This window comes from Bradyrhizobium sp. LB13.1 (genome assembly GCF_054056815.1).
The window spans coordinates 1,253,729-1,483,824 of the sequence record NZ_JBSRYQ010000001.1; the positions used below are offsets into that span (position 1 = coordinate 1,253,729).

The 230,096-nt window shown below is 63.6% G+C and carries 187 protein-coding genes, 1 tRNA gene and 25 pseudogenes (2 of these 213 running past the window's edge); 110 read left to right on the top strand and 103 right to left on the bottom strand.

Annotation, left to right across the window (positions count from 1 at the left end; translation table 11 throughout):
• The 6 genes and pseudogenes from ACVWYI_RS05875 to ACVWYI_RS05900 form a co-directional block, all read right to left on the bottom strand.
• Positions 1–197 carry the 5' portion of a hypothetical protein gene (locus ACVWYI_RS05875; RefSeq protein WP_456661480.1) on the bottom strand. Its footprint begins 325 nt before the window's first position, so the window shows 197 of its 522 coding nt (coding positions 1–197); it begins with the start codon at positions 195–197; the stop codon falls past the left edge of the window.
• A gap of 65 nt (positions 198–262) precedes the next feature.
• Positions 263–1,075: an MBL fold metallo-hydrolase gene (locus ACVWYI_RS05880; RefSeq protein ID WP_456661481.1), complete on the bottom strand. Its 813-nt coding sequence runs from the start codon at positions 1,073–1,075 to the stop codon at positions 263–265.
• Between the two features lie 59 nt (positions 1,076–1,134).
• Positions 1,135–1,541, bottom strand: a pseudogene (locus tag ACVWYI_RS05885) (type II toxin-antitoxin system VapC family toxin).
• Positions 1,538–1,800: pseudogene (locus tag ACVWYI_RS05890) on the bottom strand (AbrB/MazE/SpoVT family DNA-binding domain-containing protein). Before ACVWYI_RS05890 ends, ACVWYI_RS05885 begins: the two co-directional pseudogenes overlap by 4 nt.
• Before the next feature lie 87 nt (positions 1,801–1,887).
• Positions 1,888–3,414 (bottom strand): permease, encoded by a 1,527-nt coding sequence (locus ACVWYI_RS05895; protein ID WP_456651716.1) that lies wholly within the window; start codon positions 3,412–3,414, stop codon positions 1,888–1,890.
• A complete protein-coding gene (locus ACVWYI_RS05900; RefSeq protein WP_456661482.1) occupies positions 3,411–4,160 on the bottom strand; it encodes an ABC transporter ATP-binding protein in 750 nt (249 codons plus the stop codon). The genes ACVWYI_RS05895 and ACVWYI_RS05900 overlap by 4 nt, the downstream gene beginning before the upstream one ends.
• A 263-nt stretch (positions 4,161–4,423) precedes the next feature.
• On the opposite strand from ACVWYI_RS05900, the pseudogene ACVWYI_RS05905 reads away from it, so the two are divergent.
• From ACVWYI_RS05905 to ACVWYI_RS05930, 6 genes and pseudogenes are all read left to right on the top strand, one after another.
• Positions 4,424–5,300 (top strand): annotated as a pseudogene (locus ACVWYI_RS05905) (branched-chain amino acid ABC transporter permease).
• A 5-nt stretch (positions 5,301–5,305) separates the two neighbouring features.
• Positions 5,306–6,458: pseudogene (locus tag ACVWYI_RS05910) on the top strand (branched-chain amino acid ABC transporter permease).
• Positions 6,455–7,213, top strand: a complete 759-nt coding sequence (locus ACVWYI_RS05915; RefSeq protein WP_247344232.1) for an ABC transporter ATP-binding protein — start codon at positions 6,455–6,457, stop codon at positions 7,211–7,213. The pseudogene ACVWYI_RS05910 and the gene ACVWYI_RS05915 overlap by 4 nt, the downstream one beginning before the upstream one ends.
• Positions 7,214–7,216: 3 nt before the next feature.
• The gene (locus tag ACVWYI_RS05920) at positions 7,217–8,005 is read left to right on the top strand and encodes an ABC transporter ATP-binding protein (protein ID WP_247344230.1); all 789 of its coding nucleotides are present in this window, start codon (positions 7,217–7,219) and stop codon (positions 8,003–8,005) included.
• Between the two features lie 125 nt (positions 8,006–8,130).
• Positions 8,131–9,970: pseudogene (locus ACVWYI_RS05925) on the top strand (AMP-dependent synthetase/ligase).
• Between the two features lie 79 nt (positions 9,971–10,049).
• On the top strand, positions 10,050–11,249 hold the full coding sequence (locus ACVWYI_RS05930; protein ID WP_456661483.1) for an ABC transporter substrate-binding protein: 1,200 nt from the start codon (positions 10,050–10,052) through the stop codon (positions 11,247–11,249).
• Positions 11,250–11,414: 165 nt separating this feature from the next.
• On the opposite strand, the gene ACVWYI_RS05935 is transcribed toward ACVWYI_RS05930, so the two are convergent.
• On the bottom strand, positions 11,415–12,539 hold the full coding sequence (locus ACVWYI_RS05935) for a lysozyme inhibitor LprI family protein (protein WP_354103140.1): 1,125 nt from the start codon (positions 12,537–12,539) through the stop codon (positions 11,415–11,417).
• A gap of 105 nt (positions 12,540–12,644) precedes the next feature.
• Positions 12,645–13,376, bottom strand: a complete 732-nt coding sequence (locus ACVWYI_RS05940) for a transglutaminase-like cysteine peptidase (RefSeq protein WP_456661484.1) — start codon at positions 13,374–13,376, stop codon at positions 12,645–12,647.
• A gap of 618 nt (positions 13,377–13,994) precedes the next feature.
• Here ACVWYI_RS05940 and ACVWYI_RS05945 point away from each other — a divergent pair.
• The 3 genes and pseudogenes from ACVWYI_RS05945 to ACVWYI_RS05955 all read left to right on the top strand — a co-directional run bounded on the left by ACVWYI_RS05945 (position 13,995) and on the right by ACVWYI_RS05955 (position 24,066).
• Positions 13,995–20,777, top strand: a complete 6,783-nt coding sequence (locus tag ACVWYI_RS05945) for a VCBS domain-containing protein (protein WP_456661485.1) — start codon at positions 13,995–13,997, stop codon at positions 20,775–20,777.
• On the top strand, positions 20,719–21,756 hold the full coding sequence (locus ACVWYI_RS05950) for a VCBS domain-containing protein (protein WP_456661486.1): 1,038 nt from the start codon (positions 20,719–20,721) through the stop codon (positions 21,754–21,756). The genes ACVWYI_RS05945 and ACVWYI_RS05950 overlap by 59 nt, the downstream gene beginning before the upstream one ends.
• A 77-nt stretch (positions 21,757–21,833) precedes the next feature.
• A pseudogene (locus tag ACVWYI_RS05955) lies at positions 21,834–24,066 on the top strand (CHASE2 domain-containing protein).
• 86 nt (positions 24,067–24,152) lie between these two features.
• Here the strand turns inward: ACVWYI_RS05955 and ACVWYI_RS05960 are convergent.
• Complete coding sequence (locus tag ACVWYI_RS05960) at positions 24,153–25,748, bottom strand: ABC transporter substrate-binding protein (protein WP_456661487.1); 1,596 nt, start codon at positions 25,746–25,748, stop codon at positions 24,153–24,155.
• A gap of 201 nt (positions 25,749–25,949) precedes the next feature.
• Between ACVWYI_RS05960 and ACVWYI_RS05965 the strand changes: the two genes are divergently transcribed.
• The 14 genes and pseudogenes from ACVWYI_RS05965 (at position 25,950) to ACVWYI_RS06030 (ending at position 41,628) form a co-directional block, all read left to right on the top strand.
• Positions 25,950–27,605, top strand: a complete 1,656-nt coding sequence (locus tag ACVWYI_RS05965; RefSeq protein WP_456661488.1) for an ABC transporter substrate-binding protein — start codon at positions 25,950–25,952, stop codon at positions 27,603–27,605.
• A gap of 246 nt (positions 27,606–27,851) precedes the next feature.
• Positions 27,852–28,806, top strand: a pseudogene (locus ACVWYI_RS05970) (ABC transporter permease).
• 2 nt (positions 28,807–28,808) lie between these two features.
• Positions 28,809–29,711 (top strand): ABC transporter permease, encoded by a 903-nt coding sequence (locus ACVWYI_RS05975; protein ID WP_456661489.1) that lies wholly within the window; start codon positions 28,809–28,811, stop codon positions 29,709–29,711.
• Between the two features lie 2 nt (positions 29,712–29,713).
• A pseudogene (locus tag ACVWYI_RS05980) lies at positions 29,714–30,776 on the top strand (ABC transporter ATP-binding protein).
• Positions 30,773–30,970: a hypothetical protein gene (locus tag ACVWYI_RS05985; protein ID WP_247448448.1), complete on the top strand. Its 198-nt coding sequence runs from the start codon at positions 30,773–30,775 to the stop codon at positions 30,968–30,970. The pseudogene ACVWYI_RS05980 and the gene ACVWYI_RS05985 overlap by 4 nt, the downstream one beginning before the upstream one ends.
• Positions 30,967–32,382 carry an amidase gene (locus tag ACVWYI_RS05990; protein ID WP_456661490.1) on the top strand — a complete coding sequence of 472 codons (1,416 nt, stop codon included), beginning with the start codon at positions 30,967–30,969 and terminating at the stop codon, positions 32,380–32,382. Before ACVWYI_RS05985 ends, ACVWYI_RS05990 begins: the two co-directional genes overlap by 4 nt.
• Positions 32,379–33,356, top strand: coding sequence for an ABC transporter ATP-binding protein (locus tag ACVWYI_RS05995; RefSeq protein WP_456661491.1), 978 nt, complete (start codon positions 32,379–32,381; stop codon positions 33,354–33,356). Before ACVWYI_RS05990 ends, ACVWYI_RS05995 begins: the two co-directional genes overlap by 4 nt.
• An 88-nt stretch (positions 33,357–33,444) precedes the next feature.
• A complete protein-coding gene (locus tag ACVWYI_RS06000) occupies positions 33,445–33,714 on the top strand; it encodes a GlsB/YeaQ/YmgE family stress response membrane protein (RefSeq protein ID WP_247448451.1) in 270 nt (89 codons plus the stop codon).
• A gap of 261 nt (positions 33,715–33,975) precedes the next feature.
• Complete coding sequence (locus ACVWYI_RS06005; protein ID WP_456661492.1) at positions 33,976–35,721, top strand: type I secretion system permease/ATPase; 1,746 nt, start codon at positions 33,976–33,978, stop codon at positions 35,719–35,721.
• The gene (locus ACVWYI_RS06010) at positions 35,718–37,052 is read left to right on the top strand and encodes an HlyD family type I secretion periplasmic adaptor subunit (protein ID WP_247448453.1); all 1,335 of its coding nucleotides are present in this window, start codon (positions 35,718–35,720) and stop codon (positions 37,050–37,052) included. Before ACVWYI_RS06005 ends, ACVWYI_RS06010 begins: the two co-directional genes overlap by 4 nt.
• Before the next feature lie 161 nt (positions 37,053–37,213).
• Complete coding sequence (locus ACVWYI_RS06015) at positions 37,214–38,692, top strand: AMP nucleosidase (protein ID WP_247344174.1); 1,479 nt, start codon at positions 37,214–37,216, stop codon at positions 38,690–38,692.
• Between the two features lie 154 nt (positions 38,693–38,846).
• Entirely contained in the window at positions 38,847–39,455 is a 609-nt protein-coding gene (locus ACVWYI_RS06020) for a tetratricopeptide repeat protein (RefSeq protein ID WP_247344172.1), read from the top strand.
• A 157-nt stretch (positions 39,456–39,612) separates the two neighbouring features.
• A complete protein-coding gene (locus tag ACVWYI_RS06025) occupies positions 39,613–39,888 on the top strand; it encodes a DUF1488 family protein (RefSeq protein ID WP_345947009.1) in 276 nt (91 codons plus the stop codon).
• A 366-nt stretch (positions 39,889–40,254) separates the two neighbouring features.
• Complete coding sequence (locus tag ACVWYI_RS06030; protein ID WP_247344166.1) at positions 40,255–41,628, top strand: hypothetical protein; 1,374 nt, start codon at positions 40,255–40,257, stop codon at positions 41,626–41,628.
• A gap of 68 nt (positions 41,629–41,696) precedes the next feature.
• On the opposite strand, the gene ACVWYI_RS06035 is transcribed toward ACVWYI_RS06030, so the two are convergent.
• Together ACVWYI_RS06035 and ACVWYI_RS06040 are read right to left on the bottom strand one after the other, a co-directional pair.
• Positions 41,697–42,785 carry a Zn-dependent alcohol dehydrogenase gene (locus tag ACVWYI_RS06035; RefSeq protein WP_007605188.1) on the bottom strand — a complete coding sequence of 363 codons (1,089 nt, stop codon included), beginning with the start codon at positions 42,783–42,785 and terminating at the stop codon, positions 41,697–41,699.
• 44 nt (positions 42,786–42,829) lie between these two features.
• The gene (locus tag ACVWYI_RS06040; RefSeq protein WP_456661493.1) at positions 42,830–44,614 is read right to left on the bottom strand and encodes an acyl-CoA dehydrogenase family protein; all 1,785 of its coding nucleotides are present in this window, start codon (positions 44,612–44,614) and stop codon (positions 42,830–42,832) included.
• A gap of 231 nt (positions 44,615–44,845) precedes the next feature.
• On the opposite strand from ACVWYI_RS06040, the gene ACVWYI_RS06045 reads away from it, so the two are divergent.
• Together ACVWYI_RS06045 and ACVWYI_RS06050 are read left to right on the top strand one after the other, a co-directional pair.
• The gene (locus ACVWYI_RS06045; protein ID WP_247344160.1) at positions 44,846–45,547 is read left to right on the top strand and encodes an SDR family NAD(P)-dependent oxidoreductase; all 702 of its coding nucleotides are present in this window, start codon (positions 44,846–44,848) and stop codon (positions 45,545–45,547) included.
• Positions 45,548–45,669: 122 nt separating this feature from the next.
• Positions 45,670–46,500: an enoyl-CoA hydratase gene (locus ACVWYI_RS06050; RefSeq protein WP_247344157.1), complete on the top strand. Its 831-nt coding sequence runs from the start codon at positions 45,670–45,672 to the stop codon at positions 46,498–46,500.
• A gap of 228 nt (positions 46,501–46,728) precedes the next feature.
• Here the strand turns inward: ACVWYI_RS06050 and ACVWYI_RS06055 are convergent, their stop codons facing one another.
• Positions 46,729–47,352 carry a GNAT family N-acetyltransferase gene (locus tag ACVWYI_RS06055; RefSeq protein ID WP_247344154.1) on the bottom strand — a complete coding sequence of 208 codons (624 nt, stop codon included), beginning with the start codon at positions 47,350–47,352 and terminating at the stop codon, positions 46,729–46,731.
• An 80-nt stretch (positions 47,353–47,432) separates the two neighbouring features.
• Positions 47,433–47,636: a DUF1127 domain-containing protein gene (locus tag ACVWYI_RS06060; RefSeq protein ID WP_247344151.1), complete on the bottom strand. Its 204-nt coding sequence runs from the start codon at positions 47,634–47,636 to the stop codon at positions 47,433–47,435.
• A gap of 110 nt (positions 47,637–47,746) precedes the next feature.
• Here ACVWYI_RS06060 and ACVWYI_RS06065 point away from each other — a divergent pair, with 110 nt between their 5' ends.
• On the top strand, positions 47,747–48,646 hold the full coding sequence (locus tag ACVWYI_RS06065) for a transcriptional regulator GcvA (RefSeq protein WP_456661494.1): 900 nt from the start codon (positions 47,747–47,749) through the stop codon (positions 48,644–48,646).
• Positions 48,647–48,786: 140 nt separating this feature from the next.
• The gene (gene tcuC / locus ACVWYI_RS06070; RefSeq protein WP_456661495.1) at positions 48,787–50,133 is read left to right on the top strand and encodes a tricarballylate/proton symporter TcuC; all 1,347 of its coding nucleotides are present in this window, start codon (positions 48,787–48,789) and stop codon (positions 50,131–50,133) included.
• Positions 50,134–50,182: 49 nt separating this feature from the next.
• Here tcuC and ACVWYI_RS06075 read toward each other — a convergent pair whose 3' ends face one another.
• The 3 genes and pseudogenes from ACVWYI_RS06075 to ACVWYI_RS06085 all read right to left on the bottom strand — a co-directional run bounded on the left by ACVWYI_RS06075 (position 50,183) and on the right by ACVWYI_RS06085 (position 52,789).
• Positions 50,183–50,596 (bottom strand): Rieske (2Fe-2S) protein, encoded by a 414-nt coding sequence (locus ACVWYI_RS06075; RefSeq protein ID WP_008541477.1) that lies wholly within the window; start codon positions 50,594–50,596, stop codon positions 50,183–50,185.
• A pseudogene (locus ACVWYI_RS06080) lies at positions 50,596–51,706 on the bottom strand (amidohydrolase family protein). The gene ACVWYI_RS06075 and the pseudogene ACVWYI_RS06080 overlap by 1 nt, the downstream one beginning before the upstream one ends.
• A gap of 24 nt (positions 51,707–51,730) precedes the next feature.
• Positions 51,731–52,789, bottom strand: coding sequence for an amidohydrolase family protein (locus tag ACVWYI_RS06085; RefSeq protein ID WP_456661496.1), 1,059 nt, complete (start codon positions 52,787–52,789; stop codon positions 51,731–51,733).
• Positions 52,790–52,957: 168 nt separating this feature from the next.
• Between ACVWYI_RS06085 and ACVWYI_RS06090 the strand changes: the two genes are divergently transcribed.
• Positions 52,958–53,440 carry a CinA family protein gene (locus ACVWYI_RS06090; protein ID WP_456661497.1) on the top strand — a complete coding sequence of 161 codons (483 nt, stop codon included), beginning with the start codon at positions 52,958–52,960 and terminating at the stop codon, positions 53,438–53,440.
• A gap of 136 nt (positions 53,441–53,576) precedes the next feature.
• Here the strand turns inward: ACVWYI_RS06090 and ACVWYI_RS06095 are convergent, their stop codons facing one another.
• The 7 genes and pseudogenes from ACVWYI_RS06095 to ACVWYI_RS06125 form a co-directional block, all read right to left on the bottom strand.
• Complete coding sequence (locus ACVWYI_RS06095; RefSeq protein WP_456661498.1) at positions 53,577–55,049, bottom strand: amidase; 1,473 nt, start codon at positions 55,047–55,049, stop codon at positions 53,577–53,579.
• A gap of 105 nt (positions 55,050–55,154) precedes the next feature.
• Positions 55,155–56,126 (bottom strand): iron exporter MbfA, encoded by a 972-nt coding sequence (mbfA, locus tag ACVWYI_RS06100; protein ID WP_456651692.1) that lies wholly within the window; start codon positions 56,124–56,126, stop codon positions 55,155–55,157.
• Between the two features lie 67 nt (positions 56,127–56,193).
• Positions 56,194–57,343: pseudogene (locus tag ACVWYI_RS06105) on the bottom strand (alpha/beta fold hydrolase).
• Positions 57,344–57,368: 25 nt separating this feature from the next.
• Positions 57,369–58,238, bottom strand: coding sequence for an MBL fold metallo-hydrolase (locus ACVWYI_RS06110; protein ID WP_456661499.1), 870 nt, complete (start codon positions 58,236–58,238; stop codon positions 57,369–57,371).
• A 15-nt stretch (positions 58,239–58,253) separates the two neighbouring features.
• Positions 58,254–58,865, bottom strand: coding sequence for a glutathione S-transferase family protein (locus tag ACVWYI_RS06115; protein ID WP_456661500.1), 612 nt, complete (start codon positions 58,863–58,865; stop codon positions 58,254–58,256).
• A gap of 180 nt (positions 58,866–59,045) precedes the next feature.
• On the bottom strand, positions 59,046–59,888 hold the full coding sequence (locus tag ACVWYI_RS06120; protein WP_456661501.1) for a fumarylacetoacetate hydrolase family protein: 843 nt from the start codon (positions 59,886–59,888) through the stop codon (positions 59,046–59,048).
• Positions 59,889–60,086: 198 nt separating this feature from the next.
• The gene (locus tag ACVWYI_RS06125; protein ID WP_456661502.1) at positions 60,087–60,956 is read right to left on the bottom strand and encodes an MBL fold metallo-hydrolase; all 870 of its coding nucleotides are present in this window, start codon (positions 60,954–60,956) and stop codon (positions 60,087–60,089) included.
• 139 nt (positions 60,957–61,095) lie between these two features.
• On the opposite strand from ACVWYI_RS06125, the gene ACVWYI_RS06130 reads away from it, so the two are divergent.
• Positions 61,096–61,575: a DUF3775 domain-containing protein gene (locus tag ACVWYI_RS06130; RefSeq protein WP_354053346.1), complete on the top strand. Its 480-nt coding sequence runs from the start codon at positions 61,096–61,098 to the stop codon at positions 61,573–61,575.
• A 12-nt stretch (positions 61,576–61,587) separates the two neighbouring features.
• On the opposite strand, the gene ACVWYI_RS06135 is transcribed toward ACVWYI_RS06130, so the two are convergent.
• The 3 genes from ACVWYI_RS06135 to ACVWYI_RS06145 all read right to left on the bottom strand — a co-directional run bounded on the left by ACVWYI_RS06135 (position 61,588) and on the right by ACVWYI_RS06145 (position 63,996).
• Positions 61,588–62,577 (bottom strand): NADPH:quinone reductase, encoded by a 990-nt coding sequence (locus ACVWYI_RS06135; protein ID WP_456661503.1) that lies wholly within the window; start codon positions 62,575–62,577, stop codon positions 61,588–61,590.
• A complete protein-coding gene (locus tag ACVWYI_RS06140) occupies positions 62,574–63,356 on the bottom strand; it encodes an SDR family oxidoreductase (RefSeq protein WP_456651687.1) in 783 nt (260 codons plus the stop codon). Before ACVWYI_RS06140 ends, ACVWYI_RS06135 begins: the two co-directional genes overlap by 4 nt.
• Positions 63,357–63,483: 127 nt before the next feature.
• Entirely contained in the window at positions 63,484–63,996 is a 513-nt protein-coding gene (locus tag ACVWYI_RS06145) for a CvpA family protein (RefSeq protein WP_247344106.1), read from the bottom strand.
• Between the two features lie 129 nt (positions 63,997–64,125).
• On the opposite strand from ACVWYI_RS06145, the gene ACVWYI_RS06150 reads away from it, so the two are divergent.
• A complete protein-coding gene (locus ACVWYI_RS06150) occupies positions 64,126–64,887 on the top strand; it encodes an SDR family oxidoreductase (RefSeq protein ID WP_354053343.1) in 762 nt (253 codons plus the stop codon).
• A gap of 160 nt (positions 64,888–65,047) precedes the next feature.
• On the opposite strand, the pseudogene ACVWYI_RS06155 reads toward ACVWYI_RS06150, so the two are convergent.
• Together ACVWYI_RS06155 and ACVWYI_RS06160 are read right to left on the bottom strand one after the other, a co-directional pair.
• A pseudogene (locus ACVWYI_RS06155) lies at positions 65,048–66,641 on the bottom strand (GMC family oxidoreductase).
• Between the two features lie 216 nt (positions 66,642–66,857).
• Positions 66,858–68,234, bottom strand: a complete 1,377-nt coding sequence (locus tag ACVWYI_RS06160; RefSeq protein ID WP_456664482.1) for a coniferyl aldehyde dehydrogenase — start codon at positions 68,232–68,234, stop codon at positions 66,858–66,860.
• A 370-nt stretch (positions 68,235–68,604) separates the two neighbouring features.
• Between ACVWYI_RS06160 and ACVWYI_RS06165 the strand changes: the two genes are divergently transcribed.
• The 4 genes from ACVWYI_RS06165 to ACVWYI_RS06180 all read left to right on the top strand — a co-directional run bounded on the left by ACVWYI_RS06165 (position 68,605) and on the right by ACVWYI_RS06180 (position 72,536).
• Positions 68,605–68,681: transfer RNA gene (locus ACVWYI_RS06165), tRNA-Met, on the top strand.
• Positions 68,682–68,923: 242 nt separating this feature from the next.
• Entirely contained in the window at positions 68,924–69,088 is a 165-nt protein-coding gene (locus ACVWYI_RS06170; protein ID WP_456661504.1) for a hypothetical protein, read from the top strand.
• 177 nt (positions 69,089–69,265) lie between these two features.
• Positions 69,266–71,188 (top strand): DEAD/DEAH box helicase, encoded by a 1,923-nt coding sequence (locus ACVWYI_RS06175; RefSeq protein ID WP_456664483.1) that lies wholly within the window; start codon positions 69,266–69,268, stop codon positions 71,186–71,188.
• 1 nt (position 71,189) lies between these two features.
• Positions 71,190–72,536 (top strand): DNA-processing protein DprA, encoded by a 1,347-nt coding sequence (locus ACVWYI_RS06180; RefSeq protein WP_456661505.1) that lies wholly within the window; start codon positions 71,190–71,192, stop codon positions 72,534–72,536.
• A 416-nt stretch (positions 72,537–72,952) separates the two neighbouring features.
• On the opposite strand, the gene ACVWYI_RS06185 is transcribed toward ACVWYI_RS06180, so the two are convergent.
• Positions 72,953–73,264, bottom strand: a complete 312-nt coding sequence (locus ACVWYI_RS06185; protein WP_456661506.1) for an ArsR/SmtB family transcription factor — start codon at positions 73,262–73,264, stop codon at positions 72,953–72,955.
• A gap of 94 nt (positions 73,265–73,358) precedes the next feature.
• On the opposite strand from ACVWYI_RS06185, the gene ACVWYI_RS06190 reads away from it, so the two are divergent.
• Complete coding sequence (locus ACVWYI_RS06190; RefSeq protein WP_456661507.1) at positions 73,359–74,111, top strand: SDR family NAD(P)-dependent oxidoreductase; 753 nt, start codon at positions 73,359–73,361, stop codon at positions 74,109–74,111.
• Between the two features lie 218 nt (positions 74,112–74,329).
• On the opposite strand, the gene ACVWYI_RS06195 is transcribed toward ACVWYI_RS06190, so the two are convergent.
• Positions 74,330–74,824 (bottom strand): hypothetical protein, encoded by a 495-nt coding sequence (locus tag ACVWYI_RS06195; protein ID WP_247344361.1) that lies wholly within the window; start codon positions 74,822–74,824, stop codon positions 74,330–74,332.
• Between the two features lie 301 nt (positions 74,825–75,125).
• On the opposite strand from ACVWYI_RS06195, the gene ACVWYI_RS06200 reads away from it, so the two are divergent.
• The 3 genes from ACVWYI_RS06200 to ACVWYI_RS06210 all read left to right on the top strand — a co-directional run bounded on the left by ACVWYI_RS06200 (position 75,126) and on the right by ACVWYI_RS06210 (position 80,219).
• Positions 75,126–78,182, top strand: a complete 3,057-nt coding sequence (locus tag ACVWYI_RS06200) for an ATP-binding protein (protein ID WP_456661508.1) — start codon at positions 75,126–75,128, stop codon at positions 78,180–78,182.
• Between the two features lie 361 nt (positions 78,183–78,543).
• Positions 78,544–79,698, top strand: a complete 1,155-nt coding sequence (locus tag ACVWYI_RS06205; protein ID WP_456661509.1) for an OpgC domain-containing protein — start codon at positions 78,544–78,546, stop codon at positions 79,696–79,698.
• Positions 79,699–79,730: 32 nt separating this feature from the next.
• Positions 79,731–80,219: a DUF2059 domain-containing protein gene (locus ACVWYI_RS06210; protein ID WP_247344075.1), complete on the top strand. Its 489-nt coding sequence runs from the start codon at positions 79,731–79,733 to the stop codon at positions 80,217–80,219.
• Between the two features lie 9 nt (positions 80,220–80,228).
• Here ACVWYI_RS06210 and ACVWYI_RS06215 read toward each other — a convergent pair whose 3' ends face one another.
• The 6 genes and pseudogenes from ACVWYI_RS06215 to ACVWYI_RS06240 all read right to left on the bottom strand — a co-directional run bounded on the left by ACVWYI_RS06215 (position 80,229) and on the right by ACVWYI_RS06240 (position 88,989).
• Positions 80,229–81,725, bottom strand: a complete 1,497-nt coding sequence (locus ACVWYI_RS06215; protein ID WP_456661510.1) for a sugar ABC transporter ATP-binding protein — start codon at positions 81,723–81,725, stop codon at positions 80,229–80,231.
• Positions 81,722–82,819 (bottom strand): hypothetical protein, encoded by a 1,098-nt coding sequence (locus ACVWYI_RS06220; protein WP_456664484.1) that lies wholly within the window; start codon positions 82,817–82,819, stop codon positions 81,722–81,724. The genes ACVWYI_RS06215 and ACVWYI_RS06220 overlap by 4 nt, the downstream gene beginning before the upstream one ends.
• Positions 82,816–84,940, bottom strand: a pseudogene (locus ACVWYI_RS06225) (ABC transporter permease). The gene ACVWYI_RS06220 and the pseudogene ACVWYI_RS06225 overlap by 4 nt, the downstream one beginning before the upstream one ends.
• Positions 84,941–85,015: 75 nt before the next feature.
• A complete protein-coding gene (locus tag ACVWYI_RS06230; protein WP_456661511.1) occupies positions 85,016–86,032 on the bottom strand; it encodes a sugar ABC transporter substrate-binding protein in 1,017 nt (338 codons plus the stop codon).
• 53 nt (positions 86,033–86,085) lie between these two features.
• Positions 86,086–87,058: pseudogene (locus tag ACVWYI_RS06235) on the bottom strand (ABC transporter permease).
• Between the two features lie 41 nt (positions 87,059–87,099).
• Positions 87,100–88,989, bottom strand: a complete 1,890-nt coding sequence (locus tag ACVWYI_RS06240) for an AMP-binding protein (protein ID WP_456661512.1) — start codon at positions 88,987–88,989, stop codon at positions 87,100–87,102.
• A gap of 268 nt (positions 88,990–89,257) precedes the next feature.
• Between ACVWYI_RS06240 and ACVWYI_RS06245 the strand changes: the two genes are divergently transcribed.
• Positions 89,258–90,202, top strand: coding sequence for a helix-turn-helix domain-containing protein (locus ACVWYI_RS06245; protein ID WP_456661513.1), 945 nt, complete (start codon positions 89,258–89,260; stop codon positions 90,200–90,202).
• 47 nt (positions 90,203–90,249) lie between these two features.
• On the opposite strand, the gene ACVWYI_RS06250 is transcribed toward ACVWYI_RS06245, so the two are convergent.
• The gene (locus ACVWYI_RS06250; RefSeq protein WP_456661514.1) at positions 90,250–91,455 is read right to left on the bottom strand and encodes an ABC transporter substrate-binding protein; all 1,206 of its coding nucleotides are present in this window, start codon (positions 91,453–91,455) and stop codon (positions 90,250–90,252) included.
• Between the two features lie 164 nt (positions 91,456–91,619).
• Here ACVWYI_RS06250 and ACVWYI_RS06255 point away from each other — a divergent pair.
• From ACVWYI_RS06255 to ACVWYI_RS06265, 3 genes and pseudogenes are all read left to right on the top strand, one after another.
• Positions 91,620–92,389: pseudogene (locus tag ACVWYI_RS06255) on the top strand (FadR/GntR family transcriptional regulator).
• Positions 92,390–92,503: 114 nt separating this feature from the next.
• Positions 92,504–94,113 (top strand): annotated as a pseudogene (locus tag ACVWYI_RS06260) (acyl-CoA synthetase).
• A 15-nt stretch (positions 94,114–94,128) separates the two neighbouring features.
• On the top strand, positions 94,129–95,136 hold the full coding sequence (locus tag ACVWYI_RS06265) for a zinc-dependent alcohol dehydrogenase family protein (RefSeq protein ID WP_456661515.1): 1,008 nt from the start codon (positions 94,129–94,131) through the stop codon (positions 95,134–95,136).
• A 47-nt stretch (positions 95,137–95,183) separates the two neighbouring features.
• Here ACVWYI_RS06265 and ACVWYI_RS06270 read toward each other — a convergent pair whose 3' ends face one another.
• Positions 95,184–96,383 carry an MFS transporter gene (locus tag ACVWYI_RS06270; RefSeq protein ID WP_247441699.1) on the bottom strand — a complete coding sequence of 400 codons (1,200 nt, stop codon included), beginning with the start codon at positions 96,381–96,383 and terminating at the stop codon, positions 95,184–95,186.
• Between the two features lie 180 nt (positions 96,384–96,563).
• Here ACVWYI_RS06270 and ACVWYI_RS06275 point away from each other — a divergent pair.
• The 3 genes and pseudogenes from ACVWYI_RS06275 (at position 96,564) to ACVWYI_RS06285 (ending at position 99,503) form a co-directional block, all read left to right on the top strand.
• Positions 96,564–97,369, top strand: a pseudogene (locus ACVWYI_RS06275) (MBL fold metallo-hydrolase).
• A gap of 154 nt (positions 97,370–97,523) precedes the next feature.
• On the top strand, positions 97,524–98,540 hold the full coding sequence (locus ACVWYI_RS06280) for an alpha/beta fold hydrolase (protein WP_456661516.1): 1,017 nt from the start codon (positions 97,524–97,526) through the stop codon (positions 98,538–98,540).
• 15 nt (positions 98,541–98,555) lie between these two features.
• The gene (locus tag ACVWYI_RS06285) at positions 98,556–99,503 is read left to right on the top strand and encodes a fatty acid desaturase (RefSeq protein WP_456661517.1); all 948 of its coding nucleotides are present in this window, start codon (positions 98,556–98,558) and stop codon (positions 99,501–99,503) included.
• A gap of 57 nt (positions 99,504–99,560) precedes the next feature.
• Here the strand turns inward: ACVWYI_RS06285 and ACVWYI_RS06290 are convergent, their stop codons facing one another.
• Together ACVWYI_RS06290 and ACVWYI_RS06295 are read right to left on the bottom strand one after the other, a co-directional pair.
• Positions 99,561–99,794, bottom strand: a complete 234-nt coding sequence (locus ACVWYI_RS06290) for a hypothetical protein (RefSeq protein ID WP_456661518.1) — start codon at positions 99,792–99,794, stop codon at positions 99,561–99,563.
• A 138-nt stretch (positions 99,795–99,932) separates the two neighbouring features.
• Entirely contained in the window at positions 99,933–100,913 is a 981-nt protein-coding gene (locus ACVWYI_RS06295; protein WP_456661519.1) for a helix-turn-helix transcriptional regulator, read from the bottom strand.
• Between the two features lie 83 nt (positions 100,914–100,996).
• Here ACVWYI_RS06295 and ACVWYI_RS06300 point away from each other — a divergent pair, with 83 nt between their 5' ends.
• Both ACVWYI_RS06300 and ACVWYI_RS06305 read left to right on the top strand, forming a co-directional pair.
• A complete protein-coding gene (locus ACVWYI_RS06300) occupies positions 100,997–101,644 on the top strand; it encodes a glutathione S-transferase family protein (RefSeq protein ID WP_354103095.1) in 648 nt (215 codons plus the stop codon).
• A gap of 16 nt (positions 101,645–101,660) precedes the next feature.
• The gene (locus ACVWYI_RS06305; protein WP_247441707.1) at positions 101,661–102,095 is read left to right on the top strand and encodes a DUF6157 family protein; all 435 of its coding nucleotides are present in this window, start codon (positions 101,661–101,663) and stop codon (positions 102,093–102,095) included.
• On the opposite strand, the gene ACVWYI_RS06310 is transcribed toward ACVWYI_RS06305, so the two are convergent.
• The 4 genes and pseudogenes from ACVWYI_RS06310 to ACVWYI_RS06325 all read right to left on the bottom strand — a co-directional run bounded on the left by ACVWYI_RS06310 (position 102,096) and on the right by ACVWYI_RS06325 (position 105,896).
• The gene (locus ACVWYI_RS06310; protein WP_456661520.1) at positions 102,096–102,881 is read right to left on the bottom strand and encodes an enoyl-CoA hydratase/isomerase family protein; all 786 of its coding nucleotides are present in this window, start codon (positions 102,879–102,881) and stop codon (positions 102,096–102,098) included.
• A gap of 12 nt (positions 102,882–102,893) precedes the next feature.
• A complete protein-coding gene (locus ACVWYI_RS06315; protein ID WP_354044599.1) occupies positions 102,894–104,003 on the bottom strand; it encodes a cyclic nucleotide-gated ion channel in 1,110 nt (369 codons plus the stop codon).
• Positions 104,004–104,113: 110 nt separating this feature from the next.
• A pseudogene (locus tag ACVWYI_RS06320) lies at positions 104,114–104,331 on the bottom strand (hypothetical protein).
• A 119-nt stretch (positions 104,332–104,450) separates the two neighbouring features.
• On the bottom strand, positions 104,451–105,896 hold the full coding sequence (locus tag ACVWYI_RS06325; RefSeq protein ID WP_456661521.1) for a TAXI family TRAP transporter solute-binding subunit: 1,446 nt from the start codon (positions 105,894–105,896) through the stop codon (positions 104,451–104,453).
• 405 nt (positions 105,897–106,301) lie between these two features.
• On the opposite strand from ACVWYI_RS06325, the gene ACVWYI_RS06330 reads away from it, so the two are divergent.
• Positions 106,302–106,649 (top strand): DUF3307 domain-containing protein, encoded by a 348-nt coding sequence (locus tag ACVWYI_RS06330; RefSeq protein WP_247344354.1) that lies wholly within the window; start codon positions 106,302–106,304, stop codon positions 106,647–106,649.
• 275 nt (positions 106,650–106,924) lie between these two features.
• Complete coding sequence (locus ACVWYI_RS06335) at positions 106,925–107,320, top strand: hypothetical protein (protein WP_247441717.1); 396 nt, start codon at positions 106,925–106,927, stop codon at positions 107,318–107,320.
• A gap of 54 nt (positions 107,321–107,374) precedes the next feature.
• On the opposite strand, the gene ACVWYI_RS06340 is transcribed toward ACVWYI_RS06335, so the two are convergent.
• Positions 107,375–107,698: a YkgJ family cysteine cluster protein gene (locus ACVWYI_RS06340; RefSeq protein ID WP_456661522.1), complete on the bottom strand. Its 324-nt coding sequence runs from the start codon at positions 107,696–107,698 to the stop codon at positions 107,375–107,377.
• Positions 107,699–107,703: 5 nt separating this feature from the next.
• Positions 107,704–108,402, bottom strand: coding sequence for a helix-turn-helix transcriptional regulator (locus tag ACVWYI_RS06345; RefSeq protein WP_247441720.1), 699 nt, complete (start codon positions 108,400–108,402; stop codon positions 107,704–107,706).
• 112 nt (positions 108,403–108,514) lie between these two features.
• Between ACVWYI_RS06345 and ACVWYI_RS06350 the strand changes: the two genes are divergently transcribed.
• Entirely contained in the window at positions 108,515–108,820 is a 306-nt protein-coding gene (locus ACVWYI_RS06350) for a hypothetical protein (protein ID WP_456661523.1), read from the top strand.
• 38 nt (positions 108,821–108,858) lie between these two features.
• Positions 108,859–109,587 carry a glutathione S-transferase family protein gene (locus ACVWYI_RS06355; RefSeq protein ID WP_247343996.1) on the top strand — a complete coding sequence of 243 codons (729 nt, stop codon included), beginning with the start codon at positions 108,859–108,861 and terminating at the stop codon, positions 109,585–109,587.
• A 75-nt stretch (positions 109,588–109,662) separates the two neighbouring features.
• Here ACVWYI_RS06355 and ACVWYI_RS06360 read toward each other — a convergent pair whose 3' ends face one another.
• From ACVWYI_RS06360 to ACVWYI_RS06410, 11 genes are all read right to left on the bottom strand, one after another.
• A complete protein-coding gene (locus ACVWYI_RS06360) occupies positions 109,663–110,814 on the bottom strand; it encodes an ABC transporter substrate-binding protein (RefSeq protein ID WP_247343993.1) in 1,152 nt (383 codons plus the stop codon).
• 90 nt (positions 110,815–110,904) lie between these two features.
• Positions 110,905–111,324, bottom strand: coding sequence for an acyl-CoA thioesterase (locus ACVWYI_RS06365; protein ID WP_456661524.1), 420 nt, complete (start codon positions 111,322–111,324; stop codon positions 110,905–110,907).
• A gap of 10 nt (positions 111,325–111,334) precedes the next feature.
• Positions 111,335–112,096 (bottom strand): SDR family NAD(P)-dependent oxidoreductase, encoded by a 762-nt coding sequence (locus tag ACVWYI_RS06370; protein WP_247343988.1) that lies wholly within the window; start codon positions 112,094–112,096, stop codon positions 111,335–111,337.
• Between the two features lie 25 nt (positions 112,097–112,121).
• A complete protein-coding gene (locus ACVWYI_RS06375) occupies positions 112,122–114,005 on the bottom strand; it encodes a feruloyl-CoA synthase (protein WP_456661525.1) in 1,884 nt (627 codons plus the stop codon).
• Positions 114,002–114,811, bottom strand: coding sequence for a crotonase/enoyl-CoA hydratase family protein (locus tag ACVWYI_RS06380; protein WP_354044606.1), 810 nt, complete (start codon positions 114,809–114,811; stop codon positions 114,002–114,004). Before ACVWYI_RS06380 ends, ACVWYI_RS06375 begins: the two co-directional genes overlap by 4 nt.
• A 175-nt stretch (positions 114,812–114,986) precedes the next feature.
• Entirely contained in the window at positions 114,987–115,286 is a 300-nt protein-coding gene (locus tag ACVWYI_RS06385) for an addiction module antidote protein (RefSeq protein WP_456661526.1), read from the bottom strand.
• A gap of 3 nt (positions 115,287–115,289) precedes the next feature.
• Positions 115,290–115,586 carry a type II toxin-antitoxin system RelE/ParE family toxin gene (locus tag ACVWYI_RS06390; RefSeq protein ID WP_456661527.1) on the bottom strand — a complete coding sequence of 99 codons (297 nt, stop codon included), beginning with the start codon at positions 115,584–115,586 and terminating at the stop codon, positions 115,290–115,292.
• A gap of 69 nt (positions 115,587–115,655) precedes the next feature.
• Entirely contained in the window at positions 115,656–116,117 is a 462-nt protein-coding gene (locus tag ACVWYI_RS06395) for a DUF3237 domain-containing protein (RefSeq protein WP_456661528.1), read from the bottom strand.
• Positions 116,118–116,128: 11 nt separating this feature from the next.
• Positions 116,129–117,448 (bottom strand): TRAP transporter large permease, encoded by a 1,320-nt coding sequence (locus tag ACVWYI_RS06400; RefSeq protein WP_247343970.1) that lies wholly within the window; start codon positions 117,446–117,448, stop codon positions 116,129–116,131.
• Positions 117,449–117,450: 2 nt separating this feature from the next.
• The gene (locus tag ACVWYI_RS06405) at positions 117,451–117,960 is read right to left on the bottom strand and encodes a TRAP transporter small permease (RefSeq protein WP_456661529.1); all 510 of its coding nucleotides are present in this window, start codon (positions 117,958–117,960) and stop codon (positions 117,451–117,453) included.
• A gap of 205 nt (positions 117,961–118,165) precedes the next feature.
• A complete protein-coding gene (locus ACVWYI_RS06410) occupies positions 118,166–119,182 on the bottom strand; it encodes a TRAP transporter substrate-binding protein (RefSeq protein ID WP_247343965.1) in 1,017 nt (338 codons plus the stop codon).
• A 215-nt stretch (positions 119,183–119,397) separates the two neighbouring features.
• Between ACVWYI_RS06410 and pobA the strand changes: the two genes are divergently transcribed.
• Positions 119,398–120,567 (top strand): 4-hydroxybenzoate 3-monooxygenase, encoded by a 1,170-nt coding sequence (gene pobA / locus ACVWYI_RS06415; RefSeq protein ID WP_456661530.1) that lies wholly within the window; start codon positions 119,398–119,400, stop codon positions 120,565–120,567.
• A gap of 236 nt (positions 120,568–120,803) precedes the next feature.
• Complete coding sequence (locus ACVWYI_RS06420; protein WP_456661531.1) at positions 120,804–121,223, top strand: PaaI family thioesterase; 420 nt, start codon at positions 120,804–120,806, stop codon at positions 121,221–121,223.
• Positions 121,224–121,349: 126 nt separating this feature from the next.
• Here the strand turns inward: ACVWYI_RS06420 and ACVWYI_RS06425 are convergent, their stop codons facing one another.
• On the bottom strand, positions 121,350–122,234 hold the full coding sequence (locus ACVWYI_RS06425) for a LysR family transcriptional regulator (protein WP_456661532.1): 885 nt from the start codon (positions 122,232–122,234) through the stop codon (positions 121,350–121,352).
• Positions 122,235–122,354: 120 nt separating this feature from the next.
• Between ACVWYI_RS06425 and ACVWYI_RS06430 the strand changes: the two genes are divergently transcribed.
• Positions 122,355–122,978 (top strand): pyridoxamine 5'-phosphate oxidase family protein, encoded by a 624-nt coding sequence (locus ACVWYI_RS06430; protein ID WP_456661533.1) that lies wholly within the window; start codon positions 122,355–122,357, stop codon positions 122,976–122,978.
• 200 nt (positions 122,979–123,178) lie between these two features.
• On the opposite strand, the gene ACVWYI_RS06435 is transcribed toward ACVWYI_RS06430, so the two are convergent.
• From ACVWYI_RS06435 to ACVWYI_RS06445, 3 genes are read right to left on the bottom strand one after another with little or no spacing between them, the layout of a single operon-like run.
• The gene (locus ACVWYI_RS06435) at positions 123,179–123,910 is read right to left on the bottom strand and encodes an ABC transporter ATP-binding protein (protein WP_456651649.1); all 732 of its coding nucleotides are present in this window, start codon (positions 123,908–123,910) and stop codon (positions 123,179–123,181) included.
• Positions 123,907–125,676: a branched-chain amino acid ABC transporter ATP-binding protein/permease gene (locus ACVWYI_RS06440; protein ID WP_456661534.1), complete on the bottom strand. Its 1,770-nt coding sequence runs from the start codon at positions 125,674–125,676 to the stop codon at positions 123,907–123,909. The genes ACVWYI_RS06435 and ACVWYI_RS06440 overlap by 4 nt, the downstream gene beginning before the upstream one ends.
• A gap of 7 nt (positions 125,677–125,683) precedes the next feature.
• Entirely contained in the window at positions 125,684–126,724 is a 1,041-nt protein-coding gene (locus tag ACVWYI_RS06445) for a branched-chain amino acid ABC transporter permease (RefSeq protein WP_456651647.1), read from the bottom strand.
• 177 nt (positions 126,725–126,901) lie between these two features.
• Here ACVWYI_RS06445 and ACVWYI_RS06450 point away from each other — a divergent pair, with 177 nt between their 5' ends.
• A complete protein-coding gene (locus ACVWYI_RS06450; RefSeq protein WP_247343942.1) occupies positions 126,902–127,435 on the top strand; it encodes a MarR family winged helix-turn-helix transcriptional regulator in 534 nt (177 codons plus the stop codon).
• Positions 127,436–127,575: 140 nt separating this feature from the next.
• On the opposite strand, the gene ACVWYI_RS06455 is transcribed toward ACVWYI_RS06450, so the two are convergent.
• From ACVWYI_RS06455 to ACVWYI_RS06495, 9 genes and pseudogenes are all read right to left on the bottom strand, one after another.
• Complete coding sequence (locus tag ACVWYI_RS06455; RefSeq protein ID WP_456661535.1) at positions 127,576–128,859, bottom strand: glycerate kinase type-2 family protein; 1,284 nt, start codon at positions 128,857–128,859, stop codon at positions 127,576–127,578.
• A 186-nt stretch (positions 128,860–129,045) separates the two neighbouring features.
• Positions 129,046–130,276, bottom strand: a pseudogene (locus ACVWYI_RS06460) (ABC transporter substrate-binding protein).
• Positions 130,277–130,516: 240 nt separating this feature from the next.
• Positions 130,517–131,743, bottom strand: coding sequence for an ABC transporter substrate-binding protein (locus ACVWYI_RS06465; RefSeq protein ID WP_456661536.1), 1,227 nt, complete (start codon positions 131,741–131,743; stop codon positions 130,517–130,519).
• Between the two features lie 121 nt (positions 131,744–131,864).
• Complete coding sequence (locus ACVWYI_RS06470) at positions 131,865–133,100, bottom strand: ABC transporter substrate-binding protein (protein WP_354103075.1); 1,236 nt, start codon at positions 133,098–133,100, stop codon at positions 131,865–131,867.
• Between the two features lie 31 nt (positions 133,101–133,131).
• Positions 133,132–134,148 (bottom strand): branched-chain amino acid ABC transporter permease, encoded by a 1,017-nt coding sequence (locus ACVWYI_RS06475; protein WP_247343930.1) that lies wholly within the window; start codon positions 134,146–134,148, stop codon positions 133,132–133,134.
• A 1-nt stretch (position 134,149) separates the two neighbouring features.
• Positions 134,150–135,028, bottom strand: a complete 879-nt coding sequence (locus ACVWYI_RS06480; protein WP_247343927.1) for a branched-chain amino acid ABC transporter permease — start codon at positions 135,026–135,028, stop codon at positions 134,150–134,152.
• A gap of 12 nt (positions 135,029–135,040) precedes the next feature.
• Positions 135,041–135,754 (bottom strand): ABC transporter ATP-binding protein, encoded by a 714-nt coding sequence (locus tag ACVWYI_RS06485; protein WP_007599709.1) that lies wholly within the window; start codon positions 135,752–135,754, stop codon positions 135,041–135,043.
• A complete protein-coding gene (locus ACVWYI_RS06490) occupies positions 135,751–136,548 on the bottom strand; it encodes an ABC transporter ATP-binding protein (protein ID WP_354044619.1) in 798 nt (265 codons plus the stop codon). The genes ACVWYI_RS06485 and ACVWYI_RS06490 overlap by 4 nt, the downstream gene beginning before the upstream one ends.
• A 66-nt stretch (positions 136,549–136,614) precedes the next feature.
• Positions 136,615–137,481: an IclR family transcriptional regulator gene (locus ACVWYI_RS06495; protein WP_247343920.1), complete on the bottom strand. Its 867-nt coding sequence runs from the start codon at positions 137,479–137,481 to the stop codon at positions 136,615–136,617.
• Positions 137,482–137,608: 127 nt separating this feature from the next.
• On the opposite strand from ACVWYI_RS06495, the gene ACVWYI_RS06500 reads away from it, so the two are divergent.
• From ACVWYI_RS06500 to ACVWYI_RS06525, 6 genes are all read left to right on the top strand, one after another.
• Positions 137,609–139,705, top strand: coding sequence for a 3-hydroxyacyl-CoA dehydrogenase NAD-binding domain-containing protein (locus tag ACVWYI_RS06500; RefSeq protein ID WP_456661537.1), 2,097 nt, complete (start codon positions 137,609–137,611; stop codon positions 139,703–139,705).
• A 217-nt stretch (positions 139,706–139,922) separates the two neighbouring features.
• Complete coding sequence (gene pimA, locus ACVWYI_RS06505; protein ID WP_456661538.1) at positions 139,923–141,617, top strand: dicarboxylate--CoA ligase PimA; 1,695 nt, start codon at positions 139,923–139,925, stop codon at positions 141,615–141,617.
• Positions 141,614–142,801: an acetyl-CoA C-acyltransferase gene (locus ACVWYI_RS06510; protein ID WP_354103072.1), complete on the top strand. Its 1,188-nt coding sequence runs from the start codon at positions 141,614–141,616 to the stop codon at positions 142,799–142,801. The genes pimA and ACVWYI_RS06510 overlap by 4 nt, the downstream gene beginning before the upstream one ends.
• Before the next feature lie 16 nt (positions 142,802–142,817).
• Positions 142,818–144,008: a pimeloyl-CoA dehydrogenase large subunit gene (pimC, locus tag ACVWYI_RS06515; RefSeq protein WP_354103071.1), complete on the top strand. Its 1,191-nt coding sequence runs from the start codon at positions 142,818–142,820 to the stop codon at positions 144,006–144,008.
• A gap of 131 nt (positions 144,009–144,139) precedes the next feature.
• On the top strand, positions 144,140–145,282 hold the full coding sequence (pimD, locus tag ACVWYI_RS06520; protein WP_456661539.1) for a pimeloyl-CoA dehydrogenase small subunit: 1,143 nt from the start codon (positions 144,140–144,142) through the stop codon (positions 145,280–145,282).
• 125 nt (positions 145,283–145,407) lie between these two features.
• Positions 145,408–146,181, top strand: a complete 774-nt coding sequence (locus tag ACVWYI_RS06525) for an SDR family NAD(P)-dependent oxidoreductase (RefSeq protein ID WP_354103069.1) — start codon at positions 145,408–145,410, stop codon at positions 146,179–146,181.
• A 93-nt stretch (positions 146,182–146,274) separates the two neighbouring features.
• Here the strand turns inward: ACVWYI_RS06525 and ACVWYI_RS06530 are convergent, their stop codons facing one another.
• A complete protein-coding gene (locus ACVWYI_RS06530; protein WP_456661540.1) occupies positions 146,275–147,645 on the bottom strand; it encodes an IS4 family transposase in 1,371 nt (456 codons plus the stop codon).
• A gap of 254 nt (positions 147,646–147,899) precedes the next feature.
• On the opposite strand from ACVWYI_RS06530, the gene glpK reads away from it, so the two are divergent.
• The 3 genes and pseudogenes from glpK to ACVWYI_RS06545 all read left to right on the top strand — a co-directional run bounded on the left by glpK (position 147,900) and on the right by ACVWYI_RS06545 (position 150,450).
• A complete protein-coding gene (glpK, locus tag ACVWYI_RS06535) occupies positions 147,900–149,402 on the top strand; it encodes a glycerol kinase GlpK (RefSeq protein ID WP_456661541.1) in 1,503 nt (500 codons plus the stop codon).
• A pseudogene (locus tag ACVWYI_RS06540) lies at positions 149,403–149,480 on the top strand (GNAT family N-acetyltransferase); the annotation flags it as partial. It abuts the gene before it with no gap.
• A gap of 340 nt (positions 149,481–149,820) precedes the next feature.
• On the top strand, positions 149,821–150,450 hold the full coding sequence (locus tag ACVWYI_RS06545; protein ID WP_456664485.1) for a glutathione S-transferase family protein: 630 nt from the start codon (positions 149,821–149,823) through the stop codon (positions 150,448–150,450).
• 354 nt (positions 150,451–150,804) lie between these two features.
• On the opposite strand, the gene ACVWYI_RS06550 is transcribed toward ACVWYI_RS06545, so the two are convergent.
• The 5 genes and pseudogenes from ACVWYI_RS06550 to metF form a co-directional block, all read right to left on the bottom strand.
• Positions 150,805–151,812: a DUF3592 domain-containing protein gene (locus ACVWYI_RS06550; protein ID WP_456661542.1), complete on the bottom strand. Its 1,008-nt coding sequence runs from the start codon at positions 151,810–151,812 to the stop codon at positions 150,805–150,807.
• Between the two features lie 82 nt (positions 151,813–151,894).
• A complete protein-coding gene (locus ACVWYI_RS06555; RefSeq protein WP_247344346.1) occupies positions 151,895–152,587 on the bottom strand; it encodes a hypothetical protein in 693 nt (230 codons plus the stop codon).
• A gap of 56 nt (positions 152,588–152,643) precedes the next feature.
• Positions 152,644–152,775 (bottom strand): hypothetical protein, encoded by a 132-nt coding sequence (locus ACVWYI_RS06560; RefSeq protein WP_256467615.1) that lies wholly within the window; start codon positions 152,773–152,775, stop codon positions 152,644–152,646.
• 381 nt (positions 152,776–153,156) lie between these two features.
• A pseudogene (metH, locus tag ACVWYI_RS06565) lies at positions 153,157–157,015 on the bottom strand (methionine synthase).
• 6 nt (positions 157,016–157,021) lie between these two features.
• On the bottom strand, positions 157,022–157,933 hold the full coding sequence (gene metF / locus ACVWYI_RS06570; RefSeq protein WP_456664486.1) for a methylenetetrahydrofolate reductase [NAD(P)H]: 912 nt from the start codon (positions 157,931–157,933) through the stop codon (positions 157,022–157,024).
• A 386-nt stretch (positions 157,934–158,319) separates the two neighbouring features.
• Here metF and ACVWYI_RS06575 point away from each other — a divergent pair, with 386 nt between their 5' ends.
• Positions 158,320–159,333, top strand: coding sequence for an LLM class flavin-dependent oxidoreductase (locus ACVWYI_RS06575; RefSeq protein WP_456661543.1), 1,014 nt, complete (start codon positions 158,320–158,322; stop codon positions 159,331–159,333).
• 128 nt (positions 159,334–159,461) lie between these two features.
• Here the strand turns inward: ACVWYI_RS06575 and ACVWYI_RS06580 are convergent, their stop codons facing one another.
• Positions 159,462–160,307: a prephenate dehydratase gene (locus ACVWYI_RS06580; protein WP_247343888.1), complete on the bottom strand. Its 846-nt coding sequence runs from the start codon at positions 160,305–160,307 to the stop codon at positions 159,462–159,464.
• 21 nt (positions 160,308–160,328) lie between these two features.
• A complete protein-coding gene (locus ACVWYI_RS06585; protein WP_456661544.1) occupies positions 160,329–161,069 on the bottom strand; it encodes a 3-deoxy-manno-octulosonate cytidylyltransferase in 741 nt (246 codons plus the stop codon).
• 218 nt (positions 161,070–161,287) lie between these two features.
• Between ACVWYI_RS06585 and ACVWYI_RS06590 the strand changes: the two genes are divergently transcribed.
• The 6 genes and pseudogenes from ACVWYI_RS06590 to ACVWYI_RS06615 all read left to right on the top strand — a co-directional run bounded on the left by ACVWYI_RS06590 (position 161,288) and on the right by ACVWYI_RS06615 (position 169,774).
• Complete coding sequence (locus ACVWYI_RS06590; RefSeq protein WP_456661545.1) at positions 161,288–161,839, top strand: c-type cytochrome; 552 nt, start codon at positions 161,288–161,290, stop codon at positions 161,837–161,839.
• Positions 161,840–162,050: 211 nt separating this feature from the next.
• On the top strand, positions 162,051–163,949 hold the full coding sequence (locus tag ACVWYI_RS06595; protein WP_456661546.1) for an extracellular solute-binding protein: 1,899 nt from the start codon (positions 162,051–162,053) through the stop codon (positions 163,947–163,949).
• Positions 163,950–163,963: 14 nt separating this feature from the next.
• Positions 163,964–165,839: pseudogene (locus tag ACVWYI_RS06600) on the top strand (extracellular solute-binding protein).
• A gap of 2 nt (positions 165,840–165,841) precedes the next feature.
• Positions 165,842–166,951, top strand: a complete 1,110-nt coding sequence (locus ACVWYI_RS06605) for a microcin C ABC transporter permease YejB (protein ID WP_247446276.1) — start codon at positions 165,842–165,844, stop codon at positions 166,949–166,951.
• A complete protein-coding gene (locus tag ACVWYI_RS06610) occupies positions 166,951–168,132 on the top strand; it encodes an ABC transporter permease (RefSeq protein WP_247446277.1) in 1,182 nt (393 codons plus the stop codon). Before ACVWYI_RS06605 ends, ACVWYI_RS06610 begins: the two co-directional genes overlap by 1 nt.
• A gap of 4 nt (positions 168,133–168,136) precedes the next feature.
• Positions 168,137–169,774, top strand: a complete 1,638-nt coding sequence (locus tag ACVWYI_RS06615; RefSeq protein WP_456661547.1) for an ABC transporter ATP-binding protein — start codon at positions 168,137–168,139, stop codon at positions 169,772–169,774.
• Between the two features lie 6 nt (positions 169,775–169,780).
• On the opposite strand, the gene ACVWYI_RS06620 is transcribed toward ACVWYI_RS06615, so the two are convergent.
• The gene (locus ACVWYI_RS06620; protein WP_456651629.1) at positions 169,781–170,623 is read right to left on the bottom strand and encodes a C40 family peptidase; all 843 of its coding nucleotides are present in this window, start codon (positions 170,621–170,623) and stop codon (positions 169,781–169,783) included.
• On the bottom strand, positions 170,616–171,989 hold the full coding sequence (locus ACVWYI_RS06625) for a leucyl aminopeptidase family protein (RefSeq protein ID WP_456661548.1): 1,374 nt from the start codon (positions 171,987–171,989) through the stop codon (positions 170,616–170,618). The genes ACVWYI_RS06620 and ACVWYI_RS06625 overlap by 8 nt, the downstream gene beginning before the upstream one ends.
• A gap of 201 nt (positions 171,990–172,190) precedes the next feature.
• Here ACVWYI_RS06625 and ACVWYI_RS06630 point away from each other — a divergent pair, with 201 nt between their 5' ends.
• The 4 genes from ACVWYI_RS06630 (at position 172,191) to ACVWYI_RS06645 (ending at position 175,085) form a co-directional block, all read left to right on the top strand.
• On the top strand, positions 172,191–172,394 hold the full coding sequence (locus ACVWYI_RS06630; protein WP_456661549.1) for a hypothetical protein: 204 nt from the start codon (positions 172,191–172,193) through the stop codon (positions 172,392–172,394).
• A gap of 269 nt (positions 172,395–172,663) precedes the next feature.
• Positions 172,664–173,902: a metallophosphoesterase family protein gene (locus ACVWYI_RS06635; protein ID WP_456661550.1), complete on the top strand. Its 1,239-nt coding sequence runs from the start codon at positions 172,664–172,666 to the stop codon at positions 173,900–173,902.
• A gap of 5 nt (positions 173,903–173,907) precedes the next feature.
• Positions 173,908–174,165: a hypothetical protein gene (locus ACVWYI_RS06640; RefSeq protein WP_456661551.1), complete on the top strand. Its 258-nt coding sequence runs from the start codon at positions 173,908–173,910 to the stop codon at positions 174,163–174,165.
• Between the two features lie 92 nt (positions 174,166–174,257).
• Positions 174,258–175,085: a tetratricopeptide repeat protein gene (locus ACVWYI_RS06645; protein WP_247446282.1), complete on the top strand. Its 828-nt coding sequence runs from the start codon at positions 174,258–174,260 to the stop codon at positions 175,083–175,085.
• A 58-nt stretch (positions 175,086–175,143) separates the two neighbouring features.
• Here the strand turns inward: ACVWYI_RS06645 and ACVWYI_RS06650 are convergent, their stop codons facing one another.
• The 10 genes and pseudogenes from ACVWYI_RS06650 to ACVWYI_RS06695 all read right to left on the bottom strand — a co-directional run bounded on the left by ACVWYI_RS06650 (position 175,144) and on the right by ACVWYI_RS06695 (position 184,062).
• Entirely contained in the window at positions 175,144–176,118 is a 975-nt protein-coding gene (locus tag ACVWYI_RS06650; protein ID WP_247343853.1) for a type II secretion system F family protein, read from the bottom strand.
• Positions 176,119–176,127: 9 nt separating this feature from the next.
• Positions 176,128–177,105, bottom strand: coding sequence for a type II secretion system F family protein (locus ACVWYI_RS06655; protein ID WP_354103057.1), 978 nt, complete (start codon positions 177,103–177,105; stop codon positions 176,128–176,130).
• 16 nt (positions 177,106–177,121) lie between these two features.
• Positions 177,122–178,582 carry a CpaF family protein gene (locus tag ACVWYI_RS06660; protein WP_247446285.1) on the bottom strand — a complete coding sequence of 487 codons (1,461 nt, stop codon included), beginning with the start codon at positions 178,580–178,582 and terminating at the stop codon, positions 177,122–177,124.
• 19 nt (positions 178,583–178,601) lie between these two features.
• On the bottom strand, positions 178,602–179,870 hold the full coding sequence (locus tag ACVWYI_RS06665) for an AAA family ATPase (RefSeq protein ID WP_456661552.1): 1,269 nt from the start codon (positions 179,868–179,870) through the stop codon (positions 178,602–178,604).
• Positions 179,867–180,604 carry a CpaD family pilus assembly protein gene (locus ACVWYI_RS06670; protein ID WP_456661553.1) on the bottom strand — a complete coding sequence of 246 codons (738 nt, stop codon included), beginning with the start codon at positions 180,602–180,604 and terminating at the stop codon, positions 179,867–179,869. Before ACVWYI_RS06670 ends, ACVWYI_RS06665 begins: the two co-directional genes overlap by 4 nt.
• Before the next feature lie 17 nt (positions 180,605–180,621).
• Positions 180,622–182,097, bottom strand: a complete 1,476-nt coding sequence (locus ACVWYI_RS06675; protein WP_247344340.1) for a type II and III secretion system protein family protein — start codon at positions 182,095–182,097, stop codon at positions 180,622–180,624.
• 11 nt (positions 182,098–182,108) lie between these two features.
• A pseudogene (gene cpaB / locus ACVWYI_RS06680) lies at positions 182,109–182,907 on the bottom strand (Flp pilus assembly protein CpaB).
• 127 nt (positions 182,908–183,034) lie between these two features.
• Positions 183,035–183,559, bottom strand: coding sequence for an A24 family peptidase (locus ACVWYI_RS06685; protein WP_456661554.1), 525 nt, complete (start codon positions 183,557–183,559; stop codon positions 183,035–183,037).
• A 123-nt stretch (positions 183,560–183,682) separates the two neighbouring features.
• On the bottom strand, positions 183,683–183,829 hold the full coding sequence (locus ACVWYI_RS06690; RefSeq protein ID WP_247343835.1) for a hypothetical protein: 147 nt from the start codon (positions 183,827–183,829) through the stop codon (positions 183,683–183,685).
• Positions 183,830–183,897: 68 nt separating this feature from the next.
• Positions 183,898–184,062 (bottom strand): Flp family type IVb pilin, encoded by a 165-nt coding sequence (locus ACVWYI_RS06695; protein ID WP_011084259.1) that lies wholly within the window; start codon positions 184,060–184,062, stop codon positions 183,898–183,900.
• A 260-nt stretch (positions 184,063–184,322) separates the two neighbouring features.
• On the opposite strand from ACVWYI_RS06695, the gene ACVWYI_RS06700 reads away from it, so the two are divergent.
• From ACVWYI_RS06700 to ACVWYI_RS06715, 4 genes are all read left to right on the top strand, one after another.
• Positions 184,323–185,150: a sterol desaturase family protein gene (locus tag ACVWYI_RS06700; RefSeq protein ID WP_456661555.1), complete on the top strand. Its 828-nt coding sequence runs from the start codon at positions 184,323–184,325 to the stop codon at positions 185,148–185,150.
• 154 nt (positions 185,151–185,304) lie between these two features.
• On the top strand, positions 185,305–185,802 hold the full coding sequence (locus ACVWYI_RS06705; RefSeq protein WP_247343830.1) for a pilus assembly protein N-terminal domain-containing protein: 498 nt from the start codon (positions 185,305–185,307) through the stop codon (positions 185,800–185,802).
• Positions 185,803–186,031: 229 nt separating this feature from the next.
• A complete protein-coding gene (locus ACVWYI_RS06710; protein WP_247343827.1) occupies positions 186,032–186,604 on the top strand; it encodes a TadE/TadG family type IV pilus assembly protein in 573 nt (190 codons plus the stop codon).
• 123 nt (positions 186,605–186,727) lie between these two features.
• On the top strand, positions 186,728–187,246 hold the full coding sequence (locus ACVWYI_RS06715) for a TadE/TadG family type IV pilus assembly protein (protein WP_456661556.1): 519 nt from the start codon (positions 186,728–186,730) through the stop codon (positions 187,244–187,246).
• Between the two features lie 76 nt (positions 187,247–187,322).
• Here ACVWYI_RS06715 and ACVWYI_RS06720 read toward each other — a convergent pair whose 3' ends face one another.
• The 3 genes and pseudogenes from ACVWYI_RS06720 to ACVWYI_RS06730 form a co-directional block, all read right to left on the bottom strand.
• Positions 187,323–187,535 carry a cold-shock protein gene (locus tag ACVWYI_RS06720; protein ID WP_247320093.1) on the bottom strand — a complete coding sequence of 71 codons (213 nt, stop codon included), beginning with the start codon at positions 187,533–187,535 and terminating at the stop codon, positions 187,323–187,325.
• Between the two features lie 265 nt (positions 187,536–187,800).
• Complete coding sequence (gene infA, locus ACVWYI_RS06725) at positions 187,801–188,088, bottom strand: translation initiation factor IF-1 (RefSeq protein WP_007599789.1); 288 nt, start codon at positions 188,086–188,088, stop codon at positions 187,801–187,803.
• A gap of 23 nt (positions 188,089–188,111) precedes the next feature.
• A pseudogene (locus tag ACVWYI_RS06730) lies at positions 188,112–189,624 on the bottom strand (DEAD/DEAH box helicase).
• A 504-nt stretch (positions 189,625–190,128) separates the two neighbouring features.
• Between ACVWYI_RS06730 and urtA the strand changes: the two are divergent.
• The 16 genes from urtA (at position 190,129) to ACVWYI_RS06810 (ending at position 204,327) form a co-directional block, all read left to right on the top strand.
• Positions 190,129–191,451 carry an urea ABC transporter substrate-binding protein gene (urtA, locus tag ACVWYI_RS06735; RefSeq protein ID WP_456661557.1) on the top strand — a complete coding sequence of 441 codons (1,323 nt, stop codon included), beginning with the start codon at positions 190,129–190,131 and terminating at the stop codon, positions 191,449–191,451.
• An 82-nt stretch (positions 191,452–191,533) separates the two neighbouring features.
• Complete coding sequence (gene urtB / locus ACVWYI_RS06740; RefSeq protein ID WP_456661558.1) at positions 191,534–193,141, top strand: urea ABC transporter permease subunit UrtB; 1,608 nt, start codon at positions 191,534–191,536, stop codon at positions 193,139–193,141.
• Positions 193,138–194,307 carry an urea ABC transporter permease subunit UrtC gene (gene urtC, locus ACVWYI_RS06745; RefSeq protein WP_247343811.1) on the top strand — a complete coding sequence of 390 codons (1,170 nt, stop codon included), beginning with the start codon at positions 193,138–193,140 and terminating at the stop codon, positions 194,305–194,307. The genes urtB and urtC overlap by 4 nt, the downstream gene beginning before the upstream one ends.
• A gap of 4 nt (positions 194,308–194,311) precedes the next feature.
• Entirely contained in the window at positions 194,312–195,073 is a 762-nt protein-coding gene (gene urtD, locus ACVWYI_RS06750; RefSeq protein ID WP_456661559.1) for an urea ABC transporter ATP-binding protein UrtD, read from the top strand.
• 3 nt (positions 195,074–195,076) lie between these two features.
• Positions 195,077–195,772: an urea ABC transporter ATP-binding subunit UrtE gene (gene urtE, locus ACVWYI_RS06755; protein ID WP_354103049.1), complete on the top strand. Its 696-nt coding sequence runs from the start codon at positions 195,077–195,079 to the stop codon at positions 195,770–195,772.
• 36 nt (positions 195,773–195,808) lie between these two features.
• Positions 195,809–196,639, top strand: coding sequence for an urease accessory protein UreD (locus ACVWYI_RS06760; protein ID WP_456661560.1), 831 nt, complete (start codon positions 195,809–195,811; stop codon positions 196,637–196,639).
• Positions 196,640–196,676: 37 nt separating this feature from the next.
• The gene (locus ACVWYI_RS06765; protein WP_247343801.1) at positions 196,677–196,979 is read left to right on the top strand and encodes an urease subunit gamma; all 303 of its coding nucleotides are present in this window, start codon (positions 196,677–196,679) and stop codon (positions 196,977–196,979) included.
• Between the two features lie 10 nt (positions 196,980–196,989).
• Positions 196,990–197,295, top strand: a complete 306-nt coding sequence (locus tag ACVWYI_RS06770; RefSeq protein WP_354044689.1) for an urease subunit beta — start codon at positions 196,990–196,992, stop codon at positions 197,293–197,295.
• A gap of 57 nt (positions 197,296–197,352) precedes the next feature.
• Positions 197,353–197,892 carry an HD domain-containing protein gene (locus tag ACVWYI_RS06775; RefSeq protein ID WP_456661561.1) on the top strand — a complete coding sequence of 180 codons (540 nt, stop codon included), beginning with the start codon at positions 197,353–197,355 and terminating at the stop codon, positions 197,890–197,892.
• 37 nt (positions 197,893–197,929) lie between these two features.
• Entirely contained in the window at positions 197,930–199,645 is a 1,716-nt protein-coding gene (gene ureC, locus ACVWYI_RS06780) for an urease subunit alpha (protein WP_456661562.1), read from the top strand.
• Positions 199,646–199,774: 129 nt separating this feature from the next.
• Positions 199,775–200,074: a putative quinol monooxygenase gene (locus ACVWYI_RS06785; RefSeq protein ID WP_247343788.1), complete on the top strand. Its 300-nt coding sequence runs from the start codon at positions 199,775–199,777 to the stop codon at positions 200,072–200,074.
• Positions 200,075–200,098: 24 nt separating this feature from the next.
• A complete protein-coding gene (locus ACVWYI_RS06790; protein ID WP_456661563.1) occupies positions 200,099–200,398 on the top strand; it encodes a putative quinol monooxygenase in 300 nt (99 codons plus the stop codon).
• Positions 200,399–200,409: 11 nt separating this feature from the next.
• Positions 200,410–200,985 (top strand): urease accessory protein UreE, encoded by a 576-nt coding sequence (locus tag ACVWYI_RS06795; RefSeq protein ID WP_456661564.1) that lies wholly within the window; start codon positions 200,410–200,412, stop codon positions 200,983–200,985.
• Positions 200,966–201,694, top strand: a complete 729-nt coding sequence (locus ACVWYI_RS06800; RefSeq protein ID WP_456664487.1) for an urease accessory protein UreF — start codon at positions 200,966–200,968, stop codon at positions 201,692–201,694. Before ACVWYI_RS06795 ends, ACVWYI_RS06800 begins: the two co-directional genes overlap by 20 nt.
• 51 nt (positions 201,695–201,745) lie before the next feature.
• Positions 201,746–202,369, top strand: coding sequence for an urease accessory protein UreG (gene ureG, locus ACVWYI_RS06805; protein WP_247343779.1), 624 nt, complete (start codon positions 201,746–201,748; stop codon positions 202,367–202,369).
• Between the two features lie 299 nt (positions 202,370–202,668).
• Positions 202,669–204,327, top strand: a complete 1,659-nt coding sequence (locus tag ACVWYI_RS06810) for a CHASE domain-containing protein (RefSeq protein WP_456661565.1) — start codon at positions 202,669–202,671, stop codon at positions 204,325–204,327.
• Positions 204,328–204,334: 7 nt separating this feature from the next.
• Here the strand turns inward: ACVWYI_RS06810 and ACVWYI_RS06815 are convergent, their stop codons facing one another.
• The 5 genes from ACVWYI_RS06815 to ACVWYI_RS06835 form a co-directional block, all read right to left on the bottom strand.
• Positions 204,335–204,943, bottom strand: coding sequence for a TetR/AcrR family transcriptional regulator (locus ACVWYI_RS06815; RefSeq protein ID WP_456664488.1), 609 nt, complete (start codon positions 204,941–204,943; stop codon positions 204,335–204,337).
• Between the two features lie 88 nt (positions 204,944–205,031).
• Positions 205,032–206,174: an OpgC domain-containing protein gene (locus ACVWYI_RS06820; protein WP_456661566.1), complete on the bottom strand. Its 1,143-nt coding sequence runs from the start codon at positions 206,172–206,174 to the stop codon at positions 205,032–205,034.
• Between the two features lie 189 nt (positions 206,175–206,363).
• Positions 206,364–206,816, bottom strand: a complete 453-nt coding sequence (locus ACVWYI_RS06825) for a hypothetical protein (protein WP_456661567.1) — start codon at positions 206,814–206,816, stop codon at positions 206,364–206,366.
• Positions 206,817–206,907: 91 nt separating this feature from the next.
• A complete protein-coding gene (locus ACVWYI_RS06830) occupies positions 206,908–207,279 on the bottom strand; it encodes a DUF883 family protein (RefSeq protein WP_456661568.1) in 372 nt (123 codons plus the stop codon).
• 77 nt (positions 207,280–207,356) lie between these two features.
• Positions 207,357–208,472 (bottom strand): AI-2E family transporter, encoded by a 1,116-nt coding sequence (locus tag ACVWYI_RS06835; RefSeq protein WP_247446303.1) that lies wholly within the window; start codon positions 208,470–208,472, stop codon positions 207,357–207,359.
• 209 nt (positions 208,473–208,681) lie between these two features.
• On the opposite strand from ACVWYI_RS06835, the gene ACVWYI_RS06840 reads away from it, so the two are divergent.
• Both ACVWYI_RS06840 and ACVWYI_RS06845 read left to right on the top strand, forming a co-directional pair.
• Positions 208,682–209,470 (top strand): L,D-transpeptidase, encoded by a 789-nt coding sequence (locus ACVWYI_RS06840; RefSeq protein ID WP_456661569.1) that lies wholly within the window; start codon positions 208,682–208,684, stop codon positions 209,468–209,470.
• 16 nt (positions 209,471–209,486) lie between these two features.
• Positions 209,487–210,140 carry a DUF2865 domain-containing protein gene (locus ACVWYI_RS06845; protein WP_456661570.1) on the top strand — a complete coding sequence of 218 codons (654 nt, stop codon included), beginning with the start codon at positions 209,487–209,489 and terminating at the stop codon, positions 210,138–210,140.
• 66 nt (positions 210,141–210,206) lie between these two features.
• On the opposite strand, the gene ACVWYI_RS06850 is transcribed toward ACVWYI_RS06845, so the two are convergent.
• Positions 210,207–212,300, bottom strand: a complete 2,094-nt coding sequence (locus ACVWYI_RS06850) for a methyl-accepting chemotaxis protein (RefSeq protein ID WP_456651604.1) — start codon at positions 212,298–212,300, stop codon at positions 210,207–210,209.
• A 275-nt stretch (positions 212,301–212,575) separates the two neighbouring features.
• Here ACVWYI_RS06850 and ACVWYI_RS06855 point away from each other — a divergent pair, with 275 nt between their 5' ends.
• Positions 212,576–212,731, top strand: coding sequence for a Thivi_2564 family membrane protein (locus ACVWYI_RS06855; RefSeq protein ID WP_007599832.1), 156 nt, complete (start codon positions 212,576–212,578; stop codon positions 212,729–212,731).
• A 68-nt stretch (positions 212,732–212,799) separates the two neighbouring features.
• Here the strand turns inward: ACVWYI_RS06855 and ACVWYI_RS06860 are convergent, their stop codons facing one another.
• The 3 genes from ACVWYI_RS06860 to cysD form a co-directional block, all read right to left on the bottom strand.
• Positions 212,800–214,965, bottom strand: a complete 2,166-nt coding sequence (locus ACVWYI_RS06860; protein ID WP_456661571.1) for a malate synthase G — start codon at positions 214,963–214,965, stop codon at positions 212,800–212,802.
• A 298-nt stretch (positions 214,966–215,263) separates the two neighbouring features.
• Positions 215,264–217,180, bottom strand: coding sequence for an adenylyl-sulfate kinase (cysC, locus tag ACVWYI_RS06865; protein WP_456661572.1), 1,917 nt, complete (start codon positions 217,178–217,180; stop codon positions 215,264–215,266).
• 19 nt (positions 217,181–217,199) lie between these two features.
• Positions 217,200–217,994, bottom strand: coding sequence for a sulfate adenylyltransferase subunit CysD (gene cysD, locus ACVWYI_RS06870; RefSeq protein WP_247344330.1), 795 nt, complete (start codon positions 217,992–217,994; stop codon positions 217,200–217,202).
• Between the two features lie 246 nt (positions 217,995–218,240).
• On the opposite strand from cysD, the pseudogene cysG reads away from it, so the two are divergent.
• The 12 genes and pseudogenes from cysG (at position 218,241) to ACVWYI_RS06930 (ending at position 229,465) form a co-directional block, all read left to right on the top strand.
• Positions 218,241–219,666 (top strand): annotated as a pseudogene (gene cysG, locus ACVWYI_RS06875) (siroheme synthase CysG).
• A complete protein-coding gene (locus ACVWYI_RS06880; RefSeq protein ID WP_247343749.1) occupies positions 219,663–219,980 on the top strand; it encodes a DUF2849 domain-containing protein in 318 nt (105 codons plus the stop codon). The pseudogene cysG and the gene ACVWYI_RS06880 overlap by 4 nt, the downstream one beginning before the upstream one ends.
• 11 nt (positions 219,981–219,991) lie before the next feature.
• Positions 219,992–221,647, top strand: a complete 1,656-nt coding sequence (locus tag ACVWYI_RS06885) for a nitrite/sulfite reductase (protein ID WP_247446310.1) — start codon at positions 219,992–219,994, stop codon at positions 221,645–221,647.
• Positions 221,634–222,149: a DUF934 domain-containing protein gene (locus ACVWYI_RS06890; protein WP_247343742.1), complete on the top strand. Its 516-nt coding sequence runs from the start codon at positions 221,634–221,636 to the stop codon at positions 222,147–222,149. The genes ACVWYI_RS06885 and ACVWYI_RS06890 overlap by 14 nt, the downstream gene beginning before the upstream one ends.
• Entirely contained in the window at positions 222,146–222,877 is a 732-nt protein-coding gene (locus tag ACVWYI_RS06895; RefSeq protein WP_247343738.1) for a phosphoadenylyl-sulfate reductase, read from the top strand. Before ACVWYI_RS06890 ends, ACVWYI_RS06895 begins: the two co-directional genes overlap by 4 nt.
• Positions 222,878–222,989: 112 nt before the next feature.
• Positions 222,990–224,004 (top strand): annotated as a pseudogene (locus ACVWYI_RS06900) (sulfate ABC transporter substrate-binding protein).
• Between the two features lie 36 nt (positions 224,005–224,040).
• Positions 224,041–224,877 carry a sulfate ABC transporter permease subunit CysT gene (gene cysT / locus ACVWYI_RS06905; protein WP_354103031.1) on the top strand — a complete coding sequence of 279 codons (837 nt, stop codon included), beginning with the start codon at positions 224,041–224,043 and terminating at the stop codon, positions 224,875–224,877.
• A 9-nt stretch (positions 224,878–224,886) separates the two neighbouring features.
• The gene (gene cysW, locus ACVWYI_RS06910) at positions 224,887–225,798 is read left to right on the top strand and encodes a sulfate ABC transporter permease subunit CysW (protein WP_456661573.1); all 912 of its coding nucleotides are present in this window, start codon (positions 224,887–224,889) and stop codon (positions 225,796–225,798) included.
• Complete coding sequence (locus ACVWYI_RS06915; protein ID WP_247446314.1) at positions 225,788–226,825, top strand: sulfate/molybdate ABC transporter ATP-binding protein; 1,038 nt, start codon at positions 225,788–225,790, stop codon at positions 226,823–226,825. Before cysW ends, ACVWYI_RS06915 begins: the two co-directional genes overlap by 11 nt.
• Before the next feature lie 90 nt (positions 226,826–226,915).
• Positions 226,916–227,419, top strand: a complete 504-nt coding sequence (locus ACVWYI_RS06920; protein ID WP_456664489.1) for a CAP domain-containing protein — start codon at positions 226,916–226,918, stop codon at positions 227,417–227,419.
• A 79-nt stretch (positions 227,420–227,498) separates the two neighbouring features.
• Entirely contained in the window at positions 227,499–228,674 is a 1,176-nt protein-coding gene (locus ACVWYI_RS06925) for a DUF3734 domain-containing protein (protein WP_247446315.1), read from the top strand.
• A gap of 2 nt (positions 228,675–228,676) precedes the next feature.
• On the top strand, positions 228,677–229,465 hold the full coding sequence (locus ACVWYI_RS06930) for a 3-hydroxybutyrate dehydrogenase (protein ID WP_247446316.1): 789 nt from the start codon (positions 228,677–228,679) through the stop codon (positions 229,463–229,465).
• 46 nt (positions 229,466–229,511) lie between these two features.
• On the opposite strand, the gene ACVWYI_RS06935 is transcribed toward ACVWYI_RS06930, so the two are convergent.
• On the bottom strand, positions 229,512–230,096 hold the 3' portion of the coding sequence (locus tag ACVWYI_RS06935) for a sulfite exporter TauE/SafE family protein (RefSeq protein WP_247343720.1). It continues 240 nt past the right edge of the window; only the last 585 of its 825 coding nucleotides appear in the window; its start codon lies off the right edge, out of view; it ends in the stop codon at positions 229,512–229,514.

Sequence of the window (230,096 nt, forward strand, 5' to 3'; positions counted from 1 at the left end):
CAGACGTCCTGCACGGCGCGGCCCTCCAGCACCCAGCCGAAATGGATTTCGCCGGGCGCGGTGTGTTTCGTTCCGTGGGGGCCATGGGCGCTGATCTCGGCGTCCCAATCGCCGACGAAGCGGCCATAAAGCTGGAGCGCCGCCGCGTGCTCGGGGTTCGGTCCGTCCGCATGCAATAATCTCGCAAAGTCTGTCATGTCGATCTCCTCTGCTCAGGAGACCAGCACGGCCGGCCGATGGCCGGCTTGGAGAAAATTGCGCGTCAGACGCCGTCGAGGATAACCACCGTCGGCTTCGACGGCAGCGCATCCCGCGACATCCGGAAACTTCGCTCCATGCGCCGGTCGATCTCGAACTGTTGGCCGATGAGGCGCATAAACTCGTCGAGCGGGGTCGCGAAGCGGTGCATCGGCAGCACCACCGAGGCGCGCAGCCGCTTGGTGATCTCGGAGACGCCGTCGAGCGACATGGTGTAGGTGCCGTCGATCGGCACCATCACGATGTCGAGCCGCCCGATCTGGGCAAAATGGCTGTCGTCGAGCTTGTGGTGGAGATGGCCGAGATGGCCGATGCAGAGGCCCGCGACCTCGAAGATGAAGATCGAATTGCCGTCGCGGATCATGTCGGCGCCGGAATCGTCGCCGAAATAGCGGCGGATGTCGGTGGTGACGTTGCGGATGAAGGTGTCGCCGATGCGCTCCGAGACCAGCGCCGGCTTGCCGTCCTCGCCCCAGCCATGCAGCACATGAGGAATGCGCCTATCGGGATATAGAGAACAATGCGTGCTGTGGGCCCGGTTCATGGTGGCGACATCGGGCAGCCGTCCCACCTGATAGGCGCCGCTATAATCGGTGGCGATGCGCAAGCCGCCGGGCGTGTCGATGAAATAGGTGGAATGGCCGGCATAGGTGATCTGGACTTCAGCCGAGGCCGCGGCCTGCCGCAACGCGACAGGCGTCACGCGGGGGGCCGCATTCGCCATCGCCAGGCATTCGCTGCGCTGAGGCTGCTGGGCGAAGGCAGGTGTTACCAGCCAACCGAGAAGCGCACAGACCGTCAGCAATAGTCGAGACATCAGGAACCGTCCGCCGCTTATCGACGATCTGATGAGTGTATCTACGAATTATCCTCGCGTCATGTGGTGCTGGCGAGCCGCGCCATTCCGCCGCTCGCCTCGATCAGTTTCACGGCCTTTTTGTCGAACGACACGAAAGTATCGGCCCCCCAAGCCAATTGCCTTCGTGGGCGATGACGCCATCGGCAAAATCGCCCCCGGCGTCGAGGAGCGCTAATCCAGCCTCAGCTACGGGCCGGTTGACGACCACATTGGAGGCATTGATCAAGTGCCGGATCGAAGCCGCGATATTTCCAGCAGAGGTTTTGTAGCCTCGTGAGAGGACCCAAGCTAACTCGCATAATGCGGGAATCGAGATGGCTATTAGGTCCGCGTTCTCCAGAAGGGCTTCGGCCAACTTGCTCTGTTCGGCATCATCGCCGACCAACACCCGCACCAAGACGTTGGTGTCGGGTGTTATCTTCATCGCTTGCCGGCCCAGCCATCAGCAATGACGGCGTTCATCTCCTCGATTGAGAGCGATCGACCGTTCGTCTTTCCTTTCAGGAAGCCGAAGGCATTCGAGATCTTCCCGGTGGGCCGAACTGCCTTCACCTCAACTCGCCCCCCAGGAAGCTTTTCTATCGAGATTTTATCGCCCGGATGCACACCCCCCCCCCGAGATGTTCCAACAGGTCCTTCCGCAACGTGACCTGCCCCTTTGCCGTGACGGTGAGCGTGCTCATGGGATTCCTTCGATCCTTGAGATCTTCGATCAGTAAGGCAATTTATCCTTACTTTCAAGGGAGGCCGCCTTCACTCCCGCCTTCTAATTATTCACGCCTTGGGCTGAACTTCCAGGTGATGGCGACCAGGCTAGCGGTGATCAGGCCGCTGACGAGACCGGCGATGGGCAGCGCGAGCAGCAGCGCTGCGCTGGCAGCCCAGCCGATCGAGGAGAACGCCTCGGCGAAGGTCGCAAGCCGGGAGGAAGTCTGGCGGCGGCGGAATTGGCTGCGCCGGGCCTGCACCCGGAACCAGAGCTGGATCGCGGTCGCGGACGCCGCGCTGACGATGACCGCGCCGGCGCTGACCGCGGCCTGGAATGGCGAGACGAAAGCGAGCGCGGCGATCAGCGGGCAGAAGATGACGGCAATCGCGATCAGCACCACTTCGATCTTGGCGCGGATGACGCTGGACGAAGTTAGCGGCGCGGTCGCGACCAGATCAGGCGCGTCCTCGCCCGAGATCGTCAGCCAGGCGAGCCCGCCGGCGAGTTGTCCCGCCGCCATGACGATGACGGGCGTGATCAGCGTCAGCGCCGCGGAGCTGTCGGCAAAGCTGCGCCAGAGCAGCAGCGCCGGCGGCACCAGATAGAGCAGCTGCATCAGGGTCTGCGAGATCAGCCAGGGATCGCGCCACAGCAGCGAAAACTCCTTGCGCCGCAGCGCCTGCTGCCGCGACCCGCCGCGGAACGGGCGCTCCTTCGCGCTTGTGCGGCCGGACGCGCCATAGGCGGCGGCATCGATCGCGGTGTCTGCAAAGCGGCCCGAGAAGATCGCCATGACGCTCCCGAGCAGCACGAGGCCGAGCGCCAGAAGCAGCAGCAGCGCCTCGCTGTCGCCTATGGCCGCGCGCGCCGGCCACCACCAGATGCTGTCGACGTCGGGGGCATGGTCAGCCACGCTACCCGAGGTCAGGATGGTGAAGCGCGACAGCGTGCCGTAGGACATGATTGCCGCGACCTGGAGCGCGATCACGAAGCCGGCGCCGATGATCGCGGCGAGGATCTGCGCGACGAACCGTGTCCGCGCCGGGCCGATCAGGCGGAACAGCAGGATGGTGACGGCAATCGCGATCGCCGCAGCCGACAGGCCCATGGCGACGACGAGGCCGAACGCCGCAAGCCAGCGTGCGCCGCCCCCGAACACCAGCACGTCGATGAAGGGCGTCGAGAACAGCAGCGCTATCACCGTGACGGTGAGTGCGATCGCGGCGATGCGCACCGAGAACAGATTGGCCAGCGTCGCGGGCGAGGACATGATGAGGTCGAGATCGGCGCGGGCGTAAAACACCCGCGTCACCGATTCGATCGCCTGTGACAGCATCAGCGTCCAGGCGAGAAAGATGGTCGCCGAGATCACGATCAGCGAGGATTTGTCGAGCGGCAGTTCCAGGTCCGCGAAGCGGCCGATCACCGCCCAGGCCGGCACGTGCAGCAGCGCCGCGAACAACAGCAGGCCGATCACCGCGACACGCGCCCGTTTGCGCCGCCCGCCGGTCATCATGGCGAACCATTCGCGCCAGGCGAGCCGGAGCTCGTGGCGGGCAAACCAGGAGAGCGCGGTGGCCGAACTCATGCGGCTTCCTGGAGCGTCACCAGCGCGATGAAGAGATCTTCCAGGCTGGTATCGGCGTGGCCGTTCTGCTGACGCAGCTCGGTCAGCGTGCCCTCCGCGACCAGCCGCCCGGCTGCGATCACGCCGATGCGGTCGGCCATGCGTTCGGCGACCTCGAGGATATGCGTGGTCATGATGACGGTGCAGCCGGCGCGCACGCGATCGCTCAGCAATCCCTTCACGTGGCGGGCGGAGACGGCGTCCAGTCCCGTCAGCGGCTCGTCGAGAATGATGAGGCGGGGATCGTGCACCAGTGCGCCGGCGAGAGCGACCTTCTGGCGCATGCCCTTGGAAAAGCCCTCGCAGCGCTCGTGCCGGTGCGGCTCGAGCCCGAGCGAGGCGAGCAGCCCCTCGGCGACCGGTTCCGAGACCGATGGTGCGATGCCCCACAGACCGGCGACGAATTCGAGATATTCGAGCGGGGTGAGCTTGTCGTAGATCATGGGCTCGTCGGAGACCCACGCCATCACCTGCTTGGCGGCGACGGGGTTTTGGAGCGCATCGATGCCGAAGATCGAGACCGCGCCGGCATCGGGCCGCAGCAAGCCGGCAACCATGCGCAAAGTGGTGGTCTTGCCGGCGCCATTGGGGCCGACCAGCGCATAGAATTCGCCGGCATGGATGGTGAGATCGAGGCTATCGACCGCCAGGCGGTCAAAACGCTTCGTTAACCCCAGGACTTCGAGCGCCGAGTCGTTCGGCTTCATGACGGCCACACTTTGCGGTTTTGCATCGTCCGCGACCATGATCCGAAGATGTTTCGGCACCGTGAATCGCGCTGCCGCAAATTCCGTCATCCGGATTGGACTAAAGGCAAGTCACCGTTTGTTGACAGCGCTTGGCGGTTCAGGCTGAATTGGCCAAGGGACGAATGGCGCGAACGCGGCGAAACGACTGCGTAGCGACTGAACACAAGATGCGGCAAGGCGGTCAGGAAGAACCGCCGGTTGTATCGGGAGGATGCGCGACGATGCTGGATTTCGTTCAGCAGCTGGTCAGCGGTGTTGCGCTCGGCTGCGTCTACGGCCTGATCGCGCTCGGTTTCGTGCTCGTCTACAAGGCCACCGAGGTCGTCAATTTCGCCCAGGGCGATTTGATGATGCTGGGCGGCTTCTTCGCCTTCACCTTCATCGGCATGTTGGGCCTGAACTACTGGGTCGGCTTTGCCGGCGCGGTGGCGGCGATGGCGCTGTTCGGCATGCTGGCCGAGCGCGTGGTGGTGCGGCCAATCCTCGGCTATCCGCAATTCTCCATCATCATGGCCACCATCGGGCTCGGCTTATTTCCTGCGCTCGGTCGCCGGCATGATCTGGGGCACCGACGATTTCAAGATCGACACGCCGTTCAGCCAGGGCGTGCTGCGCATTGGTTCGCTGGTGCTCGCCTACGACAAGCTCTCGGTGATCGCGGCCACCGTCATCCTCTGCACGTTGCTCTGGCTGTTCTTCAACAAGACCATGCTCGGCACCGCGATGCGCGCCAGTTCCGAGAACATGCTGGCAGCCTATTACATGGGCATCCCGGTCAAGCGCGTGGTGTCGATCGTCTGGGCGATCAGCGCGGCGGTTGCGACCTGCGCTGGCGTGCTGCTGGCGCCGATCACCTTCATCCATTCCAATGTCGGTCTGGTGCTTGGCCTGAAGGCCTTTCCGGCCGCCGTGCTCGGCGGGTTCGGCTCGATCCCCGGCGCCGTCGTCGGCGGCGTCCTGATCGGCGTCATCGAGAGCATGGCCGGCTTCTATCTGGTCGAGGGCTGGAAGGACGTCGCGCCCTACATCGTGCTGCTCGCCGTGCTCCTGCTGAAGCCCGAAGGCCTGTTCGGCCGTCACGTCCGCAAGAAGGTCTGAACGCCATGCGCTTCCTGTTCAAGACCGACTATGAAGACGACATCAAGCTGTTCCCGCACTCGGGCTATTTCGTCTCATACGGTCTCCTGCTGGCCGTGCTGCTGATCGCCCCCTATGTGCTCTCCAGCTATCTGATGAGCCAACTCGTCTTCGTCTGCATCTATGCGACCGTCGGTGTGGCGCTGCTGATTTTGACGGGCTTCACCGGGCAGGCCTCGCTCGGCCATGCGGCGTTTCTCGCGATCGGCGCGTATACGGCGGCGTACTTGCAGAAATATGGAGTGCCGTTCCCGGTCTATTTCCTCGCGGCCGGGCTCCTGACCGGTCTGATCGGTGCGCTGGTCGGCTTCCCCGCGCTGCGGCTGCAAGGCATTTATCTCGTCATCGCCACCATCTCCTTCGCCTTCATCGTCGAAGAGATCCTGGCGCGCTGGGGAGAGCGTCACCAACGGCAACGAGGGCATGCGGATCAAGGCGGTGGCGCTGTTCGGCGTCACAGTCTCGCGCGACAGCCCGACCTTCTATTTCCTCTGCCTTGCCCTGCTGGTGCTGACCATCGTCGGCACGCTCAATTTGCTGCGTTCGCCGACCGGGCGCGCCTTCGTCGCGATCCGCGACAGCGAGACCGCGGCGCGGAGCATGGGCGTCAATGTCGCGCTGTACAAAGTCAAATCCTTTGCGATCTCGGCGGCGATCACCGGCTTCGCCGGCGTGCTGTTCGCGCACAAGCTCTCCTTCATCTCACCGGAGATGTTCACGCTGCAGCTCTCGATCGAGTTCATCATCGTGATCCTGATCGGCGGCACCTTCAGCCTGCACGGCGCGGTGTTGGGGGCGATCTTCATCGTGATGATCGATCCGTTCCTGACCTACCTCAAGGACGACATGCCCGGCATCATCGCCGGCATTGCCGCGATGTTCGGAGCAGGCACGCAAGGCGCGGCCAACATTCAGTCCAAGGTCGCGGCCTTCGCCTCGCTCAATGGCCTGAAAGGCGCGATCTACGGCATCATTATCGTATTGTTCGTGCTGTTCGAGCCGCTCGGGCTCTACGGCCGCTGGCTGAAGATAAAACTCTTCTTCCAGCTGTTCCCACTCTACAAGCGCGCCACCTTCAAGCGGCAGAAGATCTATGTGAAGTCGGAGCGCAACCGATGAGCTATTTTCGCGCAGAGAATCTGTCGCTGCATTTCGGCGGGCTGAAGGCGGTCGATGCGGTGTCGTTCGCGGTGGAGAGGGGCGAGATCCTCTCGATCATCGGACCCAACGGCGCCGGCAAGAGCTCGATCTTCAATTTGATCTCGCGGATCTACCGGCCGACCTCGGGCCGCATCTTCTTCGAGGACCAGGACATCACCGAGCAGCCGCCCTACGACATCGCAAGGCTCGGCATCGCCCGCACTTTCCAGAACATCGAGCTGTTCGAGAATGCCACCGTGCTGTCGAACCTTTTGGTCGGCCGCCACCGGCATTCAACCACGCAGCTCTGGCAGGAGCTGTTGTTCCTGCCAAGCGTGCGCGCGGGCGAGAAGCTGCATCGCCGCCGGGTCGAGCAGGTGATCGAGTTCCTCGATCTCGAGCCTTATCGCGACAAGCTGATCTCCGGCCTTCCCTATGGCGTGCGCAAGGTGATCGAGCTTGCGCGTGCGCTGTGCTCGGAGCCCAAGCTGATCCTGCTCGACGAGCCGTCCTCGGGCCTCAACGTCGAGGAGACCGACGGCATGTCGTTCTGGATCCGCGACCTGAAGAACGATCTCGGCGTCACCGTGCTCATGGTCGAGCACGACATGTCGCTGGTCAACCGCGTCTCCGACCGCGTCATTGCGCTGAACTACGGCCGGGTGCTGGCCACGGGCTCCCCCGCCGAAGTGCAGCAGCACCCTGACGTCGTCGCCGCGTATTTGGGAGCCTGACGCATGGACGCCGCCGTCACGCCCGATATCATCTTGAAGCTCTCCAACATCGAGAGCTATTACGGGCCGATCATGGCGATCCGCGGCATCTCGTTGGAGGTGCCGCGCGGCCGTATCGTCACCCTGCTGGGCGCCAACGGCGCTGGCAAGACCACGGTGCTGAAGACCATCTCCGGCATTCTCGATCCGCAGAAGGGCGCCATCGAGTTCATGGGCAGGCCGATCCAACGCATGGAGGCGGACAGAATCGTGCGGCTCGGCCTCAGCCACGTGCCGGAGGGACGCGAGGTGTTTCCGTTCCTCTCCGTGCGCGAGAATCTGATGATGGGCGCCTATCCGCGTAGGGATCGTGAGGGCGTTGCGGAAGATCTGGAGCGTGTCTACGGCTATTTCCCGCGTTTGAAGGAGCGCATCAACCAACCGGCCGGACAGCTCTCCGGCGGCGAACAGCAGATGCTCGCGATCGGCCGCGCGCTGATGAACCGGCCGACGCTGCTGCTGCTCGACGAGCCCTCGCTCGGCCTGTCGCCGCTGCTCGTGAAGGAGATCTTCTCCATCATCCGCCGGGTCAACGAGGAGCAGGGCATGTCGATCCTGCTGGTCGAGCAGAACGCCAAGGTTGCGCTGGAGACGGCGCACTACGGCTATGTGCTGGAGATCGGCCGGATCGTGATGAACGACACCTGCGACCGCTTGATGCATTCCCAGGACATCCAGGAATTCTACCTTGGCGCCAAGGAAGCGGGCGCGCGAGGCGAGCGGCGCTGGAAAAAGAAGAAGACTTGGCGTTAAAGCAGGCGTTAGAGCAAGACTTGGTGTTAGAGCAAGACTTGGCGTTAGATCAGGATACCCGCCCGTAACAATAGACCGCCGGCAAGGCAGGCAGCGGAGGGGAGCGCGACAAGGAGGAGACGTGCATGGCCCGACAGGCGGTGCTGACGGTCGCTGACACCATCGCGAAAAGCTTTTTGCGCGCCGCGGAGACGCGGGGCGATAGGCCGGCTATACGCGAGAAGAAATTCGGGATCTGGCAGCCGACGAGCTGGCGCGAATGGTTGGAGATCTCGAAGGAGATCGCCTACGCGCTGCACGCCATCGACTTCACGCCTGGCGACGTCGCCTCCATCATCGCCAACGCCGTGCCGGAATGGGTCCATGCCGACATGGGCATTCTATGCGCCGGCGGCGTCTCCTCCGGAATCTATCCGACCGACGCGTCGTCCCAGGTCGAATACCTCGTCAATGATTCCCGGACCAAAGTGATTTTCGCCGAGGACGAGGAGCAGCTCGACAAGGTGCTGGCCTGCCGCGCGCGCTGTCCGTCTCTGCAAAAGGTCATCGTGTTCGACATGGAGGGCCTCAGCGGGTTCTCCGACGACATGGTGATGTCGCTCGACGAGTTTCGCGCGCTCGGGCGCAACTACATGGCGGGCCGCGAGGCGCTGTGGCAGGAGATGGTCGACAGCCGCAACGCGGGCGATCTCGCGGTTCTCGTCTATACATCGGGCACCACGGGGCCGCCCCAAAGGCGCCATGCACGCCAACCGCAGCGTCACGCATCAGATGCGGCACGCCAACGATTTCATCCCGGCGCGGGAGGACGACGATCGGCTGATCTTTCTGCCGCTCTGCCACGTCGCCGAACGGATCGGCGGCTATTACATCTCGGTCGCGCTCGGCTCGGTGATGAACTTTGCCGAAAGTCCGGAGACCGTGCCTGACAATCTGCGCGAGGTGCAGCCGACCATCTTCCTCGCGGTGCCGCGCATCTGGGAAAAATTCTATTCCGCCATCACCATCGCGCTAAAGGATGCGACGCCGTTCCAGCAATGGGTCTACCGCCGCGCCATCGGCATCGGCTATCGCATGGTCGATTGCAGGATCGAAGGAAAGGCGCCGCCGCTGTCGTTGCGCATCGCCAACGGCATCGCTTACCGGCTCGCATTCCGCAACATCCGCCGCATGATCGGGCTCGACCGTTGCCGCGTCGCCTTCACCGGCGCGGCGCCGATCGCACCGGATCTGATCCGCTGGTATCTCGCGCTCGGAATCGACATCCACGAGCTCTACGGGCAGACCGAGAATTGCGGCGTCGCGACCATGATGCCGGCGGAGCGGATCAAGCTTGGCTCGGTCGGCAAGGCTGTGTCGTGGGGTGAGGTCGCGCTGTCGCCCGACGGCGAGATCTTGATCAAGGGCGACTTCCTGTTCATGGGCTATCTGAACCAGCCGGAGAGGACAGCCGAGACCATCGACCATCGCGGCTGGCTGCATACCGGCGACGTCGGCACCATCGACAATGAAGGCTTCGTCCGCATCACCGACCGGATGAAGGACATCATCATCACCTCCGGCGGCAAGAACATCACGCCGTCCGAGATCGAGAACCAGTTGAAATTTTCGCCCTACATCTCGGATTCCGTGGTGATCGGCGACAAGCGGCCGTACCTCACCTGCCTCGTGATGATCGACCAGGAGAATGTCGAGAAATTCGCCCAGGACCACGACATCCCATTCACCAATTATGCTAGCCTGTGCCGCGCGACGGAGATCCAGGACCTGATCTGGCGTGAGATCGAAGCGGTCAACGCCAATTTCGCCCGCGTCGAAACCATCAAGAAATTCTATCTGATCGAACGCCAGCTCACTCCGGAGGACGAGGAGCTGACGCCGACCATGAAGCTGAAGCGCGGCTTCGTGAACAAGCGCTATGCCGCCGATATCGAGGCGATGTACCTCGCGCGGGCGGTGGCTTGACCAATCTCGTTCGAAAACAGCGAAGGAGTGATGGCCCCCACCCTTCGCATCATGCGGGCCCCAAGGAGAGGAGACGTCAATGTCGAGATCGTCGAGAGCGTTCGGCTTTGCGGTAGGCGCGGTGGTGCTCACCAGTCTGCCCGCCGCAGCGCAGACCAAGGTCACCAATGAAGGCATCTCGGCCTCCGAGATCGTCATCGGCACCCATCAGGATCTTTCAGGGCCGATCAAGGTCTGGGGCGTGCCGGTCTCCAACGGCATGAAGATGGCCGTCGAGGAAATCAACGCGGCCGGTGGCGTCCAGGGACGCAAGATCAGGATGATCCTCGAAGACAACGGCTACGATCCGAAGAAGGGCGTGCTGGCCTCGCAGAAGATGGTCGAGCGCGACAAGATCTTCGTCATGATCGGCTCGATGGGATCGGCGCCGACGCTGGCTGCGCAGGACATCCTGTTCGATGCCGGCGTGCTCCAGCTCTTTCCGCTGACCGCCGCCGAGTTCACCTTCAAGTTCGACCCGGCCAAGCCGCAGGAGCGGCTGAAGTTCAACAACCTCTTGCCCTACGTCGAGAGCACGCGCGCCGCGCTGAAGTACATGGTGGAGTGGAAGAATTTTGGGAAGCCCTGCATCATGCATCAGGACGACGAGTACGGAAAGAACGTTCTCGACGGCTTCACCCAGCAATTGACGGCCATGAAGCTGCAGCCGGCGTCGGTGACGAGCTACAAGCGCGGCGCCTCCGACTTCAGCGCGCAGATCGCCAAGATGAAGTCCGACGGCTGCGATCTCGTCGTGCTCGGCACCGTGATCCGCGAAACCATCGGCGCGATGACGGAGGCGAAGAAGCTCGGCTGGGACGTCACCTTCCTGGGGGCGACGCCGACCAACGTGCTGGAAGTGCCGGCACTCGGCAAGGACGCCGTCGAGGGCCTCTATGCAGCGTCAGGCTTCGAGATTCCCTACGAGGACACCGCCAAGGGCAAGGTCCACGACTGGCTCGTCAACTACAAGAAGATGTTCAACACCGATGCCAACACCCAGGCGATCATCGGCTACAACGCGGTGACGACGTTCGCGTTCTACGCCAACAAGGCGGGCAAGGATCTGACCGGCCAGAAAATGCTGGACGCGCTGGAATCGGGCGACAAGTTCCTCGACATCTTCAACTCGCCGCCGACCAAGTTCTCCAAGACCGACCACCTCGCCAACACCATCACCCAGGTGCAGCAGGTCAAGGGCGGCCGCTGGATCCTGGTGAAGGACAATCTGATGTTTTGATCGGATCGCTCTTGCGGCGCTAACGGTGCACCCTCGCCCCCTGCGGGAGAGGGTGGCTCGCCGCGAAGCGGCGAGCCGGGTGAGAGGTTCCCTCCTCGCGAACAGTCTTGCCCCTCATCCGGTGCCATAGCCGATGCGAAGCGTCGGCGTTCTTTTAAGGACGGTTCACGATCCCCCGCCTGCGGTGCCGGAATTCACCGGGGCCAGTTCGTCTTCCCGGCAGCGCCAGCCGTCGGCGGCTTTCACAAACGCAAAAGTGCGCTGGATCCTGAGGCGGCGTGTGACGTTGAAGGCGTCTGCGGAGCGCTCCTTGTTGCCGCCGCCAGGCTGTGGACGACCCGTCCTGGCGTCCCAGCAGGTGCCCGTGCAGGCGGACGCGACCTTGCTGCACATGGTGAAGGGCGCCAGCACAACCATCTCGATCTCGCCCGTGACCTGCGCCTCTTGCTCGGTCACCTGGCTGTCGAGCGCGTAGACGCGGTTGATGCGGAGGAAGTTGCCGCAGGAATTGGCCGCGTGGATTCGCGCGGCGCAGAAGTCGACGGCGTCGGTGTCGGGCAAGCGGGCTACGACCTGTCGGCCGAACACCTTTTTCGGATCGCCTTTCGCCGCGCCAATCTCGCCGGCCTTGTGCTTGAGATAGCCGGCGAGACAGTCCTCCGCCGACTCGAGCTCCCCGAGCGGCACGTTCTCCTTGCCGACCAGATTGCATTTGCGATCGCGCTCCCGCGTCCACCGGCCATATTCGGCGAAGGCAAAGCGTGCCGCTGTCGGATCGAGCTTGCTGATCAGGCTGAGCACCTGGCTGTTCAATTCGGTCTCGGCAAGCGCCAGCGACGGGTCCGCACAGATCAGCGCACCCGCTGCGGTGTTGGCCGCGAGACAGTCGAAATCCGGATCGCGCACGATCGCTGCGCGCTCCTCGGTCACCTTGAGGAGGCATGCCTTCACCCGGTCGAAATCGTCGGTGCGGATTGCGGTCTGGCCGACGATGCCGCAACCGAGGTTGCGCTGGCGGATCCAGATCGCGTTCTCCTCGATTCCAGGCAGGCGATCGGGCAGGCGGGCAAGTCGCGCCTCGATTCCCGTGCTCAGCTTCTCTGCGGCGGCGGCAAGCTCGGCATCACCGCAGAACAATTGATTACCGGGATCGCGAATCTGCTGGCAGTTGTTCCTGGCGAACAGCGGCAGCCTGTCGGCGATGGAGCGGTCGGAGGTGCCTGATTGCGCGAAGCCCGGTGCCGCCGGCAAAGCCAGCAGCGCAAGCAAAGTCAGCACGATGAACCGCATTCCAGTCGCCCCCGCATAGCCGCGGCCATGCTAGCGTCCCGGATCGCGCGGCGAAATGGCTTTGTGGCGGGATTTCGCTGCGTTCCGTCCGGGCTACAACATCACTCAATGCGCCTCGGCGGCGATCATCGAGAACCGCACGGGTTCGTCGACATATTTCATCACGGCCGACTGGTAGAGCACGAACAGCGGCTGGTAGCTCCGTGCAGCGTCGTCCTCGACCATTGCCATGCGGCGGTTGTCGAGCATCAGCCAATGGCCGTCGAGCCGTGCGGCGGCAACCGCATGCTCTTCGCCGGCCCTGACGTCGCGCACCACGACAATGCGAAGGTCTTCGGCGGCAACGCCCGCGAGCCGCAGGGCGGCGAGCTTGGCAATGGCATAGTCCTCGCAATCGCCGGCGCCACGCGCGAAGGTCGCGAGCGGCGAGCTCCAGACGTCCTCAGAACCGTCATTGGCGGCACGGATAGCCAGGTTGATGGCGCGATTGGTTTCGCCCAGCAGAGCGCGTCCGTCACGGCTGCGGGCCTGGTCGACGATGGCGATCAGTTTCAGCGCGGCGGGCGAAGCGCAATTGTCCCGGTCGCCGTCGCACAGCGCGAGCTGCACCATGTCGTCACCGAGCCTGGACTTCAGCGCGAACCATTTCTGTTGCAGGTCGCCGGCGGAGGTGGCGAAGGCGAACACGCCGAATGGCTCGGCGGATTTGCGCACGAGGACACCGGCTCCCGGCGACAGCAGCGTGCCGGCGCGAAGCTCGGCGGCCGATCCGAGCAGGATCAATCCGCACAGCACAGTAATTGCGCGCCAAGCGCGCGAGCGAGCAGCGGTCTCCATCTGACATCCCCTTCCGGCTTCGCCAGGTCCCCCTCGACCTGGTCGTGCGGGCTTTGTTGCTTTCGCGGAGATAGTGCGAGATGGGCTGTTTTGTTCTGCTTAACGCGCCCGGCTGAGGTCCCACAACCGGGTAACAGGCTGAAATCGGTCTGGCCCAATTGCATAAAATTTTACGAATCGGGGACTAGGTAAGAGGTCGCCTGCCGCGAAATCGGACGAATTGCAGGTACTGGTTGTGCCGCGGCCGATTCCGCGCCCTATGGCTAACGACCCGCTATTTCACGGGTTCTGTTAATTGGGTCACAGATTTGGCTCCGTATTTGCCGCAGTATGTTGCGGGGCACCACGAACGATAGATAACTCAAGTATTCGTTGTAAAATTTATACAGGCGAATACAGGATGATACCGAAAATGGGCTCGGATAAGCAATCATATACTTACAGATATTTCGATAAATACGCTGCTTCCTCTAAGGTGGCGGGGCCTGGCAGGGGCGTCGACCGCTGGGTGATGCGAAATCACACAAGCAATAGATGGTTTCGCTAGGGACTTGGTAATGATAAGCAAGCTTAGGCGATCGATACTTACTTAGATTTTAACCCTTTTTTGGTGCCCGATTGAATTACGCTGGCATATTTAACGCCGCGATTTCCTTGGATGGCGCGGGTTCCCACTCGCCCTCCGACGCCCATGTCGATTCCTTTACGGGCAAGCCTTTTATCGCGAAGGCGCAGGGTCACGTGCCTGAGGGCGCGTTCGTTGTTCCCGATCCAAACCTGATCTTCAACGGCGAGTACAAGCGCGCAGGCAGCGATCTCGTGCTGTCCCACGACGGTCACGAGTTTATCGTTCCCGATTATTTCAGGGGCGACAAGCGCGCGGCGCTCTCGTCGCCGGATGGCGCGCACCTCAGCGGCGACATCGTCAACGCGCTCACGGGCCACGTCCAATATGCGCAGGCCGCGTCCGGCATTGCCGCCGCCCAGGTCATGGGCCACGTCACCAAGCTGTCCGGCAGCGCGACCGCGGTCCGCAACGGAGTCTCCATCATCCTGAACAACGGCGACAACGTCGAGAAGGGCGACGTGGTCTCGACCGGCGGCGACTCGACGCTTGGCATCACCTTCATCGACGGCACGGTGTTCGGCCTGTCCTCCAATGCGCGGATGGTGCTGAACGAGATGGTCTACGACCCCAACGGGTCGAACAATTCCTCGCTGCTCAGTCTGGTCGCAGGCACCATCACCTTCGTTGCCGGCGAGACCGCCAAGCATGGCGACATGAAGATCGACACCCCGGTCGCCACCATGGGCATCCGCGGCACGGCGGTGCTGAGCCAGATCCACTTCGTCGTTCCCGCCGGGGGCGGTGAACCGCAGCCGGAGGCGAGCTTCCAGGTGCTGGTCGAGCCGAACGGCACGACCGGCTCCTACATCCTGTTCGACAAGGTCACGCTGCTGCCGATCGCGACGGTCAACCAGGCCGGCCAGATGATCCAGATCAGCGGCGGCAACGTCTCGATCAGCAATGCGCTGATGTCACCGGACGTCCAGAAGCTGATCACGGACGTGTTCACGCTGAAGTTCACCGACAACAACAGCAACACCAAGCTGACCACGAACTTCACCGATTCGATCACGCAGACCAGCTACGATATCTTGCTCAAGACGCCAATCGGCGCCACCGCGATTGCGACCTTCGCGAACCTCAATCCGCAGGGACCGCAGGGCCCCGGCACATCCACGTCGACCGGCAACCGTCGTCCCGGCCCACCCGACGCGCGCACCCTCGATCTCAACGGCAATGCGACGTCGGAATTCGCGCTGACCGAGCGCGCGAACACGACTGGCGACACGACGCATTCCGACACGATCTCCGGCCTGATCACCTTCCTCGACCAGAACCTGGGTGACCGGCCGACGGTGAGCGTGAGCCTCGGCGACGCGCCCAACTACGTCTACAAGGACGCTGGACTGCACGATGTCACCGGATCGCTCACCTCGCTCCAGAAGCAGGACATCGCGGCGACGCTGATCAACATCGACGTGGTCGCCAAGGGCGGCAACACCAACACCGGCTCGGCGGTCTGGACCTACACGATCCCGGACCACGTCTTCGACTTTCTCGCGGCTGGCGAAACGCTGACGCTGACCTACACGGTTCGCGTCGCCAACAATTTCACGGTGAGCCCGGACACCGCCACCAGAACGATCACCATCACGATCACCGGCACCAACGACAAGCCGGTGATCACGAGCAGCGTTCCGACCATCACCTTCGAAGGCGGCACCAGCGTGGCGGGTGGCCCGCTCACCAGCGAGGTGCCGACCTCGGGCACGCTGACCTTCAAGGATGTCGACCTCACCGACACCCACACGGTTGCGGTCAAGCTGACAAGCGCGACGCTGCCTGACGGCACCGTGCCGCCGGGCCCGCTGGCGCTGTTCCAGAGCGCGATGTCGGCCGCGATCGCGGCCGGCGCCGACAGCAAGGGCAGCGGTACCGGCACCATCAACTGGTCGCTGGCCGCGCTGCCGGTCTACCTCGCCGACTTCATTCCGAAGAACGAGGTGCTGACGCTGGTCTACACCGTGACGCTCACGGACGCGCAAGGCGCCACCTCGCAGCAGACCATCACCATCACGATCACCGGCACCGACGCTGCCGCCGTGGTGTGGATCGCGACCGACAAGGCCGGAGCTCCCTCCGGCGGCTTCTGGAAGGACGCCGCGAACTGGGAAACAGGCACCGTCCCGACCATCGACGACGACGTCATCGTCATCACCGATCAGCTGCACGGGCTGACGCCGTCCTATCCGGTGACGATCGACACTGCGGCCTATGCCAAGTCGATCACGATGAACGATTTCGGCGGCCCGCCGCCGGAGGTGATCAACAAGAGCTTGCTGACGATATCAGGCGCGCTCAACATGAGCGCCGACTCGATCTTCACGAACTCGGCGGCCGGCGTGATGTCGGTCGGCGGCAAGGCCGAGATCCTCGGCACGAGCGTGCTCACCAATGCGGGCTATCTGACGCTCGCGGGCGGCGGCGATTTCGCCAAAGGCACCACGATCACCAATTCGGGCATGATCGAGCTGTCGGGCGGCACGCTGAAGACGCTCGCCTTGATCCACAATGCCGGCGGCACGCTGAAGGCCGATGCCGGCACGACGCTGATCGTCGATACCGCGACAATCGACGGCGGCACCGTCGCCATTCTGGGCACGCTGGAGCTCGACGGCACCAGCCTGATCGAGAACGGCGCGCTGAACAGTTCCGGCGCGGTCAACGTCAAGGGCACGGTCGAGTTTGCCCACGAGACCGTCTCCAACAGCTCCAGCGGCACGGTCAAGGTGCTGGCGAATGGCTGGCTGACGATAGACCAGGGTTCCAGCGTCACCAACACCGGCAACGTCACCGTCGATGCCAGCGGCAAGCTGATCGTCAACGGCGCGACGATCAGCGGTGCCGGCACGGTCACCAACGACGGCGAGCTCGACCTGAACGGCAATGCCATACTGAGCGGCGGCGTGCTGAACAACAACGCCATCTTCAACGTCACCGGTACCGGCAACGCGCTGGATGGCGAGACCGTCACCAATGCCGGCACCATCGAAGTGCTGGCCAATGGCGTGCTCGCGATCGATCACGGCTCGACGGTGAACAATTCGAGCGGCAGCGTCATTGTCGGCGCCACTGCCGCGCTGACGCTCGACAACGCCACGATCAGCGGTGGTGCCATCAACGGCGGCGGCACCATTCACCTCACCGGCGCCAGCAAGATTGACGGCGGGGCTACGCTGAGCGTTAGCGCGGTCACCGCCGATGCCAAGCTGACGCTGGACGGCGTCACGGTGTCGGGTTCGACGATCACCGACAATTCCAGCATCGAGCTCGACAATACCGTCAAGCTCAAGGACGCCGCCAAAATCCAGGGCGGCGCGATCACCAACAACGGCACGCTCGAGATCGCCGGCGCCGCGACGCTGCTCAACGATGTCCTCACCAACACCGGTCACATCCTCAAAATCGGCGACAACCAGACGCTGGCGCTGTCCGGCACCGAGATCACCGGCGGCACGCTCACCGTCGCTGGTACGCTCGCATCCTCCGGCATCACGAGGATCACCGACGCCAACATCTCGAACGGCTATCTGCTCGAATCGACCCTCGGCGGACTGCTGACGCTGGTGGCGACGACTCCCGCCGCCGCCATCACGAACAGCGGCATCATCCAGGCCAACGGCGCCAAGCTCGATATCGACCACGAGGCCGTCGCCAACACCGGCACGCTGGCTGCCATCAATGCCGGCACGCTGAAGCTGATCTCGGCGACAGTGACCAATACTGGCAGTGGCGCGGTGTCGGTCGAGTCCGGCTCGATGCTCGATCTCGTCGGCGCGATCATCGACGGCGGCACGGTAACAATCGCAGGCACGCTGGAATCGACCGGCGCGAGCGCGATCAACGACGCCGACATCACCAACACCGGCATCATCACCGTCACCGGCGGTGCGCTGACGATCGATCCCGGGCTTGCGCATGCCATCATCAATCACGGCCTGATCGCAGCGGTCACGGGCGGTACGCTGAAGCTGACGACCGCCACTATCACTAACACCGGCGCGTCGATCACGGTCGACGGCACCTCGAAACTCTATCTGACCGACGTCTCGATCAACGGCGGTAGCCTGAGCAATGCCGGCAATCTCTATAGCGTCGGCCTCAACACGATCACAGGCAGCGTCACCAACATCGGCACCATCGAAGTCCAGGGCGGCACGCTCAACCTTTCCGGCGGCCTCAATGGCGTCGGCTCGTTGATCATCGACGACACGGCGACGCTTGAGCTCAGCGGCGCGAATGCGCAGACCGTCACCTTCGCCGGCGGCACCGACACGCTTCAGCTCGACAACGTCGCTGGCCAGAGCTTTACCGGCACCATCGCGGGCCAGTCGACGAAGGGCGGCACGTTCACGATCACGGGGGCGGCCGACATCGCCAGCGCAAGCGGCGACGCGCTTGACTTCACCGCGTCGGGCGGCGCGTCTGCCACGCCCGCCAATATCGTTCTCACACCCACCGGCGCGCTGACGGGCGCGGCCAATGGCATCGTCGTCACCCAGAATGGCGCGGGCGCCATCTCGCTGACGGCGACGAAGGACATCTCGGGCCTGAACGGCAACGGCATCACGCTGCGCGACAGCGCAACCGGCGTCGGCGGCATCACGGTCAATAGTCTCACCGGCAAGGCGACCGGCACCGGCGCGAATTCGGTCGGCGTGCTCGTCGAGAATTTGAACGCTGCGAACAACGGTAACATCTCGATCACCCAGCTCGGCGGCGCCGTGGGCGGCGCTTACGGCATCGATGCGCATACCGAGGGCGGTGGCGACATCTCTATCGACATCGGCGGCGCCATCACGGGAAGCTCGACCTACGGCATCCGGTCGCGCAGCTACGGCGCCGGCGACCAGACCGTCACGACCGAGGCCGGCAGCGTCGTCACCTCGGGCAGCTCCGGCATCGTCGCTGTCAATCGAGCGATCTCGCTGGGCGCTGCATCCGACAGCACCATTACTATCAACGCCTACGGCACGATCAACTCCGGCAGCAGCCCGAACCTGAGCGGCAATTCACCGGGCGGCATTGAAGCAGGCTACACCGGCGCCACGAACGGCACCGGCGCCAACACCGCTGTTAACGGCACGGTCGTCGTCAACAACCATGCCAATGTCACCGCCGCGGCCGGTTACGGCATCAATGCCTATAATTACGGGAATGGCGACGTCACGGTGAACAGCTTTGCCGGCACGACCATCTCCGTGTTCGGTTCCCAGAGCATGGGCATCAACGCCTCCGCACTAAGCGGCGGTACCGGCGACATCACGGTCACGCTCGGCGCGAATGTCACGATTTCGGGTGCGACGAGCTACGGCATCAGGGCCTTCAGCATCGACGCGGGCGACATCAGCGTCATCCTGGCGAACGGCGACAAAATCACATCCGGCAGCGCCGGCATCGTGGCGGTCAACTACGCGGCTGCGATCGCAGACAATGTCGACAGCACGATCTCCGTCAAGGCGCATGGCACGATCCATTCCGGCTCGACCCTGAACAGCGACGGCACCACTCCGGGCGGGATCATCGCCGGCTACAAGCCGGGCGGCAACTCCACGTACTCCAGCGCGGTCAAGGGCGACGTCAGCGTCGACAGCGACGCGACGATCACCGCAGACGCCGGCTACGGCATTGAGGCGTTCACCTGGGCTGACGGCAACGTCACGGTCACGACCGGCGCGCTTTCGTCGATCACCGCCGCAGGCACTGCGATCGGCGCCTTCAACAATGGCGGCGGCGACGTCAGCGTCACCAACGAGGGTTCCGCCACCGGCACAGTCGGCCTTGCCGCCGTTGCCCTCGGCACCGGCGACATCACCATCGTCAATGACGGTAGCATCACCAGCACGAGCCTGGCCGGCATCAGCGTCACGCAGAACGGGGCCTGCGCAACCGGCTCGACCCATATCACCAATACCGGATCGATCGTGGCCCCGACCGCGCACGCGGCGATCTATATCCAGGAGAATACGACGGGCTCTGCGTTGATTGAAAATTCCGGCACCATCGGGCCGGACGCCTCCACCGTGACCTCGACGACCTACGCCATCGTCGAAACCGGTGGCGCCATCGAGATCAACAACACCGGCCACATCAACGGCAATATTTCGGTCGCCACCGCCACGTTCAACAACGAGTCGAGCGGCACCTGGACCGTTGCGGGCACCAGCGTGTTCGGCAATCTGTCCTCGATCGTCAACGATGGTGTCATCGATCTGCACGGCGGTTCGATTTCCGGGACCCTGCTGAGCATCACCAATTTGCACGAGATCGATAGCTGGGGCACGGCGTCGATCTCCGGCACCATCGCCAATACCGGCACCATCGAGGTCCATAACGGGGCGCTGACGCTGTTCGGCTGTCTGTCCGGCACGGGCTCGGTCACCGTCGATGCCGGCGCGCTGCTCGAGGTCAAGGACGCGGTGTCGCAAACGATCACGCTGGCCGGCGACGGCGCCGAACTTCAGATCGACACGTCGATCTTTGGCGGGACGATCGCCGGGTTGTCCGCGAACGACAAGATCGACCTGTCGAGCATTGTTTATGATGACGGCACGTCGGCGACCTATAACGCCACGACCGGCAAACTCGTTGTGAGCGACGCCTACCACCATACGATTACGTTGCAGCTCACCGGCGCTGACTACAGCGGTGCACATTTCGCCGGCAGCAGTGACGGCCACGGCGGCACGCTGATCACGTTCAACCCACCCGACGATGCGCCGGCCTTTCACCGCGGCCGGGGCGACACTGACCGCAACCGTCCCCGAGCTTGAGAGCACCACCGGTTCCTCGACGCTTGACCCGACGCCGACTGCCGCGGCCGGCTCGTTCGGCTTCAAGGACGTCGATCTCACCGACCGGCCAAGCGCTTTCATCACGGGTCAGACGGCGAGTTGGACAGGCGCCGATCACACCACCAACCTCTCTGGGTTCCTCACGACGGACCAGATCGACGCGCTCGAGCACGCTCTGTCGCTCCAGACCACCGGCAACAACAACGGTACGGTCGGCTGGAGCTATTCGATCGCCGACAGCACGCTGGACTTCCTCGGCAAGGACCAGACCGTTCAGGTTCTCTCCACCATCACGCTCAACGACGGCCACAAGACCGACACGGCGCAGGTCACCGTGACGATCACCGGTGCGAACGACGCGCCCGTGCTCAATGTCGACCAGCTCAGCGTCACACAAGTGGACGATCAGGTGACAGTCCACGGCCTGTCGATCGCCGATCCCGATAACAACGATGCTTTCACGATCGCTGCCACCACGACATCGGGCGCCAGTGTGATCCCCTCATCGGGATCCGGCTCCCTGACCACCATCAATTCGGCACTCCAGGCGCTGACCTATACCGAGGCAAGCAGCGGCGGGCCTGCGACGGACAAGATTGCGGTCACTGTGACCGACGCGCAGGGCGCCATCGACAAGGTCAATCTGATCTTCAATCTGACTGAAACGGCGGTCAGCCTCACCGGTACGCCCGAGAAGGACGTGTTCTTCGGGACCGTCTATCAGGACCAGTTCGTGTTTGCGGCCAATTCCAACCACGATACGATCGTGAACTTCACCTCCGGAACGGATCATATTGACCTGACGGCGCTCGGGACGATCAGCGACATCGGGGCCTGGATGAATCAACATGTGGCGGCGTCTGGCACCACGGACACCCTGATCACGTTTGATGCGGCAGATACGATCCTCCTGAAAGGCGTCAGCAGCCTTCAGGCGAGCGACATACTCCATGCCTAACGGCTACTGAGACACTGCGGCCGTGGTCCGTCCGATCGTAGCTGCCACCGGCTGCGGAAGCGTGATATTCAGCTAGCATGAAACGTCTCAAAATCCTGCGGCGGTGGTTTACGCGGAAGTTCGGGTTTGCGCGGCTGATGTGCCTTGGGCTGCTGGTCGTGTTTGCCGGCGCCCGGCTCTGGGATCCGCCGCCGATCCAGGAATTGCGGCTCCGCACCTTCGACATGTTTCAGTTGATCGATCCGCGCCACAAGACGGCGCGGCCGGTCACCATCGTCGACATCGACGACAAGAGCCTCGCCAAGCTCGGCCAGTGGCCGTGGCCGCGGACGCGGATCGCCGATTTGATCCAGAACCTCACCAATAATGGCGCGGTCGCGATCGGCTTCGACGTGGTGTTCTCGGAGGCCGACCGGCTCAACCCCGATATCGTCGCGAGCCAGATGCGCGATCTGGACGATGCCACCCGCGCCAAGCTGCGCGAGCTGCCGAGCAACGACCAGATCCTGTCCGAAGCGATCAAGCGCTCGCGCGTGGTGCTGGGCGAGACCGGGCAGCACGCCATATCCTCCGAGGTCGACAAGTCGCTGCCCTTCACCGGCGTCGCGACGGTCGGTGAGGAGGGCGCCGAACGCTTCCTGTTCGAATTCCCGGGCCTCCTGCGCAACGTGCCCGTCATCGAGAAGGTCGCAGCCGGCCGCGGCCTCTTCTCGATCAGGACCGAGCGCGACGGCCTGATCCGGCGCGTGCCGATGATCATGCGCGCCCAGGGCATGGTCATGCCCTCGCTCAGCCTCGAGATTCTGCGCGTCGTCACGGGCACGCCGACGCTGCTTGTCAGGACCGACAAGACCGGTGTGCGGGCCGTGCGTCTGAGGGGCGTGGAGATTCCGACCGACAGGAACGGTCAGCTGTGGGTGCACTATGCCCGCCAGGATCCCTCGATCTACGTCTCGGCCGCCGACGTGCTCGACAAACACGGTGCCGCCGGGCAAGTTCTCCGGCAAGCTGGTGCTGGTCGGCACTTCCGCGGTCGGACTGAACGACATCAAGACCACGCCGGTGTCCTCGACCATGCCGGGCGTCGAGATCCATGCGCAGGTGCTCGAAAGCGTGCTGAGCGGCGCCGTGATCTCGCAGCCGAACTACGCGCTTGGCGTCGAGCTGCTCGCGGCGCTCGTGATCGGAATTCTGGTCATCATCTTCACGCCGAATCTCGGACCGGTACGCCTCGTGCTTGCGGGTGCGACGTTCGCCGCGATCCTGATCGGCGTGTCCTGGTTCTTCTACGCGCAATATCGCTATCTCATCGACTTCACCTATCCGCTGCTCTCGACCACGGCGATTTATTTGACGCTGATCTTCGCCAGCTTCGTGCGCGAACAGCGGCAGCGCGTTCAGATCCGCGGCATGTTCGCGCAATACATGTCGCCGGTTCTGGTCGAGCAGCTCGCCCAGTCGCCGGAAAAGCTCGTGCTGGGCGGCGAGGAGCGCGAGATGACGATCATGTTCTCCGACGTGCGCGGATTCACCACCATATCGGAAACCTACAAGCACGATCCGCAGGGGCTCATCGCGCTCATGAACCGCTTCCTGACGCCGCTGACCGACGTGATCATCGATCAGAAGGGCTATATCGACAAATATATGGGCGACGCCATCATGGCGTTCTGGAACGCGCCGCTCGACGATGCCGCGCATGAGGTCAACGCCTGCGAGGCCGCGATCCAGATGCTCGAGAAGATCGACGCGGTGAACAAGGACCGCGAGCAGGAAGCCGCCGATGGCGGCCACGTCTACATCCCGCTCAATGTCGGTATCGGTCTCAACACCGGCATCGGCGTGGTCGGCAACATGGGCTCCGACCTGAAGAAGAACTATTCGGTGCTCGGCGACAGCGTGAACCTGGCCTCGCGCCTGGAAGGTCAGTCGAAAGAGTACGGCTTTCCCATCATCGTCGGCTCGAGGACCGCGCTCGCCGCCAAGGACAAGTTCGCAATCCTCGAGCTCGACTTCATCATGGTCAAGGGCAAGACCGAGCCGGAAGTGATCTACGCCATCGCCGGCCGCGGCGACGTGTTGCATTCTGGACCGTTCCAGCGCCTGCGCAACGTCACCATCGAGATGCTTGCCTGCTATCGCGGCCGCGACTGGCAGGGCGCGCTGGATGCGATCGAGCGCGGTCGTCGCAGCGAGGATGCCGACACGCTGGAAAAGCTGTTCGGGCTGTACGAAGCCCGCATCAAGGATTTCCAGATCAACCCGCCGGCGGAGGGCTGGACCGGGGCGTATGCGCTGCTGACGAAGTAAGGGGGCGAGAGGCTCTCGCTGCCGCCTCAACAAGAGGTGTCGTCCTGGCGTTCGCCAGGACGACGGCAGAGAGTTGAGCTGCCGCCTCACTCCACCCCGATCGTCGTCAGATCCTGGAACCAGTGCTGCGCTTGCACGAACTGCTTGATCTTAGGCGACAGTGCATGCGGGTTGGTGTCGTGGACCACCCACACCAGCGTGGCGTCGTCGACGATCAGCGCATGCGCCTGGGCCAGCAGTTCGTCCTGCTTGGTGGCATCGAAGGTCTGCTTGGCCTCGTCGATCAGCGCGTCGACCTTCGGGTTCTTGTAGCCGCCCCAGTTGACGCCGACCGGCGCGATCTGGCTCGAATGGAAGAAGCGGACGATGGCGTAAAGGGGATCCGAGGTGACGTAGGCGATGTTGTTGGCGGTGACGCCGGCGTTGATCTCGTCGGCCGCGCCCTTGCGCCAATGCGTATAGAGCGTCTCGAGCTCGACCACCTTGAAATCGATGTCGATGCCGATCTCCTTGAAGCTCTGCTGCAAAAACTCGTTCATCGGCAGCGACAGCATCTGGCCGGTGCCGCCTTGTGCGATGATGAAGGTGGCCTTCAGCGGCTTCGCCTTGGAGTAGCCGGCTTCCTCGACCAGCTTCTTCGCCGCGGCGACATCGTATTTCAGCTCGAAGCTCGGCTTGCCGAACCACGGGCTGGATGGATCGACCTGGCCCTTGGCGGGTTTTGCGAGGCCGTTCATCAGGCCGACCACTGCCTCACGATCGATCGCGAGATTGAGCGCCTTGCGCAGGCGGATGTCGGTCCAGGGCGAGCCCGGCAGCACGCTCAGATGATAATTCCAGACATGCGGCGTGATGTTATCGACGAGCTTCATGCCGGCCGCCTTGAGCTGCGGCACGGCGTCCGGCGCCGGCGTCTCGATCAGGTCCACCTGGCCGGCGAGCAGCGCGTTGGTGCGCGTCAGCGCCTCCGGCATCGGCACCAGCACGAGCTTGTCGACCTTGGGAATGCGCTTCTTGTTCCAATAATCCGGATTCTTCGTGAGCTCGGCGAGCTCGCGCGGCACCAGTTTCGTCAGTTTGAATGGGCCGGTCCCGGAGGGCTGGCTCGCGAACTTGTCCCAATCCTTGCCGAGCTTGTCGTATTGCGCGGGGCTCGACACAAGAAACCAGAGCATCTGGTAGGGAAAGAAGGAATCGACCGTCTTGGTGGTGATCTCCACTGTGGAATCGTCGATCTTGGTGTAGCTTGCGACCGAGGGCAGGCGGGTCTTCACCTGCGCGCTCTGCCGCTTGTCGAATTGCGGCGCCTTGTCGTTGAGCACCTTGTCCAGATTCCAGATCACCGCATCGGCATCGAACTCGCTGCCGTCGTGAAACTTCACGCCCTTGCGCAAGGTGAAGCGCCACTTGGTCTTGTTCGTGTCGTCGACCTTCCACTCCGTGGCCAGTCCCGGCACCAGCTTGCCGGGCCGGTCGGCGACGTCCATCTCCCAGGCCACCAAGGGGTCGTAGATCGTGTAGGCCGTGAACTGATAGGCGCCGGCACCGCGGTCGGGCTGGCCTGTCGTCAGCGGAATATCCGCCATCGAGATGCCGTAGCGCACCACCGTTTCGGCACGCGCCGAAATTGCGGAAAACGCCAGCGCTAGCACGGCGAGACAGGTCGACAGTCGGATATGCATGGCCCATAGCTCCCAGGGAGAAATCAGGGCCAAACCTGCAATCTTGGTGCCAGAATAGGCAGCGGGGTGCCCTCGCCGACGTCCGATCACAAGGACTTGTCGTCGCAGGGGCAATTCGCAGAATAAGTTTCCCCATTGGCACAGCCATTGCATACGATTGCATCAAAATTAATCATCGAAAGCCGGAAGAGGACTGAGACGATGCTTATCAAGAAGACGACCCGCGCGGCGCTGATTGCGGCGCTGGCCCTGACGAGTGCGGCAGCGTGGCCGCGCGTGGCCAGTGCCGACACTGTGCTGCGGATCGGCATGACCGCTGCCGATATTCCGCGCACGCTGGGCCAGCCGGATCAGGGTTTTGAAGGCAACCGCTTCACCGGCCTCACCATGTATGACGCGCTGACCGGCTGGGACCTGTCCTCGGCCAACGAGGCCAGCGTGGTGATCCCCGGCCTTGCCACCGAGTGGAAGGTCGACCATGCCGACAAGACCAAATGGACATTCAAGCTGCGCCCCGGCGTCACCTTCCATGACGGCTCGCCGTTCAACGCCGATGCCGTGGTGTGGAACGTCGAGAAAGTGCTGAAGCAGGACGCGCCGCAATTCGACGCCAGCCAAGTCGGCGTTACGGCGTCGCGCATGCCGACGCTGGCGTCCGCGAAGAAGATCGACGACATGACGGTCGAACTCACCACCAAGGAGCCCGACAGCTTCCTGCCGATCAACCTCACCAACCTGTTCATGGCGAGCCCGGCGAAGTGGCAGCATTTTTATGACAAGGCGGAAGGCGCCGACGCCAAGGCGAAGTCGCAGGCCGCATGGACCGCCTTTGCCAAGGACGCCGCGGGCACTGGCCCGTGGAAGATGGCGGCCTTCACCCCGCGCGAGCGGCTCGAACTGGTCAAGAACGCGAGCTATTGGGACAAGGCGCGCGTGCCCAAGGTCGACAAGATGGTGCTGTTGCCGATGCCGGAAGCGAATGCACGCACCGCGGCGCTGCTCTCCGGACAGGTTGATTGGATCGAGGCGCCGGCGCCGGAGGCGCTGCCTGAATTGAAGCAGCGCGGCTTCAAGCTTTACGCCAACGAGCAGCCGCATGTCTGGCCGTGGCAGTTCTCGCGCGTCGAAGGCTCGCCCTGGAACGATATCCGCGTGCGCAAGGCGGCAAACCTCTGCATCGACCGCGAAGGTCTCAAGGACGGTCTGCTTGCAGGGTTGATGGTGCCCGCGACCGGCACTTTTGAGCCCGGCCATCCCTGGCGCGGAAAGCCGACCTTCGAGATCAAGTATGACAAGGCTGCCGCGCAGAAGCTGATGCAGGAGGCAGGCTTCGGTCCGAACAAGAAGCTGACGGTCAAGACCCAGACCTCGGCGTCCGGCTCGGGCCAGATGCAGCCGCTGCCGATGAACGAATATATCCAGCAGGCACTGGCCGAATGCTATTTCGACGTGCAGCTCGACGTCATCGAATGGAATACGCTGTTCACCAACTGGCGCCGCGGCGCCAAGGATCCCAGCGCCAATAGCTCGAATGCCACCAACGTCACCTATGCGGCGATGGATCCGTTCTTCGCCCTGGTGCGCTTCCTGCAGTCGGGCATGGCGCCGCCGGTCTCGAACAATTGGGGCTTTATCAACAATCCCAAGTTCGATGAACTGGTGAAGAAGGCGCGGCAAACCTTTGATCCCGCCGCGCGTGACGCCGCGCTCGCCGAACTGCACGCGGCCTCTGTCGACGACGCCGCCTTCCTCTACGTCGCCCACGACGTCGGGCCCCGCGCCATCAGCCCGAAGGTGACAGGCGTCGTGCAGCCGAAGAGCTGGTTCATCGACTTCTCGCTGGTGTCGATTCAGTAGTGAGCTGCTAGCAACGTACTCGCTGTACCCTCTCCCCTTGCGGGAGAGGGTGGCTTCGCTTTAGCGAAGCCGGGTGAGGGGTCTCTCTCCGCGAATGCGGTCCTCTCAACGCAGCATCATCCGCGGAAACAACCCCTCATCCGGCGCCGTAGCCGAAGCTCCGCTTCGGCGTCGTCTTAAAAAAACGGCCTGAGGCGGCCTATGCCACCTTCTCCCACAAGGGGAGAAGGGAAGAAAGAATCCGACGTGCTCGCCTATATCGCCAGACGCATCGTCTATGTCGTCCCGATCGTCATCAGCGTGGCGCTGGTGTGCTTTCTGCTTGTGCACATCACGCCGGGCGATCCGCTCGTCGCGGTGCTGCCGGCCGATGCGTCGCAGGAGCTTGCCGCACAACTCCGCGCCGCCTACGGTTTTGACCGCCCGTTGCCGGTGCAGTTCGGCCTGTGGCTGATGCGCGCGCTGCATGGCGATCTCGGCAATTCCATCGCCAGCGGGCGTCCCGTGCTTGCCGAGGTCATGCGCGCGGTCAGCAACACCGTCACGCTGGCGATTGCCGCGGCCATCATCGGCTTCACCATGGGCATCCTGCTCGGCCTGATCGCCGGCTATTTCCGCGAGACCTGGGGTCGACAAGCTGGCGACGTCCTTTGCCATCGCCGGAGTTTCGGTGCCGCATTATTGGCTCGGCATGGTGCTCGTCATCATCTTCTCGGTCCAGCTGAACTGGTTGCCCGCGGTCGGCGCCGGGCCCGGCGGCTCCACCGCCTGGGCCTGGGACTGGGAGCATCTCAAATATCTCGTGCTGCCGGCGATCACGACCTCGGTGATCCCGATGGGCATCGTCACCCGCACGGTGCGCGCGCTGACCGGCGATATCCTCAGCCAGGATTTTGTCGAGGCGCTGCGTGCAAAAGGCCTGCATGAGCGCGGTGTGTTCCGCCACGTCATCAAGAACGCTGCGCCCACCGCGCTCGCGGTGATGGGGCTTCAACTGGGTTACATGCTCGGCGGCTCGATCCTGATCGAGACCGTGTTCTCCTGGCCGGGCTCGGGCTTCCTGCTCAACTCCGCGATCTTCCAGCGCGACCTGCCGCTGCTGCAGGGCACGATCCTGATCCTGGCGCTGTTCTTCGTCTTTCTCAATCTGCTGGTCGACATCGCGCAAGCCGCGATCGATCCGCGCATCAAGCGGGGCTAGCGATGAGCGAGCTTCCTTTGTCCGTCACAAGCAATGCGGCGCTTCAGGCCGCGCCCGCGACCAAGGCGCGCGGCTATTGGGCGACCGTCGGCCGCCGCATCCGGCGCGACAAGGTCAGCATGGTCTGCGCGCTGGTGCTGCTGTTGATCTTCCTGTCCGCGATCGTTGCGCCGTGGCTCGGTCTGGAAGATCCCTACAAGGGCTCGATGATCCGGCGCCTTCGGCACATCGGCACATCAGGCTACCCGCTTGGCACCGACGAGCTCGGTCGCGATATGCTGGCGCGGCTGATCTATGGCGGGCGGCTGTCGCTTCTCATCGGCATTTTGCCGGTGATCCTCGCCTTCTGCATCGGCACCTCGCTCGGCCTCGTCGCCGGCTATGTCGGCGGCAAGCTCAACACCGCGATCATGCGCACGATCGACGTGTTCTACGCGTTTCCGTCCGTGCTGCTGGCGATTGCGATCTCCGGCGCCCTCGGAGCCGGCATCCTCAATTCCATCGTGTCGTTGACCGTTGTGTTCGTGCCGCAGATCACCCGCGTCGCCGAAAGCGTCACGACAGGCGTGCGCAACATGGACTTCGTCGACGCCGCGCGTGCCTCAGGTGCCGGTCCATTCACCATTATGCGCGTGCATATCCTCGGCAATGTGCTCGGTTCGATCTTCGTCTATGCCACCAGCCTGATTTCGGTCTCGATGATCCTAGCGGCAGGCCTCTCATTCCTCGGCCTCGGCACCAAACCGCCGGAGCCGGAATGGGGCCTGATGCTGAACACCTTGCGCACCGCGATCTACGTCAACCCCTGGGTCGCCGCGCTCCCCGGTGCGATGATCTTCGCAGTCTCGATCTGCTTCAACCTGCTCTCGGACGGCCTGCGTAGCGCCATGGACATCAGGAACTAGCCATGAGCGAAACCAACGCTTCCGTCGTGATGCTGGAACCGGTCGAGGACCGCGGCGGCGTCGCGCAGCCGCTGCTTCAGGTCAATGGCCTCACCAAGCATTTTCCGGTTCGTGGCGGATTGTTCGCCGCAAAGCGCACCGTGCGCGCGGTAGACAACGTGTCCTTCTCCGTCGCCAAGGGCGAGACCGTCGGCATCGTCGGTGAATCCGGCTGCGGCAAGTCGACTACCGCGCGGCTGCTGATGCACCTGATGCCGCGCGATACCGGCGACATCATCTATGACGGCATGAGTGTCGGGCAGTCGCTCAGCTTGCGCGAACTGCGCCGCGGCATGCAGATGGTGTTCCAGGATTCCTACGCCTCGCTCAATCCGCGCCTGACCATCGAGGAATCGATCGCCTTCGGCCCGAAGGTGCACGGCATGGCGGACGGCGCGGCGCGTGCGTTGGCGCGCGAGCTGCTGGGCAAGGTGGGGCTGGTCCCTGCAAACTTCGCCAATCGCTACCCGCACGAGATCTCCGGCGGCCAGCGCCAGCGCATCAACATCGCACGTGCGCTGGCGCTGTCGCCGCGGCTGGTGATCCTCGATGAAGCGGTCTCCGCGCTCGACAAGTCCGTCGAGGCGCAGGTGCTCAATTTGCTCGCCGATCTCAAGAGCGAGTTTGGGCTGACCTATCTCTTCATCAGCCACGATCTCAACGTCGTCCGCTACATCAGCGATCGCGTGCTGGTGATGTATCTCGGCGAGGTCGTCGAGCTCGGCCCGGTCGACCGGGTCTGGGACAGGCCTGCGCATCCCTATACGCGTGCGCTGCTGGCCGCGATGCCGTCCTCCGATCCTGATAGCCGAACCGAGACGCCGCCGATCACGGGCGATCCGCCCAATCCGATCGATCCGCCGTCGGGCTGCCGCTTCCATACCCGTTGTCCGTTTGCGGAGCCGCTCTGCGCAAATGCGACACCAAAGCTCACCGCGCTCGATACAATGGGCCACGAGGCCGCGTGCTACATGGCGATCCCAGGGTTCAGGCCATAGCCGCTCGCCGAAGGAGGAAACCGCATGACGAGACCGACGACAAAAGAGATCAAGGCGACGGCGCAGGTCGCAGGCGTTCCCGTCGACGACGAGATCGCGACGCGCATCTCCAATTCCATCGGACCTGCCTTTGAAGGCTTTGCGGCCATCGCCGGCACGTTGCCGTTCGACCTCGAGCCCGCGCTGTACCCGATCGCGCAGACGCAGAAGGTGTCGAAATGAGTACCGAGCCTGCATTGATGACGCTTGCCGAGGTCGCGCGTGCGATCGCGATGAAGCAGGTGTCCTCACATGAGGTCACGCGCGCGCTGTTGCACCGCATCGCGCAATGGCAGCCGCATCTCAACGCCTTCATGTCGATCGAATCGGAGGCCGCGCTGAAGGCCGCCGACGCTGCCGACGCCGAACTCGCCAAAGGCGAAGTCCGCGGGCCGCTGCATGGCGTGCCGCTCGCGCACAAGGACATGTATTACGACGCCGGCCACGTCGCGACCTGCGGCTCGCTGATCCGTCGCGATTTCGTACCGACGGTGACCTCCACCGCCTTGCAGCGCCTGAAGGACGCCGGCCAGGTCCGCCTTGGCACGCTGCATCTGGCGGAGTTCGCCTATGGCCCGACCGGCCACAACGCCCATTACGGTCCGGTGCGCAATCCCTGGAACGTCGCGCATATCACTGGTGGCTCGTCGTCGGGCTCCGGCTCGGCGGTCGCGGCGCGGCTGACCTATGCGGCGCTGGGCTCCGACACCGGCGGCTCGATCCGCATGCCCGCGCATTTCTGCGGCGTCACCGGGCTGAAGACCACCGTGGGCCGCGTCAGCCGCGCCGGGGCGATGCCGCTGTCGCAGTCGCTGGACACGGTCGGCCCGCTTGCCCGCACCGCGGAGGACTGCGCGCTGCTGCTGGCATTGATGGCCGGCCCTGATTCCCAAGATTCGACCTGCAGCCACGAACCGCTTTCCGACTATGTCGGCGCGACCAAGGGCTCGCTCAAAGGTCTTAAAATCGGCGTCCCTTCGTCCTTCTATGTCGACGATCTCGACGGCGAGGTCGCGCGCGTGCTCGACGAGACCATCGCCGTTCTCAAGCGCCAGGGCGCCGACATCGTCACAGTCGAGCTGCCGGACCAGCGGCAATTGTCCGCGGCAAGCCAGCTCGTTCTCGCGGCCGAAGCGGCCGCGTTCCACAAGCGCTGGATGATCGAGCGTCCGCAAGATTACGGCCCGCAGGTCCTGATGCGGCTTCAGAACGGTCTTGCCGTTCCCGCCATTACCTATCTCGAGGCGATGCGCTGGCGCGGCCCGGCGCTCGCCGCGCACAATGCGGCGACCGCAGGCGTTGACGCGATTATCGCACCGGCTTCTCCCGTGCCGGCGCCGACGATCGAGGAGAGCGACGTCGGCGGCGGGCCGAACGCGCCGGCGCTGTTGCAGCGGCTGACGCTGTTCACCCGTCCGGTGAACTTTCTCGGCCTGCCGTCGCTCACCGTGCCCTCAGGCTTCACCAAGAGCGGTCTTCCGATTGGCATGCAGCTGATCGGCCGCTCCTTCGACGAGGCGACCTTGCTCACCATCGGCGCGGCATTCCAGCGCGTCACCGACTATCACGATAGGTTGCCGAAACTTCCGTCATGACAAAGCTCGTCGAGATCTCAGGCCTCAACATCCGCTTTACTGGGGAGCGCACGGTCTATGCCGTGAACGATCTCAGTCTCTCGATCGGCGATGGCGAGGTGCTGGGCCTGCTCGGCGAGTCCGGTTCGGGCAAGAGCGTGACCTTGCGCGCGCTGATGCGGCTATTGCCGAAGAAGCGCACGCAGATCACGGGCAAGGTCAACGTCATGGGCCGCGACGTGCTCGCCATGAACGACGAGCAGCTGTCGTCGTTCCGCGGCCAGACGGTATCGATGATCTTCCAGGAGCCCGCGCTCGCGCTCGATCCGGTCTACACCATCGGCGCGCAGATCGCCGAAAGCGTCGTGCGGCACGAGGGCAAAAGCCATGCGGAGGGACGCGCGAGAGCACTCGACATGCTCGAGGTCGTGCGCATTCCTTCCGCCAAGCGTCGTCTCGATGCCTATCCGCACGAGATGTCCGGCGGCATGCGTCAGCGCGCGATGATCGCGCTGGCGCTCGCCTGCCGGCCGAAGATCCTGCTGGCGGACGAGCCGACCACGGCGCTCGACGCCACCGTGCAGATCCAGATCCTGCTGCTGCTACGCGAGCTGCAGCGCGAATTCGGTATGTCCGTCATCTTCGTCACCCACGACATCGGCGTCGCCATCGAGATCTGCGACCGCGTCGCGGTGATGTATGCCGGCCAGATCGTGGAGCAGGGCACGCTTCGCGACATCGTCCGCTCGCCGGTACATCCCTATGCCAAGGGACTGCTCGCCTCCACCATCCATGGCGCCAAGCGGGGGCAGCGGCTTGAAACCATCCCCGGCACGCCGCCCTCGCTGGCTGAAAAGCCCAACACCTGCTCTTTCGCCCCCCGCTGCGCCGTGGCCCAGCCTCGCTGTCTGGAGCAACTGCCCGCGAATGTGGAAGTGGGAGCGGGCAGGGCGGCTAGGTGTGTGCTGGCGGAGCCGGTCACCGCGCTGTCCTAATATTTGGACCGGGGACCGGGGAACAGCATTCACACCTCATTCATCCCGGTTCCAGTTCCATGGGCCGTTCACGGAGAGGACCGCACTGATGCACATTTCCAACGAAGGCCTGCTTGTCATCCTGTTCGTCGGCCTGGTTGCCGGTTGGCTGGCGGGCAAGGTGGTGCGCGGAACCGGGTTCGGCATCATCGGTGACATCGTGGTCGGCATCGCCGGCGCGCTAGTCGCAAGCTTCCTGTTCCCGAAGCTCGGCATTCACATCGGCACCGGGCTGATATCCGAAATCGTCTATTCCGCGATCGGCGCGGTTATCCTGCTGCTGGTGGTGCGGCTGGTACGCGGCGGCGGCCGGTTCTAATGGCGCCCGAGTTCAATTGATCGAACTTTTGACCTGTCCCCGCCCGGGGAGAGGTGACATGTCTGCAAGAAAAAGCCGCAAGAACGTGAGATTCCGGACTTGCGTGCGAGGCTGGTCGGGGGTGATGTGGACCAAAGGGGTCCCGGATTATTCGGCTGCGTTGGGCGAGGAGCGCAAACGCGATATTAATCCGGGTCAATTACTCCTGAATTCGCCTTTGAAATCAGGGGCTTTGGCTCCCACCCGAAAGAGATCAGACTGATGGCAGCCGTTCCCGGCCTCCGCCGTTCAGAGCTCGGTGACGCGCTGCGCACTTGTCGCGCGGCGTTCGTCGGCGTCGGCTTGATGAGCTGCATGATCAACCTGCTCTATCTGACCGGGTCGATCTTCATGCTGGAGGTCTACGACCGGGTGCTGCCGAGCCGCAGCATTCCGACGCTGGTCGGCCTGATCGTCCTCGCCAGCTTCCTCTACATGGCGCAGGGCGTGCTCGACATGATCCGCAATCGGATCCTGGGGCGGGTCGGAACCGCGCTGGACGAGGCCCTGAACAAGCGCGTGTTCGACACCATCGTGCGCCTGCCGCTACTGGTTGGCAGCCGCAACGAGGGCCTGCAGCCGCTGCGCGATCTCGACAATGTCCGCTCCTTCCTCGGTGGCATGGGACCGAGCGCGTTCTTCGACCTGCCCTGGCTGCCGCTCTATCTCGCCATCTGCTTCGCCTTCCACGTCATGATCGGCGTCACCGCGCTGATCGGCGCCATCATCCTGGTCGGACTGACGCTGGTCACCGAGTTCATGTCCCGCCAGCCGGCGCGCGAGGCGATGGGGCTCGCCGCCCAGCGCAACGACATCGCCCAGTCCAGCCGCCGCAACTCCGAGGTGATGGTGTCGATGGGCATGGCCGGCCGGATGAACGCGCGCTGGAGCGAGGCCAACGAAAAATATCTCGACGGCAACCAGCGTGCGAGCGACGTCGCCGGCGGTCTCGGCGCGGTCGCAAAAGTGCTGCGCATGATGCTGCAATCGGCCGTGCTCGCCGTCGGCGCCTATCTCGTCATCCACCAGGAGGCGACCGCCGGCATCATCATCGCCGGCTCGATCCTCTCGGCCCGTGCGCTTGCGCCGGTCGATCTTGCGATCGCGCACTGGAAATCCTTTGTCGCGGCACGTCAGAGCTGGCACCGCCTGACCCGTCTTTTGGAGCAGATGCCGGCGCAAACGATGCCGACCCAGTTGCAGGCGCCCACCAGCCGCCTTTCGGTCGAAGGCGTCGCCATGGTGCCCCCCGGCGACCAGCGCGTCATCGTCCAGGACATCACCTTTGCGCTCGAAGCCGGCAACGGCCTCGGCGTGATCGGACCGAGCGGCTCCGGCAAGTCGTCGTTGATCCGCGCGCTGGTCGGCGTCTGGCAGCCGGTCCGCGGCAAGGTGCGGCTTGACGGCGCGGCGCTCGACCAATGGTCGTCGGACATGCTCGGCCGCCACATCGGCTATCTGCCGCAGGACGTCGAGTTGTTCGGCGGCACCATCGCACAGAACATCAGCCGCTTCGATCCCGACGCCACCTCCGACGGCATCATCGCTGCCGCGAAAGAGGCCGGCGTGCACGAGATGATCATCAAGATGCGCGAGGGCTACAACACCCAGGTCGGCGAGCAGGGCACCTCGCTCTCCGCAGGCCAGGCGCAGCGCGTGGCGCTGGCGCGCGCGCTCTACGGCAACCCGTTCCTGATCGTGCTCGACGAGCCCAATTCCAATCTCGACACTGAAGGCGACGAGGCACTGACCCGCGCCATCCGTGGGGCGCGCGAGCGCGGTGCCGTCGTCATCGTGGTGGCGCACCGCCCGATCGGCGTGGAAGCGGTCGACCAGATCCTGGTGCTGCGCGACGGCCGCATGCAGGCCTTCGGGCCGAAGGAACAGGTCCTCGCCCAGGTACTCCAGCCGCGTGTGACGCCGCCGACACCGATCAAGATCGTCAGCGAAAGCGGAGCCAAGGCATGAGCACGATGGCGATCGGCGGCGGGAAGCCTGCCGCAAAGCGAACGGTGCGGGAATCGATCCGATTTCACCTGATGCTCGGTCTCGCGATCGTGCTGGTCCTGGCCGTCGGCCTTGGCGGCTGGGCATCGACGGTGCAGATCTCGGGCGCGCTGATCGCGCCGGGCCAGATCGTGGTCGAATCCAACGTCAAGAAGGTGCAGCATCCGACCGGCGGCGTGGTCGGCGAGGTGCGCGCCCGCGACGGCGACGTGGTCAAGGCAGGTGACATCGTGGTGCGGCTCGACGACACCGTCACCAAGGCGAACCTCGCCATCGTCACCAAGAATCTCGACGCCGCGCAGGCGCGCACGGCGCGGCTTCAGGCCGAGCAGCGCGGGATCGACAAGCTGGAGTTTCCGCAAGTCCTGCTCGAGCGCGGCAACGATCCCGATGTCAAGAACCTGCTCTCCGCCGAGACCAAGCTGTTCGACGTCCGTGTCAACGGCCGCGCCGGCCAGAAGGCGCAGCTTCGCGAGCGCGTCCAGCAACTCAACGAGGAGATCGAGGGGCTCTCCGCGCAGGAGAGAGCCAAGGACAAGGAAATCTCGCTGGTGCAGCAGGAGCTCGTCGGTGTCCGCGATCTCTATGACAAGCACCTGGTGCAGATCTCCCGCCTGACCACGCTCGAACGCGATTCCGCCCGACTCAACGGCGAGCGCGCGCAATACATTGCCTCGCGCGCGCAGGCCAAGGGCAAGATCACCGAGACCGAGCTCCAGATCATCCAGGTCGACAAGGACATGGTGAGCGAGGTCTCGAAGGATTTGCGCGAGACCAACGACAAGATCGGCGAAATGATCGAGCGCAAGGTCGCGGCCGAAGATCAGCTTCGCCGCGTTGACATCCGCGCGCCGCAGGACGGCATGGTGCTGCAATCGACGGTGCACACCGTCGGCGGCGTCGTCACCGCCGGTGACGCACTCATGCTGATCGTGCCGCAGGCCGATGATCTCCAGGTCGAGGCCAAGGTCAATCCGGTCGATATCGACAAGCTCCAGATCGGCCAGAAGACGCTGCTGCGTCTGTCCGCCTTCAACCAGCGCACCACGCCCGAGCTCAACGGCGTCGTCAGCCGCGTCTCGCCCGACGTCACCACCGATCAGCGCACCGGCCAGAGCTACTACACCATCCGCGTCTCGTTGCCAGCGGAAGAGGTCGCCAAACTCGGCGACTCCAAGCTGATCCCCGGTATGCCGGCGGAGGCCTTCGTCCAGACCGGTGACCGCACCATGCTGTCCTATCTGATGAAGCCGCTGCACGACCAGTTCATGCGGGCGTTCCGGGAGAAGTGACGCGCGAAAGCGCGTCATCCCATTCGTCATTGCGAGCGCAGCGAAGCAATCCAGTCTGCCTTCGCAGCGAAATTTCTGGATTGCTTCGCTACGCTCGCAATGACGGCGAGCCTTCGTTCTTGCTATAGTTCGATTCAGCCCCAGCAACCCGGCGTCGAACAATGCAATCCATCCAATCCCCACCGTCCATCGCCACCGAATCCTTCTCCGACGCTGGTCTCGCCGTCGCCCGCCTCGAAGAGATCTACGAGCGCAACACAAAGTTCCTGCGCGACCGGTTCGAGGCTTACGTCAACGGCGAGGCGATCACGACGCGGGTGCGGGCCTTCTATCCCTTCGTCCGCGTCACCACTGCGACGCATGCGCGGCTGGATTCGCGGCTCGCCTACGGCTTCGTCGCCCGGCCCGGTGTGCACGAGACCAGCGTCACGCGTCCGGATCTGTTTCGGACCTATCTCACCGAGCAGATCGGATTGTTGATTCAGAACCACGGCGTCCCGGCCGAAATCGGCGAATCCGGCGAACCGATTCCCGTTCACTTCGCCTACCGCCGCGACATCAACATCGAGGCGGCCATCACCACCAGCGAGAACTTCGCCGTCGCGGGATCGCTGCGCGATGCGTTCGACGTGCCTGATTTGGCCACCATGGACGATGCCATCGCCGACGGCACTTTCGAGCTCCAGCCCGGCGCGCCCGAGCCGCTATCGCTGTTTCGGGCGGCCCGCGTCGACTACTCGTTGCGCCGGCTCTACCACTACACCGGCACGGACCCCGAATATTTCCAGAACTTCGTGATCTTCACCAACTACCAGTTCTATGTCGATGCCTTCGCGCAGCTCTGCCAGCAGCGGCTTCAGTCCGGCGAAGCCGGCTTCGAGGCATTCGTCGCTCCCGGCAATGTACTCACGCGCAGCGGCGGCGCGATGACGGGCGTTGCGCCCGCCCGCACGCCGCAGATGCCGGCCTTTCACCTGGTCGAGCCCGGCTATCGCGGCATCACCCTGATCAACATCGGCACCGGCCCGTCCAACGCGCGCAACGTCACCGACCACGTGGCCGTGCTGCGGCCCCATGCCTGGCTGATGCTCGGCCATTGCGCGGGCCTGCGCAACACGCAGCGGCTCGGCGACTACGTCCTTGCGCATGGTTACGTGCGTGAGGACCATGTGCTCGACCGCGAGCTGCCGCTGTGGGTGCCGATCCCGGCGCTGGCGGAGATGCAGGTCGCACTCGAAGAGGCCGTCGAGGACGTCACGGGCCTCGAAGGTTTCGAGCTGAAGCGTCTGATGCGCACGGGTACCGTCGCGAGCGTGGACAATCGCAACTGGGAGATCTCCGGCCCGGCGGTGATCCGCCGTCTGTCGCAATCGCGCGCAGTTGCACTCGACATGGAATCGGCCGCGATTGCCGCCAACGGCTACCGTTTCCGCGTCCCCTACGGCACGCTGCTATGCGTCTCCGACAAGCCCTTGCACGGCGAGATCAAGCTCGCGGGCATGGCCAGCGAATTCTACCGCCGCCGCGTCGGCCAGCATCTCGATATCGGCCTGAAGGCGCTGGAACGGCTCAAGCAGCAGGAATCGGAGCGGTTGCATTCGCGAAAGCTCCGCAGTTTCGCCGAAGTCGCGTTCCAGTAGCGCGTCCCTCCCACTTGCCGGCAGGATCTGGCAGCAAGGCTGTCGCACGCACGACACTGACGTCTCCGTGAGAACGCGAGCATTCCGGAATACCGCCGTCGGAGCAGGGTTATCCACGTCGTCTGGGTTGCGTTGTCAGAAACAGGAGGCAGCAATGATCACAGCGATGATCAAATTTTTCGTGCCGGGAATGCTCGCAGCGACGTTGTTCGCTTCGCCAGGGCTGGCCGCGGGAGGCGGTGGCGGCGGTGGCGGTGGCGCCAGTTCCACCGATCCCTATGCGGGCGCCTATTCGGACCAGAAAGCGCAGCCAGCCTACCCGAAACGTTCCAACCCCAAGGCAACCCAGAAAGGCAAGAAGCCGAACAACCAGTCGCGCATCGGTGACCCCGCATTCGCGGCCGGCTATCGTGTGGCCTATGACACGATCTACGAGCGCAACGACTACGCGGCTGCGATCGAGCAGTTGAAAGCGTTGGACCATGACGATCGTCCGAACGTCGCCAACCTCATCGGCTACTCCTATCGCAAGCTCGGCGACTACAAGCAGTCGCAGATCTGGTACGAGCGCGCGCTGAAGGCCGATCCGAATCACGTGCTGACCTGGCAGTATTATGGGCTCTGGCAGCTCGAGCAGGGCAACCGCGAGCAGGCGATGTATCACCTAAGTCGTATCGCCACGATCTGCGGCCGCGATTGCGAAGAGTACAAGTCTCTGGCGATTGCGCTGGACAAACCTACTGGCACTGCTCTCGTTTACTGAGACCGTAGGGCGGGGCTAGCGAAGCGTAACCCGCCAATTCCGACGACAGCTCGGGACAAGGAGTGGGCTGCGCCTTCGGCTAACGCACCCCACGCATGGTGACAAGGCGTCAGATTTTCAGCATTGTCCGGCGCGGGGGCTCGACCGGGACGACTTGATGCCACTCATGCGCGACAGGATCATTGGCCATGATCTCGAACGGCTGGCCTTTCTCTTCACCATGCTGAACGACGGCGAGGTCGTGCAGTGCCAGATCAGCGACGCCGCGATGGACGAGCTTGCGGGCATGCAGGGTACCGAAAGCAGCGCGCGGCAGGCGCAGTTCATGTCGCTGCGCGAGACCATCGAGCGGCTCGCGTCAGACCTCTACGACGAGGCGCCGAGGGTCAGGGGCCATGTCGTGCGGATTTTTACGCGACATCTGCAGCGATAATGCCACTCCAGCCTCCGCCGTCATGCCCCAAGCTTGATCGCTGCAATTCGTCGCGCTTGGTTTCTCTAAAGCATTCGCTAACCAAACAATCTTTTCGCAGCAATCCTAAGACATGCAAAGCCAGACATTATCCAGCCATGAATTGGTTACTCGTACAGGTTAGGTCACGAACCTGGAGCCCAGAGGCTTGCTTCGACCTTGAAGAAGTCACTATGGACGCGCCCGAAGCTTGGAGTGCCTCTGTGTTTGACCGAGCGCAAAGGAAAGCCGACCACGTCCGGAACTCCGGTATCCAACGGTTCCCGATTTCATGGCGGCCGCCAGAGGGCGCCGATGGTCGCGCACAAACCCCGCACGAGTGATCCCGTGACAAAAGAGATTGTTGGAAATGACGCGAGCCGCGAGTCCGGTCGCTACGTCAATCCGGACAAGACGCTGCCAAAGAGTTGGCGGCTTGCAATCGCCATAGCGGTCGGGTGCGGATTTGTGGGCCTTGTGCTCCGCTACCTCGCCCGGGAGCACGCGACCGACGACACCATTCGGTATGTGATCCCCTGGTATGTCTTTGCTCGAGATCACGGCGTTGGTGGGCTGGCCGAAGCTTTTACCAACTATACCCCGTTTTTCAGCTATCTCCTGTTGATTGCCGCTCGATTTGATGGCCTAGGCGAGCCACTTTCCCTCCTGAAGATGATCTCGGCAGTATTCGAGTTTGGCTGCGCGATCGCTGTGGCCCAGATCGTCTGGCAAGCTACAAAGGTGCCATTGCGCGCGTCCCTGGGCTTCTGTGCCGTTTGGCTTGCACCGACGGTGATCTTCAACGGGGCAGTATGGGGGCAGACTGATTCGATCTGGACCTTCTTCACGCTGGTTTCCGTGGCGCTGTTCATGCGGGACCGAAATGGCGTGGTGTCATTTGCGTTGGCCTTTTCGGTGAAGGCCCAGGCCGCATTCCTGGGGCCCTTCGTGCTCGGCATGATTTTGCGCCGCAAGATACACGTGGCGTGGCTCGCCACTATTCCCGGGATCTATGTGGTCCTCGCCATTCCGGTTCTCGTCGCCGGCAGATCCTTGGCCTCTGTGTTCGAGGTCTATCTAGACCAGGCCAACACCTTTCACCGTCTCACCATGAATGCAGCGAACATCTGGGTGTTGGCTGGGGCAACGCCGTACGCGATCGGAGTCGCGGCCGGTCTGGCGCTCGCAGCGGCGAGCGGGCTCGCCTTGTCGATCTTCATCGCGCGCTCCAAGCAAGCGGGGCCGGAGTTTATTCTGCTCGCCGCGTGTGTATCGCTCATGCTCATGCCGTATCTCCTCCCGAAGATGCACGAGCGCTACTTCTACGCGTTCGAACTAGCGTCCATCGCGCTCGCCTGCCTCAATCCGCGCTATTTGCCCTTCGCGGCGATTGCTCAAGTCGACGGCGTGTTATCCTATCTCGCGTTCGAAAGCGGGATCGTCCTGGGCCTGCTGCCGGCGGCACTCTGCAACACCGTTCTCGTGTTCTACCTCGTGCTTGATCTTTGGCGCGGCGAACGTGGATTTCGCTTTCCGAGGTTTGCCTGGCTCGGCTTCATCGTGTCGATTGCGGGATTGCTCTCCAATCTGGTCTTCAAAGGTGCCAGTTGGAACGTGTCCCCCGTGTACCTGCTCACCGCTAGTCTCGCCACGGTTATGACGCTGCTGCTCCTGAAAGAGTCGCGTCGCAGCTCGGCCGACAGCCCGGACCGGTTGCCTTGACTTCAACTCTCGCCCGGTCAAGCCGGGGGGCTGATAGCTGTTTCGGAGCAACACGGGAGCGCCGGCAATCAGCTGTCGAATATGATGACGCTGCGCAGCGTCTTGCCGGCTTTCATGTTGGCAAAACCTTCGTTGATCTCGGAGAGCTTCAGCTTGGCCGAAATCCAGTCTTCCAGATGCAGCCGTCCGCGCAGGTAGAAATCCACCAGCCGCGGCATGTCGACGCGAAAGTGGTTCGAGCCCATCGAGGAGCCCTGGATCCTGCGCTCGCGCAGGAAGTCGAAGCCGTGCAGCTCGATCTTCTGGCCGAACGGAATCATGCCGACGATGGTGGCCGTGCCGCCCGAGGCGAGCATGCCGAAAGCCTGCTCGGCGGTCTCCTTGCGGCCGAGCACCTCGAAGGAATGATGCACGCCGCCATTGGTGAGATCGCGCACCTGCTTCACGACGTCGCCGTCGGCAGGGTTGATGATGTCGGTAGCGCCCAGCTTGGTCGCGAGCTGCAGCTTTGCCGGATTCGTGTCGATGGCAATGATGCGGCCGGCACCCGCGATCTGCGCGCCGTTGATCGCAGCCATGCCGACACCGCCGCAGCCGATCACGGCCACGGTCTCGCCGGCCGTCACCTTCGCCGTGTTCACGACCGCGCCATAGCCGGTGATGACGCCGCAGCCGATCAGCGCGGCGAGATCGAGCGGCATCTCCTTGCGGATTTTGACGATCGCGTTCTCATGCACCAGCATCTGCTCGGCGAAGGAGGAAAGATTGAGGAACTGATGCAGCTTCTCCGAGCGGGCCCACTGCATCCGATTGGAGGCACCCGGCAGCAATTTCACCGTGGTGTCGGTGCAGAGCACCGTGCGGCCCGTGGTGCAATTGTCGCAGGTACCGCAGAACACCGACAAACAGGTGACCACGTGATCGCCGGGCTTCACATAAGTCACGTCGGAGCCGACCTGCTCGACGACACCGGCGGACTCGTGCCCGAGCACCGCGGGCAGCGGATGCGGATAGAGCCCCTCCATGAAGTGCAGATCGGAGTGGCAGAGACCCGCCACCGACGTGCGGATCAGGACCTCGCGCGGGCCGGGCTTCGGCAGGCTGACATCCTCGATGACCAGGGGTTTGTTGACTTCATGGAGGACGGCGGCCTTCATCGAGCACTCCCTATCGCTTTTTTTGCTTTGAACGCCGGTGCAGCCTACGCTGCCAGAACCAGTTCGCCAACCTCGCTCATATCAGCTGCGCGCTCGCCGAGCAGCAGCGCGGCGATCTTCTGCTGCACGGCATTTTCCGTCAGCCGGAACGGATCGCTCGGGGACACCCGGTGATCGATCACCAGCCGCGACATCAGCAGCCTTCGCGCATCGCCGCGCATGTCGTGAATGCGGTGCGCCTCCCAGGCGAGTGCGAGGGCACTGGCGACATGATAGAGCAGGCTAGTGGCGCGGCGCGCATCGGCCTCGTTGTCGGCCTTGCCCGCGACCTCGCGCGCGAAGCCGACTGCGCGATCGGTGAGAATATGCAGCCGGTCGCGCCAGGCCTGCGGCACCGAGGGGCTGTCATCGAGCCGGGCGTGCAGATCGGCGGCGAGCGCAGATTCGGCGCCGTGGCGTCCGACCGCGCGCCTCAGCGCATCAATCGCGACGATGTTGCCGGTGCCTTCCCAGACCGAGCCGAGATGCGCGTCGCGCAGCAGCCGCGCGGTCGCGAATTCCTCGATGTAGCCGATGCCGCCGCGCATCTCGAGCGCATCGCCGCAGACCTTTCGCGCATCACGCGTGGCGCGGAATTTCAGTGTCGGGGTCAGAATGCGAAGCAGCGCAGCGGCATCCTGGCTGCCGGCCTCGGCGCGATCGAGCGCGTCGGCGGTGAGAAAGCTCATCGACAGTGCTTGCTCGACCGGCAGCATGATCTTCAGCATCTGGCGCCGGCCCAGCGGCAGGTCGATGATGCGATTGCCGAACACCACGCGGTTCTTCGCCACCGTCATCGCGTCGTGATAGGCCCGGCGCATCAGCGCCGTGGATTTCACGCCATTTGAAAGACGCGACGAGTTCACCATCTCGGCCATCTGCACGAAGCCGCGGTCGAGCTTGCCGACCGCATAGGCGATCGCGCCTTCGAGCTTGATCTCGCCTGACGCCATCGAGCGCGTGCCGAGCTTGTCCTTCAGGCGCACGATCCGGTAGTGGTTCTGCGAGCCGTCGTCGAGGAAGCGCGGCATCAGGAACAGGCCGACGCCGCGCGTTCCGGGGCCGGCGCCTTCGGGGCGCGCCAGCAGCATCACGATTTTAGCGTCGGCGTTCGAGCAGAACCATTTCTCTCCGGTGAGGCGCCAATGGTCGCCCTCCTGCACGGCCGTCGTGGTGAGCGTGCCGACGTCGGAGCCACCTTCCTTCTCGGTCATGAACTGGCCGCCTTGGGTCAGCTTGCTCATGTCGGTCTGGGTCAGGCCATCGAGATATTTCGCCTTCAGCGCATCACTGCCGAAATTCGCAAGAAGTTTCGCGCAGCCGTCGGTGACGTTGATCGGGCAGCCCATGCCGAATTCGGTCTGGTTGAACAGGAAAGTGAAGGCGTGTTTCGCTACGACCGGATATTTGTCCGGCCAGCCCATGATGCCCTTGCGGATCGATAGCGCGTGGATGCCGAACTCGCCGAAGGCCGCGTCCTCCAACTCGCGATAGGCCGGGTGGTATTCGATCCACTGCACGTCGCGGCCGAACTTGTCGCGCTGGTGCAACACCGGCGTGTGCCAGTCGGCGAGCCGCGCGCAGTCGTCGAGGGGGCCGCCGGCGAGTCCACCGAGGCGATCGAGATGCGGCTCGATGTGGCGGAACAGCTTCTCCGGCAGATGGATGCGCAGGAGATCCGTCAACGCCTGATCGGCGCGGTAGAAATTCATGCCAGTGGTATCGGGAGCCAGCAGTCCGGATGGTGCGGCCGCGACCTGTTTTGCCTGCGCGGGGGCCGGCTTGTGCATGATCGTCCTCTTCGTTTCCGCCTTACGGACATCTTACGCCGATTTGGCGCTTGCCGCTTGAGATGATGTCGATCATGCTCCAGTCGCGAAAGCGGAGAAAGCCGCAAATCGTCAGGGAGGCATGATCGCCGTGAGGGAGCAATTCGCTCTGCGGAATTGTGATCGTCCCGGCTGGTTGTCCGCACGGACCGTGCATAGATCAGCGGCTTCCCGTCTGCGAGAGATCACGCCATGGAACACCCGAAATACAAGATCGCCCTCATCGTCGGCGCCGGCGAAGGCCTGAGCGCCTCGCTGGCGCGGCTATTGTCTGCCCAGGGCATCCGCGTCGCGCTGGCCGCGCGAAAAATCGAGAAACTTGGCGCGCTCTGCAGCGAGACCGGCGCCAAGGCCTATGCCTGCAACGCCACCGAGCCCGAGGAGGTCGAGCGCTTGTTTGGCCTCGTCGAACGCGAGATCGGCACGCCCGACGTGGTCGTCTACAACGCCAGCGGTCGCGCGCGCGGGCCGTTCGTCGATCTCGTCCCGGCCGACGTGGCGCAGGCGATCGCGGTCAGCGCCTATGGCGGCTTCCTGGTGGCGCAGCAGGCGGCAAAACGCATGCTGCCCAGCAAGCACGGCGCGATCCTGTTCACCGGCGCTTCGGCAAGCGTCAAGGGCTATGCGCAGTCGGCCCCGTTCGCGATGGGCAAGTTCGCGCTGCGCGGCCTCGCGCAGAGCATGGCACGCGAACTGTCGCCGCAAGGCATCCACATCGCGCATTTTGTCATCGACGGCGGCATCCGCAGCGCCGCGCGCACGGAGCCCGAAGACAAGCCGGGTTCGATGCTCGATCCCGATGCCATCGCGGAGAGCTACTGGAACGTGTTGCAGCAGCCGCGCAGCGCCTGGAGCTGGGAGCTCGAGTTGCGGCCCTGGGTGGAGAAGTTTTGAGGGCGATAACGTCACAACGCCGTCATTGCGAGCGAAGCGAAGCAATCCAGAATGCTTCCGCGGAAAAAGGCTGGATTGTTTCCTCGCTTCGCTCCTCGCAATGACGAAAAAGAGGGAGCGACATGACCACGGAAACCACCATCGACACCGGCACCAATGAACTCCTCTGCGTGATCCGTGATCGCGTCGCATTGATCACGCTGAACCGGCCCGAGGCGCGCAACTCGCTGTCAGACGCGCTGACGCCGGCGCTGCGCACGATGATCCGCAGCTGCGGCGAGAATCCCGATGTCGGCGCGCTGCTGCTCACCGGCGCCGGCGAAGCTTTTTGCGCCGGCGGCAACGTCAAGGGCATGGGCGCGCATCGCGACCCGAAGAAGCTGGAGGTGTCGCTGGAAGACCGCGTGGCCGATCTCCAGGAGCGGCAGCGGCTGCTCACCGGCGCGCTGGTGTCGGTGCGCAAGCCGACCATCGCGGCGCTCCCCGGTCCGGCGGTCGGCGCGGGGCTGGCCATCGCCATGGCCTGCGACATCCGCATCGCCGCGCAATCGGCCTTCGTGGCCACCGGCTATGCCCGCATCGCGCTCAGCGGCGATTACGGTATCGCGTGGCTGTTGACGCGGCTCGTCGGCACGGCGCGGGCGCGCGAGTTGCTGTTCACCGGCGATCGCGTGGACGCAGCGCGTTGTGAGGCGATCGGGCTCGTCAACCGCGTGGTGCCCGACGACAAATTGCAGGCAGAGGCCTTCGCACTGGCGAAATCCCTCGCTGAAGGCCCGCGCCTCGCGCTTCGCTACATGAAGGACAACCTCGACGAGGCCCTGCAGTTCGACTTCGAAACCGCGCGCGATCATGAGGCTGAACGGCTGATCCGCCTGACCACGACCGCCGATCACAAGGAGGCGGTGCAGGCGTTTATCGAGAAGCGCAAGGCGGTGTTCAGGGGGAAGTAGGGCTTCCGAAAGTGGTTGACCGTCACCCTGAGGTGCCGGAGCGAAGCGGAGGCCTCGAAGGGCGACGGCCCCGCTGTTGCCGCGGCGAAAATAAAAACCAGCCGGGCCGTCCATCCTTCGAGGCCCGTTCTGCGGAAGACCGCAGAACGAGCGCCTCAGGATGACGGTTTATGAATGGGATAAAAAAATGCCCGGCTCTGGTTTTCGCCAGGCCGGGCTCGAGTGGTGTCAGGCCGAGGCTGAGGGGCTTTCGGCCCGACGGGAAAGGGTGATGAGGCGCCAGCTCGCGCAGGGAATGTCCTTTGGTGCGACGCTGATCTCCTTGTCGAAGCGGACGAGTTTCCAGTCATCAGGATGATTGACGAAGGCAAAGCCGGATTTGCGCGCGAGCGAAATCATGGCCTCGTTGGAGCGGAGCGTGTCGCCGAGCATGCGCTCGGCACCGAGCGCAGCCGCGCGGCACTCGAGATTCTTCATGAGCACGGTGGCGATGCCGTGGCCCTGCCAGTGATCGTCGACCGACAGGCCGAATTCAACCGTCGCGGTTTCGGCATGCAGCGCGTAGCGCGCTTCGGCGACGATGGTCTCGAAGCCGTCGACCATCATGGTCGCGACCACCGTAAAACGATCGCGCTCGCCGACCTGAAGGAAGTCGTGAAGCAGGCTTTTCGGCAGCTCGCTGATCCCGCCGAAGAAACGGTTGTAGCGGGAGCGGGTCGAGAGCGAGCGGACATAGTGCTGGAGCTCGTCGGTGTCGCGCGGTTCGACGAAGCGAACGCTCACCGGCTCACCGTGCCGGGTGCGCAGCGAGTCCGAATATTGCTTCAAATCTTCCAGGCGGAGGGTGCTCATGACACATGCCCACAAGGGACGTCAAGGAAGAAGGGACCGCCGGCGCCCCTGTGATCAGGCGGCGCCGGCCTGGCGGCCAATCAGGCCCGCCAGAAGGGTTTGTCGGCCTCAAAGGCCACATCGCTCCAGGACAGTCCGACGTCCTGGAGGTCACGCGCGGACCAGTTGGTCAGCTCACGCCGGGTCCGGTAGCGCTCGTGCCAGACGTGAAGGGTCTCGCCAATCTGGTGGATCAGGCCGGGCGCATGATGATTTGTCATCGAATTCTGGGTCAAAGTAGACATTTTCAGCTCCTGGAGCTAAGTTGACCGCTTATATCTGCTTCCTACTGCGCTGCGACAAACGACAATTTGTACTCTTTCGCATGAAATAACGTCATGTATCCTGCTGCCAGATGACTGCCAGATTGCCTTCCCTGAACGGATTGCGGGCCTTTGAAGCCGCCGCGCGCCATCTCAGTTTCACGCTGGCCGCTTCCGAGCTGAATGTGACCCAGACTGCGATCAGCCATCAGATCCGCAGGCTGGAGGAGGAGCTCGGCATCCGCCTGTTCGTCCGGCAGAACCGCGCGCTGGCGCTGACACCGGAGGCGCGCGACTATCTGCCGGGCGTCCGCGCCGCCTTCAACGACCTCCGCCTTGCCACCGATCGGCTGCTGCGCAAGGACGACGACAAGGTGCTGACCGTCTCGACGCTGGCCTCGCTCGCCGCAAAATGGCTGCTGCCGCGGCTCACTGATTTCCAGGAGCACCATCCCGGCATCGACGTCCGCATCACCACCTCGACCAGCCTGGTCGATTTTCAGCGCGACAATGTCGACGTCGCGATCCGCTACGGGCGCGGCCAGTGGCCGGGCTTGCGCGCCGACTGGCTGATGGCGGACGAGCTGTTTCCGGTGTGCAGCCCATCTTTGTTGCACGGGGGCAAGCCGCTGCGCTCTCCGGAGGACCTCAAGAGCCATATGCTGCTGCACACCTCCAACGCCAATAGCGACGACTGGCGGCTGTGGTTGACGGCGGCGGGTCTGCCGGCCGACATCGCCAGGCAGCCCGGCATCACCTTCGACATGATCTTCATGACCATCCAGGCCGCGATCGACGGCATCGGCGTGGCGATGGGGCGGACCTCCTACGTCCGGGACGACATCGCCAAGGGCCGGCTCGTCGTTCCGTTCAAGATCGCGCTGCCGGCCGACGCCGGTTTCTACCTGGTCGCGCCGGAGGGCCGCCGCGAGGCCCCGAAGCTCGCCGCATTCCGCGAATGGATGATTGCTGCAACGCAAAATATAGCCTGAAGATCATCGGCTCCGCCGGCGAATTGAGTTGACGCGCCGCGGCCAGCGCGAGAGGGGTAGGGCAGATTGTCGCAGCAACTATCCGTCGCCTGCCGTGAAGTGAGTTCCGGTCCGGCTACGTCTTCCAGGGGAGTGACGCCATGGCTGGACCAGCAGCATCAACCAATCCGCCCGAGATCAAGTCGCGCATCGGCGCAATCCTGCGTGCAACGAGCGGCAATTTCCTCGAGCAGTTCGACTTCTTCCTGTTCGGCTTCTATGCGCAAGATATCGCAAAGGCGTTTTTCCCCGCCGCGGACGAGACCGCGGCGCTACTCAATGCCTACGGCGTGTTTTGGCTCGGTGCTCTGATGCGTCCGGTCGGCGCGATCGTACTAGGTGCCTATATCGACCGCATCGGCCGTCGCCAAGGGCTGATCGTCACGCTCGCGCTGATGGCGCTCGGTACCGTGGTGATCGCCTTCTGCCCGTCCTACGCCGCAATCGGCGTTGCCGCCCCGGTTATCGTCCTGATTGGCCGGTTGATACAGGGGTTCTCCGCCGGCGTGGAGCTGGGCGGCGTCTCTGTTTATCTTTCCGAGATCGCGACGCCCGGCAATCGCGGCTTTTACACCTCGTTCCAATCTTCCAGTCAGCAGGTCGCGATCTTTGTGGCTGCGGTCATCGGCTTTATCCTGAGGGAAGTCATGCCCAGCGACACGTTCTTGGACTCCCTCGGCGGAATCGCGAAGTGGCGCATCCCGTTCCTTATCGGCTGCATCATCATCCCCGTCATTTTCATGTTGCGGCGCTCGCTTGAGGAAACGCCGGCCTTCCTGGCCATGAAGAGACATCCGACCGCAAGCGAGGTGTTCGCTTCGGCGCTCGCGAACTGGCGCATTGTCGTCCTCGGCATGATGATCGCGGTCCTGACCACGACGACTTTCTATTTCATCACGGTGTATGCCCCCGGCTTTGGCAAGCAGCTCAACCTTTCGCCCACGGGGACATTGCTCGTGACCCTTTTCGTTGCGGTGACCAACTTCATCTGGAATCCGGTCGGCGGTGCGGTATCCGATCGCATCGGCCGCAAGCCGGTGCTGCTGACGATCGCAGGCCTATCGCTAGTCACCGCTTACCCGGCGCTGTCCTGGCTCGCGGCAGAGCCCACTCTCGGAAAGCTGCTGGCGGTGCAGATGATGTTCTCGTTCTACTTTGGCGTTTACAGCGGCACGATGCTGGGATGTCTGGTCGAGATCGTCCCGGCGCATGTCCGTACCACCTGTTTCTCGATCGCTTTCGCGATGGCTGCAGGCATCTTCGGCACGTCCACCCCCATTGTCGCTACCAAACTGATCAGCATGACCAATGGCGACAAGGCTTCGCCGGCGTACTGGCTCATGTTCGGCGCGGCGCTCGGCATCATCGCCGCGCTCGTCGTTTATCGCGGCGGCGGCAAGACGGTGCCGACATATGATGCGGTGGCGGAGCCGGTTGCCGGACACTGAATGTCATTCCGGGGCCGCCCTTCGGGCGCCCCGGAATGACGGCGGGAGCTTACAACTCCACCACCACGTAATCGCTCTCGACCTTTACCGGGATCGTCTCGGCGACATACGGCCCCTTGACCACGCTCGCACCCGGCTCGACATGGGCCGGATAGGCCTTCACGCGGAAGCGGCGGGGGTCGCAGTAGGACTGGCCGGTGCGGATGTCGAACTCCCAGCCGTGCCAGGGGCAGCGGATGATCTCGCCGAGTTTGGTATACTCGATCTCGCCGGGGTCACTGGATTGCGCGAGCCCGATCAGCGGTCCCTCGCACAGCGCCGCGCCCTGATGCGGGCAGCGGTTCATCAAGCCGAAATATTCGCCCTTGATGTTGAAGACCGCGATCGGCCGCCCGTCGATCTCCAGAAATTTTCGCGTGCCGGGCGGCAGTTCATCCACCGCGGCAATGACGTGTCTTGCCATCAGGGCATGCCGTACAGCTTCTTCGCATTGCCCAGATAGAACGCCTCGCGATCGGCCTCGCCGACGCCCGCCGGCAAGACGCGCGACGGCTCGTCATAGTCCCAATGCGGGTAGTCGGTCGCGAACAGCAGCCGCGTCCCAGCCGATCCACTTGATGACGTCGAACAGATCCTCGCGCCGCTCCGGATCCTCCATCGGCTGCGTCGTGTACCACACCCGCTCGCGGATATATTCCGACGGCGGCCGTTTGACGTGCGGCACCTCGCTCCTGAGCCGCTGCCAGACCTTGTCGAGCCGCCACGCCAGTGACGGCGCCCAGCCGAAGCCGGCTTCGATCATCACCATCTTCAATTTCGGGAACCGCTCGAACACGCCCTCCAGCACCAGACTCGCAAGCGCCGATTGCTGGCACTGCGAGTGCCCCACCATCTCCTCGATGTAGTAGCTCGGCCAGCCCGACGGCGTGATCGGGTTGCCGCCGAAGCCGAAGGCGTGGACGCCGACGGGAAGGCCGGCCTCTTCCGCGGCCTGATAGATCGGCCAGTAGCGGCGCTGTCCGAGTGGCTCGACATTGCGGCTGAGCAAAAGCACCTGCACGAAATTCTTGTCGCCGGCGCGCTCGCGGATTTCGGCCGCGGCCGACGGGCCGTCCTCGTTGCCGACGACGATGGACGCCTTCAGCCGCTTGTCCTTGCTGGTCCATTTGTCGATCTGCCAGTCGTTGATCGCCGAGCACAGCGCCGCCGAGAGCTCGTGATTGCGGATGCCCTGCCCGGTGTTGAGCGGATTGAGCACGCCGAGCTGCACGTTGTTGGGATCGAGCAACTGCTTCCGCATGAAGGAGAGCGAAGAGCCCTGCGGCCCGCCTTCCGGCGGATAGGCGTCGCGGCGCGAGGCGTTGGGCTGAGCCTTCGGATAGGGCGGGCCCTCCATCATGCCCTGATACGCATGGACGCCGTAGACTTCGAGATGATGCTGCCAGCGTTTGGCGAGGTAGGGATAGAGCTCGGCGCGGGTCGCGCGTGCCGGATGGATGTCGCAGTCCGCGATCGCGGTTTTGACGGTCAGTGGGGAAGCGGCTTCGGAGCTTTCGCGGAACTGAATATTCATCGCCTTGCCTCCTTTGGCAGCGGGCTAAGTCAGGCGGGGATAGGTTGCATGCGGATTGTCGCTCATGATCTTGCGCACGAGATCGGGGGTTAGACCTGCGGGCAGCGCGTCCTGGCCGTCGAACTGCCAGTGCGGGTAGTCCGTGGAGAATAGAACCAATTCATCCGACTGCATATGATCAAACAGGCGAATTAATGTCGCCTCATCCGGCGGCGCATCGAACGGCTGTAACGAGAAGCGGATGTTGCTGCGCACAATGTCCAGCGGCGCGCGATCGACCCACGGCGTCTCCATCCGCACGCCGCGCCAGAACTTGTGAAGGCGCCAGAGAAAGGGGGAGATCCAGGAGACGCCGGATTCCAGCATCACCATCTTCAAGCGCGGATATCTGGCGAACACGCCCTCGACGATCAGGCTGGTGAGCTGGGTCTGGAACGCCTGGGCCTGACCGACATAGTCCTCGATGTGATAGGAACCCCACCCCACAGCCGTCGGCGGATTGTGATAGGCGGAACCGGCATGCACGCCGATCGGCAGCTCCAGCCGTTCCGCCGCCTCGTAGATCGGCCACAGCGCGCGCTTGCCGAGGGGCGTGTCGCCCATCACCAGCATCAGCACCTGCACGAAGCGGCGGTCCTGCGCGCAGCGCTCGATCTCGGCGACGGCCTTCTCGATGCTTTGCGTGGGGATCACGATCGAGCCGCGCAGCCGCGGATCGCGATCGAGCCATTCTTTCGCGAGCCACTCGTTCAGCGCGCGGCAGAAGGCGGCCTGCAGATCCTCCGAAAACACCATCTGCACGCCATAAAGCGGATTGCAGATGGCGTGCGAGAGCTGGAAGGGGTCGAGCACATGGCGCTGCATGTCCGTCAGGCTCTCGCCCGGCTTGCCGCTTTCAGGGCGCCAGTCGGGCCGCGCCGTGATCGGCGAGTTCTGCGGATAGGACTGCGAGATGAGATCGACCATGCCGCGCGTCGTCACCTGATCGCGCCAATAGTCATTCAGGTACGGCAGCAGGCTGGTCAGATGCGGCACGGCCGGATGCACATCGCAATCCACCCCGCCGGCGATCAGGGACGCCATGACGTCTCCCTTTTACGTTTCCTCTTGACGTTACGCTTGCGCAGCACTTGGCCGCGCCGTCTTGTGCCTGCCATTCAAGCAGGCCTGCCCGTCGTCCGCAACTCGGCCAATGGCGCTGTCATATGCTAGGAAGGCACAGCTCGGTTGCGAGGATCAGAGGTGCAGGACATGAAAGAGCTCGTCGGTATTGCGGAACAGGTCGCGACGAAACTGATCGCGCGCAAACAGACCATTGCCGTGGCCGAATCCTCCACCGGCGGCCTGATCGCGGCCAGCCTGCTCGCGGTGCCCGGCGCGTCCGCCTACTTCCTCGGCGGTGCGGTGGTCTACACCCGCGACGCCAGGCGCGTGCTGATGGATATTTCGGACGAAGGAATGAAGGGCTTTCGCTCCTCGTCGGAGCCCTACGCGCAACTGCTGGCCGAGCAGATGCGCGGCCGCTTCAACTGCGACTGGGGCCTGTCCGAGACCGGCGCCGCCGGCCCCACCGGCAACCGCTACGGCGATGTGGCAGGCCACAGCTGCATGGCGGTTGCCGGTCCGGCCGCAGAGGTGATGACGCTGGAGACGGGCAGCAACGACCGCTTCGCCAACATGCAGACGTTCGCGGCGACAGCGTTGAATTTGCTGTTGAAGAACTTGGACCGGTGACCTCCGGGCGCGCGAAGCATCGAGCCGGAATCTGGCAACTGTTCCGTCATTGCGAGGAGCTCTTGCGACGAAGCAATCCAGTGTCCCTCCGCGGATGGATTTCTGGATTGCTTCGCTTCGCTCGCAATGACGAGCACTAATCATCAAACATCTTCGGCGGCACGAACCCGCCGAACTCGCGTTCGATCAGCGCGGCGAGCTTCAGCGGCGTGCGGTCCTCGAGGAATGGCCCGATGATTTGAACGCCGACCGGTAGGCCGTCCTTCGACAGACCGAGCGGAATAGCCGTTGCAGGCAGGCCCGTCAGCGTGGCGATGCCGGGCCAGGCGAGCTGGTCCGGATAGGCAAAGTCCTTGCCGTCGATGTTGATCCGGCGCGCCTCCTGCTGCGGCGAATGATCATGCGGGTAAGCGGGGGTAGGCATGATCGGGCAGATCACCGTATCGAATGTCCTGAACAAATGCCGCCATTGCGCGCGCAGGCCGGCGCGAGCGCCCTCGTCGAACACCCAGGCCTGATGTGTGCTGGTCATGCCACGCAGCCGCTCGGCAGATAGGCCCTTGTCTTCTGGTGAGAGCTGCGCTGCCCCGGCACGCGCGCCGGCGAGAATGTCCGGCGGAAGGAAGGCGCCCAGAAAGCCCATCAGCATGCGCATGTAGAGGCGAGAGGACTCCGTGAAGTCGGGAAACAGCGGGCTTTCGCGGGTGATGCTCGCACCTGCGCCCGCCAATTGTTCCGCCAGCTTCTCGATCGCGCTGCGGATGTCGGCATTCGCAGGCAGCAACGGGTGGCTATCGATCACCAGCACGCGGAAATCCTTTAGCGCGTGGTGTCGCGCCTCCGGCAGCGCGAGCTTGTATCCGATGCCCAGGTCCAGCGGATCGGGGCCTGCCATCACGTCCAGGAGCAGGGGCAGATCGGCTGCGCTCCGCGCCATCGGACCGATCACCGCCATATCGCGCTCCATCGGGATCGCTGGAAACGGCGGCGGCGTGTGGCCACGCGTTGGACAAAGATTGTAGGTCGGCTTGTGCGCATAGACCCCACAATGGAAGGCGGGCACGCGCAGCGAGCCGCCGATGTCGGATCCCAGCGAGAGCGGTCCGTAGCCTGCCGCGAGCGCGGCAGACGAGCCGCCCGACGATCCACCGGGCGTGCGGCCGAGATCGAACGGGTTGTTCGTCGTGCCGTAGATCTCGTTGTAGCTCTGCCAATCCGCCAACCCAACGGGGACGTTGGTCTTGCCGAGGATGACGCCACCGGCGCCCTTCACCCGGGTGATCGACAGCGCGTCCTCCGCCGGCTTGAAATCCTTCTGCGGCATCCAGCCCCAGGTCGTGGGCAGGCCGGCGACGTTGTAGGATTCCTTCACCGTGACGGGGAGGCCAAGCAGCGGCTTCCGCTCGCCGCGCGCCAATGCGGCGTCCGCCTCGCGCGCGGCGCCAAGCGCGCGATCAAAATCCCGGACGCAGATCGCATTGACCTTGCCGTCGTGGCGTTCGATGCGGTCGATCGCATCCTGCGTGAGCTCGACCGACGAGACCTTCTTCGCGGTCAATGCGGCCGACAGCTCGACCGCACTCTTGAAACTCCATTCCGACTTGGCCACGGCGCTTCTCCTGCTCTTATTGCCGGAGGGATGATGCGCAGTTTGGCCGAATGCTGCAACGGCTGTTTGATGGTGATTGATATGCCGCTACAGAGCGCGAGGCGCCTACGCCGCTCCGATCAATATCCCCACCGCCAGCACGATGGCGCCGCCGAGCACGATCTGGAACACGGCCTGGAGGAACGGCGTGTCCATGTAGCGCGAGCGGATGAAGGCGATCGCCCACAATTCGAAGAACACGACGACACCGGCGATTCCCGTCGCGATCCAGAATGCGTTCGGCCAGCTGTCCGGGACGAGATAAGGCAGGGTGTGGCCGAGGCCGCCGAGCGTCGTCATCGCGCCGCAGGTGATGCCGCGCAGCCATGGCGAGCCGCGCCCCGAGAGCGATCCGTCGTCGGACAGCGCCTCGGCGAATCCCATGCTGATGCCGGCGCCGATCGAAGCCGCGAGGCCCACCAGAAACGTTTGCCAGTTCTGATGCGTGGCGAAGGCCGCCGCGAACAGCGGCGCCAGCGTCGAGACCGATCCGTCCATCAGGCCGGCGAGGCCGGGCTGCACATATTGCAGCACGAACGTCCGCCGCCGCGTGCGATCCTCCTCGGCGCGCACGTCCGGCTTGAGTATCTCGTCGGTGAGCGCGGCGGCGCGATTCTCGTGATGCTTCTCCTCCTCGGCGAGGTCGCCGAGCAGGCGGCGCACGCCGACATCCTCGGCCTGCTCGGCGGCGCGCGCGTAGAAGCGCTCGGCTTCGAACTCCATCGTCTCGACCTCTTTGCGGATCGTGTCGAGCGTCAGGTTCTTGGTCAGCCAGATCGGGCGCCGGCGCAAAAAGCCTTTGACGTCCTCGCGGCGGATCGGCGGCAGATGCTGACCGAAGCGCTCTTCGTAGAGTTTGAGCAGACGACGCCGGTGGCCGCGTTCCTCCTCGGCCATCTCCTCGAATATCTTGGCCGTGTCCGGATAGCGCTCCCTGAGATCCTCGGCGAAGGTCATGTAGATGCGGCTGTCTTCCTCCTCGGAGGAAATCGCGACCGCGAGCACCTCGCGTTCGGTCAGATCGGCAAAGGTCTTCACGGTAGCCCTGTCTCGATAGTTTAGAATTATTCTAAACTATATAAGGCGTCAGGGTTCCCGGGTCAAATCAGGCCGGGCGGCTCTTCGCCAGGAATTCGAGCAGCAGACGGCTCACCTCGACAGGCTGCTCCTGTTGCACCCAATGGCCGGCGCCATCGACGAGGTGGCAGCCGAGCAGCTTCGTGCAGGTCCGCGCCTGCATCGCTTCAAACACGCCGGGACGCTGATAGGTGCCCCAATCCTGCTTGCCCGAGATGAAGCAGGAGGGGACGTCGATGCTGCGGCCGGCCAACAATTGCAGCTGGCTGTTGAATGCGCCAGATGTGCCACAGCGATACCATTGCAGGCCGCCCTGGAATCCGGTGCGGCCATATTCGGCGCTGTAGTAGGCGAGCTCGCGGTCGGGCAGCCATTGATTGGCAGCGATCGTAGCCGGCGAGGGCATCTCCTTCGCCACCGTCTCGGCCATGGTCTCGTTCAGGTCCATCACATAATAGGTCGGCAGCTTCGCCAGCTCGTTCGCCGACCAGGATTTCAGCGGATACGGCTTGTTGCCGGTCCAGTCCGCGCTTTTGTGATGATAATAGGCGCGCAGAACATCATGCACGCTCTGCGGCGCGCGGTGCATGTCGGCATTCGCCGGGCGCGTCGCATAGTACCATTGATAATGCTTGCGCGGACGCGGCAGCGCGGCGAGTTCGCGATGCACGGGATCTTCGGCCGGCGGCTTTGCCGGCGTGTCGATCGTGTCGAACGGCAGCGGCGGCGCTCCGCCGAACGGCGCACTCATCATCGCCACCGAACGAAACACGTCGGGCCGCATCAGCGCGCACCATGCCGCGACCGGGCTGCCGAAATCATGTCCGACCACGTCGACCTGCCTGTAGCCGAACGCCGACACCAGCCCCAGCGCGTCACGCACCAGGTTGAAGAGCGAAAAGGGCGCGAGATCGCTATCGTAATCCGCGCTCCATCCCGTCGTTCGGCCATAGCCGCGCTGGTCCGGGGCGATCACGTGATAGCCCGCCGAGCCAAGCGCCGGCATCGCCTTGCGCCAGGAGAAGGCAAGCTCGGGAAAGCCGTGCAGCAGCAGGATGCAAGGCCGCCCCCTTGGTCTCGAAGCCTGCCTCCAGCACATGCATGCGCAGGCCGTTGATGTCGTCGACATAGCGTGAGCGGATGCCGGCGGGCAGGGGAATATCGGGGAGCGCTGTCATCGTGTCTCTCCACTCGGTGGAATCGCTACACCGCCGCGCAGACGAACCCGTTGCCCTTGCGCCGGATCTTGCCCACCGACGGCGACGGGAAATGCGCGGTGCAGCACAGCGTGTCTGTGTCGCAATAGCGTTCCAGGAAGCTGCGGCGCGTCGTTGCCGCCTGCGTCTGATCGACGTCGAATTTCACCGACATCTCCGGATAGAGCGTCTGGATCGGCGAATGCATGAGATCGCCGCTGAAGACCGCGTCGTCCTTGCCGCGGCCGAAAGTGAACGCGACATGGCCGGGCGTGTGGCCCGGCGTCGGCAGGATGCGCACGTGGTCGCCGATCTGGTGATCATTGCCGACGATCTCGTGCCGTTTGGCCTCCACCACAGGCAATACACTATCCACGAAGGGCGGCACCGGTCCCTTCGCATTCTGTTCAGTCCAGTAGTCGAACTCCTGCCTGGCGAACACGTAGCGCGCCTTCGGGAAGGTCGGCACCCAGCGGCCGTTTTCCATCCGCGTATTCCAGCCGACGTGATCGACATGCAGATGCGTGCACATCACGAAGTCGATGTCGTCAATGGAGAATCCGGCGGCGTTGAGCCCGCTCAGATAGGTGTCGTCGGTCTTCATGTTCCATTTCGGACGCTGCGGCCGAGGCTTGTCGTTGCCGATGCAGCTGTCGACCAGAATGGTGTGATGCGGCGTCTTGATGACATAGGACTGAAAGCAGAGGATCAGCGTATCCTGTTCGTCCAACGCATTTGCCTGACGCATCCATGCGCGATTCTCGGACAGCACCTCCGGCGTGAGACCGGGCATGAGGTCTAGCGCCGGCAGGAAGGTCGTCTCCTGCTCGACGACGCGATGGATGGTGAGATCGCCGACCGAGTATTTGAGGCTCATGAGGATTCCCGAGATTTAAGCCGCCGGCGGCACCGAGATCTTCACGGAGGGCCGTTCCAGCATCTTCTGATGGAAAGCGTCGAGCTTCGGATAGGCCTTGCGCCAGCCGCAATCGGCAAAGCGGAAGTCGGCATAGCCGAGCACGCAGACGAGGCCGATCTGCGAGATGTCGAACGGGCCGTCCAGGACATCAGGCATATTCTCGAAGCGCGCCATGCCGGTCCAGGCCCGATTCCAATGGTCGTCCGACCAAGCCTGCCATTGCAGGCCCTGCGGCCGCACCATCTTCTCGTAGCGGCACAGCAGCATGGAATCGAGCATGCCGTTGAGCAGGGAATGATTGGTCTTGGCCTGCCAGCGCCGCGGACCGTAGTCGGGGATCAGGCTGCCGCCGACCATCTCGTTGAGATATTCGACGATGACGTAGGAGTCCAAAATGACATCGCCGTCGTTGGTGATCAGCACCGGCAGCTTCTTCAGCGGCGTGATCCGCGAGTAGTCCTCGTTGGCCGTGCCCGGCGCGACGGCTGCCGGCGTGAACTCGATCTTGTCGATCAGCCCGAGCTCGATCGCGGCAATGCGCACCTTGCGGGCGAAGGGCGAGGCGGGAGAGAAGGTGAGCTTCATGGGAAATAACATCCAGACATACAAACCTCATCCTGAGGAGCGCGCCGTTTGGCGCGCGTCTCGAAGGATGGGCGAGGGAGGCGCTCTCTCGTCACCCGGCGCGAACGTCGGGCGACTGTGTTCGTGGTCCATCCTTCGAGAGGCGCGCTGTGCGCGCTCCTCAGGATGAGGACGGAGCCTTTACGCCCCAACGATCTCCTGGCGCTGCTCGCCGAGACCCTCGATGCCGAGCGTGATGACGTCGCCGACATTGAGGAAGGTCGGCGGCTTCATGCCCAAGCCGACGCCGGGCGGGGTGCCCGTGGTGATGATGTCGCCGGGCAGCAGCGTCATGAACTGCGAGACATAGGAGATGCACTTGGCCATCGAGAAGATCATGGTCTTGGTCGAGCCGGACTGGCGGCGCTGGCCGTTGACGTCGAGCCACATCGACAGGTTCTGCACGTCCTTGATCTCGTCCTTGGTGGCGAGCCACGGGCCGACCGGGCCGAACGTGTCGTGCGACTTGCCCTTGGTCCACTGGCCCAGGCGCTCGATCTGGAAGGCGCGCTCGGAGACGTCGTTGCAGACGCAGTAGCCGGCGACGTGGTTGAGCGCATCGGCTTCCGAGACGTATTTTGCGCGAGTGCCGATGATCGCGGCGATCTCGACCTCCCAGTCAAGCTTGGTCGAGCCGCGCGGCTTCTCGACCGCGTCGTTCGGGCCGGACAGCGAGGTGTTCGCCTTCATGAAAATGATCGGCTCGCTCGGGATCTCAGCGCCGGTCTCTTTGGCATGATCGCTGTAGTTGAGGCCGATCGCCACGAATTTCGAGATGCCGGTAACAGGCGCGCCGAACCGCGGCTTGCCGGAGACGGCGGGCAGCGAGGCGGGATCGAGCGCCGCCAGTTTCTTCAGGCTGTCGGGCGAATAGGCCTCGCCGGTCAGTTCCTTCACATGCGCCGACAGGTCGCGCAATTGGCCGGATTTGTCGATCAGGCCAGGCTTTTCCGCACCCTTCTCGCCATAACGAACAAGTTTCATTCTCGTTTCTCCCTGGAATGGACCGATCGGTTGAACAGCTTCATGGAACAGGGCGGCGGGAAATTCAACCGCCGACTGACGCCCGTTGCCGCATTGCTCCCCCTCATCCTGAGGGCCCGCCAAAAGGCGAGCGTCTCGAAGGATGGCCGCGGGCGAAAGCGGGGCCTTCATGGTTCGAGACGCGCGAAGACGCGCTCCTCACCATGAGGAGCAACTTCCTCGCTCCAGCGCCTCGAACCTGAACGCGTCCCCATCCCGCTTGATGTGACCGGCCGAAAAATGCCCGCCGATCACCAGCGTCGGGGTATCGGCAAAGCGGCCGAACAATCCGCGGCGCGTCACCGCCGATTGCCCCTGATCGGAATCCGCGGTCGAGGACCAGCCGAGATGCGCCATCTGGCAGGGATGATGGGCGACGTCACCCGTCAACAGTCCTTGCTCACCGTCCGACTGGATCAAAATGCTCATATGCCCGGGGCTGTGGCCCGGGGTCGGGATCATGCTGATCTCGTCGCTTAGGCGGTAGTCGCCCGGGATCAACTCGGCCTGGCCGGCATCGACGATCGGCTTCACGGAATCGCCAAATACGGCCTGCTTGTCGGGCTCGGTGGAGTGGTCGCGCCAATGATCATATTCGGTCTTGCCGAACACATAGCGCGCCTTGGGGAAGGTCGGCATCCATTTGCCGTCGACCAGTTTCGTATTCCACCCGACGTGATCGACATGAAGATGTGTGCACAGCACGGTGTCGATGCTCTCGGGCGGAAAGCCCGCCGCAATCATCGTCTCAAGGAATGGCGCGGTGCGGTGGTTCCAGGTCGGGACGTTGCGGCCCTGCTTGTCGTTGCCGAGGCCGGTGTCGACCACGATGCGGCGCGTCGGCGTCTCCACCACCAGCGAATGGATCGACATTTTCAGCCGGCCCTCTTCGGTGGCGAAATGCGGGATCAGCCAGGACAGCTTCTGGATTTCTGCATTGCTCGCCAAGGGCAGAATGAAGCGGGTCGAGCCGACCGTCTCCAATTCCACGACCTTGGTGATTTTGACCCTGCCGACTTTCCACTGCATCCGGCGCATCCCGACGTTCTTGCTTTGGCACGGAACATGCGCAGTTTCGCCGTCAGGCGCAATGGATCATCTGACGTGATGCGGCGTTATCGCGGGAACCCAGGGAAAGCCAAAAGGGCCAGCCATGCCAGAGCCAGACATGCCAGAGCTTGCAATCTCCGCCGAGAAGGTCGCCTTCATCATCGAAAAGGCGCGCGAATTCGACGTCAAGGAAGGAAATTCCGATCCGGATTCCGGCTCGAACGCGACGGATGACGATGCGGTCGACATCCTCGAGGATGACGGCTCCGATCCGGTCGTCAACGAACTCGGAAGTTTCATCGTCGCCCTGAACGAGGACGAGCAGATCGATCTCGTCACGCTGACCTGGCTGGGCCGCGGCGACGGCACGATCGACGACTGGAACGATCTGCGCGCACGCGCCGTGCAGGCGCGCGCCGAGTATCACAGCCCCCGGCGCGAAACGGCGCATTATCTGCTCGGTGAGCCGATGCTGGGCGATCTGCTTGCCGACGGGCTCGACGAATTCGGCATCGACTGGACCGACGGAACCCCAGTCGCCGATTCCTCCAGTTCGAGCCAGCGGGACGAAGACGAACCCACCAAGCAACAGCGGTGATCCTGGCCGACACTAGCGCGCGCAGTCGACGACCACGGTGCCGAGCTTGTCGCCTTTCTCGACGGCGACATGGGCCTGCGCCGTCTCCGACAACGCAAACTGCGCCGCGACGTTGTGAATTCGCGGCCCCGCCGCCAGCCATTTCGAGACGTCGGTCTGCGCCGCCGCAAGCAGCGCCGGCGGCAGCGCGAACAAGACGAGCGAGCGGAGCGTGATGCACTTCTCCATCAGCTCGCGCATCGGCACAGTCGGCGTGCGGTTGCCGTTCGTGGCGTAGACCGCGATTGTCGAATTGATTGCCATCAACTTCAGGGTCGTCGCGATGTTGCCGCCGAAATCGACATCGACCACGTGGTCGACCCCGCGTTCGCCGGTGAAGGCCATCGCCTTGGCAACGACATCTTCGTCCCTGTAATTGACCACGAGATCGGCACCGGCTTGTCGCGCCTGCTCGCCCTTCATCGCCGAACTGACGGTCGCGACCACCTGCGCGCCGCCCCATTTCGCGAGTTGCACTGCGTAATGCCCTACTGCACCCGCGCCGCCGGTGACCAGCACGGACTTGCCGACGATCGGTCCGTCCGCAAACAGGGAGCACCACGCTGTCATTGCGGGAATGCCCAGCGTAGCGCCTTCCGCAAAAGAGAGATTGTCCGGCAGCGGCGTCACCAGATGCTCGGCAAGCGCGATATGTTCGGCCGCCGTGCCAAAGGCGCGGCCGTTGCGCTGGCCGTTGAACAACCAGACCCTGTCGCCGATCTTGAACCGCGTCGCGCCATCGCCGATCTGGTCGATAAACCCCGCGCCATCGCTGTTCGGAATGACACGCGAAAATTCCTTCGCGCGATAGCTGCCGCCGCGCCGGCCGACATCGGCCGGGTTGACGCCGGAGGCTTCCAGGCGAATACGAACTTCGCCGGGGCCTGCGACCGGCGTCGTCATCTCGCCATAGGTGAGGACGTCCGCCGCCGGTCCTGTCTCTTCGTACCAGACTGCCCTCACAGCGTTCCCGGGAAGGCACCGCCGTCGAGCAAAAGGTTCTGACCGGTGATGAAGCCGGCCCTGCTGCCGCACAGGAAGGCGCAGGCGTAGCCGAACTCGTCGGGATCGCCGAAGCGGCCCGCGGGATTGAGCTTGGCGCGCTCCGCCAGAACCTGATCCGGCGTGATGCCGCGCTTCTCGGATTCCCCCTTCGCGGTGCTGCGCAGGCGATCGGTCTCGAACGGGCCCGGCAACAGGCCGTTGATGGTGACGTTGTTGATCACGGTCTTGCGCGACAGGCCGGCGATGAAGCCGGTAAGGCCGGCGCGTGCGCCGTTGGAGAGACCGAGAATGTCGATCGGCGCCTTCACCGCGGCCGAGGTGATGTTGACGATGCGGCCGAACTTGCGCGCCATCATGCCGTCGACCGTCGACTTGATCAGCTCGATCGGGGTCAGCATGTTGGCGTCGATCGCCTTGATCCAGTCGTCGCGGGTCCAGTTGCGGAAATCGCCGGGCGGCGGTCCGCCGGCATTGTTGATCAGGATGTCGGGCTCGGGGCAGGCCTTGAGCACGGCCTCGCGGCCGGCCGGCGTCGTGATGTCGCCGACGATCTCGGTGACAGTCACATCAGGACAGGCCTTGCGGATGTCGTCGGCCGTCTTTTTCAAAGCTTCGGCGCCGCGCGCGGTCAGTGTGACGTGAACGCCGGCTTCCGCCAGCGAGATGGCGCAGGCGCGTCCGAGGCCTTTGCTGGATGCGCAGACGATGGCGCGGCGACCTTTGATCCCAAGATCCACTGTTTCACTCCCGTAATGTCATGCAGGTTTTTGGAGCCGCTATTCTAGCCAACCTTGGCGGCGCTGATAAGGGACGGGCTCGCATCAAAATGCATGCAGTCCTGCGCGGCGATGCAAATGCGCCTGATCAGATGCGCCGCTCCTGCTTGAGACGGTCGATCGCGGAGGTCGCCTCCGGCGGCAGCGACTTGAAGCCCATCTGCCCCGCGGCCGAGAACAGCGGCCGTAGATGCGAGCCGGCGAGAAAGGGCGGCTGGCGGTTGGCCGGCACGATCTGGTCGAACACCAGCACCAGCGTGGTGGCGACGAGGCCGACCCTGATGGCGCCGAGCGCGGCGCCCCCGAGCCGGTCGCCGATGCCCGCCTCGCGTATCGTGTCGCTCAGCGCCAGCCGGCCGAGATATCCAAACAGCATGCCGACCACCACGAAGATGCCGAAGAACCAGATCCAGTTCTGAAGCAGCGGCGAATTCGGATTGCCCGCGACCTGCGGGACGATCAGCGGCATCAGCGCGACGGCGATGGGGGCGGCGAGGAGATAGGCGAGGATCGTCATGGCGCTGCCGAGCAGGCCGGTCCTGAAACCGAAGCCGATCGCGATTGCGAGCGCTGCATAGACTGCGAGATCGAAACTGTTCATGCGCGGGAGCCTGCCACGGAACGTATGAACGCAGAACCGATCATTCCGGTTTCAGATCGTTAAAATCGTCTGTATTGATGGCTCCAAAGCTCAGGGATCGCGCCCCAAGAAAACGTCAAGGAACTCGTCATGTCAGACCTATTCGACGTCAGTCGAGAAACCATCCTCGTGACAGGCGCGAGCCAGGGCCTGGGGCGGCAATTTGCCCGGGTGTTGGCAGCGCATGGCGCGGCCGTCGCGCTCGCGGCGCGGCAGACCGACAAGCTGAAGAGCCTGGAAGAAGAGATCCGCGGCAAGGGCGGCCGTGCCGCCGCCGTCGCGCTCGACGTCACCGACACCGCCTCGATCGCCAGGGCCGTCGATGCCACGGAAGCCGCGCTGGGTCCGGTCACGGTGCTGATCAACAATGCCGGCATCGCGATCGAAAAGCTCGCGACCGAGCAGACCGAGGCCGATTGGGACGCGGTGATCGGCGCCAATCTCAAGGGCGCCTATTTCCTCGCGACCGAAATCGCGCGGCGGATGATCGCGCGCAAGCAGGAAGGCAACATCGTCAACATCGCCTCCGTGCTCGGCACCGGCGTTTTGAAGGCGGTGTCGCCTTACGCGATTTCCAAGGCCGGCATCATCCAGGCGACCAAGGCGATGGCGCTGGAGCTCGCGGGGCAAAACATCCGCATCAACGCGCTGGCGCCCGGCTACATCGACACCGAGATGAACCACGCCTTCTGGTCGACGCCGCCGGGCGAGCGCCTGACCAAGCGCATCCCGCAGCGCCGCATCGGTGCCGAGTCCGATCTCGACGGCGCGATTTTGCTGCTGGCCTCGAAAGCGTCGCGGTACATGACGGGCAGCGTGGTGACGGTGGACGGCGGGTTCTTGTTGAATTGAAGAGCTGCCGCGTACTCCGCCCTCATCCTGAGGAGCCGCGTAGCGGCGTCTCGAAGGATGAAGATGAGTGCGGGGTGCGTCCTTCGAGACGCGCGCAATCGCGCGCTCCTCAGGACGAGGTCGGAGCAAGTGGCTGCCGTAGCTCGGCGCAGCTTCAATTCTACCGCATCTCCGCCCTGATCATGTCCGCCGCCTTCTCTCCGATCATGATTGTCGGCGCATTGGTGTTGCCGCCGATCAGCGTTGGCATGATCGAGGCGTCGACGACGCGCAGACCCTCGACGCCATGCACCTTCAATGCCGGATCGACCACGGCCATCGCATCCGTCCCCATCCTGCAGGGTGCCGACGGGGTGATAGACGGTGTCGACGCGCGCGCGCAGGATGGTGCGGATGTCGTCGTCGGTGCGCACGTCAGACGTGAACATGTCCTTCTTCTGCAACGCGCGCATTGCGGGCGTCTCCATCAGCCGTCGCGTGGTCTTGAAGCCCGCGACCATCGTCTCGAGATCCTCCGCCTCGCCCAAAAAATTCGGATCGATCATCGGCGCTGCCAGCGGATCGGCGCTTTTCAGCCAGACGCTGCCACGGCTCTTCGGTCGCAACAGGCAGACATGGCATGAGAAGCCCGCCTCCTTGTGCTTCTTGCGGCCATGGTCGTCGAGCATCGCGATGATGAAGTGCAGCTGGATGTCGGGCACATCGAGGTCGGCTCGGGTCTTCAGGAAGCCGCCACACTCGGCGAAATTGGTAGTCATCAGGCCGCGCCGCTCCCGGCGGTATCGCTGGATGGCGCGGAGCAGGGATGGCAGCCGGCTGATCGATGAGTGGACGAAGTGCGGATAGTCGGAGGCGTAAACGAACACGAAGTCCGGATGATCCTGCAGATTGCGTCCTACGCCCGGCAGGTGATGCACGACGCCGATACCGTGCGCTCGAAGCGCCTCGCCGTCGCCTATGCCCGACAGCATCAGCAATTGCGGTGACTGGAAGGCGCCGGCGGCGAGGATCACCTCGCGGCGGGCGCGCAGCTGCTTTGTCTGCTTGCCCTGCATATATTCGATGCCGACCGCGCGCCCGCCCTCGAACAGGATGCGCGTGGCATGCGCCTGCGTCTCGACACGCAGATTCGCGCGCTTGTCCATGTAGGGATGCACATAGGCGCGTGCTGCGCTCCAGCGCTCGCCATTATGCTGCGTCACCTGGTAGCTACCGAGCCCTTCGTGGTCGTCTTCATTGAAGTCCTCGCGGATGCGGAACTGCGCCTCGCGGGCGGCCTGATGGAAGACGTCGTGGATCGGATTGTCCGAGCGCAGCCTGTTGACATGCAGCGGGCCGCCCTTGCCATGATACGCGCCGTCGAAATCGGTGTTGTTCTCCGAGCGCTTGAAATAGGGCAGCACGTCCGCGTACGACCAGCCGGCATTGCCGAGCGAGGCCCAATGGTCGTAGTCCCATTTGTTGCCGCGGATGTAGACCATGGCGTTCATCGCCGAGGAACCGCCGAGCCCCTTGCCGCGCGGTTGATAGCCGATACGGCCGTTCAATCCCTTCTGCGGCACGGTATCGAAGGCCCAGTTCGCTGCCTTGTATGGCAAAGCGAGCCCGAACGGCGTGGTGATCCGCCAATTGTCGTTCGGGCCGCCGGCATCGAGCAGCGCCACGGATGTCCCCGCATCCTCCGACAGCCGCCCCGCCACTGCGCAACCGCCGGAGCCCGCGCCCACGACGACGAAATCGTATGTGTCGCTCACTGATGTTTTCCCCCTGCGTATTTTCTTCTCGTCATTGCGAGCGAAGCGAAGCGAAGCAATCCAGACTGTCCATTCCTCATCCTGAGGAGCGCGACTTCGCGCGTCTCGAAGGATGAAGGCCCGGCTGGTGGCCTCGCCCTTCGAGACGCGCGCGAAATGCGCGCTCCTCAGGGTGAGGGTCTAGGTTCGCTGCGCTCGCAATGACGGGTGTTGTGCTTAAGACATGAACCGCATCATCTTCTCCAGCCGCGCGATCTTGCCGCCGTAGGGCGGATAGAGGTCGGCGAGGCGGTTGAATTTTGAGCGATAGAACACCGGCTTCAGCTTGCTGAACGTGCGAAAGCCCCATTCGCCGTGATAGACGCCGGTGCCGGATGCGCCGACGCCGCCCATCGGCTGGTTGATTTGCGCGAAGTGAAACAGGCAGTCGTTGATCGTGACGCCGCCGGAGACGGTGCGCGCCAGCACCTCGTCGCGCGCAATGCGGTCCTTGCCGAACCAGTACAGCGCCAGCGGCCGGTCACGGGCGTTGACGAAGGCGATGGCGTCGGCTGGTTCGCGATAACCAAGCACCGGCAGCACAGGGCCGAAAATCTCCTCCTGCATCACCGTCATCGCCTCGGTCGCGCCGACGATCAGCGTCGGCGGGAATTTGCGGTGCGCTTTCCAGTTGGGATCGTCGGCCTTCGCCGGCTGCAAAATCTTTGCGCCGCGGCTTGCCGCATCGGCGACGAGATTTTCCAGCCGCGCATAATGCCGGTCGGAGATCACGGAGGTGTAGTCCTTGTTGGCGGGATCGGTGCCGAACATGCGCCGCATCTGCGCCCGCACTTTTTCGGCGAAGGCCTGCAACGAGCGCTCGGGCACCAGCACGTAATCCGGCGCGATGCAGGTCTGCCCGGCATTGAGCAGCTTGCCGTAGGCAATGCGCTCGGCCGCTTCTTCGAGATCGGCGGAGGCGTCGATGATCGCCGGCGACTTGCCGCCGAGCTCGAGCGTGACGGGCGTCAGATTGCGTCCCGCGGCCTCCGCGACCAGCCGTCCGACCCGGGTCGAGCCGGTGAACACCAGATGATCGAACGGCAGCGATGCGAAGGCCTTTGCGATGTCGTCCTCGACGCCGGTGACGAGCACTTCCGCGGCATCGAATTTTTGCGCGATCGTCTCCTTTAGCAGGCCTGCGAAGCGCGGCACCAGCTCGCTCGGCTTGATGATGACACGATTGCCGGCGGCGAGCGCGCCGATCGCGGGCGCGAGCGTCAGCTGGAGCGGATAATTCCAGGGTGCGATGATGCCGACAACGCCGAGCGGCTGCGGCATCAGCCGGTTGCGCGCGGGCAAAAATTGCAGCGCGGTGGCGATGCGCTGCGGCGCCATCCAGCTCTTCAGATGCTTGGTGGCATGCCGGATCTCGGAGAACACCATCATCGTTTCGGCGATGGTGGTCTCGACCGCGGAGCGGTGGCCGAAATCGGCCGAGATCGCCTGCCGGAAGCGCTCCTCGTTGTCGGCGACCACGGCACGCAACCGCGCCAGCCGGTCGAGCCGCCCGGCAAGGTCAGGCGCCGGCTCGGCCCGCGACCGCGCGACCATGGCATGGAAGGCGTCCTCCAGCGCTCGAAGCGAGGCGCTCGGCAGGGATTTGTCCAAGGATCGGTCCAAGGCGTTCTCCCTCTTAAGTGGCGTTGGCCCCTTGGTTTTGTTGCCGCAAGCTGGCCCTTTGTGGAACTTCTGGCAAGACTTGGCTTTTTGGCGGGTTTTGACCTGTCATAAAGTCGAAAAAATCGTCCCGCAGCCCTTTCCAAAGGCAGCCCGGGTTGGTACATACCGCCCGCACCCAACGGGCTTTGCCCGGGGTCGCCTTCCAAGGAAGCCTTTGGGACGGACGAAGCAAGCCACGCGAACAGCGTCGGCCCTCCATCCACCGTCCCTCGGCATTTCACGAAGGCAAGCAACGGTTTAACGCGGGGTGGAGCAGCCCGGTAGCTCGTCAGGCTCATAACCTGAAGGTCATAGGTTCAAATCCTATCCCCGCAACCAAATTCGGACTTTACCGGTCCCGATACGAAAATGGCCCGCATTGCGCGGGCCATTTTTGTTTGAGGTATGGTCGCGGGACGGCTCGCCGCTGCGAGGTGGTTAAGGGGAGCGTGATTGAGTGCACTGTCACTGTGGTCCCCTCGGACCGAACCCGCGTACTGGCTCAGGACACGACGTCTGTCTCCGCCGCACGACCGTTTGAGCTTTTAACCAACCACCCGATCATAACCGTGGCGACCGCTATGACGCTTATCGAGACGAGAAAGCCGACGGCCACTCGCGCAGTCGAAACGCTGATCGCCGCAGGTTTTCTCGTCGAGACAACGGGCAAAAAGCGAGATCGCAGCTTCGCTTATCAAACTTATGTCGACCGACTGCGGATCGGTAGGGAACTGGAGCACAGATAATGACGGACCGTTCGACCGCGCTTTCCCTTCTTCGACGGGCTCTCGGCGACAGCACAGCATCGTTTCGCGACGGGCAATGGGAAGCCATCGACGCCTTGGTGAACAGACGGGAACGTTTGCTCGTCGTACAGCGGACTGGTTTGGGGGAAGAGTTCCGTCTACTTTATTGCGACCCGTATTCTCCGGGATCGTGGTCGCGGACCGACGCTCATCGTTTCTCCACTTCTCGCTTTGATGCGCAACCAGATCCAGGCCGCGAATCGCCTCGACATCCGCGCCCTGACCATAAACTCAACGAACAGAAACGAATGGCCCGCGCTTCAACAGGTCGTACGGGCCAACCAGGCTGACGCGCTTTTGATTTCCCCCGAACGCCTCGCCAATGACGATTTCGTAGAAAACGTGTTGCTACCGATCGCCGAAACGATTGGCTTGCTTGTCGTCGATGAGGCCCACTGCATATCCGACTGGGGACACGATTTTCGGCCCGACTACCGGCGCCTCGTCAACGTTTTGCAGAGAATGCCGGATAACGTCCCGATACTGGGCACGACAGCGACTGCCAACAATCGTGTTGTTGCGGATGTTCAAGCGCAGCTCGGCAATATCGGAATCGAGCGCGGAGCGCTCACAAGGCGAACACTCGCACTACAGACGCTGCGCCTCCCCACGCAGGCAGCGCGCCTTGCCTGGCTGGTGGAACATATCAATGAACTTCCAGGCACTGGTATCATTTATACGCTGACCAAGCGCGATGCGAACCAAGTTACTGATTGGCTCAATCAGCACGGCATTGCTGCCAAACCCTACTATAGCGGTGTAGTGGGTGACAGTTTTGGCGACTCTGACGCCTATCGTGAGCACCTTGAAGACCAACTCCTGAGAAACGAGATCAAGGCGTTGGTCGCCACAACGGCCCTTGGAATGGGATACGACAAGCCTGACCTAGGTTTCGTTGTTCACTATCAGGCACCCGGATCGATCGTTGCCTATTATCAGCAAGTCGGTCGTGCTGGTCGCGGCATCGCTCATGCGGTCGGTATTCTGATGTCAGGCGACGAGGATGACCACATCCATGAATACTTTCGTGGCAGTGCATTCCCGCGCGAGCGATGGGTTCAATCGATCCTAGAGGCGCTTGAGGAAAGCGACGGTCTGAGCACAGCTCAAATCGAGGAGATAGTGAACCTCCGTCACGGCCAGATCGAGCAGGTGCTCAAGTTCCTCTCTGTCGATAGTCCAGCTCCCGTCATCAAAGACGGCTCGAAATGGCAGAGGACGCCTGTCCCATTTCGTATGGACCATGAACGCATTCAGCGTCTAACCGAGCAGCGTGAGATCGAGTGGGACGAAGTTCAAGCCTACATCGATGAACCTCGATGCCTGATGGAATTTCTCGCCAACGCCCTCGATGATGCGAACCCACAGCCATGCGGTAAATGTGCCAGCTGCTTGGGTAGGCCGGTCGTGGAACCTTCGTTCACTCGCAAAACGGCGATCGTGGCCGGTCGCTTCCTGCGCCATTCCGAGATCGTCTTGGATTGCAACAAGCAGGTCGCAAAGGATGCCTTCGCCAAGTATGGGCTCAGAGGGAACCTGCCTTTAGAACTCCGGGCAGAACCAGGTCGGATTCTCTCGCGCTGGGGTGACGCCGGTTGGGGCCAAGTGGTCGCTGACGACAAGCACAACGGTCACTTCCGCGACGAACTCGTCGACGCGGTTGCGGAGATGCTGCGTGACCGCTGGCGACCAAATCCGTCGCCGACGTGGGTCACCTGCGTCCCTTCCAGAAACCATCCGACACTTGTACCTGACTTCGCCAACCGTCTTGCAAGCGCTCTCGCTCTCCCGTTCGTGCCAGCAATAGTCAAGGTAAAGGATAATGAGCCCCAGAAAGGGCAACAGAACAGATTCCACCAGTGCCGCAACCTCGATGGTGTCTTTGCAATCGTTGGGCGCGTGCTTAGCGGCCCCGTGTTCCTTCTGGATGATGTCGTGGACTCGGCGTGGACGATGACGGTAGCTGCTGCGCTTCTCAGGCGGGACGGGAGTGGCCCGGTTTGGCCGGTCGCGTTGACGACTTCGAGCGTAGGAGGTTGACATGCATCTTACACCTCAAGCTCAAGCGGTGATGCTTCTGACCGTATCGTTCGGGAAGTCGGACTCGCAGGACGGGAAGCCTTTCTCCAACAACGAATGGGCCAAATTTGCCATTTGGCTGAAAGATCATGGGCTAGAACCTGCCGTCCTTTTGAGGGGTGATCTGGACTCCCTACTCGCGGGCTGGGCAGATCGCACAGTTTCAGTCGCGCGTATTCGGGCACTTCTGGGCAGGGGCGCAGCCCTTGGACTTGCGCTCGAAAAGTGGCAACGCGCTGGCCTATGGATCCTAACGCGATCCGACCAGGAATACCCAGAACGGCTAAAGCGGCGGCTACGTTCAGAGTCGCCCGCTGTGCTGTTCGGTTGCGGAAACAAGGCTCTTCTTAACACCGGTGGAATCGCCGTCGTAGGTTCGCGTGACGCCGACGAGGAAGACCTCGCTTACACAGAAAAACTTGGAGCTGAGGCAGCGTCGCAGGGATATTCTCTTGTCTCCGGCGGTGCTCGTGGTGTCGATCAGAGCGCCATGCTCGGAGCGTTGGAAAGACAAGGTACAGCCGTAGGTGTTCTTGCCGACAGCCTGCTTCGATCCGTAACATCATCCAAGTACCGCAAGCACATCATGTCTGGCGATCTAGCGCTGATCAGCCCCTTTAATCCCGAAGCAGGTTTCAATGTAGGTAACGCGATGTCGCGAAACCGGTACATCTACTGCCTGTCCGATGCTGCCGTCGTTATCAGCAGTACGCGCGATAAGGGGGGAACGTGGAACGGGGCGATCGAAGACATCCGGGCTGGGTGGGTTCCGCTTTGGGTTAAGCCGAGCAACGACAGGAACTCCGGCAATCGAGAGCTTGCACAGCGAGGAGCGCTTTTGCTTCCAGAAGATATAACTTCGTTATCGGATTTGCTTGGGGGAACTTACTCCGCAGCACCGCATACCTTGAGCAACGAACTTCCGCTGCTTCCTCGTGATGATGAGCGACACGCCGAGTCCGAAAGTGAGAAGAAGACTGAAGTCAGTCCCCCACCAGAGGGCAAAAAGCCGTCATCGGAGCCATCGATAGACGCGACAATCATTCCTAGTGCATCCGCTGCCGAGAGCAGCGCACTGGTCGATATCGACTTCTATACCCTTTTCCTTGCCCGATTGCTTGAACTTACATTAGTCGCGCCCATGACGGTCGATGATATAACCGCACGCCTTGAACTGGAGAAGACGCAGGTGAGCGCTTGGCTGAAGCGAGCGGCAGGGGATGGAAAGATCTCCAAGCTAACGAAACCTGTCAGGTATCAGATAGTCCCAAAAGGACGAGAGCAGGCAGCACTGTTTGAGGATGAATAATGCTTGTCGGATCACCGCTACAGTCGTTCCGCAAATTCGCAGCTCTATACCACCGGTACGAGCGATGAGGCCGAGCATCGAGCGCTTCTGCTCAAACGGCCAGATAGCGCTCAGGACGTGGTTTCAGAGTTGTTCTTCGATAGCATAGCCCGCGCAATACGTCGTGCGGGAGAGCGCAATCGGCGGCGATGGCGTGAAGGGATTCGAACTGACGATTGTTGCCGGCGGCTCAGGCCGCCAATCTTGGAATAGATCTCTCGACCAATCGCAAGAATCGGGTGCTGCGGGTCCCGCGACCAAGTTCGGACTTTACCGGTCCCGATAAGAAAATGGCCCGCTTGATGCGGGCCATTTTTGTGTTGGCCACGCTCCGTGGAAACGTCGGCCACACCTTGCGCAACAGTGGGCGAATGCCCTCAGTCCGGATAGCTCAGGATCATTTTCAACAGTTTCGGAAATCGCGCGTTGATGTCCTCCTCGCGCAAAACGTTGCGGTGCTGGACGCCTTGCTTGGACGTCCGGATCAGGCCGGCCTCCCGCAGGATCCGGAAATGGTTCGACAGGGTCGACTTCGCCATGTCAGGGCAAGGCGCCGCCTCGGTGCACGACATGCAATCGCTCTGCGCGGCCAGGCTTTTGACGATGCGCAGCCGCATAGGATCCGCGAGCGCGCCTAGCACCCCGGCCAGTGTGATCTCGCCCCGCGATGGGTGAACGAACTGCACCATGCCTAAAATATAGCACCTCCCTTGAACTCATTCAATAGTTCACTAGTATTGAACTATTGAATATCGGCGTCGTGCCGGATCATGGAGATATGTGATGACCAAGAGACTCGAAGGAAAAGTTGCGCTCGTGACCGGCGCATCCAAAGGCATCGGTGCCGAAATCTCCGCCCGGCTCGCGGCCGAGGGTGCGGCGGTCGCCGTCAATTACAGCTCCAGCAAGCAGGCCGCCGACCGCGTCGTCGCCGCCATCGTCGCCAAGGGCGGCAAAGCGGTCGCCATCCACGGCAACTTAGCCGATACCAAGGACGTGAAAAGCGTGGTCGCGGAAACCGTGAAGGCGTTCGGTGCGATCGATATCCTTGTCAACAACGCGGGCGTTTACGAGTTCGCACCGCTCGAGGGCATCACCCCCGAGCATTTCCATAAGCATTTCGACCTCAATGTGCTTGGCCTGCTGCTGGTCTCGGGTGAAGCGTCGAAGCACTTCAACCCCAATGGCGGAAGCATCATCAACATCAGCTCCGGCGTATCGACCATCGCGCCGGCGAACACCGCCGTCTACACCGCGACGAAAGCATCGGTGGACGCGATTTCCTCCGTGCTGTCGAAGGAGCTGGCGCCGCGCAAGATCCGCGTCAACGCCGTCAATCCGGGCATGATCGCCACCGAAGGCGTCGTGTCGGCCGGCCTGCACGAGGGCGACATGCGCAACTGGATTGAATCCACCACCCCGCTTGGCCGCATCGGCAAGGTCGAGGAGATCGCCGCCGCGGTGGCCTTCTTCGCTTCGGACGAAGCCTCTTACATCACGGGCGAGACACTTCACGTCACCGGCGGCCTTCGCTGAATTTGTCGGTTTACATGAGGAAATGGCCCGTCTCGCGCGGGCCATTTTTTTGCCTGGAGCTCAAGGCAGCTCAGAACTGCGTCATTGCCTTCCCGTCCGCCCCGATCAGGCTCGACGGCGAACGGGGAGATCCTGGGTTCATCACCTCCCGCGTGCCTGTGGGGCGCGCGGGAGGTGATGACAGCCATTCTGCTGATCGCGTCGAATGTGTCCGAAGATCAGGGTCTGTGCGGACAAACCATCGTCAGATAAAGCAGCGTCGGCGCCTTGTCCTCGCCATCGCGATACTCCCACTCCAGCCGGATCTCATGCCGATGCGCGTAGGCGTCGCTCGCCTTGTGCGTGACGATCTTCGTCTTCATCGGGATCGGCGGCTCGGAGTTGAAGCATTTCCGGACGCAGGCATCGAGCAGATCGCATCGCGTCAAGGGGATCACGCCCGGCTCGTCGCTGGACAAGGGGATCGTGTTAGGCTGGGTGCTGAGGTCGACGCGAGCCCGGCCCTTTTCCTTGTGCCAGTACGCAGCGCTTCCCTCTGGCCATCTGTCTGGCGGCGTCAAGATCAGGTGGTATTGGCCGTATTCCAGCGTCGGCAGGTGGATGTCCGGGGACGCCTTGAGGATGTCCACGCTCCGTTGCATGTTTTCCAGCGGGAAATAATTCTCGTTCATCAAATCTTTGAATGAAGCCCCGGTATATGTTCTTGAGCCCATCGCCTTTTCCTTCAATATGTTCTTGGCTTTATGTTCTTGGCTTTGCGAAAATACGTACAACTCCAGCGACGCCGGTCAGCTTGGCCAATCCTCGCGCCGTCGAAATATGTGCCCCATCTTTGTTGGGATTTGCTTACGCTACCACTCAGGACTGAGTTTCGTCCAGATCGCCAACCGCACCGTGCCCCGCTAACGGTGAGGAGCGAGGAGCGATTGCTAAGCGGTTTTCGACAGGTATTCTTATCGAGAGTTGCTCGCGGATTCTGGTCGACAGAATGGCCGCGACCTTTGAGGCGCAGGAATGAATTGCTTCACGTGTCAGTCTGCGATCGGTCCGGACGATAGCTGGTGCTCCAGATGCGGGGCCGCGGTGCGTCAGCGGGTCGACCCCGACAGCGAACGCCGGTTTGTGACGATTCTTCGCGCCGATGTCATAGACTCCACAGGTCTTGTTGCCGAATTGGAGCCGGAGGAGGCTGTCTCGCGCCTCGAGCCGGCATTGGCGGCCATGAGGGCCGCGGTACGCCAGTTTGGCGGCATCGTCAGCAAGGAGCTGGGAGACGGGCTGGCTGCAGTCTTTGGCGCTCCGATCGCCGACGACAACCATGCGCCCCTTGCCTGCCATGCGGCGATCGAGCTGGTCCGGCGCGTCGGCAGTTTGGGGGATCCCGGGCTGCAGGTCCGGGTCGGTCTGCACTCCGGCCATGTCGTTGCCTACATGGTCTCCAGCGAATTTTCCAAGGTCTACGAGATCGGCGGCGCTGCCCAGCATCTGGCCGCGCGGCTGGAGACGGCAGCCGAGGCGAACCAGATCTACGTGTCCGAAGCCTGCCAGAAGCTTGCGGACGGGCATGTCCGCTTTGATTTTCTTGGCCGCAAGACCCTGCGCGGTTTCAACGAAGCTCTGCCGGTCTATCGGATCATTGGAGCGAGCGATCTTTCGAGCTGGCGGGTGCGACGCGCTCGTAGCGTCTCCCGGTTTGTCGATCGGACGACGGAGCGGGCGCTGCTATGGCGCGCTGCGGAGAAGGTTGTCACTAGCGGGCAGACTGTTCTGCTGATGGGTGATGCGGGAATTGGAAAGTCGCGGCTTGCGCACGAATTTGCGCAGGGCCTCAGGGCTGACGGCTGGCGGTTGCTCGACGTCGAGTGCAGCCCAAATCTTCAGGGCGCGCCATTTAGCACCCTGAAGCGACTGGTGCTTTCTCTCCTGGAGGCAGTCTCCAAGGACTCAGACCGCCTGGCAGACCCTCGAAAGGAATTGTCGGCGGTCCATCAGTTTGCAATCGACGCGGTGCTGGATTTGCCCATTTCCGATCCGCGTTGGAGCGAATTGGAGCCCTACGCGCGGGGACGGGCGATTTCGGAGGCAAGCTGCGCAATCCTGGAAGGCGTAGCCCGCCATAACGGCACCGTTCTTCTCATCGAGGATCTGCACTGGGTTGATCGAGCCAGCGACACGGTTATTGCCGCCATAGCGTCGCTGCAGGTGCCGAATCTGTTCGTTTTCCTCACGAGCAGGCCGAACGGAATGCCGGAATGGATCGCGCGTTGTCATGCAGAAGTGATCGCGATGCGGCCATTGGATGATGAATCCGGAATGGCCATGTTGGCCGACATGCTCGGCACGTCCGTGACAAATGCAGGCTTGAAGAACCGGATCATCTCTCACACGGCCAATGTTCCGCTGTTCATCGAGGAGGTCTGCCGTGGTCTGAAGGATAACGGTACACTTCGCGGCCAGTGGGGTGATCTGGCCCTGGTGCGTCCTATAGAAGAGCTGGGTATCCCCACAAGTATCCAAGGTGTGATTGCGGCGCGACTCGATCGGGTGTCGAGGCAGGAGCGCCTGGTTTTGCAGGTCGCGGCCGCATTGGGGCCGCGATCGAGCGAAGCCGTCGTGCGGAGAGTCTCGGACTTGCCCGAAGACGCCCTGCGGGACTGCCTTGCAGCGCTCGATCGGGCCGAGCTGCTGGTCAAGATCGATAGCGACATCGCGGACTCGCTTGAGTTTCGACACGAGATGGTTCGCCAGGTGACCTACGAGTCGATGGTCGAAAAGGTCCGCGAGAGCGTACATGCGCGCGTTCTTGCGGCATTCGAGAGCGACGAAATATTGAGAGATGATCCTGACGCTCTCTGTTACCACGCAATGCGTGCCAAGGACTGGCCCAAGGCGTTCGACTACGGAAGAAGCGCCGCACAGAAGTGTCTTTTGCGCTCGGCATATGCAGACGCGGTCGACTACTTCCGGACCGCGATGAGTTCACTCGATAAGACGCCAATAACGAGTTCGAGGGAGACGAATGCCATTGATCTCCGGATGGAGGCGCGCATGGCGTTCATCTGGTCCGGTCGGGTTGCCGAGTGGGTCGATCTGGGAAAGGAAGCTGACCAACGGGCCAGCGAGATCGATGATGTCGGCAGAAGGGTTGCCGCCAAGACGGTCATGGCGGGTGGGCAGAACTTCTATGGGACGCCTACGGAGGCCGTTACTCTTGGCGAGGAGGTCGTTGGTCTTGCCGAAGAGTCCGGCAACCCGGGTTGGCGCAACCTTGCGCAATACAATCTCGGGCAGGCCTATTTTCTTGCCGGGCGCTATCGCGAGGCGGAGCGGACTATCGCGCGAGCCCGTGCCCATCTCATGGGGCCGGAAGCGAGTGCGCCTTTCGGAACTCCCCCCAAATACACACTCCTTCTCTGCTGCATGATGAAGAGCTTCACCCACACCGTCATGGGCGAGCTCGATGCCGCCGAGCAGCTCCAGCGCGAGGCCGCGGCGATCGCGGAGGAGACGGGCCGGCCCTACGACCGTGTCGCCGCTGCCTATAGCGGCGGCTGGCTGAAGCTCGGCCGTAACGAGCCGGCGGCGGCCGCGGCCATTCTCGAAGACGGTTTTGTGCTTGCGCAAAAGCACGGCATCCGGCTGTTCGTGCCGGTGCTCGGCTGTCACCTCGGCATGGCCTATCTGGAGCAGGGGCTGTTCGACCGGGCGCGCGGCATGCTGACCGAAGCGCGCGAGGAGGCGAAGGCGGTCGGCTATACCTCGGCGGTGCTGCGTAGCTCGATCTACCTTGCGCTCGCCACCCACCGCCTCGGCGACATCCAGGCCGCGCAGAACATGCTGCGCGAGGCGCGCAACACGGCGCGGCAGCAGGGGTTTTCCGGCCTGGAAGCCGAGGCCCTGTTCGGCGAGGCCGTGGTGACCTCGCCGTCGACTGCAGAGGCCAGGGCGGCCATCCTTGCGGCCCTGCGCGCGACCATCGCGATCGCCACTGAGAGCGGCGCGCTGCCGCTCCAGCACAAGGCCGAGGCGATGCTGAACGAGATGGTGGCGCGGGACGACGAGCTGACCTGAACTCTGCTCCCCGTTGGATCGGCCGCCGCAGCCGAAATCTGCCCGACGCGTCAAATAAATCCGGCAGGCGACGCAAGGGTTTAGCTACTGTGCATGGGGTTGTTTTCGCCCTTTTTTTGAAGGGTCTCCCATTGTGCAACGCAGAGACGGTCCGCTTGTGCGGACCGCTTTGATGAAAGCCTCTTGCGCGCACAGCAAGGTCGGCTACCGTCGGTCCTAGCCGCAGGGGCAGGCGACATTTCGATTCAAGTTTTTTAGCATCCGATTTTTCGGCGCCCCGCGACGGCGCGACGCCCACCGAACGAGGCGGGCCACGATCTCACGGGACCAGTCAGCGCTGCTTGCGCCGGTCGAGCGCGATTTGCGGCTCGATCTCTTCCGCGGCATCGGATTGTGGATGATCTTCCTCGACCACATCCCGCACGACGTCGTGGCCTGGCTGACCTTGCGCAATTACGGCTTCAGCGACGCCGCGGAGTTCTTCGTCTTCATCTCCGGCTATCTGGTCGGCTGGATCTACGGCCCGATCGTCGCAGGCGGCTGGTTTCTCGCGGCGCTGAAGCGGCTGTGGCGGCGCGCGGCCGAGATGTATGTCGCTCACATCATGCTGTTCCTGCTGTTCACGGCGCAGATCGCCCGCACCGCGCGCCGCTTCGACAATCCGATGTACGAGCACGAGTTCAACGTGTTCAATTTCCTGTCGCATCCGGACGAGCTGATCGGCCAGGCGATCCTCTTGAAATACAAGCCGGTCAATCTCGACGTGCTGCCGCTCTACATCACGCTGGTGTTCGTCGCGCCCTTCATCGTCTGGTGCCTGGTGCGCCGGCCGAACCTGACACTCGCGACGTCGGTGGTGCTTTATGCGCTGTCGCGCTGGTTCGACTGGAACGTCGCCTCCTATCCGCCCGGCACGACCTGGTACTTCAACCCGTTCTGCTGGCAGCTGATGTTCGTGTTTGCGGCCTGGTGCGGCATCGGCCAGATCGACAAGGTCGCGACATGGGTGTGGTCGAAAGCGGCGATGGGGCTGGCCGTGGCCTGGCTCGCCTTCGCGCTGCTGATCGTGATGACCTGGCATGTCCCTGCGCTCGAAGCCCTGGTCCCGAAATGGATGATCAAGGCGATCTACCCGATCGACAAGACCGATCTCGACATGCTGCGCTTCACGCATTTCCTGGCGCTGGCGATGTGGGTGACGCATTTCGTCTCGCGCAAATGGCGGGCGCTGCACGGGCCCTGGCTGAGGCCCGTCATCCTGTGTGGCCGGCATTCGCTGCCGATCTTCTGCCTGGGCGTATTCCTGTCGTTCTCGGCGCACTGGATCCTGACGCAATACACCAAGGGCGTCTGGGAGCAGCTCGCGGTCTCCGCCGTCGGCATCATCATCATGATCGCAGCCGCCTGGCTGCTCGACCGGGCCAGACGAGTGCCGAACCTGTTCGTGAAGGTGACGGAGGTCGAGGAGGCCGACGCCACATTGCAGACCGCGCCGGCGGCAACTGCCGGTCGTTGAGCATCGCCAGCCTGCATCTCGTGGAGAGGTTCATGTCCAGACGTTTGTTGACGATCGCCGGCGCCCTCCTGCTCCTGATCAGTGACGCCGCGGCCCAAGCACCCTCGCCGGAGGCGATGAGCGCGGCGCGCAAGCTCGTGGTCACCTTGAAGATCGCGGATCAATATCGCGCGCTGTTGCCGCAGCTTCTGCTCAAGCTCCGGCCCGTGGTCGCGCAGGACAGGCCGGAGATCGAGCGCGACTATGACGCGATGACGGCACCCGGCTCCGAGATCTACACCCCGGCGCTGACCTCGATGGTCGACCAGGTCGCCGCCCTCTATGCCCAAGGCTTCAGCATCGACGAGCTGCGCCAGATCGAGGCCTTCTATGCCCAGCCGGCCGGGAAGAAGTTTCTGGAGAAGTCCGATGCGCTGGCGCAGGCAAGCGCGCAGATCGGCCAGGCCGTCAGCCAGAAGGCTGCCGACGAGTTAAAGCAGCGCCTGATCGAGGCGCTGCGCCAGAAGGGGCACAAGCTGTAGACAGCTCTCTCAGTGGATAGCCGCGTACATGATCCTCTCCTCAGTCGCGTCCTGCGCGGAGAATTCCTCCACAACCTTGCCCTGGCGTGAGACCAGGATCCGGTCGGAAAGGGCCATGATCTCGGGCAGATAGGACGAGATGACCACGACCGCCTTGCCCTCGTCGGCAAGCTGGTTGATCAGCTCGTGGATCTCGACGATGGCGCCGACGTCGACGCCGCGCGTCGGCTCGTCGAAGATGATCAGGTCCGGCTCCTGCACCAGCGATTTTGCGATCACGACCTTCTGCTGATTGCCGCCGGAGAGCTCGACCACCTTGCCGTGGTCGCCGATGGCGCGCACCCCAAGTTTCTTGATCCAGCGCTTGCCGACCGTCTCGGTTTCCCGCCGCGACAGCATCATGCGGCCCTTGGGGAATTTCGACAGCAGGCCGAGATAAATGTTGCGCGCGATCGAGGACGTCTCGAAGAAACCCTCGACCTTGCGATCCTCCGTGACATAGGCGATGCCGGCCTTGACCGCCGGCGCCGGTACCCGGTAGCGCACCGGCTTGTCGTGCAGCAGGATTTCTCCGCCGTGGAAGAAGTCGCGCTTGAGCACGCCGGAGACGATCTTGAAGGTTTCGGTGCGCCCCGCGCCGACCAGGCCGAACACGCCGGTGATCTGTCCCGCGAACACCGACAGTGAATTGTTCTTCACCATCGGCGCCATCTTCAAGTTCTGCACCGTGAGCACGCGCGCACCGGCCGGCCGCACGTTACTTTTCCTTGCGCCGTAGAGCGTGTTGGAAAGGTCGCGTCCGACCATGGCCTGCACGATTGCGGCACGGTCGAATTTTGCGGCGTCGTCGGTCACGACATGCTTGCCGTCGCGCAGTACCGTGATGCGGTCGGCGAGCAGCAGGGCCTCTTCGAGGGCGTGCGAGATGAAGACGATCGAGACGCCGCGCTTCTTGAGATCACGGACGAGGTCGAAGAAGTATTTCTTCTCTTCCGGCGTCAGCGATGCGGTCGGCTCGTCGAAGATGATGACCTTGGCGCGGTGCAGAACCGCGCGCGCGATCTCCACCATTTGCTTCTTGGCAGCTCCAAGGCCGCTCACGGTCGCAGTCGGCGTGACGTCGAAATTGAGCGATTGCAAGAACTGTTGTGCGGCGATGTAGATGCCGCGCAGGCGGTTGTAAAACTTCTCCTGCCCAAGAAACAAGTTCTGCGCGACCGTCATAGTCGGCACCAGGCTGTTCTCCTGGAACACCATGGCGATGCCTAGATTGCGCGCCTCCAGCGGCGTCCTTGGTGCGACGTCGACGCCGTCAACCGTCATGGCGCCTGAGGTCAGCGTCACCACGCCCGCCATCACCTTGGTCAGGGTCGACTTGCCGGCGCCGTTCTCGCCGACCAGTGCGTGAATCTCGCCGCGGCGGAGGTCGAAGTCGACCCCGTCGATGGCGGGCACGCCGGCGTAGAGTTTTGTGGCCTTGCGCAGCGAGAGCATGATGTCGCTCATGAACCAAACTCCTCGGCAAGGCCGGCGAGGGGCAATCTCAGGACACGGCCCGGCCCCTTGGCGATCAGGACGAGATCGTCGCCCATCTCGATCGCCGCAACGACGCCGTGATTGACGCCGTCGACCCGGCTGTGCAGCGAGTAAAGCGGCTGGCCGTCGGCGTCGAGCCGGATGACTAGCCCATAGGAGCGCGGCGGCGCCCACGGCTTGATCACGCCCATGGTCTTGATATGCGCGCCCTGCATCGGCTCCTTGAACGATAGGCCGGAGCGCAGGCGCGGCGCGACCCAGTACTCTGGATCGATTTCGGCCATCATCCGTCGCCGGTAGGCCGGCTCGCGCAGCACGAACTCGATGAGCTGGGTGCGCGCGGTGAAGGCCGTCAGCCAGTAGCCGCCGCCCGAGGCCTTCGCCAGCCGCGATGGATAGACGGGAAGGTGAGCAAGCATTGTCTGCGGTGCAGCGCCCGGCGCCATCAGGACGAGGCGGTGACGCCAGCTCTCGCTGACCAGCACGCCATGGCCATGCGCGCAAGCGCCGAAGGCATGGCCGAGCCCTTGCGCCAGCGGCGTCACGGCTTTGCTGCCGGGATCCAGCCTGAACACGCGGCCGCTCCGGTTGAGCTCCATCAGGTCGCGCGCCCAGTCGTCGACGCCGCATGTTGTGGAGCCGTCAGTCGCAATGAGCGTACTGTCGTCCGCGAGCGCGAGCGCGTTGATGGCGTTGAACGCGCTATCGGCAAACGTCGTGCCTGGCTGCTCGGCCGCAGCGTTTGCGTAGAGATGCACCTCGCGCCCTCCGAGCGCGACTGCGAGGCCGCCGCCGGGAAGAGTACACAGGGCCGAGATAGGCCGATCGAAGCTACGGACCTCTGATGCCGAGACGCCATCCAGGCGCATCAAGCGCGGACCATCCGCAATGAAAAGCTTGCTTCCATCGGTGGCGATGTCCTCGGGCGCTTCGCAGGTCAGCAAGATCTCCGCCGATTCCAGCTTCTGGTTGGGCTTCAATGCGCCGTCAAAGGACGGCACGGTGATGGTGGCGTCGCCCCGCCCGAGAAAGCGGTTGGCGAACTCCCTGACAGCCGCGATCACGATTGCTTTCCCCACCTCTTGTCGTATTGGACGAAGTTCGGATCGGCGTTGTCGAGCTTGTAGCGGCCGATCCGGTTGTTGAGGATGCCGCCCAGATAGAGATAGCCGCGATGCTCGCGCATCGAGGTGATCATCGGATGGTTTTCGCCGCGCAGATCCCAGAGCGATTCGACGATCTTGCCCTGCTCGTTGAACTTGACCACGCAGCCTGTGTTGATGTTGGGGAACAGCCACTCATCCACGGGCACGCGTTTGGCCATGCGTCGCCGGAAGCCAGGCATTTTCCAGGCGAGGTCGAGCGAGGGGCTGCGCATGCCGACCAGCGCCAGCCAGTAATTGCCATCCGAGGCCAGGTTGATGTTGTCAGGGTAGCCCGGCAAATTGTCCATCACCACCTCGATGGCATCCTTCTTCGGTCCCGCGAACCAATAGCGCTTGATCGAGCAGCCGAACGTTTCGGCAAACAGGATCGACTGGCCGTCGCTGGCGACGCAGATGCCGTTCGGGAATTTGAGGCCGCGCAGCTCCGTGCGTGTCGTGCCGGTCTTGGTGTCGTAGGAAATGATGCGTCCGTTGCCGCGCGCCTCGAGGCCGTCGATCGGCCATTCGTCCATCTCGTAGCGCACAGTCGCCTCCGAGAAGAAGATGAGGCCGTCGTCGGTGATGTCGAGATCGTCGGCGAGCCGCAGGCGGCTGTCGTCGTTGACCGAGCGCATGCTGCGGTTGGTCTCGTCGGTCACCTTTTCCACCGTTCCGTCGGGCCTGACGCGATAGAGTCCCATGCCACCGATGCAGATGTAGAGGTTGTCCTCGCGGTCGAAGGCCATGCCGAGCGGCTGGCCGCCGATATGGGCGAACACCTCCATCTTCTGATAGTCCGGTGCGAGAAAGCGGATGATGTCACCGTGGGCGCGAACCCGCATAGAGATTGTCGTGGCGATCGAGGATGACGTCTTCGGGTGCCTCGATCCGTCCGAGGCCGATCAGCTCGACGTTACGCAGCTTGTCGTTCTGCTCGAACGGGCCGCCTTGCCCGATTTCGGTCGGTGGGGGCGGTGGCAGCGCGTGATAAGTGGGCGCGACATAGACTTTGCTGATGATGCGTGTGCGGTTCTTCTGCCAGCGGATATCGACCATGGCAGCGACAAGCAGGATACCGGCGAGCGCCATCCGGTTGACGCCGCCGCGCGCGTTCATGGTCGTCAGGCCGTTGGTGATCAGGAGTACGATCAGCACCCCGACGGCTGATTTAGCCACCGAGCCCTTGCCGCCGCCGAGCGTGATGCCGCCCAGCACCGTTGCGGTCACCACGATCACCTCAAGTCCGACGCCGATGTCGCCGCCGACGGTGCCGAGCCGGGACGCGAAGAACAGCGCGCCGATGCTGGTCAGCACACCGCTCGCGACGTAGCAGAGCGCAATGGTGCGGCGGACGGGAATGCCGGAATTGTAAGCCGAACGGCGCGAGCCGCCGATCGCGGTGATGTGCCAGCCCGGACGCAACCGCGTCATGAAGATATGACCGAAGATGGCGATCACGATATAGACGAGCGCCACGGTCGGAAAGCCGAAGACACTGCCGCCGCCGATGAAATCCCAGGACGGAATGTCGGGAAGGGACGACGCGATCGCGTTGGAATAGCGCTGGATCAGGAGATCGTAGGCCGAGCGGTAGATGATCAGCGTGATCAGCGTGGTGATGAAGGCCCGTAGCCGCAGATATCCGATCAGCACACCATTGACGGCACCAAGCAGCGCGCCGCAGAGCAGCGTCGCGGCGACCACCGCCGGCACCGGCCAGCCCAATACGTCGAGCAGATAGAGGGCGCAGAAATCTGTTAGCGCGAAGATTGAACCGACGGAAAGATCGATTCCGCCGACGATGACCACCAGCGCCAGCCCGAGCGCGATGAAGCCGATCTCTCCGGCCTGGCGCGCGGTGTCGGCGAGGCTCGCCGGCGACAGGAAATTGTCGATGGATCGGCTGAGCGCGAGGCCAATGATCAGGAGAAGGATCACCGGGATGGCTGTCTCGGTCCATCGCTTGGACAGAATTTCACCGAGCAGATGATCAGGCCAGTAGCGGTAACGTAGGCTCGTCAGGGTATCGCGCATCGGCATTCCAGGACCTTGCAAATTTCGAGCGACGTCCCGGGCGCGAAGCGGCCCGGGACGCTTGGGTCTGGTGTCGTGGGATTATTTCTTGAGGTCGCTGAGATTCCAGCAGGCCATCTGGCTATCGGCGTTCTCCTTGGTGATCGGAATCAACGTCGTGTATTCTGAGCCCTTGATCGAGCCGGGCTTGACGCCCGAGGACAGCAGCCATTTGATCGTGCCGGCCATCTGCGCGGCCTGGGTTGGTACGTCGTAGCTCATGTCGAGGTCGAACGCGCCTGATTTCACCAGCTCGCACGCGCCCTTGCGCTCGCCGCCGCCCGAGGTGGCGACGAACACCTTTCCGGTGAGGCCTGCTTCCTTGACGGCCGCCGCGGTGCCGATATCCATGCCGTCCCAGAAGCCGACGATGCCGCAGAGATCGGGATTCTGCTTCAGCACCGTTTGCGTGATCGCCTTGGCCTTGGCCGCGTCCCAATCGGCGGCTTGGCTGGACACCACCTTGACCTCGGGATGCTTGGCGAGCACGTTCTCGACGCCTTTCAGCGTATAGGCGCTCGCTGCCGCCGACAGCGCCCCCTGGATGATCGCAACCTTGTTCGACTTGCCCTCGCAGGCCTTGACCACGGCTTCGGTCTGGCGTTCGCCGATCTCGACCCAGTTGGCGCCGACGAAGGCCGAGCTCCGGTAGGCCGAGCCCATGTTGATCTGGATGACGTAGATGCCTTCGTTCTCGGCGCGCTGCAGCAGCTTGGCGTAGGTCTGCACGTCCGGATTTTGGACCACGATCACCGCCGGCTTCTCCGAGATCAGCGACGTGACGGCCTGCGCACCGGCATTGGTATTCCAGTTGGCATCGCGGATCACGAACTTGACGCCGAACGGTTCGAGCTCCTTCTTCAGGCCGGCATACCAGCCTTCGGTGAGGTCGAAGTTCATGGCAACCGGAACATAGGCTACGGTCTTGCCGGCCAGGGCTTCCTTGAACGGCTTCTGGAACGGCTCGTCCAGGCCCTGTTGGGCCAGGGCCGGTACGGTCATTGCCGCGAGACTCAGTGCGGCCACGGTCGCCTTTGTCGGGCTGCCGAAATGTTTCATTGCTTCCTCCTCGGTTATAGTTGTCGTTCTCGTTGTCGTTCTCGTTGGGTCGTTCAGATGTCGCCTTGCTGTGCCGTTTCTTCGTTGCGCGGATTCAAGAAAGAGTCCGTGATGACGGCGAGCAGCAGGACCACGCCCTTGATGAGATTCTGTCCGGCGTAGGAAATGTCCATGATGGTCATGCCGTTGAGCATCGTGCCGATCACGAGCGTGCCGATCACGACGTTCAGCACGCCGCCGCGGCCGCCGGATAGCCCGATGCCGCCAAGCACGACGACCAGGATGACGTCGTAGATGAGCGTCGAGTTGAAGATGCGGGTCGGCATTGAATTAACGGATGCGGCCATTACCAGACCGGCAAAGCAGCCGATCAGGGCGGCGACGACATATTGCAGCACGATGATCGGCCGGGAGGGAATGCCGGTGACACGCGCGGCGTAAGGGTTATCGCCGATTGCATAGATATAGGCTCCCCAGCGCGTCTGGCGCAGCAGGAAAGAGACTGCGATACAGGCGAGCGCGAACATCACGATTGATGTTGGAATGCCGAGGATGGTGCCTTGTCCGAGCCGCTCGAAGCCGTCCATGCCGGGGCTCCACTGCACGACGTCGAGCTGAAACAATGCGGTCTGCCCGAGCCCGGCGAGCAGCAGGCCGGTTGCGAGTGTCGCAAATAGCGAGGGGACCTCCGCATAGGGCAATCAGCCAGCCGTTGATGAGGCCGAAGGCAATCGTGAGCAGCACTGCGGCCAGCAGCGAGGCCGGCAGCGAATGACCGTTCTGCACCATCTGCAGCACCAGCCCCGGCGGCACCGCGAGGGCTGCGATCAGCGAGATGTCGATGCCGCGTCCGATCACGACGATCGCCATGGCAAGGCCGAGTATGCCGAGCACCGCCACGTTCTGGAGCAGCGTCAGCATGTTGTCGGCGGTCAGAAAGCCGCGCAGGAAGATCGAAAAAACGAGGAACAGCAGCGCGAAGACGGCGAAGACGATCTCTTGCTGATTGAACCGAAAGCGTTTCATCCCCGTTTTGCCTTTCTTCGACTTCGGCCTCTGTGGGTCCGTCAGGACGATCGGGTCTCTATGCGATAGGTTTGTGGAAGCGTCGCCAGGCTTTCGGCAAGTACCTTAGCCCGTTCCTGATCATTGGAGTCCACCGAGATGTGGACGAGTGTGTTCAGCCTGGCGTCCCTCTCGACGAGAATGTTTGCCGCGGTGTCCGGGCTGAAGATGCGGTCGAGCTCGGTCCTGACCTTCTCCCGTACGGCGAGGTCACGAAGCATGGGCTTGAAGATCTTCCCGACGGCGGTGACTGGCAGCGCTTCGAGCAGCACGACCCGCTTCGGCCGCGCAGGAGGTTCATTGACGTTGCGTTCGAGATGCTCGCGCAGCTGCGGCAGATCGATCGTCTGCCCCGGAGACGGCACCACGAAGAGAATCGGAACCTCGCCGGCATAGGCGTCCGGCATGCCGACGGCCGAGCTTATCTGCACGCCGGGGAAGGCGTTCGCGACATCCTCGATTGCGGCAGGGTCGATGTTGTGACCGCTGCGCACGATCAGGTCTTTCTCGCGGCCGGTCAGCACCAGGCGCTGATCCGGGGTGAGATATCCGACATCGCCGGTGACGATCCATTGGTCGCCGGTCAGCACGCCTTTGTTGTGCTGGGGGTCGATGTATCCGGGAAACACCTGCGGTCCGCTGACGAGGACGAGACCGCTGGTGAGCGGCGGGCAGTCTTGCTTCAGGTCGGCATCGGCCAGAGAAACGATTCTGGTCCTCGCAAACGGCGCCCTGAATCCTACGCTGCCCTGTATGGGTGTCCCGCGGCCGGGATTGAACGCGATCGCTGCTGCGGTTTCCGTCATGCCATAGGTCTCGAACAAGGTAATCCCGGTTCGCGCCTGAAACCTCTCGCTGATGGCCTTCGGAGCCACGGCCCCGCCGGTGAGGGCCATTCGAACCGAGCTGATATCGGAGGATCCGATCGGCACCTCGGCAAGCGCGGCAATCGACGTCGGCACGCCGCTGACGATGGTTGCGCGGAAGCGCTCCACGGTGTGCCAATAATCGCGGATCGCATCCGGACTTCTGAGAGCGTAGGGCGAGGGAATGATGACATGGCCGCCCGATGCGAGAATGGACAGACCGAGTGTTATCGTGCCGCCGACGTGAAACAGCGGAAAGCCATTCACGGCGGCATCTAGCTCGTCCAATCCGTGAACCTGCGCAAAGCTCCAGGCGGCATGGATCTGGTTTCCATGCGTCAGGCGCACGAGCTTCGGCCTTCCGGTCGTTCCGCCGGTGTGGAAGAGTGCGCATACGGCTTGGCGATCTGTCGACGGCTGGAATTCGAGAATGTCCGGCGCACCTGCAATCGCCTCATCGAAGCTCAGAAAGTGGCCAATCGAGCGGCTATCCTTGCCAAGCACGAAAATCGTTCTGAGTGACGGGACGCGCTTCGCGACGTTAGTTGCATTGGTCCAGATCGCGCGATCGGCCGCTTCGGAAGCAACGACCAGCACGGTTGCGTTCTGTGCCTCGAGCAGGTCGGCAATCGCATCTTCGTTCAGGAGAAAATTGATCGAGCTGGCGACGCCCGCGATTTGGGCGCCAAGCAGCGCCGGGAATAGCTGCGGAAGGATCGGACAGAGAAACGCGATCGTTCCGCCATTCCGGTTGATCCCGTGCGACCGGAACAGGTTTGCCGCGCGGGCGATTTCCGCGAGCAACTGCCGATGCGTCAGCGTGACGTCGCCCGGTTCGCGCGAGCCTTTGGTCAAAACCGTTAGCGCAGGCCGATCAGGATGCAGGCGCGCCGTTGCTTCGAAGAGATGATGAAGATTGCGGGCAGGAACGAGAGAATCGTAAGACCGCCGCTCCAGCGCTTCGATATCGGCGATGGCCTTGATCGGTTGCGTGAACCGCGTCGTGATCGGCAACGCGCTGCTCACGGGCACCGCCATTCAAGCGGCACGGCAGATTGTGCAGCGGTTGATCTGACCTGATGCAAGCGAACGTTTCCCGCCTATTTCGTTGTCCGTTTTTTGTTCTTCATAGGCCACATGCCCGGAGGCGGCTTGCTCCGGAGTGCAAAGCTTTTGCTTCTCCGCGCAAACCGGTCTTGCGTGCAGACGGCGGCCATCTAGAATCTCTTTGCCTGGCCGACTTGTGCGATGCACAAACGACGTTCATCCTGGCCTCGCAATGGATGGGCCGACGATGAACCTGGTATTTTCGACAGACGATCTGGAGCCGTCCAAGCGCTACGCTGCGTGGCAAGGCGCTATTTGCGATGTCTACGTCCATGTCGACGTAAATGCCGAGGAGCGATCCGACTACCACGGCTTCATTCGCGAGGCGCGGTTCGGCGCAGTTACGATGACAGACGTACTGCTGTCCGAACAGCGCATATCCCGACGCGAGCGGCATATCGCGAAGCTCGACAAGGATTGCTACTACGTCGAGTTCGTCCAGCAGGGCCGGGTCAACGTCCTCCAGGCCGGCCAGACCCTGCTCTCGAATCCCGGTATGGGCGCGATCTTCTCGGCCTCGGAGGCCTATGATCTGGAGTGCATCGGCAAGGTGCGATCGCTCTACCTCGAGATTCCGCGCCAGGAATTCTCGGCGCGCTTCAGCGACGGACGCCTGCCTGTCGTCACGACGATGGCGACGAGCCGGGGCCTCGGACGGATTGCCGCCGAGTTCTGCGCCACGCTCGCGGCCCAAGGAGGTCCGCTGGATGAGACCGTAAGGACCCGGCTCGGCGGTGAGCTGATGGACGTGCTGGCGCTCGCGCTCGACATGGGCGACCGGGACGAATTCTCGGAGGATGTCGGCGCGCAGCAGGCCCGTCTGCGCTCGGTCAAAGCCTGGATCGAGACGCACCTCACGGACGCGGACCTGTCGCTCGAGAAGGTCGCAAAGAACAACGGCGTCTCGCTCAGGCATCTGCATTATCTCTTCCGGCTCACCGATGTCTCGGTGTCCGAATGGATTTTGGATCGCCGGCTGCAGCGCTGTTACGACGTCCTGACCCGTCCCGAGTTGCGCTCCCTGTCGATCACCGAAGTTGCCTATCAGTTGGGATTCAGCAGCTCGTCGTACTTCAGCACGGTCTTTCGTAGGAAATTCGGGCACAGCCCATCCGACTTGCGACGGCGCTAAAGGACCTGCACCGCGCGAGGCGATGCAGGTCGGTGGTTGCGAAAGCATTACTTCACCAGCGGGCAACCGCCGTCCTTGAGCGGACGGAAGGCCTGGTCGGCAGGCACCTCGGCGAGCAGCTTGTAATAGTCCCAAGGCCCTTTCGATTCCTCGGGCTTCTTCACCTGGAACAGGTACATGCTGTGCACCATGCGGCCGTCCTCGCGTAAGACGCCGTTGTCAGTGAAGGCATCCTTCACCGGCAGCTCGCGCATCTTGGCCATCACCGTCTTGGTGTCCTTGGTGCCGGCGGCCTGCACGGCCTTCAGGTAATGCAGGGTGGCGCTGTAGGTCGCTGCCTGGTTCATCGTCGGCATGCGCTTCATGCGCTCCATGAAACGCTTGCCGAAGGCGCGGGACTTGTCGTTGAGGTCCCAGTAATAGGCCTCGGTGATGATCAGTCCCTGTGCGAGCTTCAGCCCTAAGCTGTGCACGTCGGAGATGAACATCACGATCGCAGCCAGGTTCTGGCCGCCGGCGACGATACCGAACTCACCGGCCTGCTTGATCGCGTTGATGGTGTCGCCGCCGCCGTTCGCCAGCCCGATGATCTTGGCCTTGGATGCCTGGGCCTGGAGCAGGAAGGATGAGAAGTCCGCGGTGTTGAGCGGATGCTTGACGCTGCCGAGCACCTTGCCGCCGGCGGCCCTCACGACGTCGCCGGTGTCGCGTTCGATCGAATGGCCAAATACATAGTCGGCGGTGAGGAAGAACCACCTGTCGCCGCCGTTCTTGACGATGGCGCTGCCGACCGTGTGCGCGTTGGAATAAGTGTCGTAGGTCCAGTGCGCAGTGTAGGGCGAGCAGGACTTTCCGGTAATGTCGGAGCTCGCGGCGTCCGTCACGATCATGATCTTCTCGTATTGCTTCGACAGCTCCATCACCGCGAGCGCAGTGGCCGATGTCGGCAGGTCGATGATCATGTCGACGCCTTCGGTCTCCCACCATTTTCGCGCGATGGTCGAGGCGACGTCGGGCTTGTTCAGCACATCGGCAGAGACCATGTCGATCGGCTTGCCGAACATCTGCCCGCCAAAATCCTCGATCGCCATTTTGGTGGCCTCGACATTCCCCTGGCCTCCGATGTCGGAATAGACCGAGGAGAAGTCGGAGAGCACGCCGATCTTGAGCGGCGCCTGCTGGGCGGAGGTGGGGGTGATCAGGGCAGCCGACAGCAAGCCGGCCGCAGACACGAATGCTGCGATAGGTCTCATGGATACGTTTCCTCTTGAGCGGGACTATGCTGTCCCTTTGTCCGACAAAGTTAGAGGCGGGTTCCTCAGGAGTCAATTTGTTGCATCATCGGCACGAATGACGCAGTTTGACGCGCCCACCACCGTTCCTATAGTTTGTCCGACAAACGCCATTGGAGCCAGATTTGCCTCTCGCGCCGCTCTTCCGTCCGATCGATGTCGCGCCCGCCTATCAGAAGGTCGCCGACGCCATCGAGCGCGAGATCGTCAATGGCCGCATCAAGCCGGGCGATGTCCCATCGGCACCGAGCACGATCTGGTGCGCCAGTTCGGCGTCAACCGTTCGACCATTCGCGAAGGCATTCGCGTGCTGGAGGAGGGCGGGCTGATCAGCCGCGATTCCTCGCGACGGCTGCATGCCTGTCTGCCACGCTACACCAAGCTCGCGAGCCGTCTCAGTCGCGCGCTTGTGCTGCACGAGGTCACTTTCCGCGAGCTCTACGAGGCCTCGATGACGCTCGAAGTGGCGAGCATCGAAGGCGCGGTGGAGCGGGCGACGGAGGAGAACCTCGCAGAGCTCGCCGATAACCTCGTGCGCAGCGAGGCCGTGGTCAGCGATCCCGCGATGCTTGCCGAATGCGATGCCGAATTCCACGTGCTGGTTGCCAAGGCCTCGCAGAACCGCGTGCTCCAGCTCGCGCGTGAGCCGGCCGCGCAATTGTTCTATCCGACCACCGAGATGATCGTCGCTGGTGTGGCCGAAGGCGGCCCGCGCCTCGTCGCCGCGCATCGCCATCTCATCGAGGCGATCCAGCGCCGCGACCGCGAGGCGGGCGTGCTCTGGACGCGCCGGCACTTGCAGGATTGGCGGCGCGGTTTCGAGAAGATCGCTTCGCTCGACCGTTCCGTCGAGCATATGTACATGGAGCACGCGCAAGCGGTCCGACGCAGATAGCGCATGATCCGGAAAAGTGTGGAGCGGTTTTCCGGGAGGATCATGCGCAAGAAAAGACAAGCCGCAAGACTTCAAGCAAAATCCAGCAAAAAAAGACATCACACGGAGGGACACATGACCGGCGACATCGTAGCCACCATCTCGAAGGCCCGCGAGCATTCCATCGGCGATCTTCTGCGCCGTTCGGCGGGCCGCGAGCCGGACAGGCTTGCGGTGAGCTGTGGCAATGTGAGCTGGACGTTTGCCGAGATGGACGCAATCTGCAACCGGCTCAGCCGCGGTCTGCTCGGCCTCGGCGTCAAGAAGGGCGACCGCCTCGCCGTGCTGTCGCGCAATTCGCCACGCCTTTGCGGCGCTCCGGTTCGCGGTGGCCCGGATCGGCGCGGTGCTGGTGCCGATCAACTTCATGCTCAATCCGGACGAGATCAACTTCATCCTGAAGAGCTCCGGCGCAAAGGTGCTCGCGGCCGGTCCTGATTTCGTCGAGCCCGCGCGCGCCGCAAGCGCCAGGGATTGTGCGGTCGAAAAGTTGATCTGGCTGCCGGGCGAGGATCCGGCCACGGCGCCCGCGGGCCTCACCACCTTCGACGATCTCCTCAGCCCCGACGCTTCGTTCCTGGAGGTCGACAGCCGCGATCTCGCTCAGATCGTCTACACCAGCGGCACGGAGTCCCTGCCCAAGGGCGCGATGCTGACCCATGATGCCGTGATGTGGCAATATGTCAGCTGCATCATCGACGGCGGCATGAGCGTGGAGGACAAATTCTTGCACGCGCTGCCGCTCTATCACTGCGCGCAGCTTGACGTGTTCCTGGGGCCGCAATTTTATCTCGGCGCCTCGCGGCGTGATCACGGGCAAGCCGACCGCCGAAAACATTCTGTCGTTGATCCAGGCGCACAAGATCACGTCCTTCTTCGCGCCGCCGACGATCTGGATCGCGATGCTGCGCTCGCCGAACTTCGACAAGGCCGACCTGTCGACCCTTCAGAAGGGCTATTACGGCGCCTCGATCATGCCGGTGGAGGTGTTGCTCGAGCTCCAGCGGCGCCTGCCCAACGTCAAGTTCTGGAATTTCTACGGCCAGACCGAGATAGCGCCGCTCGCGACCGTGCTGGGTCCCGCGGACCAGCTGCGCAAGGCGGGCTCGGCCGGCAAGCCCGTGCTCAATGTCGAGACGCGAGTCGTCACCACGTCGATGGAGGACGTCAAGATCGGCGAGGTCGGCGAGATCGTGCACCGCTCGCCGCATCTGCTCTCCGGCTATTACAACGACCCGGTCAAGACGGCGGCGGCGTTCTCCGGCGGCTGGTTTCACTCGGGCGACCTCGCCATCGTCGATGAAGAGGGCCACATCACCGTGGTCGATCGCGTCAAGGACATGATCAAGACCGGCGGCGAGAACGTCGCCAGCCGCGAGGTCGAGGAGATGGTCTATCGCATCCCCGCGGTGTCCGAAGTCGCCGTCGTCGGCTTGCCCGATCCGCGCTGGATCGAGGCGGTGACTGCCATCGTCGTGGTCAAGAGCGGCGAGAAGCTCGACGAAGATTCCGTCATCAAGCACTGCGCCGGCCAGATGGCGCATTTCAAGGTGCCCAAGCGCGTCATATTCGTCGATGCCTTGCCCAAGAACCCGAGCGGCAAGCTACTCAAGCGCGAGCTGCGCCAGCGCTTCGTCGGGGGCGAGACGCTCGACAAGGCGATCCAGACAAATTTTGGCACCTGAGGCGGAGGGATCGCCATGAAAGCCTGGCAAGTTGCGCGTGACTGGTCGATCGAGGGCCTGCAGCTGGCCGATCTGCCCGAGCCCACACCTGGCGCGGGGCAGGTCGCGGTGCGCATGCGGGCGGCATCTGTGAATTATCGCGACCTGCTCACGGTGCAGGGGAAGGGCGGCGTCACCAGATTGCCGCTGATCCCGTTCTCGGATGGCGCCGGCGAGGTGATCGCCGTCGGTAATGGCGTTGTCCGTGTCGCGGTGGGTGATCGCGTCTGTCCGATGTTCTTCCAATCCTGGATCGACGGGAAGGTGTCGGCCACCAGCCGTCGCTATGCGCTCGGCGGCACGCGGCCCGGCGTGCTTCAGCAGGTCATGGTGCTCGACGCCGAGGGCGTCACCCATATCCCGTTGCATCTGTCTTTCCGGGAAGCGGCGACGCTGCCCTGTGCCGGGCTCACGGCGTGGCGCGCGCTGTTCGAGGAGGCCAAGGTGCAGCCCGGTGACACGGTGCTGGTGCAGGGTACCGGCGGCGTGTCGATCTTTGCGCTGCAATTCGCAAAGCTCGCCGGTGCGAGCGTGATCGTGACCTCGTCAAGCGACGAGAAGCTCGAACGTGCCAAGGCGCTCGGGGCGGATCACACCATCAACTATCGTTCGGTGCCCGAATGGGGCAAGGCGGCTTCGGAGTGGACCGGTGGCGGCGTCGATCATGTCGTCGAGGTCGGTGGCAAGGATACTTTTGCGCAATCGCTCGAGGCGGCGCGGGTCGGTGGCAACATCCTGGTGATCGGCGTGCTCACAGGCTTCTCCCAGCAGATCGCGATTCCGAGCCTGTTTTCCAAGAACCTGCACGTCATTGGTCTGTCTGTCGGCAGCCGCCGCATGTTCGAAGGTATGAGTGCTGCGATCTACCGCAATGGCATGAAGCCCGTGATCGACCGCGTGTTCGGCTTCGACGCCGTGCCCGACGCGCTGCGGCTGATGCAGCAGGGTGGCCATTTCGGCAAGATCGTGGTGGAGTTCTCTTAGGAATGCGCTGGGGCGTCGGAGCGAGCGCTCGTCCCGCAATGACGCTCTCAATACTTCTTCACGGCCGCGCCGAACGCCAGCCACAGCGCCATCGACGCGAGCCCGAAGCCGCCGAGCAGCAGGAAGGTCGGGCCATAGCCGATCCATTGTGCGATCCAGCCGCCAAGGGCGGGACTGAGGCTCGCGCCAACGCCCTGCACGGTGATGACGGCGCCTTGTCCGAGATTGATGCGGCCGGTGCCGTTGAGCGAGCGCGCGACCATGCCGGGGACGGCAACCGTCTGGAGCCCGGTGCCGATACCGTCGAGCACCTGCATCGGCACGACGCCCCACCATCCCGTAACGAAGAAGGCGAGCACGCCGCGGATCGGCAGGAACATGAAGGAGACGAGAATGACGGGCCAGTAATTGCGCTTGCTCGCGACCTTCATGGCGATTAGCGAGGTGACGATCATCACGCCCTGTGCGATCACCACGGTGGTGGCGACGAAGCTCGGGCCGTTGGCCTGTCCGTCGGCCACCGCCGCAAGACTGTAAAGCGGAACGATCGCAGCATTGCCGAGATGGAAGAGGGCGAGAGCCAGCGCAAGGACGAGCAGCGCCTTGTGCTTGAGCAGGATCGTGAGCGCATCCGGTTGGCTGTCGGGGTCATCCTCCTTGCTGCCGCGCGCGGCGCGGTCGTCGATCGTCTTGGCCGGTATCATCAGCACGCAGGCGATCGCGATGGCGCCGAACGCGGCGGCCAGCACGAACACCGAGACGTAGCCGAATTGATAGCCGAGATAGCCCGACAGCGCCGCGCCGACCATGTTGCCGGCATGGTTGAACGCCTGGTTGCGGCCGTTCAGTGCATTGAATCCCTTCTGTTTCGCGATGCCGAGCGTGATACCTGTGACGGCCGGCACGATCGCGGCGCTCGCCAGCGATTGTGCGACCTGCGAGAACGTCACCGCCCAGAAATTCTGCGAGATCAGGATGATCGCGGACGCAAGCACCACGCAGATGCCGGGGATGACCACCCACAGGCGCTTGTTGCGGCTGGAATCGATGAACCCGCCAATCGGCGTCGTGACCAGCATGCCCGCGACGTTGCCGATCGTCATCGCGGTGCCGATCAGCCCGCTCGCCCAGCCGCGCTCCTGAAGGAACACTCCGACGAACGGTCCGATGCCCGACTGCATGTCGGCCATGAAGAAGTTGACTGCGAACAGCGGCCAGAGGCGGGACGGGGCGGGGCGCGATGTCATCGAGACGCTGAACGTATTGCTGCCAACCGACTATGGTCTCGTGCAAGACTGACGGCCGGCCAATTGCGCCGGGGCGGACCAGAAAGTAACCTGCGCTCAGCGCGTTGGTTCCGGCCGCGCCTGCGATTGAGGACGGGAATGTTGCCTCGCGCCGTTCCGGTCTCGTTCTGGATCATGATCATGCCCCTCTGGACCTGCGAAACCTGCGGCGCGCAATTCCCGGACGGCGAAAATCCGCCCCCGTCCTGTCCGATTTGCGAGGACGAACGGCAATTCGTCGGCTGGAAGGGGCAAACTTTCCTCACGCGCGAGGCGCTCGGAGAACGTCACCGCCTGGTCTGGCGCGAGGATCTCGGCCTGACCGGCATCGCGCTCGAGCCAAGCTTTGCCATCGGCCAGCGCGCGCTGCTGGTGCCGCTCGCGGGCGGCTGCCTGATGTGGGACTGCGTACCGCTGGCGACGCCGGAGGCGATCGCGCATGTGCGGTCACTCGGCGGGCTGAAGGCGATTGCGATCTCGCATCCGCATTACTATGGCGCGCTGGCCGACTGGAGCGAGGCGTTCGGCGGGGTGCCGGTCTATTTGCACGCCGATGATCGCCAATGGGTGACGCGTCCACATTCATCGATCGTGCACTGGACCGGTGAAAGCCATCGTATCTCCCACGATGTGCTGCTCCTGCGCACCGGCGGTCATTTCGCCGGTGCCACCATGCTGCACCATGCGCGCGGTGCGGACGGCAGGGGTGCGCTGCTCACCGGCGATATCGCGCAGGTGACGATGGATCGCCGCTTCGTCAGCTTCATGTACTCCTATCCGAACTACATGCCACTCAATGCCGCGGCGTGGTAAGACGGATTGCAGCTGCGGTCGAGCCGCTGGCGTTCGATCGCATCTACGGTGCGTGGTGGGGCCGCAACATCGCCGCAGGCGCCAAGGTCGCATTCGCGGCGTCTGTCGCGCGCTATCTGGCGGCCATCGCCTGAGCCGACGCGCGATCGGATTCACCTTGCCGGTCCATAATAAATGGACTATAAGTACAGTTATTAAGCGTGGCGCAACGATGCGTCTGCGGGAACGGCATGATCGATGCATCGCCGTTTTGGCGGCGCGCTTGGCGCGCGAGCGGGAGTTGGACGCATGGCGGCGGACCGCGACTATGAGATCTTCGAGGCTGGCGACGTCACGCTCCAGTCCGGCGCCGTCGTCCCTTTGCTCCAGCTCGCCTACAAGACCTACGGCCGGCTTAGCCCCGCCAAAGACAACGTCATTCTCTATCCGACCTCGTTCAGCGCGCAGCACACCGACACCGAGTGGCTGATCGGCCCCGACGGCGTGCTCGACCCCACACGCTATTTCATCGTCATCCCGAACCTGTTCGGTAACGGCCTGTCGTCCTCGCCGTCGAATACGGCGGCGTCGTTCCCGATAATGACCTATCACGATGCCATCGCGGTTCAGCACCGGCTGCTCACCGAGCGGTTCGGCATCTCCAAGCTTGCCCTGGTCTATGGCTGGTCGATGGGCGGCATGCAGGCCTATCACTGGGCGGCGCTGCATCCCGATATGGTCGAGCGCGCGGCTGTTGTCTGCGGCAGTGCCCGCTGCACGCCCTATAATTACGTCTTTCTGGAAAGCGTGAAGGCCGCGCTGACGGCCGATCCGGCCTTCCGCGACGGCCGCTTCGTCGAGAAGCCTGTCGCTGGCTATCGCGCCATGGGGCGCGTCTACGCGGGTTGGGCGATGTCGCACGGTTTCTATCGCGACGAGATCTGGCGCGAAGCGGGCTTCGCCTCGCTGGACGATTATCTCGTTCGCGCGTGGGACCCGGCGTTTGCCCGGCGCGACGCCAACGATCTCCTGGCCCAGATCGGCATCTGGCAGAACGGCGATGTCAGCCGCTGCACCGCATTCGACGGCGATTTCGATCGTGCGCTCGGTGCGATCAAGGCGCACATGCTGCTGATGCCGGGCGCGACCGATCGCTATTTCGACGTCCGCGACAACGAGGACGAACTCGGCCGGCTGGTCAACGCGAAATCAGCGGCGCTGCATCCGATCCCGTCGCTGCACGGCCATCGCGCCGGCAACCCCGTCAACAATTCGCGCGATCAGGCCTTCATCAAGGCCGAGATTGCAACACTCCTCGGCAAGTAGGGCAGGCATCCGATCATGAGCGACGCAGCCGTTTCAGAGTCCGGCCATCGCCTGAAGCCGCTGTCACCGGCGATGCTGCGCGAATTGTCGTCGCGCTCCAATTTTCAGGGCGCAGCGCGCAGCCTCTGCCATTACGGCCTGATCACGCTGGTCGGCGCGCTGATATGGAAGGTTACCGCGACATACGGCGTCCTCTGGGCGCTGCCACTGGTGGCCGTGCAGGGCTATTTCGTCGCCTTCCTGTTCATGGCGGTGCATGAGACCGCGCACAAGACCGCGTTCAGAAGCCGCGGCCTCAACCTCGCGGTCGGCTATCTCTCAGGCTTCATCATCGGATTGCCTTACGAATATTACTGCCTGTTCCACTGGGACCATCACCGCTACACCCAGGATCCGGACAAGGATCCCGAGCTGGTCGTCGGCGTGAAGCCGAAGTCCGACACGCAGCTCGCGCTCGCCTATAGCGGCCTGCTTCAGGTCGTCGGCCGCGTTTGGCTGATGTTCGGCCATGCCGTCACCGGCAAGGTCGTCGTGCCCTGGATCCCCGAGAACAGGCGCGCCATCATCGTGACCGAGGCGCGTGCCTATGTCGCGCTCTATGCGCTGCTGGTCGTGCTGTCGCTCTGGTTCTCGTCGGCACTGCTGCTCTGGGTCTGGATCGTTCCACTGATGATCGGGCAACTCTTCCTGCGGCCGTATCTCTATGCCGAGCACACCGGCTGCGAGCGCACCCGCAGCGCTTTTCAGAATACCCGCACCACCTATACCGGCGCGATTGTCAAATGGTTCACGTGGAATATGCCCTATCACGTCGAGCACCACGCCTATCCCTCGATTCCCTTTCACGCGCTGCCGAAGCTGAACGCGATCGTCGACGGCGAGATCCTCTATCGTGGCCGCGGCTACATCAGAACGACGCGCGAGACCTGGGTCTGGTTTCGCCGGCAGCGGCAGGCCGGCTAGCGCAAACGCAAAGCTCCGGTCGCGGCGCGACCGGAGCTTTGTCGTGAAGGCGATCAATCAATAGACGCCGTAGGCGCAGACATTCACGACGCGGACGCGCAGGCCGTGGCGGGTCTGGATGACGCGCTCCTGGTAGCAATTGTTGACGCCGGTGTTGACATAGATGCCGCCAAAGCCCCAGCCGGGACCCCAGTGATGATGGAAGCCATGGGCCGACGCGGCGGTCGGCGCGAGAGCGGCAACGCCGAGCGAGCCGGCAGCGATCAGACCAAGTGCAAGCTTACGAAACATTTTCATTCTCCAGTGTGGCGCAAGGGCCGTTGTTGTGTCCCTGCATCTCGGTCGAGCCGAAACGCGAATGCGTTCATGCTGCGAGCGGAGAATCGTGTTTCAGGAGTGTTTCGTCGGTCGCGGCGGGTTACGCCGCCGTCATGTTTTCCGCGCCGCGCGGTAGCGCGCAGCCATCGCCTGCGTCAGCTCCGCCATCTTCTCGCGCAGATCGGCCGGCTCCAGCACTTCGGCCTCGGGCCCGAGCCGCAACAATTCGGCCGCAGCGTGCCATGACGTCTTTCCGGTCGGCACTCTGGCAATGCGCCAGCCGTCTGCATCGGCGGAGTCTTCAAGCTGCGTACGCGCCCTGACGTAAGGCTGGCTCAGCGCGTCGAGCAGCTTGACGCCGAGGGGCGATAGCCGGACGACCGCGACATTGGGATGCATCTCGGCCTCGAGGCGCAGCGTTGCGTCCCGCCAATAGGCCGCGAGATCGAAATCGGCGGGACGCTCGCAGTGATCGTCGAGCGCCGAGCAGTCGAGCACGCGCGCGACGCGATAGGTGCGCACGCTGCCGTCGACCAAACCTGCGAGATACCAGCTGCCGCCCTTCAGCACGAGGCCGAGCGGCGCGACGCGGCGCTGCTTCTCGGCGCGCCAGCTCTGGTAGCGGATTTTTATCAGCGTCCCGCGCAGAGCCGCGCCGGCGATGGTGCGCAGATGCTTTGGCTCTTCCGCCTCGCCGAACCAGCCCGGCGCGTCGAGATGAAAGCGCTCCTGCATCCGGCTGGCATCCTCGCGCAAATTGGCGGGCAGCGCTGCCATCAGCTTGTTCTGCGCGGCGATCATCGCGGCATCGAGCCCGAGCGCGGCGGCCGGGCCCGGCAATCCGGTCAGGAACAGCGCGCCCGCCTCGCTCTGCGACAAGCCGTTCAGCCGCACGCGATAGCCGTCGAGGAGGCGATAGCCGCCCTCCGCGCCGCGATCGGCATAAACGGGGACGCCGGAGGCCGCGAGCGCGTCGATGTCGCGATAGATCGTGCGCACCGAGACTTCGCAGGCCTCCGCGAGCTCGGGCGCAGTGACCTGCCCCTTGGCCTGGAGCGTGGTGAGGATTGACAGCATCCGGCTCGCGCGCATGATCCCTTAAACCATACCTGACACAAGATGTCAGGTATGGTCCGCTACAAGGCCATCGCCAGCCGGCCAGATGGAGACCTGCCATGACCGATTCGAACCGCATCACGCTGTATTATTCGCCGCAAAGCCGCGCCACCGGCACGCGCGTGCTGCTGGAGGAGCTGGGGGCGCCCTACGATCTCCATGTCCTCAACATGAAGGCCGGCGAGCAGCGCAAGTCGGCCTATCTCGCCATCAATCCGCTCGGCAAGGTGCCGGCGATCGGCCACGGCGGGCAGCTCGTGACCGAGCAGGTCGCGATCACCATCTATCTCGCCGATCTGTTTCCGCAGGCAGGGCTCACGCCCGCGCTGAACGATCCGCTGCGCGGCCCTTATCTGCGCTGGATCGCCTATTACGGCTCGTCCTTCGAGCCGGCCCTGATCGACAAGTTCATGCAGCGCGAGCCGGCGCCGATCACGCAGTCGCCCTATGCCGATTATGACACCATGCTGGGTGCGCTCGAGGCGCAGCTGTCGAACGGGCCGTATCTGCTCGGCGAACGCATGACGGCCGCAGATGTTCTCTGGGGTGTCGCGTTCAGCTGGACCATGATGTTCGGCATCGTGCCGAAGAAGGACGTGTTCGTCCGCTATGCCGAACGCATGACCTCGCGGCCTGCGTTCCAGCGCATCACTGCGGCCGATGCCGAGATGGCGGCGCAGCATGCCGCCGCGGCTGCTGGGGGATGAGTGACCAGGGTTGCGGATGACGACGCAGATGCACACGACCAACTGCTTCAACACCTTCATCCGGGTTGCCGAAGACTGTCTCGCGCGTACTGGCGAGGAGCCGCCGCTGCGCGCGGGAAAGCCGACGGTGGCGTGCCTGCAATATCTGATGATCGCCAAGGCACCCTACAAATACACGTCCGACGACGTGATCTTCGCGACGTCTGCGCCGGGACGCGAGCTCGCTGTGAAGGCGGCGAAAGCGGAGAAGCATGCGGCCCGTGAAGCGTTCTTCTCCCGGGGGCAGGCGTGCATGAGGGCGTCGAGCCTGGGCAAGCGCTTCGGCTGGGGCGTTCATGCCGATAGCGAGGGCCGGATCGCGATCTACGCCATCGACAGCAAACGCTACCAGGAGCTTGTCCGCGATCCCAAGCTCACGCAGGTGCGCGCGATGCGGTCGAAGCGGGCGTAATCAGAATTCTGGCGGTCGCTTCTCCGCGAACGCCTTGATGCCTTCCTTGATCTCGTCACCGCGCATGCTGTCGCGGTGGCGCTGATCGGCGGCTTGCTCATCCAATTCGCCGCGGGCGAATTCGTTGATCGCGCGCTTCATGCCGCGCATCGCCAGCGGCGCGTTGCCGGCAAGGATGCTGGCGAGCTTGTCGACCTCTTCATCCAAAAATTCCACCGCTACCATCGCGGTGAGATAGCCGATCCGCAGCATCTCCGGCGCGCTGATCTTCTGCGCGGTCAGGAACAGTCTTTTCGCATTGTCGAGGCCGAGCCGCGTCACGTAGCGTTTGATGCCGCTCCTGTAATAATGCAGCCCGAGCCGTGCCGCCGGCATGAACATCTCGGCGGTGTCGACGCCGATGCGGAAATCGCAGGCAAGCGCGAGGTCGGTCGAGCCGCCATAGACGCCCCCGTTGAGCCGGCAGATCGAGGGCACGCCGAGATCCTCCAGCCGGTTGACGACCATCTCGAAGGCGGAGCCCGCGCTCTGCTGCTCGTTCGCGCTGACCGCGCGCTCGGCGACCGAGTTGAGATCATAGCCCGCGGAAAAGGCGCGCCCGGTGCCGGTCAGCACCAGCACGCGGATATCGGGATCGGCCTCGATCCGGTCGAACAATTTCACCAGCACGCCGAGATCCTCGGCCTGGAGCCGGTTGAGATGTTTGGGCCGGTTGAGGCGGATGGTGGCGCGTGCGCCCATGATTTCGAGCACGGGGCCAGAGGCCGCGTCGGTGATGTCCGACATTCTTGTCTCCTGTTATTTGTTTTCGAGCGCGCGGCGCTTTGCTTCCGTGTCGATGGTCTCGGCGAGATCGGGGTGCCGGGCCATCAGCACGCGAAAGTCGACGAGGTCGAGCACCAGGAGCCGCGACACCTTGGTGGTCGAGACGTTGGCGCCGCGCAAATTGTTGCCGAGCAGCGCCATCTCGCCGAAGAAGGCGCCGTCGCCGAGCTGCACCTTCTTGCCGGGCAGGTCGACCTCGACCTCGCCGGCGGCGATGAAATACATGCAGTCGCCCTGCGCACCCTTGCGGATGATCATGGTGCGCGCCGGCAGCTCCATGGTCCGCAGCATGTGGGTGACGTCGGCGATGGCCGCCGGTCCGAGCGCTGCGAAGAACGGCACCTTGCTGACGGATTCCCAGGTCTTGAGGAAATTGTCGCGCCGGGTCTCTGCGGCAAAGCCGGTGGCCAAAATACCGGTCCAGAGACCGAACACGCCGAGGCCGGAGATCATCACCAGCGCGGCCACCATGCGGCCAAGCGGCGTCACCGGCACGACGTCACCATAGCCGGTCGTCGTCAGAGTTGCGACAGCCCACCACAGCGCGGCCGGCACGCTGCCGAAAGTCTGGGGCTGCACGTCCCGCTCCAGGAAATATTCGGCGACCGAGGCCAGGAAGACCACCATCAGGAAAATCACGAGCACGCTGACCAGCGGCCCCGATTCCAGCACCAGCACGCGGCGGAGCTGCCGCAGGCCGGGAATGCCCGGCACCACCTTCAACACCCAGAGCACGCTGAGCAGCCACGCCGTCTTCGGCTCGAGCCCGACAATCAGCGCGGCCGGCACGGCGAGAGCCCCGAGCGCGTCGACCAGCCCGGCGGAAGAGGACATGTAGAGTGCGAGGCGCCCCTGTCGCGCCATATGGCGCAGCCGGACCACCCATTCGAACACGAAGTAGACGAGGCAGGTCCAAAGCAGGGCATCGACCCAGCGATGCGCCGTCTCATAGGCCGGGTTGACCGTCAGCAGCACCATGCCGAGCACGCCGACGCCGACCGCCACATAGGCTGCCCTGGTCATGTTGCGGCCGGCCGTGGCGGCCGCGAACTGGGCCAGAGCGGAGATCAGCGGCTTGGACATGTGGAAAGGCGGCTCGGTTTGTGCTTTGCGGTCCCGGCTGGAACCTCGGTGCCAAAGTGCCTGCCCGGGCCGAGGCCGTCAACGAGAGCAGCCTGCCGTTCCGCGAGCCGTTACCTGAAATGCGGCGGTTCGTCGTAGCCGCGACGGCTGCTGAAGAACAGCAGCACCATCAAGCCTACGCCGACAACAACGGAAAACCCGGCCCCAGCGCCAGCGCCACATAGCCTTCCGTCGGGATCGGCTCGCCCCCGACCGTCATCGCGGAATAAGCGAAATAGCTAACTGCCGTCAGCATTCCCAGCAGGAAGATGATGAGGAGTGCACGCATGCGCGGTCTCCGGTTGTATCCGGGAGGCAACGGTTGTGGAGGCAAGACGGTTCCCGAACCCGGCCTGGTTGCTTGTGGAATGCCGGCAACGTGCCGCCGCAAGACTTCAGATCGATAGGTCAGGCACTCTGAGCTGTCTTCACCACCACGATGTTGCTCTCGTCGTGCTGGGGAGGGGCCACATCCTGAGTGGCCTTCTCGCCCTCGCCGGCATGGCGCTTGAGGTAGTCGCGACGCATGCCGATCTCGTCGCGGACGAATTCGTAGCCGAGCTTGAAGGTGTCGAGTCCGTCGGTGCTGATCGTACCGTCCCGCAAGCCGATCACCGCGCCGCGCAAGATGCCTTCCAGCTCGTCCTGGAGACATTCGAGCTGGTCCAGCGAATGGGCGTGCTCGATCCGCTCGCCGATGTCGAGGATGGCGGTGGAGAGCTCGCTGGCCTTTTCCGGTGCGATCCGGGTGATCTTGGCGTAGATCGCGGCGAAGATCGAGCCGATGACGCTGAGCGCGGCAGCGCCCAGATACATCAGGTCGCTGTACTTATCCATGAACGATTTGGTGTCGTCGTTGATGTAGTCGGCTGCGCCTTGATGCGCCATCACGAAGGCGTCCTTCTCGACGGAGGCGGGCTCGATTCGGCTGGCAAAGCCGCTGTCGAGTCCGAGCGCGGACTTGTTCTCGTAGACGGTGCGCGCCAGCTCGCCCGCGGCGGCCGGCGACATCTTTGATTGCGTCACCAGCAGCCATTCGAGCCCGATCGTGTCGAGATCGTCGTCGGGAATTTCCGGCGATGCAGACAGCGTGCCCGCCGTCAGCGTCTCGCTGGAAATGCCGGGGATCTTGCGCGCCAGTGCCTTCGCCTCGTCAATCGCGTTCAGTGTGAAGCCGCCGCGCTTGGCGACCTGCTCATAGGCCTTGTCCCGCACCGCCTTCGAGGCGTGGACGATGGCGACGACCGCACCAAAGCCGCTTGCGGGGGCGAACAGCTTGTCGAGCGTTGCGCCCTGCGGCGCCATCTGGATCTTCGCCGCGTCCGGACCATCGGGAACGTCGAGGATGCCGCGGACGAAGGCGAGCGAGGCTTCGTTGTCGGCGAGGACGGCGACCTTCTTCTTCTTCAACTCGGCGAGCGACTTTATCTTCTTGTTGCCGGGCCCGAGCAGCAGCACGAGATCGTGCTCGAGGATCGCGAGCGTGCGTGCCCGCAGCGGCACCTTGGCGTCGGTGCGCAGCACGGCGAGGTCGGCCTGCTTGCGGTCGAACTGGGCGATCGCCTTGGCGTTGTCGGCGTTGTTGACGATCTTGATCCGGAAGCGCGAGGTGTTGTTCTTCAGGACAGCGGCAAGCTTGGCCGCGAACAGCGCCTCGTCGCTGTTGGGGGCGCCGACGGCAAAGATCAGCGTCTCCGAATTGTGCACCAGCGCGCGGCCGCCCCAGACGGTGGCAAGCGACAACAGCAGGGTCAGCACGACGTAGAGGAAGACCTGCTGCTGATTGGTCTTGATCACCTTGGGTCGCCGGGGCGGTGGCTCGATCGGCGACGAGGTAGGGCCCTCAGTACTCATGGCAGCACTCTGGCCTTATTCTTCCAACGGCGGCCGGCTCGCGGAAGTGGATCGCTGCGGACGCCCCGTAATTCGTAAACGTCTGAAAAAGGAACGATATTCTACTGACAATGATAGCGCGCAGGTCGCGGAAAGCAAATTTCGAGCCGAAGGTAACCTTACTCAACTCGGCCGCGGCCGTTGGTCATCCTATCACCAGTTTGCCACAGTTGGCGATTTTCCGGTTCCCCCCGGCTGCATTCCGTCGCGGGAAATGTCATAAATCGCAAGTCCCGGCAAATTGACCGGTCCAGGAAGAGGTTGCGCTGCACGCTCCAATTCTTCTTCTCACGTCCAATGAGGGCGTCAGCTTTGTCGTTTCCATCCCTGTCATCGGCGGTTCCGGTCGAAGCGCTCATTGGCTGGATGTTGCTGCTCACCTTCAAGCACATCATCGCCGATTTCGTTCTGCAGACCGCCTGGATGGCGCAAGGCAAGGACCAGAAGCACGGCTGGGCCCTGCCGCTCCTGGTGCATTGCCTGATTCACCTTGCGGTTGCGCTGCCGCTGATCCTGATCGTGGCGCCGAAATTCTGGTTTGTGGCGTTGATCGACTTCGTGATCCACATCACGATCGACCGCGCCAAGGGCCTCGTCTCGGCCAATTTCGGTGTCGACCTTGCGCATCCCTGGTTCTGGACCCTGATCGGTGTCGACCAGGCCCTGCACCATTTGACCGGCTTCGGCCTGTCGATCTTCATGGCGGCGAACTGAGGCCGGCGGCCCTCTGGAGTGGCTGTCGGGCCTGCATGGTTCGAGACGGCGCTTCGCGCCTCCTCATCATGAGGGGTGAGAATCTTTCAGCAGAAACCGGCCTCATCCTGAGGGCCCGCCGGAGGCGGGCGTCTCGAAGGATGGCCACGGAGAAAACCCTTTCCGGCCCTCTGATACGCGGTCAGGGCGCAAGGACCCCGGGTGACTACCGGGCAGCGTGGTTAACCTTTCATTAGAGAATTGCACTGCATCTTCCCCCACGAGGGAGAACTGCAATGTTTTCAAGCCGCGACGCCTTTGAAAGCGATTTCTGCCCGGTCCGCGACGAACTCCTTGGCGAGATGTATCGCGCCAATGAGAGCGGTCTGCCGAGGCTGGTTGAGACTGTTACCCCTGAGGTCCGCGCCATGCTGGCCTTGTTCTGCTATCGCCGCAGCCATCTGCATTCGCTGGCAGTCGCGATCGCAGGCAGCTGCAACGAGCGCGACCTGATCGAGAGCGGCGGCCGCGTCGGCTCGACGCTCTACGCGCTGGCGCGCGAAGGCGCGGCGAAATCCTCGCCGTCGTCGGGTGGCCGCAAGCCGATCACGCTGTCGACCAAGCCGCTCTCGGTGCTCGCACCGCTGGACGATGAGATCGACGACGAGATCAGCGAAGCCGTTCCGGCCTAAGCCTCATTTGCTGGCGCATGATCTTGACGGACAACCGCTGCACATTTTTCCGGATCATGCGTTCGTGATAATCGGCAGCCCGAATTTCCGCCGCGCCATCGCGCATTCGGCGTCGCCCGGCATGCATGTGCGGCACACCTCCGGCCGCACCTGGTAGATGCCGCATGCGGTCTGCTTTCCGATCTGTCCCTGCAACGCCGAACAGCGATCACCCTCGCAGCGCATGCCGGACTGGCGGTCGTTGACCAGCGTTTCGGGAATCGCGGCAAGCTCCTCGTCGCTCTCGATCGAGAAGCGCGGCCAGTTCGCCGAATAGCCGCAGCAGGCGCCGCAACCCTGGCAGCAACTCGACAGGTCGATGGGGGAGTTCTCGTCCATCGTCGTCACGTGTCCTTTGGCGGGCCCCAGACCAGGCTCTGCCGCCATTTCGCGCGCAGCACGTCGCGCCGCTCCGGATATCTGTCGTCGAGATAGCTCGCATCCACCACGCGGTCGGTGCGGAAGCTGCGGAAGTCGCCGCGTAGCTCGCACCAAGCCGCGAGCAGGCGCACGGCTTCGAGATAGCCGACCGAAATCGGCCAGATCATGCGCTCGCTGGCGCGGCCCTGCTCGTCACGATAGCGCAGCATGATCTTCCTGCCTTCGTGGATCTGGGTGCGCGTGCGCACCATGTCCAGGCGGTCCGGCTCCCTGTTCCAGCTCGGCCGTGCGCGGCTTGCCGGCTCCAGCACAAAGGGACGCAGGCGCTCAGGGACGGTGTCCGCGATCTTGGCCATCAAATCTTCAGCCGCGCGCGCCAGCGCGGGATCGGCATGGCCGGCGACCCATTGCGCGCCCAGCACCGCCGCCTCGATCTCCTCGGGTGTCAGCATCAAAGGCGGGAGGTCAAAACCCTTTTCCAGGATGTAGCCCATGCCGGCTTCTCCGCGGATCGGCACGCGCTGGCCGATCAGCGTCGCGATATCGCGATAGATCGTGCGCTTCGAGGTCTCGAGCTCGGACGCGATGGCGTCCGCAGTCAGCGGCTTACGCGTGCGCCTCAGCACCTGGATGATTTGAAACAGCCGGTCGGCGCGTCTCATGAGGGGTCTCTTGTGCTTGTTTTTTCAGAAGGCGGCGCGCGGCTGCTGACAGGATGTTGGCAGCAGGGGAGTTCTATACCGGGACAACACGTCGACTGAAGAGGATTTGTCCATGATCATTCCAACCCATTTCGGCCCAGCCGGTGCGCTGTGGCGGACCCAGCCTTCGCAGGCCCGGCCCTGGAACGTCCAGCCTTGGCAAATCCGAGCCTGGTACGCATGGGCGTCCAGCCGCCTTGTATCCCTTGATCTCGTGGTCATCGATCTCCGCCTTGCGCTCGCGACCGTGGTGGCTCGCTCGTTGGTCCAGGCTGCGGACGCGCTGGTCCGTCATGTCATGGCCCGCGCCTGGCGAGGAGCCCGTTTCGCCGAAGATATCACGGCTGCTGCCACCATGGTGGCAGCAGTCGGCGGTTAAGTTCCCTCAACTCTTTCGGTCGCTTCAGGAGAGCCTTCATGATCACGCTTTACGGCTTTGGCACCGGCTTCGGCCTGCCGGAAATCAGCCCCTTTGTCACCAAGACGGAGGTACAGCTCAAGATGGCGGGACTGCCCTACCGGAAGGAGCGGGCGATGCCGCCCGCCTCTCCCAAGGGGCAGCTGCCTTTCATCGACGATGGCGGCGAGGCTGTGGCGGATTCCACCTTCATCCGCGCCCATATCGAGCGCCGCTATGGCTTCGATTTCGACGCCGGCCTGTCGCTTGCCGAGCGCGCACAGGCCTGGGCATTCGAGCGCATGATCGAGCATCACGTTTATTTTGCGCTGGTCGGGGCGCGCTGGGTCGATCCGGTCAACTTCGCCAAGGGGCCTGCGCATTTCTTCGATGGCGCGCCGGAGCACGCTCGCGAGAAGCTACGCGAGGACGCGCAATTCCGTGTCGCCGAGAACTATCTGCTCTCCGGCCTCGGCCGCCACGCGCCCGATGAGGACGTCGATCTCGCCGTGCGCTCGCTGTTTGCGCTCTCGGTGCAGCTCGGCGACAAGTCCTATCTGATGGGCAACAAGCCCAGCGGCGTCGATGCCACTGCCTTCGGCGCGCTGGCCGGCATCCTGACGCCGTTCTTCGAATCCGGACTGCGCCGTCGCGCCGAAGGGTTTCCGAATCTCACCGCCTATGTCGACCGGATGATGGACAATTACTATCCGGAATTCGCCTGGACCCCGCTGCGTCAGGCGGCCTGAGGCCGCTCAAGGATCGCAAATGAAAAGAGCCGGCCCATTGGGCCGGCTCTCGTCGTCTCGAAACTATCGCCGCATCTACTTCACCAGCGTGTACTTGCCGTTCTTCACCGTCAGCAGGATGCGCGAGCGGTCGTCGAGGCCGTAGCGGTCCTTTTCGGTGAAATTGTAGACGCCCTGGCTTGCAGCAATTTCCTTCTCCGACAGCAGTGCCTGGCGGATTGCTTCGCGGAATTCCGGCGTGCCGGGCTTGGCCGTCTTCAGCGCCGTTGGAATCACGCGCTTCAGGATCTCGAAGGCATCGTAGGAGTGGCCGGCGAACTGGCTGCGGCTGTTCGGGCCGTACTTGCCCTCGTAGGCCGAGTTGAGCGCCAGGCCCGGCTTCTTGGTCGCGGCTTCATCCGGCTGATCTTCCGGGTCCATCACCGGGCCCGAAGCCATCAGCACGCCTTCCGCGGCCTTGCCCGCGATGCGGATGAAATCCATGCTGGCCGCGCCGTGGGTCTGGTAGATCAGACCCTGATAGCCGCGCTCGCGCAGCTCGGTCTGCGGCAGTGCGGCCGCGGTGCCGGAGGCGCCGACCAGGATCGCGTCGGGATTGGCGGCGACGAGCTTCAGCACCTGTCCGGTCACCGAGGTGTCGGGCCGCGCAAAGCGCTCTTCGTCTGCAAGGGTCATGCCCATCGGCACGCCCTGGGCCTTGAAGTCGTTGAACCAGAGGTCGCCGTAGGAGTCGGAATAGCCGATATAGCCGACCGTCTTCACGCCCTTCGACTTCATATGCTGGTAGAGCACCTTGCCCATGATCGGAATCGGCTGCGGCATCGCCACCGACCACTTCATGCGCTCCGGTGTGATCGGGAACGGTGCGAGGCCGAAATGCGGGATGCCGGCTTCGTTGGCGACGTTGGAGACCGCGATGGTCGGCGGCGTCAGCGCCGAACCCATGATGATGTCGGCCTTGGATTCCGTGACGAAGCGGCGGGCGTTGGTGGTCGCGGTGGTGGGATCGCCGCCGTCATCGAGCACGATCACCTTCAGCGGCACGCCGCCGATTTCCTTCGGCACGAACTCCAGCGCGTTGCGCTCGGGAATGCCAAGCGCCGCGCCGGGGCCGGTGGTGGTCGTGGTGATGCCGATGGTGATCTCGGTGGTCTGGGCCAGTGCGGGCAGGGCCGGCAGCGCAAGCGCGGCCGCGGTGACGGCAGCGGTCAGGTAAAAGCGTTTCATCTATTCCTCCCTTTATGTGTTTCTTTGAAAGCAGAAATCGGGGGGTAATTCAGCCCCCTCTTTGGGTGATGTGGCGATTTAGCTCCCGACCTAACTCCCCGTGAATTTGGCTACCATTTCCGCAGGGAACGGTGCCGATTTCAGTTTGTCGGGGTTAACGGGGTCGCGGCCGACCAGGACGCGGGTCTCAAAGCCCTCGATCGCCAGCTCCTCGCCCTTGTAGACGCTGTGCTTCACCTCGAAGCTCGAGCGCTTGATGCTCTCGATCTTCGTTTCGATGGTGATCCAGTCGCCATAAGTGGATGGAATGTAGAACTTGGCGCGCGTGTCGACCATGGGAATGCCCACCAGGCCGTATTTTTTGACCAAATCCTGCTTGGAGAAGCCGGCGACCTCGAACAGGGTCGACGTCGAATCGTCGAACATCGCGAAATAGCGCGGGTAATAGACGATGTTGGCGGGGTCGCAGTCACCCCACTGGATCTGTACGTCGCGCCGGTTCACGAACATATGTCGTGCCCTATTTCGGCGCCATGCGCAGCGAGCCGTCGAGGCGCACCACTTCGCCGTTCAGATAGGAATTCTCGACCATGTGCAGGGCGAGTGCCGCGAACTCGTCGGCGTGGCCGAGCCGGCGCGGGAAGGGGATCGCGGCGGCGAGTGAGTCCTGGGCTTCCTGCGGCAGGTTGGCGAGCAGCGGGGTCAGGAACAGGCCGGGCGCAATCGTCAGCACGCGGACGCCGAACTGCGCCATCTCGCGCGCGATCGGCAGCGTCATACCGACGATGCCGCCCTTCGAGGCCGAATAGGCCGACTGCCCGATCTGGCCGTCATAGGCCGCAACGGACGCCGTGTTGATGATGACGCCGCGCTCGCCGGTTGCCTGCGGCTCGAGCTTGGACATCTCGGTTGCGGCAAGACGCAGCATGTTGAAGGTGCCGATCAGGTTGACCTTGATTACCTTGTCGAAATCGGCGAGCGCCATCGGGCCGTCGCGGCCGACGACGCGCTTGGCAACGCCGATGCCGGCGCAATTGACCAGCACGCGCGCGGGTCCATGGGCCTTGGTCGCCTGCGCGATCGCAGCTTCCGCGGAGGCGGCATCAGAGACGTCGCAAGCCACGGCCACGCCCTTGATCTCGGCGGCGACAGTCTCGGCGAGCTTGGCATTGAGATCGAACACCGCGACCTTGGCGCCCTGTGCAGCCAGCTTTCGCGCGGTCGCTGCGCCAAGTCCCGACGCGCCGCCGGTGACGATGACAGCCTGATCCTTCAACAACATGGCGTTCTCCTGTCGCGATGATTTCTTAGCCGACCGATATCACACGGTCCGATGGATTGGCAGCGTAGAGCTCTTCGATCAGGAGGCTGCGATGCTCGAGCACCGCGCGCTGGTTGATCGAGCCCTTGTCGGTGACTTCGCCCTTGTCGATCGAGAGTGGCGTGTCGATGAGGATCGCGCACGTGATCCGCGTCGAGGAGCCGGTGGCTTCGCCGAGAAAACGGGTCAGCCGTTCGCGGAAAGCTTCGCGCACCAGCCGGTCGCGGGTCGCGACGGCGAGATCGTCGGCCGGCAGCGTCGGGTTGATCAGCCGGCAGCCGTCGAGATCGAGCACGACGAGTGCGGAGACCTCGTCGCGGTTGATGCCGGCGATGATGACGTCGCGCACCAGCGGCGCACAGGCCGCAACGAAGCGCGCGCGCAAGGGGCCGACACTGACCCAGGTGCCGCTGCCGAGCTTGAAATCCTCTCCGATGCGGCCGTCGAAATCGAAGCCGGCATTGAAATCATCGGGATCGACAGGCTTGAGCGCATCGCCGAGCTTGTAGAAGCCCTCTTCATCGAACGATTTTGCGGTGATGTCGGGCTGGCGCCAGTAGCCGGGCATCACATTCGGCCCCTTGCAACGAACTTCCATCTTGCCGTTGTTCGGCACCAGCTTGGCGTCGTTGCCGGATACGGGAAGCCCGACATGGCCGGAGCGGCTGGTGCGCGGGTTGACCGACATGAAGAACGGCGCGGTCTCGGTGGCACCCAAGCCGGTCAGCATCGGCACGCGGTAGCCTTTTTCCTTCACCGCGAGCTCGTCGAGGCTGTTCCAGACGAACGGCGACAGCGCCGCGCCCGAGAAGAACATCGCATGCAGACGGTCGAAGAATTTTGCGCGCAGGCCCTGGTCGTCGCGCAGATAAGGCAGCAGCGACTCATAGCCCTTGGGGACGTTGAAATAGACCGTTGGCGATATCTCCTGGAGATTGCGCACGGTTTCCTCGATGCCTCCGGGCACCGGCTTGCCGGCGTCGAGATACATCGAGCCGCCATTGTAGAGCGTCAGTCCGATATTGTGGTTGCCGCCAAAAGTATGATTCCAGGGCAGCCAGTCGATGATGACGGGCGGCTCGTCCTTGAGGAAGGCGAGCGTCTCGCGCAGCATCACCTGGTTGGCGCAGATCATGCGCTGGGTGTTGATGACCGCCTTGGGGTTGCCGGTCGAGCCCGAGGTCAGCAGGAATTTCGCGATGGTGTCGGGGCCGATCTTGCCGTGGACCTTGTCCAGATCGGCGCGGATCGGCGTTGCCATGAGATCGGCGAGCAAGGTGACGTCGCGGCCCGGGACGTGACCGTAAGACGCGGCGATTTCGGTGCCGAGCGAGACATTGGCGGCGAGCGCGTCGGCGAATTTGTCGGCGTCTTCGGCGAAGACGAGGCCGGGCGTCAACAGCTTCATCAAATAGGACAGCTTGCCGTAATCCTTCGACACCAGCGAATAGGCTGGCGACACCGGGCAGAACGGAATGCCGGCATAGAACGCGCCGAACGCGAGCAATGCGTGGTCGATCGAATTGCCGGAGAGGATGACGACCGGCCGCTCCGCCGACAGGCCGCGCGCAATCAGGCCTGAGGCGATGTGCCGGCTCGCGGCGAGTAACTCGGCGTAGCTGATCTTGCGCCAGCCGCGGCCGCCTTCGCGCTCGGCCATGAAGACGCGGTCGGGTGTGGTCGTCGCCCAATGATGCAGGCGGTCGGTGATACGAACCGGATAGTCGCCGAGCGGCTGTGTTGGCCGCAGATAAATCGTGCCGTCGTCGCGCCGCTCGATGTTGACGACGGGATCGCCGAACGAAATGGGCCGCAGCGGGGAAGTGCTCGCGCCGCGCTCCATGCTGGAAGAGGACGGCTGCGCGCTCATGATTTCGGCTTCACCTTTGCGGTCTTGTGTTCGAGGAATTCGCGGATCCTGCGTTTTGCCTCTTTGTCGCTCTGCGCCACCGTTGCCATCAGCGATTCCATCAGGAGACCGGCCTGCGGATTGGCTTCCGCGATCATCGGCAGTGCCTGCAGCACGGCGAAATTCGTCAGCGGCGCGTTGGAGGCGACCTTGGTCGCAAGCTCCAGCGCCTTGCCGAGGCCGTTGCCGGCTTCCGTGACATATTGCGCAAAGCCGTAGGAGGCGCCTTCGGTCGCGGTATAGACGCGCCCCGTCAGCATCATGTCCATCATCCTGGCGACGCCGATCAGCCGCGGCAGCCGTACGGAGCCGCCGCCGCCGACGAAGATGCCGCGCTGCCCCTCCGGCAGGGCGAAATAGGTCGAGGGCTCGGCGACGCGAATATGCGCCGCACAGGCGAGCTCCAGCCCGCCGCCGATCACCGCGCCCCTGAGCGCCGCGATCACGGGCACGCGGCTGTATTGAATGCGGTCGAACACCCGGTGCCACATCTGCGAATGCAGCAGGCCGCCGGTCGCGTCATGGTCGGTCAGCTCGGAGAGATCGAGCCCGGAGGAGAAATGGTCGCCGATGCCGTGGATGACGACCGCGCCGATATCCTCGGGCAGGGACGCAAAACACTCGCCGATTTCCAGGATGATGCCGTCGTTGAGCGCATTGCGCTTGGCCGGCCGGTTCAGGCCGACGGTCAAAACCCGGTCCGCCCGCTCGATCCTCAATAGTCCGGGGGCGCCCGCGTCAGCGGTCTCGGCGTTTCCCTGTGTCATTTGCGTCCTTGTCAGAATAGTTATGTTCTATAACGAATTCGGGAGGAGTCAATAAGGCTGACCGCGGGGAAGCCGATGCATGGTCCGGAAAAGGACGACGGTCCGGGTGCCTGTGCCCGAATGTCCGATGCGCAAGATGGGAATGGATATTGCGAACGCCGATACTATCCGGCCGCTACGCCGCCTTCGTTCCGCTTTGGGGTTGCGCCACCAGATTGATACCCATGGCATGGAGAACTTTTATCACAGTGCCGAATTCGGGTTTGGCGTCGCCGCCAAGCGAGCGATACAAGTTCTCACGGGATAGACCGGCCCTTTCGGCAATGGCGCCCATGCCCTGAGCGCGGGCTACGGCGCCGATTGCCATCGTTATTGCGGACGGATCGTCGGATTCAAAGGCTTCGGTGAGATAGGCCGCAACCATCTCGGGGCTGTCGAGGTACTCCGCAGCATCAAATGATTTCACTTTTGCCATCGCTCAGACCTCCAATTCGCTCGCGATATTCCTTGCCAACGCTATGTCCCCTGGCTGAGAGCCTTTATCGCCACCGCAAAGAAGAACGATGATCTCCTCGCCGCGGGGAACGTAGTAAATCCGGTATCCGGCGCCCTCATGGACTCTCATTTCGCTGATACCGCCTCCGACCGGAGCAACGTCTCCGGGATTGCCGAGCGCCAGCCGATCGATCCGGGCGAGGATTTTTGCCTTCGCTCTCCGGTCTCGCAAGTTTCTAAGCCAGTCAGAGAATTCGTCCGTTCTCTTGATCGTGCGCATGTGTAGCGTATGCGCTACAAATGCCGCAATGTCAATGGACTAGCCGACCCTTGGTGCGGCGCGACGCGTTCACATCACCTGATGCATGTCGATCACGACGCGATCCGCATGCCGCGCTGCTGAGCCCACAAAAATGTGCTCCATCAGCCAGCGGTACTTCTCATGCCCCGTCTCGAATTTCGGCACGGTGCGGAAATAGATCAGTTTTGGATCGACCGGTTCGCCGCGCTTGAGCTTTTGCAACAGCTCGACCGGGCCGAAGCGCATGCCCTTGTTCTCGACATAGACGATGGCGCCGTCGCCGGTTTCGAAGGCGTACTTCGCTTCGAGATCGATCAGCTCATTCGGGCGGATGGTCTGGAAGTCCGCACCGAACGGCAGCACCTTGCCGGTGACCGCGCCCGTCACCTCGCCGCCGAGGATCGGAATGATGCGGCGAACGCCGATGCCGGTCTCGCCGGCGGTGACGACGTCGCCGATTTTGGCGGTGATGGTGAAAACGTATTTGGTTTCCAGCGCCGGTGTGGTCATCGCTTTGCCTTTCAATGCGCCATCATCCGCGTCGGCAGCCATGTCGCCAGCAGCGGGAAGGCGATCAGGATCACCAGGCGCACGAGGTCTGTCGCCACGAACGGGATCACGCCCTTGAAGATGGTGGAGAAGGAGACGTCCTTCACCACGCTTTTGATGACAAAGACGTTCATGCCCACCGGCGGATGGATCAGGCCGAGCTCGACCGTCATGACGATGATGACGCCGAACCAGATCGGGTCGAAGCCGAGATGCATGATCACGGGGAAGATGATCGGCACGGTGAGGATGATCATCGCCATGGCGTCCATCAGGCAGCCCAGCACCAGATACATCACCATGATCAGCGCCAGCACGCCGTAGGGGCCGAGGCCGAGACCGGTGAGGAATTCCGTCACCTTCTGCGGGGTCTGCGTCACCGTGAGGAAATAGCCGAAGATCAAGGCGCCGATCAGCACGGTGAATACCGCGGCCGCCGTGCGGGTGGCCTGGAGCAGCGACGCCAAGATCTTCTCGCGGTCGAGGCGGCCGGTCGCCACGCCGATGATGAAGGCGCCGGCAGCGCCGACGCCGCCGGCTTCGGTCGGGGTGAAGCGCGGCAAATAGGGCAGGCCGTAGAGGCCGCCGATCACGAACACGAACAGCAGCACCGGTGCCCAGATGTCCTTCAGGCCGGCGAAGCGCTCGCGCCAGGGCAGCACCTTGCCCTTGGGCAGAAAGTCGGGCCGGAAATACCCGATCAGGAAGATCGTGATCATGTACATGGTCATCGCCAGGATGCCCGGGATGATGCCGGCGATGAAGAGTTTCCCGATGTCCTGCTCGGTGATGATGCCATAGACCGCGAGCACGGTGGAGGGCGGCAGCATCGCGCCCAGCGTGCCGCCGGCCGCGATCACGCCGGTGGCAAAGGACTGCGGATAGCCGAAGCGGCGCATCTCCGGGTAGGCGACGGCGGAGAAGGTCGCGGCGGTCGCGACCGACGAGCCGCAGATCGCGGCAAATCCGCCGCAGGCGCCGACGGTGGCGATCCCGAGCCCGCCGCGCAGATGCCCGACAAAGCCGTTGGCGGCGCGGAACAGCTCGCGGCTCATGCCGGAATTGCTGACGAAGGAGCCCATCAGCAAAAACATCGGGATGACGCCGAAGGTGTAGTCGGTGACCGTGCGCATCGAGGTCTGGCCGACCAGTTTCAGCGCCGGCGTGGCGCCGACGAGATAGGTGAAGCCGGAGACGCCGACGAGGCCCATGGCCATGCCGACGGGCACGCGCAGCAGCATCAGGGCGAATAGGGAAACGAAGCCTATTACGGCGACGGCATCGGTGCTCATGATTATTCCGTCGCCTTCAGCTTGGGGTCGTGCATCTCTTCGGGATGGAAGATCAGCCGGTAAGTGCGGATCGCGATCAGCAGCACGGCCGAGACGTCGCCGATCCAGGCGATCGCGAAGAACGGCCAGGTCGGCATGTGCATGTCGAAGGTCTGGACGTTGTCGTTGTAGGTGCCGCGGACCTTGTCGAACAGCGTCCAGGTCTGCACCGTGACAACGAACAGCAGCACCAGGGTCGCGAACACGTCGATCCAGCGCTGGTAGCGCGGTCCGACATTGCCCCAGACCAAATCGACCGTGATGTGGGTGCCGCGATAGGATGTCGCCGCGATGCCCCAGAAGATGAGGATGCCGAGCAGCATGCGGCCGATGTCGAAACTGTCGGGAATCGCATAGTTCAGCGTGTTGCGCAGCAGCACCGACAGGAAGATGTCGAGCGCGACGATGCCGACGAAGGCCGCTGCGATCCATTCGATCGAATCGATAACGCTATCCATCCAGCTGCGCTTCATGGGGTGGTCCTGTTCAAAAGCTTGACGAGTTCGAGGTGCGCCCGCGATCAAGCTGCGCTCCCTCTCCCGCTTGCGGGGGAGGGTCGGGGTGGGGGTCTCTCCGCAGGCGATAATCCCGATGTGGAGAGAGCCCCCACCCGGCGCTTCGCGCCGACCTCCCCCGCAAGCGGGAGAGGTACAGGGAGTGCGCAGCCGCAGCCCAGCTTCACTCCGCCAGCGCGTTGTACTTCTTCAGCGATGCCTTCAGATCCGCGAGCGCAGCATCCGGATCGGCGCCGGCTTTCTTCGCGCCGTCGGACCAGGTCTTGACCAGCGGCTCGGCGGCCTTCTTCCAGGCGGCGGTCTGCTCGGGTGTCAGCTTGTAGACCTCGTGACCGGATTCCGCCTTGACCTTGTCGATGCCGGCATCCTCGAACTTGCCCCAGTGCTCGCCGACCACGCCTGCCATCTCGATCGTGCAATTCTTGTCGATCGCGGCCTTCTGCTTGTCGGACATCGCATTGTACTTGTCCTTGTTCATCACGAACACGAAGGTCGTGGTGTAGAGCGGCGCCTCCATGTCGTACTTGGTCACCTTGTCGATGCCGAACAGCACCAGCGAGCCCCAGGGGAAGGTGACGCCGTCGGCGACGCCGCGCTCGATGATGTCGCGCACTTCGGGCGCGGAGGACTGCACGTTGGTGCCGCCGAGCGAGGTGACGAAGTTCGCCATGGTGGCGTGGGCCGGGCGGATCTTCAGGCCCTTCACGTCCTCCGGCATCACGATCTTCTTGGTGCGGGAGTGGAAGGAGGAGGGCGAGTGGACGAAAGCGAGACAGTACTTGACGTCCTTCATCTCCTTCTCGGCGTATTTGCGATACCAGGCGTCGAGCCCCATCGAGCCGCCTTTGGCATCCGAGATCAGGAACGGCAGTTCGCCGGCCCCGATGATCGGGAAGCGGCCGGGCTGGTAGCCGGGATTGACGTAGGTGACGTCGGCGATGCCGTCGCGGGCCATATCGTAATGGTCGAACGCCTTGCCCATCTGCTGGGCCGGAAACACCTTGCCCTTGATGGTGCCGCCGGAATCCTTCTCGACCGCAGCGGCCCAATCCTCCAGCGATTTCTGCAGCGGGTGCGAGGCCGGCACCCAGTGCGAGATCTTCAGGTCGAAGGTCTTGTCCTGCGCGAGCGCAGGGCTCACGCTTGCTGCCAGCAGCAACGCCAGACAGGCTTTCCTCATCACGTGTCTCTCCCTCTTGTGACGGCGGGCTTCGATGGCCCGGTCTCGTTAATTAACATGTTATCTAATTAGCCGGCGCATTCAAGCCGGAACTGGCGCGGCGTGCCGCCGCGCACTCCCCTTTTGCCCAACCGTTATATGATATAATTATCGTGCGCGGACGGCTGCGACAAGCGAGCCGCGACGAAAACCTACAGGATCGGGAGGAGCAAGTATTGCGGACAAAAGTCGCAATCATCGGGGCAGGGCCGGCTGGATTGTTGCTTGGGCAACTTCTGCACGGTTACGGCATCGACAACGTCATCCTGGAGCGCCAGAGCCCGGACTATGTGCTCGGCCGCATCCGCGCCGGCCTCCTGGAGGAGGGAACCGTCGCGCTGCTCGACCAGATCGGCGCCGGCGCGCGGGCGCATGCCGAAGGTCTGCTGCATGAAGGGATCGAGCTGGCCTTTTCCGGCCGCCGACACCGTATCGACATGAAGGCCGCGACCGGCAAGACGGTCATGATCTACGGCCAGACCGAGGTCACGCTCGACCTGATGAATGCGCGCAAGGCCGCCGGTCTCACCTCGGTTTACGAGGTCAAGGACGTGCAGCCGCATGATTTCGACGGCGGTCGCCCGCGCGTGACCTACGTCAAGGATGGCGTCACCCACACCATTGATTGCGACTTCATCGCTGGCTGCGACGGCTTTCACGGCGTCAGCCGCGCCAGCGTTCCGGCCTCGGCGATCGACGAGTTCGAGCGGATCTATCCATTCGGCTGGCTCGGCATCCTCTCCGATACCCCGCCGGTCAGCCACGAGCTGATCTATTCGAACCACGCCCGCGGCTTTGCGCTGTGCACCATGCGTTCGGCCAAACGCAGCCGTTACTATGTGCAATGCGCGCTCGACGACCATGTCGATCAATGGCCCGACGACCGCTTCTGGGACGAGCTCAAGAGCCGGCTCGACCAGGAGGCCGCGGACAGCCTGGTCACGGGACCCTCGATCGAGAAGAGCATTGCGCCCTTGCGCAGCTTCGTGGCTGAGCCGATGCGCTTCGGCAGGATGTTCCTGTGCGGTGACGCCGCCCATATCGTGCCGCCGACCGGGGCCAAGGGACTGAACCTCGCGGCCAGCGACGCCCATTATCTGTCGAGCGCGCTTCGCGAATTCTACGACGAGAAATCCAGCGCCGGGATCGACGCCTATTCCGCCAAGGCGCTGGCGCGGGTCTGGAAGGCCGTGCGGTTCTCCTGGTGGATGACCTCGATGCTGCACAAATTCCCCGACACCGGCACCATCGGCGCCCGCATCCAGCTCGCCGAGCTCGACTACGTCACGCAGTCGCAGGCCGCGATGACCTCGCTGTCGGAGAATTACGTGGGGCTGCCGTTTTGAAAATAGCTGTCATGCCCCGCGAAGGCGGGGCATCCAGTACGCCGCGGCCCGTCCGTATCACGTCACCGCCTCTGGAATACTGGATCACCCGCTTTCGCGGGTGATGACAGTGGTTGTGCGACGACAGTGCCGCTCGTTTCAAACACCCGCGCAAATTCCGTTATTAAAACTTTGTAGGCGGTGAAACTGGCATCCACATCGCGTTCAATGGCGGCAGCCAACGACGCGAGCCAGACATGACCAGCACCGACATTCCCGCCGGCTTCGAGCCGCATTTCCGAAAAGCGCCTCTCACCGACCCGTGGGAGCCGCTTTATTCCAGAAAGACCGATCAGGGCGTCACCGTGGGATTGCGGCTGGCGATACCGCACACCAACGCGCGCGGGCTGATCCATGGCGGATTGATTGCGGCGCTGGCCGATGCCGCCATGGGTTACAGCTGCGCGCAAGCGACGGGCTGGACGACGTCGCTCGTCACCATCTCGCTGTCGGTCGACTACGTCGGTGCCGGCGAAATCGGTCAATGGCTCGCGGTCGAGGGTGAGGCGATCAAGGCCGGCAGCACGATCTGTTTCGCGCAGAGCCTGGTCAAGGCCGACGACGCCGTGATCGCCCGCGCCAGCGGCACCTTTCGCGTCGTGCCGAAGAAGGGGTGAATTCCCTTGTCCCGGACGCGGTGCGGCGCGAAGTGCCGCTCCGCAGAGCCGGGACCCATAGCCTTCTGGGTCCCGGCTCTGCACAGCAACGCTACGCGTTGCAGCGCGTCCGGGACACAGGCACCGTCACCCAAATCTCCACTCCGCCGTCTCCACCACGAGATCGACGAATGCGCGCACTTTGGCCGAGAGCAGGCGCGAGGTCGGATAGACGATGTGGATCGGTAGCGCCGGCTGCTCGTATTTCGCCAGTACGATTTTCAGTCGCCCGCGCTTCAGCCCCTCTGCGGCCTGATAAGCCAGCACCCGCGTCACGCCACCGCCGGCCTCGGCATATTGCAGGGCGGCGTCGGCGCTGTTGCTGGCGAAGCGCGGTTCCGGCGTCACCTCGATGTCGCGGCCGTCCAGTACGAAGCGCCAGCTGGCGGATGGACCGAACGCGATGGTCTGGTGCGTGAGCAGTGCCTCCGGCGTCTTCGGCTCGCCATGGCGCTTCAGGTAACCCGGCGTCGCCACCACGATCCGCCGCATCTCGCCGACCTGGCGCGCGACCAGTGAGGAGTCGGCGAGATGGCCGATCCGCACCGCTACGTCGACGGCATCTTCCACGAGATTGACGAGGTTGTCCGACAGCCGCAATTCGCAGGTGACGTCGGGATAACGCTTGAGGTAGGCGGTCATGACAGACCCGACATGGAGACGGCCGAAGCCGACCGGAGCCGACACCACCAGACGTCCACTCGGCCGGTTGCGCTCCTCCCGCGCCGAGCCGTCGGCCTCCTCGACGTCGGCGAGGATGCGACGCGCGCGTTCCAGATAACGCGTGCCGACGTCGGTCAGCCCCACCTGCCGGGTGGTCCGCTGCAGCAGCCGCGCGCCGAGATGTTCCTCCAGCGCCGCGATCAGCCGCGTCACCGCCGAGGGCGACAGCCGCAGTTTTCGTGCCGCCGGCGCAAAGCCGCGCAAATCGGCGACGGTGACAAAGACATTCATGGCTTCAAGGCGGTCCATCTCATTATTGCATATATTGCAACGATTAAGTGTCAAGCGGACAGATTGTTTGGGCAGCCGGAAGGTCCATTTTAGGTCCCGAAGACGCAGAGATGCGCCGGGATTTCAGGAGCTGTTCCGATGACGGCAACTCACACCTACGCCAGCGACGTGGCATTCACGCCGGCGGTGAAATCGATCCAGACCCGAAAAGGATCGCGCGAAGGCTATGCTCATGCCGAGCAGCGCGGTTGGCGCACCGAGGTCGACGAGAACCTCGCGGCGTTCATCGCTGATGCCAACAGCTTTTATTTCGCCACTGCCTCGGCGGATGGCCAGCCCTACATTCAGCACCGCGGCGGCCCGAAGGGCTTTTTGAAGGTGCTGGACAAGCAGACGCTCGCGTTCGCCGACTACGCCGGCAATCGGCAGTACATCACGCAGGGAAACCTGTCCGAAAATCCCAGGGCCTACATCTTTGTGATGGACTACGCCCATCGCCGCCGGGTGAAGATCTGGGGTGAGGCGCGCGTGGTCGAGGACGACGCCGCGCTGACGCAGTCCCTGATGCCGAAAGGCTACCGCGCGCGGCCGGAGCAGGTGATCCTGTTCAAGATCGAAGCGTGGGACACGAACTGCCCGCAGCACATCCCGCAGAAGTTCGACGCCGGCGATGTTGCGGCTGCGCTGGCGGCAAGGGATGCAAGGATCGCGGAGTTGGAGGCGGAGGTGACGGCGTTGAAGGGGGGAACGGCGGCAAGTTGAACCACGGATGAAGGCCACGAAGACGGTGCACCCTCGCCCCTTGCGGGAGAGGGTGGATCGCCGCAAAGCGGCGAGCCGGGTGAGGGGTTCTCTCCGCGAGCATGTGTGTTGCAATCGAACTCGCAGACGCAACCCCTCATCCGGCGCTTCGCGCCACCTTCTCCCGCAAGGGGAGAAGGGAAGACGAGTTTGCCGCAAAACTACAACCCGCTCGCGCCTTCGTGCTGGAAGCCGAGATAGCTCGCCGCCACCCGCTCGTTTGCAGCGATGTCGCTGGCCTTGCCGCTGAGCACGAATTCGCCGAGCTCCATCACGTAGGCCTGATCCGCGATCTTCAATGCGGCCTGCGCGTTCTGCTCGACCAGCAGCACGGAGACGCCGGCGGCACGCAGTTCGGTGACGATGCGGAAGATGTCGGCGACGATGATCGGAGCGAGGCCGAGGCTCGGCTCGTCCAGCATCAAGAGCTTGGGCTCGCCCATCAGCGCGCGGCCCATCGCGAGCATCTGCTGCTCGCCGCCGGAGAGCGTGCCGGCGAACTGCTTGCGTCGCTCTTTCAGCCGCGGAAACAGCGTGTAGACCCGCTCCATCGAGGCTTTCGCCTTGCTTCTCTCGATCCTGAAGGCGCCGAGTTCGAGATTGTCCTCGACATTCATGGTCACGAACAGTTCGCGGTGCTCGGGAACGAGACCGAGCCCCATCGCGACGCGATCCTCGATGTCGAGCCGGGAGAGGTCCTGGCCGGCAAAGGCGACGCGGCCCTTCAGCGGAAAAACGCCCATGATGGCCGAGAGCAGCGTGGTCTTGCCGGCGCCGTTGGCGCCGACGATGGTGACGATCTGGTTTTGGCCGACCTCGAGCGAGACCGAACGCACCGCCTCGACCTTGCCATAGGACACATGGGCGTCGGTGACGGACAACAGCGCACTCATGCCGCCACTCCGAGATAGGCCTTGATCACTTCGGGATTGGTCTTGATCGTCGCCGGCGTTCCTTCCGCGATCTTGGTGCCGAAATCGAGCACCACAATGCGGTCGGCGAGGTTCATGACGAAGCCCATGTCGTGCTCGACAAGCAGCACGCTCATGCCGCCGTCGCGCAGCTCCCGAAGCAGCGTCGCGAGCCGCTGCTTCTCCATGTGGCGCAGGCCGGCGGCCGGCTCGTCGAGCAGCAGCAGCATCGGATCGACGCACAGCGCACGGGCGATCTCGACGATCCGTTGCTGTCCCAGCGAAAGCGCGCCTGCGAGCTGATGCATCTGCTCGCCAAGTCCGACGCGCTCGATCTGGCGGGCGGCTTCCGCGAGCAGCTTGGCCTCGTCGGCACGGTCCAGCCGCAGCATCGAGGAGATCGGCCCGGAATGGCCGCGCAGATGCGCGCCGATCGCGACGTTCTCCAGCACGGTCATGTCGGGCACCAGCTTGACGTGCTGGAAGGTGCGGGAGATGCCGAGCTTGACGATCTCCTGCGGCGGCGCCTTGTCGACCTTGTTGCCGAGCACGGAGATCGAGCCTGAGGTGGCCGACAGCACGCCGGTGATCAGGTTGAACGTGGTGCTCTTGCCGGCGCCGTTCGGGCCGATCAGCGCGACGATCTCGCGGGCCTGGACGTCGAAGGAGACGCTATTTACCGCGACCACGCCGCCGAATTGCTTTCGCGCCTTCTCGACCTGGAGCAGGACGCCGGATTGGCCGGGCGAACGGGCGCGCTGCGCCAGTTTCAGGGAGGTGTCCGGCTTTTTGCCACGGGTGCGCTCGGGCAGGAACGACATCAGCCAGGGCCAGACGCCGCCGGGTGCGAGCTGGAGCAGCGCCACCAGCATAATGCCGAACACGATGGTTTCGACCTGGCCGGAGCCCGGCAGGATCAGCGGCAGGTAACTCTGGAGCACTTCCTTCAGGACCACGACGAGCGCCGCGCCGAGGACGCCGCCCCAGACATAACCGGCGCCGCCGACCACGGCGATGAAGAGATATTCGATGCCGGCCTGCGCGCCGAACGGCGTGGGGTTCACCGCGCGCTGAAGATGAGCGTAGAGCCAGCCGGAGAGGCCGGCGAGCACGGCGGCATGGATGAACACCAGCATCTTGGCCCGCGGCGTGTGCACGCCGAATGCTTCGGCCGCGATATGGCCGCGCCGGAGCGCGCGGATGGCGCGGCCGGTGCGGGAGTCCAGCAGGTTCATCGTGAGCAGCGCCGAGACGATCACGGCCACCCAGATCGCGTAATAGATCGAGCCGGGCGAGAGCATCTTGAACGAGCCGATCGACAGCGGCGGGATCGCCGAGATGCCGTCGTTTCTTCCCAAAAATTCCAGCTTGCTGAAGAGATAGAACAAGCCGAGTCCCCAGGCGAGCGTGCCGAGCGGCAGATAGTGGCCGGAGAGACGGACCGTGACGAGGCCGAGCAGCACCGCCAGCAACCCGCTGACCAGCAGCGACAGCGGCAGCGTCAGCCAGGGCGACACGCCGTAGGCCGTCGACAGCACCGCGGTGGTGTAGGCGCCGAAGCCGACGAAGGCCGCTTGTCCAAACGAGGTCAGGCCGCCGACGCCGGTCAGCAGCACGAGGCCCATCGCGACGAGGGCGGTGAGGCCGATATTGTCGAGCAGCACGATCCAGAACGGGGGCATGCCCGGAACGAACGGGATCGCCGCCATGAGAAGCGCGAAGATGAGGATGGGGAGCCGGCTCTGCATCTTGGCGTCAGTCCTTCTCTTCCTCGACCGCGGGAGCAGCGAGCGAGCGCAGCAGCAGCACGGGGATCAAGAGCATGAAAACAATCACCTCCTTGTAGTTGGAGGCATAGAAGGACGAGAACGCCTCGACGATGCCGACGAACAGCGCTGCGACGGCGGTGAGGGGATAGCTGACGAGACCGCCGATGATCGCGGCGACAAAGCCCTTCAGGCCGATCAGGAAGCCCGAGTCGTAATAGAGCGTCGTGATCGGCACGATCATGATGCCCGACAGTGCGCCGATGACGGACGCCAGCAGGAAGGCGATCTGCCCGGACAGCGTCGTTCGGATGCCGACGAGCCGGGCACCCAGCCGGTTCACGGCGGTCGCGCGCAGCGCTTTGCCGTAAAGTGTCAGCCCGAAGAACAGCCACAGCCCGACGATGAAGGCGATGGTGATGCCGTAGACCGTGATGCTCTGGCCGGTGAAGCGTAGCGCGCCGGCGGTGAAAGAGCCGGACAGTACGGCAGGTCCGCGCTGGCCCTCGGCGCCGAAGAACAAAAGGCCCAATCCCTGAAGCGCGAGGTGGACGCCCACCGAGGCGATCAGCAGCACCAGCACGGAGGTGTGCGCCAGCGGTTGGAATGCGATGCGGTAGAGAAACAGGCCGATCATCGCCACGATCACCAGCGACAGCGCGATGCAGACCGCAACCGGAGGCTTCTGAGCGGCGTAGTAGACAGTCAGCGCCAGCACGATGGCCGGCAGCACGATGTTGGTGAGGGCGCTGCGCAGGACCAGGCGTCCGTGCAGCGCCTTGCGCGCGGCGAACAGGTCGAACGCGAAGGCGCCGATGCCCAGGGCGAGCGCGAGTTTCGCCGTACCCGGCATCTGGCCCGCAGCCAGCGAGGCATAGGTCAGCGCACCATAGGTGACGAATTCGCCTTGTGGGATGAGGATCACGCGGGTGACGGCGAACACCAGCACCAGCGCGAGGCCGAGCAGCGCGTAGATTGCGCCGTTGGTGATGCCGTCCTGCAGCAGGAACAGCATGATGGTGGTATTCAAGACCGGACGCTCCCCCTCAAAGATTAAGGACCGGTCCCCTGATAGTCGTGGACGGTCCGCTCACAGCCATTGAAAAAAGCTGACGATATTTGATATGGTCCATAACAATTATCAAGTATAACTTCAAGGGTGGCGGGACGACCCTCCCGAACTTAGCGGGATTACGAGCATGAGGCGATGACCGTTTCGAAAACCTCTGAAAAGTCCTCTGAAAAGCCCGCCGATCCGGCCAAGGTCCGCAAAGACGCGGCCGAGGTGCAAGGTCAGGGGCCCGGCGAAGCCCTGCAGCTCGGCGAGCTCTCGGAGCAGCTCGGCTATGTGCTGAAGCGGGCGCAGCTTAAGGTGTTCGAGAACTTCCTGCGCTGCATGGCCTCGCTTCAGCTCACGCCCGCGCAGTTCTCCGTTCTGCTGCTGGTCGAGAAAAATCCGGGCCGTAACCAGACCGAGATCGCCTCCACCCTCGGCATCCTGCGCCCGAATTTCGTCGCCATGCTCGACAATCTCGAGAGCCGCGATCTTTGCGCGCGGATCCGCTCCACCAACGACCGCCGCTCGCACATCCTGGTGCTGACCGACAAGGGCAAGGCGGTGCTGGCCCGCGCCAAGAAGCTGGTCGCCACCAAGCACGAGGCCCGGCTGAACGAGCTGCTCGGCCCCTCCAACCGCGAAGCGCTGCTCGGGATGCTCTCGAAGATCGCCAACGAGTTTTAACGTGGCGGTCGGCTCAGCTGTCATCGCCCGCGAAGGCGGGCGATCCAGTATTCCAGAGGCAGTAGTGGGTGATGGAGAAGCCGCGGCGTACTGGATTCCCTGCCTTCGCGGGGAATGACGCCGTGATTGGGGCAGGCGCCTCAGTCGACCAGGATCACCCTTATATCGTTCACGTTGGTCAGCGTGGGCCCCGGCAGCAACAGGTCACCCGTCGCCTCGAAGAACGTCGTCGCGTCGTTGCTGGCGAGATACGCCTGCGGTTGCAGCCCCTGCGCCTTCATCTTCGCGAACGTCGCCGCGTCGATCAGCGCGCCGGCGGGGTCGGTGGGGTTGCCGGCACCGCCATCGGCGCCGTCGGTGTCGCCGGCGAGCGCGGAGATGTCAGGCGTGTCCTTCAACAGGTCGGCGAGCGCCAGCGCGTATTCCTGGTTCGGGCCGCCGCGCCCCTGGCCGCGCACGGTGACCGTGAGCTCGCCGCCGGAGAGGATCGCGACGCGCTTGCCTTGCGCGCGGGCCTGAAGCGCCAGCCTGGCGTGATCGGCGGCAACCTCGCGGGCCTCGCCTTCCAGATCGGCGCCGAGATCGATGGTCTCGTAACCGGCCTCGTGCGCGAGTTTCACCGCGGCATCGAGCGATTGCTTCGGACGTGCGATCAATTCGAAATGCGCGCGTGCGAAGGCGGCGTCACCCGGTTTGCAGCTCTCGTTGGCGGGGGCGTCCAGCGCGCGGCGGACGGCATCGTCGATGTCGAGCTCGTACTTGGTCACGATCGCGCGCGCATCGGCGAGCGTGGTCGAATCGGGCACGGTGGGGCCCGAGGCGATCGCGGAGGGGTCGTCATGCGGAACGTCGGAGATCGCGAGCGTAATGATCTCGGCGGCATTTTTGCCGGCGCGCGCCAGCCGCCCGCCCTTGATCCGTGACAGGTGCTTGCGCACGATATTCATCTCGCCGATCGGCGCGCCCGAGCGGAGCAGCGCCTTGTTGACGGCCTGCTTCTGCGCGAAGCTGATGCCGTCGACAGGCGCGATCCAGTTCGCCGAGCCGCCGCCGGTGAGCAGCACCAGGAGAAGGTCATCGGGTCCGGCCTCGCCTGCGAGCGCGAGGGTATCGGCCGCGCCCTTCAGGCCGGCCTCGTCAGGCACGGGATGGCCGGCCTCGACCACGCGGATGCGGCGGGTCGGCACGCCGTAGCCGTGGCGCGTGGTGGCGATGCCGACGAGGCGCTCCGGTGCGAGCCCGAGCGTGTCGAGATAATGCCGCTCTGCCGCCGCGGCCATCGCGGCCGCGCCCTTGCCGGCGGCGAGGCAGATCACGCGTCCCCTCGGTGCAGGCCGCAAGTGAGGCGCCAGCACCGTGTTGGGATGGGCGGCGGCAACGGCGGCGTCGTAGAGCGCGCGGAGCAGCGGGCGTCGGTCGGTCATGACGAAAGGCCTTGAGCGGACAGGAAAGACTGGCGGCAAACGCGCCGTTCCACCTGCCTACCGCATCAGGCGCGAAAGCGTAAGCGGGCTTTGTCGTCATTCGATTGTGCAATCGCGTGATCATAATCGGCGCGCAAGCAAAAACCCCCTGCGAGAGCTCGCAGGGGGCTTGTTGTCGTGTCGGGGCTAGCCGCCGACGTCGGCGCTGATCACGTCGCCGAACAGCTCCCACTTGTCGCCCTTGAACTTCTCGAGCCGGAGCTGGCTGATCGGCGCAAAGTCGGTCGGGGACGTGTTGATCTGGATTCCCGGCAGCAGCGCCTCCGTGCGGAAGTTCTTCATGCCAGCGGCCTGCTTCATGATGTTCTCGCGCGTGAGATTATCACCGCACTGCTTCAAGACGTGGACCAGCGTCTGTGCCACGGCATAGCCGACGATGGTGCCCTTATCGAGCTTGTCGCCGTCGGGGAAGTATTTGGTCATGAACGCAAGAAAGTCCTTCATGCCGGGATCGTTGGCCCATTCGGGATCCGACACGTCCTTCAGATAATCGGCCGAGATAATGTCCTGGCCGTTCTCGAAGCCGGCAGGCTTCATCACGCTGCCGACGGAGGCAGAGACGTTGTTGAGGAAGTGCAGCGGCTTCCAGCCGATCTCGGCGTTCTTCTTGATCGCCTGGGCTGCGAATTTCGGCGTCGTGATGTTCATGAAGACGTCGGCGCCGGTCGATTTCAGCTTGACGATGTGGTTGTCGATGCTCGGCTCCGAAGTCTCATAGCTCTCTTCGATGACGATCATCGAGGCGGCCTTGGCGCCGAGGCCGTCCTTCAGGCCCTTGAGATAGTCCTTGCCGTAATCGTCGTTCTGGAAACAGCACGGCGATCTTGGCGTCGGGCTTGTTTTTGAGCAGCCACTTCGCGTAGATCTGCGTCTCGCTCTGGTAGTTGGGCTGCCAGCCCATCGTCCACGGGAAGTTCTGCGGATCGTTCCACTTGGTGGCGCCGGTCGCGACGAAGAGCTGTGGCACCTTCTTCGAGTTCATGTATTTGTGGATCGCCGAGTTCGGCGGTGTGCCGAGCGAGTTGAAGATGAGCAGCACCTCGTCGCTCTCGACCAGCTTGCGCGCCTGCTCCACCGTCTTCGGCGGCGAATAGGCGTCGTCGTAAGAGATGAAGTTGATCTTGCGGCCGTTGATGCCGCCTTCGTCGTTGATCTTCTTGAAATAGGCGGCTTCGGTCCGCCCGATGATGCCGTAGGCGGAGGCCGGTCCGCTGTAGGGCATGATGTTGCCGACCTTGATCTCGGTATCGGTCGCGCCGGTATCGTATTTCTTCTGGGCCGATGCAGTGGAGGCCGAGGCCGCAATGAGCGCAAGCGCCAGTGACGCGGCCGCAAGTTTGCCGGTGACAGCGGGCATTCCTATCTCCCTATTTTCTTGGTGTGTGTGCGTTCCTTTTCTTGCGTTGCTTGTTTTTGGTGACGCGGCCGCAATTCAATACGATTTACCTGATGCCTTCAACAGAAAGCCCCTGCGACGGCGTCGCAGGGGCTGCTTCTTTAGTAGTCAAAGGCGGCCGCGGGATCGTGTGCGCTGCGAAAAAATCGCCACCGCCGCTGATTGTTTAATTTGAGTAGCGCGATTTTGAGTTGATCGGCCTCAATGGCCAGGATCGCTCGAGATGATGTCGCCGAACAGCTCCCATTTCTTGCCTTTGAATCGCATCATCTGGAGCTGCTCGATCGGGGCGAAATTGTCCGGCGCGGTGTTGATCTTGATGCCGGGCAAGAGCGTATCGGGCTCGAAATCCTTCAGGCTGGCGGCCTGCTTCATGACGTTTTCGCGGGTAAGGTCATCGCCGCACATCTGCAGCACCTTCACCATGGTCTGCGCGGCGGCATAGCCGAACACCACGCCGGCATCGAGCTTGTTGGCCGTGGGAGCGTATTGCGCGAGGAAGTTATAGAACTTCTTCATGCCGTCATCGGAGTTCCATTGCGGGTCGGAGCCGTCCTTGGTGTAGCTCGCCGACAGGATGCCTTGCGAAATCTCGAGCCCCGCCGGCTCGAGCACGCCGCCGACCGAGGCCGAGACGTTGGAGATGATGTGGACCGGGTGCCAGTTGATCTCGGCCGCCTTCTTGATCGCCTGGGCGGCAAATTTCGGCGTGGTGATGCTGATGAGGATGTCGGCGCCGGCGGCCTTCAATTTCACGACGTGCTCGTCGATGGCCGGTTCGGACGTGTCGTAGCCTTCCTCCAGCACGATCATCGAGGCCTTGGGCCCAAGGCCGTCCTTCAGCCCCTTCAGATAGTCCTTGCCGAAATCGTCGTTCTGGTAGAGCACGCCGATCTTGCCGTCCGGCTTCTCCTTCATAATGTACTTGGCGTAGATGTGCGCCTCGCTCGCATAGCTCGGCTGCCAACCCATGGTCCAGGGATACTGCCTGGGATCGTTCCACTTCGAAGCGCCGCTCGCCACGAACAATTGCGGCACCTTCTTCTCGTTCATGTATTTGCGGATGGCGCCGTTGGTGGAGGTGCCGAGCGAGCCGAAGATCAGCAGCACCCCGTCGCTCTCGACCAGCTTGCGCGCCTGCTCCACCGTCTTCGGCGGCGAATAGCCGTCGTCATAGGAGATGAACTTGATCTTGCGGCCGCCGATGCCGCCCTCGGCATTGATCTTGTTGAAATAGGCTTCCTCGGCCTTGCCGATCGCCGCGTAGGCGGAGGCCGGGCCGCTATAGGGCATGATGTTGCCGATCTTGATCTCGGTATCGGAAGCGCCGCTGTCGTATTTTTTCTGCGCCAGTGCAGGGCCGCTCATCGCAGTGCACAATATGAATGCGGCCAACAGGGCCGCAACCTGAAATCGAACAGCAGTCATTTCTCTCCCACCCCGGCTGGATCGGCGCCGCATTGAACAAGATTGACGCTCGACGTCAACAAAAAGCCCCCGCGATTGCTCGCGGGGGCTTCTCGAGGCGTTGGATTATTGCGTCAGAGTATCACTCCGTGGCGACGTCGCCGCTGATGATCTCGCCGAAGAGTTCCCACTTCTCGCCTTTGAAGCGCTGCATCTGGAGCTGCGCGATCGGGGCGAAGTCGGTGGCGCTGGTGTTGATCTTGACGCCGGGCAGCAGCGTGTCCGGAGCAAAATCCTTCAATGAGGCCGCCTGCTTCATCATGTTGGCCCGGGTCAAATCGTCGCCGCACATTTCTAGGACCTTGGCCAGCGTCGACGCCGCGCCGTAGCCATAGACCATGCTGGTGTCGGATTTGTCGGCACCCGGCATGTACTTGTCGACGAACTCGTTCCACTTCTTCATGCCGGGGTCGTTCGCCCACTGCGGGTCCGTCGAGTCCTTGGCGTAGGCGGCCGAGAGCACGTTCTGCGCAGCCTCGAAGCCGGCCGGCTTCATCACGCTGCCGACCGAGATCGACACGTTGGTGAGGATCTGCAGCGGCTTCCAGCTCAGCTCGGCTGTCTTCTTGATGGTTTGGGCAGCGAATTTCGGCGTCGTGTAGATCAACAGCACGTCGGGATTGGCAGCCTTGATCTTGACGATGTGACCGTCGATCGACGGCTCGGACACCTCGTAGCTCTCTTCCATGATGATCATGGACGCGCCCTTGGCGCCCAGGCCGTCCTTGGTGCCCTTGAGGTAGTCTTTGCCGAAATCGTCATTCTGGTAAAGGATCGCGATCTTGGCGTCCGGCTTTTCCTTCAACAGCCATTTCGCGTAGATCTGCGCTTCGCTCTGGTAGGAGGGCTGCCAGCCCATGGTCCAGGGGAAGTTTTTCGCGTCGTTCCACTTGGTGGCGCCGGTGGCGACGAACAGCTGCGGGATCTTCTTGGCGTTGAGGTACTTCTGGATCGCGCTGTTCGAGGGCGTGCCGAGCGGGTTGAACACGGCCAGCACCTCGTCGCTCTCGACCAGCTTGCGGACCTGCTCGACGGCCTTGGGCGGCGAATAGCCGTCGTCATAGGTGACGAAGGTGATCTTGCGGCCGTTGATGCCGCCCTTGTCGTTGATCATCTTGAAATAGGCTTCTTCGGTCTTGCCGATGATGCCATAGGCCGACGCCGGGCCGCTGTACGGCATGATGTTGCCGATCTTGATCTCGGTATCGGACGCGCCGGTGTCGTATTTCTTCTGCGCGAGTGCTGCGCCGGAGGTGAGAGTAATGACCGCCGTTGCCGTGACCAGCGCAGCGGTTCGCAGTGTTCTTTCAAAAAGCAATTCGGGTCTCCTTGGTTAAATTAACGGGTTTTCAGTTCTTTCTGAGCCGGCCGACGAGTTGCTGGCCCAGAATCGCGATCTGCCTTGCGCCGTGCGGCACCAGGTAGATGACGAGGAACAACAGTACGCCGAATACCGCGCCGGACAGGCCTTTGGAGATGCCCTCCGCCATGTTCGGCACGAAGATGATGAAGGCTGCGCCGACGAACGAGCCGGGCAGCCAGCCGACGCCGCCGACGACCATGCCGAGGAACAGCGAGATCGCCAGCGTGATGGTGTAGCTGTCGGGCGCGACGAACTGCACGGCGATGGCGCCAAGCGAGCCGGCAACGCCGGTGATGCCGGCGGACACGCCGAAGGCCAGCGTCTTGTAGAGCGCGACGTTGACGCCCATCGAGGAGGCCGCGATCTCGTTGTCGCGGATCGCCATGAAGGCGCGGCCCGAGCGGGAGCGCAGCAGGTTCACCGAGAAGATGTAGATCGCGAGCACGACGGCGAGTGAGAAGTAGTATAGCCACATGTCCTGCGACATCGGCAGCCCGAACGGCGCGTCCGGCTTGGTGACGACGAGGCCCTGCACGCCGCCGGTCCAGTGCTCGAGGAAGTTCAGCTTCAGCAGCTGCGGCATCGCGGTGGCAAGCGCAAAGGTCGCGAGCGCGAGATAGACGCCCGACAGCCGCAGCGCCGGCTTGCCGAACAGGTAGCCGAATCCGAAGCAGACCGCGGCGGAAATCGGAATTGTCAGCGCATAGTTGACGTTGAAGTACTCCATCAGCACCGCCGACGTATAAGCGCCCACGGCGTAGAAGGCGCTCTGGCCGAGCGAGAACTGGCCGGAGCCGCCCGTCAGGATGTTCAAGGCCAGCACCGCCAGCCCGTAGATCAGGAGCATCGTCATCTGGAAGATGATGAAGTTCTTGACGAACACCGGCACGATCAACAGCACCGCCAGCACCAACAGGGAGGTGCCCGTGCCCAGCGTCATCGCCCGCTTCGGAACCGCATCGATCGCCGGGGCTTCCGTTACGACATCTTCTGCAGCGCTCATATCAAACTCGCTTGACGATGTGCCGGCCGAACAGGCCAGCGGGTTTGACGACCAGGACGGAGATGATCAGCGCGAGCGCGATCGGGAGCTTCAGCTCGTTGCCGACGCCGGGAATGTAGGTGCCGGCGAGGTTTTCGAAGACGCCGACCAGGAAGCCGCCGACCACGGCGCCGAACGGGCTGGTCAGTCCGCCGAGCACCGCCGCGGCGAAGCCGTAGATCAGCACGCCGCCCATCATGTTGGGCTCGAGGAACACGACCGGTGCGATCAGCATGCCGGCGATTGCACCGATCGCGGAGGCCATGCCCCAGCCCAACGCGATCATCCAACTCGTGTTGATGCCGACCAGCCGGGCCGATTCAGGCACGGAGGCGGCCGCGCGCATGGCGAGGCCGATCTTGGTGTACTGGAAGAAGAAGTAGAGGCCGAGCAGCAGCAGCACGGTAACGCCGATCATGCCGGCCTGGTGGGTCGAGATCAGCTGGCTGCCGAGGAACGGCGAGGAACCGAACGGGGTCGGATACTGCTTGATGGTGAAGTCCCAGATCAGGCCAGCCGAGGAGTTGATGATCGCGAACAGCGCGATGAAGCCGGCGACGTTGGTCAGCACCGGCGCCTTGGCGAGCGGCTTGAAAAGAATGCGCTCGATCGCGATGCCGCCGACGAAGGATAATGCCAGCGTGATCACGAAGGCGGCCCAATAGGGGATGCCCCATTGCATCAGCTGCCAGGAGATGAAGGTCGAGAACATCGCCATCTCGCCCTGCGCGAAGTTGAGATGGTCGATCGCCTGGTAGATCATGACCACGGCGAGCGCCATGCAGGCGTAAATCGCGCCCGTGGCGATCCCGGCCAGCACCTGGTTGGTGAAAAGCTCCATCGTGCCGGCTCCTCAGTAGCCCAGATAGGATTTGCGGATTTCTTCGTTGTTCGCGATGTCCTTGGCATTGCCCGACATCACGATGCGTCCGGTCTCGATCACATAGGCCTGGTCGGCGAGCTCGAGCGCGAGCTGGGCGTTCTGCTCCACCACCAGGATCGACACCTTGTCCTCGCGGTTGATCTTCCCGAGGATGCCGAACAGGTCGCGCACGACGAGCGGCGCCAGGCCGAATGACGGCTCGTCCAGCAGCATCAGCCGCGGCCGCAGCATCAGGGCGCGGGCGACTGCGAGCATCTGCTGCTCGCCGCCCGAAAGCGTGCCGGCCTGCTGGGTGTGCCGCTGCTTCAGCACCGGGAAATGCGCATACATCCGCTCGATGTCGGAGACGATGCCGGCGCTGTCCTTGCGGGTGATGGCGCCGAGCTGGAGGTTCTCCTCCACTGTCATGGTGGTGAAGGTTCCGCGGCCCTGCGGCACATGCGCGATACCGAACCGCACGATGCTCTCGGTGGAGCGGTTGTTCAGCGGCTTGCCGTCGAACTCGATGCCGCCGGTGGAGCGCACCATATTGCAGATCGCGCGCAGCGTCGTGGTCTTGCCGGCGCCGTTCGCCCCTAACAGCGTCGTCAGCGATCCCTCGCTGAGCGAGAAGGACAGGCCGTGAAGCGCCTGGACCTGGCCGTAATAGGCGCGCAGGTCCTTGACGTTGAGCAGCGTCGTCATTGGTCCTTGCTCCCGAGATAGGCCTTGATGACGTCGGGATCCGCCTGCACCTGGGCCGGCGTGCCTTCCGCGAGCTTCTTGCCGAAATTCAGCGCGACGACGTGGTCGGCGATCGACATCACGAGGCCCATGTGGTGCTCCACCAGCAGCACGGTCATGTGGCGCTCGTCGCGGATGCGGCGAATGAGGTCGCCGAGAACGTGGACTTCCTCGTGGTTGAGGCCGCCGGCGGGCTCGTCGAGCAGCAGGATCTTCGGATCGGCAGCAAGCGCGCGCGCCAGCTCGACGCGTTTTTGCGTGCCGAAAGGCAGGCCGGACACGACGGTGTGGGCGACATCCTCGAGGTTCAGATAGGCGAGGATCTCGTGCACCTTCTTGTTGACGTCGGCTTCGCTGCGGCGAATCCAGGCGAGACGCAGCGAGTCACTGATGATGTCGCTGGAGGTGCGGGCATGGGTGCCGACGCGGACATTGTCCATCACCGAGAGGTTCGGAAACAGCGCCACGTTCTGGAAGGTGCGGCCGATGCCGATCTCCGCGATCCGGTGCGGCGGCCGCTTCAGGATGGTCGCGCCCTCCATCAGGATGTCGCCGGACGACGGCTGATAGAGCCGGGAGAGGCAGTTGAAGAGCGTGGTCTTGCCGGCGCCGTTGGGGCCGATCAAGCCGAGGATCTGGCCCTTGTGCATGTCGAAGGACACGCCGTTGAGCGCGACAATGCCGCCGAACACGACGCTGACGTCGCGAACCGCGAGCAGGGGCGATGTCCCCTGCGCGAGCTGTGCCTGCGTCATCTCGTCTCGCCCACGCTGTTGAGTGGACGAAGGGGCGATACGAACCGCTCCTGATGATCACAAAGGTTATCTGATCCCCTCGACCACACGCGCAACTTTTCCTCCTGATTTCAGCTTTTTGCTGACGTCTTTTTTGGAATGCGGCATCAGACCCCCGAGCGCCGCTTCGATGTTCCTTACCATCGCAAGCAGACGCGGTCCAATGTCGTTGATCAAACGCTCTTCCGTGAAGCGGAATGCGGGCGCGCCGCAATTGAATGCGTAGGGACCGGTTCCGTCATTGAGCTTGAGCGCGACGCCGGCGGCGCCGATGTCGTCATGCCAGTCGCCGACCGAAGTCGCAAAACCGTGCTTTGCGATTGTTTCGCCGGAACGTTCCAGTCCGTCGCGCATCTTGGGCCAGCGGCTGCCGTAATGCTCGCGCAGATCGCGCAACAATTCGGCACGCTCGTCGTCGTTCAGCGCCCAGAAATAGGCGCGGCCCATCGCGGTGGTTGCAATCGGCACGCGGGAGCCGACGTCAAGTTGAACGCCGACCGTCTCGCTGCCGCGGCTCTGCCCGAAATAGATCATGCTTTGGCGGTCGCGGCCACCGATCGCGACGGCTCCGCCGGTCGCGCGCATCATTTCCTCGCGGAACGGTTCGGACAAATGCCGAACGCCGAGATTGGATAGCGCCGCGTAGCCGAGCGCCATCGCAGCCGGCGCAAGCTGATACTTCTCGAAGCGGGGAACCGGCGTCAGATAACCGAGCTTCGTCAACGTATAGGTCAGCCGCGAAACGGTCGGTTTGGGCAGGTTGGTGCGGGCCGCGATTTCCTGATTGCCAAGAAGTCCGTCGCTGGGCTGGAATGCGCGCAATACGTCTAGTCCGCGGGAAAGCGCGACGACGAAATTCCGATCGGTCGCGGTCTTCTTTCCTGTACGCTTCATCCCTGATCTGCTTCTTGCGCGGAGTCGTTGACAAGCCACGTGCTTCAAAATAACCCTGCCGTCAAGATGCGGAATTAAATTCCGCGATGCGAAATCAAACAAAGTTACCCCAGCAAGGAGGGACACCGTGAGCGAAGTGGTCAAGCTTGAGCGTCATGACGAAGTCGGGATCGTCACGGTCGACAGCCCTCCGGTCAATGCGCTGAGTGCCGCGGTTCGCGGCGGTATTTTGGAGTGCATCAAGGCCGCGATCGCCGATACCGCGATCAAGGGCATCGTGCTGACCTGCGCCGGCCGCACCTTCATTGCCGGCGCCGACATCACCGAATTCGGCAAGCCGCCGAAGGCGCCCGCCCTCAACGACGTGCTTTCCGAGATCGAGAACTCGCCGAAGCCGGTCGTTGCCGCGATCCACGGCACCGCACTCGGCGGCGGCCTCGAGGTCGCGCTCGCCTGTCATTTTCGCGTCGCGGCGAAAGAAGCCAAGCTCGGCCTGCCCGAGGTGAAGCTCGGCCTGCTGCCGGGCGCAGGCGGCACCCAGCGCCTGCCGCGCGCGGTCGGACCGGAGCTTGCGGTCAAGATGATCGTCGGCGGTGATCCGATCGGTGCGGCGGAAGCGCTGAAAAACGGTTTGATCGAAGAGATCGTCGAGGGCCCGGCTGCCGGAGGCGAAGCCTTCGTGCGAAAGCTGCTGGCCGAAAAGCGCCCGCTGCGCCGCCTGCGTGACGACGATTCCAAGATCGCTGCGGCCAAGGCCGATCGCTCGATCTTCACCAATGCCGTCGCCGCCATGACCAAGAAGTCGCGCGGCCTGGAAGCGCCGTTCGCGGCGGCCGACGCCGTCGGCTACGCCATTGACCTACCGTTCGACGAAGGTCTGAAGAAGGAGCGCGAGGGCTTCCTGAAGCTCGTCGCCAGCGATCAGTCCAAGGCGCAGCGCTATGCCTTCTTCGCCGAGCGCGAGGCCAGCAAGATCGCGGACGTGCCTGAAGGCACCAAGTCGCGGCCCGTGAACCGCGTCGCCATCCTCGGCGCCGGCACCATGGGCGGTGGCATCGCGATGTCGTTTGCCAATGCCGGCGTGCCCGTCACCCTGATCGAGACCGGCGAAGAGCAGCTCAAGCGCGGCCTCGGCATCATGCAGAAGAATTGGGAAGCGACCGCGGCGCGCGGCGGCATTCCGGCGGATGCGCCCGCCAAGCGCATGGCGCTGATCAACGGCGTCGTCGGCATCGAGAACGTCGGCGATGCCGACCTGGTCATCGAAGCCGTGTTCGAGACCATGGCGCTGAAGAAGGAAGTGTTCGGCAAGCTCGACCAATACGTCAAGCCCGGTGCCGTGCTCGCCTCCAATACCTCCTACCTGAACATCGACGAGATCGCGCAGTCGACCAAGCGTCCGCAGGACGTGCTCGGCATGCACTTCTTCTCGCCCGCCAACGTCATGAAACTGTGCGAGATCGTGCGCGCCGACAAGACCGCGCCGGACGCCCTTGTGACGGCTGTCTCGATCGCGCGCAAGATTGCGAAAGTGCCGGCCGTGGTCGGCGTCTGCGACGGCTTTGTCGGCAACCGCATGCTCGCCCAGCGCGGCAAGCAGTCCGAGAAGCTGTTGTTCGAAGGTGCCTTGCCGCAGCAGGTCGACGCCGTGGTGACGAAGTTCGGCATGCCGATGGGCCCGTTCGCGATGGGCGACCTCGCCGGCCTCGATATCGGCTGGCGCTCGCGCAAGGACCGCGGCATCAAGTCCGAGATCGCGGACGCGCTCTGCGAAGCCGGTCGCTTCGGCCAGAAGACCGGCAAGGGCTATTACAAGTACGAAGCCGGCTCTCGCTCGGCGCTGCCCGATCCCGAAGTTGAGAAGCTGATCGACGAGACGTTGGTCCGTTTGGGCCGCAAGAAGCGAATCGTTAGCGACGACGAGATCCTCGAGCGCATGATGTACCCGATGATCAACGAGGGCGCGAAGATCCTGGAAGAAGGCATTGCCGCGCGTCCCTCCGATATCGACGTGGTCTGGCTCTACGGCTATGGCTGGCCGATCTACCGCGGCGGCCCGATGTTCTGGGCCGACAGCGTCGGCCTCAAGCACATCGCCGATCGTCTCTCCTTCTATGCCAGGGAGACCAACGATCCCAGCCTCGAGCCCGCGCCGCTGCTGAAGAAGCTCGCGGCCGAAGGCAAGACCTTCGCCTCGCTGGCGGCGGCGTCGAAAGCGGCTTGATAGAATTGGCCGTGGCCGCGATGATTTGCGCCGGGCGACGCCCTCTCCGTTTCCTCCCCCTTGCGGAGGAGTGGCAGGGAGGGGCAGCCCCGGGCGAGGTCAGAGTTTGTGGCACCCCCTTCCCCAACCCTTCCCCACAAGGGGGAAGGGAGCCCGTTCCGTCCGTGCCCGCCTTACGTGGAACCGCTGCTCAGGCAGTGCAAAATAACGAAGTGAAATGACCCATCCCGGCGAACAGTTTTATCCCGAAGGCGTGCGTTGGGACGACACCATCGTCCAGGGCTCGCTGCCTGACCTGCTGGCAAAAGCCGCCGCCGAGTACGGCCCGCGCATCGCGCTGGAATTCCGGGAGCGTCCGATCAGTTACACCGAACTCGCCGCGATGGCGGAGCGTGCGGCCGCCGCGTTCCTGCGCGCCGGATGCGGCAAGAACACCTCCATCGCGCTGTTCCTCGGCAACACGCCCGATCACCCCGTCAATTTCTTCGGCGCGCTGAAGGCCGGCGCGCGCGTTGCGCATCTCTCCCCGCTCGACGGCGAGATTGCGCTGACTCACAAGGTCTCCGATTCCGGCTCGCGCCTGCTCGTCACGTCCAACCTCGCGGCGCTGCTGCCCACCGCGCTGAAGTTCCTGGAGAAGGGGTTGATCGATCGCCTGGTCGTCTGCGAGGACGACAATTGGGGCAAGGTCGGCACGCCGCAGGCCGCGATCCCCGTTGATCCCCGCATCGTCACCTTCAAGACCTTCGTCGAGGGCGCGACCGCGCCGGCGCAGTGGCCGCCCGTGACGGCCGACGACGTCGCCCTGCTGCAATATACCGGTGGCACCACCGGCCTGCCCAAGGGCGCGATGCTCACCCATGGCAATCTGACTTCCGCGGTGTCGATCTACGACGTCTGGGGCAAGCCGTCGCGCGCGACGCGCGGCGATGCCATCGAGCGCGTGATCTGCGTGCTGCCGCTGTTCCACATCTACGCGCTCACCGTCGTGCTGCTGTCCTCGCTCAGCCGTGGCAATATGATCTCGCTGCATCAGCGTTTTGACGTCCAAGCAGTAATGCGCGACATCGAAATCAAGCGCGCGACCTATTTCCCGGGCGTGCCGACGATGTGGATCGCGATCGCAGCCCTTCCCGATCTCGACAAGCGTGACTTCTCCTCGCTGGCGTCGATCGGCTCCGGGGGCGCGCCGCTTCCGGTGGAGATCGCAAATTTCTTCGAGCGCAAGGTCGGCAAGAAGCTTCGCAGCGGCTGGGGCATGACCGAGACCTGCTCGCCCGGCACCGGCCATCCGCCCACAGGTCCCGACAAGCCCGGCTCGATCGGCCTGATGCTGCCCGGCATCGAGCTCGATGTCGTCTCGCTGGACAATTCCACGAACGTGCTGCCACCGGGCGAAGTCGGCGAGATCCGCATCAGGGGCCCGAACGTCACCCAGGGCTACTGGAACAAGCCGAAGGAATCCGCGGAGTCCTTTGCCGACGGCCGCTTCCTCACCGGCGACATCGGCTATGTCGACACGGACGGCTATTTCTTCCTGGTCGACCGCAAGAAGGACATGATCATCTCCGGCGGCTTCAACGTCTATCCGCAGATGATCGAGCAGGCGATCTACACCATTCCCGGCGTGCACGAGGTGATCGTGCTCGGCATTCCCGACCAGTACCGCGGCGAGGCCGCAAAGGCCTTCATCAAGCTGAAGTCGGACGCAAAGCCGTTCTCGCTCGACGATTTGCGCGCGCAGCTCACCGGCAAGCTCGGCAAGCACGAATTGCCGGCCGAGGTCGAATTCGTCGACGATCTGCCGCGCACGCCGGTCGGAAAGCTGTCGCGCCACGAGTTGCGTCAGCAGCAGAAACCATCACAATCCGCCCAACTTGCCACCCAGCCTGTATCAGGAGGTCGCTCTTGACCGACGCCGTCATCGTTTCCACCGCCCGCACCCCGATCGGCAAGGCCTATCGCGGCGCGCTCAACGCCACCGAGGGTGCGACCCTGCTCGGCCATGCCATTGGCGAAGCCGTCGCGCGCGCCAAGATCGACCCGAAGGAGGTCGAAGACGTCGTGATGGGCGCGGCGCTGCAGCAGGGCACGACCGGCGGCAATATCGCGCGCAAGGCGCTGCTCCGCGCCGGTTTGCCCGTCACCGTTGGCGGCACCACCATCGACCGGCAATGCGCCTCGGGCCTCCAGGCGATCGCGCTCGCCGCGCGCTCGGTGATTTTTGACGGCGTCGAGATCGCGGTCGGCGGCGGCGGCGAGTCCATCTCGCTGGTGCAGAACGACAAGATGAACAGCTTCCACGCCCAGGACCCGGCGCTGCTCGAGATCAAGGGCGAGGTCTACATGCCGATGATCGACACGGCCGAAATCGTCGCCAAGCGCTACGGCATCTCGCGCGAGAAGCAGGACGAATATTCGCTGGAAAGCCAGCGCCGCACTGCGGCCGCGCAACAGGGCGGTAAGTTCAAGGACGAACTCGCGCCGATCACCACCAAAATGGCCGTGACCGACAAGGCGACCGGCGCAGTCTCGTTCAAGGACGTGACGCTGTCGCAAGACGAGGGTCCGCGGCCCGAGACCACCGCCGAAGGCCTCGCCGGCCTCAAGGCCGTGCGCGGTGAAGGTTTTTCGGTCACTGCCGGCAATGCCAGCCAGCTCTCGGACGGCGCCAGCGCCTCCGTCATCATGAGCGACAAGGAAGCGTCGAAACGCGGCCTCAAGCCGCTCGGCATCTTCCGCGGTTTCGTCTCCGCCGGCTGCGAGCCGGACGAAATGGGCATCGGCCCGGTGTTCGCGGTGCCGCGGCTGCTCAAGCGTCACGGCCTCACGGTCGACGACATCGGCCTGTGGGAGCTCAACGAAGCGTTCGCGGTGCAGGTGCTGTATTGCCGCGACAAGCTCGGCATCGACCCTGACAAGATCAACGTCGACGGCGGCGCGATCGCGGTCGGCCACCCCTACGGCATGTCGGGCGCGCGCCTCACCGGCCACGCCCTGATCGAAGGCCGCCGCCGCAAGGCGAAGTACGCGGTCGTCACCATGTGCGTCGGCGGCGGCATGGGCGCAGCGGGCTTGTTTGAGATTTTGCAGTAATTCACAGGAGGATCCGATGGATCTCGCATTCACGAAAGAAGAGCAGGCGTTTCGCGAGGAAGTGCGGGAGTTCTTCCGCGGTAACGTGCCGCCGGATACGCGGCGCAAGCTGGTCGAGGGCCGCCATCTCTCGAAGGACGAGATGGTGACGTGGTGGCGCATCCTCAACAAGAAGGGCTGGGGCACCAGCCATTGGCCCAAGCAATATGGTGGTACCGGCTGGACCTCCGTGCAGCACTACATCTTCAACGAGGAGCTGCAGTCCTATCCGGCGCCGCAGCCGCTCGCCTTCGGCGTCAGCATGGTCGGCCCTGTGATCTACACCTTCGGCAACGAAGAGCAGAAGAAGCAGTATTTGCCGCGCATTGCCAATGTCGACGACTGGTGGTGCCAGGGTTTCTCCGAGCCTGGCTCCGGATCTGATCTCGCTTCGCTGAACACAAAAGCCGAGCGCAAAGGCGACAAGTGGATCATCAACGGCCAGAAAACCTGGACCACGCTCGCCCAGCACGCTGACATGATCTTCTGCCTCTGCCGCACCGACGCGACTGCGAAGAAGCAGATGGGCATCTCCTTCATCGTGTTCTCGATGAAGTCGAAGGGCGTCACAGTGCGCCCGATCCAGACCATCGACGGCGGCGTCGAGGTCAACGAAGTGTTCTTCGACGACGTCGAGGTTCCCTACGAGAACCTGATCGGCGAGGAGAACAAGGGGTGGGATTACGCAAAATTCCTGCTCGGCAATGAGCGCACCGGCATCGCGCGGGTCGGCGTCTCCAAGGAGCGGCTGCGCCGCATCCGCGACTTGGCCTCCAAAGTCGAATCCGGGGGCAAGCCGATCATCCAGGACGCGGCCTTCCGTGAGAAGCTCGCGGCCTGCGAGATCGAGCTCAAGGCGCTCGAGCTCACGCAGTTGCGCGTCGTCGCCGACGAAGGCAAGCACGGCAAGGGCAAGCCCAATCCGGCGTCCTCGGTCCTGAAGATCAAGGGCTCCGAGATCCAGCAGACCACCACCGAGCTGCTGATGGAAGTGATCGGCCCGTTCGCCGCGCCCTACGACGTGCACGGCGACGACGGCTCGAACGAAGCCATGGACTGGACCGCCCAGATCGCGCCGAGTTATTTCAACAACCGCAAGGTTTCGATCTACGGCGGCTCCAACGAGATCCAGCGCAACATCATCGCCAAGGCGGTGCTGGGGCTTTGATCGCACACTATTAACACGCACCCACCGTCATGGCCGGGCTTGACCCGGCCATCTACGCCTAGCGGCCGAAAGAACGTGGATGCCCGGCACAAGGCCGGCATGACGAAATCGATACCGGGAGAGCAAAGAACATGGATTTTGATCTGAACGAGGAGCAACGGCTTCTCAAGGAAAGCATCGACGGCCTCTTGACCGATTCCTACGATTTCGAGAGCCGCAAGAAGTACATGAAGGAGAAGGGCGGCTGGAGCAAAGCCGTCTGGGGCAAGCTCGCGGAGCAGGGCCTGCTCGGTCTGCCTTTCGCGGAGGCCGATGGCGGCTTCGGTGGCGGCGGCGTCGAGACCATGATCGTGATGGAAGCACTCGGCAAGGCATTGGTGCTCGAGCCTTATCTCGCAACCGTCGTGATCGGCGGCGGCTTCCTGCGCCATGCCGGCTCCGATGCGCAGAAGGCTGCGCATGTGCCCGGCATCGTCGACGGCAGCAAGACGCTGGCGTTTGCCCAGCTCGAGAAGAATTCGCGCTACGATCTCTTCGACGTCTCCACGACGGCGAAGAAGAAGGGCGACGGTTGGGTCATCGACGGCGAAAAATTCGTCGTGCTCAACGGCGAGAACGCAGATACCCTCATCGTGACCGCGCGCACCAAGGGCGAGCGCCGCGACAAGAGCGGCATCGGCGTGTTCCTGGTCCCGGCGAGCGCCAAGGGCGTGACCAAGAAGTCGTACCCGACCCAGGACGGCATGCACGCCGCCGACATCACCTTCACCGGTGTCGAGGTCGGGGCTGATGCGGCGCTTGGCAATCCCGATGATTCGCTCGCGCTGATCGAGCGTGTCGTGGACGAAGCCCGCGTCGCGCTCTGCGCCGAGGCGGTCGGCCTGATGGACGAGTCGCTGAAGACCACGGTCGAGTACATCAAGACGCGCAAGCAATTCGGCGTCGCGATCGGCTCGTTCCAGTCGCTCCAGCACCGCGCCTCCGACATGTTCGTCGCCGCCGAGCAGGCAAGATCGATGTCGATGTTCGCGACCATGGCGGCCGATTTCGAGGACGCCAAGGAACGCTCCAACGCCATCGCCGCCGCCAAGGTGCAGATCGGCAAGTCGCTGAAGTACGTCGGGCAGCAGGCGATCCAGCTCCACGGCGGCATCGGCATGACCATGGAGGCGAAGATCGGTCATTACTTCAAGCGCCTGACCATGATCGAGAACTCGTTCGGCGACACCGACTACCACCAGCGCCGCGTCGCGGATGGTGGCGGGTTGATCTAAGGGCCACGCCGTCATTGCGAGGAGCTCTTGCGACGAAGCAATCCAGGCTTTCTCCGTGGAAAGATTCTGGATTGCTTCGCTGCGCTCGCAATGACGAAGCAAACGGAATCAACGGAGCAGCGACAATGAAAAACACCCCGTTCGATCTCACCGGCAAGGTCGCCGTGGTCACCGGCTCCAGCCGCGGCATCGGTCGCTCCTCCGCCGAGCTGCTCGCAAAGCTCGGCGCAAAAGTCGTGGTCTCCTCGCGCAAGGCCGACGCCTGCAAGGAGGTCGCCGACGGCATCAATGCGGCCGGCGGCGATGCAACCGTCATCCCCTGCAACATCGCGCGCAAGCCAGAGGTCGAGGCGCTGATCGCGGGCGCCACGAAGCATTACGGCAAAATCGACATCCTTGTCTGCAACGCCGCGGTGAATCCGTATTATGGCCCGCTGCTCGACATCACCGACGAGGCCTTCGACAAGATCATGGGCTCGAACGTCAAGAGCAACATCTGGCTCTCCGCGCTGGCGATCCCGCAGATGGCGGAGCGCGGCAATGGCTCCGTCGTCATCATCTCCTCGATCGGCGGCTTGCGCGGCTCGACCGTGATCGGTGCCTACGGTATCTCCAAGGCCGCCGACTTCGCGCTGTGTCGCTCGCTCGCCGGCGAATGGGGTCCGAAAGGCGTCCGCGTCAACTGCATCGCGCCGGGCCTGGTCAAGACCGACTTCGCCCGCGCGCTGTGGGAAGACGAAGCGAATCTAAAACGCCGCACCGCCACCACCCCGCTTCGCCGCATCGGCGAACCCGACGAAATCGCGGGCGCAGTCGCCTACCTCGCCTCGGATGCGTCGAGCTTCATGACCGGCCAGACCATCGTCATCGACGGCGGCGTGACGACGGCGGCGGTGTAAAGCGGTTTACTCCCTCGCCCCGCTCTTGCGGGGAGAGCGTTGGGGTTGAGGGCCTGTCTCCAGGAATACGGCTGGCGATGAGTTCGTGCCCCCTCACCCGGAATTCAAGCTGCGCTTGAATTCCGACCTCTCCCCGCAAGCTGCTATCGGATTCACACATCGGCCATTCGCAGTGAGGCGCCAAATTTGATGCGCTGGAGGGCTTCGAGCCCCAAGCGCATGGTTTTTGGTCCCGGCTTGCCATAGTAGCCGTCCCATCCGCCTAAGCGGGCAATGACCCAGGCAGCGAAGGCGAGCGAACCCTTTGGGTGCGCATTCTTTTGCCGTTCGGTCTTGCCTTCCAGCTTTGCCGAGACGGCCATCGATGATGGATTGATCGGCAGGCTCGAAGACTTCAAGCAGGGTCTGGCCGGTAGTGCCGTCGCGTGCCTTGACCAGTTGCATCACCGATACGGCCGCGACGGCGACGGCAGTGGCGAACCTGATCATGACCTCGGGATCGCTGATGTCAGCTGCCTCGATATCGAAGCCCCCGGTCTTCTGCGTGTGGAAGTATTCTTCGATGACCCAGCGCATTCGATAGAGATCGACGATACGACGCGCTTCGACCAGGTTTGTGACCGGATGGGTCGTCAGCAGCCGCCAATGGATCGGCTTGCCGCCCTCCACTGTCGATGTCTCGCGCACATCGACCATGGTCAAGGTGACGGCCTCGGGCAGATCGGCCGCACCATGCAATGGCTTGCACAGGGCGACAGGCGAGAAGCGGACTGCCAGCTCGCTGCTGCGTGCCTTGCGTCCCGGAGCCGCGGGGACGTTGACTTTGAGCCGACCTGCTTCGGGCAGGCTATCGATATGAGAGAACAGCAAATCAATCTGCTGCTCCTCCTCGCCCGTCTCGATCCGCCGGTTCTGGCATGCCCGCACGATCAGATGTGCCCGTGACGGACGGAACGCGAAGTGCGCGTAGATGTCGCTTTCCCGGTCCGATACCACCGTGATGGTCGCAGCCTCCGTCAGAACCTCCGCCGCGCGCCTCGTGCTATCGAGCCAGCGTTGTGATTCCTTCTGTTTCGTTGTCCGCGACCGTCGATGCTTGGCCTTGCCGCCCGTGCGGTTCCATACCTTCGCATCAACAAGGCCGATCACCCCACCGTTGCCGGCATCGATCGCCAGAGCTGCATGCAGCAACAGGCCACGCAGCGCCCCGCCTTTCCCAACCGGTCCGTAGCCATTCGCTTTCGCCCGCTGCCCGCCCAGCGAAAGCTCGCTCGTATCCTGCGCCACGACCACATCACGGCCTCTCGCACGCCCCGCCGTGCGTTCTCCCGCGCAGCCGGCGATCTCTTCTGCCGTCACTGCATCGTTGCGAAGAAAGCGCGTGAACTGAATCTCACGCGCGCGGTTGCGTTGCGCCAGCTGACGGATGCACGAGCCCGGCCGTGCAACAAGCGCCGCATGCAAATGCGCCCCCCTTTTTCCAGCCGCGCGTCGCCAAACCGACCCAGACCGTAATCCATCCCAGACATCGCTCGCTCCCGCGAATCATCACTCAACTCACGGAATCAGCAATCAAATTCCTCCGCAATATGTGTGAATTCGACAGCCGCAAGCTGGGCGAGGTGAAGATGATTCCGGCAGCCTTGACCTTCCCGTCCTAATCCGCTCCCTTTGGCGCGACATATGACCCGTCACCGGGAAACACCAAGGTAGCTCCCATGTCTTTCGTCCTCGCCATCGACCAGGGCACCACCTCCTCGCGCGCGATTGTGTTTCGCGGCGACATCTCGATCGCCGCCCGTGCACAGCAGGAGTTTCCGCAGCATTTTCCGGCCTCGGGCTGGGTCGAGCACGAGCCGGAAGACATCTGGACCTCGACCGTGACGGTCTGCCGCGATGCGATCGCGCAGGCCGGCATCACCGCAAAAGACATCGCCGCGATCGGCATCACCAACCAGCGCGAGACCACCGTGGTGTGGGACCGCGCCACCGGCCAGGCCGTGCATCGTGCCATCGTCTGGCAGGACCGGCGCACCGCGGACATCTGCGCCAAGCTGAAATCAGACGGCCGCGAGCCTGTAATCTCGCAGAAGACCGGCCTCATTATCGATCCCTATTTCTCCGGCACCAAGGTCGCCTGGATTCTCGACCACGTCCCCGGCGCACGGGCGCGCGCCGCGCGCGGCGAATTGATGTTCGGCACCGTGGACTGCTACCTGCTCTGGCGCCTCACCGGCGGCAAGGTGCACGCCACCGACGCTACCAACGCCTCGCGTACGCTGCTGTTCAACATCCACACCGGCCAGTGGGACGACGAGCTGCTGGAGATCATCGGCGTGCCGCGCTCGATGCTGCCCGAGGTGAAAGATTCCTCCGCCCGCTTCGGCGAGAGCACGCCCGATCTGTTCGGCGGCGCTATCGCGATCTCAGGCATCGCCGGCGACCAGCAGGCCGCGACCATCGGCCAGGCCTGCTTCCGCCCGGGCATGATGAAGTCGACCTACGGCACCGGCTGTTTTGCGCTGCTCAACACCGGCACCACGCCGGTGGCCTCGAAGAACAAGCTGCTCACCACCATCGCCTATCAGCTCGGCGGCAAACGCACCTACGCGCTCGAAGGCTCGATCTTCGTCGCGGGCTCGGCGGTGCAGTGGCTGCGTGATGGCCTCGGCATCATCAAGCACGCCGCCGAGACCGGACCTCTTGCCGATCAGTCGGACTCAATGCAGAGCGTCTATCTCGTGCCGGCCTTCGTCGGCATGGGCGCGCCCTACTGGAATCCGCGCGTGCGCGGTGCGCTGTTCGGCCTCACCCGCAACACCGGCCCGGCCGAGCTCGCCCACGCCGCGCTGGAAAGCGTCTGCTACCAGACTTTTGACCTTTGGGCCGCGATGCGCGCCGACTGGCCGAGCTCGGAAACGGCAAGCGTCGTGCTCCGCGTCGACGGCGGCATGACCGCGTCGGACTGGACCATGCAGCGCCTCGCCGACCTGCTCGACGCACCCGTCGATCGTCCCGTCATTCAGGAGACCACCGCGCTGGGCGCCGCCTATCTCGCCGGTCTCCAGGCCGGCGTCTATCCCGAGCCGACCAAATTCGCCGACAACTGGCGGCTGGAGCATCGCTTCAAGCCGAACATGAGCCAGGCGACAAGGGAGCGGAAGCTCGCGGGCTGGGCGCGCGCGGTGAAGGGCGTGCTGGCGAGCGATGAGGGGGACTGAGTGATCCTCCCCGACGGTTATTCCGATGTGCCCAACGGGAAGATCGCTGCCGTCGTCACCCATCTGGAGATGACCGCGCCGGAGCGGGCGAGTCTCCAGGTTCATGATCTCGCAGCGGAGGACGCCCTGACCGTTATCGGTGAAGAATTGGCAGGCGATGTTTTTCGACGGGGTCGAGAGCCCGATCGGGCGGTCCTGCGCGTGGGCAGTGATGGTGGCGAGCACGGAGACTCCAAGGACTAACATCGCAAATCGCGTCATCATGCATGCACCTGCGCCCAGCTCTGTCATGCCCGGACTTGATCCCGGCATCCATCGCTTCCTAATCTGGGGAAAGGTGGATTGCCGGCCTTCGCCGCGCCGAAGGAGCTTCGGCCTCGCAGGCGGGTCAAGCTCGGCAATGACGAAAGGTCTCGCCATGTTCCTGATCGGCCAATACGACTCCCCCTTCGTCCGCCGCGTCGCGATTGCGCTCCGGCTTTACGGGCTCGCCTTCGAGCACCGGCCGTGGTCGACCTTCGGCGATGCCGACAAGATCGCGCCCTATAATCCGTTGCGCCGCGTGCCGACGCTGGTGCTCGACGATGGCGAGGCGCTGATCGAGAGCACGATCATCCTCGATTATCTCGACGAGCTCGTGGGACTCGAGAAGGCGATGCTGCCGCGCGGCGGCGCCGGGCGGCGGCGTCACCTGCGCATCTGCGCGCTCGCCTCCGGCCTCGGCGACAAGGCGGTGAGCCTGCTCTATGAGCGGGTGCTGCGGAAGGAGCAGCTTGCGCTGTGGGTCGAGCGCTGCGAGGCGCAGATTGCTGACGTGCTCGGCGTGCTGGAGGCCGAACGCGCCAAGGTGAAGACGCCGTACTGGCTGGGTGATCGCATCGGTCATGCCGATGTTGCGGTGGCCTGCGTCGTCCGCTTCACCCGCGAGGCGCATCCGCAGTTGTTCGATGTCGTGCGCTATCCGGCGCTGTCGGCGCATGCCGACGCTTGCGAGGCGCTGGCGCCGTTCCGGGAGATCGTACAGCCACTGGCGCCGCCGAAGGGGTGAGCCTTTTTCAATCTCTCTCCGCGGGCGGCAGGGCAATTGCATTTGGCGTGCACGCTGCGGCAGCATCAGCAGCGGGCTCCCTCTCCCGCTTGCGGGCAGGGCAAGTGCATATGAAGAAGCATATGCCTGGAAGCTCGACTGCGGCCATCCTTCGAGACGCCCGCCTGCGGCGCGCCCTCAGGATGAGGGATGAGTATGCGGCAGCATTTCAACGCAGAGGGATGCAGCTGAGCCTCATCCTGAGGAGGCCGCGAAGCGGTCGTCTCGAAGGACGAGGCGCTCGCTCAGGCGCCGCTGAGACGTCATATGCGATTGCCCAGCCGCTAGCGGGGAGAGGCGAAGGGAGAGGCGCCGCTACGCAAATCCAATTTTGATCAGGATTGTCAGGAAAAGGCCTCCGACGACCGCGCAGACGGCGGCACCGATCAGCGACCCCAGCGCACCTTCCCGGCTTGCGGGCTCGAGCACGGCTTGTCCCGGCTGGTCCGGATCGTAATAGACCTTCACACTCTGCCCGGGACGATATTTCGCCGCGGCCTCTGCGGCGACCTCGCGCAGCCCGGAGATCATGGTGCCGTTCCAATCGACTTCGGTGCCGATGAAGTCGCGCTTGCCGACCCTGTAGGCGTAGCGCAGGTCGACCTGATAGCGGTGTACAAGCTTTGAAGTCGTCGGTCTGTTGTCGTGGTCGGTCTTCTCCTCGATGATTTCCTCGATCACGTCGCAGCGCGTGACCCTGCCCGACGCGGTCGGCCAGCGCAGGCTGGCGCTCGCCAGCCGGCGCGTCCTGACATACTCGGCGACGCAGAACACGCCGCCCACGAGCACGATGATCGGCAGCGCGAACGCGAACAGCGGAACGCCATTGTCGGCGTAGAGCACGTGGCCTGCGAACGAATGCGCGGTCAGGGTGGCGGCGATGACGCCGAACACCATCGTGAACGCCACCAGTGCCGCGACGTTCTGCGCGGCAGCAGGCTCCAGCAGCGCCTCGGTCGGCTGCTTCGGATCGACATGGACGTCGACATGGGCGCCGACCGGATAGCGTCCGGTCAGTTTTGCGGCCAGGACCCTCGTCGTGATGGCGGGGCCGCCGACAAAGATCTTGTCGCTTTCCAGCTCCTGGCCGCCGGCCTGATAGCGATAGCGGATGATGGGCTTGGCGTCGTTCCGATCGTCCGAGGCGTGCGCCGCCGGCTGGTCGACCCGGGAGACCGTGATGATGCCCTCAACCCTGTCCCAGCTCCGCGCGGCCTGCATCCGGCCCCGCATGCGGACCAGATTGAACAGCGTCAATCCAAACAGCAGCACTGCGATGCCGGCGGCAATCTGCGTCCACATCAATTGTTGGGCGTTCAGCATCCGATTCCCCTGCTCTTCGGCGGCGACCGCCATTGGTCGCAGCGAGCGCGCGTTGCGTTCACGGCAGGGTGCGGCGCCGATCCTACTTCCGCGTACAGGGCTTGATCTCGCCCGTCGCGGACTTCAGGACGATCGGATTTGGCGACAATCTTATGCCGAAGAACAGTTGAGAGCCGGACACCTTGTCGTCCGCCCCCTCGTGTACGTCCAGATCGAGCTTCGCGGCGATCTCGGATGTCAGCTTGGCCTTCTCCTCCATCGAAATCGCGTTGCGATATTTGATCTCGTAGACGACATCGGCCTCCAGCACGGACCGCGTCTGGCACACGACGGCGCCGCTCGAAACGTTCTGGGTGATCGCGTCCTCGCATTCGGCCTTCAGCAATGCGTTCCGGGTCGATATCAGCGACTCGTCGGAAATCAGCAGAATGTTGGCATTCTCGAGCTTGAGGTTGACCGCCTCGACCTGCTGCATCCCGGCGACGGCCGACAGCTTGTCCCTGACCTGGGCCGACACGTCGAGCTTCTTCTCGAGCGACTGCTTCAGGTCCCGGTCAACGGTCCGCGATCTCTGGATCTTGCCGGTCAGCAGTGTAGGGTCGACGTCGCAGGTCGGATGCAGCTCCAGCCGGCCGTTGCTCAGATACTCGATCGTGTTGATCGTGCCGGGGCCGCCAAAAGTGCTTGGCGGTACCACTTCGAAATATCCGGTCTCGGAGAGGATGGCCGTGATCGTCTGCTTCTTTCGCGGGAACCCGGCGTAGACCGAGACCATCACGAGGGCAATCGCGACAAAAACTCCGCTACCAAGCCAAAGCCATTTGCGGCTTGCTACTTGCCTGGGCAGCACAACTGACTTCGCTCGCCGCATGGCACGTAGCCTTTCGGACAGTCCGCCGAGGCAATCGTGGGCAGCACGACAAGAACGATCGCGGCGACGAACAGTGCAATGAACTGCTTCATGTGTTCGATCCCGAGCAAACCATCGGTTTGAAGGTAGCAGACCGGTAGGCTATCGAATCTAGGTTGAGTGGACAAGTGAACGACTTCACACTGTCTGGTTCCCGCGCGAAAAAAGCCGGAGAGGCGAGATCGTGCAGCCGCCAACGCCACAGAGGCGTGAGGGCCCGCAACGCGGAGTGCGAAACTGGCGCGGTTGGCGATGATGGAATGCTACAGGTGTTTTGCCCGACGGAGCAACAGTGCTTGCGGTCGCGATCTTGGCCGCGGCCGACGATCTCGTCCCCGCCCGCCGCTCCGGAGGGAAAAAAATGTTCAGGCTTTTCAACCCCATCGCTACTGTGCATGGGGTTGTTTTTTCAGTTTTTGAGTTGAGGGGCGCGCCTACCCCGCGCCCGCGCGCTTCTTCTGCCAGACGAGATGCACCGCGCAGGTGCAGCCGGGCGGGTGCGAGGCGAGGTCTTTTGACGTCTCGTCGTTTGCGGGTGTCGCCGCAAACGTCTTGTCGGTGCCCTCCCGCGACGGGATGTAGTTCAGCACCGGCGCGAGCCAGCGCTCGGTCTCGGCGACGCTCATGCCCTTGCGTACGGCATAGTCCTCGACCTGGTCCCGCTCGATCTTGCCGACGCCGAAATAATAGCTCTCGGGGTTCGCGAAATAGAGCCCGGACACGGAAGAGCCCGGCCACATCGCAAAGCTCTCGGTCAGCGTCACGCCGGCGGTGTTTTCTGCGTCGAGCAGCTCGAACAGCGTCGCCTTCTCGGTGTGATCGGGCTGCGCGGGATAGCCGGGCGCGGGGCGGATGCCCTGGTACTTTTCGAGGATCAACTCGTCGGTCGAGAGCGCCTCGTCCGGGGCATAGGCCCAGAACTCGCGGCGCACGCGGGCATGCATGCGCTCGGCGAAGGCCTCCGCAAGGCGATCGGCCAGCGCCTTGCACAGGATCGATGAGTAGTCGTCGTTCGCCATCTTGAAGCGGTCGGCAATCACGTCCTCGCCGATCCCCGCAGTGACGACGAAGCTGCCGACATAATCGGGCACACCGGCGCCGACCGGTGCGATGAAGTCGGACAGCGCCGCGTTGAAACGGCCCTCGCGCTTCTCGAGCTGCTGACGCAGCGTGTGCAGCGTCGCGATCGACTTGGTGCGGCTTTCGTCGGCGTAGAGCACAATGTCGTCGCCCTGCGCATTCGCCGGCCAGAAGCCGACGGTCGCGCGCGCCCGGAACCATTTCTCCTTGACGATGGTGTCGAGCATTTTTCGCGCGTCATCGTAAAGCGAACGCGCGACTTCGCCGACCTTGGCATCATCGAGAATCGCCGGGAAGCGGCCCGCGAGCTCCCAGGTCTGGAAGAACGGCGTCCAGTCGATATAGGGCACGAGCTCGGCGAGATCGTAGTCGTCGAAGCTTCTGGTGCCGAGGAAGGTCGGCTTCACGGGCTTGTTCGCTGCGAAATCGACCGGCACGCGGTTCTTGCGTGCCACCTCCAGCTTCAGCCGCTTCTTGTCGGCCTGCGCGCGCATATGCGCGTCCGAGATCTTGGCGTATTCGGCACGCACCTCGGCGGCATAGGCCTCGCGCTTCTCGGGCGAGAGCAGCGCGGAGGCCACGCCGACGGCGCGGCTGGCGTCGTTGACATGCACCACGGGGCCGGCGCGATAGCTCGGGTCGATCTTCACGGCCGTATGCACACGGCTTGTCGTCGCGCCGCCGATCAGCAGCGGCAGCTTGAGGCCTTCGCGCTGCAATTCGCCGGCGAAGAACGCCATCTCGTCGAGCGAGGGCGTGATCAGACCGGACAGGCCGACGATGTCGGCCTTCTCCGCCTTCACGATCTCGACGATCTTGGCGGCAGGCACCATCACGCCGAGGTCGATGACCTCGTAATTGTTGCACTGGAGCACGATGCCGACGATGTTCTTGCCGATGTCGTGGACGTCGCCCTTGACGGTCGCGAGCACGATCTTGCCGGCGGAGGATTTTGCATCGCTGTCGATGCCGTTGGCGCGATTGCGCGCCTTCTCCTCTTCCATGAACGGCATCAGCCAAGCCACAGCCTGCTTCATCACGCGTGCGGATTTCACCACCTGCGGCAAAAACATCTTGCCGTCGCCAAAGAGGTCGCCGACCACGTTCATGCCGGCCATCAGCGGTCCCTCGATCACGTCGAGCGGCCGCGTCGAGGCCTTGCGGGCCTCCTCGGTATCCTGCTCGATGAATTCGGTGATGCCGTGCACCAGCGAATGCGACAGCCGCTTCGCCACCGGCCATTCGCGCCAGGCGAGATCGGCTTCCTTGGTCTGGGTCTTGTTGCCGCGGAATTTTTCCGCGAGCGCCAGCAGACGCTCGGACGCGCCCGGATCGCGGTTGAGGATGACGTCCTCGCAGACCTGGCGCAATTCGGCATCGATGTCGTCATAGACGATCATCTGCCCGGCATTGACGATGCCCATGTCCATGCCGGCCTTGATGGCGTGATACAGGAACACCGAGTGCATGGCCTCGCGCACCGGCTCGTTGCCGCGGAACGAGAACGACAAATTGGAGACGCCGCCCGAGATGTGCGCGCCCGGCAGGTTCTTGCGGATCCAGCGCGTCGCCTCGATGAAGTCGACGCCGTAATTGTTGTGCTCCTCGATGCCGGTCGCGATCGCGAAAATATTCGGATCGAAGATGATGTCTTCCGGCGGCAGGCCGACGCGGTTGATCAGGATGTCGTAGGCGCGCTTGCAAATCTCGGTCTTGCGCGCGAACGTGTCGGCCTGGCCGACCTCGTCGAACGCCATCACCACGACGGCCGCGCCGTGGCGGCGGGCGATCTTGGCCTCGTGAATGAATTTCTCCTCGCCTTCCTTCATCGAGATCGAATTGACGATCGGCTTGCCCTGCACGCATTTCAGACCGGCCTCGATCACCGAGAATTTCGAGGAATCGACCATGACAGGCACGCGGGCGATGTCGGGTTCGGCGGCGACGAGGTTGAGGAAGGTCACCATGGCCGATTCGGAGTCGAGCAGGCCCTCGTCCATGTTGACGTCGATGATCTGCGCGCCGTTCTCGACCTGGTCGCGTGCGACCTGCAGCGCGGCGGTGTAGTCGCCGGCGGTGACCAGCTTGCGGAAGCGGGCGGAGCCGGTGACGTTGGTGCGCTCGCCGACGTTCACGAAGGGAATCGCGTCGGTCAGGATGAACGGCTCGAGGCCGGAGAGCCGCAAGCGAGGCTCGATCTCCGGCACGATGCGCGGCTTGTGCGGCGCGACCGCAGCGGCGATCGCCGCGATATGATCCGGCGTGGTGCCGCAGCAGCCGCCGACGATGTTGACCAAACCATCTCGCGCGAACTCGCCGATCAGGCGCGCCATGTACTCCGGCGTCTCGTCATACTGGCCGAACTCGTTGGGCAGGCCGGCGTTGGGATAAGCACAAACAAGCGTGTCGGCGACGCGGCCGATATCGGCGATGTGCGCGCGCAGATCTTCCGCGCCGAGCGCGCAGTTGAAGCCGATGGTGACGGGCTTTGCGTGCTGCACCGAATGCCAGAATGCTTCCGGCAGCTGGCCCGACAGCAGGCGGCCGGATTTGTCGGTGATGGTGCCCGACACCATCACGGGCATGTCGATGCCGCGCGCCTCGGTGATCTCGGCGATCGCGTAGAGCGCCGCCTTGGCGTTCAGCGTGTCGAATATGGTCTCGACCAGCAGCAGATCGACGCCGCCGTCGAGCATGCCGTTGATCTGCTCGCCATAGGATTTGCGCAGATCGTCGAACCTGACGGCGCGGTAACCGGGATTGGAAACGTCGGGCGAAATCGAGGCGGTGCGGTTGGTCGGGCCGATGGCGCCGGCGACGAAGCGCGGCTTGCCGTCCTCGGCTTCGATGCGGCGTGCGGCGTTGCCGGCGAGGCGGGCGCCTTCGCGCGCCATCTCGTAGACGATGTCGGTGAGGTCGTAATCGGGACTGCGCGATCGAGGTCGTGGAGAAGGTGTTGGTGGCGACGATGTCGGCACCGGCACGCAAATACGCCGCGTGGATGTCCTCGATCGCCTGCGGCTGGGTCAGGATCAAGAGATCGTTGTTGCCGCGCAAATCGCGATGAAAATTCTTGAAGCGCTCGCCGCGGAAGGCGGCCTCGTCGAACTGGAGGTTCTGGATCATCGTGCCCATGGCGCCGTCGAGCACGAGAATGCGCTCGCGCGCGGCGTTCAAAAGGGCAGTTCGCTTGGAAGAGGTGGATACGGTCATGTTGTCTTAAGCCGCCTTCTGCGCGCTCTTGGCGCGGATGCCGAGCAAATGGCTGATCGCGAACACGAGATCGGCGCGGTTCATGGTGTAGAAATGGAAGGTGTCGACGCCGTGCTTGGCGAGCTTCTGCACCTGGCCGGCCGCGACGGTGGCTGCCACCAGCTTGCGGGTCTCGGCGTCGTCGTCGAGGCCCTCGAACTTCGCGGCGAACCAATCCGGCACGGAGGTGCCGGCGCGGGTGACGAAGGCTCTCGCCTGCTTGAAATTGTGCATGGGCATGATGCCCGGCACAATCGGGATGTTGATGCCGCGGGCGCGGACGCGGTCGAGATAGCGGAAGTAGAGATCGTTATCGAAGAACACCTGCGTGATCGCTCGGGTCGCACCCGCATCGACCTTGGCCTTCAGCGTGTCGATATCATCGTCGAAGTCGCGCGCCTCGGGGTGCTTCTCGGGGTACGCCGAGACCGACACTTCGATGTCGGCGTGACGCTTCTTGATGCCGGCCACGAGCGCATCGGACGTCTGGTAGCCGTCGGGATGGCTGGAATAGGGCGTGCCGATGCCGCCTGCGGGATCGCCGCGCAGGCCGACGATGTGGCGGACGCCGACCTCGTGATAGCGGTCGACGATCTCGTCGATCTCGCCGCGCGAGGCGCCGACGCAGGTCAGATGCGCGGCCGGCAGCAGCGCGGTTTCCTTCAGGATACGCGAGATGGTCGAGTGGGTGCGCTCACGGGTCGAGCCACCGGCGCCATAAGTCACCGAGACGAATTTCGGGTCGAGCGGGGCCAGCCGGTTGATGGTGTCCCAGAGATTGCGCTCCATATCCTCGGTCTTGGGCGGAAAGAACTCGAAGGAGATCGCAGGCCGCTTCTGGTGCCGGTCGGTCTGGGCAGCCGTCGTCACGTCAGTCATGGGCACCACTCACTCCAGATTATTCACCAGGTTTTGGCGGCAGTCGGCGCTAGCCTGGGATGTCCAAGATAGGACAAAGGCGGTCTGATCGACAGCCCATCGAGGATGGGAAATCGCCCACTTCACGTGAATTATGCTAAGTTATTCCACCTTATGGTCGTACGGTGGGAATTATCTTCATGAATAAATATCTAGATATATCAATATTTTGATGCGAGCCAGGATAGTTCGACGGTTGGCTTGAGAGGTGGGCAGCCTGAATTCGAAATGACATGCAAGCCGTTCGTCCCAACCGCCGGCTTCGGCGTCCCGGCCCGCGGCCTGCACGTCAGACCTGCGCGGCCTGCCCATTGCCGCCGCGCCGCTCTCCACTACCTTAGCGCGCCATGATCCCGCTCTCAGTCCTCGATCTCTCCGTCGTCACAACAGGCACAAAGCCCGCCGCGGCGTTGCGCAACAGCATCGATCTGGCGCGCCATGTCGACGGGCTCGGCTATGTCCGCTATTGGCTCGCCGAGCATCACAACCTCGCCTCCGTCGCGAGCCCGGCGCCCGACGTGATGATCGGGCAGATTGCGGCGGCGACGAAGCACATCCGGGTCGGCTCCGGCGGCGTGATGCTGCCCAACCACGCGCCGCTGGTCGTGGCCGAGCGCTTCAAGATGCTGGAGGCGCTGTTTCCCGGCCGCATCGATCTCGGCCTCGGCCGCGCCCCCGGCACCGATGGTGCCACGGCCTATGCGCTGCGTAGCCGGCTCGATCGCCGCGAAGGCGACGATTTCCTCGAGCGGCTGCAAGAATTGATCCTGTGGCAGACCCGGGAATTCCCCTCGGGCCATCCCTATCACAACGTCGTGGCGATGCCCGATGATGCGCCGTTACCGCCGATCTGGCTGCTCGGCTCCAGCGACTATTCCTCGGAGCTCGCAGCTCAAGTCGGCACGGGCTTCGCCTTCGCCCATCATTTTGCGTCCCACGATGCGATCGATGCCATGGTGCATTACCGCAATCGTTTTCAGCCCTCGGCCTGGAGCGCGAGCCCGCGCGCGATCCTCGCAGTCGCCGTCATCGCGGCCGACACGGATGAGGAGGCCGAAAAGCTCGCCACGTCTTTCGATCTCAATCGCCTGCGCCGCGACCGCGGTCAGTATCTTCCGCTACCAAGCGTCGAGGAAGCGCTGGCCTATCCCTATACCGACTCCGAGCGCACCTTGATGCGGCGCAACCGCTCCCGTCTGTTCGTCGGCAGCCCTGCTACCGTGCAAAAGACGCTGCAGCCCCTGATCGATTCGAGCAAGCCGGACGAGTTGATGGTGATCACCGCCGTGTACGACCACGACGCGCGCAAGAAGTCGTATTCGCTGCTGGCGGAGGCGTTTGGACTTAAGGCGGCCGGATAAAGCTCTCGTGCCCCGGACGCAGCGCAGCGCCCCCTTCGGCGGTGCTCTGCAGAGCCGGGGCCCATCGCGCCCCTGCGCTTCGCAGCCTCTGGATCCCGGCTCGCGCTTCGCGCGTCCGGGACACGAAACTATTCCATCGTCGCCCGGAAAGGATGCCCCGGATACACGCCGACGATGCGGAATTCGCGCGAGAAGAATTTCAGCTCCTCGATCGCAAACGCAAGGCCCTTGTCGTCGGGGTGGCCGTCGACGTCGGCGTAAAACTGGGTGGCGAAGAAATTGCCGTCGACCATGTAGCTCTCGAGCTTGGTCATGTTGACGCCGTTGGTGGCAAAACCGCCGAGCGCCTTGTAAAGGGCGGCCGGCAAATTGCGCACCCGGAACACAAAAGTGGTAACCAGCGGGCCGGAGTTTTGGGCGGCCCATTTCGGCTCGCGCGCGAGCACCACGAAGCGCGTGGTGTTGTGGGCCTCGTCCTCGATGTCCTCAGCCAGAATGTCGAGGCCGTAGATCTTTGCGGCGAGGCGCGAGGCGATTGCGGCGACGGTCTTGTCGTTGCGCTCGGAGATGTCGCGGGCGCTGCCGGCGGTATCGGCGTGCACGATCCCCTTGATGCCAAGCTTGCGGATGATGCGCCGGCACTGGCCGAGCGCGTGCACATGGCTCTCGACGCTCTTGATGTCGGCAAGCTTGGTTCCCTTCACCGCCATCAGCTGATGACGGACGGGCAGAAACCATTCGCCGATGATGAAGAGGCCCGAGGCCGGCAGCAAATGATGGATGTCGGCGACACGGCCCGCGACCGAATTCTCGATCGGGATCATGCCGAGATCGGCCTCGCCCGACGAGATCGCCGACAGCGCGTCCTCGAAGGTGGCACAAGGCATCGGCTCTGCGTCCGGATAGGCCTCGACGATGGCGATGTGGGAATTGGCCCCAGGCTCGCCCTGGAATGCGATTTTCAGCTTGCTCATGCTCGGCCTTGTAACAGCGGCTCAGGATTTGGAAAGGATGCTGCGCGCGGTTTCCAGGTCCGCCGGCGTGTCCACCCCGCGGGGCACGGTATCGACGATGGTGAAGTCGATGCGCATTCCGGCCTCAAGCGCCCGAAGCTGCTCGAGCTTCTCCTGCAATTCCAGCGGCGAAGGCGGAAGCCGAACGTAGCGCTCCAGCGCGGCGCGGCGATAGGCGTACAGGCCGATATGGTGGTAACGCGGTCCATCGCCGGTCGGAGCGGTGGCGCGGGTGAAATAAAGTGCGCGCATCCGCCTGCCGCCGAGCGAGGTTCCGATCGCCTTCACGACGCTCGGCGCGAGGTCCTCCTCCTCGGTGTGGATCTGCGAGGCCAGCGTGGCGATGTCCACGACGGGGTCTTGCAGCGGCGGCAGCACCTCGCGGATGTTGTCGATCGTGATGGTCGGAAAATCGCCCTGGAGATTGACCACGATCTCGGCCTTGCCGTCCGGATCGAGCTTCCGCATGGCCTCGTGGATGCGGTCGGAGCCGGAGGGGTGCTCCGGGCGGGTCATCACGGCCTCGCCGCCATGGGCGGTCACCACGGAAGCGATCTCCGCTGTGTCGGTTGCGACCGCGACCCGTCCTATCCCGGCGGCCTCGGCACGGCGCATCACATGCACGATCATCGGCTGCCCCGCGATATCGGCGAGGGGCTTGCCGGGCAGGCGGGTGGCGGCCATGCGGGCCGGAATCAGCACCAGGATGCGGGGATTGATCATCGGTTCAAGGGCCTGGAAACGGGGCGTTTTCCGCGCCGAGAAATGGGGTGGGGACGGGCCTGAAGCCCGCTCGCTTATACGGGTTGCCAGACCCCGGGCAAACCGATATCTCAATGGCAAAACTCGGGGAAACAATTGGGAACGTTTGATTCTCCCGAGGCTCGTCCTGGCGGCCGCCTGGCCGCCAATTCTTCTTGCGGTGTGGGGCCTTGCCGGAAATGGACTCTTTCGAACTCAACAAAATTCTCGGTGCCGTGCTCGGCACCTGTCTCATCCTGCTGGTGACGAGCTTCACCGCGAGTGCGCTGTTCTCGCCCAAGATGCCGGAAAAGCCGGGCTTCGAGATCGCCGTGAAGGAAGACGCCGGCCACGGCAAGGAAGGCGCCGCTGCCGCTGCCCCCTCCGAGCCGATCGAAAAGCTGCTCCAGACCGCCTCGGTCGAGAAGGGCGCCGCCGCCGCCAAGAAGTGCGGCGCCTGCCACACCTTCGAGAAGGGCGGCCCGAACCGCGTCGGTCCGAATCTCTTTGGCATCGTCGGCGAGCCCAGGGGTGAAGGACGCGGGTTCAATTTCTCGGCCGCCATGAAGGCCAAGGGCGGCACCTGGACGTTCGACGACCTCAACAAGTTCATCGCCAACCCGAAGGGCTTCATCCCGGGCACCGCGATGGGCTTCGCCGGCATTCCGAAGGATTCCGAACGCGCCGACGTCATTGCCTATCTGAATTCGCTGTCGGACCATCCGCAACCGTTGCCGACCGCCTCGAAGTAAGGCGTCAAAAAATCCTTCTTGAACCATGCGGCCAGGCTGAAAAGCCTGGCCGTTTCCGTGTCCGGGCCTCGCGGCAACGTTATCGGGGCGTTTGGCCGCATCGGATGGCCGTCCGGCCTTCCAAGATGAGGAAAAAGCAACATATTCCGTCGAAACCTCGCCTATATTGGGACCTTAAAGGAGTAGCCTCCTTCAAGACAGGAATGTTGATTTGGCCATTACCCGACGCGATCTCCTGCTCACCGGCACTGCTGCCGCCGCGCTCCCCGCCCTCGGTTCCGTAGGGGGCCTTCCTGTCGGCGTGGCGCACGCGCAATCTGCCGGTGCGCTCACCTGGCGCCACGCGCTGTCGCTGTTCGGACAGGTCAAGTACCCCGCGGACTTCAAGCGCTTCGACTACGTCAATCCGGAAGCGCCCAAAGGCGGCGTCGCGCGCCAGATCGCCGTCGGCACATTCGACAATTTCAACATCGTCGTCTCCGGTGTGAAGGGGCAGGTCGCCGGCGCCGTTGCATTCATTTACGAATCCCTCACGACGCCCTCGCTCGACGAAGTCTCGACCGAATACGGCGCGCTGGCCGAGGCCGTCAGCCACCCGGACGATTTTTCCTTCGTCACCTATCGTTTGCGGTCCGACGCCAAATGGCATGACGGCAAGCCTGTGACCGCGGACGACGTGATCTTCTCGCTCGATTCCTTCAAGAAGCATCACCCGCAATACTCGGCTTATTACAGCCATGTGACGAAGGCCGAGAAGGTCGGCGAACGCGAGGTGAAGTTCGTGTTCGACGCGCCGGGCAACCGCGAACTGCCGCAGATCGTCGGGCAGCTCACGGTCTTGCCGAAGCACTGGTGGGAGGGGACCGACGCGCAGGGCCGCAAGCGCGACGTCTCCGCCACTACGCTCGAAGTGCCGCTCGGTTCGGGCCCCTACAGGATCAAGGAATTCGTTGCCGGACGGTCGATCGCGCTGGAGCGCGTCAAGGATTATTGGGGGCGCGATCTCGCCGCCAATGTGGGCCGCAATAATTTCGACGAGATGCGCTACGAGTATTTCCGGGACGCCACCGTGGCGATCGAGGCTTTCAAGGCCGATCAGGTCGATTGGCGTACCGAGAACAGCGCGAAGAACTGGGCGACGGCCTACGACTTCCCGGCCGTCACTGAAAAGCGGGTGATTCTCGAGGAGTTCGCCAATCGCAGCTCGGGCGTCATGCAGGCCTTCGTGCCGAACCTGCGCCGTGCCAAGTTTAGCGACCCCCGCGTGCGACGCGCTCTCAACTATGCGTTCGACTTCGAGGAGATGAACAAGCAGATCTTCTATGGTCAGTACAAGCGCATCAGTAGTTATTTCGACGGCATCGACGACCTCATGGCGACCGGCTTGCCGCAGGGCAAGGAGCTCGAAATCCTCGAGACCGTCCGCGCCGAGGTCCCGCCCGAAGTCTTCACCACGGCCTACACCAACCCGGTCGGCGGCAGTCCGGAAGCCGTGCGCGAGAATCTGCGCGAGGCGCTTCGCCTGTTCAAGGAAGCCGGCTACGAGGTGCGCGACCGCAAGCTGATCGACGTCAAGACCGGCGCTCAGTTCTCGCTTGAGCTGCTGAACTCGGATCCGAGCTTCGAGCGGATCACGCTGTTCTACAAGCCGTCGCTGGAACGGCTCGGCATCGCGGTCAGCGTGCGCACGGTCGATCCGACCCAATACGAGAACAGGACCAGAGAGTGGGATTTCGACGTCGTCACCAACTCCTGGGGCGAGTCGCAGTCGCCGGGTAACGAGCAGCGCGAATTCTGGTCGTCCAAGTCGGCTGATATCGCCGGGTCGCGCAACATTACCGGCATCAAGAATCCGGCAGTCGACAAGCTGATCGAGCGGGTGATCTACGCCACGGGTCGCGACGATCTCGTCGCGGCCACCAAGGCGCTCGATCGCGTGCTGCTGTGGAATCACTACGTCGTGCCGCAATGGACCTATTCGAAAGTCCGCACCGCGCGCTGGGACCGCTTCAGCCGGCCGGCGGAGCTGCCCAGATACGGTCAGTCTGGCTTCCCGTTCATCTGGTGGTACGACGCGGACAAGGCAGCGCGGATCGCAAAGAAGTCGTGAGGGGCATTTCTCGCATGGCGCAGCTTTCACGCCGGCATCTGCTGGCCTTGGGTGCAGGCGGCGCGTTCAGCGCCTCCTGGCTCCGGGGCGCGACAGCGTTCGAGATGCCCGCCGAGGTCCATGGCATCTCGGCATTCGGCGACCTCAAATACCCCGCCGACTTCCACCATTTCGACTATGCCAATCTCGATGCGCCGAAAGGCGGCACGTTCTCGCTCATTCCGTCGGTGCGCGCGTATAACCAGTCCTACCAGACCTTCAACTCGCTCAACGCCTTCATTCTGAAGGGTGACGGCGCGCAAGGCATGGACATGACGTTTGCGCCGCTGATGGTGCGCGCAAACGACGAGCCGGACGCGATGTACGGGCTTGCCGCCAAGTCTGTAAATATATCGGCAGACAAACTGGTCTATCGCTTCACGATGCGGCCTGAGGCGAAATTCCACGACGGCACCAAGCTTACCGCGCACGACGCGGCGTTTTCCTTGACGGCGCTGAAGACCAAGGGGCATCCGCTGATCATTGTGCAGATGCGCGACATGGTCAGCGCGGAAGCGATCGACGCCACGACGCTTGTCGTGACCTTCGCCAAGGGACGCGCGCGTGACGTCCCGCTCTATTTGGCGAGCCTGCCGATCTTCTCGAAAGCGTATTATGCCTCTCGCGCCTTCGACGAAACGTCGCTTGAGACGCCATTGGGCTCGGGTCCGTACAAGGTCGGGAAGTTCGAGGTCAATCGCTACATCGAGTTCGAGCGGGTAAAGGACTGGTGGGCCGTCGATCTGCCATCTTGTCGCGGCAGCTACAATTTCGACGTGGTGCGCTATGAGTTTTATCGCGACCGCGACGTCGCCTTCGAGGGATTTACCGGCAAGAACTATCTCTACCGCGAGGAGTTCACGTCCCGCATCTGGGCCACGCGCTATGACTTCGCTGCCGTGAAGGATGGCCGCGTCAAGCTCGAGATCGTGCCCGATGACACGCCGTCCGGTGCGCAAGGCTGGTTCATCAACACGCGGCGCGACAAATTCAAAGACCCTCGCGTGCGCGAGGCCCTGATCGATGCTTTCGACTTCGAATGGACCAACAAGACCATCATGTACGGCGCTTATGCCCGTACGGTGTCGCCGTTCCAGAATTCGGACCTCATGGCAAGCGACGGACCTCCTCCGCCGGACGAGCTGAAGCTGCTGGAGCCGTTTCGCGGCCAGATTCCCGACGAAGTGTTCGCCGCGCCCTTTACGCCGCCGGTCTCCGACGGCTCCGGGCAAGATCGCAGCCTGTTGCGCAAGGCGCAGCAACTGCTCAGCGACGCCGGCCTGCCGATCAAGGACGGCAAGCGAACGCTGCCGAACGGGGAGGTGTTCAGGATCGAGTTTCTGTTGGATGAGCCTTCCTTCCAGCCGCACCATGCGCCCTACATCAAGAATCTCGCGACGCTCGGCATTGAAGCGAGCGTGCGCCTCGTCGATGCCGTGCAACACAAGGCGCGCCAGGAGGATTTCGACTTCGACATCACGATCCAGCGCTTCAGCATGTCGGCGACACCGGGCGATGCCATGCGCGCGTTCTTTTCCTCGCAGGTCGCCGCAACCAAGGGCTCGTATAATCTCGCGGGCATCGCCAACCCGGCCATCGACGCGATGGTCGAGAAAATCATGGCGGCTGACAGCCGCGCAGAATTGACCGTGGCCTGCCGCGCCTTCGATCGCCTGTTCCGAGCCGGCCGCTATTGGGTGCCGCAATGGTATAACAAGACGCACCGGCTTGCTTATTGGGGACCAATTCGGCCATCCGCAGAAGCTGCCGCGTTATGCCAACGGCGTCGGTGCCCCCGATATCTGGTGGCATGATGGCGGCAAGGCCGCCAAGCTCGAACAGGCGAAATAGCCATGAGCGCCTATATCGCCCGCCGCATCCTGCTGATGATCCCGACCTTGCTCGGGATCCTCTTCGTCTCCTTCATCGTCGTGCAGTTCGCGCCGGGCGGCCCGGTCGAGCGCGTGATTGCGCAGCTCTCGGGCGCCGACACCGGCGGCAGCTCGCGCATTTCGGGCGGCAGCGACTTTGCGCAGCGCGCCCCGGGGCAGTTAGGGGCCGGCGGCGATGCCATCAACTCGAAATATCGCGGCGCGCAAGGCCTCGATCCCGATTTCATCAAGAAGCTGGAGGTGCAGTTCGGCTTCGACAAGCCGGCGCCCGAGCGGTTCGCGCTGATGGTGTGGAATTTCGCCCGCTTCGATTTCGGCAAGAGCTACTTCCGCGACGTCAGCGTGATCCAGTTGATCAAGGAGAAGCTGCCGGTCTCGATCTCGCTCGGCATCTGGCTGACGCTGCTGACCTACCTGATCTCGATTCCGCTCGGCATCCGCAAGGCAGTCAGGGACGGAACGCGCTTCGACACCTGGACGTCGAGCGTGCTCGTGCTCGGCTATGCGATTCCCGGCTTCCTGTTCGCGATCCTCCTGATCATCCTGTTTGCCGGGGGCTCGTTCTTCAATTGGTTCCCGCTGCGCGGACTGACCTCGGACGGCTGGTCGCAATTTCCCTGGTACTGGAAGATCATCGATTACTTCTGGCATTTGACGCTGCCGCTCATCGCCATGGGGCTCGGTGCATTCACCACCATGACGTTCCTGACCAAGAACTCGTTTCTGGACGAGATCCGCAAGCAATACGTGATGACCGCGCGCGCGAAGGGCTGCAGCGAGAATCGGGTGCTCTACGGCCACGTCTTCCGGAACGCGATGCTGATCGTCATCGCGGGTTTTCCCAGCACCTTCATTCACGCCTTCTTCTCGGGCTCGCTTTTGATCGAGACCATCTTCTCGCTGGACGGACTGGGACTGCTCAGTTTCGAGAGCGTTCTCAACCGCGATTACCCCGTGGTGTTCGGCACGCTCTTCATCTTTTCGCTCGTCGGCCTCGTCATCAACCTCATCTCTGACCTGACCTATATGTGGATCGATCCGCGGATCGATTTCGAGGCGCGGGAGGTCTGATGACGCTGGCCGCCCCCACCACGCCGATCGAAACCACTGCGAAGTCGCCGCTCGGCAATGCGGTGCCGATCACGCGCAAACCGTTCGTGCCGTCGCCGCTCAACAGGCGCCGCTGGCAGAATTTCAAGGCGAACCGGCGCGGCTACTGGTCGTTCTGGCTCTTCATGATCCTGTTTGTGGTGTCGCTGTTCGCCGAGCTGATCGCCAATGACCGGCCGTTCATGATCAAATATGATGGCCGCCTCTACTGGCCGTCCGTCATCACCTATTCGGAAACCACTTTCGGCGGCGACTTCGAAACGGCGGCCGATTATCGCGATCCCTATTTGCAGAAGCTGATCAGGGACAAAGGCGGCAGCATCGTCTGGCCGCTGATCCGCTACTCCTACGACACCCACAATCTCGATCTGCCGACGCCGGCACCGTCGCCGCCGACCTGGATGCTGACGGAAGCGCAGTGCAAGCCGGTGGTCGAGAAGAAGGGTCTCAAGAGCTGCCGCGACCTGGAATACAACTGGCTCGGCACCGACGATCAGGGCCGCGACGTGGTGGCGCGGCTGATCTACGGCTTCCGCATCTCGGTGCTGTTCGGCCTCTGCCTGACCATCGTCTCCTCCATCGTCGGCATCGCGGCCGGCGCGGTGCAGGGCTATTTCGGCGGCTGGATCGACCTGCTGTTCCAGCGTTTCATCGAGATATGGACTGCGATCCCTTCGCTCTATCTGCTGCTGATCCTGTCGTCGGTGCTCGTGCCCGGCTTCTTCGTGCTGCTCGGCATCCTGCTGTTGTTTTCCTGGGTGTCGCTGGTGGGACTCGTGCGCGCGGAATTTCTGCGCGGGCGCAATTTCGAGTACATCCAGGCGGCGCGGGCGCTCGGCGTGTCGAACGCCGTGATCATGTTCAGGCATCTGCTGCCGAACGCGATGGTCGCGACGATGACGTTCCTGCCATTCATCGTGTCGAGTTCGGTGATGACACTCACGGCCCTCGACTTCCTCGGCTTCGGGTTGCCGCCCGGCTCGCCGTCGCTCGGCGAGCTGCTGTCGCAGGGCAAGTCCAACGTGCAGGCGCCATGGCTCGGTTTCTCCGGCTTCTTCTCGGTCGCGATCATGCTGTCGCTCTTGATCTTCATCGGCGAGGCCGTGCGCGACGCCTTCGATCCGCGCAAGACGTTCAGGTAAACCAATGGACGCGATCAACCAGCCCCTGCTTGCCGTGCGCGACCTCTCGGTGGCCTTCCACCAGGGCGGCGCCACCACGCTCGCGGTCGACAAGGTCTCGTTCCAGATCAAGCGCGGCGAGTGCGTCGCACTGGTCGGCGAGTCCGGCTCCGGCAAGTCGGTCAGCGCGCTCTCGATCCTCAAGCTGTTGCCCTATCCGAATGCCTCGCATCCCTCGGGCAGCATCCGCTTCAAGGGACGCGAGCTGATCGACCAGTCGGAGCGGGAGATGCGCGGGATTCGCGGCAGCGACATCTCCATCATCTTCCAGGAGCCGATGACCTCGCTCAATCCGCTGCACACGATCGAGTCGCAGATTGGCGAGATCATCCAGCTCCATAACCCGACCAGCAATGCCGAGGTGCGCAGGCGGACGCTGGAGCTGCTGACGCAGGTCGGCATTCCCGAGCCTGAAACGCGGCTGAAGAGCTATCCGCACCAGCTCTCCGGCGGCCAGCGCCAGCGCGTCATGATCGCGATGGCGCTCGCCAACGAGCCGGACCTCCTGATCGCGGACGAGCCGACCACGGCGCTCGACGTCACCGTGCAGGCGCAGATCCTGACGCTGCTCGCAGAGATCCGCGGTCGGCTCGGCATGAGCCTGCTCTTCATCACCCACGATCTCGGCATCGTGCGCCGCATCGCCGACCAGGTCTGCGTCATGAAGGGCGGCGAGATCGTCGAGCAGGGGCCGGTCGAGCAGGTCTTCAAAAGCCCGAAGCATCCCTATACGCGCGACCTGCTTGCCGCCGAACCGAAGCCGGATCCAGCGCCGCCGCAGCCGGATGCGCCGGTGGTGATGTCGGCCGACGACCTGAAAGTCTGGTTTCCGATCAAGCGGGGGTTGATGCGCAAGACGGTCGGTCACATCAAGGCGGTCGACGGCGTCAGCATCGCCGTGCGCAAGGGCGAGACGCTTGGCGTTGTCGGCGAGTCCGGCTCGGGCAAGACCACGCTGGGACTGGCATTGATGCGGCTGATCTCCTCGAACGGACGCATCGTGTTCCTGGGAAAGGATATCCAGGGTCTGCGCTTCAAGGAGATGCGGCCCATCCGGCGCGACATGCAGATCGTGTTTCAGGATCCGTTCGGCTCGCTCAGCCCGCGTATGTCGGTTGCCGATATCGTCGCCGAAGGTCTCTCCGTGCATCAGCCGAAGCTCTCGCACGAGGAGCGTGAGGTGCGCGTCGTCAAGGCGCTCGAGGACGTCGGGCTGGAGGCAGACACTCGCCACCGCTATCCCCATGAATTCTCCGGCGGCCAGCGCCAGCGCATCTCGATCGCGCGCGCCGTGGTGCTGGAGCCGGATTTCGTCGTGCTGGACGAGCCGACCAGCGCGCTCGACATGCTGATTCAAGCGCAGATGGTCGATCTGCTGCGTGAGTTGCAGCGCAGGCGCGATCTCACCTACATGTTCATCTCGCACGATCTGCGCGTCGTTGCCTCGCTCGCCAGCCATCTGATCGTGATGCGTGGCGGCAAGGTGGTCGAGGAAGGCCAGGCTTCTGAACTCTTCAAGAGCCCGAAAACGGATTACACCCGCGCGCTGTTTGCGGCGGCGTTTCGGCTGGAGACGGCGGGGAACGGGTCGGCGGCGACGTAGCGTCCGTCAGAGCCGCTTGATCGCGGTGATCTCGCTGCCAGCTTGCTTGATCCTTGCGATTGCCGGCTCGATCGGCTCGATCACCGTTGCCATGTGATGCGCGTTGGCGTGGACCATGGTGGCGCCGTCGCGAACGATGGCGACATGGCCCTTCCAAAAAATGAGATCGCCGCGTTGCAGCTTGCTCAGCTCATGCGGCTCCAGCGCGCGGCCGAGGCCGGCCTGCTGCATGTCGCTGTCGCGCGGGCAGCCGATGCCCGCTGATGTCAGCGAGACCTGAACGAGGCCCGAGCAATCGATGCCAAAACTGCTTTTGCCGCCCCAGAGATAGGGCGTGCCGACGAAACGCTCGGCGGCTGTGACGAAATCCGACTCGCGATGTTCCAGCGGGACGAGATGAGCCTTGGGCAGATATTGTCCGTCGCGCGTCACGGCGAAGCTGCCGTCCTCGCGCGCGACCGCGATCTTCGATCCCATCACCAGCGTGTCTGCCGGCGGCAGCTTGATCGAGGGACCGGGGAAGGCAAAGGTTCGTAGCGCACCGACCATGTGGGTCGGGGCGGACGAGGGTTTCATGAGCGCTGCATCCGGCAGCCAGCCGACATAGCCGTCACCGGAAAGCTGACCCCAGGCCCAGCCTTCGCCGTCGCGATCGTAGACCGTGACGCGTTCGCCGCGTAGCGCTTGTGTCATCAGCATCGCGTTCGACGACGGCTGCTGGCGCACGGGGGCGATCGCCTCGACTATCTCGTATTCCTCGCCCGTGACGAAGCGATCGGCCTGCACCTTGCCTTCGAGATATTTCGCGGCGAGGTCGCCCCGCATTGGTGTCAGTCGCGGATCATGCATAGCGCTCGCTCAGCAATGTGTAGATCGCGCGCGCGGCCTGGCATTCGCCGCCCTCGGGGCGCGCGGGCTTCGCCGACGGCGTCCAACCGTAGATGTCGACATGCAGCCAGCTCCTGGCCTGCTCGACGAAGCGTTGCAGGAACAGCGCGCAAATGATCGAGCCGGCAAAGCCGCCGGACGGTGCGTTGGTGATGGTGGCCGTCTTGGAGTCCAGCCACGCATCGTAAGGCGGCCACAGCGGCATGCGCCACAACGGATCGTTCTCCTTCACCGCACATCGTGCGACGTCGGCGGCAAGCGTCTCATCATTGGTGTAAAAGGGCGGTAAATCAGGGCCCAGAGCGACGCGTGCCGCTCCCGTCAACGTGCCGAGATCAATCAGCAGGTCCGGCTTTTCTTCGTCGGCCAGCGCCAGCGCGTCGGCGAGCACGAGGCGGCCCTCTGCGTCGGTATTGCCGATCTCGACCGTGATGCCCTTGCGCGAGGTGAAGATGTCGAGCGGGCGGAAAGCGTTGCTGGAGACCGCGTTCTCCACGGCCGGAACCAGCACGCGCAGGCGGACCTTGAGCTTCGCATCCATCACCATGCGCGCCAGCGCCAGCACGTTGGCGGCGCCGCCCATGTCCTTCTTCATGATCAGCATGCCGCTCGATGGCTTCAAATCGAGTCCGCCGGTGTCGAAGCAGACGCCCTTGCCGACCAGCGTCACCTTGGGATGAGCCGGGTCTCCCCAGCCGATGTCGATCAGCCGCGGCGCGCGGTCCGAGGCCATGCCAACGGCGTGGATGAGCGGAAAATTCGTCTTCAAGTCCTCGCCGATGGTGCAGGCAAAGCTTGCACCGAATTCGGCGGCGAGATCTTGCGCGGCTGTGGCCAGCTCCTCCGGCCCCATGTCATTGGCCGGCGTGTTGATGAGGTCGCGCGCCAGCGTCGCAGCGTCCGCCATGCGGTTGATCTCGGCCGCGTCGACGCCGTCGGGCGGCACGAGGCGGACCTCGGGGCGGTCCGCCTTGCGGTACCGGGCGAAGCGATAACTGCCGAGCGCGAAGGCGACTGCGGCGAGCCGTGCATCGTGCGGTGCATTGGCGAAGCGATAGATGCCCGGGGGCAACAGGCCGGGCAGGGAGCCCGGCCGGAACAGGTCGCGCGCTTTTGCACCTTCGTCCTCGAGGCCGAACAGCACTTGCGCGATCGTACCGTCGGGCGCGGGCAGCGCGAGGTAGCCGCCCGGCTTTGCGATAAAAGCGCTCGCGGTGGCGAACCGGCGTTGCGCCGGCGGCAACGTCTCGGCGACCTGATCCCAGCTCGACTTGGTGACGAAGGTGATCGGGATGGCGGAGGGCGACGTCTCGAAGACAGAAGGCATTGGCGGGTCCGGATCGTCAGATCGAGCGGGTCATACGAACGGACGAGATTTCGCAGAGTTTCGCCGCCGCTGCAATCAGCTTTGCGCTCACCATTCGGCGATCCGCTACTCGCAGCAGGAGGGCCATGCTACGTTCCGGCAACGGCCGTCAGGTGTGGAGATATCCGGCGGCCGACGACCAAGCCGGCCGGGAGGAATGCAATGGAATTTGTGTGGAGCGTGGTCACATTCGTGGGCCAGGCCGTCGAGGCGATTTTCGGTTATGTCGAGCATCATCATTGGATCTTCGCATTCCTTGCCGGCGGTTACGTCTTCTATCTCCACGACCGCTCCGTTCACGCGCGGTTCGATGCGCTCGACAAGCGCATCGACGAAATCCGCAAGCGGATGGCCATCGAATATTGATCGGGCGAGCGAAACCATCGTCGGATAGGGCTCGTATCTCATGCTGAGAACTGCCGTTCACGCGAGTGTGGCCGCAAGGGCTTTACTAGCGCTGCGGTTGTGGCATTATCGATAAATATTTTAGATTGTGTCGTGCGGTTCTGCACCTAGCGAGAGTTTATTCTCACCTGGCTCATCACGGCCCGGGTTGAAACCGGACTGAACCTGATCGGCGAAGGCATTTCTCTTACCTTTTGGGCGGCGCAGCATTTGCAAACAAGCGGCGCAAAATGGATAGATCGTTTGTTATTGTACACATCTCCGACCTGCATCTGGACGGGACGGGTCGGCTGCTTGCGACGATCGAGACGCTCAATGCCGCAATTCGCGAGAGGATGGCGGACTTCGCGGAGATTCCTGATCGCATCCTGATGATCACGGGCGATCTGGTGGACGACCCGACGCCGCGTTCGCTCGACGAGGCACTGGCCGTCATTGCGTCCTTCCGGCAGACCGGGCTGTTCACCGACATCCAGGCGATTGCCGGCAATCACGACGTGAAGCGCCCGAGCCAGCGTGCAGGCCGCCACGACGTCTATGATTACCTGCATCTGCCACGCACCTCGAAGAGCGTCTACTACCGCCAGGCCGGCCTCGATCTGGTGCTGCTCGATTCCAACCGCGCCAGCATTACGACACTCGCGAGCGGCAAATTGGACGAGGGCGCCTATAACGCCATGGTTGCGGATTCCGCGCGGCTGAGCGTCGAGCTTGCGGACAGCCTTAGGTCGGCCGGCCGCGCCGATTATGCCGAGCCGGCGGAAAACCTAGTGCGTGTGCTGGCGCTGCACCATCATCCGCTACCGCAGGCAACCGGAGAGGGGAAGCGATTTCTCGGCGTGCCCGACGAGCCGCTGATGTATCTCGCCGCGCCCGCGACCTTCCTCGAAGCGGCGACGTCGCTCAATGTCGATCTGGTTCTGCACGGGCACCGGCATGTCGAGGGGCTGACACGTTATTCGATCCCCGATCCGCGTGCCACGTCGAGCGAGAGCGGTGAAGCATTGTGGCGCACGATCTACGTCTTGTCCTGTCCGTCATCGACCGGGCAGGCCGGTGACGATGCCGGCTTCAACGTCATCCATTTCGGCCCGATGTCCCATGCCGGCCGTATGGAGTATCGCTTCGCGATCGCCCGCTACTCACGATCACGCAACGACGGAGTCTTCAGGCCGCTCGATTCGAACCTGCCGCACGGCGTCGTCAAGCTGCCGGCAGGGCGGGATTTTTCCCGTGACCCGGCCGTCCAGTCGGCCATCGAGATCGACGCATGCACGGCGCTGAAACGGGATGAGGTTACAGCATTTGCCCGCCGGCTCCTGCTGCGCCGCGCCTTCTATGCCGACGGGAGGTGGATTGGGCCAATTTGCTCCACGTCTATCTCGTCACCTCTCACGCCTGGGCCGATCTCGAAAGCAAGTTCCCGAGGTCTGCGTGCAAGCATGACGTCGAGGCGGCGTCCGTGGTGACATCGGTGCCGCGCCGATTGGTCGAGCAATCGGCCAATGTGCTCGGCATCGACGATTTTCAGCTTGACGACCTCCGCGCGATGCGTCTGGTCAATCGCGACGATCTTCGCCGCGAATTGCCGAGGGTGACGCGCCCGGGCATCGATGTCGAGGTCGAGGCGCAGCAACGACTGCAATTGCTGCGGGGCCTGAACGAGCAGGCGAAGGCGCTCGGCCTCGATCCGGGTCTCGGCGGCAAGGTGCCGCCGCAGACGCCGCAGTGACAGGCGGGTCGGGAGCGTTAACCGGCCGTTAGGGTTAACAGTCTATTGCTGGCGCGTTCGGCTCGATCAATCGGCTCGAGAGTCAAAGCGTCATGCGTCAGCGGTTCAGTCTCGAACGGTTCAGTCTTGCCCGGCTTCTTGCGTCTACCTCGCTGGTCGCGGCGGTGGCCATGGGCCTCGGCGGCTGCACGGCCATGTCGAAACTCTCCGACGTCACGGGCTCGATCGGGCCGCGGGCGGAAGCCGCTCCCACCGATCCCGCGCGCGCCGCTGAAGTCTATGGCGAGCGCTACCGTGCCAATCCCAAGGACGCCGAGGCGGCGCTCGCCTACGGCCAGGCCTTGCGCGCCAACGGCCAGCGCGCCCAGGCCGCCGCCGTGCTCGAGCAGGCGACCATCGCCAATCCCGGCAACAAGGCGCTGATGGCCCAATACGGTCGCGCGCTCTCCGACAACGGAAATTTCCAGCAGGCCTTCGACGTGCTGTCGAAGGCGCATTCGCCCGACAACCCGGATTGGCGCCTGCTCTCGGTGCAGGGTACCGCGCTCGATCAGATGGGTCGTCACGAGGAAGCGCGCTCCTATTATGCGAGCGCGCTGAAGATCGCGCCGGGCGATGCCGGCGTGCTCTCCAATCTCGGCCTGTCCTACATGTTGTCAAGAGACCTGCCGAAGGCCGAAGACGCGCTGCGACAGGCCTACGCCTCGCCGCGCGCAAGCACGCGGGTGCGGCAGAATCTCGGTCTGGTCGTCGGTCTCCAGGGCCGCTTCGCCGAAGCCGAGACCATCGTGAAGGCGGACCTGCCGCCGGACCAGGCCGCGGCCAATGTCGCCTATCTCAAGGAAATGCTGACCCGCAGCGCCGCCCCGCGCGGGGCCCCGAAGCGGACTCCGGTCGCCTCGCTCGGGCAGCCCGACTGATCAGACGTGATTTTCCAATGCTGAAGACAACCGTGGACCGCGCGGTCCGCGTCTTGCGTCATTGCATCGCGGAGATCTTGATGCCGGTCGGTCCGAGAATGACGACGAACAGCACAGGCAGGAAGAACAGGATCATCGGCACCGTCAGCTTCGGCGGCAGGGCGGCGGCCTTCTTCTCGGCTTCGTTCATGCGCATGTCGCGGTTTTCCTGCGCCATCACCCGCAAGGAGTGGCCGAGCGGGGTGCCGTAACGCTCCGCCTGCTGGAGCGCGAGGCATACCGACTTGACGCCCTCGAGCCCGGTGCGGCGCGCGAGGTTCTCATAGGCGACCTTGCGGTCCTGCAAATAGGACAGCTCGGCCGTGGTCAGGGTGAACTCCTCCGACAGCGCGATCGACTGGCCCACGATTTCGACCGCGACCTTCCGGAACGCCATCTCGACCGACATGCCGGATTCGATGCAGATCAGGAGCAGGTCGAGCGCATCGGGGAAGGCGCGCTTGATCGAGAGTTGTCGCTTGGAGATCGCGTTCCTCAGGAAGAGCATCGGCGCCTGAAGGCCGAGATAGGCCGCACCGACGCAGATGCCGATTTTGATCGGCATCGACTGCTCCATATGCGCGATCAGGAACACGTAGACGACCGAGCCGACGAACAACACGATCGGGGCCACCAGGCGGGCGAACAGGAAAGTGATGTAGGGCGCCTGGCCGCGATAGCCCGCCATGATGAGTTTGTCCCGCGCAGCTTCCTGCGCGAGCCATTTGGTCAGGTTGAAGTCATCGACGACTTTCGAGACGAGTTGCTTCGGCGTCTGGCGCAGCGAGACCTTTTCGCTCTTGTGAAGGCGCTCGCGCTCGCGCTGCCGGATGCGCTCACGTTCGTTCGCCACCGCCTTCATGCGCTTGGCAAGGCCTTCGCCGGCGAACAGCGGCATCACCAGCGAATAGACGGTGGCGCTGGCGGCGACGGCCGCCAGCATCATCGTCATGAAGTGGACGTCGTGAAGTTTCGAAACGAGGAACTCTACCATAAGGCACCATCAGAAGTCGAAGTTGATCATCTTCTTCATCACCATGATGCCGACCGACATCCAGACGACGCAGCCGACCAGCATGAGCTGGCCTGTGGGATGGGTCCAAAGCGTCGAGATGTATTGCGGCGTCGTGAGATAGACGAGGAACATCACGATCGGCGGCAGCGAGCCGATGATGCCGGCCGAGGCCTTGGCTTCCATCGACATCGCCTGGATCTTCTCTTTCATCTTCTTGCGGTCGCGCAGCACCTTGGAGAGGTTGCCGAGCGCTTCGGAGAGGTTTCCGCCCGACTTTTGCTGGATCGAGATGACGATGCCGAAGAAGTTGGCCTCGGGCAGCGGCATGCGATCGTAGAGCCGCGTGCAGGCCTCGCCGAGCGGCATGCCGACCGCCTGGGTCTCGATGATGGACAGAAACTCGCTGCGCAGCGGCTCGGGCGCGTCGGCGGCGACGACCTTGATCGATTCGAACAGCGGCAGGCCCGCCTTGATGCCGCGGACGATGACGTCGACGGCGTCGGGCAGCGCCTTCAGGAACTTGGCTTCGCGGCGATTCTTCAGAAAGCCCAGCCCCCAGCGCGGCAGACCGAGGCCGCCGGCAAAGGCGAGGCCGGCGGCGCCGAGCAGGCCGCCGCCGATGAACAGGGCGGCTGCGAACAGCACGCCCGCCACGACGGCGGAGACGATCCAGAATTTCTGCGGCGCCCAGTCGAGGCCGGCCTGCGACAGGCGAACACTGAGCGGTACGCTCTTCTCCTGCTGGCGCCGCGCCTCGAGATCCTTGAGCGAGGTCTCGACCTGCTCGCGACGCGAGCGTTGCGTCTTCTCGGCCGCGCGGGCCGTGGGCACCTCGGCGCGCGCGATCGAGGCGCGGCGGCTCTCCGCCTTCCGTTCCCCGGACAGCATTGGATAGAGGAAGACCCAGGCGAGGCCGCCGACGGCGGCGGTAGCGAGGAAGGCGAGGGCGAGGACCTGCATGTTCATGGCCGTGCTGACTTCCTCACGTCGGGGGCGCCACTTCTGCGGCGTCGAGTGCCGCGGCAAGGCGCTTCTCTTCGCCGTAATAGCGGGCGCGTTCCCAGAACTTCGGGCGGCCGATGCCGGTCGAGCGATGCCGGCCGATGATCTTGCCGTTGGCATCCTCGCCGACCATGTCGTAGAGGAAGACGTCCTGGGTGATGATGGTGTCGCCTTCCATGCCCATCACCTCGGTGATGTGGGTGATGCGGCGTGAGCCGTCGCGCAGACGCGCGGCCTGGACGATGACGTCGATCGAAGCGCAAATCATCTCGCGGATTGTTCGCGATGGAAGCGAAAAGCCGCCCATCGTGATCATGGATTCGCAGCGTGACAGCGCTTCGCGGGGATTGTTGGCGTGCAGCGTGCCCATCGAGCCGTCATGGCCGGTGTTCATGGCCTGAAGCAGGTCGAAAGCTTCGGGTCCACGGACCTCGCCGACGATGATGCGCTCGGGACGCATACGCAGGCAGTTGCGCACGAGCTCGCGCATGGTGACCTGGCCTTCGCCCTCGATGTTGGGCGGCCGGGTTTCCAGCCGCACCACGTGCGGCTGCTGGAGCTGGAGTTCGGCGGCGTCTTCGCAAGTAATGACGCGCTCGTCGTGCTCGATGTAGTTGGTCAGGCAGTTGAGCAGCGTGGTCTTGCCCGAGCCGGTACCGCCGGAGATCAGCACGTTGCAGCGGACGCGGCCGATGATCTGGAGGATTTCAGCGCCTTCCGGCGAGATCGCGCCGAACTTGACGAGCTGATCGAGCGTCAGCTTGTCCTTCTTGAATTTGCGGATGGTGAGCGTGGGGCCGTCGATCGACAGCGGCGGTACGATGGCGTTGACGCGGGAGCCGTCGGCCAGGCGCGCGTCGCAGATCGGCGAAGATTCGTCGACGCGCCGGCCGACCTGGCTGACGATGCGCTGACAGATGTTGAGCAGCTGCTGGTTGTCGCGGAAGCGGATGCCGGTGCGCTGGATCTTGCCGTTGACCTCGATGTAGACGGTATTGGCACCGTTGACCATGATATCGGCGATGTCGTCGCGCGACAACAGCGGCTCCAGCGGACCGTAGCCGAGGACGTCATTGCAGATGTCATCGAGCAACTCTTCCTGCTCAGCGATCGACATCACGATGTTCTTGATCGCGATGATCTCGTTGACGATGTCGCGGATTTCCTCGCGCGCGGACTCCGAATCGAGCTTGGCGAGCTGGGCGAGGTCAATGGCTTCGATCAGCGCGCCGAAGATGGTCGCCTTGACCTCGTAGTAATTGTCGGAGCGGCGGGCTTCCATGGTCGGCGCAGGCTTCGCCGGGGCAAGCGGCGGCGAGGCGACCGCCGGCGGCGGCGCGCGCGACACGGCGGGCGCCGAAGCCTGGGCAGGCTCTGACGCCACGGCGCCGGGCTTCGGGGCCCGAGTATCGGTGTCTGTTCCGCTACGCTTACCGAACACTTAACAACTCCATGCGGGGCTATTTTCCCCGCAACTTCTCAATCAGGGGTGAAAGCAACGACGATTTTTGCTTCTTCGTCTCGCTGCGGCCGGTCAGGCGCTGGGCGATCTGAAGGAACATCTCGATTGACTTGTGGTTGGCCGAGATCTCCGCGATCATCTGGCCGTTATTGGCCGCCGAGCCGAAGATCTGCGGCTCGAACGCGATCGAGACGACCGGCTTGCTCTCGATCGCCTTGGCGAACTCCGCCGCGGCGATTTCGGGCCGTTTCGGGACGCCGACCTGGTTCAGGCAGTAGAGCGGCGGTCTGTCGTTGGGCCGCGCGGCCTTCAGGAGATCGAATAGGTTCTTGGTGTTGCGTAAATTGGCGAGGTCGGGCGCTGCTACGATCAGGATGTCGTCCGCTCCGATCAAGGCGCGCTTGGTCCAGCCCGACCATTGGTGCGGAACGTCGAGCACGATGCAGGGCATGGTGGAGCGCAGCGTGTCGAACACGGCATCGAAGGCGTCGGTGCCGAAATCATAGACCCGGTCGAGCGTCGCCGGCGCCGCCAGCAGACTGAGGTGGTCGGTGCATTTCGACAGCAGGCGGTCAATGAAGGCGGTATCGACGCGATCGGGCGAGAACACGGCGTCGGCAATGCCCTGCGGCGGGTCCTGGTTGTAGTCGAGCCCGGCGGTGCCGAAGGCGAGGTCGAGGTCGGCGACGACCGCGTCCATCGCGAGATCGCGTGCGATCGCCCAGGCGACGTTGTGAGAGATGGTCGAAGCGCCGACGCCGCCCTTGGCGCCGACCACAGCGATGATACGGCCGACCGCCTTGGCTTCCGGCGCCGAGAACAGGTTGCAGATCGAGCGCACGACGTCGATCGGGCCGACTGGCGCAAGCACGTAGTCGCTGACGCCGCGGCGCACCAGCTCGCGGTAGAGCGTGACGTCGTTGATGCGGCCGATCACGACCACGCGGGTGCCGGCGTCGCAGACGGTCGCGAGATGGTCGAGCCCGCCCAGGATGTCGCTGCGGCCATCGCTTTCGAGCACGATCACGTTCGGCGTGGGCGCTGAGCGGTAGGCTTCGACCGCAGCCGCCATACCGCCCATCTGGATCTTAAGATGGGCCTTGCCGAGACGGCGATCCTCGCCAGCCGACTGCACAGCGGCCGCCGTTTCCACGGTCTCGCAGAAGGCCTGCACGGAAACGCGCGGCGCAGGCGCAATATGCTCCTCGATCGGGGGGAGAGATGCCTCAGACTGCTCTTCTTGAGGCTGGCGAGCGTAGTTGATCATCTGCCGGTGTCGCTGAGTTTGGCTTTGTCGGCGTCAGGATAGGCGATGCCCGTCGCCAATCCCTTGCGATACTTCTCGAACGCGGCAGTGCGCCGCGCCGTGTAAGACGGCGTTTCCGGCCGCGGCTGCTCGAGATCCGATGGATTGTCGACCATCGCCGCGAGGTTGCGCTGATAGGCGCAGCCATAATTGTAGTAGTCCTTGTTCTCGAACCAGCTCTTGTTCTTCATTGAGGGGCCGATGTCCTCCGGCCACAGGCCGCAGGGACCTGCGACCGCGGCGATCTTGGAATAGGTGAGCCGGATCGGCGGCAGGAAACGCTTGTCTTCCGGCTGGTAAGGACGCGCGTTGACGCCGCGCGGCGGAACGCCCGCTGCCGACAGCATCGCCTGGATTTCACGCATTGTCTCCGCGACTGGACGCGCGTTGGGCGTGCCGGACGGCACGTCGATCCGGATGGCGCCGGTGCCTTCGTGCAGCCAGGCCGACGCGACGCCCATCACGTCGGCGCGCTGGGCGGCGGTCAATCCGCCGCGGGCATGGCCGACGAAAACGACGATGGAGCGGTTCTGCTCCTCGATCGCGATCGGATGGCGCTGCTTGTAGTCGTCGGGAATCGAGCCCGTGACCGCTTCGTCGTGCTGGCAGCCGCCAAGGGCGAGCGCCATGCCGACGAGCGCGCCACCGAGGCGGATGGCGCGACTGCGAAGCTGGGGTGGTCTTGTGATCTTCATGAAGTCCCCGTTCCGCCTCAGTCGGTGATGAAGCCGTAGGTGCCGCGGTAGCTTTTGGCCGGTTCGGTCCGACCGGGCACACCGTAGATGCGGTTGATGTTGCCGAGCAGCTCGGCTTGCGGATCCGCAGGCGCGGAGAAGCCATCATCCGGCCGCGACAGGTCCTTTTGCGCAACGGCGCGAACGATATAGGGCGTCACGATCACGACCAGCTCGGTCGCGTTGTTGACGAAGTCGCGGCTGCGGAACAGCGTGCCGAGGATCGGAAGCTGCATCAGGCCCGGCAGTCCGCTGACCGCCTGCTTGGTCTGCTGCTGGATCAGGCCGGCCATCGCCATCGCGCCGCCGGAGGGAATTTCCAGCGAGGTCTCGGCGCGGCGGGTCTTGATCGAGGGCACCGTCAGCGAGTTGACCGACGTCGAGGTCACGGCCTGGGACAGCGTGATCGCATTTTCGTTTGAGAGCTCAGAGACCTCGGTCATCACCCGCAGGCTGATCTTGCCCTCGCTGAGAACGACCGGTGTGAAGTTGAGCGAGATGCCGAACTTCTTGAAGCTGATCTGGGTGGTACAGACATGCGTGGTTGGGTCGCACGCATAGCCCGCAGGCACCGGGAATTCACCGCCGGCGATGAAAGTTGCCGATTCACCGGAGATCGCGGTCAGGTTCGGTTCGGCCAGCGTCCGGATCACGCCCGCGGTTTCCATCGCACGCAGGGTGGCCTGCACCGACGGGGTCGCGCCGAACTTGGTGGTCAGGTTGTTGCCGTCGACGAGGTTGTGGCCGAGCGCCGTGAACGGATTGGCGTTGGTGAAGCTGACGACGGAGGTGCCGTAGTTGAGGTTGGCCGTGAGGTCGATGCCGAGCTGCTTGACAATGCTGCGCGCGACTTCCGCGACCGTCACCTTCAACATGACCTGGTCGCGGCCGCGGACCACGATCGAGTTCACGACCTTCTCAGGGCCGCCCGCGAGGCGCGAGGCGAGATCGTTGGCCTGCTGGGCTTCGGCCGGGTTCGCCGCCGAGCCGGTCAGGATGATGCCGTCACCTAGCCCGTCGATCTGGATGTCTGAATTGGGCAGGACCTGCTTCAGCGCGGCGCGCACGCCGTTGAGGTCGCGCTTGACCGCGATGTCATAGGCCGCGATCTGCTGGCCGGCGGAATCGAAGAACACGATGTTGGTCTGGCCGATCGCGGCGCCGATGATGTAGGCGCGTTGCGCCGAGCGAACGACCGCATTGGCGATCTTGGGATCAGCGACCAGCACGTCCTTGATGTCGCGCGGCAGGTCGATCACGATCGACTTGCCGATGCCCAGCGAGAGGAAGCGCGCGTTCATCTGACCGTCGGCCGCGGCCTGCGCCGCAGGGCGATAGTCGGCAGCGACCGCGGGGGTCAGCACCGGGTTGAGCGCGAGCGCAACGGCAGCCGAAAACGACAGGGCGCGGACCATTGAGGTTCGCATCGTCGTCAAATCTGCCCTGCATTCCATATCGACAGTCCTCATCGTGCCTTCGCCGTCGAGCTTGGGATGCCATAGCGAATGATGGAAACGCCGTCGCGCTTCTGCGCAGATTCATCGAGCGTGATCTCACTCATCTTGACGTCGACGATGCTGCGCAAGCGCCAGCGACAGCGTGCCGCTCTGGCGCGCGGCGGAGAGTGTCGCAGTCTGCGCGGGGTTGAGCTCGAGGGTGACGGTCTTGCCGACCACCGCGTTCTGACCGTCCTTCTCCTTGGGTGCCTGGTCGATGGCCAGGACGCGGACATTGGCCAGGATGATCTCGGACGTGACGACATCGGGCGCGCCGTTGTTCTGGTCCGGGTTCTTGAGACGGCGAGTCAGAAGCACGTCGACACGATCGTTGGGCAGGATGAAGCCGCCTGCGCCGGTCTCCGGCGAGATCTCGGTCGAGATTGCGCGCATGCCGGTGGGCAGGATTGCCGCCATGAAGCCGGAGCCTTCGGCCTTGACCAGCTTCTGGTCGCGCATCGGCTCACCCTGGATGAAGGGAGCGCGTGCGATCGAGCCGGTGACCTGGGTTACCGCCTCAGGGCGCTCATTGCGGCGGATAAAGGTGGCGCTGGCGGTCGCGGTCGGCCAGGTCTGCCACTGCACATCCTCCGGTTTGACGGTCTGGCCGAGGCCGATGTCGTTCTTGGCCACCAGGACGTCGACCGTCGGAAGCTGCGCGACCGGAGCCGGAGGCGGCGCAGAATTGTCCGTGCCGCTCGCCAAGTACGCGGCGACACCGCCGGCGCAAATGGCAACCGTCAGGACGACAATGCGTGCCCTATTCATACGCTTCACTTTCCACCAAACGCCGCGACGCTGCCGTCGCTGTAATCGGCAGTTGACCAGCTATTCGTCAAAGCATGGTTAATGAGGCGTATCTAAATCGCCTTGACGCCGGGTTTACCCGATGCGTTCAGCGCAATGCGAGGTGAGCGAGGTCGATCGCCTTCACCCATTCGGTCTCCGGGTAGATCATCAGCGCGCCGAGCGTGAGCGCGATGCCGTAAGGGATGCCGCTTTCCTTGTCGTGCAGCCGCGCCAGCCAGGCCTGGCCCGCGAGCCCGTAGGGCAATGGCCATTGCCGGAACTGGAGCAGGAGCAAGGTCAGCGCTCCGCCGAACAGCGAAGCGTAGAGCAGAAAATCCATCAATTGCGCGAAGCCGAACCAGAGCGCGACCGACGCGGCGACCTTGGCGTCGCCGCCTCCCATCCAGCCCATCGCAAAACAGGTGAAGGCCACGACCAGGAGAAGCGCGCCGGCGCCGACATGGTTCAGTATCTCGTAAGGTGCCATGCCACCGGCGAGAGCGAGCGCGAAAAAGCCGGCGACCAGCGCCAGCGACACGCGGTTCGAGATCGTCATCGTGAAGAGATCGCTCGCGGCCGCAAACGCCATCAGGGCAGGGAAGAGCAGAAGGCGCGCAAGGTCGAGGATCATGGCTGCGTCTTGAGGCCTGGGGTTTTGGCGCGGAGCTGGCGTCGCCGGATGCTAGCCGGCAGTGCTAAACAAACCGACAACGGCGGCCGCGGTCCCGAAGGGTGCAACCCGCCGAACGCGTGCTCACCAGAGACTGGCGATGCGCGCGGCGAGCGCGGTCGTCGCAAGCAGCAGCGCAAGGCAGATCCAATAGGCCGGCGAGCCGGTCTGCGCCGTCTCCGCCTCGTTCGCCGCGACCGCGGCATCGGTTCTGTACTTGCGCAACGCCACTGGAACTCACCGTCTTAGAAAACAAAGGCCCCGGAGGTCCGGGGCATTTGCCGTCGTTCGTCGGTCGCTTACTTCAGCGAGGTGCTGATCGAGGTGAACTTGGTGTTCAGCGTGCTGCCGAGATTGTTGACGACGGTGATGATGGCCAGCGCGATGCCGGCGGCGATCAGGCCGTATTCGATGGCGGTGGCGCCGGATTCATCTTTCGCGAAACGCGCAATCAGGTTCTTCATGAACATAACTCCATCTGGGGTGGGATCGCCTCGTTCGGCGCTGTGCTTGACGCGCTGACCATGAGATCCGAGCTCTTTCGGTAGAGTTAATTCGATCGGGCAAACCCGCTTCCCGCTGGCCAGAGTGAATTTCACCTTAAGGCGGCAGCTGCAATTCGCCCCGGAAGCGGATGTGCAGCAAGCGCAGTGCCGGCTTCACCGTCCCTTAAATTTAGGGGAGTACGCGTAGGCGGGACCAGCAATTCGCAAGAGAGACGATGATGTCGAGCCTGCCCATGCAAGTCGCCCTGATGCTCGGCGAGACCATCGCGAAAGTGGTCCCCACGACCTTTGCGCTGGCGATGGTCTTCACCGTGCTCGAGTATTTCTGGGCCTGCAATCCCGGCGTGCCGTGGTGGCGCAAGCGGGAGATCGTTACGGATATCTGCTACTGGTTCTTCGTTCCGGTGTTCGCACGCGTCATGCGGATCGGACTTCTGATCGTCGGCGCCAGCTTCGTCTTCAACATCCACGATGCCGACGAGCTCATCGCCTTTTACGACAATGGCCACGGCCCGCTGTCGCTATTGCCGCTCTGGGTCCAGGCCGTGCTGTTCCTGGTCCTGTCCGATTTCATGCTGTACTGGCTGCACCGGTTGTTCCACGGCGGCGGGTTCTGGAAGTACCACGCGATCCATCACTCCTCGGGGGAGATAAGCTGGATTTCGGCGGCCCGCTTCCATCCCGTCAATCTCATGCTCGGCACGATCGGGGTCGACGTCGTGCTGCTGATGGCCGGCATCTCCCCGAACGTCATGATCTGGGTCGCCCCGTTCACGACCTTCCATTCGGCCTTCGTGCACGCCAACCTGAACTGGACCTTCGGGCCGTTCAAATATCTGCTGGCGACGCCGGTGTTCCACCGCTGGCATCACACCTCTCTCGAAGAGGGCGGCGACACCAATTTTGCCGGCACGTTCCCGATCTGGGACGTGCTGTTCGGCACCTTCCGCATGCCCGCGGGGGAACTGCCGCAGGATTACGGCAAGGACGAAGCCACCATGCCGAAGGAGATCGGAGGGCAGCTTGCCTATCCGTTCCGCCACTAGGGTCCTCGAGGGCCGCAAAACGCCAGTCCGTTTAAACAATAGTCGGCGAATTTGCGGAACGTTCACGAATTGAGGGCAGGTTAGCCGCGTCGGGCACCGGCTCCGCTGCTATCTGATCGCTTCTGCCGGTTTGTGACGTCCCGGGGGTAAGAGTATGCGTAAACAACTGCTGCGCCGTCATGCGCGCGTCTGTCTTCTGGTTGCGGCCGCGGTGCTGGCATCGCCGGCTGCCGGACTTGCCGAGCCGACCGCCGATACGATCGCCGTCAATGTCGACCAGGCCAAGCTGGTGCGGCTGCCCGGCAAGGTGGCGACCATCGTGGTCGGCAATCCCATGATCGCCGACGTCACGCTCCAGCCCGGCGGCATGATCGTCGTGACCGGAAAGGGCTATGGCGCCACCAATTTCATCGCGCTCGACCGGGGCGGCGAGATCCTGGTCGACCGCCAGATCCAGGTCGAAGGTCCGAGCGACCGGCTCGTCACCGTCTATCGCGGGATCGAGCGCGAGTCCTACAGCTGCGCGCCGCTTTGCCAGCGTCGCGTGACGCTCGGCGACAGCGACGTCTACTTCAACAACACGATGAGCCAGGCCGGTTCGTTGAGCAGCACGGCCAGCGGCAGCGCCGGTGCGGGCGCCAAGACGAACTAGCAAGACGAATTAGCAAACGAGCTAGCAAGACCGATTAGCGGGCGTGCCCGGGCAAGATCGTCCCGCTCGGACACGCGCGTGCGAGTGAGGTCCTCTCTCCGAGCCTCGGGTCGTTCGCGGTTAACGCACCTTTAACGGCCCGGGCCGCCGAGTGCGGATCGCCTGAACACTTAAACAATCAGTTTCCGCTACTGAATGGGGCAGATGATCGCCGCTGCTGGGGAATTTGATGCCATCGCCCGCGCCTAAGAGGTTCACGCTCCTCGCCGCATTACGCCGGTTTCGCGGCAGCCGCCGTGGCTCGGCAGCCGTCGAGTTCGCGCTCGTCGCGCCGGTTTTCTTCGCGCTGCTGTTCGCCATCATCGAGTCGGCGCTGATGTTCTTCGCGAGCCAGGTGCTCGAGACCGTCGCGCAGAATTCCGCGCGCGTGTTGCTGACCGGTCAGGCGCAATCCGGTTCAGTGACGGCCTGCGCGGTATCCGGCGTGAGCACACCCTGCTCGCAAACGACGTTCAAGACTTACGTTTGTAACCAGATCCCGGCGCTGTTCGATTGCGCCAAGCTCTACGTCGACGTCGTGAGCACGAACAGCTTCGGATCGCTGAGCCTCACCAGCTATGGCGATTCCTGCAGCTTCAACCCAACCGGCGTGCAGTACGGTGCCGGGACCGCTGGCCAGGTCGTCGTGGTGCGGCTGTTCTATCAGTGGCCGCTCTTCGTCACCGGGCTCGGCTTCAACATGGGCTGCAGCAACAAGCGGCTGCTGGTGGCGACAGCGGCCTTCAAGAATGAACCCTTCTGAGACAGATGGATCCGAGCGGACCGATGCAGATGATTGCGAATATCTGGAGAAAAGCCCGTAGCTGCGTGCGGGACTTCGTCGCCGACGGGCGCGCGGTTGCGGCGACTGAATTCGCGGTCCATCGTGCCGCTGATGCTGGCGATGTTCTTCGGCACCGTCGAATTTTCATCGGCCGTGGCCATCAAAAGCAAAGTCACGATGATTGCACGGACTCTGTCCGATTTGACGTCGCAGTCAACGACGCTCGCCGATAGCAACATGCAGGACACGTTCACGGCAAGCATATCGGTGATCATGCCTTACGACGCTACGCTCGTGAAGGGCGCGATCTCGCAGATCCATATCGATAAGAACAGCATTGCCACGGTTGACTGGAGCACGGGCGGCACCATTGCGAGCGGTGCAACGCAGGCGACGCTGACGGTCTCGGCCCACAAGAAAGGCGACATTGTCACGTCGATGATCCCCCCGACGCTCTTGGTCCCGTCGACTTACCTCATTCTCAGCGAGGTGAGCTACCTTTACACACCTTCGGTGGGCTACGTGTTGAAGTCGGGCGTAACGCTGGCCGATGTCTCCTACACGCGGCCGCGCCAGGTCACCTGCGTTCCTTACAACGGTGTACCGTCGTCCTGCCTGTAATGAAAAAAAGGCCGGGCGTTGCGCCCGGCCTTTCCTTTACTTGTTCGCTTGAGCCGATCGGGCCCTAAGCGCTAGCTCAGCCGGCGGAGCGGAGGTTGTCCGCCGCCGACTTGCCGGAACGGCGGTCGGCCACGATCTCGTAGGAGATCTTCTGGCCTTCGTTCAGCGTGCCGAGGCCAGCGCGCTCGACGGCGCTGATGTGGACGAACACGTCCTGGCCGCCGTCGTCGGGCTGGATGAAGCCGAAGCCCTTGGTCGCGTTAAACCACTTCACGGTTCCCATGCTCATGGGGGTAGTCCCTTCTCAGATAACACAATGTAAGAGCCCGCTTGCGCGGACAGGTTAGATCGAATTTTGGAAGGGTCGTCAGCGTGTCTGAACCGGCTGTACCGGTGGATGCCAATGTCGTCCGGCCGAAAATCGATGAGCTGTTTTTACTGGAAACAAGGCCGCATAACAATCCTGCATGCACGTTTTTTTGATCCGCCGTGACGGTCACGGCGGATCAGCATACAGGTCGAGATTTTGGGTCCGCGCTCGCGCGCTGACCCTGTTAGCGGCGGCGGAACTGGCCACCGCGCTGCCCGGGACGCGGAGGTCCGCCCATGCCGCTCGGGCGTTCATCCTTGTGGCGGAAAATCAGCCGGCCCTTTTCGAGGTCATAGGGCGACATCTCCACCGTCACGCGGTCGCCCGCCAGCGTCTTGATGCGGTTTTTCTTCATCTTGCCGGCGGTGTAGGCGACGATCTCGTGCCCGGCGTCGAGTTGCACGCGGTAGCGCGCGTCGGGGAGGATTTCGGTGACCAGTCCTTCGAACTGGATCAGCTCTTCCTTAGCCATGAATTTCTCCAGGTCGTGGACGGCTAGTGCGAATGGGGTTTGCGGCTCGGTTGGCCGTTCGGCCGACTCTCGCGGCGCAAAAAGGCAACGCCTTGTATCCCATCAGACGCCCCGGCGCTATGCGCGGAACGCTGTTCAGGACGGCCGTTTGGCGAAGAATGCGCCTTGCCGCCGGAGCGGCCGTGACGTGATGGCTTCGAAGCCTTCGGGCCGCTGCCGGGCCGTCCGTCGCCCTGCTTGCCGGCACTGTGGTGGCGACCGTCAGCATGCCTTTCGTCGGCCCGCCGCCCGTCGCCATTCCGTGCGCCTTGCGGACGCTGGCCTGGGCGGCTGGGCCGGCCTTGACGCTGCTGGGACGGGGGAGGACCCGCATCGCGGCGGCCCGCGTCGGTGCGGTGGTCTTCGCGCGGCAGCGTCACTTTGATCAACCGCTCGATGTCGCGGAGATAGGCGAGTTCCTCGCCGCCTGCGACCAGCGAGATCGCGGTGCCCTCGGCGCCGGCGCGCGCGGTGCGGCCGATGCGGTGCACGTAGGTCTCGGGCACGTTGGGGAGGTCAAAATTGATGACGTGGGTGATGCCGTCGACATCGATGCCGCGAGCGGCGATATCGGTGGCGACCAGCGTGCGGATTTCACCGGTGCGGAACTGGGCAAGCGTCCGTTCGCGATGGTTCTGCGACTTGTTACCGTGGATGGCGCTGGCGGGGATGCCCGCCTTCTCGAGTGTCTTTACGACCTTGTCGGCGCCGTGCTTGGTGCGTGTGAAGACCAGGGCCCGGTTGACCGGCTCGTCCTTCAGCAGCTTGGCCAGTAAGGCGGGCTTGGAAGAGAAGTCGACCTGGATGATGCGCTGCTGGATGCGTTCCACCGTCGAGGAGACCGGGGTGACCGCAACGCGGGCCGGGTCCCGCAGCATGGCGTCGGCCAGTTCGGCGATGTCCTTCGGCATGGTGGCCGAGAAGAACAGCGTCTGCCGCTTGATCGGCAGCTTGGCGACGATTTTGCGGATGTCGTTGATGAAGCCCATGTCGAGCATGCGGTCGGCCTCGTCGAGCACGAGGAATTCGACGCTGCCGAGCTTCAGTCCGTTGCTCTGCACGAGGTCAAGCAGGCGGCCGGGAGTGGCGACCAGCTACCTCGACGCCCTGCATCAGCGAGCGGACCTGACGGCCCATCGGCACGCCGCCGATGGCGAGCGTCGAAGACAGGCGGATGTGGCGGCCATAGGCGTTGAAGCTGTCGAGGATCTGGCCGGACAGCTCGCGGGTGGGCGAGAGCACCAGGACGCGGGTCGTCTTCGGCTGCGGCTTGATGCGGTTCTCGAGCAGGCGGTGCAGGATCGGCAGCGCGAAGGCCGCGGTCTTGCCGGTTCCCGTCTGGGCGATGCCGACCACGTCGCGGCCAGTCAGCGCGGTCGGGATCGTCTGGGCCTGGATGGGGGTGGGAGTGACGTAGTTCTCTTCGGTGAGGGCACGTGCGATGGGTTCGGCGAGGCCGAAATCCTGAAAGGAAGTCAAAAGAGGGGTTCTTTCCATGTCGAAAGCAGGCGCCCGGCGCAGTTAGCGGGGCACGCGCAATAGGGGTGTCAAATGGGACACCTGCGTGTTTGGGGTGTCGGATGGCTTGGTGAGATGGGGCAAGCCAGACGCCCGAAAGGGCTTAAGAACACGCGGCTCGCAACGGTCTCTTGATTCGCAAGAGGCCTCAGCCACTATATGGAACATTGAGGGGGCGCTTTCAAGGCACGTGGGCCACAAATGGCGATTGCGGTGCAGAAATAGTTATGCCGGAAATTTAGCCAGAGTGCGCAGCCTGCTCAGAAAGTAACCTGCCTGCCGCTTTCGCATACATTTGAATTGCCTAAATTTTGGGCTGGCGAATAGTGGCGATACTTCGTTTTCAGGCAATTTTACAAACAAAAACAATGACTTGATCGGTGTCCAATCTATGGCACGGTTCTTGCGAATCCGTTAATCGCAGGCGGCCGTGGGGCCGTTTCGCAGCGTTTTTCACGTCTGCGTCAGGGAGATGAGACACTCATGCATAGCAAATCCACTCACGATATAGCGGCGTCATTTAGCCGCCGTGGCGTTCTCGCCGTGACCGCCGGACTGATGCTCGGTCTGGCTTCCATTTCCAGTGCGAAGGCCGCTGACGACACCATCAAGGTCGGCGTGCTTCACTCCCTCTCCGGCACCATGGCCATCAGCGAAACCACGTTGAAGGATACCATCCTCTTTCTGATCGACGAGCAGAACAAGAAGGGCGGCGTGAACGGCAAGAAGCTCGAAGCCGTGGTCGTCGATCCCGCTTCGAACTGGCCGCTGTTCGCCGAGAAGGCGCGCGAGCTGATCACCAAGGACAAGGTTGCGGTCGTGTTCGGCTGCTGGACCTCGGTGTCACGCAAGTCGGTGCTCCCGGTGTTCAAGGAGCTGAACAGCATCCTGTTCTACCCCGTCCAGTACGAGGGCGAGGAGAGCGAGCGCAACGTGTTCTACACTGGTGCTGCGCCGAACCAGCAGGCGATCCCCGCCGTCGACTATCTGATGAAGGACGAGAAGGTGAAGCGCTGGGTGCTCGCGGGCACCGACTATGTCTATCCGCGCACCACCAACAAGATCCTGGAAGCCTATCTGAAGTCCAAGGGTGTCGCCCAGGAAGACATCATGATCAACTACACGCCGTTCGGTCATTCCGACTGGCAGACGATCGTGGCCGACATCAAGAAGTTCGGCTCGGCCGGCAAGAAGACCGCGGTGGTCTCGACCATCAACGGCGACGCCAACGTTCCGTTCTACAAGGAGCTCGGCAACCAGGGCATCAAGGCAAAGGACATCCCGGTCGTCGCGTTCTCGGTAGGTGAGGAAGAACTCGCCGGCATCGACACCAAGCCGCTGCTCGGCCATCTCGCCGCCTGGAACTACTTCCAGTCGATCAAGTCGCCGGAGAACGAGAAGTTCATCAAGGCGTGGCAGACCTATACCAAGAATCCGAAGCGCGTGACCAACGATCCGATGGAAGCGCACGTCATCGGTTTCGACATGTGGGTCAAGGCGGTCGAGAAAGTGAAGTCGACCGATCCGGACAAGGTGATCGATGCGCTCCCGGGCATCGAAGCCAAGAACCTGACCGGCGGCACCTCCAAGATGCTTCCAAACCATCACATCACCAAGCCGGTGTTCATTGGCGAAATCAAAGCCAACGGCCAGTTCGACGTGGTGTGGAAGACCCCGGGTCTTGTCGCGGGCGACGCCTGGTCGAAGGAGCTCGACGGCTCCAAGGACCTGGTCGGCGACTGGGTCGGTAAGAAGTGCGGCAACTTCAACACCAAGACCAACAAGTGCCTCGGTTCGGGCTCCTGATCCGGATCTGACGCTCCATTGCACGATTGGAGAAGGCGGCGATCCCGCCGCCTTCTCCACCATTCTGCCGGGGTCTTTCACAGTGCCAGCCAATTTGTCCGCCCGTTTCTGTTCGCTCCTGCTCTCGTTGTTCCTGATCGCGTTCGCGCTGCCGGCCTTCGCCGGTCCGTTCGAGGATGCGGTCGCCAAATTTGCCAACGATGATTTTTCCGACACGGATGAAGCGATCGGCGCCGTCGCGAGCAGCGGCAACAAGCTGGCCTTTCCCATCATCAGCGCGCTCCAGGACGGCCGCCTCATGGCCGATCCTGATAGCAAGAAGGTTTACGTCACCGGCGCCGACGGCAAGTCGATCGACGCGGCGACTGGTGAATCCGTCGCCAGCGTTCCCGACAGCGCGAGCGCAGTGCGTCTCAACAACCGCCTGCGCCGCAGCGTCGACGCTGCGATCGGCAGCCTGACGCTGCAGTCGCCGGATGTCGGAACGCGGCTCCAGGCTGCGCAATCCGTGTTCAAGTCGCACGACGAAACCGCGCTCGAGGCGGTCGATGGTGCGCTCGCCAAGGAAACCAACAAATCCGTCAAGTCTGCGCTCGGCGACGCCCGCGCCGCCATCCTGCTGTTCAAGCCTGATGCCGCCGAGGTCGAGAAGCTCGAAGCCGTCGCCACCCTCAAGGCGCGCGGTGACCAGGAGGCGCTGGCGCTGCTCACCGGCATGGGCGACCAGCCGGCCTCGGTGACCAAGGCCGCCGCGAGCGCGATCGGCTCGATCCAGAGCTCGCTGGCGGTCTGGTCCACCGTGCAGAATGCTTGGTACGGCCTCTCGCTCGGCTCGGTGCTGCTGCTCGCCGCGATCGGGCTCGCCATCACCTTCGGCGTGATGGGCGTCATCAACATGGCCCATGGCGAGATGGTGATGATCGGCGCCTACGTCACCTTCGTGGTGCAGGACGTGATCCGCACCCGCTATCTCGGCCTGTTCGACTATTCGCTGCTGATCGCCGTGCCGCTCGCCTTCATCGTCGCCGGCGCCCTCGGCGTGCTGATCGAGCGCAGCATCATCCGCTTCCTCTATGGCCGTCCGCTGGAGACGCTGCTGGCGACCTGGGGCCTGTCGCTGGTGCTCCAGCAAGCGGTGCGCACCATGTTCGGTCCGACCAACCGCGAGGTCGGCAACCCCTCCTGGATGAGCGGTGCGTTCGAACTCGGCCAGATCACCATCACCTATAACCGGCTCTGGATCCTAGTCTTCACGCTTGCGGTGTTCGTCATTCTGCTCGCGATGCTGCGCTACACGGCGCTCGGGCTCGAGATGCGCGCGGTGACGCAGAACCGCCGCATGGCGGCTTCGATGGGCATCGCCACCTCGCGGGTCGACGCGCTGACCTTCGGTCTCGGCTCGGGCATCGCCGGCATCGCCGGCGTGGCGCTGTCGCAGATCGACAATGTCAGCCCCAATCTCGGCCAGAGCTACATCATCGACAGCTTCATGGTCGTGGTGTTCGGCGGCGTCGGCAATCTCTGGGGCACGCTGGTCGGCGCCTTCACGCTCGGCATCGCCAACAAATTCCTGGAGCCCGTCGCCGGCGCCGTGCTCGGCAAGATCGCAATCCTCGTTCTCATCATCCTGTTCATTCAAAAGCGGCCGCGCGGCCTGTTCGCGCTCAAGGGCCGTGCGGTGGAAGCATGACCCCTCACATGCTGACGCGCTCGCTGGACCGCGGCGCGACGATCTTCCTTGCCGTCGTCGCGGCCTGCGGCATCCTCATCCCGCTCTCCAACCTGCTGCTGCCCGCGGGCTCGTTCCTGCAGGTGCCGACCTATCTCGTCGCGCTCTGGGGCAAATATGTCTGCTACGCAATTCTCGCGCTCTCGATTGACCTGATCTGGGGTTATTGCGGCATCCTCTCGCTCGGTCACGGCGCCTTCTTCTCGCTCGGTGGCTATGCGATGGGCATGTACCTCATGCGCCAGATCGGCAGCCGCGGCGTCTACGGCAACCCGATCCTGCCGGACTTCATGGTGTTCCTGAACTATTCGAAGCTGCCCTGGTACTGGCAAGGCTTCGACATGTTCTGGTTCGCAGCCCTGATGGTGCTGGTCGTGCCGGGACTGCTCGCCTTCTGTTTCGGCTGGCTCGCCTTCCGCTCGCGCGTCACCGGCGTGTATCTGTCGATCATCACGCAAGCGATGACCTACGCGCTGCTGCTCGCCTTCTTCCGCAACGATTTCGGCTTCGGCGGCAACAACGGCCTGACCGACTTCAAGGACATCCTGGGCTTCAACGTCCAGGCGGAAGGAACCCGCGCAGCGCTGTTCGCGCTGAGCTGCCTGGCGCTGATCGCGAGCTTCCTGATCTGCCGCTCCGTCGTGTCCTCCAAGCTCGGCAAGGTGCTGATCGCAATCCGCGACGCGGAATCGCGCAGCCGGTTCCTCGGCTACCGGGTCGAATCCTACAAGCTGTTCGTGTTCACGTTGTCGGCCTGCATGGCCGGCGTTGCCGGTGCGCTCTACGTGCCGCAGGTCGGCATCATCAACCCGTCCGAATTCGCGCCGGGCAATTCGATCGAGGCGGTGATCTGGGTCGCGGTCGGCGGCCGCGGCACGCTGGTCGGCGCGGCGCTCGGCGCCGTCGTCGTCAACTACGCCAAGACGGTCTTCACCTCGGGCATGCTCGCGCCCTACTGGCTCTTCATGCTGGGCGCGATGTTCATCCTGGTGACGCTGCTGCTGCCGAAGGGCATCGTCGGCACCTTCAATGCATGGTGGGACTCGTCGAAGGAAAAGCGCGCCGCTGCGACGACGGCGAGCGCCGCGGCCGAAGACGGCATCACCGAACCCAGGATGGCGGAGTAGCGCGATGAACGTCATGGACACCCGCGCCACTTCCGCAATGCTCTATCTCGACGGGGTGCACGTCTCTTTCGACGGCTTCCATGCCATCAATAACCTGTCGCTGACGCTCGAGCCCGGCGAGATGCGGGCGATCATCGGCCCGAACGGCGCCGGCAAGACCACGATGATGGACATCATCACCGGCAAGACCAAGCCCGACGAAGGCACGGTGCTGTTCGACGGCGTCACCGACCTGACGCGCCTCGACGAGACCCGCATCGCCGAACTCGGCATCGGCCGCAAATTCCAGAAGCCGACCGTGTTCGAGAGCCAGACCGTGCAGGACAACCTGCTGCTGGCGCTCAATGTCGACCACAGCGTCAGGGGCACGCTGTTCTGGCGCGGCAGCACCGCCGAAGCCGAGAGCATCGACAGGGTGCTGGAGACGATCCGCCTCACCGATGCCCGCAATCGTCTCGCCGGCAGCCTCAGCCACGGCCAGAAGCAGTGGCTCGAGATCGGCATGCTGCTTGCGCAGGATCCGAAGCTGCTGCTGGTCGACGAGCCGGTCGCCGGCATGACCGACGTCGAGACGCATCTCACCGCCGAACTGCTCAAGGAAATCAACAAGACCCACACCGTGATGGTGGTCGAGCACGACATGACGTTCGTGCGCGAGCTCGGCGTCAAGGTCACCTGCCTTCACGAGGGGACCGTGCTCGCCGAAGGCACCATCGACCAGGTCTCGGCCAACGAGCGGGTCATCGAAGTTTATCTGGGACGCTGAACGATGCTCGAGGTCAAGGATATCAACCTGTTCTACGGCGCGGCGCAGGCCCTGCGCGGTGTGTCGATCGCGGCCGAGCCCGGCAAGGTGACCTGCGTGCTCGGACGCAACGGCGTCGGCAAGACCTCGCTCTTGCGCGCCATGGTCGGCCAGTATCCGATCTCATCGGGCGCGATCGTGCTCGACGGCAGCGACATCACGGGCCTGAAGCCCTATGAGCGCGCGCGCAAGGGCATCGGCTTCGTGCCGCAGGGGCGCGAGATATTTCCGCTTCTGACGGTCGAGGAGAATCTCAAGACCGGCTTCGGCCCGCTCAGGCGCGAGGACAGGCACATTCCGGACGACGTGTACTCGCTATTCCCGGTGCTGCAATCCATGCTCGGCCGGCGCGGCGGCGATCTCTCCGGCGGCCAGCAGCAACAGCTCGCGATCGGCCGCGCACTGGTGATGCGGCCAAAGCTGCTGCTGCTCGACGAGCCGACCGAAGGCATCCAGCCCTCGATCATCAAGGACATCGGCCGCGCCATCTCGTACCTGCGCAACCTCGGCAACATCGCCATCGTGCTGGTCGAACAATATCTCGACTTTGCCTGCGAACTCGGCGACAGTTTTGCGGTGATGGATCGCGGCGCGGTGAAGTTCACCTGCGACCGCTCCAATCTCGACCCGGCCGAAATCAGCCGCCAGATGGCGCTGTAATCCCAAAATTTCTGCCGCGGCCGGCTGGGGAGACGGATGCGCAGCGACGTTTTAACGACATCTTCGGTGTTTGAAGCCAACCGCGCCCGTGGCGTAGTGCGCTTCGACGTCCACGCGCGCGACGGCGTGACGCGGCGAGGGATCTTGCATGAATCCGGCTCCCTGCGCGTCCGCTTTCCCTCTCCGGAAGACGAGGGCCTCTCCGGCGTGTTCGTCAACACGGCCGGCGGCGTTGCCGGCGGGGACAATTTTGATATCGATATTGCCGCGGGCGAGGGTTCGCGCCTGACCTTGACCACGGCGGCGGCCGAGAAGGTCTATCGTGCCCCCGGAGCGGCGGCGCAGCTCAATATCGCCTTGAAGATCGCCGCGGGTGCGCATATCGGATGGCTGCCGCAAGAGACGATTCTGTTCGATCGCGCCCGCGTCCATCGTAGCTTCGACGTCGCTCTCGATGAGACGGCCTCGCTCCTGCTTTGCGAGATCGTCGTGTTCGGCCGCACCGCCATGGGCGAGCGGGTGGAGCAGGGCGAATTCGTCGACCGTTGGCGGCTCTCCCGCGGCGGCAAGCTCGTGTTCGCGGAAACCGTCAGGCTCGACGGCAATATCGGCGCAAAACTCGCGCGATCCGCGATGGCTAAAAGCGGCGCGGCGATCGGCACGGCGCTGATCGTGCCCGGCGACGAGGCATTGATCGAGCGCATCCGGGAAGCGTCGGACTCATTCTCCGGCGAGGTCGGAATGTCCGCCTGGAATGGCTTTGCAATGGCGCGGTTCTGTGCCCAAGATGCGGCGCGCCTGCGTGCCGACATGATGACCGTGCTGGCGCGCAGCGGTGCGGCGCTGCCGAGGCTCTGGCTGAACTGACCGGCTGAATTGATGCGTTGAACGGAAGAGATTTCGCATGAACCTGTCTCCCCGCGAAAAGGACAAGCTTCTGATCTCGATGGCGGCCATCGTGGCCCGCCGCCGGCTGGATCGCGGCGTCAAGCTCAACCATCCCGAGTCGATCGCGATCATTTCCGATTTCATCCTCGAAGGCGCGCGCGACGGCCGCACCGTCGCTGAGCTGATGCAATCCGGCGCGCAGGTCCTCACCCGTGAACAGGTGATGCCCGGCATCCCCGAGATGATCCACGACATCCAGGTCGAGGCGACGTTTCCGGATGGCACCAAGCTCGTCACCGTGCACGAGCCGATCAGGTAGGAGCGAGAGCATGATCCCCGGCGAACTCTTCATCAAGGACGGCGAGATCGAGCTCAATGCCGGCCGCAAGACCGTGACGCTGACGGTTGCCAACACCGGCGACCGTCCGATCCAGGTAGGCTCGCACTACCATTTCTTCGAGACCAATCCGGCACTGAAGTTCGACCGCAAGAAGGCCCGCGGCATGCGCCTTGACATCGCCGCCGGCACCGCCGTCCGGTTCGAGCCCGGCCAGACCCGCGACGTCCAGCTCGTCGCCGTCGCCGGCAAGAAAACCATCTACGGCTTCCGCGGCGACGTGATGGGGAAGCTGTGAGCTCCACAGGAACGAGCGCGGCACGGCACGGTTGAGACGAAAACGGAGGTCTTTGCCATGCTGTCACCCGTCCGCCTCGTCTCCGAAGCCGCCGAGTTCGCCGCGCGCCGCCACAACGGGATGGCGCGCAAGGGCCGCGGTCATGAGCCTTACATCAATCACCTCGCCGAGGTCGCGAACCTGCTTGCGACAGCGACCGATGGCGCCGACGCCGAACTCGTTGCGGCCGGCTGGCTGCATGATGCGATCGAGGACACCGACACCACGCGCGAGGAGCTCGCGCAAAAATTCTCCGACCGTGTCGCGTCACTCGTCGTCGAGTGCACCGACGACATGAGCCTGCCGAAGGCCGAGCGACGGCGTCGGCAGGTGATCGAAGCACCGAAAAAGTCGGCCGGTGCCAGGCTGATCAAGATCGCCGACAAGATCAGCAACATCGGCGCGCGCATTCATTCCGATCCAGCCGCCGAAGAGCGTGACGACCTCACCGACTACGTCGGCTGGTCCGAGCAGGTGGTCGCGGGCTGCCGCGGCGACAACGCCTGGCTCGATACGACATTCGACGACATGGTGCTCACAGCGAGGGCCTCGCTGTGAGCACCGATCCGAAATTCAAACGCAAACGGGGCTTGTGATGTCCGTCAAAATAAAGCGTTCCGTCTATGCCGACATGTTCGGTCCGACCACCGGCGACAGGGTGCGGCTGGCCGACACCGACCTCATCATCGAGGTCGAGAAGGATTTCACCACCTACGGCGAGGAGGTGAAATTCGGCGGCGGCAAGGTGATCCGCGACGGCATGGGGCAATCACAGGTCACCAACAAGCAGGGCGCGGCTGATACCGTCATCACCAATGCGCTGATCGTCGATCACTGGGGAATCGTGAAAGCCGACGTCGCGATCAAGGACGGCATGATCGCCGGTATTGGCAAGGCCGGCAATCCCGACATCCAGCCGGGCGTCACCATCGTCATCGGTCCCGGCACCGACGTGATCGCGGGCGAGGGCAAGATCCTCACCGCCGGCGGCTTCGACAGTCACATCCATTTCATCTGTCCGCAGCAGATCGAGCACGCGCTGATGTCTGGCGTGACCTCGATGCTCGGCGGCGGCACCGGCCCCTCGCACGGCACGTTCGCCACCACCTGCACGCCGGGGCCGTGGCACATGGGGCGGATGATCCAGTCGTTCGACGCCTTTCCGGTCAATCTCGGCATCTCCGGCAAGGGTAACGCCTCGCGGCCTGCCGCGCTGGTCGAGATGATCAAGGCCGGCGCCTGTGCGCTGAAGCTGCACGAAGATTGGGGCACGACGCCGGCTGCCATCGACAATTGCCTGTCGGTGGCCGACGATTACGACATCCAGGTGATGATCCACACCGACACGCTGAACGAATCCGGCTTCGTCGAGGATACCATCAAGGCCCTCAAAGGCCGCACCATCCACGCCTTCCACACCGAAGGTGCCGGCGGCGGTCACGCCCCAGATATCATCAAGGTCGCCGGCTTGAAGAACGTGCTGCCGTCCTCGACCAACCCGACGCGCCCGTTCACGCGCAACACCATCGACGAGCATCTGGATATGCTGATGGTGTGTCACCATCTCGATCCCTCGATCGCGGAAGATTTGGCCTTCGCCGAGAGCCGTATCCGCAAGGAGACGATTGCCGCCGAAGACATCCTGCACGATCTCGGCGCGCTCTCGATGATGTCCTCGGACTCCCAGGCCATGGGCCGCCTTGGCGAAGTCATCATCCGCACCTGGCAGACCGCCGACAAGATGAAGAAGCAGCGCGGCTCGCTGCCGCAGGACAAGGGCAAGGACAACGACAATTTTCGCGTCAAGCGCTATATCGCCAAATACACCATCAATCCCGCGATCGCCCATGGCGTCTCGAAGCTGATTGGCTCGGTGGAGAAGGGCAAGCTCGCCGATCTCGTGCTTTGGTCGCCGGCCTTCTTCGGCGTCAAGCCGGACTGCATCGTCAAGGGCGGCATGATCGTCGCCGCGCCCATGGGAGATCCCAACGCCTCGATCCCGACGCCGCAGCCGGTGCACTACCAGCCGATGTTCGGTGCCTTCGGCAAGGCGCGCACCGCGTCCTCCGTGGTGTTCACCTCGAAGGCCGCGATCACCGGCGGCCTCGCGCGAAAACTCGGCATCGACAAGAAGCTCTATGCGGTCCAGAACACCCGCGGAAAAATCTCGAAGAAGAGCATGATCCACAACGACGCCACGCCCAATATCGAGGTCGATCCGGAGACCTATGAGGTGCGCGCCGACGGCGAGCTTCTCACTTGCGCGCCGGCCGAAGTGCTGCCGATGGCGCAGCGATATTTCATGTACTGAAATAGCGCCTCGACACATGCCCACGGCGCGCCTCCGGGGGAGCGGATTTACGGTGTTGCGTTCGATCCCGCCTGGTCTAATGTCCCGCCCGGTATCTTGAACCCAAAAGAAAAGCCGGGAGGATTTCTCGTGATCTACGTCGTTGCCACCCTGACCATCAAGCCCGAAACGCGCGCCGAATTCATTGCAGCTGCCACTGCCTGCATCAAGGAGACCCGGAAAGAGCCCGGCAATATCGCCTATGATTTGCACGAGAGTGTCACCGATCCCGCCAAGATGGTGTTCGTCGAACAGTGGGAGAATGCCGAGGCGCTGGTGCCGCATCGCGGCCAGGAGCACATGAAGACATTCGGCCGCGTCGCGGTGAAGTGCTTCACGGCACCGCCGAAGATCGAAGTGATCACGCCCGAGAAGGTCGACATACGCTAACAAGAACAACAGGGAATAACCCTCATGATCTATGTCATCGCCACCACGCCCATGAAGCCGGAAAACAAGGACGACTTCATCAAGGGGTACAAGGCCTGCACCGTCGAGACGCTCAAGGAGAAGGGCTGCCTCTCCTACGACGGTAGTGTCAGTGTCAATAACCCCAATCAATACGTGGTGGTCGAACGCTGGGAGACCCGCGACGATCTCACGGCGCATGCCAAGGCGCCGCACATGAAGGTGTGGCGCGAATATTCCGCGCAGATGAAGACGGCGCCGACGGTGATCGAGATCATCAGCGACGGCAACGTCGAGAAGCTCTGAGGTAGCAGCGCATGATCCGGGCGACGCAGGTCAAGGGACTACACCGCTTCACAGAAGCGCCGGCGGATACAGTCGTGCTCGATTTCGACGATCGGCACCGCCGCCGCATGGCGATGACGGGGACGAGGGGGCTCGCCTTCCTGCTCGACCTGGAGAATGCCGTTGCGCTGCGCGGCGGCGATGCGCTGGTGCTGGAGGACGGTCGGCTGGTCGAGGTGGTCGCCGCGCCCGAGCCGCTGCTGGAGATCCGCGGCCAGGATCCGCACCACCTCATCCGCGTCGGCTGGCATCTCGGCAATCGCCATCTGCCGACGCAGATCATGGCCAAGGGGCTGCGCATTCGCCGCGACCACGTCATCGAAGCCATGGTGAAGGGCCTCGGTGCGCGCGTGATCGAGATCGAGGCGCCGTTCGATCCCGAAGGCGGCGCCTATGCCGATGCCGGTCACGCACATGGACACGACGACCACACGCATGACCATGTTGCGCATGACCATGGTCACAGCCACGATCATCATCACCACGACGAGCATTGCGATCACCCCGACCATCACCACGGCCACAAGCATGCTCACGACCACAAATGAGCCGGTCGGCGCCGGAGATCTCGCGGGGCGCGAGGCGGCGGCGCTGTACCGGCTGATGACCTGGCTGTCGCCGGCGTTTCCCGTCGGCGGCTTTTCCTACTCCAGCGGCATCGAATGGGCGGTCGAAGCCGGAGACATCGCGGACACAGCGACGCTGGCGGACTGGCTCGACGCAATGCTCCGCGACGGCTCGGGCTTCTGCGATGCGACGTTTCTGGTCCACGCCTATCGCGCCACTGAAGCGGACGAGGGCGCCACCTTGAGCGATATCGCCGAGCTCGCCGCGGCCTTTGTGCCGTCGCGCGAGCGGCAGCTGGAGACGACGTCGCAGGGGCGCGCCTTCATCGACATCGCCCGCGCCGCTTGGGATGCCGACGGGCTGGAAGCCATGGTTGGGGCATGCCGAACGCCGCTGGTCTATCCCGTCGCCGTCGGCGTCGTCGCTGCCGTGCATGGCGTGCCGCTGGCGCCGACCTTGCACGGCTTCCTGCATGCGCTGGTCTCGAACTGGATTTCCGCGGCCAGCCGGCTCATCCCGCTCGGCCAGACCGACAGCCAGCGCGTGCTGGTGAAGCTGGAAGCCGCGGTTGCCGCGACGGCAAATCGTGCGCTGAATGCGACGTTGGACGATCTCGGCAGCGCGACGTTTCGCGCCGACCTCGCCAGCCTGCGGCACGAAACGCAATATACGCGGCTGTTCAGATCATGATTGCTGGCCAGTACATTCCGCAGTCGCCAGGACAACGATAGGAAAGAATCGATGGCTACGTCTCACGGCCCCTTGCGTGTCGGCATCGGCGGCCCGGTCGGATCGGGCAAGACCGCGCTGATGGACCTGCTCTGCAAGACCATGCGCGAGCGCTATGACATCGCCGCGATCACCAACGACATCTACACCAAATGGGATGCGGAATTCCTCGTGCGCTCGGGCTCGCTGACGCCGGATCGCATTGCAGGGGTCGAGACCGGCGGCTGCCCGCATACCGCGATCCGAGAGGATGCCTCGATGAATCTCGCCGCGGTGGCGGACATGCGCGCCAAGTTTCCCGGGCTCGATCTCGTGCTGATCGAATCCGGCGGTGACAACCTCGCTGCCACTTTTTCCCCGGAGCTCGCCGACCTCACCATTTACGTCATCGACGTCGCGGCCGGCGACAAGATCCCGTCCAAGGGCGGCCCCGGCATCACCCGGTCCGACCTCCTTGTCATCAACAAGATCGACCTGGCGCCCCATGTCGGCGCCTCGCTGGAAAAGATGGAGACGGACGCCAGGCGGATGCGCGGCGAGCGTCCGTTCGTCATGACCAACCTGAAGAAGAGCCAGGGGCTCGACCGCATCATCGGCTTTATCGAGGCCAAAGGCGGCTTGAAACGGGACAGCTGACCGACGCGACGACTTAACGCAGGCGTTTCTATCCGTTAACGCCCAGTGGGCGGAGCCATCCGCGGAACCAATTTCGGACAGGGCGATTATCTACCTCCGGTGCCCGGGAGCCGAACCATCCCGGCCGGACCATCGGCCGAGCGGATTATGCTTTTCAGGCGACCCAAGTTGCGTACTGATGCCTCCTCCTTCATTATCTCGGCCACCGGGGTTCACCCTGTTTCGGCACATGGCCGTTCGAGCGGCGTTCATATGTTCCTTGTTTATTGCCGACCTCCCGCTTTCGCCTGAGTAGTCGCGTGGTCCGGCTGGGTTTCATCATCGGCTTCATCGCCCTGCTCGGAGCCTTGCTCTCCGGGCTTGCGGCCTATCGCGTCCACGACCAGGAGCTGGCGCTGGACCGGATCGCGCTGGCGCGCGCGATCGACGTCCATGCGAGCCTGGTCCAGGACCGGCTCACCGAGCGCGAACTGCTTGCGCGGGTTGCCTCCGGCCTGTTCCGGACGCCGTCGGTGCTCAAACCGAACATGCTCGAGCCGCTGCGCTCGGCGATCTACGCCTTCAAGACCGATTTCGTGGTGGCCGGCTGGGTCGCCCGCCTGAAGCCGGACGAGCTTGCCGCAGCGCAGGCCGCCATCGCCAGCGCCGGCTTCCCCAATCCGCAGATCCGCAGCTATGACGACAAGCCGATCGATCCGGCGCGTGTCACTCAGCCGATCGACGTGCTGATGGACCTCGAACCGCGCAGCAATGAGACCAAGGCGCTGCCCGGCCGCAGCTACGACCAGGATCAGGTGCGCAGCGCCATGCTGACACGCGCCAGAGTGGAGAAGAGGTCGGTTGCCTCCGAGCCGGTTCCTCTCCTGCGCGGCGACGGACCGGTCGGCATCATCGTGGCCGCTCCGGTCATCCCCGAGGGCGCGACGGAGCCGGTGGGCTTCATCACATTTTCCTACGAGCTCGCCTCCTTGATGCTGACCAATGACGACATGTCGCTGTTCGCGGTCGCGCTGAAGGATCCGCGCAGGGAGGGTGGCGAGCTTGTCGCCAACGATCAAGGCGTGGTCTCGGCCCGCACGACGGCGGCGGATGGGCCGGCGCCGTCGGCGACGCGCACGGTGAGCTTCGGCGGTCGCGACTGGCAGCTCGGCTATTACGCCAAGACCAACTCGGCGCGCCGCGCCGAGCAGACTGCGATCATCGTGGCGGCGATCGGCTTTGCGATCACCGCGATGGTGTGCGGCCTGTTCGGCTATGTCGCCTACAACAATCTGCGGCTCAGCCGGGAAATCCAGGTCAGAATCGGCTTCGAGCGCCGGCTGACGGCTGTCATCGACGAGCTCAACCACCGGGTCAAGAACATCCTGGCGGTGATCCAGTCGATCGTGACGCGCACGCTGCGCCATGGCTCCGACATCGATGTCGCGCGTGAACTCCTGATCGGCCGCATTCACGCCATGTCCAACGTCGTCTCGCTGCTCAGCGAGAGCCAGTGGCAGGGCGTCAAGCTGAAGGGCCTGTTCGAGGCGCGCGCCATCCCGCACGCCGACCGCATCGCCGTCACCGGTCCGGATATCGCAGTCAGCGCGCGCGCTGCGCAGAGCCTGTCGCTGCTGTTCTTCGAACTGGCCTCGCACTCCGACGAGGGCCTGTCGCTGGTCGGCAAGCATCCGCACATCACCGCCAATTGGACGGTGACGAGCGAGGGGACTGGCGAGGTTTTTCATTTCCGCTGGGAGGAGTTCAACACCAGCGAGGCGACGCGCCGTCCCGATTCCGATTTCGGCCTGATCCTGCTCGACCGCGTCGCGCCCGAGGCGCTCGGCGGCGCCGCCAAGCGCTATTTCACCGACGTCTCCTATGTCTACGAGCTGACCGCGCCGATGGACACGGTCGAGGACATGACCGAGCGCGACCGCACTGACAAGCTTTCAGCACCGATCCGGCCGGTGCGGTAATGCGAGGCTAGCTCTTCGGCCGCAGCACGAGGTCAACCAGATTGCGCGCGTAGGCCGGCGTGATCGGCGCGATGCCGAAGACGTAGCGGTAGAACAGGCCGCCATAGATCGCATCGTAGAGATCCTCCGGCGGTGCTTCCGCCAGAATGCTGCCGTCGTTCTGGCCGGCGGCGATCATCTCGACCAGGGTGTCGCGGCGGAATTGCAGATAGCGGGCGTAGAACAGCTCGGCTGAGCCGGTCTTGGAAATGCATTCGGAGATCACGGCGAGCTGGACCTTGCCGAACTCGCCCTGGAGCGCTTCGGCATAGGCCGCGGCGTGGCGGCGTGCGCGCGCGGCGGCACTGCCGGAGCTTGCAGGCGGTAGCGGCAGCATCCGCGCGGCATGCTGGAGGAAGGCGTCGATCAGCAACGCCTCGCGAGACGGCCACCATTTGTAGATCGTCATCTTGGAGACGCTGGAACGCCGCGCGACCGCGTCGATGGTGGTGGCGGCAAGGCCGGTCGTGGCCATCAGCGCATAGGCGCTCTGGAGAATGGCGTTGGTGGTCTCGATCGACCTTGGCCGGCCGCGCCGGGGCGCGCTGTCGGCTCCCTCACCCCCGCCTTTCACCATCGCCACGCCCGGCCTCCTCGCGCAATCCGCTCCCGCTCCGCATACCGCAGCCGTGATGGTCGGCCTAGCGGAATCGGAAGGTGCCGGGCTAGGCCTGCTGGCGCAAGGCCGCGGGCAGGTCCTGCCGCTTCGACCAGGCGATGTAATACGCGACCGCGGCCATCGCCGCGAAGCCGGCCAGACTCACGGCGATCTGCATCACCACCAGATTGGCGCCGGTGATCAGGATGAGATGTCCGGCAAAGGACAGGAACACGCCGACGCAGAACACGGCGAGCCATTCCTCGCCGCATCTGATGACCGCCTGGAGCGGCCTCAATTGCAGACCGGGATGATCGGCCGGGACCAGATGGGTCGCGAGGAAAGCGAGCGCGAGGAAGTGGACCACGCGATAGGGTGCGAGGTTTTCCTTGTCGGTCGGCGTGATATTGTTGAGTACGATATCCGGCAAGTAGACGGCCAGCGTCGGCGAGTGGCGCATCAGCGTGATCGCCATCGCGAATACGAGATAAGCGCCTGCAAGCACGCGCAGCCAGGTCAGGCCGTGCAGGGCGCGGCCCGACGTGCCGGTCACGGCGAACCAGCCGCCCAGCACCATCAGCATCTGCCAGCAGAACGGGTTGAAGGTCCACTCCTGGTCCGGATAGACCCGGAAATTCCAATCGAACCAGCGCGCCGCGAAGTACAGGGCGACCGATGCCGCCAGCGTTAGGTTCGGACGCCGCAACAGCCCCCACAGCGCGAACGGAAGAAACGCCATCAGCGGGATCATCAGTTGCAGGAGATCGAGGTTCAGCGGCTCTTCCTGAAGCACCAGTCCGCGTACCAGGATGCGCAGCGGATGCTCGATGATCCCGGAAATGTTGTATTCGTGGATGATCTCTGGCGCCATCGATTGCGAGGCGACATAGGCGATGGTGTCGATGTAGATCACGAACAGAACGACATAGGCGGCGTAGAGCCGCCAAACGCGCTGGAAGATGCGCGTCGCTGCGACGACGTAACCACGCTCCAGCGCCATCTTGCCATGAATGATGGCCATGCCATAGCCGGCCACGAACACGAACAGGTCTGCGGCGCCGCTGAAGCCGAAGTTTCGCAGCGTCAGCAAGTTGACGACATTGTTCGGGATGTGGTCGACGAAAATCGACCAGTTGGCGATGCCGAGCGTCAAATAGAGCCGGGCGTCGTGATTGAATGCGGCGAGGTTCGCCTTGACGGACGGTTTCATCGAAAAAAATAGCTTTTGGAATCAGGGGCGCTGCTTGTAGCGGCAACCTCCTGCCTATCCGAGTAGCGATTGCGTGATGAAGGGGGCATTGGTGCCAAATGGCGCAAAATTGCGCGGCGGCGTCCGTGCCCAATTCCGATAAATGCGCTCGTGAGACTTACGACGAAATTTTCTAACCCGCTTGAGCCGTCACTCGGCAGGTTCAGCCGACGCCTCGTCGGCGCCGGCGCGGCTCGCCATGATTCCGAGGGCGACGCCGCCGATCGCCAGGATCGGCAACAGCCGCTTGATCCCGATGGCGCGAACGATTTGGAGTCCCGTGGCGAGCAGCATGGGATCCGCGAGCATGCTCGCGGCCGTCGACTTCGCGGCGCGCTCGGCCGCGATATGGGCTTGCTTGCGCAACTGCCGCTTGTAGGCCCAATAGCTCACTGCAGCAGTCAGGGTCAGCAGAAAGAAAACGCCGGCACCGGCGAGGCAAGCCTGCACCGGACCATATTTTTCCAGCACCGAGATGAATGCCGCCGCGCACAGGAAGCATGTCGTGATGAAGAGCGCGAGCGCCGCGCCCGCCGCCAACGAGGTCAGCCGCACAGTCGTGCCGGTGGATGCGCTGATCCCGTCGATGATGCGCTGAAACATGGCCTTGCTCCTCAAACCCCCACGAGCCGAATCGTCACATGCCGGCACCGACGGCGCCGCAGCGCCGCCATTTCAAAACCCGTTCACGACCTCAGCGGCGCCAGGCGGCACCAATCAGGAAGCCGATGCCGAGCGCGATGCCGACGGTCGCGAGCGGTCGCTGCGTGATCGCGTCTTCCAGCCTCTCCTCGATCGAGCCGTAGGCATCTTGCGCTGCGCCCATCATGGCGCTGCCGCGCTCCGACATGTCGTCGAAGGTCGAATCCACGTTTTCGCGCGCTTGGCGGTAGCCGCGGCGGGCCTGCTTGCCGGCAGAATTGGCAAAGACGTTGAGCGCGTCGGTGATCTGGTCGGTGAGGGCGGCGATATCGTTTTTCACGGCTGCTACTTCCTTCTCGAGGCGTTCTGCGGTGGCCTTGTCAGTCCAGTCTCTCATCCTGGCTTCGCCGTCGGACGTTGACATCGGGAGCTCCGAACTGTTGGCGGTTGAGATGGGCGGAGAACGTTTCGTCGTGACGGAAGTTCCGTCATCGAAACCTCTCAACCTTGTGGGAGCTGCGGCGAATCCGTCGGCAGCAGATGCTCCTTCAGGACCAACGCGACGATCAGAAGCGGCGACGACAGGAACGCGCCCATCGGGCCCCACAGCCATGTCCAGAATGCCAGCGCCAGCAGCACGGCGAGCGCATTGAGCTCCAGCCGCCGGCCGATGATGGTTGGTGTGACGAAGTGCCCCTCCAGGAAGGTGAGGCCGCCAAAGGCAAGCGCCGCCATCAGGCCACCTCCAATGGTCGGAAAAGTGACCAGTCCGACCACGACCAGAATGGCGAACATCGCAACCGGCCCGATAATCGGGATAAAGTTGAGGGTGGCCGCGAGGGCGCCGAGGCCGGCGGGATTGGGCATGCCGATGAGCGCGCAGACCAGGCCCGCGCCGATGCCGACGCCGACATTGATGACAGTCACGGTCAGAAGATAGTTGCCGAGATGGACCTCGATCTCGTTGAGGATTCGAAGCGTGCGCAGCCGCGCGTCGTGATCGCCGAAGGTCATGATCATCGCGCGGCGCAGGTCGCGCCAGCTCGCGATGAACAGGATGAGGGTGACGAAGAACAGCAGAAATTCGGTGAAGGTTGGCGACAAAAATTCCAGCGTCGGCTGCACCCATTCGAATTTCGGCATCTGGAAGCTGTGCAAGCCGTCCGAGCCGCCGCCGACCATCGTCTGCAGCTCCTGCCACAACGCCAGCGGCCGGTCGAACACGTGCAGCTTGTCCTTCAATTGCGCGCCGAGTTCGGGCAGGCGCGAGCTCCATTCCATCAGCGGTGAGGCGATCAGCGCGACGATGAAGCCGACCACGGCGGTCACCGCGATCACGATCGACGCGGCCGCGAGCCCGCGCGGCACTTTCCGCTCCTCCAGGAAGGTTGCCGCCGGCGACAGCATCGTGCCGGTGACGAACGCCATCACGACAGGCAGGAAGAACGCCTTTCCGACATAGAGAACGGCGACCACCGCGATCAGCAGCAGCCCCGCAAGCGCGAATGCGACGAATTCGGTGCGCCGGATCACTGGCGGAAGTTCGCCGTGGCGCTCGGGGAGCGGTGTGCCTTCGCTGTTGCCGGGAATTATACGTTCACTGGGAAGGACGCGCACAATACCTCTCCGGCACGGAAGGCTTCGGTCCGCGTGCCCTATGAAATGAGAAACGTACCAACGCGCCACCGGTTCCATCGCCGCTTCGTGAAGAGACGCTCGCTTGACTGTGACTTGGCGGCCGCATCCTGCCGCGGAACTTATAGCGGCTCGACCGCGTTTATCGGATCAGCGCATCACCCTGATGCAGGCATCCAACGGGGCAGCACATGACCAAGTTCTCTGCAGTCCGACGCCGCTTTCCGCCGCGCCGCATCGCCGCTTTCGCCTTCACAACCGCTTTGCTGGCAGTGCCGTTCGGCACCGCGAGCGCGCAGACGCTGGGTTATACGTACCCGCAGGAGCAGACCTATCCGCAGGATCAGGGTTATTCGCAGGGCTATGCCAGGCCGGGTTATGCGAGTCAGGAGTCGCAGACCTCCGACGAGGATGCCGCATTGCCCGATCGCCTGCGCAAGCAGATCGTCAGCTTCGACCGGAGCGAGCCGGCCGGTACTATCGTCATCGATACCAACAACACGTATCTTTACTATGTGCTCGGCCAGGGCCGCGCCATCCGTTATGGCGTCGGCGTCGGCCGCGAGGGTTTCACCTGGTCGGGCGTGCAGAGCGTCAGCCGCAAAGCGGAATGGCCGGACTGGCACCCGCCGGCGGAGATGATCGCACGCCAGCCCTATCTGCCGCGCTTCGTCGCTGGCGGTCCCGGCAATCCTCTCGGCGCGCGCGCGATGTATCTCGGTTCGAGCGAATACCGCATCCATGGCACCAACGATCCCACCACGATCGGCAAGTTCGTTTCGTCCGGCTGCATCCGCCTGACCAACGAGGACGTCACCGACCTGTTTAGCCGCGTCAATGTCGGCGCCAAGGTCGTGGTGCTGCCGAAGAACGCACCGCTGATGGCGAGAGGCGGAGATTCCCTGCGCAAGCGCCCGGCACCGACGACGTTGCCTTCAGGCAGGCAGGCGCTGAACATTTCGACGTCGGCCGTGAATTAGAGTTGAGCGAGGTTACATGAAGAGACGTTCGATCGGCAAACTGGCAGGTGGCGCGGCGGCGTTCTTCGCCGTCGCCTCCTTCGGCCTCGCGCTGACGCCGTCGGCGCACGCGGAGGACTTTTTCTCGGCGCTGTTCGGCGGCTTCCGCGGGCGGCCGGCGCCGGAGATCCGCATGCCGTTCCCCGGCGATGACATGCCGCGATACGACACGCCGCGCCAGCGGGCCTCCTATGGCGGCGGCACGGCCTATTGCGTGCGCGGCTGCGACGGTCGCTATTTCCCGGCGCAGGGAAACGATGCGGAGAGCAAGGCGCAGTCCTGCAAGAGCTTCTGCCCGGCATCGGAGACTTCGCTGGTCTATGGCGGCAACATCGACGACGCCACGACGGACAAGGGAAAATCCTATTCCGAGCTGCCGAACGCCTTCCGGTACCGCAACGAGATCGTGACGGGCTGCACCTGCAATGGCAAGGATCCGGTCGGGCTCGCTCAGGTCAAGGTCGACGACGATCCCACCTTGCGCAAGGGCGACATCGTCGCGGGCGCGGACGGCCTGGTGGTCGCCAGCCGCAATGCCAACGACCGTCGCGGCGTCGCGATGAACTTCTCTCCGCTGCCGGACTCGGTGCGCGCAAGATTCCGCCAGGTGCCGGTGGTGGCGAAGGAGTAGGGGGAGCTCTTTCCACGTCGTCCTGGCTTTCTCCAGGATGACTGTGAGCGGATAGCGCCCGCAGCCCTACGCCGCCCGGATCTTGCCCAGGAAGTCGCTGACCTGATGACCGAGCTGGCGACTCTGCGTTTCCAGCGTTTCGGAGGCTTGCTTGACGTTCTCGGCGGCCCCGGCTGCGGTATCTGCGTCGGCCTTTACGCCGGAAATATTCTCCGAAACGTTCTTGGTGCCCTGCGCCGCGTATTGCGTGCTGCGGGTGATCTCCTGGGTCGCCGCGCCCTGCTCCTGTACGGCGGCGGCGATGGCGGTGGCGACTTCATTGACCTCGCCGATGATGCCGCCGATCGCCTGGATCGCGTTGATGGCATCGCCGGCGACCTTCTGGATGTCGGCGATCTGCTCCGAAATCTCCTCGGTCGCCTTGGCGGTCTGGCTCGCCAGTGACTTCACCTCGGATGCCACAACCGCAAACCCGCGCCCCGCTTCGCCGGCGCGCGCGGCCTCGATCGTGGCGTTCAGCGCCAGCAGATTGGTCTGTGCCGCAATGGTGTTGATGAGACCTACGACCTCGCCGATGCGTCCCGCGGATTGTGCTAGCCCCTGAACGGTGCTGTCGGTTTCGCGGGCCTGGTTGACGGCGCGGCTGGCGATGCCTGCGGCGTGCGCGGCCTGCTGGCTGATGTCGTTGATCGAGGCTGACAGCTCCTCGGCGGCGGCAGCGACGCTGTCGACGCTCATCGAGGCGTCGTTGGAGGCCTTGCCGGCGATTTGCACGCGGTCGTTGGTCTGGCGCGACACCGCGGACAGATCGCCCGAGGTCTTGCGCATTTCGCCGGAGGCTTCGCTCAATTCGCCGAGCGTCTTGCGCACCGCGCCCTCGAACTCGCCGACATAGGCCTCGACCGCGCGCTGGCGCGCGGTGGCGCCCACATTGCGCTCGCGCTCGTGCGCCTCGATCTTGAGCTTCTCGTTGGCCTGCTGCTTGAAGGTCTCCAGTGCGCCGGCAAGCGCGCCGATCTCGTCCTGGCGATCGAGATAGCCGCTGTCGACCGCGAGGTCGCCGCCGGCGACCTTCAGCATGGCATCGCGGATGGTGTTGAGCGGAGTGATGACGCGGCGGCTGACCAGCATGATTGCGCCGACGGCGAGCCCCATGGCGAGCGCTAGCAGCGTGAGCTGCACGATCAGGGCGCGCTGCGCGCCACTGCGCTGCTCCAGCGTATGCGTCCTGGCGGCGTCGAGCGCGGCTTCCGCTACCGCGACCGCGCTTGCCATGCGGCCGACCGTGAGCGGGCTCCACTGGTTGGCGGTCATCTCGGGCTTCTCGCTCTTTACCAGCGCGTCCGCAAGGCGGTCGCGCAAGGCCAAATATTGCGGCTCGAAATAGGCGGTCTTGGCAGCAGCCACGGCAGAGGTCAGCGCCGGTGCCAGTTGCATGCCAAACGTCGACAATTCCAGCGCCTTCCACATCGCCGCCGTGCCGCCGACATATTGGGTGTAGTTGTAGCGGCCCTCTGGCGTGATCTTCCCCGCCGCCAGCCCGGTCGAGACGATCAGCGAGGCTTCGCCTGCGGTGTTGCGCAGCAGCCAGGCGTTCTGCTTGATCGACAGCAATTGGTCGATCGTGGCGTCCTGATGGTTGACAGTGCCGGCTAGCGTGTTCGACAGCCTGTCGAGCACATCGAGCAGGCCTTGGGTCGTCTCCATGTATTCCTTGGTCAGGCCGGCCCGGCGTTGATCCTTGGCCTTGGCGACGTCGTCCCAGAACTGCGTTTGCTCCTCGATCAGCAGCTTGTAGAGGCGAGCCAGCTCCGGCACCATCGTGCCCGATTGCGGAAAGTCGATGCTAGGCAGCAGCTTGAGCGCGCGAGCCATCGCCGGCATCTGCGCATCGCGCAGGCTCCGCAGATATTTCTCGATTTCGGGGTCCATCGGCTCGGTCGCGTTCAGCAGCCGTGACGTGGTCGACCGGTCGGTGCGCAGATTGTGCATCGCCTTGAACAAATCGGCGGAGGCGTCGGCGATCTGCGAGATGCGGTTGGCGGTCCTGAGGCGATCCCACGACTCGTAGGCAGTAAGCGAGAGCGAGATCACCACACAGACCGACGTGATCGCGATCACCGCCTTCAGCAGCGCGGATACGGTCAGACGATTCAGCATCGAAGTCCCCAATTCCCGTTGCAAAGTTCGTGACGTCGCCCCGGGCAACATCGGAAAAGAGGGGCACGCAAGAATCGGCAATCGCATGCCGTTTGCGGCTCAGGACCCAAACGGTTTCTGCATCTGAAAGGAAAAGGGTAAAGTTTTAGGCAGGCCGGCGGATCGTAGAAGTACGTATTTACTAGAAGTTGCAGAGGGTTGCGGCGATGGAACCGGTGCGGGAGTTGCGCGTTGTGAAACCGTCAGCAACTTTGCCTAAAAGGGGGGTCCTAGCGATGCTGGTCGGCGTACTCGTCACCTTTCTCGTCGTCATTCTCGTGCTTTACCTCATCAACATGTTGCCGATGGATGGCCGAGCCAAGCAGATCGCGCGCGTTGTCGTCATCATCATCGGTATCGTGTCGCTGCTGAAATATCTCGCAGTGTTCTAGCGGACCGTGCTACCGCAAACAAGAAAGCCCCGGCGCGAGCCGGGGCTTTGGCATGAGACCGATCGGGCTCAGCCGTTGGCCTTGGCCTCGCGGCGGCGGGCGGTGAGGATGTATTCGGTGTAGCCGTTCGGCTGCTCGCGGCCCTTGAAGACGAGGTCGCAGGCGGCCTTGAAGGCTGTGCCGTCGAACGCCGGCGCCATCGGCTTGTAGATGGCATCGCCCGCGTTCTGCTTGTCGACCACGACCGCCATGCGCTTGAGCGATTCCATCACCTGTGCCTCGGTGATGACGCCCTGGTGCAGCCAGTTGGCGAGGTGCTGGCTGGAGATGCGCAAGGTGGCGCGGTCTTCCATCAGGCCGACATCGTGGATGTCGGGTACCTTGGAGCAGCCGACGCCCTGGTCGATCCAGCGCACGACATAGCCCAGAATACCCTGGCAGTTGTTGTCGATCTCCTGCTTGACGTCGTCGGGCGCCCAGTTCGACTTCGACACCGGAATAGTGAGGATGTCGGAGAGTTTTGCGCGCGGGCCGCCCTTGGTGAGCTCCTGCTGGCGCGCGGTGACGTTGACCCGGTGGTAGTGCAGCGCGTGCAGGGTCGCGGCGGTCGGCGAGGGCACCCAGGCGGTGGTGGCACCGGCCTGCGGATGGGCGAGCTTCTGCGCCAGCATGTCCGCCATCTTGTCCGGCGCGGCCCACATGCCCTTGCCGATCTGGGCGTGGCCGGGCAGGCCACAGGTCAGGCCCATATCGACGTTCCAGTCCTCATAGGCCTTGATCCAGGCCTGCGCCTTCATCTCGTTCTTGCGGATCATCGGACCCGCTTCCATCGAGGTGTGGATCTCGTCGCCGGTGCGGTCGAGGAAGCCGGTGTTGATGAACATGATGCGCTTGGAGGCGCGCTGGATGCAGGCCTTGAGGTTGACGGTGGTGCGCCGCTCCTCGTCCATGATGCCGACCTTGAGCGTGTTCTCGGGCAGCGACAGCATCTTCTCGACGCGGTCGAAGATCTCGCAGGTCAGCGACACCTCGTCGGGGCCGTGCATCTTCGGCTTGACGATATAGGCAGATCCCGTGCGGCTATTCTTGACCTTGGAGTTGCCCTTGAGGTCGTGAACGGCAAGAAGCCCGGACACGGCGGCATCGAGCAGGCCTTCGGGAATCTCCTCGCCCTTTTCGTCCAGCACCGCGTCGGTGAACATGTGGTGACCGCAATTGCGCATCAGCAGCAGGCTGCGGCCGTGCAGCTTGACCTCGCCCTTGCCATCCGGCGTCTTGTAGCTGCGGTCGGCATTGAGCGAGCGCGTCAGCGCCTTTCCGCCCTTCTCGAAATCGGCCGTCAGCGTGCCGTTCATCAGGCCGAGCGTGTTGCGATAGACCAGCACCTTGTCCTCGGCATCGACCGCGGCGACCGAATCCTCCATGTCGAGAATCGTGGAGACCGCGGACTCCATGATCATGTCGGCGACGCCGGCCGGATCGTCCTTGCCGATCGTGCTGCTGCGGTCGATCTTTACCTCGACATGCATGCCGTTGTTGACGAGCAGCACTGCGCTCGGCGCGGCCGCGTCGCCCTGGAAGCCTGCGAATTGCGCGGCGTTCTTCAGCGCGGTGGCGTTGCCGCTCTTCAGCTTCACCGCGAGCTGGCCCGCGACGACGCTATAGGCGGTGATGTCGGTGTGGCTGCCGGTCGCCAGCGGCACGGCGGCATCGAGGAACGCTTTTGCTTTCGCGATTACCTTGTCGCCGCGCGCCTTGTTGTAGCCCTTGCCGCTCTCGGAAGGATCGTGCGGGATCGCATCGGTGCCGTAGAAGGCGTCATAGAGCGAGCCCCAGCGCGCATTCGCCGCGTTCAGCGCGTAGCGCGCATTGGTCAGGGGCACAACGAGCTGCGGGCCGCAGATCTTGCCGATCTCCTCGTCCACATTGGTCGTCTCGACCTTCTGCGTCACCGGCTCAGGGACGAGATAGCCGATCTCCTTGAGGAAAGCGGTATAGGCATTGAGGTCGAACGCCTTGCCCTTGTTGGCGCGGTGCCAGTCGTCGATCTTGGCCTGCAGCGTGTCGCGCAGCGCCAGCAATGCGCGGTTCTTCGGCCCCAGCTCCTTGATGATGGCGGCGAGCCCGGCCCAGAACGCATCCGGCGCGATTCCCGTCTTCGGGGCCGCTTCCTTGGCGATGAAATCGAACAGGACGGGAGCGATCTTCAATCCGTGGGCGTCGACGCGTTCCATGATGGGCTTTCTCGTTGGAAATCGATGTTTTTGGCTGCTTTTGACCAGACAGCAGCAAAATGCGCCCCAAGGGAGCAGCTTTCGGGGCCTTATTAGCCCCAAAATCGGGGCCGTGAGAAGGCCCCCGACGTCTGTCAAAATGTCAAGGCGCGGTGGGCGGCCACGCACCGGCGTCATTCTCCGCGAAGGCGGGGAAATCTAGTACGCCGCGGCCTCTGGCTGAATCACTGCTGTCGGTGGAATCCGCCCTGGGTCGCCCGGTCAAGCCGGCCGACGACAGCGGAGCAGCAGCCCGGCTTCAAATATTCGCGGCGAGGTCCACGACTTCGTCGAACAGCACGCCGGTCGTCTTCAGCATCTGCTCGATCTCGTCGGCCGCCTCGGCGACCGTCCGCGTCGAGGTGTCGATCACGAGCTCGGCGGCCTGCGGCGTCTCGTAATCGTTGCCGATGCCGGTGAACGACGCGAGCGCGCCGGCGCGGGCCTTCTTGTAGTGTCCCTTGGGATCGCGCTCTTCGCACACGCCGGCCGGGGTCGCGACATGAATCTCGCGGAACGAAGTGTCGGCGATGCGGCGCGCGGCGGCGCGGTCCTCGCGGGCGGGCGAGACGGCGGCGACAATGGCGATATGGCCGTTGCGCGCGAGATGCGTCGCGACTTCGGCGAGACGGCGGATGTTCTCGCTGCGATCGGCGGCCGAGAAGCCGAGATCGCTGTTGAGCCCGGCGCGCAGCGTGTCGCCGTCGAGCAGGATCGGCGAGCCGCCATTCGAAAACAGCCGCCGCTCCAGCGCCTTGGCCAGCGTCGACTTGCCGGACGCCGGCAGGCCCGTAAGCCAGACCACGGCGCCGTTGTGCTGATAGCGCGCAGACCGTTCGTCGGGCCGCAGCGCGGATTCCACCGGCACGATGTCCACGGGCAGGGCGCGCTGGCCGGCATCGACCGACAGCACGAGGCCGCCGCCCGCGATGCGCCCAGACACCTCGATCACGATGCGGCCAGTGCGCGGGTTCTCGGTGTAGGGGTCGGTGGCAATCGAATTGGAAAGAGAGATGTCGATCTCGCCGACATGGTTACGGCCGATCGCCTTGTTCTCGACGCTCGACAGTTCGCCCGGATCGACGGCTTTCTCGATCGCGACGACGGTGGCGCGGCTTTCCTTGGGTCCGCAGCGCACCAGGAGCTGGTCGCCCTTGGCCAGCGGCTTGTCGTGCAGCCAGAAGATCCGCGCGCGCAACCGCCGCGTCTCACGCGGGGCGCTGTTGGCATGCGCGATGATATCGCCGCGCTCGACGAACAGCTCGCGGTCGAGCGTGATGCCGACCGAACGGCCCGCACCCTGGCGTCCCGCAACCGGCGTCACCGGCCAGCTCTCGACCGTCTTGATCCTGGCGATCTTGCCGGCCGGCATGATCACGATCTCGTCGCCGGCGATGAGGCTGCCGGATTCGATACGGCCAGCCACGATGCGGCGGTCGTCGAATTTGTAGATCGCCTGCACCGGCAGCCGCAGCGCCAGCGCCTCCAGCGGCTGGGCCGGCTCGAGCCTGTCCAGCGCCTCGACCACAGTCGGGCCCTTGTACCAGCCGATCCGGTCGGTGCGCTCGGCGACGCCGTCGCCGTCGCGGGCGGAAATCGGAATCACGGCCGTGGGCTTCACGCCGAGGCCCAGCAGATGCGCCGAGATCTCGTCGCTGATTTCGTTGAAGCGCTCGGCGGAGAAGTCGACGCGGTCCATCTTGTTGACGACGACCGCGACCTGCTTCACGCCGAGCAGATGCAAGAGATAGCCGTGTCGTCGGGTCTGATCGCGCACGCCTTCGAGCGCGTCGATGATCAGCACCGCGCCGTCGGCCTGCGAGGCGCCGGTGATCATGTTGCGCAGGAATTCGGCGTGGCCGGGCGCGTCGATCAGCACGATGTCGCGCGAATTGGTGCGGAAGCGGATCTGCGTGGTGTCGATGGTGATGCCCTGGTCGCGCTCGGTCTGGAGCGCATCGAGCAGGAATGACCATTCGAACGGCATGCCGCGCCGCGCGCTGACGGCCTTGAGCATCTCGAGCTTGCCGTCGGGCAGGCTGCCGGTCTCGTGCAGCAGGCGGCCGACCAGCGTCGACTTGCCGTGGTCGACATGGCCGACGATGACGATGCGGACTTGGGGCCGCGTGGTGCCGTTCGGCGTGGCGGGCGAAGCGGGGGTGACGATCATGTTCATACGGCGCTCGCGTCCTTGATCAGAGATAGCCGGCGACACGGAGGCGCTCGAAAGCGTCCTCGGTCTCGTGGTCGAGCGCGCGCCCGGCACGTTCCGGCACCTTGGTCTCCTCGAGCTCGACCAGGATCTCGTCGATGTTCGACGCCGTCGAAGCGACTGGATTGGTGATGTCCTGATCGCCCAGCGAGCGGTAGCGCTTGCCGTTTTGCGAGAGATAAAGCGGAATGATCGGGATGTTCTCGCGCTTGGTGTAGGCCCAGATGTCGGACTCGGTCCAATGCAGGATCGGGTGAATGCGCAGATGCGCGCCTTGCGGCGGCGAGGCGTTGAAATGATCCCAGAACTCCGGCGGCTGGTCGCGCACGTCCCAATTGCCCTCCAGGCCGCGCGGCGAGAACACGCGCTCCTTGGCGCGCGTCGCCTCCTCGTCGCGGCGGATGCCGGCAATCAGGCCGTCAAAACCGTATTTGCCGAGCGCCATCTTGAGACCCTCGGTCTTGCGCGCGGCGGAACGGGCGGCGGGGGGCAGCGTTGGGTCGACGGCATCGATGGGCGGGCAGGGCTCGACGCGCAGATCCAGCTCCCACTCCTTGCCGTAGTGATCGCGGAAGCGATACATCTCCGGAAACTTCTTGCCGGTGTCGACATGAAGGGCCGGGAACGGCAGGCGGCCGAAGAACGCCTTGCGCGCCAGCCAGATCATGACATTGGAGTCCTTGCCGAGCGACCACAGCAGGGCAATCTTCTTGAGGCGACCGAAGGCTTCGCGGAAGATATAGATACTCTGGGCTTCAAGCTGGTCGAGATGGTCCATGCTCGGGGCAAGGTCAGCAGAAAATTCTTTCGCGGGCGCGCGCACGGTGAATGCGGGGCTGCTCAGTCCGTTTGCTGCGGAATCGTCCTTGAGAAGATGCATCTCTGCCACTTTGCGTTTGGAGGCGAAAATTCTATAGTTGCGGTGCGGGAGAGAAGAAAAAATTTTCTCTTTGCGCGCTCGAAACGACACATATATAGAAAATAATTCCAGTCAACCCCGGATGGTGGGGGAAGCGAGTATCGCATGCGGTTCTTGCCGGTGTTTCTCGATCTCAAGGCCGGCCCGGTGGTCCTCATCGGCGCGGGTGAGCTTTTGCGCGCCAAGTTGCGTGTGCTCGCCGCTGCCGGTGCGCGCATTCGCGTGCATACGATCGACGGCAATCAGGACTTGGGTTTGAGCCCTGCGGACGCAGTGCGTATCGAAGTTGTGGCCGGCGATCCGCTCGCCGCCGATCTCGCCGGCGTCATCGCCATCGTTTGCGCAGGCGCGGGGGATATCGGTGTGGCGATGTCGGCCCGCGCCAAGGCGCTCGGCCTGCCCGTCAACGTCATGGACGATCTCGAACATTCCAGCTTCATCTTCCCTGCGATCGTCGATCGCGGCGATGTCGTGGTCGCTGTCGGTACCGGCGGAACGTCGCCGGTCGTCGCGCGGCGCGTGCGCGAAAAGATCGAGGCGTTGCTGCCGGCGCGGATCGGCGAGCTTGCCGAGTTCATCGGCGGCTTCCGCAAATCCATCAACGAACGTATTGCCGAGTTTCCGCTGCGCCGCCGCTTCTGGGAGCGCGTCATCGACGGCCCGATCGGCGCCGCCGTTCTGGCCGGCCGCAAGGGCGAGGCTGGAGCGGCGCTGAACAGGATCACCGATCCGTCCGCGTTCGCGCGCGCCGACAAGCCGGAAGGCTCCGTCGCACTGGTCGGCGCCGGACCCGGCGATCCGGATTTGCTCACCATCAAGGCGCTGCGCGCATTGCAGGACGCCGATACCGTCTTCCATGACGAACTGGTTTCGCCCGAAATTCTCGACCGCATCCGCCGCGACACCACGCGCGTGCCGGTCGGCCGCCGCGTCGGCAAGCCCGGCATCGGGCAGGACGCGATCAACAGGCGCATGATCGAGGCCGCGCAATCCGGCCAGCGCGTGGTGCGGCTGAAGGGCGGCGATCCCTTCGTGTTCGGCCGCGGTGGCGAAGAAGTCGAAGCCCTGCGTGCAGCTGTCGTTGCCCTATTCGATCATTCCCGGCATCACCGCAGGGCTCGGCGGCGCCGCCGATTTCGAGGTGCCGCTCACCTACCGTCATGAAGCGACCCGCATCACCTTCCTCACCGCGCACAAGGCGCGCGACGCGGAGACGGTGGACTGGTCGACGTTGACCGACGCAAAGATGACCGTCGTGGTCTACATGGGCATGACGGCTGCCCCCGCGATCCGCGCCGGCCTGTTTGCCGCCGGCCGTTCGCCGGAGACGCCGGTCGGCGTGTTCGCCCGCGTCACGCGTCCCGATGCGCAAGGCGCGATCGGCACGCTGCGCGACCTGCCCGAACTGGTGCGGCGGACCAACGGCGGCCCCGCCATTCTCATCATCGGCGATGTGGTCCGGCATGCCGGCTCGCTTCGCCGCCAAACCCCAAAGCAAATCATCTCTGACCTATTGGATGCAGCCGAATGACCTCCCCGCTTGAACAGAAGAAGATCAAAATCGCCGGCCCCTCGGTCGTAACCGCCAACCGTACCTGGGACGGCATCGTCGTTTACCGCACCGCCGCCATGAGCTGGTCCGCGGACCTGTCGGAAGCCGCGATCGTGCGCAACTCCGACGAGGCGAAAGCGTTGCTTGCGGAGTCTGTTGCCGATGACGTCGGCGCGATCGGTCCCTATATCGCACCAGTACAGGTCGGTGCGGACGGCAAGATCGAACCCGGAAATCTGCGCGAACAGATCCGCCGCACCGGCGTGACCATCGGACAGCCGGTACAGGTTTAAGGCGTTTTCTTATGTATGCTTACGATGAAATCGACCGCACGCTCGTCAACGAGCGCGTCTCGGAGTTCCGCGACCAGGTGAAGCGCCGCCTCTCCGGCGAGCTCACCGAGGACGAGTTCAAGATCCTGCGGCTTCAGAACGGCGTCTACCTGCAACTGCACGCCTACATGTTCCGCGTCGCGATCCCCTACGGGACGCTGGCATCGAACCAGTTGCGGGCGCTCGCTCATGTCGCGCGCAAATACGACCGCGGCTACGGCCATTTCACCACGCGGCAGAACATCCAGTTCAACTGGATCAAGCTCGCCGAATTGCCGGATGCGCTGGCTGATCTCGCCGAGGTCGGCATCCATGCGATGCAGACCTCCGGCAACAACATGCGTAACGTCACCTCGGACCAGTGGGCCGGCGTCGCGCCCGGCGAGATCGAAGACCCCCGCATCTGGTCGGAGCTGATCCGCCAGCACACCACGCTGCATCCGGAATTCTCGTTCCTGCCGCGCAAGTTCAAGATCGCAATCACCGCGTCGGACCATGACCGCGCGGCGATCAAGATCCACGATATCGGCCTGCGCCTGATCAAGAACGAGAAGGGCGAGACCGGCTTCGAGGTACTGGTCGGTGGCGGGCTCGGCCGCACGCCGTTCATCGCCAAGACCATCAAGCACTTCGTGCATGGCCGCGACATCCTCAGCTATATCGAAGCGATCCTGCGCGTCTACAATCAGTACGGCCGCCGCGACAACATCTACAAGGCGCGCATCAAGATCCTGGTGCACGAGCTCGGCATCGAGAAATTCTCGCGCGAGGTCGAGGAAGAGTGGCAGCACATCCGCAACTCCTCGCTCCAGATCGACGACGAGGTGATCGAGGACATCCGCTCGCGCTTCGCCTACCCGTCCTACGAGAAGCTGCCGCACATGCCGGACCAGCTGCGCCAAGCCGCGGCCGATCCTGATTTCGAGGCGTGGCGCAAGAACTCGGTCGCCCCGCACAAGGTCCAGGGCTATTCCATCGTCACGATCTCGCTGAAGCCGATCGGCGCGCCTCCGGGCGATGCCACCGCAGAGCAGATGGATGCACTGGCCGATCTCGCCGACAAATACTCATTCGGTGAGATTCGCGTCGGCCACGAGCAGAACCTCGCTCTGCCGCACGTTGCCAAGCGCGACCTGCCGGCCCTGTGGAAGGCGCTGGACAAGCTCGGGCTGGCGACACCGAACGTCAATCTGATCACCGACATCATCGCCTGCCCGGGGCTCGACTATTGCTCGCTGGCGAATGCGCGCTCGATCCCGATCGCGCAGGAATTGACGCGGCGCTTCGCCAATCACGAGCTCGCCAATCTGATCGGCCGTCTCCACATCAACATCTCCGGCTGCATCAATGCATGCGGCCATCACCATGTCGGCCATATCGGCATTCTCGGCGTCGAGAAGAACGGCGAGGAAGTCTACCAGATCACCATCGGCGGCCGCGCCGACGAGAGCGCCGCACTCGGCAATCTGATCGGCCCTGGCGTCAAGTTCGACGAGGTCGCCGACGTCGTCGAGGACATCGTGGAGGCCTATCTGGCGCTGCGCGAGCGGCCGGAAGAGCTGTTCATGGACACCGTAAAGCGCCTCGGCGTCGAACCCTTCAAGGAGCGCGTTTATGCCACTCGTTAACGGCGGAAAGATCGTCGACGACAGCTTCGTCAAGCTCGCCGTAGACACGCCGCTGCCCGAGGGCGGCGACATCCTGGTGCCGGCCGAGCGCTTCGTCGGCGAGGCGGATGCGTTGCTCAAGCGGACCGGCAAGATCGGCGTGATCTGGCCGAATAATCGCGACATCGCCGAGCTGGTGCCGTATCTCGGCAAGATTGCCGTCGTCGCGCTGGTGTTCCCGACCTTCCGCGACGGACGCGCCTACAGCCAGGCGCGGCTGCTGCGCGAGCGCTACAATTATCGCGGCGACCTGCGTGCCACCGGCCAGATCCTGCGCGACCAGTTCGTGTTCATGCTCCGCGCCGGCTTCGATTCCTTCGACGTCAAGAAGCAGGCCGACGCGGAAGCCTTCATGCAGACCGCGAAGCGCTATTCGGTATTCTACCAGCCGACCGGCGACGGCCGGATCACGGCACTGCACCGGCGCATGCAGCTGCGTCACTCTGAGGGTGTCGGCACGTGAACGCAATCGCGCCTCAGGTTCCGTCGATGTCCGTCTCTGCGCTGCCCTCAGCGGAGGAGCTCGATCATGCCCTACGCGATGCCTCGCCCGCTGAAATCATTGCCGCTGCGCTGAAGACGGTCGGGCGCGAGAAGCTGGCGCTGGTGTCGTCCTTCGGCACGGAATCGGCGACGCTGCTGAAAGTCATGGCTGACGTCGATCCGGCGATTCCCGTGATCTTCCTCGATACCGGCTGGCTGTTCGAGGAGACGTTGGCCTATCGCGACACGCTGATCGCGACGCTGGGCCTGACGGACGTCCGCTCGATCAAACCTGCCGAAGAGACGCTGTCGCGCGAAGATCCCGACCGCGACCTCTGGTTCTCGGATCCCGACGCTTGCTGCCGTATCCGCAAGGTCGAGCCGCTGGCGCGTGCGCTGAAACCGTTCGATGCGTGGCTCAACGGCCGCAAGCGCTTCCAGGGCAGCACGCGCGCCGACATTCCGGTGGTCGAGGACGACGGCGCGCGGTTGAAGTTCAATCCTTTCGCCAATGTCTCGCGCGAGGAACTCGAGGCGATTTTCGCCCGCGCCAAATTGCCGCGCCATCCTCTGGTGGAGTCCGGTTTCCTGTCGGTTGGGTGTATGCCTTGCACGAGCAGAACGGCTGAAGGCGAAGACGAACGCGCCGGTCGGTGGCGCGGCCGGGCCAAGACAGAATGCGGCATCCACACGATGAAGATTTCGTAGCACAGTCGCGCTGCCCGGCTACGAACAAGAAAATCCGGTTCCGTTGACTTAAGCCCGTTTGGATCCGAGTTATGCCTGCAGGTCTTCGCTGACACCGACGTCATCGAAGTGAATGGAGATGGACATGATGCGCCGTATCGTTCCGCTCGCTGCAGGACTTCTCGTGACAGGCTTGCTGGCAAGCTCGGCTCTCGCCGCCGACATCAATCTGCTGAACGTATCGTATGATCCGACGCGTGAGCTCTATGCCGAGTTCAACAAGGCGTTCGCCAGTGCCTATCAGAAGGAAACCGGCAAGAGCGTCGAGATCAAGCAGTCGCATGGCGGCAGCGGGTCGCAGGGCGCGCGCTGTGATCGACGGATTGCAGGCCGACGTGGTGACGCTTGCGCTCGCCTACGACATTGACGCTATCGCGGGCAAAGGCCTCACGGCGGCCGACTGGCAGAAGCGGTTGCCGCAAAATTCATCGCCCTACACCTCGACCATCGTGTTTCTGGTCCGCAGGGGCAATCCCAAAGGCATCAAGGACTGGGACGATCTGCTCAAGCCGGGTGTCGCGGTGATCACGCCGAACCCGAAGACGTCGGGCGGTGCGCGCTGGAATTATCTCGCGGCTTGGGGTTTTGCGCAGAAGAAATACGGTTCAGTCGACAAAGCGAAGGACTTCATCGGCAAGTTGTATCAGCAGGTGCCGGTGCTCGACACCGGTGCGCGCGGCGCGACCGTGACCTTCGTCGAGCGCGGCGTCGGCGACGTGCTGCTCGCCTGGGAGAACGAGGCCTATCTGGCGCTGAAGGAATTCGGTCCGGAGAAATTCGAGATCGTGGCGCCGCCGCTCTCGATCCTGGCGGAACCGCCGGTGACCATCGTCGACAAGGTTGCCGATAAAAAAGGCACCCGCAACGCCGCCGACGCCTACCTTCAATATTGGTATACCAAGGAAGGTCAGGAAATCGCGGCACGCAACTTCTATCGTCCGCGCGATCCCGAGATCGCCAAAAAATATGAAAACTCCTTCGCAAAGGTCGAGCTGTTCACGATCGACGATGTGTTCGGCGGCTGGACCAAGGCGCAGAAGGAACATTTTGCCGACGGCGGCGTCTTTGATCAGATCTACAAGAACTGATCGGGCGCTGGCGAAGGGGCGTTAACAGGGGGCCTGGTGAGCGCAGTCGCAGCACGACGCCGGACATTGCCGGGCTTCGGTCTCACGATGGGACTGACGCTTTCCTGGTTGTCGATCATCATCCTGATTCCGCTCGCCGGGCTGTTCCTGAAATCACTGGAGCTGAGCCTGGAACAGTTCTGGGCCATCATCTCCAGCCGCCGCACCCTGAACGCGCTTCGCGTCTCCTTCGGGCTCGCGTTTGCGGCGGCCTGCGTCAATCTGGTGATGGGCAGCATCATCGTCTGGGCGCTGGTGCGCTACCGCTTCCCCGGTCGGCGACTGTTCGATGCCATCGTCGACGTGCCCTTCGCGTTGCCGACGGCGGTCGCCGGCGTCGCGCTGACCGCGTTGTTCGCCGAGAAGGGTTGGCTCGGCGCGCCACTTGCGGCGGCCGGCATCAAGGTGGCGTTCACGCCGCTCGGCATCTTCGTCGCGATGATCTTCATCGGCATTCCCTTCGTGGTGCGCACGGTTCAACCGGTGCTCCAGGATCTCGATCCCGAGATCGAGGAGGCCGCGGGCAGCCTTGGCGCCAGCCGCTGGCAGACCATCATCCGCGTGATCCTGCCCTCGCTCGGGCCGGCGCTGCTCACCGGGCTTGCGCTCGCCTTCGCCCGCGCCGTCGGCGAATACGGCTCGGTGATCTTCATCGCCGGCAATCTGCCGAACGTGTCCGAGATCGCGCCACTCCTGATCGTGATCCGGCTGTCGGAGTTTCGTTATGCCGACGCGACCGCCATCGCTGTGGTCATGCTCGTCGTGTCTTTCGTCATCATCTTCGCCGTCAACCGGCTCCAGCGCTGGGCGCGGAGCCGGATCCCGGCGCGCTGAGGGCGGATCATGACGATGCAGATCGCTGATTCCGTATCACTCTCGGCCCCCGACGCCAAGGCACGCGCGCATGCGGCAGCTGCGCGGAACAGCCTTCGCACCGAACCACGCGCGGTCCGCATCATTATCATCGCGCTGGCGATGATCTTTCTCTCTGTCTTCGTTGTGCTGCCGCTGGTGGTCGTGTTCGCGCAGGCCTTCTCGAAGGGAATCCTCGCTTATCTCGCCGCGCTGGCCGACCCGGAGGCGTTGTCCGCGATCAAGCTGACACTGGTGGTAGCCGCGATCTCAGTCGGCCTCAACCTCGTGTTCGGTCTCGTCGCGGCCTGGGCCATCGCGAAGTTCGAGTTTAGGGGCAAGACCTTCCTGATCACGCTGATCGACCTGCCGTTCTCGGTGAGCCCGGTGATCTCGGGCCTCGTCTTCGTGCTGCTGTTCGGCGCGCAGGGCTATTTCGGGAGCTGGCTGCGCGATCACGACATCCAGATCCTGTTCGCCGTGCCCGGCATTGCGCTCGCGACCACCTTCGTGACCTTCCCCTTCGTGGCGCGCGCGCTGATTCCGCTGATGCAGGAGCAAGGCACGCAGGAGGAGGAGGCCGCGATCTCGCTCGGCGCCTCGGGCCTGCAGACCTTCTTCCGTGTCGCGCTGCCCAATATCAAATGGGGCGTGCTCTATGGCGTCCTGCTCTGCAACGCGCGCGCGATGGGCGAGTTCGGCGCAGTGTCCGTCGTCTCCGGCCATATCCGCGGCGAGACCAACACCATGCCGCTCCTGGTCGAGATTCTCTACAACGAATACCAGTTCGTCGCGGCGTTCGCGATCGCATCGCTCCTCGCAATGCTGGCGCTGATCACGCTGATCGCCAAGACCGTTCTCGAACATCATCTCGACGAAGGACACGACGCAAGTGACCATTGAAGTCAGGAATCTCGTCAAGAAGTTCGACAGCTTCAAAGCCCTCGATGGCGTCGACCTCAAGGTCGACAACGGCGAGCTGCTGGCGCTGCTCGGCCCGTCCGGTTCCGGCAAGACCACGCTGCTGCGCATCATCGCCGGCCTCGATTGGCCTGATTCAGGTGACGTCGCCTTCAACGGCGAGGACGCGCTGGCGCAGGGCGCGCGCGAACGCCACGTCGGCTTCGTATTCCAGCACTATGCGCTGTTCCGCCACATGACGGTGTTCGAGAACGTCGCCTTCGGCCTCCGCGTGCAGCCGCGCGCCATCCGCAAGGATGAGTCTACCATTCGTGCACGCGTCAAGGAGCTGCTTGATCTTGTGCAGCTCGACTGGCTCGCCGACCGCTATCCGAGCCAGCTTTCGGGTGGCCAGCGCCAGCGCATCGCACTCGCCCGCGCGCTCGCTATCGAGCCGCGCATCCTGCTGCTCGACGAACCCTTCGGCGCGCTCGACGCCAAGGTGCGGAAAGAGCTGCGCAGATGGCTGCGGTCGCTGCACCACGAGATCAACGTCACATCGATCTTCGTCACCCATGACCAGGAGGAGGCGCTGGAAGTCGCCAACCGTGTCGTGGTGATGGACAAGGGCAGGATCGAGCAGATCGGTTCGCCCGACGACGTCTACGAAACTCCGGCGACGGCCTTCGTCCACGGCTTCATCGGTGAGTCCATCGAGCTGCCGGTCAAGATCGAAGGTGGCGTCATCAGGCTCGGCGATCGGCCGCTGCGGCTTGCGGCCGACGGCCTTGCGCCTGGCGCGTCAAGACTGTTCGTGCGGCGACACGACATGCTGGTCGGGCCGCCCGGCAGCGGCGCTTTCGAGGGCGCGGTTCAGCACGTCCGGAATTTCGGCCCCGTGCAGCGGGCCGAGGTCGCCCTGTCAGGCGGCGAGACCATCGAGATCGACGCCCCCCGCGACAGGGAACTGCGCGCCGGCGATACGATTGGCCTGGAGCCCCGCCGCTACCGGATATTTGCGGGCGCCTGAGCCGGCTCGACGGGTCAATTTTTCTTCAATATTCACCTTTCAGCCACGGTTGCTATGCAACAACGGCCCCTGATTTGGGGGCTTCTGTTCATGCGCGCCGCGGCCGCGATACTCATCACTTTGCTGCTCGCCGGCTGCGCCGGCAACGAAGCGCCGGTCCAGCAGCCGTCCATGTATGCCGATATGTCCGTCCCCGGCACCAAGCTCGATGCGCAGGCGGCTGCGATCATGATCTCGCAATACCGCCAGAATAACGGGCTCGGCACCGTCGTGATCGACCCCGATCTGATGCGGCTCGCCGAATCCCAGTCACTGGCCATGGCGGCGGCCAACAAGATGGACCATGACGTCCGCGCGCCGCTGGCCAAGCGCCTCAGCGCCGGCAGCTATCCGGCGAATGTTGCGGTTGAGAACGTCTCGGCCGGCTATCATACGCTGGCGGAAGCGTTTTCCGGCTGGCGCGACTCGCCCCCGCACCGCGCCAACATGCTCAAGAGCGGTGTCACAAAATTGGGCATAGCGGCGGGTTATGCTCCCGGCACCAAATACAAGGTGTTCTGGACCATGATCCTGGCCTCGACCGACCCCCGATAAGCCAGACTTGATCCCGGGATGCATTGACGCCGCGGCGAAACTGTCGCCACGGTGGCTCGCCTTTTGCTACTGTTCCCACATGACAGATCATAGCCCGGAAATCGCAACAGTCCCCGCGAATGCGCAACGCGTCCTGGTCCTCCAGGGCGGCGGCGCGCTCGGCTCCTATCAGGCCGGCGCCTATCAGTCGCTCTGCCATGCCGGCTTCGAGCCGGAATGGGTGGCCGGCATCTCGATCGGCGCGATCAACGCCGCGATCATTGCCGGCAACGAAGGGCAGACGCGGGTCAAGCGGCTCAAGGAATTCTGGGAGATGGTCTCCGCGCCGGTGCCGTGGAAGCCGATCGGCAAGAGCGATCACAGCCGCGAGCTGTTCAACTCCAGCAGCGCCGCGCTCATCGCAACGTTCGGCGTGCCCGGCTTCTTCGTGCCTCGCCTGCCTCCGGCGCTGCTCTGGCCCCCCGGCAGCCCACAGGCGCAGAGCTACTACGACACCGCGCCACTGAAGAAGACACTGGAGCGCCTTGTCGATTTCGACCGCATCAATGACTTGAAGACACGGCTGTCGGTCGGTGCGGTCGGCGTCACCTCCGGCAACTTCAAGTATTTCGACAATTACGAATTCAAGAAGCGTGGCAAGAAAATCGGCCCGGAGCACATCATGGCCTCCGGCGCGTTGCCGCCGGGCTTTCCGTCCGTCGTGATCGACGGCGAGCATTATTGGGACGGCGGCATCGCCTCCAACACGCCGCTCGACTACGTGCTGGACGCCGAGGTCGACCGCGACCTCCTGATCTTCCAGATCGACCTGTTCAGCGCCCGCGGCGATCTGCCGACGTCGCTGCTCGAGGCCACCGAGCGCGAGAAGGACATCCGCTTCTCCAGCCGCACGCGGATGAACACCGACAAGAACAAGCAGGTGCACAACGCCCGCAGGGCCGTGCGCGACCTGATTTCCAAATTGCCCGATTATCTCAAGAACGACCCTTCCGTGGAATTCCTTGCCAAGGTATCGCGCGAAAGCACTGTTACTGTGGTGCACCTGATCTACCGCAGCAAGAACTACGAATCCTCGTCCAAGGATTACGACTTCTCGCATGTCGCCATGGTCGAGCATTGGGAAGCCGGCGTGCGCGATGTGCATCTGTCGATGCGCCACAAGGACTGGCTCGAGCGGCCGCAATCGGGCGAGACCATGGTGACCTACGATCTCACGGGGGACGTCACCGCGCCCCCGCCAAAAAGGAGCGAATGAATATGGGTAGTCTGTCAGGCAAGAATGCCGTCGTGACCGGGTCGACCAGCGGCATCGGGCTCGCCTATGCGCGCGCCTTCGCCGCCGCCGGCGCCAATGTCGTCATCAACGGGTTCGGCTCGCCGGAGGACATCGAGAAGGAGCGCGCCAAGATCGAGTCCGATTTCGGCGTGAAGGCGGTCTATTCGCCTGCCGACATGACCAAGCCGGCCGAGATCGCCGGGATGATCGCGCTCGGCGAGAAGAGTTTCGGTTCGGTCGACATCCTCGTCAACAATGCCGGCATCCAGTTCGTCTCGCCGATCGAGGAATTCCCGCCGGAGAAGTGGGATCAGATCATCGCGATCAACCTGTCCTCGGCCTTCCATGCCATTCGCGCCGCCGTGCCCGGCATGAAGAAGAAGGGCTGGGGCCGCATCATCAATACCGCTTCCGCGCACTCGCTGGTCGCCTCGCCCTTCAAGTCGGCCTATGTGTCGGCCAAGCACGGCATCGCCGGCCTGACCAAGACCGTGGCGCTGGAGGTCGCGACCAGCAAGATCACCTGCAACTGCATCAGCCCCGGCTATGTCTGGACGCCGCTGGTAGAGAGGCAAATTCCCGACACGATGAAGGCGCGCAACCTTACGCGCGAGCAGGTGATCAACGACGTGCTGCTCGATGCGCAGCCGACCAAGGAGTTCGTCACCTCCGAGCAGGTCGCGGCACTCGCGCTGTTCCTGTGCGGCGACGATGCCGCGCAGATCACCGGCACCAACCTCTCGATCGACGGCGGCTGGACCGCGGAGTAGGGGACTACGGCTGGCGAATGGCGGAGCCGAGCTCCGCCATTTTCGTTCAGTGTGTCCAGGCCAGCGCCGTCACGAATGCCGAGGACAGGTTCAGCTCGGCGAACATGATCTTGCCGGCGACCACGAACAGCACGCTGGCAAGTGTCAGGCGCAGTACCGTCTCGGGCACGCGCGTCGCGCTGAAGCTGCCGACGATGATGCCGGGCAGCGAACCCAACAGCAGCACGCCCATCAGCGCCCAATCGACGTCGCCAAGCGCCCAGTGCCCGATTCCGGCGACCAGCGTCAGCGGGACCGCATGGGCGATGTCGGAGCCGACGATGGTCGCCATCGGCAGGCGCGGATAGAGCAGCAGCAGGACGGTGACGCCGACGGCGCCGGCGCCGACCGATGAAATCGAGACCAGCACACCGAGCACGATTCCGGTGACGACCGTCGCGATCGCAGTGGTGCGGTCATCGACCTGCTCCAGGCGCCGCCGATAACGCTCCATGATCGCCTTGCGGAAGATCAGCGAGGTCGCAGTCAGCAACAGCGCAAAGCACAACACCAGATTGACCAGGCCGCGCTCGGAATCGCTCTTGAGGTCGAGCTTCCACAGCACGAGCAGCGTCAGCGCGCTCGCCGGAAG

Excerpts from the sequence above, each read along its gene's own strand:
- ACVWYI_RS05880 (WP_456661481.1), bottom strand. The coding sequence starts at position 1,075 with ATGTCTCGACTATTGCTGACGGTCTGTGCGCTTCTCGGTTGGCTGGTA.
- ACVWYI_RS05895 (WP_456651716.1), bottom strand. The coding sequence starts at position 3,414 with ATGAGTTCGGCCACCGCGCTCTCCTGGTTTGCCCGCCACGAGCTCCGG.
- ACVWYI_RS05900 (WP_456661482.1), bottom strand. The coding sequence starts at position 4,160 with ATGAAGCCGAACGACTCGGCGCTCGAAGTCCTGGGGTTAACGAAGCGT.
- ACVWYI_RS05915 (WP_247344232.1), top strand. The coding sequence starts at position 6,455 with ATGAGCTATTTTCGCGCAGAGAATCTGTCGCTGCATTTCGGCGGGCTG.
- ACVWYI_RS05920 (WP_247344230.1), top strand. The coding sequence starts at position 7,217 with ATGGACGCCGCCGTCACGCCCGATATCATCTTGAAGCTCTCCAACATC.
- ACVWYI_RS05930 (WP_456661483.1), top strand. The coding sequence starts at position 10,050 with ATGTCGAGATCGTCGAGAGCGTTCGGCTTTGCGGTAGGCGCGGTGGTG.
- ACVWYI_RS05935 (WP_354103140.1), bottom strand. The coding sequence starts at position 12,539 with ATGCGGTTCATCGTGCTGACTTTGCTTGCGCTGCTGGCTTTGCCGGCG.
- ACVWYI_RS05940 (WP_456661484.1), bottom strand. The coding sequence starts at position 13,376 with ATGGAGACCGCTGCTCGCTCGCGCGCTTGGCGCGCAATTACTGTGCTG.
- ACVWYI_RS05950 (WP_456661486.1), top strand. The coding sequence starts at position 20,719 with ATGCGCCGGCCTTTCACCGCGGCCGGGGCGACACTGACCGCAACCGTC.
- ACVWYI_RS05960 (WP_456661487.1), bottom strand. The coding sequence starts at position 25,748 with ATGCATATCCGACTGTCGACCTGTCTCGCCGTGCTAGCGCTGGCGTTT.
- ACVWYI_RS05965 (WP_456661488.1), top strand. The coding sequence starts at position 25,950 with ATGCTTATCAAGAAGACGACCCGCGCGGCGCTGATTGCGGCGCTGGCC.
- ACVWYI_RS05975 (WP_456661489.1), top strand. The coding sequence starts at position 28,809 with ATGAGCGAGCTTCCTTTGTCCGTCACAAGCAATGCGGCGCTTCAGGCC.
- ACVWYI_RS05985 (WP_247448448.1), top strand. The coding sequence starts at position 30,773 with ATGACGAGACCGACGACAAAAGAGATCAAGGCGACGGCGCAGGTCGCA.
- ACVWYI_RS05990 (WP_456661490.1), top strand. The coding sequence starts at position 30,967 with ATGAGTACCGAGCCTGCATTGATGACGCTTGCCGAGGTCGCGCGTGCG.
- ACVWYI_RS05995 (WP_456661491.1), top strand. The coding sequence starts at position 32,379 with ATGACAAAGCTCGTCGAGATCTCAGGCCTCAACATCCGCTTTACTGGG.
- ACVWYI_RS06000 (WP_247448451.1), top strand. The coding sequence starts at position 33,445 with ATGCACATTTCCAACGAAGGCCTGCTTGTCATCCTGTTCGTCGGCCTG.
- ACVWYI_RS06005 (WP_456661492.1), top strand. The coding sequence starts at position 33,976 with ATGGCAGCCGTTCCCGGCCTCCGCCGTTCAGAGCTCGGTGACGCGCTG.
- ACVWYI_RS06010 (WP_247448453.1), top strand. The coding sequence starts at position 35,718 with ATGAGCACGATGGCGATCGGCGGCGGGAAGCCTGCCGCAAAGCGAACG.
- ACVWYI_RS06015 (WP_247344174.1), top strand. The coding sequence starts at position 37,214 with ATGCAATCCATCCAATCCCCACCGTCCATCGCCACCGAATCCTTCTCC.
- ACVWYI_RS06020 (WP_247344172.1), top strand. The coding sequence starts at position 38,847 with ATGATCACAGCGATGATCAAATTTTTCGTGCCGGGAATGCTCGCAGCG.
- ACVWYI_RS06025 (WP_345947009.1), top strand. The coding sequence starts at position 39,613 with ATGCCACTCATGCGCGACAGGATCATTGGCCATGATCTCGAACGGCTG.
- ACVWYI_RS06035 (WP_007605188.1), bottom strand. The coding sequence starts at position 42,785 with ATGAAGGCCGCCGTCCTCCATGAAGTCAACAAACCCCTGGTCATCGAG.
- ACVWYI_RS06040 (WP_456661493.1), bottom strand. The coding sequence starts at position 44,614 with ATGCACAAGCCGGCCCCCGCGCAGGCAAAACAGGTCGCGGCCGCACCA.
- ACVWYI_RS06045 (WP_247344160.1), top strand. The coding sequence starts at position 44,846 with ATGGAACACCCGAAATACAAGATCGCCCTCATCGTCGGCGCCGGCGAA.
- ACVWYI_RS06050 (WP_247344157.1), top strand. The coding sequence starts at position 45,670 with ATGACCACGGAAACCACCATCGACACCGGCACCAATGAACTCCTCTGC.
- ACVWYI_RS06055 (WP_247344154.1), bottom strand. The coding sequence starts at position 47,352 with ATGAGCACCCTCCGCCTGGAAGATTTGAAGCAATATTCGGACTCGCTG.
- ACVWYI_RS06060 (WP_247344151.1), bottom strand. The coding sequence starts at position 47,636 with ATGTCTACTTTGACCCAGAATTCGATGACAAATCATCATGCGCCCGGC.
- ACVWYI_RS06065 (WP_456661494.1), top strand. The coding sequence starts at position 47,747 with ATGACTGCCAGATTGCCTTCCCTGAACGGATTGCGGGCCTTTGAAGCC.
- tcuC (WP_456661495.1), top strand. The coding sequence starts at position 48,787 with ATGGCTGGACCAGCAGCATCAACCAATCCGCCCGAGATCAAGTCGCGC.
- ACVWYI_RS06075 (WP_008541477.1), bottom strand. The coding sequence starts at position 50,596 with ATGGCAAGACACGTCATTGCCGCGGTGGATGAACTGCCGCCCGGCACG.
- ACVWYI_RS06085 (WP_456661496.1), bottom strand. The coding sequence starts at position 52,789 with ATGGCGTCCCTGATCGCCGGCGGGGTGGATTGCGATGTGCATCCGGCC.
- ACVWYI_RS06090 (WP_456661497.1), top strand. The coding sequence starts at position 52,958 with ATGAAAGAGCTCGTCGGTATTGCGGAACAGGTCGCGACGAAACTGATC.
- ACVWYI_RS06110 (WP_456661499.1), bottom strand. The coding sequence starts at position 58,238 with ATGAGCCTCAAATACTCGGTCGGCGATCTCACCATCCATCGCGTCGTC.
- ACVWYI_RS06115 (WP_456661500.1), bottom strand. The coding sequence starts at position 58,865 with ATGAAGCTCACCTTCTCTCCCGCCTCGCCCTTCGCCCGCAAGGTGCGC.
- ACVWYI_RS06120 (WP_456661501.1), bottom strand. The coding sequence starts at position 59,888 with ATGAAACTTGTTCGTTATGGCGAGAAGGGTGCGGAAAAGCCTGGCCTG.
- ACVWYI_RS06125 (WP_456661502.1), bottom strand. The coding sequence starts at position 60,956 with ATGCAGTGGAAAGTCGGCAGGGTCAAAATCACCAAGGTCGTGGAATTG.
- ACVWYI_RS06130 (WP_354053346.1), top strand. The coding sequence starts at position 61,096 with ATGCCAGAGCTTGCAATCTCCGCCGAGAAGGTCGCCTTCATCATCGAA.
- ACVWYI_RS06145 (WP_247344106.1), bottom strand. The coding sequence starts at position 63,996 with ATGAACAGTTTCGATCTCGCAGTCTATGCAGCGCTCGCAATCGCGATC.
- ACVWYI_RS06150 (WP_354053343.1), top strand. The coding sequence starts at position 64,126 with ATGTCAGACCTATTCGACGTCAGTCGAGAAACCATCCTCGTGACAGGC.
- ACVWYI_RS06160 (WP_456664482.1), bottom strand. The coding sequence starts at position 68,234 with ATGGTCGCGCGGTCGCGGGCCGAGCCGGCGCCTGACCTTGCCGGGCGG.
- ACVWYI_RS06170 (WP_456661504.1), top strand. The coding sequence starts at position 68,924 with ATGACGCTTATCGAGACGAGAAAGCCGACGGCCACTCGCGCAGTCGAA.
- ACVWYI_RS06180 (WP_456661505.1), top strand. The coding sequence starts at position 71,190 with ATGCATCTTACACCTCAAGCTCAAGCGGTGATGCTTCTGACCGTATCG.
- ACVWYI_RS06185 (WP_456661506.1), bottom strand. The coding sequence starts at position 73,264 with ATGGTGCAGTTCGTTCACCCATCGCGGGGCGAGATCACACTGGCCGGG.
- ACVWYI_RS06190 (WP_456661507.1), top strand. The coding sequence starts at position 73,359 with ATGACCAAGAGACTCGAAGGAAAAGTTGCGCTCGTGACCGGCGCATCC.
- ACVWYI_RS06195 (WP_247344361.1), bottom strand. The coding sequence starts at position 74,824 with ATGGGCTCAAGAACATATACCGGGGCTTCATTCAAAGATTTGATGAAC.
- ACVWYI_RS06200 (WP_456661508.1), top strand. The coding sequence starts at position 75,126 with ATGAATTGCTTCACGTGTCAGTCTGCGATCGGTCCGGACGATAGCTGG.
- ACVWYI_RS06210 (WP_247344075.1), top strand. The coding sequence starts at position 79,731 with ATGTCCAGACGTTTGTTGACGATCGCCGGCGCCCTCCTGCTCCTGATC.
- ACVWYI_RS06215 (WP_456661510.1), bottom strand. The coding sequence starts at position 81,725 with ATGAGCGACATCATGCTCTCGCTGCGCAAGGCCACAAAACTCTACGCC.
- ACVWYI_RS06230 (WP_456661511.1), bottom strand. The coding sequence starts at position 86,032 with ATGAAACATTTCGGCAGCCCGACAAAGGCGACCGTGGCCGCACTGAGT.
- ACVWYI_RS06245 (WP_456661513.1), top strand. The coding sequence starts at position 89,258 with ATGAACCTGGTATTTTCGACAGACGATCTGGAGCCGTCCAAGCGCTAC.
- ACVWYI_RS06250 (WP_456661514.1), bottom strand. The coding sequence starts at position 91,455 with ATGAGACCTATCGCAGCATTCGTGTCTGCGGCCGGCTTGCTGTCGGCT.
- ACVWYI_RS06265 (WP_456661515.1), top strand. The coding sequence starts at position 94,129 with ATGAAAGCCTGGCAAGTTGCGCGTGACTGGTCGATCGAGGGCCTGCAG.
- ACVWYI_RS06270 (WP_247441699.1), bottom strand. The coding sequence starts at position 96,383 with ATGACATCGCGCCCCGCCCCGTCCCGCCTCTGGCCGCTGTTCGCAGTC.
- ACVWYI_RS06280 (WP_456661516.1), top strand. The coding sequence starts at position 97,524 with ATGGCGGCGGACCGCGACTATGAGATCTTCGAGGCTGGCGACGTCACG.
- ACVWYI_RS06285 (WP_456661517.1), top strand. The coding sequence starts at position 98,556 with ATGAGCGACGCAGCCGTTTCAGAGTCCGGCCATCGCCTGAAGCCGCTG.
- ACVWYI_RS06290 (WP_456661518.1), bottom strand. The coding sequence starts at position 99,794 with ATGTTTCGTAAGCTTGCACTTGGTCTGATCGCTGCCGGCTCGCTCGGC.
- ACVWYI_RS06295 (WP_456661519.1), bottom strand. The coding sequence starts at position 100,913 with ATGCGCGCGAGCCGGATGCTGTCAATCCTCACCACGCTCCAGGCCAAG.
- ACVWYI_RS06300 (WP_354103095.1), top strand. The coding sequence starts at position 100,997 with ATGACCGATTCGAACCGCATCACGCTGTATTATTCGCCGCAAAGCCGC.
- ACVWYI_RS06305 (WP_247441707.1), top strand. The coding sequence starts at position 101,661 with ATGACGACGCAGATGCACACGACCAACTGCTTCAACACCTTCATCCGG.
- ACVWYI_RS06310 (WP_456661520.1), bottom strand. The coding sequence starts at position 102,881 with ATGTCGGACATCACCGACGCGGCCTCTGGCCCCGTGCTCGAAATCATG.
- ACVWYI_RS06315 (WP_354044599.1), bottom strand. The coding sequence starts at position 104,003 with ATGTCCAAGCCGCTGATCTCCGCTCTGGCCCAGTTCGCGGCCGCCACG.
- ACVWYI_RS06325 (WP_456661521.1), bottom strand. The coding sequence starts at position 105,896 with ATGAGTACTGAGGGCCCTACCTCGTCGCCGATCGAGCCACCGCCCCGG.
- ACVWYI_RS06330 (WP_247344354.1), top strand. The coding sequence starts at position 106,302 with ATGTTGCTGCTCACCTTCAAGCACATCATCGCCGATTTCGTTCTGCAG.
- ACVWYI_RS06335 (WP_247441717.1), top strand. The coding sequence starts at position 106,925 with ATGTTTTCAAGCCGCGACGCCTTTGAAAGCGATTTCTGCCCGGTCCGC.
- ACVWYI_RS06340 (WP_456661522.1), bottom strand. The coding sequence starts at position 107,698 with ATGGACGAGAACTCCCCCATCGACCTGTCGAGTTGCTGCCAGGGTTGC.
- ACVWYI_RS06345 (WP_247441720.1), bottom strand. The coding sequence starts at position 108,402 with ATGAGACGCGCCGACCGGCTGTTTCAAATCATCCAGGTGCTGAGGCGC.
- ACVWYI_RS06350 (WP_456661523.1), top strand. The coding sequence starts at position 108,515 with ATGATCATTCCAACCCATTTCGGCCCAGCCGGTGCGCTGTGGCGGACC.
- ACVWYI_RS06355 (WP_247343996.1), top strand. The coding sequence starts at position 108,859 with ATGATCACGCTTTACGGCTTTGGCACCGGCTTCGGCCTGCCGGAAATC.
- ACVWYI_RS06360 (WP_247343993.1), bottom strand. The coding sequence starts at position 110,814 with ATGAAACGCTTTTACCTGACCGCTGCCGTCACCGCGGCCGCGCTTGCG.
- ACVWYI_RS06365 (WP_456661524.1), bottom strand. The coding sequence starts at position 111,324 with ATGTTCGTGAACCGGCGCGACGTACAGATCCAGTGGGGTGACTGCGAC.
- ACVWYI_RS06370 (WP_247343988.1), bottom strand. The coding sequence starts at position 112,096 with ATGTTGTTGAAGGATCAGGCTGTCATCGTCACCGGCGGCGCGTCGGGA.
- ACVWYI_RS06375 (WP_456661525.1), bottom strand. The coding sequence starts at position 114,005 with ATGAGCGCGCAGCCGTCCTCTTCCAGCATGGAGCGCGGCGCGAGCACT.
- ACVWYI_RS06380 (WP_354044606.1), bottom strand. The coding sequence starts at position 114,811 with ATGACACAGGGAAACGCCGAGACCGCTGACGCGGGCGCCCCCGGACTA.
- ACVWYI_RS06385 (WP_456661526.1), bottom strand. The coding sequence starts at position 115,286 with ATGGCAAAAGTGAAATCATTTGATGCTGCGGAGTACCTCGACAGCCCC.
- ACVWYI_RS06390 (WP_456661527.1), bottom strand. The coding sequence starts at position 115,586 with ATGCGCACGATCAAGAGAACGGACGAATTCTCTGACTGGCTTAGAAAC.
- ACVWYI_RS06395 (WP_456661528.1), bottom strand. The coding sequence starts at position 116,117 with ATGACCACACCGGCGCTGGAAACCAAATACGTTTTCACCATCACCGCC.
- ACVWYI_RS06400 (WP_247343970.1), bottom strand. The coding sequence starts at position 117,448 with ATGAGCACCGATGCCGTCGCCGTAATAGGCTTCGTTTCCCTATTCGCC.
- ACVWYI_RS06405 (WP_456661529.1), bottom strand. The coding sequence starts at position 117,960 with ATGAAGCGCAGCTGGATGGATAGCGTTATCGATTCGATCGAATGGATC.
- ACVWYI_RS06410 (WP_247343965.1), bottom strand. The coding sequence starts at position 119,182 with ATGAGGAAAGCCTGTCTGGCGTTGCTGCTGGCAGCAAGCGTGAGCCCT.
- ACVWYI_RS06420 (WP_456661531.1), top strand. The coding sequence starts at position 120,804 with ATGACCAGCACCGACATTCCCGCCGGCTTCGAGCCGCATTTCCGAAAA.
- ACVWYI_RS06425 (WP_456661532.1), bottom strand. The coding sequence starts at position 122,234 with ATGGACCGCCTTGAAGCCATGAATGTCTTTGTCACCGTCGCCGATTTG.
- ACVWYI_RS06430 (WP_456661533.1), top strand. The coding sequence starts at position 122,355 with ATGACGGCAACTCACACCTACGCCAGCGACGTGGCATTCACGCCGGCG.
- ACVWYI_RS06435 (WP_456651649.1), bottom strand. The coding sequence starts at position 123,910 with ATGAGTGCGCTGTTGTCCGTCACCGACGCCCATGTGTCCTATGGCAAG.
- ACVWYI_RS06440 (WP_456661534.1), bottom strand. The coding sequence starts at position 125,676 with ATGCAGAGCCGGCTCCCCATCCTCATCTTCGCGCTTCTCATGGCGGCG.
- ACVWYI_RS06450 (WP_247343942.1), top strand. The coding sequence starts at position 126,902 with ATGACCGTTTCGAAAACCTCTGAAAAGTCCTCTGAAAAGCCCGCCGAT.
- ACVWYI_RS06455 (WP_456661535.1), bottom strand. The coding sequence starts at position 128,859 with ATGACCGACCGACGCCCGCTGCTCCGCGCGCTCTACGACGCCGCCGTT.
- ACVWYI_RS06465 (WP_456661536.1), bottom strand. The coding sequence starts at position 131,743 with ATGACTGCTGTTCGATTTCAGGTTGCGGCCCTGTTGGCCGCATTCATA.
- ACVWYI_RS06475 (WP_247343930.1), bottom strand. The coding sequence starts at position 134,148 with ATGAGCGCTGCAGAAGATGTCGTAACGGAAGCCCCGGCGATCGATGCG.
- ACVWYI_RS06480 (WP_247343927.1), bottom strand. The coding sequence starts at position 135,028 with ATGGAGCTTTTCACCAACCAGGTGCTGGCCGGGATCGCCACGGGCGCG.
- ACVWYI_RS06485 (WP_007599709.1), bottom strand. The coding sequence starts at position 135,754 with ATGACGACGCTGCTCAACGTCAAGGACCTGCGCGCCTATTACGGCCAG.
- ACVWYI_RS06490 (WP_354044619.1), bottom strand. The coding sequence starts at position 136,548 with ATGACGCAGGCACAGCTCGCGCAGGGGACATCGCCCCTGCTCGCGGTT.
- ACVWYI_RS06495 (WP_247343920.1), bottom strand. The coding sequence starts at position 137,481 with ATGAAGCGTACAGGAAAGAAGACCGCGACCGATCGGAATTTCGTCGTC.
- pimA (WP_456661538.1), top strand. The coding sequence starts at position 139,923 with ATGACCCATCCCGGCGAACAGTTTTATCCCGAAGGCGTGCGTTGGGAC.
- pimC (WP_354103071.1), top strand. The coding sequence starts at position 142,818 with ATGGATCTCGCATTCACGAAAGAAGAGCAGGCGTTTCGCGAGGAAGTG.
- pimD (WP_456661539.1), top strand. The coding sequence starts at position 144,140 with ATGGATTTTGATCTGAACGAGGAGCAACGGCTTCTCAAGGAAAGCATC.
- ACVWYI_RS06525 (WP_354103069.1), top strand. The coding sequence starts at position 145,408 with ATGAAAAACACCCCGTTCGATCTCACCGGCAAGGTCGCCGTGGTCACC.
- glpK (WP_456661541.1), top strand. The coding sequence starts at position 147,900 with ATGTCTTTCGTCCTCGCCATCGACCAGGGCACCACCTCCTCGCGCGCG.
- ACVWYI_RS06545 (WP_456664485.1), top strand. The coding sequence starts at position 149,821 with ATGTTCCTGATCGGCCAATACGACTCCCCCTTCGTCCGCCGCGTCGCG.
- ACVWYI_RS06550 (WP_456661542.1), bottom strand. The coding sequence starts at position 151,812 with ATGCTGAACGCCCAACAATTGATGTGGACGCAGATTGCCGCCGGCATC.
- ACVWYI_RS06555 (WP_247344346.1), bottom strand. The coding sequence starts at position 152,587 with ATGGTCTCGGTCTACGCCGGGTTCCCGCGAAAGAAGCAGACGATCACG.
- ACVWYI_RS06560 (WP_256467615.1), bottom strand. The coding sequence starts at position 152,775 with ATGAAGCAGTTCATTGCACTGTTCGTCGCCGCGATCGTTCTTGTCGTG.
- metF (WP_456664486.1), bottom strand. The coding sequence starts at position 157,933 with ATGACTGACGTGACGACGGCTGCCCAGACCGACCGGCACCAGAAGCGG.
- ACVWYI_RS06575 (WP_456661543.1), top strand. The coding sequence starts at position 158,320 with ATGATCCCGCTCTCAGTCCTCGATCTCTCCGTCGTCACAACAGGCACA.
- ACVWYI_RS06580 (WP_247343888.1), bottom strand. The coding sequence starts at position 160,307 with ATGAGCAAGCTGAAAATCGCATTCCAGGGCGAGCCTGGGGCCAATTCC.
- ACVWYI_RS06585 (WP_456661544.1), bottom strand. The coding sequence starts at position 161,069 with ATGATCAATCCCCGCATCCTGGTGCTGATTCCGGCCCGCATGGCCGCC.
- ACVWYI_RS06590 (WP_456661545.1), top strand. The coding sequence starts at position 161,288 with ATGGACTCTTTCGAACTCAACAAAATTCTCGGTGCCGTGCTCGGCACC.
- ACVWYI_RS06605 (WP_247446276.1), top strand. The coding sequence starts at position 165,842 with ATGAGCGCCTATATCGCCCGCCGCATCCTGCTGATGATCCCGACCTTG.
- ACVWYI_RS06610 (WP_247446277.1), top strand. The coding sequence starts at position 166,951 with ATGACGCTGGCCGCCCCCACCACGCCGATCGAAACCACTGCGAAGTCG.
- ACVWYI_RS06615 (WP_456661547.1), top strand. The coding sequence starts at position 168,137 with ATGGACGCGATCAACCAGCCCCTGCTTGCCGTGCGCGACCTCTCGGTG.
- ACVWYI_RS06620 (WP_456651629.1), bottom strand. The coding sequence starts at position 170,623 with ATGCATGATCCGCGACTGACACCAATGCGGGGCGACCTCGCCGCGAAA.
- ACVWYI_RS06625 (WP_456661548.1), bottom strand. The coding sequence starts at position 171,989 with ATGCCTTCTGTCTTCGAGACGTCGCCCTCCGCCATCCCGATCACCTTC.
- ACVWYI_RS06630 (WP_456661549.1), top strand. The coding sequence starts at position 172,191 with ATGGAATTTGTGTGGAGCGTGGTCACATTCGTGGGCCAGGCCGTCGAG.
- ACVWYI_RS06635 (WP_456661550.1), top strand. The coding sequence starts at position 172,664 with ATGGATAGATCGTTTGTTATTGTACACATCTCCGACCTGCATCTGGAC.
- ACVWYI_RS06645 (WP_247446282.1), top strand. The coding sequence starts at position 174,258 with ATGCGTCAGCGGTTCAGTCTCGAACGGTTCAGTCTTGCCCGGCTTCTT.
- ACVWYI_RS06650 (WP_247343853.1), bottom strand. The coding sequence starts at position 176,118 with ATGGTAGAGTTCCTCGTTTCGAAACTTCACGACGTCCACTTCATGACG.
- ACVWYI_RS06655 (WP_354103057.1), bottom strand. The coding sequence starts at position 177,105 with ATGAACATGCAGGTCCTCGCCCTCGCCTTCCTCGCTACCGCCGCCGTC.
- ACVWYI_RS06665 (WP_456661552.1), bottom strand. The coding sequence starts at position 179,870 with ATGATCAACTACGCTCGCCAGCCTCAAGAAGAGCAGTCTGAGGCATCT.
- ACVWYI_RS06670 (WP_456661553.1), bottom strand. The coding sequence starts at position 180,604 with ATGAAGATCACAAGACCACCCCAGCTTCGCAGTCGCGCCATCCGCCTC.
- ACVWYI_RS06675 (WP_247344340.1), bottom strand. The coding sequence starts at position 182,097 with ATGGAATGCAGGGCAGATTTGACGACGATGCGAACCTCAATGGTCCGC.
- ACVWYI_RS06685 (WP_456661554.1), bottom strand. The coding sequence starts at position 183,559 with ATGATCCTCGACCTTGCGCGCCTTCTGCTCTTCCCTGCCCTGATGGCG.
- ACVWYI_RS06695 (WP_011084259.1), bottom strand. The coding sequence starts at position 184,062 with ATGAAGAACCTGATTGCGCGTTTCGCGAAAGATGAATCCGGCGCCACC.
- ACVWYI_RS06700 (WP_456661555.1), top strand. The coding sequence starts at position 184,323 with ATGTCGAGCCTGCCCATGCAAGTCGCCCTGATGCTCGGCGAGACCATC.
- ACVWYI_RS06705 (WP_247343830.1), top strand. The coding sequence starts at position 185,305 with ATGCGTAAACAACTGCTGCGCCGTCATGCGCGCGTCTGTCTTCTGGTT.
- ACVWYI_RS06710 (WP_247343827.1), top strand. The coding sequence starts at position 186,032 with ATGCCATCGCCCGCGCCTAAGAGGTTCACGCTCCTCGCCGCATTACGC.
- ACVWYI_RS06720 (WP_247320093.1), bottom strand. The coding sequence starts at position 187,535 with ATGAGCATGGGAACCGTGAAGTGGTTTAACGCGACCAAGGGCTTCGGC.
- infA (WP_007599789.1), bottom strand. The coding sequence starts at position 188,088 with ATGGCTAAGGAAGAGCTGATCCAGTTCGAAGGACTGGTCACCGAAATC.
- urtA (WP_456661557.1), top strand. The coding sequence starts at position 190,129 with ATGCATAGCAAATCCACTCACGATATAGCGGCGTCATTTAGCCGCCGT.
- urtC (WP_247343811.1), top strand. The coding sequence starts at position 193,138 with ATGACCCCTCACATGCTGACGCGCTCGCTGGACCGCGGCGCGACGATC.
- urtD (WP_456661559.1), top strand. The coding sequence starts at position 194,312 with ATGAACGTCATGGACACCCGCGCCACTTCCGCAATGCTCTATCTCGAC.
- urtE (WP_354103049.1), top strand. The coding sequence starts at position 195,077 with ATGCTCGAGGTCAAGGATATCAACCTGTTCTACGGCGCGGCGCAGGCC.
- ACVWYI_RS06760 (WP_456661560.1), top strand. The coding sequence starts at position 195,809 with ATGCGCAGCGACGTTTTAACGACATCTTCGGTGTTTGAAGCCAACCGC.
- ACVWYI_RS06765 (WP_247343801.1), top strand. The coding sequence starts at position 196,677 with ATGAACCTGTCTCCCCGCGAAAAGGACAAGCTTCTGATCTCGATGGCG.
- ACVWYI_RS06770 (WP_354044689.1), top strand. The coding sequence starts at position 196,990 with ATGATCCCCGGCGAACTCTTCATCAAGGACGGCGAGATCGAGCTCAAT.
- ACVWYI_RS06775 (WP_456661561.1), top strand. The coding sequence starts at position 197,353 with ATGCTGTCACCCGTCCGCCTCGTCTCCGAAGCCGCCGAGTTCGCCGCG.
- ureC (WP_456661562.1), top strand. The coding sequence starts at position 197,930 with ATGTCCGTCAAAATAAAGCGTTCCGTCTATGCCGACATGTTCGGTCCG.
- ACVWYI_RS06790 (WP_456661563.1), top strand. The coding sequence starts at position 200,099 with ATGATCTATGTCATCGCCACCACGCCCATGAAGCCGGAAAACAAGGAC.
- ACVWYI_RS06795 (WP_456661564.1), top strand. The coding sequence starts at position 200,410 with ATGATCCGGGCGACGCAGGTCAAGGGACTACACCGCTTCACAGAAGCG.
- ACVWYI_RS06800 (WP_456664487.1), top strand. The coding sequence starts at position 200,966 with ATGCTCACGACCACAAATGAGCCGGTCGGCGCCGGAGATCTCGCGGGG.
- ureG (WP_247343779.1), top strand. The coding sequence starts at position 201,746 with ATGGCTACGTCTCACGGCCCCTTGCGTGTCGGCATCGGCGGCCCGGTC.
- ACVWYI_RS06815 (WP_456664488.1), bottom strand. The coding sequence starts at position 204,943 with ATGGTGAAAGGCGGGGGTGAGGGAGCCGACAGCGCGCCCCGGCGCGGC.
- ACVWYI_RS06820 (WP_456661566.1), bottom strand. The coding sequence starts at position 206,174 with ATGAAACCGTCCGTCAAGGCGAACCTCGCCGCATTCAATCACGACGCC.
- ACVWYI_RS06825 (WP_456661567.1), bottom strand. The coding sequence starts at position 206,816 with ATGTTTCAGCGCATCATCGACGGGATCAGCGCATCCACCGGCACGACT.
- ACVWYI_RS06830 (WP_456661568.1), bottom strand. The coding sequence starts at position 207,279 with ATGTCAACGTCCGACGGCGAAGCCAGGATGAGAGACTGGACTGACAAG.
- ACVWYI_RS06840 (WP_456661569.1), top strand. The coding sequence starts at position 208,682 with ATGACCAAGTTCTCTGCAGTCCGACGCCGCTTTCCGCCGCGCCGCATC.
- ACVWYI_RS06845 (WP_456661570.1), top strand. The coding sequence starts at position 209,487 with ATGAAGAGACGTTCGATCGGCAAACTGGCAGGTGGCGCGGCGGCGTTC.
- ACVWYI_RS06850 (WP_456651604.1), bottom strand. The coding sequence starts at position 212,300 with ATGCTGAATCGTCTGACCGTATCCGCGCTGCTGAAGGCGGTGATCGCG.
- ACVWYI_RS06855 (WP_007599832.1), top strand. The coding sequence starts at position 212,576 with ATGCTGGTCGGCGTACTCGTCACCTTTCTCGTCGTCATTCTCGTGCTT.
- ACVWYI_RS06860 (WP_456661571.1), bottom strand. The coding sequence starts at position 214,965 with ATGGAACGCGTCGACGCCCACGGATTGAAGATCGCTCCCGTCCTGTTC.
- cysC (WP_456661572.1), bottom strand. The coding sequence starts at position 217,180 with ATGAACATGATCGTCACCCCCGCTTCGCCCGCCACGCCGAACGGCACC.
- cysD (WP_247344330.1), bottom strand. The coding sequence starts at position 217,994 with ATGGACCATCTCGACCAGCTTGAAGCCCAGAGTATCTATATCTTCCGC.
- ACVWYI_RS06880 (WP_247343749.1), top strand. The coding sequence starts at position 219,663 with ATGACCTCCCCGCTTGAACAGAAGAAGATCAAAATCGCCGGCCCCTCG.
- ACVWYI_RS06885 (WP_247446310.1), top strand. The coding sequence starts at position 219,992 with ATGTATGCTTACGATGAAATCGACCGCACGCTCGTCAACGAGCGCGTC.
- ACVWYI_RS06890 (WP_247343742.1), top strand. The coding sequence starts at position 221,634 with ATGCCACTCGTTAACGGCGGAAAGATCGTCGACGACAGCTTCGTCAAG.
- cysW (WP_456661573.1), top strand. The coding sequence starts at position 224,887 with ATGACGATGCAGATCGCTGATTCCGTATCACTCTCGGCCCCCGACGCC.
- ACVWYI_RS06920 (WP_456664489.1), top strand. The coding sequence starts at position 226,916 with ATGCGCGCCGCGGCCGCGATACTCATCACTTTGCTGCTCGCCGGCTGC.
- ACVWYI_RS06925 (WP_247446315.1), top strand. The coding sequence starts at position 227,499 with ATGACAGATCATAGCCCGGAAATCGCAACAGTCCCCGCGAATGCGCAA.
- ACVWYI_RS06930 (WP_247446316.1), top strand. The coding sequence starts at position 228,677 with ATGGGTAGTCTGTCAGGCAAGAATGCCGTCGTGACCGGGTCGACCAGC.